The sequence below is a fragment of the Tabrizicola sp. genome, from assembly GCF_030373185.1.
In the GTDB taxonomy this organism is placed as follows: Bacteria; Pseudomonadota; Alphaproteobacteria; order Rhodobacterales; family Rhodobacteraceae; genus Tabrizicola.
Genome location: NZ_JAUCZH010000004.1, coordinates 55,733 through 278,912, shown reverse-complemented (window position 1 = coordinate 278,912; position 223,180 = coordinate 55,733). Strand labels below are relative to the sequence as shown.

Annotated in this window: 226 protein-coding genes, 3 tRNA genes and 1 pseudogene (2 of these 230 cut by a window edge); 121 read left to right on the top strand and 109 right to left on the bottom strand. The window is 63.3% G+C overall.

What is annotated here, in order from left to right; all coding sequences use genetic code 11:
- Window positions 1–1,903 carry the 3' portion of a type I DNA topoisomerase gene (topA, locus tag QUV21_RS09660; RefSeq protein WP_300854552.1) on the top strand. The gene continues 683 nt to the left of window position 1, outside the view, so only the last 1,903 of its 2,586 coding nucleotides appear in the window; the start codon falls outside the window, past its left edge; the stop codon is at window positions 1,901–1,903.
- A 142-nt stretch (window positions 1,904–2,045) separates the two neighbouring features.
- Here the strand turns inward: topA and choV are convergent, their stop codons facing one another.
- From choV to choX, 3 genes are all read right to left on the bottom strand, one after another.
- Window positions 2,046–3,089, bottom strand: coding sequence for a choline ABC transporter ATP-binding protein (gene choV, locus QUV21_RS09655; protein WP_300854902.1), 1,044 nt, complete (start codon window positions 3,087–3,089; stop codon window positions 2,046–2,048).
- Between the two features lie 5 nt (window positions 3,090–3,094).
- Complete coding sequence (gene choW, locus QUV21_RS09650; RefSeq protein ID WP_300854550.1) at window positions 3,095–3,931, bottom strand: choline ABC transporter permease subunit; 837 nt, start codon at window positions 3,929–3,931, stop codon at window positions 3,095–3,097.
- Between the two features lie 93 nt (window positions 3,932–4,024).
- Window positions 4,025–4,954, bottom strand: coding sequence for a choline ABC transporter substrate-binding protein (gene choX / locus QUV21_RS09645; protein WP_300854548.1), 930 nt, complete (start codon window positions 4,952–4,954; stop codon window positions 4,025–4,027).
- Between the two features lie 87 nt (window positions 4,955–5,041).
- On the opposite strand from choX, the gene betI reads away from it, so the two are divergent.
- The 3 genes from betI to QUV21_RS09630 all read left to right on the top strand — a co-directional run bounded on the left by betI (window position 5,042) and on the right by QUV21_RS09630 (window position 7,593).
- On the top strand, window positions 5,042–5,635 hold the full coding sequence (betI, locus tag QUV21_RS09640) for a transcriptional regulator BetI (RefSeq protein WP_300854546.1): 594 nt from the start codon (window positions 5,042–5,044) through the stop codon (window positions 5,633–5,635).
- The gene (gene betA / locus QUV21_RS09635; protein ID WP_300854544.1) at window positions 5,625–7,274 is read left to right on the top strand and encodes a choline dehydrogenase; all 1,650 of its coding nucleotides are present in this window, start codon (window positions 5,625–5,627) and stop codon (window positions 7,272–7,274) included. Before betI ends, betA begins: the two co-directional genes overlap by 11 nt.
- A 79-nt stretch (window positions 7,275–7,353) precedes the next feature.
- Window positions 7,354–7,593, top strand: coding sequence for a DUF465 domain-containing protein (locus tag QUV21_RS09630; protein ID WP_300854542.1), 240 nt, complete (start codon window positions 7,354–7,356; stop codon window positions 7,591–7,593).
- Here the strand turns inward: QUV21_RS09630 and QUV21_RS09625 are convergent, their stop codons facing one another.
- Window positions 7,594–8,991: a short-chain fatty acyl-CoA regulator family protein gene (locus QUV21_RS09625; protein ID WP_300854540.1), complete on the bottom strand. Its 1,398-nt coding sequence runs from the start codon at window positions 8,989–8,991 to the stop codon at window positions 7,594–7,596.
- Window positions 8,992–9,039: 48 nt separating this feature from the next.
- Window positions 9,040–10,251: a multidrug effflux MFS transporter gene (locus tag QUV21_RS09620; RefSeq protein WP_300854538.1), complete on the bottom strand. Its 1,212-nt coding sequence runs from the start codon at window positions 10,249–10,251 to the stop codon at window positions 9,040–9,042.
- A 231-nt stretch (window positions 10,252–10,482) separates the two neighbouring features.
- Between QUV21_RS09620 and QUV21_RS09615 the strand changes: the two genes are divergently transcribed.
- The 6 genes from QUV21_RS09615 (at window position 10,483) to QUV21_RS09590 (ending at window position 15,979) form a co-directional block, all read left to right on the top strand.
- Entirely contained in the window at window positions 10,483–12,015 is a 1,533-nt protein-coding gene (locus QUV21_RS09615) for an acyl-CoA carboxylase subunit beta (protein WP_300854537.1), read from the top strand.
- Window positions 12,015–12,434 carry a DUF6497 family protein gene (locus tag QUV21_RS09610; RefSeq protein ID WP_300854536.1) on the top strand — a complete coding sequence of 140 codons (420 nt, stop codon included), beginning with the start codon at window positions 12,015–12,017 and terminating at the stop codon, window positions 12,432–12,434. Before QUV21_RS09615 ends, QUV21_RS09610 begins: the two co-directional genes overlap by 1 nt.
- A 196-nt stretch (window positions 12,435–12,630) precedes the next feature.
- The gene (locus QUV21_RS09605) at window positions 12,631–12,759 is read left to right on the top strand and encodes a hypothetical protein (RefSeq protein ID WP_300854535.1); all 129 of its coding nucleotides are present in this window, start codon (window positions 12,631–12,633) and stop codon (window positions 12,757–12,759) included.
- A 189-nt stretch (window positions 12,760–12,948) separates the two neighbouring features.
- A complete protein-coding gene (locus QUV21_RS09600; protein WP_300854533.1) occupies window positions 12,949–13,344 on the top strand; it encodes a hypothetical protein in 396 nt (131 codons plus the stop codon).
- Between the two features lie 310 nt (window positions 13,345–13,654).
- A complete protein-coding gene (locus tag QUV21_RS09595; RefSeq protein WP_300854530.1) occupies window positions 13,655–13,873 on the top strand; it encodes a hypothetical protein in 219 nt (72 codons plus the stop codon).
- Between the two features lie 105 nt (window positions 13,874–13,978).
- Complete coding sequence (locus QUV21_RS09590; RefSeq protein WP_300854529.1) at window positions 13,979–15,979, top strand: acetyl/propionyl/methylcrotonyl-CoA carboxylase subunit alpha; 2,001 nt, start codon at window positions 13,979–13,981, stop codon at window positions 15,977–15,979.
- Between the two features lie 2 nt (window positions 15,980–15,981).
- On the opposite strand, the gene QUV21_RS09585 is transcribed toward QUV21_RS09590, so the two are convergent.
- Window positions 15,982–16,467, bottom strand: a complete 486-nt coding sequence (locus QUV21_RS09585) for a DUF4174 domain-containing protein (protein ID WP_300854900.1) — start codon at window positions 16,465–16,467, stop codon at window positions 15,982–15,984.
- 80 nt (window positions 16,468–16,547) lie between these two features.
- On the opposite strand from QUV21_RS09585, the gene scpA reads away from it, so the two are divergent.
- Window positions 16,548–18,677 (top strand): methylmalonyl-CoA mutase, encoded by a 2,130-nt coding sequence (gene scpA / locus QUV21_RS09580; protein WP_300854528.1) that lies wholly within the window; start codon window positions 16,548–16,550, stop codon window positions 18,675–18,677.
- 218 nt (window positions 18,678–18,895) lie between these two features.
- Here scpA and QUV21_RS09575 read toward each other — a convergent pair whose 3' ends face one another.
- From QUV21_RS09575 to QUV21_RS09530, 10 genes are all read right to left on the bottom strand, one after another.
- Entirely contained in the window at window positions 18,896–19,261 is a 366-nt protein-coding gene (locus QUV21_RS09575) for an AAA+ family ATPase (protein WP_300854526.1), read from the bottom strand.
- A gap of 31 nt (window positions 19,262–19,292) precedes the next feature.
- Window positions 19,293–20,345: an endonuclease/exonuclease/phosphatase family protein gene (locus QUV21_RS09570; protein ID WP_300854524.1), complete on the bottom strand. Its 1,053-nt coding sequence runs from the start codon at window positions 20,343–20,345 to the stop codon at window positions 19,293–19,295.
- The gene (locus QUV21_RS09565; RefSeq protein WP_300854523.1) at window positions 20,342–21,055 is read right to left on the bottom strand and encodes a molecular chaperone DjiA; all 714 of its coding nucleotides are present in this window, start codon (window positions 21,053–21,055) and stop codon (window positions 20,342–20,344) included. Before QUV21_RS09565 ends, QUV21_RS09570 begins: the two co-directional genes overlap by 4 nt.
- 34 nt (window positions 21,056–21,089) lie before the next feature.
- A complete protein-coding gene (locus tag QUV21_RS09560; protein ID WP_300854899.1) occupies window positions 21,090–21,572 on the bottom strand; it encodes a GNAT family N-acetyltransferase in 483 nt (160 codons plus the stop codon).
- Window positions 21,569–22,183, bottom strand: a complete 615-nt coding sequence (locus tag QUV21_RS09555) for a VOC family protein (protein WP_300854521.1) — start codon at window positions 22,181–22,183, stop codon at window positions 21,569–21,571. Before QUV21_RS09555 ends, QUV21_RS09560 begins: the two co-directional genes overlap by 4 nt.
- Window positions 22,183–23,742 (bottom strand): Ppx/GppA family phosphatase, encoded by a 1,560-nt coding sequence (locus tag QUV21_RS09550; RefSeq protein WP_300854519.1) that lies wholly within the window; start codon window positions 23,740–23,742, stop codon window positions 22,183–22,185. The genes QUV21_RS09555 and QUV21_RS09550 overlap by 1 nt, the downstream gene beginning before the upstream one ends.
- A gap of 90 nt (window positions 23,743–23,832) precedes the next feature.
- Window positions 23,833–24,267 (bottom strand): PACE efflux transporter, encoded by a 435-nt coding sequence (locus QUV21_RS09545; protein ID WP_300854517.1) that lies wholly within the window; start codon window positions 24,265–24,267, stop codon window positions 23,833–23,835.
- An 80-nt stretch (window positions 24,268–24,347) separates the two neighbouring features.
- A complete protein-coding gene (locus QUV21_RS09540; RefSeq protein ID WP_300854515.1) occupies window positions 24,348–26,552 on the bottom strand; it encodes an RNA degradosome polyphosphate kinase in 2,205 nt (734 codons plus the stop codon).
- Window positions 26,553–26,597: 45 nt separating this feature from the next.
- Window positions 26,598–27,263: a chromosomal replication initiator DnaA gene (locus QUV21_RS09535; RefSeq protein WP_300854514.1), complete on the bottom strand. Its 666-nt coding sequence runs from the start codon at window positions 27,261–27,263 to the stop codon at window positions 26,598–26,600.
- A complete protein-coding gene (locus tag QUV21_RS09530) occupies window positions 27,260–28,408 on the bottom strand; it encodes an AI-2E family transporter (RefSeq protein ID WP_300854513.1) in 1,149 nt (382 codons plus the stop codon). The genes QUV21_RS09535 and QUV21_RS09530 overlap by 4 nt, the downstream gene beginning before the upstream one ends.
- Window positions 28,409–28,697: 289 nt before the next feature.
- On the opposite strand from QUV21_RS09530, the gene QUV21_RS09525 reads away from it, so the two are divergent.
- Entirely contained in the window at window positions 28,698–29,222 is a 525-nt protein-coding gene (locus QUV21_RS09525; protein ID WP_300854512.1) for a helix-turn-helix transcriptional regulator, read from the top strand.
- Here the strand turns inward: QUV21_RS09525 and QUV21_RS09520 are convergent.
- Both QUV21_RS09520 and QUV21_RS09515 read right to left on the bottom strand, forming a co-directional pair.
- Window positions 29,206–29,997, bottom strand: a complete 792-nt coding sequence (locus tag QUV21_RS09520) for a carbohydrate ABC transporter permease (protein WP_300854511.1) — start codon at window positions 29,995–29,997, stop codon at window positions 29,206–29,208. The two genes, QUV21_RS09525 and QUV21_RS09520, sit on opposite strands and share 17 nt — an antisense overlap.
- The gene (locus QUV21_RS09515; RefSeq protein ID WP_300854510.1) at window positions 29,994–30,848 is read right to left on the bottom strand and encodes a sugar ABC transporter permease; all 855 of its coding nucleotides are present in this window, start codon (window positions 30,846–30,848) and stop codon (window positions 29,994–29,996) included. Before QUV21_RS09515 ends, QUV21_RS09520 begins: the two co-directional genes overlap by 4 nt.
- 142 nt (window positions 30,849–30,990) lie before the next feature.
- Here QUV21_RS09515 and QUV21_RS09510 point away from each other — a divergent pair, with 142 nt between their 5' ends.
- From QUV21_RS09510 to QUV21_RS09500, 3 genes are all read left to right on the top strand, one after another.
- Window positions 30,991–32,568, top strand: a complete 1,578-nt coding sequence (locus QUV21_RS09510; protein ID WP_300854508.1) for a DNA methyltransferase — start codon at window positions 30,991–30,993, stop codon at window positions 32,566–32,568.
- Window positions 32,569–32,728: 160 nt separating this feature from the next.
- Window positions 32,729–34,069, top strand: a complete 1,341-nt coding sequence (gene proS / locus QUV21_RS09505) for a proline--tRNA ligase (protein WP_300854507.1) — start codon at window positions 32,729–32,731, stop codon at window positions 34,067–34,069.
- A gap of 87 nt (window positions 34,070–34,156) precedes the next feature.
- Window positions 34,157–34,879, top strand: a complete 723-nt coding sequence (locus tag QUV21_RS09500) for a hemolysin III family protein (RefSeq protein WP_300854506.1) — start codon at window positions 34,157–34,159, stop codon at window positions 34,877–34,879.
- Between the two features lie 30 nt (window positions 34,880–34,909).
- Here QUV21_RS09500 and QUV21_RS09495 read toward each other — a convergent pair whose 3' ends face one another.
- Genes QUV21_RS09495 through QUV21_RS09485 form a run of 3 tightly spaced genes read right to left on the bottom strand, consistent with a single transcriptional unit; the run spans window position 34,910 to window position 36,544 of the window.
- Entirely contained in the window at window positions 34,910–35,872 is a 963-nt protein-coding gene (locus tag QUV21_RS09495; protein WP_300854505.1) for an NAD(P)-dependent alcohol dehydrogenase, read from the bottom strand.
- Between the two features lie 14 nt (window positions 35,873–35,886).
- Complete coding sequence (locus QUV21_RS09490) at window positions 35,887–36,096, bottom strand: helix-turn-helix transcriptional regulator (protein WP_300854504.1); 210 nt, start codon at window positions 36,094–36,096, stop codon at window positions 35,887–35,889.
- 1 nt (window position 36,097) lies between these two features.
- Window positions 36,098–36,544 (bottom strand): hypothetical protein, encoded by a 447-nt coding sequence (locus QUV21_RS09485; RefSeq protein ID WP_300854502.1) that lies wholly within the window; start codon window positions 36,542–36,544, stop codon window positions 36,098–36,100.
- Between the two features lie 147 nt (window positions 36,545–36,691).
- Here QUV21_RS09485 and QUV21_RS09480 point away from each other — a divergent pair, with 147 nt between their 5' ends.
- From QUV21_RS09480 to QUV21_RS09465, 4 genes are all read left to right on the top strand, one after another.
- Window positions 36,692–37,342, top strand: coding sequence for a ThuA domain-containing protein (locus tag QUV21_RS09480; RefSeq protein WP_300854501.1), 651 nt, complete (start codon window positions 36,692–36,694; stop codon window positions 37,340–37,342).
- A 171-nt stretch (window positions 37,343–37,513) separates the two neighbouring features.
- Window positions 37,514–38,800: a lipoprotein-releasing ABC transporter permease subunit gene (locus tag QUV21_RS09475; protein ID WP_300854898.1), complete on the top strand. Its 1,287-nt coding sequence runs from the start codon at window positions 37,514–37,516 to the stop codon at window positions 38,798–38,800.
- A complete protein-coding gene (locus QUV21_RS09470) occupies window positions 38,793–39,473 on the top strand; it encodes an ABC transporter ATP-binding protein (RefSeq protein ID WP_300854500.1) in 681 nt (226 codons plus the stop codon). The genes QUV21_RS09475 and QUV21_RS09470 overlap by 8 nt, the downstream gene beginning before the upstream one ends.
- Before the next feature lie 16 nt (window positions 39,474–39,489).
- The gene (locus tag QUV21_RS09465; RefSeq protein ID WP_300854497.1) at window positions 39,490–39,882 is read left to right on the top strand and encodes a c-type cytochrome; all 393 of its coding nucleotides are present in this window, start codon (window positions 39,490–39,492) and stop codon (window positions 39,880–39,882) included.
- A gap of 19 nt (window positions 39,883–39,901) precedes the next feature.
- Here the strand turns inward: QUV21_RS09465 and QUV21_RS09460 are convergent, their stop codons facing one another.
- Window positions 39,902–40,357, bottom strand: a complete 456-nt coding sequence (locus QUV21_RS09460) for a GNAT family N-acetyltransferase (protein WP_300854495.1) — start codon at window positions 40,355–40,357, stop codon at window positions 39,902–39,904.
- Between the two features lie 143 nt (window positions 40,358–40,500).
- Between QUV21_RS09460 and QUV21_RS09455 the strand changes: the two genes are divergently transcribed.
- The 3 genes from QUV21_RS09455 to QUV21_RS09445 all read left to right on the top strand — a co-directional run bounded on the left by QUV21_RS09455 (window position 40,501) and on the right by QUV21_RS09445 (window position 43,926).
- The gene (locus tag QUV21_RS09455) at window positions 40,501–42,216 is read left to right on the top strand and encodes a DUF4153 domain-containing protein (RefSeq protein ID WP_300854493.1); all 1,716 of its coding nucleotides are present in this window, start codon (window positions 40,501–40,503) and stop codon (window positions 42,214–42,216) included.
- An 84-nt stretch (window positions 42,217–42,300) separates the two neighbouring features.
- The gene (locus QUV21_RS09450; RefSeq protein ID WP_300854491.1) at window positions 42,301–42,876 is read left to right on the top strand and encodes a heme NO-binding domain-containing protein; all 576 of its coding nucleotides are present in this window, start codon (window positions 42,301–42,303) and stop codon (window positions 42,874–42,876) included.
- A 15-nt stretch (window positions 42,877–42,891) separates the two neighbouring features.
- Entirely contained in the window at window positions 42,892–43,926 is a 1,035-nt protein-coding gene (locus tag QUV21_RS09445) for a diguanylate cyclase (RefSeq protein ID WP_300854490.1), read from the top strand.
- 7 nt (window positions 43,927–43,933) lie between these two features.
- On the opposite strand, the gene QUV21_RS09440 is transcribed toward QUV21_RS09445, so the two are convergent.
- From QUV21_RS09440 to recJ, 8 genes are all read right to left on the bottom strand, one after another.
- Entirely contained in the window at window positions 43,934–44,971 is a 1,038-nt protein-coding gene (locus tag QUV21_RS09440) for an ABC transporter ATP-binding protein (RefSeq protein WP_300854487.1), read from the bottom strand.
- A complete protein-coding gene (locus QUV21_RS09435; RefSeq protein WP_300854485.1) occupies window positions 44,968–45,774 on the bottom strand; it encodes an ABC transporter permease subunit in 807 nt (268 codons plus the stop codon). Before QUV21_RS09435 ends, QUV21_RS09440 begins: the two co-directional genes overlap by 4 nt.
- A complete protein-coding gene (locus QUV21_RS09430) occupies window positions 45,764–46,639 on the bottom strand; it encodes an ABC transporter permease subunit (RefSeq protein WP_300854483.1) in 876 nt (291 codons plus the stop codon). Before QUV21_RS09430 ends, QUV21_RS09435 begins: the two co-directional genes overlap by 11 nt.
- 58 nt (window positions 46,640–46,697) lie before the next feature.
- Window positions 46,698–47,912, bottom strand: coding sequence for an ABC transporter substrate-binding protein (locus QUV21_RS09425; RefSeq protein ID WP_300854481.1), 1,215 nt, complete (start codon window positions 47,910–47,912; stop codon window positions 46,698–46,700).
- A 101-nt stretch (window positions 47,913–48,013) separates the two neighbouring features.
- A tRNA-Glu gene (locus tag QUV21_RS09420) sits at window positions 48,014–48,088 on the bottom strand.
- A 46-nt stretch (window positions 48,089–48,134) separates the two neighbouring features.
- Complete coding sequence (locus QUV21_RS09415; RefSeq protein ID WP_300854897.1) at window positions 48,135–48,893, bottom strand: lytic transglycosylase domain-containing protein; 759 nt, start codon at window positions 48,891–48,893, stop codon at window positions 48,135–48,137.
- A 154-nt stretch (window positions 48,894–49,047) separates the two neighbouring features.
- Window positions 49,048–49,122 (bottom strand) — tRNA-Glu (locus tag QUV21_RS09410).
- A gap of 71 nt (window positions 49,123–49,193) precedes the next feature.
- Window positions 49,194–50,942, bottom strand: coding sequence for a single-stranded-DNA-specific exonuclease RecJ (recJ, locus tag QUV21_RS09405; RefSeq protein ID WP_300854478.1), 1,749 nt, complete (start codon window positions 50,940–50,942; stop codon window positions 49,194–49,196).
- A 178-nt stretch (window positions 50,943–51,120) separates the two neighbouring features.
- Between recJ and QUV21_RS09400 the strand changes: the two genes are divergently transcribed.
- The gene (locus QUV21_RS09400; RefSeq protein WP_300854475.1) at window positions 51,121–51,456 is read left to right on the top strand and encodes a cupin domain-containing protein; all 336 of its coding nucleotides are present in this window, start codon (window positions 51,121–51,123) and stop codon (window positions 51,454–51,456) included.
- A 56-nt stretch (window positions 51,457–51,512) separates the two neighbouring features.
- Here the strand turns inward: QUV21_RS09400 and glpX are convergent, their stop codons facing one another.
- The 6 genes from glpX to QUV21_RS09370 all read right to left on the bottom strand — a co-directional run bounded on the left by glpX (window position 51,513) and on the right by QUV21_RS09370 (window position 57,170).
- Entirely contained in the window at window positions 51,513–52,478 is a 966-nt protein-coding gene (glpX, locus tag QUV21_RS09395; protein ID WP_300854472.1) for a class II fructose-bisphosphatase, read from the bottom strand.
- Between the two features lie 179 nt (window positions 52,479–52,657).
- Window positions 52,658–53,956, bottom strand: coding sequence for a homoserine dehydrogenase (locus QUV21_RS09390; protein WP_300854470.1), 1,299 nt, complete (start codon window positions 53,954–53,956; stop codon window positions 52,658–52,660).
- An 82-nt stretch (window positions 53,957–54,038) separates the two neighbouring features.
- Entirely contained in the window at window positions 54,039–54,239 is a 201-nt protein-coding gene (locus tag QUV21_RS09385; protein ID WP_300854469.1) for a hypothetical protein, read from the bottom strand.
- Window positions 54,240–54,316: 77 nt separating this feature from the next.
- Entirely contained in the window at window positions 54,317–54,895 is a 579-nt protein-coding gene (locus QUV21_RS09380; RefSeq protein ID WP_300854467.1) for a hypothetical protein, read from the bottom strand.
- Window positions 54,895–55,452: a TadE/TadG family type IV pilus assembly protein gene (locus tag QUV21_RS09375; RefSeq protein WP_300854466.1), complete on the bottom strand. Its 558-nt coding sequence runs from the start codon at window positions 55,450–55,452 to the stop codon at window positions 54,895–54,897. The genes QUV21_RS09380 and QUV21_RS09375 overlap by 1 nt, the downstream gene beginning before the upstream one ends.
- Window positions 55,449–57,170, bottom strand: coding sequence for a TadE/TadG family type IV pilus assembly protein (locus tag QUV21_RS09370; RefSeq protein ID WP_300854464.1), 1,722 nt, complete (start codon window positions 57,168–57,170; stop codon window positions 55,449–55,451). The genes QUV21_RS09375 and QUV21_RS09370 overlap by 4 nt, the downstream gene beginning before the upstream one ends.
- Before the next feature lie 425 nt (window positions 57,171–57,595).
- Here QUV21_RS09370 and QUV21_RS09365 point away from each other — a divergent pair, with 425 nt between their 5' ends.
- Window positions 57,596–59,029 carry a Glu/Leu/Phe/Val dehydrogenase gene (locus QUV21_RS09365; protein ID WP_300854462.1) on the top strand — a complete coding sequence of 478 codons (1,434 nt, stop codon included), beginning with the start codon at window positions 57,596–57,598 and terminating at the stop codon, window positions 59,027–59,029.
- 21 nt (window positions 59,030–59,050) lie between these two features.
- On the opposite strand, the gene QUV21_RS09360 is transcribed toward QUV21_RS09365, so the two are convergent.
- Window positions 59,051–59,872 (bottom strand): hypothetical protein, encoded by an 822-nt coding sequence (locus QUV21_RS09360; protein WP_300854460.1) that lies wholly within the window; start codon window positions 59,870–59,872, stop codon window positions 59,051–59,053.
- A 182-nt stretch (window positions 59,873–60,054) separates the two neighbouring features.
- Between QUV21_RS09360 and QUV21_RS09355 the strand changes: the two genes are divergently transcribed.
- From QUV21_RS09355 to QUV21_RS09335, 5 genes are all read left to right on the top strand, one after another.
- Entirely contained in the window at window positions 60,055–61,305 is a 1,251-nt protein-coding gene (locus QUV21_RS09355) for a sarcosine oxidase subunit beta family protein (RefSeq protein ID WP_300854458.1), read from the top strand.
- Window positions 61,306–61,395: 90 nt separating this feature from the next.
- Window positions 61,396–61,659, top strand: coding sequence for a sarcosine oxidase subunit delta (locus QUV21_RS09350; protein WP_300854456.1), 264 nt, complete (start codon window positions 61,396–61,398; stop codon window positions 61,657–61,659).
- Window positions 61,656–64,565 (top strand): sarcosine oxidase subunit alpha family protein, encoded by a 2,910-nt coding sequence (locus QUV21_RS09345; RefSeq protein ID WP_300854454.1) that lies wholly within the window; start codon window positions 61,656–61,658, stop codon window positions 64,563–64,565. Before QUV21_RS09350 ends, QUV21_RS09345 begins: the two co-directional genes overlap by 4 nt.
- On the top strand, window positions 64,558–65,106 hold the full coding sequence (locus tag QUV21_RS09340) for a sarcosine oxidase subunit gamma family protein (protein ID WP_300854452.1): 549 nt from the start codon (window positions 64,558–64,560) through the stop codon (window positions 65,104–65,106). The genes QUV21_RS09345 and QUV21_RS09340 overlap by 8 nt, the downstream gene beginning before the upstream one ends.
- Window positions 65,107–65,199: 93 nt before the next feature.
- Window positions 65,200–66,387, top strand: coding sequence for an aminotransferase class I/II-fold pyridoxal phosphate-dependent enzyme (locus tag QUV21_RS09335; RefSeq protein WP_300854450.1), 1,188 nt, complete (start codon window positions 65,200–65,202; stop codon window positions 66,385–66,387).
- Window positions 66,388–66,429: 42 nt separating this feature from the next.
- On the opposite strand, the gene QUV21_RS09330 is transcribed toward QUV21_RS09335, so the two are convergent.
- From QUV21_RS09330 to phaC, 4 genes are all read right to left on the bottom strand, one after another.
- A complete protein-coding gene (locus tag QUV21_RS09330) occupies window positions 66,430–67,380 on the bottom strand; it encodes a LysR family transcriptional regulator (RefSeq protein WP_300854448.1) in 951 nt (316 codons plus the stop codon).
- Between the two features lie 3 nt (window positions 67,381–67,383).
- Window positions 67,384–67,938, bottom strand: a complete 555-nt coding sequence (phaR, locus tag QUV21_RS09325) for a polyhydroxyalkanoate synthesis repressor PhaR (protein WP_300854446.1) — start codon at window positions 67,936–67,938, stop codon at window positions 67,384–67,386.
- A 133-nt stretch (window positions 67,939–68,071) separates the two neighbouring features.
- Window positions 68,072–68,521, bottom strand: a complete 450-nt coding sequence (locus tag QUV21_RS09320; protein WP_300854444.1) for a Phasin — start codon at window positions 68,519–68,521, stop codon at window positions 68,072–68,074.
- 146 nt (window positions 68,522–68,667) lie between these two features.
- Entirely contained in the window at window positions 68,668–70,476 is a 1,809-nt protein-coding gene (phaC, locus tag QUV21_RS09315) for a class I poly(R)-hydroxyalkanoic acid synthase (protein ID WP_300854443.1), read from the bottom strand.
- Window positions 70,477–70,574: 98 nt separating this feature from the next.
- Here phaC and phaZ point away from each other — a divergent pair, with 98 nt between their 5' ends.
- The gene (phaZ, locus tag QUV21_RS09310; RefSeq protein WP_300854442.1) at window positions 70,575–71,846 is read left to right on the top strand and encodes a polyhydroxyalkanoate depolymerase; all 1,272 of its coding nucleotides are present in this window, start codon (window positions 70,575–70,577) and stop codon (window positions 71,844–71,846) included.
- Here the strand turns inward: phaZ and QUV21_RS09305 are convergent.
- The gene (locus QUV21_RS09305) at window positions 71,835–72,554 is read right to left on the bottom strand and encodes an alpha/beta hydrolase (protein WP_300854441.1); all 720 of its coding nucleotides are present in this window, start codon (window positions 72,552–72,554) and stop codon (window positions 71,835–71,837) included. The two genes, phaZ and QUV21_RS09305, sit on opposite strands and share 12 nt — an antisense overlap.
- Window positions 72,555–72,710: 156 nt before the next feature.
- Window positions 72,711–73,487, bottom strand: coding sequence for an alpha/beta hydrolase (locus QUV21_RS09300; RefSeq protein ID WP_300854439.1), 777 nt, complete (start codon window positions 73,485–73,487; stop codon window positions 72,711–72,713).
- Between the two features lie 178 nt (window positions 73,488–73,665).
- Between QUV21_RS09300 and thrS the strand changes: the two genes are divergently transcribed.
- The 6 genes from thrS to QUV21_RS09270 all read left to right on the top strand — a co-directional run bounded on the left by thrS (window position 73,666) and on the right by QUV21_RS09270 (window position 78,615).
- On the top strand, window positions 73,666–75,612 hold the full coding sequence (thrS, locus tag QUV21_RS09295; protein WP_300854438.1) for a threonine--tRNA ligase: 1,947 nt from the start codon (window positions 73,666–73,668) through the stop codon (window positions 75,610–75,612).
- 185 nt (window positions 75,613–75,797) lie between these two features.
- A complete protein-coding gene (locus tag QUV21_RS09290; protein ID WP_300854436.1) occupies window positions 75,798–76,103 on the top strand; it encodes a DUF2282 domain-containing protein in 306 nt (101 codons plus the stop codon).
- A 56-nt stretch (window positions 76,104–76,159) separates the two neighbouring features.
- Entirely contained in the window at window positions 76,160–77,008 is an 849-nt protein-coding gene (locus QUV21_RS09285) for a DUF692 domain-containing protein (RefSeq protein ID WP_300854435.1), read from the top strand.
- On the top strand, window positions 77,005–77,736 hold the full coding sequence (locus QUV21_RS09280; RefSeq protein WP_300854432.1) for a DUF2063 domain-containing protein: 732 nt from the start codon (window positions 77,005–77,007) through the stop codon (window positions 77,734–77,736). The genes QUV21_RS09285 and QUV21_RS09280 overlap by 4 nt, the downstream gene beginning before the upstream one ends.
- The gene (locus QUV21_RS09275) at window positions 77,733–78,272 is read left to right on the top strand and encodes a DoxX family membrane protein (RefSeq protein WP_300854430.1); all 540 of its coding nucleotides are present in this window, start codon (window positions 77,733–77,735) and stop codon (window positions 78,270–78,272) included. Before QUV21_RS09280 ends, QUV21_RS09275 begins: the two co-directional genes overlap by 4 nt.
- Window positions 78,273–78,408: 136 nt before the next feature.
- Window positions 78,409–78,615, top strand: a complete 207-nt coding sequence (locus tag QUV21_RS09270) for a cold-shock protein (protein ID WP_125324549.1) — start codon at window positions 78,409–78,411, stop codon at window positions 78,613–78,615.
- Here QUV21_RS09270 and QUV21_RS09265 read toward each other — a convergent pair.
- Together QUV21_RS09265 and QUV21_RS09260 are read right to left on the bottom strand one after the other, a co-directional pair.
- Window positions 78,612–78,938: an ArsC/Spx/MgsR family protein gene (locus QUV21_RS09265; RefSeq protein ID WP_300854422.1), complete on the bottom strand. Its 327-nt coding sequence runs from the start codon at window positions 78,936–78,938 to the stop codon at window positions 78,612–78,614. The genes QUV21_RS09270 and QUV21_RS09265 overlap by 4 nt on opposite strands.
- A 112-nt stretch (window positions 78,939–79,050) precedes the next feature.
- A complete protein-coding gene (locus QUV21_RS09260; protein WP_300854419.1) occupies window positions 79,051–79,446 on the bottom strand; it encodes a DUF2177 family protein in 396 nt (131 codons plus the stop codon).
- Window positions 79,447–79,558: 112 nt separating this feature from the next.
- Here QUV21_RS09260 and rlmJ point away from each other — a divergent pair, with 112 nt between their 5' ends.
- The 14 genes from rlmJ to rpoD all read left to right on the top strand — a co-directional run bounded on the left by rlmJ (window position 79,559) and on the right by rpoD (window position 94,716).
- Window positions 79,559–80,356 (top strand): 23S rRNA (adenine(2030)-N(6))-methyltransferase RlmJ, encoded by a 798-nt coding sequence (gene rlmJ / locus QUV21_RS09255; protein WP_300854416.1) that lies wholly within the window; start codon window positions 79,559–79,561, stop codon window positions 80,354–80,356.
- Between the two features lie 9 nt (window positions 80,357–80,365).
- Window positions 80,366–80,815 carry a TerB family tellurite resistance protein gene (locus QUV21_RS09250; protein WP_300854413.1) on the top strand — a complete coding sequence of 150 codons (450 nt, stop codon included), beginning with the start codon at window positions 80,366–80,368 and terminating at the stop codon, window positions 80,813–80,815.
- Entirely contained in the window at window positions 80,812–81,582 is a 771-nt protein-coding gene (locus QUV21_RS09245) for a PhnD/SsuA/transferrin family substrate-binding protein (RefSeq protein ID WP_300854410.1), read from the top strand. Before QUV21_RS09250 ends, QUV21_RS09245 begins: the two co-directional genes overlap by 4 nt.
- Before the next feature lie 102 nt (window positions 81,583–81,684).
- Window positions 81,685–82,467, top strand: a complete 783-nt coding sequence (locus QUV21_RS09240) for an amino acid ABC transporter ATP-binding protein (protein ID WP_300854407.1) — start codon at window positions 81,685–81,687, stop codon at window positions 82,465–82,467.
- Complete coding sequence (locus QUV21_RS09235; RefSeq protein WP_300854404.1) at window positions 82,467–83,174, top strand: transporter substrate-binding domain-containing protein; 708 nt, start codon at window positions 82,467–82,469, stop codon at window positions 83,172–83,174. The genes QUV21_RS09240 and QUV21_RS09235 overlap by 1 nt, the downstream gene beginning before the upstream one ends.
- A 33-nt stretch (window positions 83,175–83,207) precedes the next feature.
- Entirely contained in the window at window positions 83,208–83,927 is a 720-nt protein-coding gene (locus QUV21_RS09230; protein ID WP_300854402.1) for a transporter substrate-binding domain-containing protein, read from the top strand.
- A gap of 40 nt (window positions 83,928–83,967) precedes the next feature.
- The gene (locus QUV21_RS09225) at window positions 83,968–84,843 is read left to right on the top strand and encodes an ABC transporter permease subunit (RefSeq protein ID WP_300854399.1); all 876 of its coding nucleotides are present in this window, start codon (window positions 83,968–83,970) and stop codon (window positions 84,841–84,843) included.
- Entirely contained in the window at window positions 84,843–85,670 is an 828-nt protein-coding gene (locus tag QUV21_RS09220) for an amino acid ABC transporter permease (protein ID WP_300854896.1), read from the top strand. The genes QUV21_RS09225 and QUV21_RS09220 overlap by 1 nt, the downstream gene beginning before the upstream one ends.
- 158 nt (window positions 85,671–85,828) lie before the next feature.
- Window positions 85,829–87,163 (top strand): glutamine synthetase family protein, encoded by a 1,335-nt coding sequence (locus QUV21_RS09215; RefSeq protein WP_300854895.1) that lies wholly within the window; start codon window positions 85,829–85,831, stop codon window positions 87,161–87,163.
- Between the two features lie 75 nt (window positions 87,164–87,238).
- Window positions 87,239–87,949 carry a type 1 glutamine amidotransferase gene (locus QUV21_RS09210; RefSeq protein ID WP_300854397.1) on the top strand — a complete coding sequence of 237 codons (711 nt, stop codon included), beginning with the start codon at window positions 87,239–87,241 and terminating at the stop codon, window positions 87,947–87,949.
- 36 nt (window positions 87,950–87,985) lie between these two features.
- On the top strand, window positions 87,986–89,341 hold the full coding sequence (locus QUV21_RS09205; protein WP_300854396.1) for a glutamine synthetase family protein: 1,356 nt from the start codon (window positions 87,986–87,988) through the stop codon (window positions 89,339–89,341).
- A gap of 5 nt (window positions 89,342–89,346) precedes the next feature.
- Window positions 89,347–90,651 (top strand): FAD-binding oxidoreductase, encoded by a 1,305-nt coding sequence (locus QUV21_RS09200; RefSeq protein WP_300854894.1) that lies wholly within the window; start codon window positions 89,347–89,349, stop codon window positions 90,649–90,651.
- A 91-nt stretch (window positions 90,652–90,742) separates the two neighbouring features.
- The gene (dnaG, locus tag QUV21_RS09195; protein WP_300854395.1) at window positions 90,743–92,653 is read left to right on the top strand and encodes a DNA primase; all 1,911 of its coding nucleotides are present in this window, start codon (window positions 90,743–90,745) and stop codon (window positions 92,651–92,653) included.
- 74 nt (window positions 92,654–92,727) lie between these two features.
- Entirely contained in the window at window positions 92,728–94,716 is a 1,989-nt protein-coding gene (rpoD, locus tag QUV21_RS09190) for an RNA polymerase sigma factor RpoD (RefSeq protein WP_300854394.1), read from the top strand.
- 32 nt (window positions 94,717–94,748) lie between these two features.
- Here rpoD and QUV21_RS09185 read toward each other — a convergent pair whose 3' ends face one another.
- Window positions 94,749–95,024 (bottom strand): hypothetical protein, encoded by a 276-nt coding sequence (locus QUV21_RS09185; RefSeq protein WP_300854393.1) that lies wholly within the window; start codon window positions 95,022–95,024, stop codon window positions 94,749–94,751.
- Window positions 95,025–95,118: 94 nt separating this feature from the next.
- On the bottom strand, window positions 95,119–96,006 hold the full coding sequence (yghX, locus tag QUV21_RS09180; protein WP_300854893.1) for a YghX family hydrolase: 888 nt from the start codon (window positions 96,004–96,006) through the stop codon (window positions 95,119–95,121).
- 233 nt (window positions 96,007–96,239) lie between these two features.
- Between yghX and nrdR the strand changes: the two genes are divergently transcribed.
- Window positions 96,240–96,707 carry a transcriptional regulator NrdR gene (gene nrdR / locus QUV21_RS09175; protein WP_125326614.1) on the top strand — a complete coding sequence of 156 codons (468 nt, stop codon included), beginning with the start codon at window positions 96,240–96,242 and terminating at the stop codon, window positions 96,705–96,707.
- Between the two features lie 14 nt (window positions 96,708–96,721).
- A complete protein-coding gene (ribD, locus tag QUV21_RS09170; RefSeq protein ID WP_300854892.1) occupies window positions 96,722–97,789 on the top strand; it encodes a bifunctional diaminohydroxyphosphoribosylaminopyrimidine deaminase/5-amino-6-(5-phosphoribosylamino)uracil reductase RibD in 1,068 nt (355 codons plus the stop codon).
- Window positions 97,790–97,915: 126 nt separating this feature from the next.
- Here the strand turns inward: ribD and QUV21_RS09165 are convergent, their stop codons facing one another.
- Complete coding sequence (locus QUV21_RS09165) at window positions 97,916–98,344, bottom strand: VOC family protein (RefSeq protein ID WP_300854390.1); 429 nt, start codon at window positions 98,342–98,344, stop codon at window positions 97,916–97,918.
- 92 nt (window positions 98,345–98,436) lie between these two features.
- On the opposite strand from QUV21_RS09165, the gene thyX reads away from it, so the two are divergent.
- Both thyX and QUV21_RS09155 read left to right on the top strand, forming a co-directional pair.
- A complete protein-coding gene (gene thyX / locus QUV21_RS09160) occupies window positions 98,437–99,342 on the top strand; it encodes an FAD-dependent thymidylate synthase (RefSeq protein ID WP_300854388.1) in 906 nt (301 codons plus the stop codon).
- A gap of 3 nt (window positions 99,343–99,345) precedes the next feature.
- Window positions 99,346–100,014 (top strand): hypothetical protein, encoded by a 669-nt coding sequence (locus tag QUV21_RS09155; RefSeq protein ID WP_300854387.1) that lies wholly within the window; start codon window positions 99,346–99,348, stop codon window positions 100,012–100,014.
- A 60-nt stretch (window positions 100,015–100,074) separates the two neighbouring features.
- On the opposite strand, the gene QUV21_RS09150 is transcribed toward QUV21_RS09155, so the two are convergent.
- The 4 genes from QUV21_RS09150 to QUV21_RS09135 all read right to left on the bottom strand — a co-directional run bounded on the left by QUV21_RS09150 (window position 100,075) and on the right by QUV21_RS09135 (window position 103,652).
- The gene (locus QUV21_RS09150) at window positions 100,075–100,653 is read right to left on the bottom strand and encodes a transposase (RefSeq protein ID WP_300854386.1); all 579 of its coding nucleotides are present in this window, start codon (window positions 100,651–100,653) and stop codon (window positions 100,075–100,077) included.
- Window positions 100,654–100,711: 58 nt separating this feature from the next.
- On the bottom strand, window positions 100,712–102,355 hold the full coding sequence (locus QUV21_RS09145; protein ID WP_300854384.1) for a CTP synthase: 1,644 nt from the start codon (window positions 102,353–102,355) through the stop codon (window positions 100,712–100,714).
- Window positions 102,356–102,513: 158 nt separating this feature from the next.
- Window positions 102,514–102,915, bottom strand: a complete 402-nt coding sequence (gene secG, locus QUV21_RS09140) for a preprotein translocase subunit SecG (protein ID WP_300854383.1) — start codon at window positions 102,913–102,915, stop codon at window positions 102,514–102,516.
- A gap of 314 nt (window positions 102,916–103,229) precedes the next feature.
- Window positions 103,230–103,652, bottom strand: a complete 423-nt coding sequence (locus QUV21_RS09135; RefSeq protein WP_300854382.1) for a DUF6524 family protein — start codon at window positions 103,650–103,652, stop codon at window positions 103,230–103,232.
- A gap of 157 nt (window positions 103,653–103,809) precedes the next feature.
- Here QUV21_RS09135 and QUV21_RS09130 point away from each other — a divergent pair, with 157 nt between their 5' ends.
- Together QUV21_RS09130 and QUV21_RS09125 are read left to right on the top strand one after the other, a co-directional pair.
- Window positions 103,810–105,102 (top strand): adenylosuccinate synthase, encoded by a 1,293-nt coding sequence (locus tag QUV21_RS09130; RefSeq protein WP_300854381.1) that lies wholly within the window; start codon window positions 103,810–103,812, stop codon window positions 105,100–105,102.
- 83 nt (window positions 105,103–105,185) lie between these two features.
- Window positions 105,186–105,431 carry a DUF2842 domain-containing protein gene (locus QUV21_RS09125; RefSeq protein WP_300854891.1) on the top strand — a complete coding sequence of 82 codons (246 nt, stop codon included), beginning with the start codon at window positions 105,186–105,188 and terminating at the stop codon, window positions 105,429–105,431.
- A 21-nt stretch (window positions 105,432–105,452) separates the two neighbouring features.
- On the opposite strand, the gene QUV21_RS09120 is transcribed toward QUV21_RS09125, so the two are convergent.
- Window positions 105,453–107,540 carry a hypothetical protein gene (locus QUV21_RS09120; RefSeq protein WP_300854379.1) on the bottom strand — a complete coding sequence of 696 codons (2,088 nt, stop codon included), beginning with the start codon at window positions 107,538–107,540 and terminating at the stop codon, window positions 105,453–105,455.
- Window positions 107,541–107,677: 137 nt separating this feature from the next.
- Between QUV21_RS09120 and QUV21_RS09115 the strand changes: the two genes are divergently transcribed.
- Window positions 107,678–108,346, top strand: coding sequence for a thiamine diphosphokinase (locus QUV21_RS09115; protein WP_300854378.1), 669 nt, complete (start codon window positions 107,678–107,680; stop codon window positions 108,344–108,346).
- Here the strand turns inward: QUV21_RS09115 and QUV21_RS09110 are convergent.
- The 4 genes from QUV21_RS09110 to QUV21_RS09095 all read right to left on the bottom strand — a co-directional run bounded on the left by QUV21_RS09110 (window position 108,321) and on the right by QUV21_RS09095 (window position 112,227).
- Complete coding sequence (locus QUV21_RS09110) at window positions 108,321–109,250, bottom strand: DMT family transporter (RefSeq protein ID WP_300854377.1); 930 nt, start codon at window positions 109,248–109,250, stop codon at window positions 108,321–108,323. The two genes, QUV21_RS09115 and QUV21_RS09110, sit on opposite strands and share 26 nt — an antisense overlap.
- Window positions 109,251–109,505: 255 nt before the next feature.
- A complete protein-coding gene (locus QUV21_RS09105; RefSeq protein WP_300854376.1) occupies window positions 109,506–110,885 on the bottom strand; it encodes an L-serine ammonia-lyase in 1,380 nt (459 codons plus the stop codon).
- Window positions 110,885–111,550 carry a glutathione S-transferase family protein gene (locus tag QUV21_RS09100; RefSeq protein WP_300854375.1) on the bottom strand — a complete coding sequence of 222 codons (666 nt, stop codon included), beginning with the start codon at window positions 111,548–111,550 and terminating at the stop codon, window positions 110,885–110,887. Before QUV21_RS09100 ends, QUV21_RS09105 begins: the two co-directional genes overlap by 1 nt.
- Window positions 111,547–112,227 (bottom strand): glutathione S-transferase family protein, encoded by a 681-nt coding sequence (locus QUV21_RS09095; protein WP_300854374.1) that lies wholly within the window; start codon window positions 112,225–112,227, stop codon window positions 111,547–111,549. The genes QUV21_RS09100 and QUV21_RS09095 overlap by 4 nt, the downstream gene beginning before the upstream one ends.
- Window positions 112,228–112,553: 326 nt before the next feature.
- On the opposite strand from QUV21_RS09095, the gene rpiA reads away from it, so the two are divergent.
- The 6 genes from rpiA to QUV21_RS09065 all read left to right on the top strand — a co-directional run bounded on the left by rpiA (window position 112,554) and on the right by QUV21_RS09065 (window position 118,679).
- Window positions 112,554–113,342, top strand: a complete 789-nt coding sequence (gene rpiA, locus QUV21_RS09090) for a ribose-5-phosphate isomerase RpiA (protein WP_300854373.1) — start codon at window positions 112,554–112,556, stop codon at window positions 113,340–113,342.
- Between the two features lie 4 nt (window positions 113,343–113,346).
- Complete coding sequence (gor, locus tag QUV21_RS09085; protein WP_300854372.1) at window positions 113,347–114,705, top strand: glutathione-disulfide reductase; 1,359 nt, start codon at window positions 113,347–113,349, stop codon at window positions 114,703–114,705.
- Between the two features lie 90 nt (window positions 114,706–114,795).
- Entirely contained in the window at window positions 114,796–115,986 is a 1,191-nt protein-coding gene (gene hflK / locus QUV21_RS09080; RefSeq protein WP_300854371.1) for an FtsH protease activity modulator HflK, read from the top strand.
- On the top strand, window positions 115,983–116,900 hold the full coding sequence (locus QUV21_RS09075) for a protease modulator HflC (protein ID WP_300854890.1): 918 nt from the start codon (window positions 115,983–115,985) through the stop codon (window positions 116,898–116,900). Before hflK ends, QUV21_RS09075 begins: the two co-directional genes overlap by 4 nt.
- The gene (locus tag QUV21_RS09070) at window positions 116,897–117,085 is read left to right on the top strand and encodes a DUF2065 domain-containing protein (RefSeq protein WP_300854370.1); all 189 of its coding nucleotides are present in this window, start codon (window positions 116,897–116,899) and stop codon (window positions 117,083–117,085) included. Before QUV21_RS09075 ends, QUV21_RS09070 begins: the two co-directional genes overlap by 4 nt.
- 142 nt (window positions 117,086–117,227) lie before the next feature.
- Window positions 117,228–118,679, top strand: a complete 1,452-nt coding sequence (locus QUV21_RS09065; protein ID WP_300854369.1) for a DegQ family serine endoprotease — start codon at window positions 117,228–117,230, stop codon at window positions 118,677–118,679.
- A 104-nt stretch (window positions 118,680–118,783) separates the two neighbouring features.
- Here the strand turns inward: QUV21_RS09065 and QUV21_RS09060 are convergent, their stop codons facing one another.
- Complete coding sequence (locus QUV21_RS09060; protein WP_300854368.1) at window positions 118,784–119,203, bottom strand: OB-fold nucleic acid binding domain-containing protein; 420 nt, start codon at window positions 119,201–119,203, stop codon at window positions 118,784–118,786.
- A 116-nt stretch (window positions 119,204–119,319) separates the two neighbouring features.
- On the opposite strand from QUV21_RS09060, the gene QUV21_RS09055 reads away from it, so the two are divergent.
- Complete coding sequence (locus QUV21_RS09055) at window positions 119,320–119,643, top strand: 2Fe-2S iron-sulfur cluster-binding protein (RefSeq protein WP_300854366.1); 324 nt, start codon at window positions 119,320–119,322, stop codon at window positions 119,641–119,643.
- Window positions 119,644–119,703: 60 nt separating this feature from the next.
- Here QUV21_RS09055 and QUV21_RS09050 read toward each other — a convergent pair whose 3' ends face one another.
- Both QUV21_RS09050 and QUV21_RS09045 read right to left on the bottom strand, forming a co-directional pair.
- Window positions 119,704–120,111 carry a hypothetical protein gene (locus QUV21_RS09050; RefSeq protein WP_300854364.1) on the bottom strand — a complete coding sequence of 136 codons (408 nt, stop codon included), beginning with the start codon at window positions 120,109–120,111 and terminating at the stop codon, window positions 119,704–119,706.
- A 207-nt stretch (window positions 120,112–120,318) separates the two neighbouring features.
- Entirely contained in the window at window positions 120,319–121,521 is a 1,203-nt protein-coding gene (locus QUV21_RS09045; RefSeq protein ID WP_300854362.1) for a pyridoxal phosphate-dependent aminotransferase, read from the bottom strand.
- Between the two features lie 97 nt (window positions 121,522–121,618).
- Between QUV21_RS09045 and QUV21_RS09040 the strand changes: the two genes are divergently transcribed.
- The 3 genes from QUV21_RS09040 (at window position 121,619) to QUV21_RS09030 (ending at window position 122,879) form a co-directional block, all read left to right on the top strand.
- Entirely contained in the window at window positions 121,619–122,032 is a 414-nt protein-coding gene (locus QUV21_RS09040; RefSeq protein ID WP_300854360.1) for a helix-turn-helix domain-containing protein, read from the top strand.
- On the top strand, window positions 122,029–122,304 hold the full coding sequence (locus tag QUV21_RS09035; RefSeq protein ID WP_300854358.1) for a succinate dehydrogenase assembly factor 2: 276 nt from the start codon (window positions 122,029–122,031) through the stop codon (window positions 122,302–122,304). The genes QUV21_RS09040 and QUV21_RS09035 overlap by 4 nt, the downstream gene beginning before the upstream one ends.
- Window positions 122,305–122,381: 77 nt before the next feature.
- The gene (locus tag QUV21_RS09030) at window positions 122,382–122,879 is read left to right on the top strand and encodes a winged helix DNA-binding protein (RefSeq protein ID WP_300854357.1); all 498 of its coding nucleotides are present in this window, start codon (window positions 122,382–122,384) and stop codon (window positions 122,877–122,879) included.
- Window positions 122,880–122,951: 72 nt separating this feature from the next.
- Here the strand turns inward: QUV21_RS09030 and QUV21_RS09025 are convergent, their stop codons facing one another.
- Entirely contained in the window at window positions 122,952–123,407 is a 456-nt protein-coding gene (locus QUV21_RS09025) for a DUF1178 family protein (protein ID WP_300854356.1), read from the bottom strand.
- Window positions 123,408–123,546: 139 nt separating this feature from the next.
- Window positions 123,547–124,059, bottom strand: a complete 513-nt coding sequence (locus QUV21_RS09020; protein WP_300854354.1) for an NUDIX hydrolase — start codon at window positions 124,057–124,059, stop codon at window positions 123,547–123,549.
- Between the two features lie 165 nt (window positions 124,060–124,224).
- On the opposite strand from QUV21_RS09020, the gene QUV21_RS09015 reads away from it, so the two are divergent.
- Genes QUV21_RS09015 through thpR form a run of 3 tightly spaced genes read left to right on the top strand, consistent with a single transcriptional unit; the run spans window position 124,225 to window position 126,418 of the window.
- Window positions 124,225–124,743 carry a glutathione peroxidase gene (locus tag QUV21_RS09015; RefSeq protein WP_300854351.1) on the top strand — a complete coding sequence of 173 codons (519 nt, stop codon included), beginning with the start codon at window positions 124,225–124,227 and terminating at the stop codon, window positions 124,741–124,743.
- Window positions 124,744–124,769: 26 nt separating this feature from the next.
- Window positions 124,770–125,882 carry an acetoin utilization protein AcuC gene (locus QUV21_RS09010; protein WP_300854889.1) on the top strand — a complete coding sequence of 371 codons (1,113 nt, stop codon included), beginning with the start codon at window positions 124,770–124,772 and terminating at the stop codon, window positions 125,880–125,882.
- The gene (thpR, locus tag QUV21_RS09005; protein WP_300854349.1) at window positions 125,879–126,418 is read left to right on the top strand and encodes an RNA 2',3'-cyclic phosphodiesterase; all 540 of its coding nucleotides are present in this window, start codon (window positions 125,879–125,881) and stop codon (window positions 126,416–126,418) included. Before QUV21_RS09010 ends, thpR begins: the two co-directional genes overlap by 4 nt.
- Before the next feature lie 375 nt (window positions 126,419–126,793).
- On the opposite strand, the gene hisH (QUV21_RS09000) is transcribed toward thpR, so the two are convergent.
- Window positions 126,794–127,432, bottom strand: coding sequence for an imidazole glycerol phosphate synthase subunit HisH (gene hisH, locus QUV21_RS09000; protein WP_300854348.1), 639 nt, complete (start codon window positions 127,430–127,432; stop codon window positions 126,794–126,796).
- A 68-nt stretch (window positions 127,433–127,500) separates the two neighbouring features.
- On the opposite strand from hisH (QUV21_RS09000), the pseudogene QUV21_RS08995 reads away from it, so the two are divergent.
- A pseudogene (locus QUV21_RS08995) lies at window positions 127,501–127,641 on the top strand (IS3 family transposase); the annotation flags it as partial.
- Between the two features lie 36 nt (window positions 127,642–127,677).
- Here the strand turns inward: QUV21_RS08995 and QUV21_RS08990 are convergent.
- Window positions 127,678–128,211, bottom strand: coding sequence for an SIS domain-containing protein (locus tag QUV21_RS08990; protein ID WP_366907776.1), 534 nt, complete (start codon window positions 128,209–128,211; stop codon window positions 127,678–127,680).
- 206 nt (window positions 128,212–128,417) lie between these two features.
- Between QUV21_RS08990 and QUV21_RS08985 the strand changes: the two genes are divergently transcribed.
- A complete protein-coding gene (locus QUV21_RS08985) occupies window positions 128,418–130,406 on the top strand; it encodes an acyltransferase family protein (protein WP_300854346.1) in 1,989 nt (662 codons plus the stop codon).
- Here the strand turns inward: QUV21_RS08985 and QUV21_RS08980 are convergent.
- The gene (locus QUV21_RS08980; RefSeq protein ID WP_300854345.1) at window positions 130,388–130,873 is read right to left on the bottom strand and encodes a hypothetical protein; all 486 of its coding nucleotides are present in this window, start codon (window positions 130,871–130,873) and stop codon (window positions 130,388–130,390) included. The two genes, QUV21_RS08985 and QUV21_RS08980, sit on opposite strands and share 19 nt — an antisense overlap.
- Window positions 130,874–130,915: 42 nt before the next feature.
- Window positions 130,916–131,245 carry a hypothetical protein gene (locus QUV21_RS08975; RefSeq protein ID WP_300854344.1) on the bottom strand — a complete coding sequence of 110 codons (330 nt, stop codon included), beginning with the start codon at window positions 131,243–131,245 and terminating at the stop codon, window positions 130,916–130,918.
- An 86-nt stretch (window positions 131,246–131,331) separates the two neighbouring features.
- Between QUV21_RS08975 and QUV21_RS08970 the strand changes: the two genes are divergently transcribed.
- Both QUV21_RS08970 and QUV21_RS08965 read left to right on the top strand, forming a co-directional pair.
- Window positions 131,332–132,381, top strand: a complete 1,050-nt coding sequence (locus tag QUV21_RS08970; protein WP_300854342.1) for a Gfo/Idh/MocA family oxidoreductase — start codon at window positions 131,332–131,334, stop codon at window positions 132,379–132,381.
- 12 nt (window positions 132,382–132,393) lie between these two features.
- On the top strand, window positions 132,394–133,356 hold the full coding sequence (locus QUV21_RS08965) for a Gfo/Idh/MocA family oxidoreductase (RefSeq protein ID WP_300854340.1): 963 nt from the start codon (window positions 132,394–132,396) through the stop codon (window positions 133,354–133,356).
- Window positions 133,357–133,360: 4 nt separating this feature from the next.
- Here QUV21_RS08965 and hisH (QUV21_RS08960) read toward each other — a convergent pair whose 3' ends face one another.
- From hisH (QUV21_RS08960) to QUV21_RS08905, 12 genes are all read right to left on the bottom strand, one after another.
- Window positions 133,361–133,999, bottom strand: coding sequence for an imidazole glycerol phosphate synthase subunit HisH (hisH, locus tag QUV21_RS08960; RefSeq protein WP_300854338.1), 639 nt, complete (start codon window positions 133,997–133,999; stop codon window positions 133,361–133,363).
- Entirely contained in the window at window positions 133,996–134,736 is a 741-nt protein-coding gene (locus QUV21_RS08955; RefSeq protein ID WP_300854336.1) for an imidazole glycerol phosphate synthase subunit HisF, read from the bottom strand. The genes hisH (QUV21_RS08960) and QUV21_RS08955 overlap by 4 nt, the downstream gene beginning before the upstream one ends.
- Window positions 134,736–135,899, bottom strand: coding sequence for an N-acetyl sugar amidotransferase (locus QUV21_RS08950; RefSeq protein WP_300854334.1), 1,164 nt, complete (start codon window positions 135,897–135,899; stop codon window positions 134,736–134,738). Before QUV21_RS08950 ends, QUV21_RS08955 begins: the two co-directional genes overlap by 1 nt.
- 42 nt (window positions 135,900–135,941) lie before the next feature.
- Window positions 135,942–136,802, bottom strand: a complete 861-nt coding sequence (locus QUV21_RS08945; protein ID WP_300854332.1) for a hypothetical protein — start codon at window positions 136,800–136,802, stop codon at window positions 135,942–135,944.
- On the bottom strand, window positions 136,795–137,853 hold the full coding sequence (locus QUV21_RS08940; RefSeq protein ID WP_300854330.1) for a nucleotidyltransferase family protein: 1,059 nt from the start codon (window positions 137,851–137,853) through the stop codon (window positions 136,795–136,797). Before QUV21_RS08940 ends, QUV21_RS08945 begins: the two co-directional genes overlap by 8 nt.
- Window positions 137,850–138,485, bottom strand: coding sequence for an acetyltransferase (locus tag QUV21_RS08935; RefSeq protein WP_300854328.1), 636 nt, complete (start codon window positions 138,483–138,485; stop codon window positions 137,850–137,852). Before QUV21_RS08935 ends, QUV21_RS08940 begins: the two co-directional genes overlap by 4 nt.
- On the bottom strand, window positions 138,482–139,546 hold the full coding sequence (neuB, locus tag QUV21_RS08930) for an N-acetylneuraminate synthase (protein WP_300854325.1): 1,065 nt from the start codon (window positions 139,544–139,546) through the stop codon (window positions 138,482–138,484). The genes QUV21_RS08935 and neuB overlap by 4 nt, the downstream gene beginning before the upstream one ends.
- On the bottom strand, window positions 139,543–140,706 hold the full coding sequence (neuC, locus tag QUV21_RS08925; protein ID WP_300854323.1) for a UDP-N-acetylglucosamine 2-epimerase: 1,164 nt from the start codon (window positions 140,704–140,706) through the stop codon (window positions 139,543–139,545). Before neuC ends, neuB begins: the two co-directional genes overlap by 4 nt.
- Window positions 140,706–141,842: a LegC family aminotransferase gene (locus QUV21_RS08920; RefSeq protein WP_300854321.1), complete on the bottom strand. Its 1,137-nt coding sequence runs from the start codon at window positions 141,840–141,842 to the stop codon at window positions 140,706–140,708. The genes neuC and QUV21_RS08920 overlap by 1 nt, the downstream gene beginning before the upstream one ends.
- A complete protein-coding gene (locus QUV21_RS08915; RefSeq protein WP_300854319.1) occupies window positions 141,835–142,815 on the bottom strand; it encodes an NAD-dependent 4,6-dehydratase LegB in 981 nt (326 codons plus the stop codon). The genes QUV21_RS08920 and QUV21_RS08915 overlap by 8 nt, the downstream gene beginning before the upstream one ends.
- Before the next feature lie 93 nt (window positions 142,816–142,908).
- Window positions 142,909–143,607, bottom strand: a complete 699-nt coding sequence (locus tag QUV21_RS08910) for a hypothetical protein (protein WP_300854317.1) — start codon at window positions 143,605–143,607, stop codon at window positions 142,909–142,911.
- A 64-nt stretch (window positions 143,608–143,671) separates the two neighbouring features.
- A complete protein-coding gene (locus QUV21_RS08905) occupies window positions 143,672–144,970 on the bottom strand; it encodes a glycosyltransferase N-terminal domain-containing protein (protein WP_300854315.1) in 1,299 nt (432 codons plus the stop codon).
- A gap of 115 nt (window positions 144,971–145,085) precedes the next feature.
- Here QUV21_RS08905 and QUV21_RS08900 point away from each other — a divergent pair, with 115 nt between their 5' ends.
- Together QUV21_RS08900 and QUV21_RS08895 are read left to right on the top strand one after the other, a co-directional pair.
- A complete protein-coding gene (locus tag QUV21_RS08900) occupies window positions 145,086–145,364 on the top strand; it encodes a hypothetical protein (RefSeq protein ID WP_300854314.1) in 279 nt (92 codons plus the stop codon).
- Window positions 145,361–146,074, top strand: a complete 714-nt coding sequence (locus QUV21_RS08895; RefSeq protein WP_300854312.1) for an acylneuraminate cytidylyltransferase family protein — start codon at window positions 145,361–145,363, stop codon at window positions 146,072–146,074. Before QUV21_RS08900 ends, QUV21_RS08895 begins: the two co-directional genes overlap by 4 nt.
- Before the next feature lie 121 nt (window positions 146,075–146,195).
- Here the strand turns inward: QUV21_RS08895 and pseI are convergent, their stop codons facing one another.
- The 16 genes from pseI to QUV21_RS08815 form a co-directional block, all read right to left on the bottom strand.
- On the bottom strand, window positions 146,196–147,257 hold the full coding sequence (gene pseI, locus QUV21_RS08890) for a pseudaminic acid synthase (RefSeq protein ID WP_300854310.1): 1,062 nt from the start codon (window positions 147,255–147,257) through the stop codon (window positions 146,196–146,198).
- 79 nt (window positions 147,258–147,336) lie between these two features.
- Window positions 147,337–148,851: a UDP-2,4-diacetamido-2,4,6-trideoxy-beta-L-altropyranose hydrolase gene (gene pseG / locus QUV21_RS08885; protein WP_300854308.1), complete on the bottom strand. Its 1,515-nt coding sequence runs from the start codon at window positions 148,849–148,851 to the stop codon at window positions 147,337–147,339.
- Complete coding sequence (gene pseF / locus QUV21_RS08880; RefSeq protein ID WP_300854306.1) at window positions 148,848–149,531, bottom strand: pseudaminic acid cytidylyltransferase; 684 nt, start codon at window positions 149,529–149,531, stop codon at window positions 148,848–148,850. Before pseF ends, pseG begins: the two co-directional genes overlap by 4 nt.
- The gene (pseC, locus tag QUV21_RS08875; RefSeq protein ID WP_300854304.1) at window positions 149,528–150,673 is read right to left on the bottom strand and encodes a UDP-4-amino-4,6-dideoxy-N-acetyl-beta-L-altrosamine transaminase; all 1,146 of its coding nucleotides are present in this window, start codon (window positions 150,671–150,673) and stop codon (window positions 149,528–149,530) included. Before pseC ends, pseF begins: the two co-directional genes overlap by 4 nt.
- Window positions 150,673–151,671: a UDP-N-acetylglucosamine 4,6-dehydratase (inverting) gene (pseB, locus tag QUV21_RS08870; RefSeq protein ID WP_300854302.1), complete on the bottom strand. Its 999-nt coding sequence runs from the start codon at window positions 151,669–151,671 to the stop codon at window positions 150,673–150,675. Before pseB ends, pseC begins: the two co-directional genes overlap by 1 nt.
- A gap of 73 nt (window positions 151,672–151,744) precedes the next feature.
- Entirely contained in the window at window positions 151,745–153,076 is a 1,332-nt protein-coding gene (locus tag QUV21_RS08865) for a 3-deoxy-D-manno-octulosonic acid transferase (RefSeq protein WP_300854300.1), read from the bottom strand.
- A 110-nt stretch (window positions 153,077–153,186) separates the two neighbouring features.
- Window positions 153,187–154,218 (bottom strand): DDE-type integrase/transposase/recombinase, encoded by a 1,032-nt coding sequence (locus QUV21_RS08860; RefSeq protein WP_300854299.1) that lies wholly within the window; start codon window positions 154,216–154,218, stop codon window positions 153,187–153,189.
- A 202-nt stretch (window positions 154,219–154,420) separates the two neighbouring features.
- Window positions 154,421–154,555, bottom strand: coding sequence for a hypothetical protein (locus QUV21_RS08855; RefSeq protein WP_300854297.1), 135 nt, complete (start codon window positions 154,553–154,555; stop codon window positions 154,421–154,423).
- 151 nt (window positions 154,556–154,706) lie between these two features.
- A complete protein-coding gene (locus tag QUV21_RS08850; RefSeq protein ID WP_300854296.1) occupies window positions 154,707–156,131 on the bottom strand; it encodes an amidase in 1,425 nt (474 codons plus the stop codon).
- A gap of 132 nt (window positions 156,132–156,263) precedes the next feature.
- Window positions 156,264–157,289: an extracellular solute-binding protein gene (locus QUV21_RS08845; RefSeq protein ID WP_300854295.1), complete on the bottom strand. Its 1,026-nt coding sequence runs from the start codon at window positions 157,287–157,289 to the stop codon at window positions 156,264–156,266.
- 27 nt (window positions 157,290–157,316) lie between these two features.
- Entirely contained in the window at window positions 157,317–158,120 is an 804-nt protein-coding gene (locus tag QUV21_RS08840) for an ABC transporter permease (protein ID WP_300854294.1), read from the bottom strand.
- Complete coding sequence (locus QUV21_RS08835; protein WP_300854293.1) at window positions 158,113–159,024, bottom strand: ABC transporter permease; 912 nt, start codon at window positions 159,022–159,024, stop codon at window positions 158,113–158,115. Before QUV21_RS08835 ends, QUV21_RS08840 begins: the two co-directional genes overlap by 8 nt.
- Window positions 159,024–160,097 (bottom strand): ABC transporter ATP-binding protein, encoded by a 1,074-nt coding sequence (locus tag QUV21_RS08830; protein ID WP_300854888.1) that lies wholly within the window; start codon window positions 160,095–160,097, stop codon window positions 159,024–159,026. The genes QUV21_RS08835 and QUV21_RS08830 overlap by 1 nt, the downstream gene beginning before the upstream one ends.
- Window positions 160,098–160,175: 78 nt before the next feature.
- Window positions 160,176–161,624, bottom strand: coding sequence for an amidase family protein (locus QUV21_RS08825; protein WP_300854292.1), 1,449 nt, complete (start codon window positions 161,622–161,624; stop codon window positions 160,176–160,178).
- An 85-nt stretch (window positions 161,625–161,709) separates the two neighbouring features.
- Window positions 161,710–163,404, bottom strand: coding sequence for a response regulator (locus QUV21_RS08820; protein ID WP_300854291.1), 1,695 nt, complete (start codon window positions 163,402–163,404; stop codon window positions 161,710–161,712).
- Between the two features lie 61 nt (window positions 163,405–163,465).
- On the bottom strand, window positions 163,466–163,816 hold the full coding sequence (locus QUV21_RS08815; protein ID WP_366907765.1) for a DUF6476 family protein: 351 nt from the start codon (window positions 163,814–163,816) through the stop codon (window positions 163,466–163,468).
- Between QUV21_RS08815 and QUV21_RS08810 the strand changes: the two genes are divergently transcribed.
- The 6 genes from QUV21_RS08810 (at window position 163,815) to QUV21_RS08785 (ending at window position 169,838) form a co-directional block, all read left to right on the top strand.
- A complete protein-coding gene (locus QUV21_RS08810; RefSeq protein WP_300854290.1) occupies window positions 163,815–164,879 on the top strand; it encodes an RluA family pseudouridine synthase in 1,065 nt (354 codons plus the stop codon). The two genes, QUV21_RS08815 and QUV21_RS08810, sit on opposite strands and share 2 nt — an antisense overlap.
- Window positions 164,880–165,190: 311 nt before the next feature.
- Window positions 165,191–166,087: an RNA polymerase sigma factor RpoH gene (gene rpoH, locus QUV21_RS08805; RefSeq protein ID WP_300854289.1), complete on the top strand. Its 897-nt coding sequence runs from the start codon at window positions 165,191–165,193 to the stop codon at window positions 166,085–166,087.
- 123 nt (window positions 166,088–166,210) lie between these two features.
- Window positions 166,211–166,903 (top strand): phosphatidylserine decarboxylase, encoded by a 693-nt coding sequence (locus tag QUV21_RS08800; protein ID WP_300854288.1) that lies wholly within the window; start codon window positions 166,211–166,213, stop codon window positions 166,901–166,903.
- 5 nt (window positions 166,904–166,908) lie between these two features.
- Window positions 166,909–167,658 (top strand): CDP-diacylglycerol--serine O-phosphatidyltransferase, encoded by a 750-nt coding sequence (pssA, locus tag QUV21_RS08795; protein ID WP_300854287.1) that lies wholly within the window; start codon window positions 166,909–166,911, stop codon window positions 167,656–167,658.
- Between the two features lie 124 nt (window positions 167,659–167,782).
- Window positions 167,783–168,766 (top strand): Gfo/Idh/MocA family oxidoreductase, encoded by a 984-nt coding sequence (locus tag QUV21_RS08790; RefSeq protein ID WP_300854286.1) that lies wholly within the window; start codon window positions 167,783–167,785, stop codon window positions 168,764–168,766.
- A 223-nt stretch (window positions 168,767–168,989) separates the two neighbouring features.
- Window positions 168,990–169,838 carry a cobalamin-dependent protein gene (locus tag QUV21_RS08785; RefSeq protein WP_300854285.1) on the top strand — a complete coding sequence of 283 codons (849 nt, stop codon included), beginning with the start codon at window positions 168,990–168,992 and terminating at the stop codon, window positions 169,836–169,838.
- Between the two features lie 21 nt (window positions 169,839–169,859).
- On the opposite strand, the gene QUV21_RS08780 is transcribed toward QUV21_RS08785, so the two are convergent.
- The 3 genes from QUV21_RS08780 to QUV21_RS08770 form a co-directional block, all read right to left on the bottom strand.
- Window positions 169,860–171,686 carry a M3 family oligoendopeptidase gene (locus tag QUV21_RS08780; protein ID WP_300854284.1) on the bottom strand — a complete coding sequence of 609 codons (1,827 nt, stop codon included), beginning with the start codon at window positions 171,684–171,686 and terminating at the stop codon, window positions 169,860–169,862.
- Window positions 171,687–171,786: 100 nt separating this feature from the next.
- Window positions 171,787–173,403 (bottom strand): ATP-dependent DNA ligase, encoded by a 1,617-nt coding sequence (locus QUV21_RS08775; protein ID WP_300854283.1) that lies wholly within the window; start codon window positions 173,401–173,403, stop codon window positions 171,787–171,789.
- Window positions 173,400–174,479, bottom strand: a complete 1,080-nt coding sequence (locus tag QUV21_RS08770; protein WP_300854282.1) for a ligase-associated DNA damage response exonuclease — start codon at window positions 174,477–174,479, stop codon at window positions 173,400–173,402. The genes QUV21_RS08775 and QUV21_RS08770 overlap by 4 nt, the downstream gene beginning before the upstream one ends.
- Before the next feature lie 352 nt (window positions 174,480–174,831).
- On the opposite strand from QUV21_RS08770, the gene QUV21_RS08765 reads away from it, so the two are divergent.
- The 6 genes from QUV21_RS08765 to QUV21_RS08740 all read left to right on the top strand — a co-directional run bounded on the left by QUV21_RS08765 (window position 174,832) and on the right by QUV21_RS08740 (window position 179,842).
- Window positions 174,832–176,223, top strand: a complete 1,392-nt coding sequence (locus QUV21_RS08765; RefSeq protein WP_300854886.1) for a circularly permuted type 2 ATP-grasp protein — start codon at window positions 174,832–174,834, stop codon at window positions 176,221–176,223.
- A gap of 13 nt (window positions 176,224–176,236) precedes the next feature.
- Window positions 176,237–177,187: an alpha-E domain-containing protein gene (locus QUV21_RS08760; RefSeq protein ID WP_300854280.1), complete on the top strand. Its 951-nt coding sequence runs from the start codon at window positions 176,237–176,239 to the stop codon at window positions 177,185–177,187.
- Window positions 177,187–177,993 carry a transglutaminase family protein gene (locus QUV21_RS08755; RefSeq protein ID WP_300854279.1) on the top strand — a complete coding sequence of 269 codons (807 nt, stop codon included), beginning with the start codon at window positions 177,187–177,189 and terminating at the stop codon, window positions 177,991–177,993. The genes QUV21_RS08760 and QUV21_RS08755 overlap by 1 nt, the downstream gene beginning before the upstream one ends.
- 31 nt (window positions 177,994–178,024) lie before the next feature.
- Window positions 178,025–178,747, top strand: a complete 723-nt coding sequence (locus tag QUV21_RS08750; RefSeq protein WP_300854278.1) for a proteasome-type protease — start codon at window positions 178,025–178,027, stop codon at window positions 178,745–178,747.
- 55 nt (window positions 178,748–178,802) lie between these two features.
- On the top strand, window positions 178,803–179,141 hold the full coding sequence (locus QUV21_RS08745) for a hypothetical protein (protein WP_300854277.1): 339 nt from the start codon (window positions 178,803–178,805) through the stop codon (window positions 179,139–179,141).
- 239 nt (window positions 179,142–179,380) lie between these two features.
- Entirely contained in the window at window positions 179,381–179,842 is a 462-nt protein-coding gene (locus tag QUV21_RS08740) for an MmcB family DNA repair protein (RefSeq protein WP_300854276.1), read from the top strand.
- 48 nt (window positions 179,843–179,890) lie between these two features.
- Here the strand turns inward: QUV21_RS08740 and QUV21_RS08735 are convergent, their stop codons facing one another.
- A complete protein-coding gene (locus tag QUV21_RS08735) occupies window positions 179,891–180,100 on the bottom strand; it encodes a DUF6324 family protein (RefSeq protein ID WP_300854275.1) in 210 nt (69 codons plus the stop codon).
- Window positions 180,101–180,228: 128 nt separating this feature from the next.
- Between QUV21_RS08735 and QUV21_RS08730 the strand changes: the two genes are divergently transcribed.
- Window positions 180,229–180,305 (top strand) — tRNA-His (locus QUV21_RS08730).
- 152 nt (window positions 180,306–180,457) lie between these two features.
- Window positions 180,458–182,779 (top strand): Tex family protein, encoded by a 2,322-nt coding sequence (locus QUV21_RS08725; protein ID WP_300854274.1) that lies wholly within the window; start codon window positions 180,458–180,460, stop codon window positions 182,777–182,779.
- Window positions 182,780–182,845: 66 nt separating this feature from the next.
- Here QUV21_RS08725 and tldD read toward each other — a convergent pair whose 3' ends face one another.
- On the bottom strand, window positions 182,846–184,267 hold the full coding sequence (gene tldD, locus QUV21_RS08720) for a metalloprotease TldD (RefSeq protein WP_300854273.1): 1,422 nt from the start codon (window positions 184,265–184,267) through the stop codon (window positions 182,846–182,848).
- A gap of 54 nt (window positions 184,268–184,321) precedes the next feature.
- Window positions 184,322–185,158 (bottom strand): alpha/beta hydrolase, encoded by an 837-nt coding sequence (locus QUV21_RS08715; protein WP_300854272.1) that lies wholly within the window; start codon window positions 185,156–185,158, stop codon window positions 184,322–184,324.
- A gap of 201 nt (window positions 185,159–185,359) precedes the next feature.
- Here QUV21_RS08715 and coxB point away from each other — a divergent pair, with 201 nt between their 5' ends.
- From coxB to QUV21_RS08660, 11 genes are all read left to right on the top strand, one after another.
- Window positions 185,360–186,271 carry a cytochrome c oxidase subunit II gene (coxB, locus tag QUV21_RS08710; RefSeq protein WP_300854271.1) on the top strand — a complete coding sequence of 304 codons (912 nt, stop codon included), beginning with the start codon at window positions 185,360–185,362 and terminating at the stop codon, window positions 186,269–186,271.
- A 110-nt stretch (window positions 186,272–186,381) separates the two neighbouring features.
- Window positions 186,382–187,326 (top strand): heme o synthase, encoded by a 945-nt coding sequence (gene cyoE, locus QUV21_RS08705; protein ID WP_300854269.1) that lies wholly within the window; start codon window positions 186,382–186,384, stop codon window positions 187,324–187,326.
- Window positions 187,326–187,517 carry a hypothetical protein gene (locus QUV21_RS08700; RefSeq protein ID WP_300854268.1) on the top strand — a complete coding sequence of 64 codons (192 nt, stop codon included), beginning with the start codon at window positions 187,326–187,328 and terminating at the stop codon, window positions 187,515–187,517. The genes cyoE and QUV21_RS08700 overlap by 1 nt, the downstream gene beginning before the upstream one ends.
- On the top strand, window positions 187,514–188,107 hold the full coding sequence (locus QUV21_RS08695) for a cytochrome c oxidase assembly protein (RefSeq protein WP_300854267.1): 594 nt from the start codon (window positions 187,514–187,516) through the stop codon (window positions 188,105–188,107). Before QUV21_RS08700 ends, QUV21_RS08695 begins: the two co-directional genes overlap by 4 nt.
- A 30-nt stretch (window positions 188,108–188,137) precedes the next feature.
- Entirely contained in the window at window positions 188,138–188,941 is an 804-nt protein-coding gene (locus tag QUV21_RS08690; protein ID WP_300854266.1) for a cytochrome c oxidase subunit 3, read from the top strand.
- A gap of 80 nt (window positions 188,942–189,021) precedes the next feature.
- Complete coding sequence (locus QUV21_RS08685; protein ID WP_300854265.1) at window positions 189,022–189,693, top strand: SURF1 family protein; 672 nt, start codon at window positions 189,022–189,024, stop codon at window positions 189,691–189,693.
- An 11-nt stretch (window positions 189,694–189,704) separates the two neighbouring features.
- Entirely contained in the window at window positions 189,705–191,090 is a 1,386-nt protein-coding gene (gene thrC / locus QUV21_RS08680) for a threonine synthase (protein ID WP_300854264.1), read from the top strand.
- Complete coding sequence (locus tag QUV21_RS08675) at window positions 191,087–192,346, top strand: pitrilysin family protein (protein WP_300854263.1); 1,260 nt, start codon at window positions 191,087–191,089, stop codon at window positions 192,344–192,346. Before thrC ends, QUV21_RS08675 begins: the two co-directional genes overlap by 4 nt.
- Entirely contained in the window at window positions 192,346–192,930 is a 585-nt protein-coding gene (locus QUV21_RS08670; RefSeq protein WP_300854262.1) for a GNAT family protein, read from the top strand. The genes QUV21_RS08675 and QUV21_RS08670 overlap by 1 nt, the downstream gene beginning before the upstream one ends.
- A 77-nt stretch (window positions 192,931–193,007) precedes the next feature.
- Entirely contained in the window at window positions 193,008–193,811 is an 804-nt protein-coding gene (locus QUV21_RS08665) for an MBL fold metallo-hydrolase (RefSeq protein ID WP_300854261.1), read from the top strand.
- Window positions 193,812–193,868: 57 nt separating this feature from the next.
- Entirely contained in the window at window positions 193,869–195,278 is a 1,410-nt protein-coding gene (locus QUV21_RS08660; protein ID WP_300854260.1) for an FAD-binding oxidoreductase, read from the top strand.
- Window positions 195,279–195,527: 249 nt separating this feature from the next.
- Here QUV21_RS08660 and QUV21_RS08655 read toward each other — a convergent pair whose 3' ends face one another.
- The 4 genes from QUV21_RS08655 to QUV21_RS08640 all read right to left on the bottom strand — a co-directional run bounded on the left by QUV21_RS08655 (window position 195,528) and on the right by QUV21_RS08640 (window position 198,338).
- On the bottom strand, window positions 195,528–196,067 hold the full coding sequence (locus QUV21_RS08655; protein ID WP_300854259.1) for an adenine phosphoribosyltransferase: 540 nt from the start codon (window positions 196,065–196,067) through the stop codon (window positions 195,528–195,530).
- A 13-nt stretch (window positions 196,068–196,080) separates the two neighbouring features.
- Entirely contained in the window at window positions 196,081–196,764 is a 684-nt protein-coding gene (locus tag QUV21_RS08650; protein ID WP_300854258.1) for a DUF2927 domain-containing protein, read from the bottom strand.
- 9 nt (window positions 196,765–196,773) lie between these two features.
- A complete protein-coding gene (locus QUV21_RS08645) occupies window positions 196,774–197,640 on the bottom strand; it encodes an S-methyl-5'-thioadenosine phosphorylase (protein WP_300854256.1) in 867 nt (288 codons plus the stop codon).
- 134 nt (window positions 197,641–197,774) lie between these two features.
- Window positions 197,775–198,338: an SIS domain-containing protein gene (locus tag QUV21_RS08640; protein WP_300854254.1), complete on the bottom strand. Its 564-nt coding sequence runs from the start codon at window positions 198,336–198,338 to the stop codon at window positions 197,775–197,777.
- A gap of 116 nt (window positions 198,339–198,454) precedes the next feature.
- On the opposite strand from QUV21_RS08640, the gene QUV21_RS08635 reads away from it, so the two are divergent.
- A complete protein-coding gene (locus QUV21_RS08635; protein WP_300854253.1) occupies window positions 198,455–199,093 on the top strand; it encodes a nucleoside/nucleotide kinase family protein in 639 nt (212 codons plus the stop codon).
- A 9-nt stretch (window positions 199,094–199,102) separates the two neighbouring features.
- On the top strand, window positions 199,103–199,954 hold the full coding sequence (locus tag QUV21_RS08630; RefSeq protein WP_300854252.1) for an amidohydrolase: 852 nt from the start codon (window positions 199,103–199,105) through the stop codon (window positions 199,952–199,954).
- Window positions 199,955–199,976: 22 nt separating this feature from the next.
- Here QUV21_RS08630 and QUV21_RS08625 read toward each other — a convergent pair whose 3' ends face one another.
- The 4 genes from QUV21_RS08625 to QUV21_RS08610 form a co-directional block, all read right to left on the bottom strand.
- A complete protein-coding gene (locus QUV21_RS08625; protein ID WP_300854251.1) occupies window positions 199,977–200,909 on the bottom strand; it encodes an L-lactate dehydrogenase in 933 nt (310 codons plus the stop codon).
- 84 nt (window positions 200,910–200,993) lie between these two features.
- Entirely contained in the window at window positions 200,994–201,473 is a 480-nt protein-coding gene (locus QUV21_RS08620; protein ID WP_300854249.1) for an SRPBCC domain-containing protein, read from the bottom strand.
- 1 nt (window position 201,474) lies between these two features.
- The gene (locus tag QUV21_RS08615; RefSeq protein ID WP_300854247.1) at window positions 201,475–201,951 is read right to left on the bottom strand and encodes an SRPBCC domain-containing protein; all 477 of its coding nucleotides are present in this window, start codon (window positions 201,949–201,951) and stop codon (window positions 201,475–201,477) included.
- Window positions 201,948–202,277 (bottom strand): metalloregulator ArsR/SmtB family transcription factor, encoded by a 330-nt coding sequence (locus QUV21_RS08610; RefSeq protein ID WP_300854245.1) that lies wholly within the window; start codon window positions 202,275–202,277, stop codon window positions 201,948–201,950. The genes QUV21_RS08615 and QUV21_RS08610 overlap by 4 nt, the downstream gene beginning before the upstream one ends.
- 276 nt (window positions 202,278–202,553) lie before the next feature.
- On the opposite strand from QUV21_RS08610, the gene QUV21_RS08605 reads away from it, so the two are divergent.
- From QUV21_RS08605 to QUV21_RS08540, 14 genes are all read left to right on the top strand, one after another.
- Window positions 202,554–203,717 (top strand): putative peptidoglycan glycosyltransferase FtsW, encoded by a 1,164-nt coding sequence (locus QUV21_RS08605; RefSeq protein WP_300854244.1) that lies wholly within the window; start codon window positions 202,554–202,556, stop codon window positions 203,715–203,717.
- On the top strand, window positions 203,717–204,805 hold the full coding sequence (locus tag QUV21_RS08600; RefSeq protein WP_300854243.1) for a UDP-N-acetylglucosamine--N-acetylmuramyl-(pentapeptide) pyrophosphoryl-undecaprenol N-acetylglucosamine transferase: 1,089 nt from the start codon (window positions 203,717–203,719) through the stop codon (window positions 204,803–204,805). The genes QUV21_RS08605 and QUV21_RS08600 overlap by 1 nt, the downstream gene beginning before the upstream one ends.
- Before the next feature lies 1 nt (window position 204,806).
- Window positions 204,807–206,213, top strand: a complete 1,407-nt coding sequence (gene murC / locus QUV21_RS08595) for a UDP-N-acetylmuramate--L-alanine ligase (RefSeq protein WP_300854242.1) — start codon at window positions 204,807–204,809, stop codon at window positions 206,211–206,213.
- A gap of 76 nt (window positions 206,214–206,289) precedes the next feature.
- On the top strand, window positions 206,290–206,556 hold the full coding sequence (locus tag QUV21_RS08590; RefSeq protein ID WP_300854241.1) for a DUF2484 family protein: 267 nt from the start codon (window positions 206,290–206,292) through the stop codon (window positions 206,554–206,556).
- Entirely contained in the window at window positions 206,553–206,798 is a 246-nt protein-coding gene (locus tag QUV21_RS08585; protein ID WP_300854240.1) for a DUF2484 family protein, read from the top strand. Before QUV21_RS08590 ends, QUV21_RS08585 begins: the two co-directional genes overlap by 4 nt.
- Before the next feature lie 101 nt (window positions 206,799–206,899).
- A complete protein-coding gene (gene murB, locus QUV21_RS08580; RefSeq protein ID WP_300854239.1) occupies window positions 206,900–207,832 on the top strand; it encodes a UDP-N-acetylmuramate dehydrogenase in 933 nt (310 codons plus the stop codon).
- 36 nt (window positions 207,833–207,868) lie between these two features.
- A complete protein-coding gene (locus QUV21_RS08575; RefSeq protein WP_300854238.1) occupies window positions 207,869–208,789 on the top strand; it encodes a D-alanine--D-alanine ligase in 921 nt (306 codons plus the stop codon).
- Window positions 208,777–209,700 (top strand): cell division protein FtsQ/DivIB, encoded by a 924-nt coding sequence (locus tag QUV21_RS08570; protein WP_300854237.1) that lies wholly within the window; start codon window positions 208,777–208,779, stop codon window positions 209,698–209,700. Before QUV21_RS08575 ends, QUV21_RS08570 begins: the two co-directional genes overlap by 13 nt.
- Window positions 209,697–211,031 (top strand): cell division protein FtsA, encoded by a 1,335-nt coding sequence (gene ftsA / locus QUV21_RS08565; RefSeq protein ID WP_300854236.1) that lies wholly within the window; start codon window positions 209,697–209,699, stop codon window positions 211,029–211,031. Before QUV21_RS08570 ends, ftsA begins: the two co-directional genes overlap by 4 nt.
- A gap of 205 nt (window positions 211,032–211,236) precedes the next feature.
- Complete coding sequence (gene ftsZ, locus QUV21_RS08560; RefSeq protein WP_300854235.1) at window positions 211,237–212,889, top strand: cell division protein FtsZ; 1,653 nt, start codon at window positions 211,237–211,239, stop codon at window positions 212,887–212,889.
- 195 nt (window positions 212,890–213,084) lie between these two features.
- Complete coding sequence (gene lpxC / locus QUV21_RS08555) at window positions 213,085–214,008, top strand: UDP-3-O-acyl-N-acetylglucosamine deacetylase (RefSeq protein WP_300854885.1); 924 nt, start codon at window positions 213,085–213,087, stop codon at window positions 214,006–214,008.
- A 177-nt stretch (window positions 214,009–214,185) separates the two neighbouring features.
- Window positions 214,186–215,025, top strand: a complete 840-nt coding sequence (locus QUV21_RS08550) for an outer membrane protein assembly factor BamD (RefSeq protein WP_300854234.1) — start codon at window positions 214,186–214,188, stop codon at window positions 215,023–215,025.
- Window positions 215,026–215,064: 39 nt separating this feature from the next.
- On the top strand, window positions 215,065–216,708 hold the full coding sequence (recN, locus tag QUV21_RS08545; protein ID WP_300854233.1) for a DNA repair protein RecN: 1,644 nt from the start codon (window positions 215,065–215,067) through the stop codon (window positions 216,706–216,708).
- Window positions 216,709–216,905: 197 nt separating this feature from the next.
- Entirely contained in the window at window positions 216,906–217,067 is a 162-nt protein-coding gene (locus tag QUV21_RS08540; protein WP_300854232.1) for a hypothetical protein, read from the top strand.
- Here QUV21_RS08540 and QUV21_RS08535 read toward each other — a convergent pair.
- Window positions 217,064–218,455, bottom strand: a complete 1,392-nt coding sequence (locus tag QUV21_RS08535; RefSeq protein ID WP_300854231.1) for an FAD-linked oxidase C-terminal domain-containing protein — start codon at window positions 218,453–218,455, stop codon at window positions 217,064–217,066. The two genes, QUV21_RS08540 and QUV21_RS08535, sit on opposite strands and share 4 nt — an antisense overlap.
- Window positions 218,456–218,584: 129 nt before the next feature.
- On the opposite strand from QUV21_RS08535, the gene purQ reads away from it, so the two are divergent.
- The 4 genes from purQ to QUV21_RS08515 all read left to right on the top strand — a co-directional run.
- Window positions 218,585–219,253, top strand: a complete 669-nt coding sequence (purQ, locus tag QUV21_RS08530; protein ID WP_300854230.1) for a phosphoribosylformylglycinamidine synthase subunit PurQ — start codon at window positions 218,585–218,587, stop codon at window positions 219,251–219,253.
- Window positions 219,254–219,299: 46 nt separating this feature from the next.
- Window positions 219,300–221,060: an ATP-binding protein gene (locus tag QUV21_RS08525; protein ID WP_300854229.1), complete on the top strand. Its 1,761-nt coding sequence runs from the start codon at window positions 219,300–219,302 to the stop codon at window positions 221,058–221,060.
- A 10-nt stretch (window positions 221,061–221,070) separates the two neighbouring features.
- The gene (locus tag QUV21_RS08520; RefSeq protein ID WP_300854228.1) at window positions 221,071–222,399 is read left to right on the top strand and encodes a sigma-54 dependent transcriptional regulator; all 1,329 of its coding nucleotides are present in this window, start codon (window positions 221,071–221,073) and stop codon (window positions 222,397–222,399) included.
- 415 nt (window positions 222,400–222,814) lie between these two features.
- On the top strand, window positions 222,815–223,180 hold the start of the coding sequence (locus tag QUV21_RS08515; RefSeq protein WP_300854227.1) for a ribonuclease E/G. 2,382 nt of this gene lie beyond the right edge of the window; the window shows 366 of its 2,748 coding nt (coding positions 1–366); the start codon lies at window positions 222,815–222,817; the stop codon falls past the right edge of the window.

Genomic DNA, 223,180 nt, shown 5'->3' with positions numbered 1-223,180 from the left:
CGCGGAACTGGCAGTGCAGGCCGTCACCTCGCGCCTGCTGACCGTTTCGGCGGTAGAGGCAAAGCCCGCCAGCCGCAACCCGTACCCGCCCTTCATGACCTCGACCCTGCAGCAAGAGGCGTCGCGCAAGCTGGGCATGGGGGCCAAGCAGTGCATGTCCACGGCCCAGCGGCTTTATGAGGCGGGCCACATCACCTACATGCGGACCGATGGCATCGACATGGCACCCGAAGCCGTGATGTCGGCCCGCGATGAAATAAGGCGCCGGTTCGGGGCGTCTTATGTTCCAGACAGCCCGCGGATGTACAAGAACAAGGCCAAGAACGCGCAGGAAGCCCACGAATGTATCCGCCCGACCGATATGGCCGCGGCACCTGACAAGCTGCGCTTTGCCGAAAAGGATCAGGCGAACCTTTACGACCTGATCTGGAAGCGCACCATCGCCAGCCAGATGTCGGCGGCGCGGATGGAACGGACGGTGGTCGATGTCGCCTCGTCCGACGGGCAGGTGGTGCTACGGGCCAATGGGCAGGTGGTGCTGTTTGACGGCTTCCTCAAGGTCTACGACGAAGGCCGCGATGACGACGGCGATGACGAAGGCCGGTTGCCCCAGATCATGCAGGGCGAGGCGGCCGAGAAGAAATCGGTGATCCCGGCGCAAAGTTTCACCCAGCCACCGCCGCGCTATACCGAAGCCACTCTGGTCAAGCGGATGGAAGAACTTGGGATCGGCCGCCCCTCGACCTATGCCAGCGTTCTGACCACGATCCAGGACCGGGAATATGTCCGCAAGGACAAGAACCGGCTTATCCCCGAAGACAAGGGCCGGCTGGTGACGGCCTTCCTGACCAATTATTTCCGCAAATATGTGGAATATGACTTCACCGCCGACCTTGAGACGGAACTGGACGATGTCTCGGCCGGTGACCGCGATTACAAGGATGTGCTGAGCCGGTTCTGGCGCGACTTTTCCGCCGCGATTGCCGAAACGGCAGACCTGCGGATTGGCGAGGTGCTGGAAAAGATCGATGAATTCCTGGCCCCGCACCTTTATCCCTTGCGCGAAGACGGGTCGGACCCCCGTGTCTGTCAGGTCTGCGGCACCGGTCGGCTGCATCTGAAGACCTCGCGGTCGGGCGGGGCTTTCATCGGCTGCGGCAACTACCCCGAATGTCGCTATACCCGGCCGATCTCGGGCGGTGAGGAAGGCTCGGTCGATGGTCGCGTGCTGGGGATGGACGAAAACGGCCAGCCGATCAGCCTGCGTGCAGGCCGCTTCGGCCCCTACATCCAGCGCGGCGAGGCGACCGAGGCGCAGCCCAAGCCGGATCGTGCCAGCCTGCCAAAGGGCTGGTCCCCGGACAGCCTGACGTTGGAGCGGGCGCTTGAACTGTTGGCCCTGCCGCGCCCGATCGGCCCGCATCCGGAAACCGGCGATCTGGTCGAGGCCGGCATCGGCCGCTACGGGCCTTATGTCAAGCATGGCACAACTTACGCCAATATCCCCGATGTCGAGGAGGTCTTCACCATCGGCATGAACCGCGCGGTCGAGGTTCTGGCGCAAAAGGCTGCCGGGCGTCGCGGCGCCTCTGCCCCGGCTGGCCCGCTGAAGGTGCTGGGCGACCATCCCGATGGCGGCGAAGTGCAGGTGATGCCGGGCCGCTATGGGCCTTATGTGAAATGGGGCAAGATCAACGCCACCCTGCCGAAAGGTCTGGAGCCAGAAGCGGTGACGCTGGATGAAGCGCTTGTGATCATTGCGGAAAAGGCCGGAAAATCCGGAAAGACGGCACGAAAGCCGGCGGCGAAGAAGGCGACAGCGTCAAAACCCGCCGCCAAGAAGCCTGCGACGAAGAAACCCGCCGCCAAGAAGCCGGCGGCGAAGAAGGCAAAGACGGACTAGCCCTTTCTCTTCGCCAAATATCCTCGGGGGGAAAGGTGCCGCCTCTGCGGCGCCTTGGGGGGCAGAAGGCCCCCCGAACGCAGGGGAATGCGGGCGCCTGCGCCCGCACCGCAGGATTACGCTTCTTCCCGCAAGCGTCCCGTCAGCCGCGCGGGTTCAAGAGCCTGCCCATCACATCCGTCGCCCGGATGATGCCAAGCCGCTGGCCATTGTCGACCACGGTCAGGTTTTCGGCCCCGCCGCGCAGGGCCTCCATCACCAGCTTGACCGGTGTTTCCGGGGTTACCTCGCGACCGCTGCCCTCGCCCGGGGCCATCACATCCCGTGCGGTCAATACACCCAGAGGGTTCATGTGGGCGACGAAATCCGCCACATAGTCGCTGACCGGATTGGCGATGATTTCGCGCGCGGTGCCGCATTGCACGATCCGCCCGCCTTCCATCAGTGCGATTCGGTTGCCGATCTTGAAGGCCTCGTCCAGATCGTGACTGACGAAGACGATCGTGCGCTTGAGGCTGGATTGCAGCTCCAGAAGTTCATCCTGCAACTTGGCCCGGATCAGGGGGTCCAGCGCCGAAAAGGGCTCGTCCATCAAGAGGATGGGTGCTTCGGTGGCAAAGGCGCGGGCCAGCCCGACGCGTTGCTGCATGCCGCCGGACAATTCGCCCACCTTGCGGTCGGCCCATTGCGACAGGTTCACCAGTTTCAGTTGTGCATCGACACGGTCCTTGCGCTCGGCAACTGACATGCCGCCAAGTTCCAGCCCAAGGCCGACGTTTTCGCGCACCGAGCGCCAGGGCAGCAGGCCGAATTGCTGGAATACCATCGCCACGCGGCTCAGCCGGATCCGGCGCAGGGTGGACGGGTCGGCATGGGTCACATCAACCAGCCCGTTGCCATCGCTGACCCAGACCGCCCCCCGGCAGACCGGGTTCAGCCCGTTCACCGCCCGCAGAAGCGTGGATTTGCCGGACCCGGACAACCCCATCAGGACCAGAATCTCGCCCTCGGCCACATCAAGGCTGCAATCATGCACCCCAAGCACCTGACCGGTCGCTTGCTGGATATCCCCCCGGCTTTGCCCCAGGTCCATCAGCGGCAGGGCGCGGTCGGGGTAGTCCCCGAAGACGATCGAGACATTGTCGAACCGAACAGCAAGGCCCGCGGTTTCTTTCGGATCGGTCATGCGGTTCATTTGCGGCCCCCCACGCGCAGCATCCGGTCCAGCAGGATGGCCACGACCACGATGACAAAGCCGGACTCGAAGCCAAGCGCGGTGTTCACCCGGCTCAGCGCCTGCATCACCGGCTTGCCAAGGCCATCCGCCCCGACAAGGGCGGCAATCACGACCATCGACAGGGACAGCATGATGGTCTGGTTCAGCCCGACCATGATCTGAGGCAGCGCCCAGGGCAGTTCGACCTTCCACAGCAACTGCCGGGGCGTCGCGCCAAAGGCGGTTGCCGCCTCGGTCAGCGCGGTTGGCGTGGCGGCGATGCCAAGCTGGGTCAGGCGAATCGGTGCGGGCAGGACGAAGATCACCGTGGCAATTAGCCCCGGCACCATGCCCAGCCCGAAAAAGACGATGGCCGGGATGAGATAGACGAAGGTCGGCAAGGTCTGCATCAGGTCCAGCACCGGCACCATGGCCCGATAGAGGCGCGGCCGGTGCGCGGCGGCGATGCCGATAGGCACGCCCAACCCCATGCAGACCACGCAAGCCGACAGAACCAGCGTCAGGCTTTCGGTCGTCGGCTCCCAGTAGCCCTGATTGAGGATGAACAGAAATCCGATCAGCACCAGAAGGCAGGTCTTCCACGACCGCTGCACCACCCAGGTCAACCCGACGAACACCGCAATGACCAGAAGCGGCGGCGGGCCTTGCAGGAGCCACAGGATCGCATCGACCAGGGCTTCAAGCCCAAGGGCAATGGCGTCGAACAGCGGTGCCGCATTGGCCTTTAGCCAGTCAAAGACGATCTGCGCGGTCTTGCCCACGGGAATCTTGTAGGCCGTCAGCCAATCCATCACGCCCAATGCCCCTTCATTGCGGTCCCGATTCCAAAACAGGCAGCGAGGGCCGGTAAACCGCCGCTGCCCGTTGTCTCATCAACTCCGCCGTCAGTTCAACGCAGCGGTCACGGCAGCAACAGCGTCGCCCCCGTCGCGTGTTGTCACGCCATCAAGCCAGACCTGCCAGGCGGTCGGATTGGCGGCAAGCCATGCCTTTGCCGCGTCCATCGGATCTGCCCCGTCATTCAGGATCGCCCCCATGATCTCGTTTTCCATCTGAAGCGAGAAGACAAGGTTTTGCAGGAACTTGCCGGTGTTCGGGCATTCCTCGACATAGCCCTTGCGGGTGTTGGTCGCCACGATGGCACCGCCAAAGTCGGGGCCGAACCAGTCATCGCCCTCGGCCAGATAGGTCAGGCTGAACGAGGCGTTCATCGGGTGCGGTTCCCAGGCGAGGAAGACGATCGGCTCGCCGCGCTGATCGGCGCGGGCAACCTGCGCCAGCATCCCTTGTTCCGAACTTTCGACCACGTCAAAGCCGGTCAGGTCAAAGGCACCTGCCGCGATCATGTCCATGATCAGGCGGTTGCCGTCGTTGCCAGGTTCGATCCCGTAGATCTTGCCATCAAGCGCCTCGGCCTGCGCTGCGATCTCGGCAAAGCTGTCGATCCCAAGGGCAGCCCCGGCAGCGTTCGTTGCCAGAGTGTATTTCGCGCCTTCAAGATTGGTGCGCACGGTGTCAACGGTGCCTGCCTCGCGGTACGGGGCGATGTCGGCTTCCATCGTGGGCATCCAGTTGCCAAGGAAGACGTCGATATCCCCCTCGGCCAGGCCGGTGTAGGTGACCGGGACGGCCAGCACCTTTGTTTCGGTTTCATATCCCAGCGCTTCAAGCACCAGCGATGTTGCCGCTGTGGTCGCGGTGATGTCGGTCCAGCCGACATCCGAGAAGGTGATCTTGTCGCAGCCCTCGGCAAAGGCCGATCCGGCCAGGGCAAAGGTCACCACGGTTGAAAGAAGGGTCGAACGAAGTGTCATGGTTGCTCCCTGCGGTTTTTTGTTGATTGACGAGTCAATAAACTTCGTGCTGATACGGTTTGGCAAGCATTTTATGGGGCCGCGCCGATGCCGAAGCTTGGAATGGAGCCTATCCGCAAGGAAGCCTTGGTAAAAGCCACGATTGTGGAGATCGGTCGGGCTGGGTCTCTGGATGTCACGGTCAGCCAGATTGCCAAACGCGCCGGCATGTCTTCGGCGCTGGCGCATCACTATTTCGGCTCGAAGGAAGGCATCTTCCTTGCCGCAATGCGCCACATCATGACGCTCTATGGTGCCGAGGTGCGCGGCGCGCTGGCCACTGCGGTTGGTCCGCAAGGCCGGGTCCGGGCGATTCTCATCGCGTCGTTCAGCCCCGGCAACTTTCGCCGCGAGGCGGTCAGCGCGTGGCTGAACTTCTGGGTTCTGGCGCAAAGCGTGCCGGAGGCAAAGCGCCTGTTGGCGGTCTATCAGGGGCGGCTGGCATCGAATCTAACAGTGGCGCTGCGGCCAATGGCGGGTTCGCGCGCCCCGGCGATTGCCCAAAGTCTGGGCGCGCTTATTGACGGGCTTTACCTGCGTGAAGTGTTGAAATCGGGGCCGCCTGACGGGGATGCGGCGGTGGCGCTTGCCTTGCGCCATCTGGAAGCGGAATTGCAGCGGAGGGCAGACGATGCATGCTGATTATGTGATCGTGGGGGCAGGCTCGGGCGGGTCGGCGCTCGCTTACCGGCTGGCCGAGGCCGGCAAGCGGGTTACTTTGATCGAACATGGCGGGTCGGACGCCGGACCCTTCATCCAGATGCCCGGTGCGCTCAGCTATCCGATGAACATGGGCATTTATGATTGGGGCTTCGCGACCGAGCCAGAGCCGAATCTGGGTGGCCGCGTCCTTGCAACCCCGCGCGGCAAGGTGATCGGCGGGTCATCCAGCATCAACGGGATGGTCTATGTCCGGGGCCATGCCCGCGACTATGACACCTGGGCCGAGATGGGGGCGGACGGCTGGGCCTATGCCGATGTCTTGCCCTATTTCAAGCGGATGGAACAGTCGCACGGCGGCTCCGGCCCGGAATTCCGGGGTGATGACGGCCCGCTCCACATCACGCGCGGCCCTCGGTCGAACCCGCTATTTGACGCGTTTATCAAATCTGGTGAACAGGCCGGATACCCGGTCACGACCGACTACAACGGCCAGCAGCAGGAAGGCTTTGGCCCGATGGAGGCGACGATCTGGAAGGGGCGGCGCTGGTCGGCGGCGAATGCCTATCTGAAGCCCGCGATGGCGGGTGGAAACGTGCAGGTCATTCGCGGTCTTGCCCGCCGGGTGGTGATGGAGGGCAAGCGGGCCGTTGGCGTGGAAATCCAGACCGGCGGCGCGGTGCAAGTGATCCGCGCCGGGCGTGAGGTAATCCTTGCCGCCTCCTCGATCAACACGCCGAAGCTTCTGATGTTGTCGGGCATCGGCCCGGCCGCCCATCTGCGCGAGCATGGGGTGGAGGTGGCTGCCGACCGTCCGGGTGTGGGGGCGAACCTTCAGGATCACCTTGAAATCTATATGCAATATTCCGCCAGCCAGCCGATTACGCTGTTCAAGTACTGGAACCTCTGGGGCAAGGCCTGGGTCGGCGCGCAATGGCTGTTCACCGGCAAGGGGCCGGGGGCCTCGAACCAGTTCGAGGCCTGCGCCTTCATCCGGTCAAAAGCCGGGATCGAGTATCCCGACATCCAGTATCACTTCCTGCCGATTGCGGTGCGGTATGATGGCAAGGCGGTGTCGGCAGGTCACGGTTTTCAGGCCCATGTCGGCCCGATGCGGTCGAAGTCACGCGGGTCTGTCACCTTGCGTTCGGGTGATCCGGCAGATGCTCCGGTGATCCGGTTCAACTACATGTCCCATCCCGAGGACTGGGAGGATTTCCGCACCTGCATCCGCCTGACGCGCGAGATTTTCGGGCAAGAGGCGTTCAAGCCCTATCTCAAGGCCGAGCTTCAGCCGGGGGCGGGCGTCGAAACCGACGCCCAACTTGATGACTTCCTGCGCGAACATGTCGAAAGCGCCTATCACCCCTGCGGCACGGCCCGCATGGGGCGGGCAACGGACCCGATGGCTGTCGTCGATCCCGAATGTCGGGTGATCGGTGTCGAAGGGTTGCGCGTGGCGGATTCGTCGGTCTTCCCGCAGGTGACCAACGGCAACCTCAACGCGCCGTCGATCATGGTGGGCGAAAAGGCTGCGGACCATATTCTTGGCCGCACCCCCTTGCCCGCCTCAAACCTGGAGCCGTGGATCAACCCGGACTGGCGCGTATCGCAGCGTTAGAGTGGCAGACTTGATCCGGGTCAAAGCCGGGGGTGAAACGGGTCTCTAAGTTGCATGGTGACAGTCAAAGGAGAGACCGATGTCGAACACCCCGCACACGCTGCACGATGAATTCCCAGCCGAAGCGCAAAAGATCAGCGCGCTGAAGAATTCAGACCCACGCTTTGCCAGACTGCTGGTCGACTATGACGCCGTGAACGACAAGATCCACCGTTCCGAAATCCGGTTGGACCTCTTGACGGATGCCGAGGAAGAAATCCTGCGCAAGACGCGGCTTCAGTTGAAGGACAGGATTCAGGCTGCGTTGAACGCCGCCTGATCAGCCGATGATCTCGTAGGGCAGCACGTCGCGCGCATTGGGGTTGACCCGCAGGCGCCCTTCCAGCGGGGGAACGGACCGCTGGTGACAGGCCACACGTTCGCAGATCCGGCAGGAAATTCCGATGGGCTCGAACCTGCCTTTCAGGTCAAGCCCGTCGGCGTAAACCATTTGCGCGGCGTGCTGCACCTCGCATCCAAGACCGATGGCATAGCGACGGACCGGGGCAAGGAAGGCCCCGGCCGGTTTTGACACGTCGCGCGCCAGGCACAGATAGCGCACCCCGTCCGGGGTTTCGGCCAATTGGCGCAGGAATTGTCCGGGGGTTTCAAAGGCGCGGTGAACGTTCCACAACGGACAGGCCCCGCCGAAACGGGCGAATTGCAGTCGCGTGGCCGAATGGCGCTTGGTGATCGTGCCGGCCTGATCAACCCGGACGAAGAAGAACGGGATGCCCTTGGCACCGGGGCGTTGCAGCGTGGACAGCCGATGTGCCACCTGTTCGATGCTTGCCCCGAACATGTCGGCCAGCCGTTCCAGATCATGCCGGACCTCTTGCGCGGCGGCCAGAAAGGCGCGGTAGGGCAGAAGGGCCGCCCCCGCGAAATAGTTGGCAAGGCCGATCTTGGCGATGTCGCGGGCCTCGGGCGTGGAAAAGCGGGCAAGGTCCAGCGTTGCTTCCAGCAGGTCATTCTGGGTCAGAAGCGCCACCTGATGCAAAAGCTGGAACCGCTGCGACGGGCTGCTGGCCCGGGCCGAAATGTCCAGCCGCCGGGCTGCGGGATCGTAGTGGCGAAGCGGTGCCTTGTCGGAATAGTGCAAGCTGATGCCAGATCGGCGCAATAAATCCTGCGCCAAGCTATCTATGGCTTTTCCGTTGGTTCCAGAGGTCGCAAAATGTTCGGCCGCCCGATCCATTGCATCCAGATAATTGTCGCAATAGTGAAAGAAGTCCCGCACTTCTTCCCAAGCCGACGGGCGCAAGGTTGCGTCTTCCCGACCCAGAGCCTCATCCAGAGAGGCGAGGCGTTCATGGGTCTGACGATAGGCGCGGTGCAGATCAAGAAAAGCCCGGGCAAGTGCGGGGGCGTTCGAGGCCGCAAGCCGCAGATCGGCCACGGGTGGGGAAGATGACGTGAAGACCGGATCGGCCAAGGCTTCTCGCATGTCGGTGACAAGGCGTTCGCTTTCGCCCACCGTCAGTTCGGTCACATCCAGCCCGAATTCCTGCGCCAGTGCCAGAACCACCGCCGCGCTGACCGGACGGTGGTTGTTTTCCATCTGGTTCAGATAGGGCAGGGACACCGACAGCTTGTCGGCAAAGGCCTTCTGGGTCAGGCTTAGCCGACCCCGGATTTCCCGCAGCTTGACGCCTGCGTAGAGTTTCTGCGTTGCCATGCCTGCCCCCGTTTGCAAAGGAAAGCGTGGCTTTGCAAAGTTCGGGCGTCAAGCGCCGATGTGACGGGCGCGACGGATGACCAGCAGGATCGAGATGACCGAGGCGACCGACGAGGCCAGCATCAGCAGGATCAGCGGCATTTCCGTCGCCCCCGGCCCCAGAAGCACCCCCGCTACTGCCGCAAGGGCAGCCCCCCCGCCAATCATGATTGCCCCGCCAAGCCCCGAGGCGGTGCCGGCAAGTTCGGGCCGGACCGACAGCATCCCGGCATTGGCACTTGGCAGACAGATGCCGTTGCCCAGCCCCATGAACACCGTCAGCCCGAAGAACACCACCGGCCCGGACAGCCCGGCAAGGGTCAGAAGCGTCAGCACCGCAAGACCGCCGGTCGTCACAAGTGTTCCCGCAAGGATCATCCGGTTCATACCCACCCGCACCGAATACCGCCCGGCAAGAAAGTTGCCCGCCGCATAGCCGATCGCCGTCAGGGCAAAAAGCGCGCCCACCTCGGTCGAGGACAGGCCGAACACCTTGTCGCCCACATAGGGCGCGCCGCCAAGGTAGGCGAAAAAGCAGCCCGAAGCGAAGCCGGCCGACATCGTGTAGCCCCAGAACCTGCGAGAGCCGAAAAGCCCGGGATAGGTGCGGATCTGGTCCATCAAGCTTACCTTTCGCAAGGTCGCCGTCTCACCAAGGTCTGTCCAGACCAGCGCCAGAACCCCAACCCCAAGCACCAGAAGCAAAGCGAAGTTTGCCTGCCAGCCATAAAGGTCATCCAGAACCCCGCCGATCACCGGGCCGATCATCGGCACAAGGCTCATCCCCATGGTCACATAGCCAATCATGCTGGCGGCCTGAGCATCGGCCACCATGTCGCGCACGATGGCCCGTGACAGGACCATGCCCGAGGCAATGACCGCCTGCGCCATGCGGAAGATCAGGAACACCGTCGCGTTGGGCGCAAGCAGCGTGCCGACCGTGGCGATCAGGAACAGGATCAGGGATCCGATCAAGACCTTGCGCCTCCCGAACCGGTCAGAAATCGGGCCGATCACGATCTGCAGGGCCGCCGACAGGGCAAGATACAGCGCCACAGATTGCTGCATCAGGCCGTAGGACACGCCGAAATAGGCAGCCATGCCGGGCAGCGAGGGCAGAAAGATGTTCATCGTCAAGGCGGAAAGCCCGGCCAGCAGGATCAGGGTCACGATCTTCGGCGGCGTGGTCCGGTCAAGAAATCGGGCGGGGGCGTGTTGCATGCATCCCGGCTACGCTTGCCGGCGGGAATTGTCCACTCCGCCCGCGCACAGTTGCGGGTGCGGAAAAGCAGGACTTGACCCTTGGACAGGTCGGAAAATTTGCTGATTTGCGATTTGAATCGCGCAGGCCGGAAGGACTTTGCAAATTTTCCGTTTCGTGCTTCTCTGAATCCCCGCCATGGCCTAGTCTGCGTCAGCCATCGGGCAAGTGCCGGGCATCGGGGGGGGAAGATGAAAGACATCCTGCAAGAGCTGGAATCACGCCGCAATGTCGCTCGCGCCGGGGGCGGGGAAAAACGAGTCGCGGCGCAGCACGCCAAGGGCAAGCTGACCGCGCGCGAACGGATCGAGCTTTTGCTGGACGAAGGCAGCTTTGAAGAGTTCGACATGTTCGTCGCCCACCGTTGCACTGATTTCGGGATGGATCAGGAGCGCCCCGCTGGCGATGGTGTCGTTACGGGATGGGGGACTGTGAACGGCCGTATGGTCTACGTCTTTGCGCAGGATTTCACCGTGTTCGGTGGGTCCGTTTCGGAGACCCACGGCGCGAAGATCTGCAAGATCATGGACATGGCGATCCAGAATGGCGCGCCGGTGATCGGGATCAACGATTCCGGCGGCGCGCGGATTCAGGAAGGGGTCGGTTCGCTGGCCGCCTATGGCGAGGTGTTTCAACGCAACGTCATGGCCTCGGGCGTGGTGCCGCAGATTTCCCTGATCATGGGGCCATGCGCAGGCGGCGCGGTCTATTCCCCCGCGATGACCGACTTCATCTTCATGGTGAAGGATTCATCCTACATGTTTGTCACTGGCCCCGACGTGGTCAAGACCGTGACGAACGAACATGTAACGGCAGAAGAGCTGGGCGGTGCCTCGACCCATACCCGCAAGTCCAGCGTGGCTGACGCCGCCTATGAAAACGATGTCGAGGCGCTGGCCGAGACCCGCCGCCTGATCGATTTCCTGCCGCTAAACAACCGCGAAAAGGCCCCGGTGCGCCCGTTCTTTGATGACCCGGCGCGGGTGGAGCATAGCCTTGATACGCTGGTGCCGGACAACCCGAACCAGCCTTATGACATGAAGGAACTCATCACCAAGATCGCCGATGAGGGCGACTTCTTCGAAATCCAGCGCGATTTTGCCGGCAATATCATCACCGGCTTCATCCGGATCGAAGGTCAGTCGGTGGGCGTGGTGGCCAATCAGCCGATGGTTCTAGCCGGCTGCCTTGACATCGACAGCAGCCGCAAGGCCGCCCGCTTTGTCCGCTTTTGCGATGCATTCGAAATTCCGATCCTGACACTTGTTGATGTGCCGGGCTTCCTGCCGGGCGTCAGCCAGGAATATGGCGGCGTGATCAAGCACGGTGCCAAGCTGCTTTACGCCTATGCCGAGGCGACGGTGCCAAAGGTCACGGTCCTGACGCGCAAGACCTATGGCGGGGCCTATGTGGTGATGTCCTCAAAGCATCTGCGGGGCGATTTCAACTATGCCTGGCCCACGGCCGAGGTGGCGGTGATGGGTGCGAAAGGCGCGGTCGAGATCTTGTATCGCAGCGAACTGGGCGACCCCGAAAAGATCGCCGCGCGCGTGAAGGACTATGAAGACCGCTTTGCCAACCCGTTCGTAGCGGCGGAAAAGGGCTTTATCGATGAGGTGATCATGCCCCATTCCACCCGCCGCCGGGTTGCGCGGGCCTTTGCCTCCCTGCGTGGCAAAAAGCAGGCGAACCCATGGAAAAAGCACGACAATATCCCACTTTGATGCGTATGAGCCCCGCCCATCGTCTTGCCCTTGCGGCGCTGTTCGCGGCTCTGGCCGCAGCAGGCGGCTGCGAAAAGGCTGCCCCGACGGCGGATGGCATCGCCGTCCCCTCGGGGCGCGAGGTGCGGCTGATCGAAGTTGTGACCAACGCCCCGGGGCCGGCAGGGGCAACGGCCCGCTTTCGCTTTCTTGCGCCCGGGCTTGCCCTTTCTGACGCCGAAGAGGTGACCGATGACCTTCAGGCCCTGTGCAACAGTTATGCCATTTCCCGGGTCGATGGCATGGTCCCCCAGCCGCAACAGATCATCATCTCTCTGGCCGGGGCCGAGGTGCCGTTCGGGCAGGCTGCGCCGGATGTTGTCCAGTTCTTCGAATCCTTTCGCCCGGACAGCGGATCCTGCATCTGGGAGCCGTTCTGATGCCGTTGTCGCAGGCTCTTTTTCCGGCTGGTCAGATATTTGACCCTGATGTAGGAACGCCACAGGTCGGGAACTTGGTTCGGCGCCTGTGTCTTTCCGTTATCCGTTCGGATATGGTCGGCGCAGGCCGAAATCTTGCGGCCTTCATGTCGTGTCGGGGGCGGGCACACGCACCCCAAGAAAGATGGAGTAGAGGATGTCGAAGAGCGGACGTATCATTCTGGTTCTCGCAATGGCTGCTGCCGTTGCTGCTTGCGCCAAGAAAGAAGAAGTCATGGTTGAGCCGGTCACTGTTGAGCCGACCTACACCGGCAAATACAAGTAATCTTCCGGCGCGGGCCCGTCAGCCTCGGCATTCCGGGCCCGCACCACATTTCAGCGACAAGCGCCCATCGTGCGCCGCTTGGCTGAAGCAGTATTATCCCTTTAGCCGTTACTTTGGCGCCGCCCTCTGGGCGACGGCATCACTTTCGCCTATCCGTCCTGCCTACTGCCATGACAGAGGACAGGACACATGCTGAAGCACCGCGGCTTTCCGGGCCGACTGACCGGAACCGATTTCCAATTCACCATCCGGCGGGCCAACCAGAAGGAAGGCCCCGCAAAGATCATCAAGCGTGAACGCTACAAGGACCGCAAGCATGTGGACCGGTTGGCGGATCAGGCCTTCATGTCCGCGCTCTGGCAGCATTTCGGTGAAGAACCCTTCGAGAGGGGCAATCTTGATGCCGGGCGTCTGTCCTGGCTGTTTGGGCGCGAGGTGGTGCCAGCCGAAGATCCGTTCGATCCGGCCAGTTATGAGGCGCTTTTGCGCATTGACGTAAAGCGTGCCGAGGCCGCCTTTCCCGAAGTCTTCGCCCCGGACGCGCCGGTTGTGGCGTCAGACGACTGGGAAGATGAGGACGAATAGGCATGAACGCGCCGATAGCCCATCGCATTTGGCAAGGTTTTGCGCAGGCCCGGGCCGTCGGTTTGAAGACGTTTGCAATGCAAAGTCTGGAAAGACATTGTCTGCATGTGGGCCAGAGGCAGCAAAGCCCTGACTTGCGCAACTACAGTACGACCCCTTCCCTACGGTCCGGCCCGTCCCAGGCCGGACCGACCCTTTGGGATCGGCGGCTGGATGCCGACTGCGTGAGCGGGACCAAAATCTGCTTTGAAATCCGTGATATTGCGGTAAATCATCCGGCAATAACAACAAACCAACGAGGCAGTCTTCCATGCGCAAGTCGCTTATCCTTTTCGTCCTTCTGTCCACGCCGTTGGCCGGTTGCATGCAGGATCCCGCATCGCGCGGGCTTGCCGGTGCCGCAGCGGGTGCCGTCATCGCCGATGCCACCAAGGGTGACATCCTTACCGGTGCCGTCATCGGTGGTCTTGCCGGTGCCGCATCCTGCGGGATCGAGTTGGGCCTGCCGCCCTGCCGCTCAAGCTACTGATCTGACCGCCTTCGGGCGGGTTGACCACGCATCAAGGACCATCCGGGCCAGCCGCCCGGGTGGTCCTTTTGCATTTCGTTCTGCTTTTCGTTCCGGGGGGACCGCATGTTCAAGAAAATTCTGATCGCCAATCGGGGCGAGATCGCCTGCCGTGTGATCAAGTCCGCACGCAAGATGGGGATCAAGACGGTCGCGGTCTATTCCGACGCCGACCGTAACGCGCTTCATGTGAAGATGGCGGATGAGGCGGTTCATATCGGTCCTTCACCGGCGGCGCAGTCTTATATCGTGATTGACAAGATCATGGCCGCAATCAAGGCAACCGGGGCGGAGGCGGTTCATCCCGGCTATGGGTTCCTCAGTGAAAACATGAACTTCGCCGCCGCGTTGGAGGCGGCTGGCGTGGTCTTCATCGGCCCGCCGTCACCGGCCATCGAAGCGATGGGCGACAAGATCACCTCGAAGAAGCTGGCGATGGAGGCGGGGGTGTCCACGGTCCCCGGCTATATGGGCCTGATCGCGGACGCGGCCGAGGCGGTGCGGATTTCCAATCAGGTCGGCTATCCGGTGATGATCAAGGCCAGCGCCGGCGGCGGTGGCAAGGGCATGCGCATCGCGTGGAATGACGCCGAGGCAGCGGAAGGCTTTCAATCGTCAAAGAACGAAGCCGCCGCCAGTTTTGGCGATGACCGGATCTTCATCGAGAAATTCGTGACCCAGCCCCGGCACATCGAAATTCAGGTGCTTGCCGACAAGCACGGCAACACCGTTTACCTGCACGAACGGGAATGCAGCATCCAGCGCCGGAACCAGAAGGTCATCGAAGAGGCCCCCTCGCCCTTCCTTGATGAAGCTACCCGCAAGGCGATGGGCGAACAGGCCTGCGCCTTGGCCCACGCGGTGGGCTATACCAGTGCGGGGACGGTGGAATTCATCGTCGATGGTAACCGCAACTTCTATTTCCTCGAGATGAACACCCGTTTGCAGGTCGAACACCCTGTCACCGAACTGATCACTGGTGTCGATCTGGTCGAACAGATGATCCGGGTGGCGGCGGGTGAGCCGTTGCCGTTCAAGCAGTCCGATCTGAAGATCAACGGCTGGGCAATGGAAAGCCGGCTTTACGCCGAAGACCCCTACCGCAACTTCCTGCCTTCGATTGGCCGCCTGACCCGCTATCGCCCGCCCGTCGAAGGCCCGACGGCGACAGGCATCGTGCGCAACGATACCGGCGTGTTCGAGGGTGGCGAGATCAGCATGTTCTATGACCCGATGATCGCCAAGCTTTGCACCTGGGCGCCGACCCGCGCCCAGGCGATCGAGGAAATGCGCCTGGCGCTCGACACGTTCGAGGTTGAAGGTATTGGCCACAACCTGCCCTTCGTCGGCGCGGTGATGGATCATCCGCGTTTTGTATCGGGCAACATCACCACGGCCTTCATCGCCGAGGAATATCCCGACGGCTTCCGGGGCGCGACGCTGGCCGATGATGTCTTGCGGCGAGTGGCCGCCTCTGCCGCCGCGATGAACCGGGTGGCCGAAATTCGCCGAACCCGGATTTCCGGCACCATGGACAACCACGAACGCAGGGTCGGCGATGACTGGGTGGTCAGCCTGCAAGGCACCGAACATGCCGTGACCATCTCTGCCGACCCAGAAGGTTCGACTGTCAGCTTTGACGATGGAACGGTCCTTCGTGTCACCTCGGACTGGACGCCGGGCCAACCGCTTGCCCGGCTGAACGTCGGCGGCCAGCCCATCGCTCTCAAGGTTGCGAAGATCCCCATGGGGTTCCGCATGCGCCTGCGTGGCGCGGATCTGAAGGTTCATGTGCGAACCCCACGCCAGCACGCGCTGGCCGGGCTGATGCTTGAAAAAGCCGCGCCGGACACCTCGAAGTATCTCCTTTGCCCGATGCCCGGCCTGATCGTGAAGATCAACGTCGAAGCCGGCGACGAGGTGCAGGAAGGTCAGGCGTTGGCCACGGTCGAGGCGATGAAGATGGAAAACATCCTCAAGGCCGAGCGGGCAGGAACCGTCAAGGCAATCAGGGCCAGCGCGGGTGCCAGCCTGAAGGTTGATGACGTGATCATGGAGTTCGAATGATGTCAGCGCCCTGCGGGATTGCGCTCCAGAATCTCTTGCCGTCTGAGCGGCATCTTGTCGATGGTCGCCGTAATCTCGCGCACATCCCAAGGCAGGGGCTTTCGGACCACGGGCCGCAGATCCTTGTCCATGATCACCAGCGAAAACCCGCGCGGACGCAGTTTCGTGCGCCATTCGCTGCGGGCCGCCGGGTCGGTGTCGGTCACAAGGACAACGTCCCGCTCTTCCAGCGCCGGATAGGCGCGGGCCAGCAGATCCATCTGGCGGATGAAGTTCGGGTCGACCGGGCTGTCGGCAAACACAACGATCGGGCGCTTGACGAACATCTGGTCGTCAAAGACCACGTCGGCCGCAGACAAGGGCCCGAAGCTCGGCGCTTCGGCCAGGGTTTCGACCGAAGTGTCGGCAGCAGTCTCGGCCGCCTCACCCTCTGCCAAGGCGGCGAAGGGCAGAAGGGCTGCGAAAACAAATGCGTGCAAGCGTCTCATCATGCCTCTCTTTCCACTCGATATAGGCGCACGCGAGGGATTTCAAAAGGGACGATGCGACGCATCGGTCAGGGGATAGCATGAGCAATGATCTGAAGGCATGGGAAGCGTTGGCCACAAAGGATCTGAAAGGCGCAACGCCGGGCAGCCTGACCTGGAATACGCTGGAAGGGATTGCGGTCAAACCGCTGTATACCGCGGCCGATACGGCAGGGCTGGCACATATGGGCAGCCTGCCGGGGATCGCCCCTTTCACCCGGGGCGTGCGCGCTACGATGTATGCCGGCCGTCCATGGACCATCCGCCAATACGCGGGCTTTTCCACCGCCGAAGCCTCGAACGCCTTTTACCGCAAGGCACTGGCGGCAGGCCAGCAGGGCGTGTCGGTGGCCTTCGACCTCGCGACGCACCGGGGCTATGACTCGGACCACCCGCGCGTGGTGGGCGATGTCGGCAAGGCCGGGGTGGCGATCGATTCCGTCGAGGACATGAAGATCCTGTTCGACAGCATCCCCTTGGAAAAAGTCAGCGTTTCCATGACGATGAACGGCGCGGTGATCCCGGTTCTGGCGTCATTCATCGTCGCGGGCGAAGAACAGGGCGTGCCGCGCGCAGCACTTTCCGGCACCATCCAGAACGACATCCTGAAAGAGTTCATGGTCCGCAACACCTATATCTACCCGCCCGAACCCTCGATGCGGATCGTGGCGGATATCATCGAATACACCGCGAAAGAGATGCCGAAGTTCAACTCGATCAGCATCAGCGGCTACCACATGCAAGAGGCGGGCGCGAACCTTGTGCAGGAACTGGCCTTCACGCTGGCCGACGGGCGAGAGTATGTGAAAACCGCCATCGCGCGCGGGATGGATGTGGATGACTTCGCCGGGCGGCTGAGCTTCTTCTTCGCCATCGGCATGAATTTCTTCATGGAAACCGCCAAGCTGCGCGCCGCGCGGCTTTTGTGGCACCGGATCATGGCTGAGTTCGGCGCGAAGAAACCTTCGTCGCTTATGCTGCGCACCCATTGCCAGACCTCGGGCGTGTCGTTGCAGGAACAAGACCCCTACAACAACGTCGTGCGCACGGCTTATGAGGCGATGGCGGCCGTCCTTGGCGGCACCCAAAGCCTGCACACCAACGCGCTGGATGAGGCGATTGCCCTGCCATCCGATTTCGCCGCCCGCATCGCGCGGAATACACAGCTGATCTTGCAGGAAGAAACCGGTATCACCCATGTCGTCGATCCGCTGGCGGGCAGCTACTATGTCGAAAGCCTGACCGACCAGATGGCGCAAGAGGCGTGGAAGATCATCGAGGAAGTCGAGGCGATGGGTGGCATGACCAAGGCCGTCGCCACCGGCATGCCGAAACTGCGGATCGAGGAATCCGCCGCCCGCCGGCAGGCGATGATCGACCGGGGGGATGAGGTGATCGTCGGGGTCAACAAATACCGGCTGGCGAAGGAAGACGCGATCGATATCCGCGACATCGACAATGTCGCCGTGCGCGAGGCGCAGGTCGCCAAGCTGACAGGCATCCGCGCCACCCGTGACGCCGGGCGCGTCGAGGCGGCACTGGGCGAACTGACCCGCCGCGCGACCGAAGGCGGCAACCTGCTTGACGCGGCGGTCGAGGCCGCCCGGGCGCGCGCAACCGTAGGGGAAATCAGCATGGCGATGGAAAAGGTGTTCGGCCGACACCGGGCCGAGGTCAAGACGCTCGCCGGAGTCTATGGCGCGGCCTACGAGGGCGATGCGGGCTTCGAGGCGATCCAGAAGGACGTCGAAGCCTTCGCCGAAGCCGAAGGTCGACGCCCGCGGATGCTGGTTGTGAAGATGGGGCAGGATGGGCATGACCGCGGTGCCAAGGTCATCGCTACGGCCTTCGCCGATATCGGCTTTGACGTGGATGTCGGTCCTCTGTTCCAGACCCCCGAGGAAGCCGCGCAGGACGCCATCGACAACGATGTGCATGTCATTGGCATTTCCAGTCAGGCTGCGGGCCACAAGACGCTTGCGCCAAAACTGGTCGAGGCGCTCAAGGCCGCCGGGGCCGGGGATATTCTGGTCATCTGTGGTGGTGTCATTCCGCAGCAGGATTATGATTTCCTGTTTCAATCGGGAGTAAAAGCAATCTTCGGCCCCGGCACCAATATTCCGGCGGCGGCCAAAGACATCCTTGACCTGATCCGCGCCGCGCGCCGCTGAACTGTCGCGGGGGGCCTTCTGCCCCCCACACCCCCAGAGAGTATTTGAAAAAAGAGCATAACCAGTTGCTCTTTTCCATAAATACTCCCCGCGGAGCGTCCAACGCCTGCCGAGGGCGCGCCAGCAGAAATCTTTGAGCAGACGCCCAGATGCCTGCGGGGGCGCAAGCCCCGGCAGGCGACAGACCAGGCTTGCGGCCCTTGGGCCGCACCGATGGGTCAGAGGTCGATTTCGCCGTTCGGGCCGGGCAGGATCTCCGGCTTTGGCGGCAAGGGCATTGTGCGTCGGATCAGGATGTCGCCGTTTGGAAGCATGACCGGCGCCTCGTAGTTGCGAAAGTCATCCACAATCGCAATCAACTGTTGTAGCTTCGGCCCCAGTTCCTTCAGCGCGGGCTCTACCTCGGACAGGGCCTTGCCCATCTCGTCAAGAGCCGGCTCCATCTCGGTCATCAAGCCGCGCAGGACCAGTCTCGCACCTTCTTCGATCAGGCTGAAACCGTCATCTTTGACTTCCGGCGCGGGGGGGGCCTCCTGCGCAAGGGCGGGTGCGGCCAAGATGCAAAGGGCAAGGGTGAGTCTCATGCAGGCAGTATGGGCCTCGGACCCATCGAATTCAAATCACATCTGGCAGGTCGATCGTCACCGGAAAATGGTCCGATGCCTGCAATATCGCCTCTCTCAGTTCGGGAATGCGCATGATGCGGGGGTCATCGAGAGGATGCCAGATCCGCCAGTCCGGCTGCTTGGCGGCAAGGTCGGGCGACACCATGATGAAATCCAGCATCGCCTCAAAAAAGCGTTTCTGCGGGGCGAGGTAGAAACGTGCCGAGGTGGGTGACAGCGCGACCCTGCTTTGCAACGTCATCTTCGCGTGCGGGTCAAACAGATGCAGGCTTTCATCCGGTGTCATGCCAAGCACGATCTCCACCCCGGAATGGCCGAACAGCTTTTCAAACTCGTCCAGCCCCGGGCCGTCATTGAAGTCGCCCATGACGATCAGACTGTCACCAGCAATGAGATGGGTCTCCACCCGTTCGCGTAGCCACAGGCATTGCGCCAACTGCTTGCGACGGTTTTCGATCGACATGCGGATCTTCGCCTCGCGCCCGGAGACACCGTAGGGGTTCTTTGACTTGGCATGCACCCCGATCAGCCGCAGCTTCGTGCCGCCGTTTGACGTCACCGCCAGTTCCAGCGGCGGCTTCGAAAAGGTGATGGTTTCGAATATATTATCATTATCAAGATCATATCGGAAAGTGCCATCAAAGCGCGGCGCGTCGGTTGACCCGCGTTTTCCGACCGGGGCGCCCAAGGGGTCATGGTAGAGGCTCAGCCGGTCCGGGTCATAAAGGACCGCGATTTCCTGTTCGGTTTCCGACGGAAAGCCGATCAGCGCCTTGCGGGCGCGCAGATCGAAATGGCGCGCGAACCGTTCCAGCGCAGTCACGGTTGACCGACGGCTGCCGGTGTCGGGCGCTTCGATCACCATCACCAGATCGGCATCAAGCGCCGTGAAGACGATGCCAAGCGCACCAAGTTGTTCCCCCCGTGTCACCTGGTAACGGGCGGAGGGTTTGTCGTCGGCGCGCATCCGGCCCCGGTCGTCGAAGAGGGCGTTGAACCATTCGACATTGTAAGTCGCCAGCCGCAGGGGCCGGGCGGTCATGCCGCTTCCTTGGCGTTGATCTGGCGCCAAGCCTCATTGATCAGCTGCATCCGCCGTTCGGCAAGTTTCATCGCCTCGGGCGGGACACCGCGCGACTGCATCACATCCGGGTGGGTGTCGCGGACCAGCTCTTTCCAGGCCTTGCGGGCTTCGGCCTTGCTGGCAGTGCGGGGCAGGCCAAGCACATCATAGGGGTCGCGCGGCGCGCCTTCCACCAGCCGGGACCGGACAATGTGAAAGCAGGCCTCGTCCAGCCCGAACTCTTCGGCCACATGCGCCAGAAAGGCATCTTCGCCCGCGTGGTAGGATCCGTCAGCGATGGCGATCTGGAACAGGGCCTCAAGGATATCGACCAGAACGTGATGGTCATCGGCGCAGATGCGGCGGCCTTCGGGGTTGAACAGCCGGGCGATCTTGCGCGCATAGGCGTCAAAGCCGGCAATATCCTGCCGGGCAAGGTTGAAGACATGGGCCGCGTGCGCCTCTTCGCCTTCGGGGAAGGTGAAGATGCGGCGGAAGGCAGTCACCTCATCACGGGTCACGGTGCCATCGGCCTTGGCCATCTTTGCGCCAAGGGCCAGCACGGCGATGGTAAAGCCGACCGACTGTTCCGGTGCGGTCGTCCCGCGCAGCCGGTCAAAGACAACAGACAGCGGTTCGCCCTTGGCAAGGGCTGAAAGGGCGTCGGCAATGCGGGTCCAGATCGACATGATGGCGCGATCTTAGCTGCCCCGGCGCGCGATGTCAGAGGAATTTCTGCATCAGCACAAGGTCGATGAAACGGCCGAACTTGAAGCCCGCCTCTGGCACCCGTGCAATTTCGGCAAAGCCCATGCGCGAATGGAAGGCAAGGCCGTCTGGGTTCTCGGCCGAGACCCCGGCAATCATCTGATGCGCACCGGCCCGGGCTGCGTGGTCGCAAAGTGCTGTGACAAGCTGGCGTCCTGCACCGCGCCCGCGTGCCGCTGGTGCCAGAAGGATCGAATGTTCCATGCAGGTTCGGTAACCGACCCCGCCGCGAAACTGGGCGTAGCTGGCAAAACCAAGAAGGCCCTCGGCTTCTGCAACGAAGGTCGCATGGCCAAGCCGCGCCCGTCCGTCGATCATCGCCTCGACATCGGCTGGCGACTTTTCGACCGCGTTGAAGGTGACGGCGGTGTCACGGATGTAGGGGTTCCAGAGTGTGGCTATTGCCCCGGCGTCGGCCACGTTTGCAGGGCGGATCAGCAAAGTGTCACCGGCCCATTCGGGGTGTCGAGGGCGGCGCGAATGGCAAGGCTTGCACCGTCAAGGATCACCACCCGCGGATCACCCAACCGCCCGGCAAGGGATGCGCGCAGGGCCGTTGCGTCGGGGTGGGTGATCTCCAGCCGGGTCAGCCGTAGGCCGGTTTCGGGCAGCGCGCGGGCCGGATGGGCCGCACCTTCCCACTGGATCAAGGCCGGAAAGGCACCGTCAAAGGGCAGTCGTCCGTTGTCAGGCACCGCCATCTGCCAGCGGTAGTCGCCCCGCTGCAAGGCCAAGGGCGCGCCGATTCCCTTTGGCCCAAGGGCCACCTCGGCCGCCAGATCATCACAGCCCGCCACCCAGTTCGCCAAGCGGGGCGGTCCGGTGAAACGATCCATGTCAAACCAGCGCGGGCGCCCCGGCGCTGGGGCGTCGGGGTCAATTGCGATGACCTCCAGATAAAGATCCCCCAGACCCAGAAGCCGGTTGTGCGTCGCCATGAGCGGATGCTTGCCGCCCCCGGCCATTGTCACGCCAAGCAGGGACTCAACGGCAGCGACACCGTCTTCCAGCCGCCCGGCCACGACCGCCAGATGATCCAGCCTCAGCATCAGGCGGCCTTCGTCACATTGGGGGCTGCCTTCAGGGCGACTGAAAGTGCCTTGAAGCGGGCCTGCGCCACTTCGCCGAAAAGGCCCACGCCGGCAGGGGTCAGTTCCAGTTCCAGCAGCCGTTTCTTCGGCTGCCAGTGCAAGCGCCCTGCCTTGGCCGGATCTCCGACCGAGAACATCGCCCCGAAGCGCATGGCCTTGCCCAGAACCTCGGCGGCCTGAATTTCGTCTTCGGACAAGAGCCGGAACATCGGTTCCAGCCGCGACCCGGACCGGCTGTTCTTGTAGCGGTGCAGCAGCGCCAGCCCCAGAAACACCCGTCCGGGGTGATCAAGCCCGCCCAGATTGGCGCGGGTGGCGTTGTCAAAACAGGCCTCGGCCCGGAAATCGGGATGTGCGCGCCAAGTGGTGTCATGGAGCAGGCAAGCAGCCTTGATCAGGCGCAACTGGGCCTTTGAGGCATCGGGAAACAATGGCAGCAGGAAATCATAAAGCTTCTTGCCAAAGCCGGGGATGCGGGCCTGCACCACCTCGGCCATCCGCGCGGCCTCGATCAACGGGTCACGGGCGCGCAGTTTTTCCGGCATGTGTTCATACAAGAGCCCCTCGCGGATGCCGTAGGCCGAAACGTCGATCTCGGACGGCTGGAACACCTTGACCAGTTCGCGCAAGACTTCACAGGCAAGTGGCACCAGTTCCATGCGTTCCGCGCTGGTCCCGGTGCGGCCGCGCAAGACCGCAAGGTCGGTCACGGCCAGCCAGTCGAGCGTGTCATCAAGGCCCTTTGGCGTCATCCGGTATTCGTGAAGGACGGTAAGAGGGTAATTCCGCCGCTCCATGTCCAGCCGGGCGATCACCCGCCAGCTGCCGCCGACCAGATAGATCCGTTCGCCGGTCGATTTCATCACTTCCTGCACGGACTTCAGAACCTTGGCGATATGCGCGCGGCGGATTTTCGGGTCGGGCGATAGCTGCTGAAGCCGGAAAGGACCAAGCGCTGTCGAGGCGCGCTTGCCCACGCGGCCATCCCCGATCCGCGCCAGCTCCATCGAATTGCCGCCGATGTCGCAGACGATCCCCTTGGCATCGGGCCAGCCCAGAAGCACGCCCTGCGCTGAAAGCCGCGCCTCTTCGTCGCCGTCCACCACATGCAGCCTCAGACCGGTTTCGCGCAGCACCTCGGCCTGAAACTCGGCGCCGTCTGTGGCCTCGCGGGTTGCGGCGGTGGCGACGACGGTCATGGGCTCGATCTGCATCCCCTCGGCCAGAAGCGCAAAGCGGCGCAGCGCCGACAGCGCCCGGATGCGTCCTTCGGGGTTCAGACGCCCGGTTTCGGCCAGACCCTTGCCCAGACCGCACATGATCTTTTCGTTGTAGAAATAGGCGGGGGATCGCGCCGCGCCATCAAAGACCACCATCCGGACCGAGTTCGAGCCGACATCAACAACCCCGACGCGGCTAAGGGCGCGGGCGGAAGGGTCGTCGAACAAGGGGCGACCGAAGGGGCCGTCATCGTCGTCTTCGCCGGTCTCGGAGGGTCCGGTTCCATAAGGTGCCATGGTAGATTCCCCTCTGCCGCGCAGGCCGCACCATGCCGCCCCGGGGTCAGTGGGTCAACACCGCGCGGGCTGTAACGATGGTCACGGGGCCTATACCAGCGGGGTGAATCGCAGAGGGCGCAGGCGGTCATAGATCAGGTAGAACACATAGGCATAGCAAACATAAAACAGGGTCAGACCAAGGTTGACGGCCAGCGCATCGGAAAGGCTGTGCTGCCCGACCCAAAGGATCAGGGGCAAGGTCACCACGATGGGGGACACCTCGTGCGATACCGCGTGCAGCAAACGCAGCGCGTGGGGCCTGTCACTGGCCGGACGACCGGTCAGGCGATGTTCGATCCGGTCAAAGGCGATGTTGTGGAGCGGGGTCCAGATCAGGACGGCCAGTGAAAGCGTTACCAGCAGGATCAACCCTTCGTCAGCGGGGCGGCCAAAAAAGACCTCGTAAAGCGGCACCGCAAGCAATAGCCCGCCGGCCTCGAATACCAGTGTCTGGCACAGCCTTTCCAAACACGAGCGCTGCATTTCCGGCCTCCCTGCCTTTGATAGAGGATGTCTATCGAAGGCAGGGCGCAGTTTCTGTCACCCGGGGAACACCCGGGCCGTCAGATGGTCGGCGCGGCCCCGGCGGGATCGTCGTCCTTCACCGACACAAGGCGCGGCGCATCCTTGGCGCCAGCGGTTCCCCGCCCGGAAAGTGACGGGTTTTCCATGAAGAACTGGTGGCAATTGAACAGCTTGCCATCTCCCGGTGCCAGATCGCGGGTATAGGTACCATCGGGCGCCAGAACCCAGCTTTGCGCCTCATCTGCAAGGTTTGCGGCCATGATCTGGCTGAGGATCTGGCTTTTGACCGTAGGGTTATGCGCCTCGACAAGGGTTTCCACCCGCCGTGTCAGATTGCGACCCATCCAGTCGGCCGAGGAAAAGAATACCCGGGCTTTCTTGGAAGGCAGCCCGTGGCCATTGCCAAAGCAGACGATGCGGCTGTGTTCCAGGAACCGCCCGACAATGGATTTGACGCGGATGTTTTCCGACAGCCCCTTCACGCCCGGACGCAAGCCACAGATGCCCCGGATGACAAGGCTGATCTTCACCCCGGCCTGACTGGCGGCATAAAGCGCGTCGATCACGTCGGGCTCGATGACCGAATTCATCTTTGCCCAGATTTCCGCAGGACGACCGGCGCGGGCGTTCTCCGCCTCGGCTGCAATGAGTTCCAGAAGCCTCGGCTTCAGGGTGATGGGCGAGATGGCAAGGTTTTCCAGCCCCTCAGGCTGCACATAGCCAGAGAGGTAGTTGAACACCTTGGTAGCATCGCGGCCAAGGGCTGCATCGCAGGTGAAGAATGACAGGTCGGTATAGATCCGCGCGGTGATCGGGTGATAGTTGCCCGTGCCGTAATGGGTATAGGTGACCAGATGATCACCTTCGCGCCGGACCACGGTGCTGATCTTGGCGTGGGTCTTGTAGTTGACAAAGCCGTAAACCACATGGGCGCCGGACCGTTCCAGCCGACGGGATTGACGGATATTCGCGGCCTCGTCGAATCGGGCCTTCAGTTCCACAAGCGCGGTGACCGATTTCCCGGCTTCTGCCGCTTCGCACAGCGCCGAGACGATGGGGCTGTCCCACGACGTTCGGTAAAGCGTCTGCTTGATCGCAAGAACGTTGGGATCGCGCGCCGCAAGTTCCAGAAAGCGGATCACCATGTCGAAGGTCTCATACGGGTGATGCAGCAGCATGTCCTTCTGCCGGATCGCCGAAAAGAGATCGCCGTCGTGATCCTGCACCCGTTCTGGCACCCTTGGGGTGAAGGGCGGCCACATCAGGTCTTTCCGGCTGGACAGGATCAGTTCCTTCAGGTCTGCCACGCCCAGAAGGCCCTTGACCTCCACGACCTCATCTTCGGTGACGACAAGCTCTTCCATGATCAGCGCGCGCAGGTCTTCCGGCGCGCCGGCAGACAGCTTCAGGCGGATCACCTCGCCGCGGCGGCGGCGCTTCAGCGCGGTTTCAAACTCGCGCACAAGGTCTTCTGCCTCGTCCTCGACTTCAAGGTCGCTGTCGCGCAGCACGCGAAAGCTGCAATGGCCCTTGTCGGTATAGCCCGGAAACAGCATCCCCAGATGCAAAAGCAAAAGGTCTTCCAGCGGCAGGAAGCGGTGTTCGCCCTCTTTGCCGGGCAAAGGCACGAAGCGGGCGATCTGCTGAGGGATCGGCAAAAGCGCTTTCAGCTGGCGGTGGTCCGACCGCCGCTCAAGTTCCAGCGCCAGCGAAAAGCCGGTGTTGGGGATGAAGGGGAAAGGGTGCGCCGGGTCGATTGCCAAGGGCGACAGCACCGGAAAGACGTTGTTCAGAAAATGCGCTTCAAGATGCTTCAGGTCGCGCGCGGTCAGCTTTGAGCGGGGGACAATGCTGATGCCTTCGGCTTCCATTTCCTTGCGCAGGCGGTTGAAGGTGGTCTGCTGGGTCTGCATCAGGTGGCGCGCATTGGCGTTGATCAGTTGCAACTGTTCCGCCGGGCTGCGGCCATCTTCCGAAAGCGTGGCATTGCCGTTGCGCACCAAGGCGCGCAGTCCCGCCACGCGGACGGTGTAGAATTCGTCAAGGTTGGTGGCGCTGATCGACAGAAAGCGCAACCGCTCCAGCAAGGGAACGGCCGGGTTTGCCGCTTCCTCCAGCACCCGCCAGTTGAAGGCGAGCCACGACAGTTCGCGGTTGAAATAGCGCGCCGGACCAGCCGTTTCAGCAAACGGCAGTTCAACCGGGGCAGGGAAGGGCGATTTCAGGAAATCTGCTTGGGTCATGGCCGGGTTATGCCGCGCGCTTCGTGACAGGATCGTGACACTGTTTCACCCGTTCTCCAGCCTGTCCAGAACCTCTCCGGCAAGCGCGCGGGTCACGGGTCGGCCCAAGGCCAGCGCACGCCCGTCCAGTGCCGCCACCAGCGCCCTTGCTGCCCCGATGGACCGGGGCATCCGGCTGATCAGATAGGGGATCAGGTTTGGTGGCACGGCCACTTGCCGATCGGCGAAAAGTTTGATGAGGACGACGGAAAGCAGGCCGTCATCAGGCGCTTCCAGCCGGGCCACGGATGCTGCCTGCACCCGGCTTTGCAGATCAGCCAGTTGCAGGCCCCAATCGCGGGGCGGGGTGGGGGCGGTCAGCAACAGCGCGCCCCCGGTCGTCACCACGTTGTGCAGATGAAAGAGCGCAGATTCAGCCTTGCCGATCAGATGGGCATCCTCAACCGCGACAGGTCTTCCCGCCAGCGCCGCGATGTCGACTTCGCCCAACGCCTCGGCCGAAAGGATCACCGCGCCGGAAAGTTCCGCCCAGACATTGGCCAGATGGGTTTTGCCCGCGCCCTCTGGCCCGATCAGCAAAAGTTTGGCGCCGGGCCAGTCCTGCCAGCTCTCGACCGCCTGCAAGGCCCGTGCATTCGACGGGGCCACAAAGAAATCCGCCCGGGTCAGCGCCTCGTTGCCCGGCAGGTCAAAGGCAAGTTGCCGGGTCACAGCGATGCTCCGCCCCCGTCGCTGCCAGTCTTGCGGCTTCGTTTCCGCGGTGAGGGTGCCTGTGCCACAGGTTCGGGCGCTGCGTCGGCCACCGCCGAGGTGCCACGATAAAGCAGGCTGGCGCGATACTGTTCCACGCCAAAGCGCGTCAGCACCCCGATGGCTGCCGCCACCGGCACGGCAATCAGCATGCCGACAAAGCCGAAGACCGACCCGAAGGCAGACAGCGCGAACAGCAGCCAGACCGGGTGCAGCCCAACCGATTTGCCCACCAGTTTCGGGGTCAGGATGTTGCCCTCGATGAACTGGCCGGCGGCAAAGATGGCGGCGATGATCCCGATCTGCACCCAGTCACCCCAGAACTGGAACAATGCCAGCCCCACCGCCAGCACCCCCCCGATGATCGAGCCGATATAGGGAATGAAGGTAATCGCCCCGGCGATAGCGCCGACGACAAGGCCGAATTGCAGCCCCGCCACCATCAGTGCGGCGGCATAGAATGTCCCCAGTGCCAGGCAGACCGACACTTGCCCGCGCACGAAACCGGCCAGAACGGCATCAATTTCGCGTCCAAGGCGGCGGATGGTTGGCGCGTGGTCCAAAGGCAGCATTGCGTCGATGCGGGCAACCATCTTGTCCCAGTCCAGCAAGAGGTAGAAGGCCACCACCGGCACGACGACGATGAATACGATGGCCGAAATCACCCCAAGGGCTGAAGACAGGACGCCATTGGCCAACTCTCCGCCCCGCGCCTGAATCGCGGCGGCGATCTCGGCAAGGGTTTGCCGGATGGTCGAAGTGGAGTCCGCCAGATCGGGGAAGCGTTCCAGCAAGAACCCCTGCAAACGTTTGGAAATGTCAGGGGCCGCGTTGATCAGCGCAGTCAACTGATTGATCAGTGTCGGGATTACCGCCAGCACCAGAAGGATGATCAACACCAGTGCGACCAGCGAAATCAGCGTAGTGGAGGCGACCCGGCTTAGCCCCAGACGCTCCAGCCTGTCGGCCACGGGGTCAAGGAAATAGGCGATGGCACCGCCGACGATAAAGGGCAACAGCACATTGCCCAGAAACCAGAGCAGCAGCAGAAACACCACGGCAGCGATGCTCCAGTAACGGATCTGGTCACGGTTCGGCAGGGCCATGGTGCTTTCCACTGGTTACCCCCGTGATATCGCCCTTGCAGCGCCCTGACGCAAGGGGAGGCGGCGTCGGCGTGCCGTCGCCACTCGAATTGCCTTGTGACAAGGTGACGGTTGCATCTGGCGGCTGGTCTGGTTTGTTCAGGCAAGGACAGGGAATGGGCATCTGGACCAGACAAGGCGCCAAAAGACGTGCATGGGGTGGCAGCAAAATGGTAGTCAACTGTGCCGGTTCCTTCTGGGCCTGTCCCTGTGGCCCGGCTGCCGAACAAGAACAGGACAACCCACGCAAATGACCGTTTCCCGGCGTATCAATGGCCTGCAAGGCTCTGCGCGCAAGCAGACCGCCGCGCTGTCGGCGTTCTTGCTGGTCCAGACCCTTGGGACGGTGTTCTTCATCGGGGATGTGATCGGTGACCTGCGCGAGGATCCGACCTCGATCCACTTCTTGTTCGAGGCGACGGTGACTGTTGCCCTTGTCCTTGGCATCGTGTTCGGCGCGTTCGCGCTTCGGCGGACGATCGTGCTTTTGCACAGCCAGGAGGCGGCGCTGGATGTTGCCCGGGGGGCCTTGTCCGATGTGATCGCCCGGCAGTTTCAGGCATGGGCGCTGACCCCGGCGGAACGCGACGTGGCTTTCCTTGCGCTGAAAGGCCTTGATGTGGCCGAGATTGCCGAACTCCGCGGGGCCGCACCGGGAACCGTCCGCGCCCAGCTTACCCATATCTATGCCAAGGCCGGCGTGTCAGGCCGCGCCCAGTTTGCCGCCTTCTTTGTCGAGGATCTGCTGGGGCAGGGTGTCACGCCCGCAGCGTGAACCCTTGCGCGATGTGGTTGCGCACAAACCAGATCATCGCCAGTCCCGGCACCAGTGACAGCACGGTCATCGCCATGACCAGCCCCATATCGGTCTGAAACCCGAAAAGTGCGTTGATCGCCATCGTGATCGGTTTTCCCGCCGTTACCGTCAGGATGCGGGCAAAGACCACTTCGACCCATGAGAAGATAAAGCAGAAGAAGGCCGCCACCCCGATCCCCGGCGCAATGGCCGGGATCAGGTGGCGAAAGAAGAACCCTGTCCGGGAATGGCCGTCCAGAAAGGCCGTTTCGTCAAATTCGGGTGGGACGGCGCTGATGAAGCTGGACAGGATCCAGATCGCCACCGGCAGGTTGAACAGGCAGTGGACCAGCGCGATCCCGACCGGAGAATTCACCAGCCCGATCTGCGCGAACAGGATGAAGACCGGCAAGGACAGCACCACTGGCGGCGTCACCCGGAAGGCGATGATCAAAAGCAGGAAATGCCGGTCGCCCAGAAAGCGATAGCGCGCCAGCGCGTAGGCCGCAGGCAACCCCGCCACAAGGCAAAGCGCCACGTTCAACAGCACATAGACCGCCGAATTCAGCATCGAGGCCCGCAGTTCCGGCGTGGCCATCAGGTTGCGGTAATTGACCAGCCCGATGGTCCCCTCGACCACACCGGGATGTGGCATCGTCGCGGTGAAGCTGACCATCACCGTCTGGGCAAACGGCAACAGGATGAACCCCGCCAGCGCCAGCAACCCCGCAACCCGGACCAGCGTTCTGATCACCCCTGCACCTCACGCCGCCGGGTCACCACGACAAAGGCCCAGACCACGCTGAGAACGATCAGGAAATAGAGGCTCGCCCGCGCCGCCGACTGGCCGTAGGAAAATCCCTTGATCTCTTCCCCCAGCTCGATCGACAGAAAGCGCGTCGCGTCATTCGGGCCGCCTGCGTTGATGGCGAAAGCCTCGGTGTAGATCATGAAGCTGTCGACAAAGCGCAAAAGGAACACGATGGTCAGCGCCCCCGCGATCCGCGGCAGTTCGATATGGCGAAAGACCGCAACCCGCGAGGCCCCGTCAATCGCCGCCGCCTGCCGGTAGGCCGGTGGAATGGCCGACAATCCGGCATAAGACAGGATCACCACCAGCCCCAGCCAGTGCCATGTGTCCATCGCAAGGATCAGCGCCCAAGTGTGGATCGCGGTGAACTTCCAGTCAAAGCCCACCGCCGCCAGCCCCGGCCCCAACAGGCCGCTTTCGGGGTTGATCAGCCCCAGCCACATCATCGGGATCATGTTCCACGGCACCACCAAAGGCAGCGCGCAAAGCATCAGCACCCAGATCGCCCGCTTGCCCAAGGGCAGGATCATCAGCGCAATCAAGATCCCCAGCGGCACCTGTATGCCCAAGGCCAGCGTGGAAAACAGCAGGCTGCGGCCAAGCGAGGCCCAGAACCGCCCGGACCCAAGGATATCGTCATACCACTCCACCCCCACCCAATGCACGTCCTGCAAGGTAAAGATGTCGTGCAAGCCGTAATTGAAGACGGCCAGAAGCGGCAAGGCCCCGACCACGCCGAGGAGCAGCAGGGCAGGCAGAAGCAGAAACCACGCGCGGTTGTCAAAGGGTTGCATAGTGCCGCAGCCGACAGGCAAGCGCCAAGACTGTCAAGCCCGCGCTTCACTTGCCCTTGACCCCTGCCAGCGGATAGGTTCCCCGAACCAGCACAAGGGAACGCCGGCGACCAACCACCTGCACTACGGCGACAACCTTGCCGTGCTGCGCGACAGCATCGCGTCGGAAAGCGTGGACCTCGTCTATCTCGACCCGCCCTTCAACTCGAACGCCAGTTACAATGTGTTGTTCAAGGCCCCGGACGGCGCGTCCTCCGCCGCGCAGATCGAGGCGTTTGACGACACCTGGCATTGGAACGACAGCGCCGAGGCCGCCTTCACCGACGTCCTCCGCTCCGGCAACGGGGCCGCCGCCGAGATGCTGCGCGCCATGCGCGGCTTTCTGGGTGAGAATGACATGATGGCCTACCTCGCCATGATGGCCGTGCGGCTGTTGGAGCTGCACCGGGTGCTGAAACCCACCGGCAGCCTCTACCTGCACTGCGACCCGACGGCGAGCCACTACCTGAAGATCTTGTTGGATGCGGTGTTTGGAGCGGTCAATTTCCGCAATGAGATTATTTGGCAGCGCATGACCGGAAAGTCGCTCATGAAGCGCCGCTTGCCAACAAATCACGACGTTCTCTTGGTGTATCAAAAGACCGATGCCGCGACGTGGAACGATAGCGCGATTTATATCCCCTACGATATGGATAACTTGCCCGCAAAAACGCGGTCCAAGTATTCGCATAAAGACCCAGACGGTCGCCTCTATCAATTGGATAATTTGATCAATCCAAACTCCAACAGACCGAATTTGACATACGAATTCCTTGGAGTAACAAGAGTTTGGCGTTGGACGCGGGAACGAATGCAAGCCGCGTATGATGCTGGACTGGTCGTTCAGTCCGCGCCCGGCATGGTTCCAAGACAAAAGCGTTACATCGACGAGCAAGAGGGAATCGCATTATCTGACGTCTGGACCGACATACCGCCCCTTAACTCCCAAGCCCAGGAACGCCTCGGATACCCCACCCAAAAGCCCGTCGCCCTCCTCGAACGCATCCTTAGCGCCTCTTCCAACCCCGGCGATGTGGTGCTTGATCCGTTCTGCGGCTGCGGCACCACCGTTCATGCGGCGGAAAAACTCGGGCGGAGTTGGATCGGCATCGACGTCACCCACCTTGCCATCGGCCTGATCGAAAAGCGTCTGCGCTCCGCCTTTCCCGGCGTCCAGTTCCTGACCCATGGCGTTCCGAATGACCTTGCCGGGGCAAAAGACCTTGCCGCGCGGGGCAAGTATCACGAGTTTGAAAAATGGGCGCTCTCGCTCATCGACGCGCAGCCCGGCAACCTTGGCAAGAAGGGCGCGGATCGCGGTCTGGACGGGCGGCTTTACTACGGCAAGACCGGCCACGGCGTTGTCAGCGTCAAGGCGGGCGAAAATGTCGGCGTCAGCATGATCCGCGACCTCAAGGGCGTGATCGAACGCGAAAAGGCCGGGATCGGCGTGTTCCTCACCCTGACCGAACCGACAAAACCCATGGTGACCGAGGCGGCATCGGCAGGCCTGCACGAAGAACCCGGCTTCGCCCCCGTCCCCCGCCTCCAGATCGTGACCATCGAACAGGCCATGGCCTTGCGCGAACGTGCCGTCCAGCTGCCCGCCCGCCGCGAGGACACCTTCAAGCGTGCCGCGCGTGAGGAAGACACCTCTCGCCAGCGCGCCCTTGATCTTTAGGTCGTCGCGCGGGGGCCAGGTCGCTTGGTTGGCCGCTCGGCTGGCCGCGCCCATGCCCGCCCGCTCCTGCCTTGCCTGCCCGCGCCCGACCGGGTAGGAAACGCTGGACCGCCTGGCCCGCGACCGTTGAGCAACCGACCCCTTACCCATAGGCATCCCCATGCGTCTGTCCCGCTACTTCCTGCCCGTCCTCAAGGAAAACCCTGCCGAGGCGCAGATCGTGTCCCACCGCTACATGCTGCGGGCCGGGATGATCAAGCAGCAGGCGGCGGGGATCTATTCCTGGCTGCCGCTGGGGTTTCGCGTGCTGAAGCGGATCGAAGAGATCGTGCATCAGGAACAGATCCGCGCCGGGCATATCCCCTTGCTGATGCCCACCCTTCAGCCCGCCGACCTGTGGCGCGAGTCCGGCCGCTATGACGATTACGGGCAGGAAATGCTGCGGATCAAGGATCGGCAGGACAGGGACATGCTTTACGGTCCGACGAACGAAGAGATGATCACCGACATCTTCCGGGCGCATGTGAACAGCTACAAGGACTTGCCGCTGACGCTTTACCACATCCAGTGGAAGTTCCGCGACGAGATGCGGCCCCGGTTCGGCGTGATGCGCGGGCGCGAATTCCTGATGAAGGACGGCTACAACTTCGACGTCGACCGCGACGCGGCGCTGCATGCCTACAACCGCCACATGGTCAGCTATCTGCGCACCTATGAACGCATGGGCCTGACCGCGATCCCGATGCGCGCAGCCTCTGGCCCGATCGGCGGCGACAATACGCATGAATTCCTCGTGCTGGCCCAGACCGGCGAAAGCGAGGTCTTCTATGATGACCGGGTGACCGGGCTGAAACTTGGCGAACGCGACATCGACTATGACAACCGCGCCGAGGTTGCGAAGGTCTGCGAAGAGTTCACCACCCTTTACGCCCGCACCGATGAAACCCACGACCCTGCCGTCTTCGATCAGGTGCCAGAGGCGCATCGCAAGGTTGGCCGGGGCATCGAGGTCGGGCAGATCTTCTATTTCGGCACCAAGTATTCCGAATCCATGGGGGCCGAGGTCACCACGGCGGATGGCGGCAAGGTGCCGGTCGAGATGGGTAGCCATGGGATCGGCGTTTCCCGCCTTCTGGGCGCGATCATCGAGGCAAGCCACGATGACAAGGGCATCATCTGGCCGGAAGGCGTGACGCCGTTCCCGGTCGGGATCGTGAACCTCAAGCAAGGTGATGCCGCCGCCGATGCGGCCTGCGCGGGCCTTGAAAAGGCGCTTCTGGCCAAGGGCCTGGAACCGCTTTACGACGACCGCGACGAACGCGCCGGGGCCAAGTTCGCGACGATGGACCTGATCGGTCTGCCGTGGCGGATCACTGTCGGCCCGCGCGGTCTGGAAAAGGGCATCGTGGAACTGACCTCGCGCCGGACTGGTGTCAGCGAGGAGTTGTCGACCGAAGCCGCAGTTGACCGGATCGCCCAGATCTACGCCGCGCACCGGTAGGGGTCTTGCCGGGCCAGGTTCGCGCAATCCGGGTTGGGGCTCACAGGTCCGGGGCTATTACCCAGCGTCACATCGCAGGTCTTTGACTTGACGTGGCCGCCGATGGGGCCATGCTTTCAGGGGCCTGTAGCCGCAAAGCTGGACCCGATGACCCTGCCTGCCGACCATTCCCGCATGTTCAAGCGCGATCTGTCGCTGCACGAGCTTCTTGCCGACGGGATCGTGCATGCCCTTGCGCTTCTGGCCGGGTTGATCGCCTTTCCGCTTTTGCTGTTTCACGCGCTGCAAACCGCAGGGATCGGGACATTCGCGGCGCTGGCGGTCTACGCGGCCGGGTTCTTTCTGATGTGGGGCTTTTCGCTGGCCTACAACATGACGCCGCCCGGTGCCTTGAAGTGGCTTTTGCGCCGGTTTGATCATTCGATGATCTATGTGATGATCGCGGGAACCTACACCGCCATCATCCCGCATCTGGAAAGCGTTGGCTGGGCCTTGGCTCTGAGCGGCGTGGTCTGGACCGGGGCGGCGCTTGGGATCACCGTCAAGGTGGTCTTGCCGGGGCGCTATGACAGGCTGTCGATCCTTGCCTATATCCTGCTGGGCTGGGTCGGGGTCATCGCCGTTGGTCCGGTCACGGCGGCCTTGCCTGCGATGTCCTTGTGGCTTCTGGTGGCGGGTGGTCTGACCTATGTGACAGGGGTCGGTTTCTACATCTGGGAACGTTTGCAGTTCCAGAACGCAATCTGGCATCTGTTTGTCGCGGTGGCGGCGGGCCTGCATTTTGCGGCCGTCGCGGTTGCGCTGGCCTGAACTGGGGCGAGGGTCGGGGGGAACCCCGACCTACGACATTACCACTACGATGTTTCCGGGCTTGTGAAAGCTTTCGGCAATCGCATGGGCCTCGGACAGCTTTTCAAACGGCAGGACGGGTCCAAGGACAGGCGTGTATCCCCCCGCCTGATGCAGGGCCAGAAGACGCTGCATCGCGGGCAGGTCATCCCGGTTGGTGCCAGTCAGTACCCGCCGCCCGTCTCGGTGCGGGCGGATGGCCGAGCCAAGCATCTGCGCCAGATCGGCCGTGATCAGCACCAGCCGTCCGCCGGGGGCAAGCAGGGACCGTGCGCCCTGCCAGCCAAGCGAGCCCATCACGTCGACGATCACATCGAAAGGGCCGGGGGGCGGACCCTTGCGATAGTCCGTGACCTCAACGGCGCCAAGGCTTCGGGCAAGAGGGTGGTTGGCAGGCGAAGCGGTTGCACTGACCGTCGCGCCAAGGTGGCAGCCGATCTGGACCGCGGCGCTGCCAACGGCCCCGGTCGCGCCTGCGACCAGAAGGCGTTCACCGGGGGCAAGGTGGGCGCGGTCGATCAGGAATTCGGCTGCGGTCAAACCGCCAAAGAAAAACGCCGCCCCGGACTCGAATGTCAAAGTCTCCGGCAAGGGCAGAATTGTGCCATTTGCCTTCATGACCAGATATTCACGATGCGCGCCGCCCTTGAAGCCCGTCAGGCCAAAGACCGGCTGGCCGGGGGAGAAGGCAGTGACGCCAGGTCCGATGCCTGCCACCTCGCCCGCAAACGCGATGCCGGGGGCCACCCGCGGGCGGCGCAGGCCGATGGCAAGGCGCAGCAGCAGACCAACGCCACGCGGAACCCGACCTGAACGCAGCCGCGCATCCCCTGCGGTGACGGGTGCAGCGCGGACGCGGACCACCACCTCTCCCATGCCGGGGCTGGGGGTCGGGGCTTCGGTGATGGCTATGGTTTCAGGGCCACCATAGGCGGTGTAGCTTGCGATTTTCATGACAGGCTCCTGGTTCAGTCGTCGTGAAAGGTGAAAACCTCGTCCAGCGGCACGCCGAAGGCGCGCGCGATGCGGAAGGCGAGGTCAAGGGTCGGAAAGTATTTGCCGTTCTCGATGGCAAGGATTGTCTGGCGGGTCACCCCAACCCGGTCGGCAAGGTCTTTCTGGGTCATCTCTCCGGCGTCGAAGCGCAGCCGGCGGATCCGGTTTTCGATGCGGGCCATGTCAGGCACCACGCCGGTAAAGGACCAGCTTTGCCGCGTCCCTGAACGCCTCGGACAGGATGCACAGGGCAAGGACCATGTTCATCGCATTGAAGGCGGTGTCACCGAAAGCAAGGCTGACGATGACGCCGAGAAGCCCGAAGGACAGAAGATACCAGGCCCAGGTCAGCGCGCGGCGGTCGATGTCGCGGTCGCGCTCGTCGCGGCGGTCGTCAGGTTTCTCTCCGGTCAGGATGCCGTAGAGAATGGCGAAGAGGATGGTCACGACGATGGCGATGGCAATTGACCAGCCGATAAGGATCAAGACCGACCGCGCCCAGAGCTGCAAGGCATCCGGCCCATCGAAGACACCCGCAGCCATCTGGCCGGACAACCGCCACAGGAAAAGGCCGATCACGATCAGGCTTGTGAGCAGGCCCGCAAGAGCTTCGCGTTCTCCATAAGACATATTGGCCTCCATTCTTGTCGGCTTGGTATGTTGGAGCGGACACGGAGTCAAGAATACTTTACACTATGTCGAGTATTACAGACCTTGGCATGCCGATTGACCGTTGGGCCGGGCGGTCCTAGCGTGCAAACGAAGCGGAGGACAGACATGGCAAAGGCACTGATCACCTGGGGCGGATGGGACGGGCATGAGCCGGACAAGGTGGCGGCCCTGTTTGCGGGCTGGCTGGGCGAGGCGGGGTTTCAGGTGACCGTGACTGACACGCTGACCTGTTTCGACGATCCGGCCGCGCTGGCGGACCTGTCGCTGATCGTGCCGGTCTGGACCATGAGCCAGATCGGCAAGGAACAGGCCCTGAACGCCTGCGCGGCCGTCGCGTCGGGCGTGGGCCTGGCGGGGTGCCACGGCGGCATGTGCGACGCCTTCCGCGAGAATGTGGACTGGCAGTTCATGACCGGCGCGCAATGGGTCGCCCATCCCGGCAATGACGGGGTGGATTACGGGGTGCGGATTGTGTCGGATGACCCGCTTGTGGCGGGGGTGGGCGATTTCGCGGTGCAGACCGAGCAGTATTACCTGCACGTTGATCCGGTGGTGCGTGTCCATGCGGTTTGCGATTTTCCGGTGGTGGACGGACCGCATGCGGCGAACGGACCGGTGGCGATGCCGGTGGTGTTCACGAAATTCTGGGGGCAGGGGTGCGTCTATTACAACGCGCTTGGGCATCAAGCGACTGTGATCGACCACGGGCCGGCGGCGGAACTGATGCGGCGCGGGCTTTTGTGGGCGGCGCGGTAAAGGGTACATAGCCGCGCTGCGGCCTTGATGTCCGGAAGGCCTTTCCGGCCGGGGATGGTCCTTGCGCCCGGCCGGGCAAAGAGGCGCGCGCCGCGGACGGGCTTCCTTGACCTTTCGGCGCGGGCGGGTCAGGTTCGCGCCAGCAAGAACAACAAGAATGACAAGGCGCAGATGGCAGGCAGGACAGCACCCTTTTCGGCCTTTGAATGGATGATCGCCTGGCGCTATTTGCGCGCGCGGCGGGCCGAAGGCGGGGTCAGCATCATGACCTGGATCAGCCTGATCGGGATCACGCTGGCGGTCTTTGCGCTGATCCTGACGCTGGCGGTGCGCGCCGGGTTCCGGGCGGAATTCGTGGATACGATCCTTGGCGCGAACGCGCATGTCACCGTCTATTCGGCGGGTGAGGTCGGTGCAGATGGCCAGTTCGTGCGCGGCTTCACGGCGGCGGATGCGATGGCCTCCGCGCTTCTGGAGGTGCCGGGCGTCACCCGCGCCGCCCCCCTGATTCGGGGCAAGCTGATGGTGACGGACGGCGAACGCACCACCGGGGCCGAGGTTTACGGGTTGTCGCCCGAGGCACTGGCCTCGATCCCCCGGGTTGGGGCTGGCGCGGATGCGATCGGCGATCTTGCACGTTTCGAAGAAGGTATCGCGCTGGGCTCTGGCGTGGCGCGCGAACTGGGCGTGACGGTGGGCGACCGGGTGCGGCTGATCGCGCCGGGCGGGGTGAAGACGGCGATGGGCTCCAGCCCTCGGGTCAAGGCCTATGAGGTGGTCTACATCTTCACCGCCGGGCGCTATGACATCGATACTACCCGCATCTACATGCCCTTCATCGAGGCGCAGAGCTATTTCAACAAGGAGGGCCTGGCCGACGAAATCGAGGTCATGGTCGAAAACCCCGATGCGATCGAGGGGTATGCCCTGCCGATCCTGAACGCGGCCGGGCCTTCGGCGATGCTGTGGACGTGGAAGGACAGTTCCGGCGCCTTCCTGCGCGCCCTCGACATCGAGGATAACGTGATGTTCGTGATCCTGTCGGTCCTCGTGCTGATCGCGGCGATGAACATCGTTTCCGGCCTGATCATGCTGGTCAAGAACAAGGGCCGCGATATCGGCATCTTGCGGACCATGGGCCTGACCGAAGGCTCGGTCCTGCGGGTGTTCTTCATCTGCGGCGCGTTTACCGGGGTTTTGGGAACCATTGCTGGGGTGGCCTTGGGCTGCCTGACCGCGCTGAACATCGACGCGATCATGAGCGGGATCAACTGGCTGAACGGCTCGCAGGTCTGGGATCCTTCGATCCGGGGGATCTATTCTCTGCCCGCCCAGTTGCAGCTGCGCGATGTGATGTCGGCGGTGGGGCTGTCGCTGGGGCTGTCTTTCGTGGTCACGATCTTTCCGGCCCGGCGCGCGGCGCGGATGAACCCGGTGGAGGCGCTTCGCTATGAGTGAGGCCATGCTGACGCTGGAGGGGATCACCAAGGGTTACAACCGGGGCAAGCCGTCCGAGGTGATTGTGCTGCGCGGCGCCACGGTCACCGTGGGCCGGGGTGAGGTGGTGGCGCTGGTGGCCCCGTCGGGGGCCGGGAAATCCACGCTTTTGCACATTGCGGGGCTTCTGGATGTGGCCGACGAGGGGACCGTCAAGCTGGGTGGGCGCGAGATGAGCGGCCTTTCCGATCGCGCCCGGACCGAGGCGCGCCGGGCCGAAGTTGGCTTCATCTACCAGTTTCATCACCTCTTGCCGGAATTCAGCGCGCTGGAGAACATCGTCATCCCGCAACTGGCCAACGGCATTCCGAAAGCCGAGGCTGAAATCCGGGCGCGGGATCTGCTGGGCAAGGTTGGTGTGGCAGCGCGGGCGGACCACCGGCCTGCCGCGCTGTCGGGCGGCGAACAGCAAAGGGTGGCCTTTTGCCGTGCCTTGGCCAACGGTCCCGGGCTGCTGCTTGCCGATGAGCCGACCGGAAACCTTGACCCGGCAACCTCGGATCAGGTTTTCGGCGTGTTGATGGCCCTGGTGCGCGAAACGGGGCTTTCAGCCTTGATCGCCACGCATAACATGGAACTTGCGGCGCGGATGGACCGCGTTGTCCGTCTGGCGCAGGGACGGGTTGTCGAATGATCGGGAGGAAACGGCCATGATACGACTTGGATGGATGCTGCTGCCGCTGGCACTTGCGGCCTGCATGCCAGAGGATCAGCCGACTGGTGCCGAAGATTTCGCAACCTACTGCGCGGCCTGCCATGGCAGTTCCGGCAAGGGTGACGGGCCGGGGGCTGCGGGGCTGGACCAGCGTCCGGTGGACCTGACGCAGCTTTCGGCGCGCGACGGCGGTGAATTTCCGGGAACGCGGGTCATGGCCAAGATCTGGGGCTATACCGGGCGCGACAGCGCGTCGGCAATGCCGCAATTCGGGCCGTTGTTGCAGGGCGAACTCGTTCCCTATGATGGTGGAGACGGGATCGCCACGCCAACCCCGGTGCGGCTGGTGCAATTGGCTGAATATGTCCGGCTGTTGCAAGGGAAGTGATCTTGTCCCAAGCGGCGGGTCAAGGCGCGCGGTTGTACTCGATGAAGGGTGTCAGCTGTCCCACCCGATCATAAAGCGCGCGCGCCTGAAGGTTGGAGTCCTGTGTCAGCCAGTAGACCGCCGGCGCGCCTGCCGTATCGGCAGCCGCATAGACCGCCTCGATCAGCGCGCACCCAAGGCCCCTGCCACGCGCGGCGGGATCGAGGTAGAGATCCTGCAAATAGCAGACCTCCTCGATCTTCCAGCAATGGCGGTGGAAAAGGTAATGCGCCAAGCCGACTGCCTGCCCATCCAGCGTGGCAATCAACCCGTTGAAATCGCGGGGATCATCCCCCAGAAGCCGCGCGAAGGTCGTGCTGAAGACGGCGTCTGGCAGCGAAGTCCCATAAAAAGTCAGATAGTCTGTCCAGAGGCGGCGCCAATCGGCCTCGTCTTCTGGGGCAAGGCGGCGGATGATCAGGGTCGGACTGGCCATATCTGCATCTCCATGCGGGTGAAGCGAGGATCGCTGGCTTTGGCGGTTCATGCAACCATGCGGGACATCCTGACTATGGCCCCCGCGTGCTGTCGCGCATAAGCTGCAACGAAACAGACAAGGGAAAGCACATGGGTGGGCAGATGGCAGATCGGTGGTGGCTGACCCTGACCGGGGCCACCGGCGGCGTGCTCCTTTGGGCGCTGGTCGAGGCGGCGGACCGCAACCTGATCGGCGACCGCGTGGCGCTGGTAGCGATTGCGCTTGTCTCGGTCTTGTTCGCGGCGACGTTGGCAATGGCCGGACCGATCGGGCTGCTGCGTGCCTTGCCCCGCGCCTTCGGTCTTGGGGCGGGGACGGCGGCGCTCGTCTGGCTGGCGGGGCAGCGCTACGAGGTCGCTGACCAGATCTTCAATTCGCCGCTAGCCGCCTTGGCAGCCCTTGTCGTGGCCACCTTGCCGGTGCCGTTCCTGATCGCAGATGCCCGCAGCGGTTGGCGCGACTATGGCGCGCTGTTCCTTGAGGCCTGGTCGATCGTGGTGCGTTTCGCCGCTGCATGGGCCTTCACCGGGCTGGTCTGGCTGGTGATCTTCCTTTCCGATCAGGTCTTGCAGATCGTCGGCGTCACGGTGATCGACGATCTGCTGGAGTACGGGATCGTGCCGCTGATCGTCACCGGGGCGGTGCTGGGTCTTGGCATGGCGGTGGTCTATGAACTGGCAGAGCTTCTGTCGCCCTATCTGGTGTTGCGGCTGTTCCGTCTGCTTTTGCCGGTGGTGCTTGGGGTGATGCTGGTTTTTCTCGCCGCGCTGCCATTTCGAGGGCTGGAGGGGCTTTTCAACGGCCTGTCACCTGCGCTTTTGCTTTTGACCATGGTGGCAGCGGGCGTTTCTCTGGTCTCGATCGCTGTCGACCAAAGCGATGCGGAAGCGACGCAAAGCCCGGTCTTGCGCGGCGCGGCGCAGGCCATGGCGCTGATCCTGCCGCTGCTTGGCGGCCTTGCCTGCTGGGCGATCTGGCTGCGGGTAGACCAGCACGGCTGGACGCCGGAACGGGTCTTTGTGGCCCTTTTGACCGGGCTGGGGCTTGCCTATGGCGCGGTCTATGCGGTTGCGATCCTGCGTGGCGCTGGCTGGATGGAGCGGGTCCGCCAGGCAAATATCCGCATCGCGCTGGTGGTGATCGCGTTGGCTGGGCTTTGGCTGACACCGCTGCTGAATGCCGAACTGATCTCCGCCAACAGCCAGCTTGCGCGGTTTCAGGCGGGCCATACGGCGGTTGCGGATCTGGATCTGCGCGCGCTTGAGAAATGGGGGCGACCGGGGGCGGATGCTCTTGCCGTGCTTGCCGAACTGGCCAAGGCTCCGGGCCAGGAAGCCCTTGCCGCCCGGCTAGCGGGCGATGATGACCCCGGAGGAAACAGTCATGCGATGGCGGCCAAGGCACTTGCGGACCTGATGCCCGTGCAGCCCGCTACGGCCACAGGAACCCGCGACACGCTGCTTGCCGGCGCGGCCGATTACATGCTGCGCGATTGGCAAGCGGTCTGCGACCGCGAGTTGGAAGATGGGCAGCCCGCCTGCCTGATGGTGGTGGCTGATCTCTTGCCCGCCTATCCCGGTGAAGAGGCGATGCTGATCCTTGAACGCAGCGCCGACTTTGCCGAGGTTGTCGGCCTCTATCTTGGTGCTGAGGGCATGCTGATCACACGTCAGGCCCTGCGCCCCGATGGCCGCTATCCCCAGTCCGAGGAAATGGTCGCCTTGCTGCGCGCATGGCGTGAGACACCGCCGCCCCTTACCCCGGCATTGATCAACCAGCTTGGCACCGGCGAGACCGGACTTTTGATGCTGCCGTGAGGGATTTCCTGAGAAAGTGCGTCCCTTGGGTTTTGTTAACCGATACGGATTAGCATGGCGTCGGAAACCATTTTGGGGGCTGACATGGATGCGCTTTTGCTGCGGTCCCTGCAAGGCTACGTCCGCGATACCTTCGGGCCAGCAATCTGGCAGGCTGTCTGCCGCCGGTCCTCGCTGGCAGTCGAGACTTTCGAGCCGATGCTGCGCTATGATGCAGGCATGGCCGACCGCGTGGCGGAACACGCGGCTGATGTGCTGGGGCGGCCGGTTGAAACCATATGGGAAGACATGGGGACTTATCTGGTCACGAACCCTGGTCAGGAAGGCGCGCGCCGGCTGTTGCGGTTCGGCGGAACCAGCTATGCCGACTTTCTGCACTCGCTTGAAGAAATGCCCGGCCGCGCCCGCCTTGCCTTGCCTGACCTTGATCTTCCGGTCATCACCTTGCGCGAAATCGGTGCCGATCAGTTCGAGATCTGGTGCAAATCGCAACTCAGGGGCATCTTGCGGGTTCTGGTGGGCATGCTTACCGCGATGGCCGATGACTATGGCACGCTTTGCCTGATCACCCCAGATGGCGGTGACCGGATTACTGTTCGAATTCTGGACAGCTTTCACGGCTCGGGCCGCCGTTTCGACCTTGCCTTGCCAGAGCGTTGAGAGATGACTGAAAGAATGCAGGAACCAGTCTTGACCATCGGGCATGACGGCCTGTCACGTTTCATGCCGATGCATCTGCTGCTTGACGCCTCGGGCTGTGTCATCAGCGCCGGGCCAACGTTGATGCGTGTGCTTGAGGGGCAGGCCGTCATCGGCGCCCGGTTTCAGGATCTGTTTGAAGTGCGATCACCGGGTGGGGCGGTCACGGTTGATGAAGTTCTGGACCGCGCCGGGCAGCGGTTCCGCATCGTGCCGCGCCACCGCGAAAGGGTGGGGCTGCGCGGACTTGGCCAGCGCCTGCCCGTTGACATCGCCTTGGGTGGCGGAGCTTCGGAGGGTGGGCCTTCGGAGGGTGGTGCGGTGCTGCTGAACCTGTCTTTCGGCATCGACCTGATTGCCGCAGTACGGGAATTCTGCCTGACCGACGCCGATTTCGCCGCAACCGAACTGGCGATGGAACTGCTTTATCTGGCCGAGGCCAATGCCGCCGTCACCCGGGAATTGCGCGGGCTGAACCTGCGGCTTGAAGGCGCTCGCGTCGCCGCCGCCGAAGAGGCTCTGACCGATCCGCTGACCGGCCTGCGCAACCGGCGGGCGGCTGATCTGGTGCTGGAACGGCTGTGCGCGGCGCAGGCCCCCTTCGGCCTGTTGCACATGGATCTTGATTTCTTCAAGTCCGTCAATGACACGCTGGGCCATGCCGCCGGCGACTTCGTGCTGGAGACCGTCGGCCGCATCCTTCGCGAACAGGTCCGGGCCGAGGATTGTGCCGCGCGCGTTGGTGGCGATGAATTCGTGATCATCCTGTCTGGCAGAACCGACCCGGAAACGCTTCAGGCCATTGCCACGCGGATCATCGCACGGGTCTCCGAACCGATGGCGTTTGAAGGCCAGCCTTGTCGCGTCTCTGCCAGTATCGGGATCGTCCGGTCACTTGATCTTGCCGCACCGGATGCTGTCCAGATCCTTGCTGCCGCCGACCGCGCGCTATACGCGGCCAAACATGCCGGGCGCGGTATGGCGGTTCTGTTGGCCTCCCACGGGGCCTGAGCGGGGCTCAGCTGCCGGACAACAGCCAAAGTGCGTCCTGTGGCAAGGTCACGTCGACCCTGTCTCCGGGCGCAAGTTCGCTTGCGGCCCACGGGTTTGTCAGGGCCTGCAACCGTGTGCCACCCAGATCAAGCTCGACCCGCGTCTGGGTGCCAAGAAAGGTGCAGGCCAGAACTGTGGCGTCTCGTGCATCAGGCCCCGGTCCAAGCACGATCGCCTCGGGTCGGATTGTCAGGACACTCCCGCCCTTGATGTGGCCGGGCGGCAGCGGCAGCGGGCCAAGGTCGGATTGAAAGACACCCCCAGCCGCCTGTCCGGGCAGAAAGTTCACCCCCCCGAAGAACTCGGCCACAGCCCGGGAGGCCGGGCGGCGGTAGATTTCGTCCGGGGTCGCATGTTGCGCAAGCCTGCCGTCCAGGAGAAGGGCGATCCGGTCAGCCAGAATGACCGCCTCGGATTGGTCGTGGGTCACGACCAGCGTGGTTACGCCGGTTTCGCGTTGCAAGCTCAGGATCAGATCGCGCATCTCGTCGCGCAGCGATGCGTCAAGGTTCGAGAGTGGTTCATCCAGCAAAAGGAGGTCCGGCTCCAACACCAGCGCCCGGGCCAGCGCCGCCCGCTGCTGCTGGCCACCGGACAACTCGACCGGGCGGCGGGTGCCAAGCCCTGTCAGTCGAACCTTTTCCAGCATGGCAGCGGTGCGCGCGGCAGTCTGGCTTGGCGCAACGCCCCGCATCCGCAGACCGAAACCAACATTCTCCGCCACCGTCATATGTGGAAAGAGCAGCGGGCTTTGAAACACCATCACCACCCGCCGCCGTTCAGGGGGCAGGTCGCGGATCGACTGGCCGCCCAGCCTGATATCGCCCTCGTCCGGGGTCAAAAGCCCGGCGATCAGCTTCATGACGGTCGTCTTGCCGGACCCCGATGGCCCAAGCAGCGCCGTCAGGCTGCCGCTTTCAACTGTCAGGTCAAGCGCTTGCACCGTGGGCGCGGTATTCACCGGGTAGCGTTTGGTCAGCCCTGCCAGATCAAGCGCAGTCATGGGGCTACCCTTGGTGTCAGTGCGGCATTGCGCCCGGTCAGGTGTCGCGCGGTCAACAAAAGTACCAGGAGACCCGGCAGGATGTAGATCATCGCAATCGCCCCGGTCACATCATTGCGGCCGGAACTGGCAAAGGTGAACAGGGTCAGCGGCAGGGTCTGGACCCTGCCGCCGCCGATCGACAGCGTCAGCAAATATTGCGACCACGAAACAAGAAAGGCAAAGAGTGCTCCGATCATCAGCCCCGGCAGGATCGCGGGCAGGGTGACATGGATGAACACCTGATGGGGGCGGGCGCCAAGGCTGCGGGCCTGATCCTCATAGGTGGTATCAAAGCTGGAAAAAACCGAGGCCATGATCAGCGTCATATAGGGAATGACCGGGATCAGATGCGCAAGGATCACGCCGCTGACCGTGCCGGTCAGCCCCAGCCGCAGAAAGACCCCATGGAGCCCAAGCGCCACCGCGATCCCCGGCACGATGGCCGGGGCCAAGAGAACAAGGGTGACAATCGCCTTGCCACGAAAGGCGTGCAAGCCAAGCGCACGGCCCGCAGGCACGCCGACAAGTGCCGCAAGGACCGTGGTCGCGGCGGCGATGAACAGGGTCAGCCCAAGGCTTCCCACGACGCCAGAGGTCGGCGAGAACGCGTAGGCCCATGCCTTCAGCGACCAGTCGCGCGGCAGGATGTCGGGAAAGCGCCAGCCATGCGCGAAAGACCAGATGGCAAGCGGCACCAGCGGCAGCACCAGCCAAAGCGCCAGCGTAATCCCCGCGATCAGGCGAAAGACGTCAGCGCGCATTGCGCCCCCTTCCCGCCGGACGGGTAAAGCGGGCGTAGACCAGCACCATCGCCCCGCCCAGGAGTGCGATGATCATGGCCATGGCCATGGCTTCGGGCCGGGCGGCAAGATCGACATCGGTATAGCTGCGGTAAGCCAGCACTGGCAGCGCTTCGGGCGCGCTTGCGCCAAGGATCAGCGGAATCTCGTAGGCCCCGAAGGCAAAGGCAAAAACCAGCGCCGAGGCGGCAACCAGCCCCGGCATCAGCATCGGCAACAGGACATGGACAAAGGCCTGCCAGCGCGTCGCCCCAAGGCTGCGGGCGGTGGACTCGTGATCTTCACCAATGGCCTGCATGTTGGCCAGAAGGATCAGGCCGATGAACGGCACCTCTTTCCAGACATATTGCAGGATGATCCCGATGGCAAAAGGATCATGGACCAGCGCCGGAAAATCCCCCGGTCGGCCGATCAGCCCGCCGGCAAAGGCCAGCCGGGCAAAGGCACCGGATTGCGAAAAGAGGTAAAGGATCCCAATGGCCCCGACGATATGCGGTATCGTCAGGTTCAACTGGAACAGAAATGCAATGAACTGTCGCCCGGGAAAGGTCTGCCGCAGCAAGAGCGCCGCGCCAAGTGCGATCATCACCGAGATGAGCGTGGAAGCACCCGCTATCCAGAGTGACAGGCCAAGCGACGCCAGAAAGCCCGGCGAAGACAGAACGGCGATGTATGCGGCCAAGTCAGGCTCTGACAGCCCGATCGACGGCATGTAGCGAAGTGACCGCAGCAGCCCCAACCCCAGGGCCGAGAAGAACAGCCCCCCCAAAAGCACAAGCGCCGGGGCAAGCAGCAGAATGATCCGGGTCCGCTTGGTCAAGGTCATGTCCCTTGGGCTCTGGCGTCAGGCTCTCGCGAAATGCGAGCGCAGGCAAGCGGCAGGTTCAGTTGCCGACGTTTGCCTTCCAGCCGGCCTCGATCGCAGTCAGCCAGTCGGCCTGCAATTCGGGAAGCGCGGCCTTCGCCAGTTCCTCGGCCGAAACCACCGAGGCGTGGCCCTCGATCGCGGCAAAACCGGCCTGAACATCGGCTGCGGTGCGCGAAATCTCGATAGCGGGGGATGCGCCCCAAACCTCGGGCTTGGCCTTTTCCAACTGCGCCTCGCCCGACAAAAGCAGGTTCTGCACCACCATCGCCGCTGCCTTGTTGGGCGAGTTGAAGGGAATCAGCGTGTAGTTGGTGTTGCCGATTGTGCCGTCGGTCAGACCGAAGGATCGGGTGCTTTCGGGATAGATTCCCGCCTGCACCGCAAGGCCGAACTGCGCCGGGTCATAGTTGAAGGTAAAGGCCACTTCGCCATTGGCGAAAAGCTCGTTCATCTGGACGATCGTGTTGGGATAGGTCTGCCCCTCACGCCAGAGAAAGGGTTCGATCTCGTTCAGGATGGCCCAAGTCTTTGCGGCGGCGTCATCGAACCTTGCCTGATCAAAGGGACCAAGCAGCGCATCTGCCCCCCCGGCCGCGTGATAAAAGACATGGCGGACAAAGACGGACCCGGTGAAATCCGGCGGGGCGGGATAGGTGAACTGGCCTGGGTTGGCCTTGATCCAATCCAGAAGGTCAGCCATCGACCGGGGCGGCTCTGGCAGCACGGCGCTGTCATGGGCGAAAGCGAACTGCACCGTATTCCACGGCACCTCGCAGCCATCGACCGGAACGCCGAAGTCATTGGAAATCGCCGGATTGTCCCAGTTTACCAGCAGGTTATTCGGCAACAGATCAGTATAGCCACAAAAGGCAAGATCGGCCTGCTTCATCGATCGGAAATTTTCACCGTTTATCCAGATCAGGTCCACGGTGCCGGCGTCGGTCACTCCGGCCTCTTTTTCCGACAGCACGATGTTGACCACCTCTACCGCGTCGGCCACGCCTATGCGGTTCAGGGTTATGCCGTGGTCGCGCTTCAGGATGCCGCCGATATGGTCCGAGACATATTGATTGATGTTGTCGGCACCGCCCCACATGAACCAGTTTACCGTGCCGCCGCGCGCTTGTTCGACAACCTGATCCCAGGTCAATCCCTTCAGTGCCTCACCATCGGCGGTATCGGCAACGGCGGCGGTGGACAGCAAAAGAAAGGCGGCAAGACTGCGAAGCATGATGGACGTCCCGGCTGGCAAAACTGTTGTGCACATCAAGCCGATCCCGGCCCTGAATGCCAGTCACATGGCCGTTGGCGAATTGTAACAGAAGGGGGAAGTGGCAGCCCGTAGGGGAGTCGAACCCCTCTTCCCAGGTTGAAAACCTGGTGTCCTAACCGATAGACGAACGGGCCACTGGCGCGCTTCCTAAGGCGCGGCGCGGGCAGGTGCAAGGGGCAATCAGCGGTCGATCCTTGCGCCCATGATCGCGATGGCCTGCTGGTAGACCTTTGCCGCGTTCCATTGCTTGATCACTTCGAAATTCGGCTCGCCTTCCTGATAGCCCTTGCCGGGTTGCCAGCCCTTCTGGCGCAGGAAATTCGCAGTTGAGGCAAGCGCGTCGGTCATGTTGTAGAAATCGACCTTGCCGTCGCCGTTGCCATCGACCCCATAGGTCAGGGCATTGCCGGGCAGAAACTGGGTGTGGCCAAGCTCACCGTGTTTGGCACCGACCGTTGCCATCGAGATCGACCCCTGATCCACCAGCTTGAGCGCGCCGATCAGGTGTGGGCGAAAGAAATCGGACCGGCGGCAGTCGTAGGTCAGGGTGGCAATGGCTGAAACCACGTTGGTGTCGCCCATGAAGCCGCCAAAAGCGGTTTCCATCCCATGAATCGCGATCAGAACGCCGGCGGGAACGCCATATCGGGCCTCAAGTGCGTCATAGAACTCGGCGTTTTTGGCTTTGCGGGACCGTCCTTGCGCTACAATCGTATCTGCCCCGCGGACCTGTAGAAACTTGTCCAGGGAATACTTGAAGCTTTTCTGGTTGCGGTCGGCCCCGATGGTAGCCTTGGAATAGGAGGACGCCATCAGCGCTTCAATGCCACGCTTGCCGACGCCGGACGCCTTTGCCTCGGCGGCCATCTCGGCCTTCCAGCCTTCATACTTGCCCCCGGTGTCACTACAACTTGTGGCCTGTGCCGACAGCGGCAACAGGGTGATGACAACAACGGCGGCAAGGCGGGAAATCTTGATCACGGGTCACCTTCAATAAGATTTTGGTCAGTTTATGGGGCAAACGCCCGCAATCAAGCACAGCGCGTCGCGCGGTGCCTGTCAACTGCTGACATATCCGTGAAGAGAAACCGAGTGGCAGCCCGTAGGGGAGTCGAACCCCTCTTCCCAGGTTGAAAACCTGGTGTCCTAACCGATAGACGAACGGGCCACGCTTTCGGTGGGGCGGTGTCTAAAACGGGTGCCGATGTTCTGCAAGGGAAATCTTGCGAAAGGCCACTGTCAGGCCGGACTTGCGTCTTCAAGCCGCAACTGAACCCGGGTGCGACCGTTCCAGTGGTTCAGTTCCAGCCGCCCGGCAAGGTGAAATCGCCTGTGGCCGGGGTTTTCCAGCGCCGGCCCAAGTGGGCCGTCGAAAGCCCCGAAGGCAATGGCGTCCAGTCCCGGACCAGAGCCATCCGAGGCGGTCAGTTTCAGGTGGCTTTCACCGATCCGCCGGGCGCTGACGGCAACATTGGCAAATGCAAAGCGCGGTGCGGGGGCGGCGGCACCGAAGGGGCCGGCGCTTTCGATCTGTTCAAGCAGGTCCACGGTGGCGGCGGTCGTGGTCAAGAGGCTGTCGATCCGCAAATCCCGTGGACCGCCGTCACCAGCACCCTGCCGTGCCAGAAGGTCAGCCAGCCGCGCCATTGCGGGTTCAAGCTGGGCGCGGGTCAGCGTCAGGCCGGCAGCCATCTTGTGGCCACCGCCCTTGACGATGAGCCCTTCGGCCGCGATGCGCTGGATTGCGGCCCCCAGATCGACGCCGGGGATCGACCGGGCCGAGCCTTTGCCCTCGTCCCCGTCAAAGCCGATCACGATGGCAGGCCGCTGCGCCGCCTCTTTCAGGCGTGCGGCGACGATGCCCACCACGCCCGGGTGCCAACCTTCCGCCGCCGCCCAGACAAGCGGGCCGTCCAGCCCGCGCGATTCTGCCTGGGCCAAGGCCTCTGCGCGGACGGCTTCGGTAATCTCGCGCCGGTCGGTGTTCAACTGGTCCAGCCGTGCGGCCATCGCCATCGCCTCGGTGGCGTTGTCGGTGGCCAGAAGCCGCGCGCCAAGGTCAGCCTGCCCGATCCGCCCGCCCGCGTTGACCCGGGGGCCAAGCAGAAACCCCAAGGCGTAAGCGGTTGGTGCCTGATCCATCCGCGCCACATCGGCCAGCGCGCGCAGGCCAACACGTTCCCGCCGCGCCATGACCTTGAGCCCTTGGCGCACGAAGGCCCGATTGACCCCGATCAGCGGCGCGACATCGGCCACCGTCGCCAGCGCCACAAGGTCTAGCATCGGCATCAGGTCCGGGCCTTGCTGGCCGTTGCCGCGCAGCTGGCGATTGGCTTCCACCAGTATCAGGAACACCACACCGGCGGCGCACAGATGCGCAAGGCTGCCGTCTTCATCCTGCCGGTTGGGGTTCACGACTGCCAGCGCGGGGGGCAGCGTCTCCAAGGCGAGGTGGTGGTCAAGGATGACCACATCGGCACCCTTGGCCGCTGCAATGGGTTCGTGGGACAGGGTGCCGCAATCGACACAGAGGATCAGGCTGTGACTGGCGGCAAGAGCGGCCATCGCAGGAACGTTCGGGCCATAGCCTTCGTCGATACGGTCAGGGATATAAAGGGTCGTTTCGCATCCCATGGCCCGCAGCCAGATGATGAGAAGCGCTGCAGATGAGCCGCCATCGACATCATAATCAGCGAAGATGGCGATCTTCTCGCGGGCGGCCACGGCCCGGATCAGACGGGCGGCGGCAGGGGCCATGTCCTTCAGGGTGAGGGGGTCGGGAAGTAGGTCGCGCAGGGCGGGGGCGAGGAAGGCCGGTGCATCCTCGGGCGCAACCCCACGGGTGGCGAGGATCCGGCAAAGGGGCAGGGGAAGGCGGGTGGTCTGCGCCATCGCCTGCGAGAGGCGGTCTTGCGCAGGATCGGGGCCAGTCCAGCGGCGGCCGGTCAGCGAGGCTTCAACGTTCAGGAAGGCAGGGAGAGCGGTCATGGTCTAGGGGTGCCGCAAAGGGGGGCGGCTTGCAAGGGGCGTGCGCGCGGCTTCGGCAACGGTCCCGGTGGACGTCTGGTCCGGCATGGAGCGATGGGCCGTGGAATTCGGTGGCGTGCGCTGGCTTTGGGCCAGTAGGCTAATGAATGGCCAAGCTTTGCAGCAAAGGATACCCCCCATGCCTTTTCCCAATTTCATCCAGTCATTCCCTGGCATTGATGTGCCGTTTCCCGATGACGTGGTGCAAACCGCCGTCGTGCGCTCTGATGCGGGATTGGTGGCGTTCTTCACTTTCCTGAAGGACATGCAGCTTCCGACCCATGCGCACGGTGCGCAATGGGGAACGGTTGTCGAGGGTGAGATCGAATTCACCATCGGGAGTGAGACGAGGATCTGTCGCCCCGGCGACAGCTACTTCATTGCAGCCGGCACACCACATGGCGCGCAGATCAAGGCCGGGACGCGGGTGATCGACGTGTTCGAGGAGCCGGGCCGATACAGGCTGAAAGCCTGACCGGTTGCGGGGCCGGACAGTCGGCGGCGAACCCCGATCTGTGGTTTGGGGCGGCTTCAGCGCATCGGGCTGCGGTAGGTCATCCGCCGCACCGATCCGGTCTTTGACCGCATCAGGATGGTCTCCAGCGTGACCCAGCCGGGTTCGCGCTTGATACCCGCCAGAAGCGAGCCGGAGGTCACGCCGGTGGCCGAAAAGATCACGTCGGCGCGGACCAGATCGTCACGGGTGTAGACGCGGTCGAAGTTGGTGATGCCAGCCTTGCGTGCGCGTGCGCGCTCATCGTCGTTGCGAAACAGCAGTTTGCCATAGAATTGGCCACCCATGCATTTCAGTGCCGCCGCCGCAAGCACCCCTTCTGGCGCTCCGCCTGAACCCATATACATGTCGATACCCGTGATTTCGGGTTCGGCACAATGCATCACCCCGGCGACGTCGCCATCGGTGATCAGTCGGATCGCGGCACCGGTAGACCGAAGTTCGCGGATCATGTCCTCATGGCGCGGGCGGTCAAGGACACAGACGGTGATATCTTCGGTGGAGCATCCCTTGGCGGATGCAAGCGCCGAGACCCGCTCGGACGGGGTCATCGTCAGGGTCACCGTGCCGGGCTTGTGGCCGGGGCCGATGGCGAGCTTGTCCATGTAGACATCCGGGGCGTGCAGCAGCGTGCCGCGCGGTGCCATGGCGATGACGGTCAGCGCGTTCGGCATGTCCTTGGCGGTCAATGTGGTGCCTTCCAGGGGGTCAAGCGCGATGTCCACCTCTGGGCCGTGGCCGGTTCCGACCTCTTCACCGATGTAAAGCATCGGGGCTTCGTCACGCTCACCTTCGCCGATCACGACGACACCCTTGATATCCAACAGGTTCAGCTGGTCGCGCATCGCGTTGACGGCAGCCTGATCCGCGGCCTTTTCATCGCCGCGCCCGATCAACCGCGCCGAGGCAAGGGCGGCAGCTTCCGAAACCCGGCCAAGGCCAAGGCTAAGGAGCCTGTCCTGAAAATTCAGTTTGTCCGACATGAAATGCCCCTCCCGGCCCCAATTCCGGTCCCGTCTAACCGGGGCTTCGCGGCACGGCAAGGATGGTGACGCTAACGGTTTTGCACGGGTGAGCGCCATACCTGCCTTGCCGGAACCGAAAGTCGGCGTGACAGGCGTTCAGTCGCATGGCAGGCCCTGCAAGGCCTGCCGTCAGGGCTTCAGACTTCCTCGATCCGGATTGCCACCGGCGCGCCGACAAGGACGCCGGTCGGGGCAAAGCGAGACATGGCCTCGGCAATGTCGGCAGGGGCGGCCTTGTGGGTGACGATCAGGACGACCGCGTCTTCAGCACGGTCCCCGGGGCGGTGCAGCTGTCGCATCTGGTCAATGGAGATGCCAGCCTCGCCAAGGCAGGTGGCGATCTTGGCCAGCGCGCCGGGCTTGTCGAGCAGCGTCATGCGCAGGTAATAGGGTGCAGGCGTTGCGGCGCTGGCAGCGGTGGGCTGGACAAGATCGGCCGCAGGGATGCCAAACGTGGGAAGACGCAGGCCACGGGCGATGTCGATCACGTCGGCCATGACGGCGCTGGCGGTTGGCCCCATCCCGGCACCGGGGCCACGCAGGACGATCTGGCCAACGCTGTCGCCTTCCAGAACGACCATGTTCGTTCCGCCCTGCAACTGGCCAAGGGGGCTGTCGGCTGGCACCAGACAAGGGGTCATGCGCTGTTCCAGCCCGCGCCCGGTCATCTGGGCGACGCCCAGAAGTTTTATCCGGTAGCCCATGTCATCAGCCAGACGGATATCGTCGATCGAGACATTGCCGATGCCTTCCAGTTCCACCGCGTCAAAACTGACGCGGGTTCCGAAAGCGATGGCAGCAAGCAGCGAAAGCTTGTGGCCCGCATCGATGCCGCCGACATCAAGGTTCGGGTCGGCCTCCAGATAGCCAAGCTGTCGGGCTTCCTCGAACACCGCGTCATAGGGCAGGCCCGCCGATTGCATCCGGGTCAGGATATAATTGCAGGTACCATTCATCACCCCCATGACGCGCTTGATCCGGTTGCCGGCAAGACCTTCAGTCAGCGCCTTGATCACCGGGATGCCACCGGCGACCGCAGCCTCGAACCGAAGGGTGCTGCCTGCGGTTTCGGCTGCAAGGGCTAGGGCCTGGCCGTGGTGGGCCAAGAGCGCCTTGTTGGCGGTGACCACATCCTTGCCCGCAGCGATGGCAGCTTCAGTCGCGGCCTTGGCGGGGCCGTCATGGCCACCCATCACCTCGACGAAGACATCGACATCATTGCGGCTGGCCAGGGCCACCGGGTCGGTTTCCCAAGCATAGGCGGAAAGGTCTGCGTCTCGGTTCTTCTTTGGATCCCGCGCAGAGACGGCTGTGATCGACACGGCGCGGCCAGACCGTGCGGCGATCAGGTCGGCATGGGCCTGAACGATCTTGACCACACCGATGCCGACGGTTCCAAGGCCGGCAAGACCAAGACGCAAGGGGGCGGCGGACATGGGCGGAACCTCAGGCTGATGGCGAACCCCTGTCTGTTAGCCGGAAGCCGGGCGGGGTGCAACGCTGTCAGGCGCGTGGCGCTCAGGGTGCAATGCTTGCGGCGCGCGCGCGAAGGGCCGCCGCGCGGGCGGCAAGCCCGGGGCCGGGATCGGGGCCGGCCAATTCAGCCTGAGCCAGCAAGCTTTCAATCGGCAGAATAGGAGTCTGTTCGCCCTGGTTCACCCAATTGCCACAGGCGCAAAGCGCAAGCAGTGCTGGAACCATGACAAGACGCTTGGGCAAGCCAGACTCCAATCTGATCCAAAGCGCCCAAGCCGGGTTTGCCGGGCTCATTCCGCATCAATCCGGCGTCGCGACAATCAGACGCAAGTCACCGATCCGGCAAGGCAAAGCCTGCGCGTCCGCGGCCGGGTCACGATGAACTGCATGAAGGTCTGATTGTCCACGCCCGGCGTCATGTTCAGAAGCCCAGTGTCGAAGGACGGCACATAGTCTACCCATGTTTCAACGATGATCACGGAATCAAGGTCATCCATGATCGGAATCTGCGGCTTAAGCAATTGAATCGACACCGATGTATGCTCTGGCACCTTCCCGCCCGGAGACCGGGAGAACAGCAGGTCATATTCATCGTCACCAGCGTCGTATTCCATGCTGGTGATCCGAATGCGAGAGTCCGGTGTTCCCGGTGTCAGGAAGGCCAGCACGCTTTGCAGGCCATCGACAAACTCGGGCGTCACCACGGCCTGACGCGACAAGAGGTCTGCGACAGAATAGGCGGCCTTCTGGGTCACGTTGATTGTCCGGAACACGTCCCAATAGACAAACAGGGCGACAAAACCCCAGATCATGAAGGGTATCAAAAGCAGGAATTCGGCCAGCAGGACGCCGCTTTCATCCTTGGCAAATGACCGCAGGCTGTTGCGAAGCGACTTCATTATGATCCAGACCCTGGTTCGTTGACAAACACGCTTGTGGTCAGCAGCGCATAGTTTCCGTCCGTCTCATCCGCGATCAGCGACGCACCGATCACCGTGGTCGGGAACATCGGCTCTTCCTTAAGGCAGATGCGCATCAGCATGATGTCATTGTCTACCCCGAACTTGAACTCATCGCCGGTCGGTTCCTGCAAGGGGTCGATCGGTTCAGACCGATCCACACAACTGCGTGGCGGGGCGACCATGGCGAAATCGGCGGTGTTGATCGGCTGCATCCAGATCCGCATCGCATCGACGCAAGTGTCGATCGAATAGACCAAGGCGCTGGTTTCGCAGATGCGACGCTTGAGCTGGGCATGGGTCAGCCCGCTCAGGCTGCCCAGCCGGATGTCGCGCACCACGATGTCCACACTGCGCTCCAGCATCACGCTTCGCGCCATGAACAGGCTGCTTTCCATCGATGCCATGAAGATCAGCAGGACGACCGGGATGATCAGCACGAACTCGATCGTCGCGGTGCCGCGTTCATCGGCAATGAAGGCGCGAAGGCGGGTCATTGGGTCAGCCTCAGTTCCGAGATGTCGGTGGCAATCTGCCTGAACGCGGCCTGCAGTTTGTCGCCGTCGGTTGCGTTGAAGTAGTAGTTTTCCTTGGGGAATGACGCGCAGCCGTTGATCTGGGTCTGTCCGCCCGTCGGAGCGGCAAAGGCGATCCCGTAGATCTCAACACCGGCGTTGCGGGCCGCTGTGCAGTTCTGTTGCAGCAGGGTGTTCATGTTGGTTGTGCTGGACAGGTAAGTTCCGCGGAACTGGCCCATGATCGTGTTGTAGGTACCCGTCCCGCTGACGTTTGACCGCATGTAAAGCTGCCGGGCGACCCAACTGACCCGCACATAGCGCCAGACTTCGCTCCAGTCGAGCTGGCGCACGGTGCCGCTGCCGGTCCAGGACGGCGTTGAAAGCCAGGCACCTGACTGGCATGATTGCGCACTTTGCAGGTGCGGCACGAAGTAGGTTCTGCTCCCTGCGCAACTCGGCCGCGTGCCGTTGGTCCGGGCCGGACCACCGTTGGTATAGCGGATGGCAAAGTTGCCATCCGAAGAACCACGCCAGATGGGCGACAAGCCGGTCTTGTAGGCATCAAGGATGTACTGGTTCGTGACATGCGATCCGTCGGTCATCAGGATGATGATCTTCCGGGTTTCGATGGAGTCGTTGTTGGCCGGGCGGCCTGCGACCGAAGCGTCACCGATTGCGGTGTAGATCGGGCGCGCGCTCTCGTCGATCAGCGCGGTTCCCCAGCGCATGCCCACGGCGATGTAGGTGTTGCCTGCCGCGACAAGGCGCGAGATCCGTTCCTTCACGGCATCACCGTTCTTGGTCGGCAGGAAGACCTGATTTGCGGTGGCTTCGTTGTGCGCCGTCGAAGCTACGTCGTTCACCGTCGTGCAGGCGCGCGACGCGGCATTGGGAGCCACCGGCGCAAGGAAGCTGGTCGTGTTCGAAACGCCGTTGTTGGCGTCCGCCACAGCTGCCATCCTGATAGGGGTCGTCAATGATATGCCGGTGGTGCCGTAGGTGCTGGTCGGAAATTCAAAGCAGTTGATATTGGGAACGCCGGCATTCGCGATACCGTCCCAGGTCGAGATGTTGATCGCGGTGAACTGGTCGCGCAGATTCACCGGGATGTTCACCTGTGCGGCGTAAGGCACCAGGCCGATCGAAACCCCATCCTTGGTGTCATTTCCTTTGACGATTGTGACAAAGTCGGAGGCGGCGTCACGCAGCGCTTCAATCTTGGTCTTGCCGTTTCCAGCACTTCCGCCCATCGACCCTGTAATGTCGAGAACCATGATGACCTCGATCTCCGACACGCCTTGCGCGGCTTCGGTATGGGTCGGGCCGTCAAGGTAGTCGTTGTCCGAGAAAATGCCCATGAAGAAGTTGTAGGACCGGACCCGGGCGGACATGGTCACCCGGCGCAGACCGGCGTCCGAGACCGCAGCGACGGTCGGATCAGAAAATTCCACCATGGCAAGGTCTTCGCCAAGGCCGGCCTTCTCAAACCAGTCGGCGGCAATCACTTGCGGCGTGCGCGTCTGGGTCAGGCTGGCGGCAGCAAGGGCTGCACGGTCAAGGGTCTGCTGCATTGCCACGCGGCGGGTTTCAAAGCGCATCACATCAACCGCGATACCGCCGAACATGATCATCAGAACGAACATGAGCAGCATGAAGAAGGTGAGCGCACCGCTTTCGTCATCACGGAAGCGTTTCACGGAAAGATTCAATTGTCCGAAGACCGACCGAAATGTCGATTCACGCATCATCGCAACCTTTCAAAATGGCAGCCAAGCCCGCAGCAGAGCAGGAGTTCAACAATCCATTAAGGCATAACTTCTGGCAGAAGTGTGGCATTTCCGCTGTTAAGCATGAAAAACTGCGGAATCTGGAAACAGTCTCGGGTTGCTCAAGAGGCTAATGCACCAAATTGTGTCAAATCTGCCTGCCCGATGCCGTCCTTCAATGACCCGCTTCCCTATCGCGCCTTAACCGATTCGTTACGTCCCTTCGCAAGGATGTGGTCAGGGCCGGTAACGCTACCATCGGCCAAAGGCACAGTTCCCGGGTTCACAAGCGAGAATTGGGCGTTACGGTTGCCCCGGGCGCGGGTCAAGCGCCCTGCCGGACAGGGAGGGAAGGCATGCAAGTCACCGGAGAGCCGAGTTTTCGTGAATCGGTCGATCTGATGTTCAACCGGGCTGCGAAGCTCATGGACATGAGCCCCGGACTGGAACAGAAGATCCGCGTCTGCAATTCGACATACACGGTCCGCTTCGGCGTGCGCCTGCGCGGCAAGATCGAGACTTTCACCGGTTACCGTTCCGTCCATTCGGAACATATGGAACCGGTAAAGGGCGGCATCCGATTTGCGCTGTCGGTCAATCAGGACGAGGTAGAGGCGCTGGCCGCGCTGATGACCTACAAATGCGCCTTGGTGGAAACGCCGTTCGGGGGGTCCAAGGGCGGGTTGTGCATCGACCCGCGACAGTGGGACGAACATGAACTGGAACAGATCACGCGCCGCTTCGCCTATGAACTGATCAAGCGCGACCTGATCCATCCGGCCCAGAACGTCCCCGCCCCCGACATGGGGACGGGTGAGCGTGAGATGGCATGGATCGCGGATCAGTACATGCGGATGAACACCACCGACATCAACGGCAAGGCCTGCGTGACCGGAAAGCCGCCCCACGCCGGCGGGATTCAGGGCCGGGTCGAGGCAACCGGTCGCGGCGTGCAATACGCGCTGCGCGAGTTCTTCCGCCACCCCGAAGATGTGGCCCGGGCAGGCCTGTCCGGTGGGCTGGACGGCAAGCGGGTGATCATTCAGGGCCTTGGCAATGTGGGCTATCACGCCGCCAAGTTCCTGAGCGAGGAAGACGGCTGCAAGGTCATCGCCATCATCGAACGGGATGGTGCCTTGCTGGATCCGGCCGGGCTTGACGTGGAAGATGTGCGCCATTGGATGAACGGTCACGGCGGGTTGATGGAGGGTTACCCCGGCGGCACCCATGTGGCCGATGGCGCGGCCGTGCTGGAAGAAGACTGCGACCTGCTTATCCCGGCTGCTCTGGAAGGAGTCATCAACCTTGAGAACGCCGCCCGGATCAAGGCGCCGCTGATCATCGAGGCGGCCAACGGCCCGATCACTTTTGGCGCGGACGAGATCCTGCGGCAAAAGGGCTGCGTGATCATCCCTGACATGTATGCCAATGCGGGTGGGGTTACGGTGTCCTATTTCGAATGGGTCAAGAACCTGTCCCACATCCGGTTTGGCCGGATGCAGCGCCGGGCGGAAGAAGCGCGAAGCCGGCTTCTGGTCGAGGAACTGGAACGGCTGAGCGCGGACCAGCATCTTGGCTGGACGCTGGGCGCGGGGTTCAAGGAGAAGTTCCTGCAAGGCTCTGACGAGCTTGCGCTGGTGCGCTCTGGCCTCGATGACACGATGCGGACGGCCTATCAGGCCATGCGCGAAGTCTGGCACGGCCGCGAAGGGGTCGAGGATCTGCGTGTCGCCGCCTATATCGTGTCGATCAGCAGGGTGGCGCAGACCTACCGGTCCAAGGGGCTTTAGGCATTCGGCCCCGGGGGGGTGTCAGCCTCTGGGGCCGAACAGCGCCGCCATCAGATCACCGCTTTCGTATGAGATATCGAAGGTCTTGCCTGACTGTCTGACAAGCCTCACGGTCAGCTTGAGTTGGCCGAAATCCGTTGCGCTGCCGATCGGAAGGCTGATGAAGTCGAACCATGGCATCGTCATCTGAACCGCTGCCAGGCCAGGCGTTTCGATCGAGGCTCCGCAGCTCTCGCCCCCCTCGCCGAAGGCAAGCGACTGGAAATCCGCAAAGCAGACCGCGCAGATCGTTGCGGCCAGATCATTGCTGCAGGTTGCGCCTTGCTGGACTTCCACAAACGGAATGAAGGTATTCGTCACCCTGTCGGTTGCGCCCGCAGCCCCAACACGGTGGACGGGGTCGTCGCCTTGGATCAGGTCGGAGAAATCCACCAGGACGGAAAGTTCGGCGTAGGCGTCGGCCATCAGGTCTTCGAGAACGCAAAACGCGAGCGCGTCTTCGTCATTGCCGACCGAGGGCCGCAGGAAGCAGTACTCTTGCAGCGACGGGATCAGATCGGGGAAGTCCTGATCCACCTGCAAAAAGGCGTCCACCATGCCATCCGGGTCTCCCAGGATGTTGTAAAGTGCGATCGGATTGGTGCCGGAACTGCCGAAGACAAGGCTGACCTTGTCACCGGCAAGCAGCCCGTCGCTGACGTAATGCGCAACCCGAAAGCTGTCGGATGGGTAAGGTGCGCCAGAGCCTGTGCGCCAGCCACGGCTGTCTTCGGCCAGCGCGGGAACCGCGGAAAAGCCAGCAGTGGCAAGGCATAGAGCGAGAAGTGGGTGTGTGCAGGTCATTGGCCATCCGGGTTGAAAAAGCTGATCAGGCGAGGCTTGCACGGTGTGCAACCCGCGATCAACCCTGTGGTGCGCCGTTCGATTGCGACGCATGGTGTCGTCATTTGGCGCGGAAAACGCGCAAGCGTATTGAATAACCGTGGCTGTCGCGGTCAGATGAAAGCGACAGGAAAGGTTCACCCATGCGCTATTCAGGTCTGAAGGTCATCACCGAAGGGCTTTTCGGCAACAAGGGCTGGAAGCCGGCATGGCGCGACCCGGCACCGAAGGCCGAATATGACGCGATCATCATCGGCGGTGGCGGACACGGGCTGGCGACGGCCTTCTATCTGGCCAAGAACCACGGGCTGACGAATGTCGCGGTGCTTGAGAAGGGCTATATCGGGTCGGGCAACATCGGGCGGAACACAACCATTGTCCGGGCCAACTACTTTCTGCCGGGCAATTCGGAATTCTACAGCCACAGCCTCAAACTATGGGAAGGGCTGGAAGCCGAGCTGAACTACAACGTGATGCATTCGCAGCGCGGGCTGATCAACCTTTTCCATTCCGACGGCCAGCGCGATGCCTTCGCCCGGCGCGGCAATGCGATGATCAATCAGGGCGATGATGCAATCCTGCTGGACCGGGAAGGTGTGCGCGAACACCTGCCCTATCTGGATTTCGAGCAGACGCGGTTTCCGATCTATGGCGGCTTGTTGCACCCTCGGGGGGGCAGCGCCCGGCATGATGCGGTGGCCTGGGGCTATGCGCGCGGGGCCGACCGGCGCGGGGTGGACCTGATCCAGAACTGCGAGGTAACGGGGATCGACATCGAAAACGGTGTGGTGAAGGGGGTGCAGACCTCACGCGGGGCGATCCGGGCCAAGAAGGTGGCGATCATCGTGGCGGGGCGGTCAAGTCAGGTCGCCGCGATGGCGGGGATGCGGTTGCCGATCGAAAGCCATGTCCTTCAGGCCTTCGTGACCGAGGGCCTGAAGCCGGTGATCAACCATGTCGTCAGTTTCGGCATGGGGCATTTCTATATCAGCCAGTCCGACAAGGGCGGGCTGGTTTTCGGGGGCGATCTGGATTTCTACGCAAGCTACGCCAGCCGGGGGAACCTGCCGATGGTCGAACATGTGATGGAAGCCGGGATGACTCTGATGCCGATGATCGGGCGGGCCAAGGTCTTGCGCAGCTGGGGCGGGATCATGGACATGTCGCCGGATGGCAGCCCGATCATCGACAAGACGCATGTCGAGGGGCTGTTCATCGATTGCGGCTGGAACTACGGTGGGTTCAAGGCCGTGCCGGCAAGTGGCTGGTGCATGGCGCATCTGATGGCGACCGGCGAAAGCCACGAGGTTGCGCGCAAATTCCGTTTGAACCGCTTTGCGACTGGGCATCTTCTGGACGAAGAAGGCACCGGCAGCCAGCATAACCTGCATTGAGGGGGACGAGATGCGGGAAGGGTTGCACCTTGCGGAACGTGCGGAAGCCTCGGGCGGGGATAATTGGGGACAGAAAATGCGGGAAGAGTCATGCGCCTGAAATGCCCCCTTTGCGGTGAACGGGACCGGCGAGAGTTCCATTACTATGGAGCGGAAGATTATCTGCACCGCCCCGAAGTCGATGCAGAGCCTGCGGCGTGGGACAACTATCTGCATCTGCGGGACAATCCGGCGGGGATGACGCGCGACCTTTGGTATCACGAGGCGGGCTGCGCGCAGTGGCTTTTGGTCACGCGCAACACGGTGACTCATGAGATATCAGCTGTGGAATTGGTGGCGGAGAGGGCGAAATGAGGATCGACGGCAAGGGGCTGATCGACCGCACGAAGCCGGTGCGCTTTCGGTTCGATGGCAAGGATTATGCCGGCTACAAGGGCGATACGCTGGCCTCGGCACTTCTGGCCAATGACGTGCGGCTGATCGGGCGGTCGTTCAAGTATCACCGCCCGCGTGGGGTGCTGACCGCCGGGTCCGAAGAGCCGAACGCGCTGGTCGAGGTCTTGGGGCCGAAGAACCAGACACCGAACGTGCGGGCGACCGTGCAGGAGGTGTTCGAGGGGCTGGTGACGCAAAGCCAGAACCGTTTGGGTAGCCTGCGGTTCGATCTTCTGGCGGTGAATGACTATCTGTCGCCGTTCCTGAGCGCTGGGTTCTATTACAAGACGTTCATGTGGCCGCGAGCCTTCTGGGAAGGGCTTTATGAGCCGATCATCCGGCGCGCTGCGGGGCTGGGAAGCCTGTCGGGAAAGCATGATGAGGGGGTCTATGAAAAGGCCTTTGCGTTTTGTGACGTGCTGGTGATCGGGTCTGGCCCGGCCGGGTTGATGGCGGCCTTGACCGCCGGGCAGGCCGGGGCGGATGTGATTCTGGCCGAGGAAAGTCATCAGATCGGTGGGCGCCTGTTGTCGGATGGCGGGATGATCGGCGGGATGTCGGCAGGGGATTGGGTTGCCAGCGTGGTGGCCGAACTGACCGCGATGCCGAATGTCCGGATCATGACGCGGACGGCCGTGACCGGGGCCTATGACCACGGCACCTATGGCGCTCTGGAGCGGGTGGGGCTGCACAAGCCCGCGCGCCCGAACCTGCCGCGCGAATGTTTCTGGCGGATCGTGGCACCGCATGCCGTGCTGGCAACCGGCGCGCTGGAGCGGCCGATTGCGTTTGAGAACAACGACCGACCGGGGATCATGATGGCCTCGGCGGTGCGGACCTACCTGAACCGTTACGGGGTCAGCCCGGGCAAGCGGGTAGCGGTGTTTGCCAATACCGACGCCGCACGGGGTGTGGCGCGTGATCTGATGGCGGCCGGGGTGCAGGTGGCCGCGATCATCGACCCGCGCCCGGACGCAAGCGCCGTTGAAGATTGCCCGGTGCATCTGGGGGCCGAGGTTGTTGGCAGCCGGGGTCGGCTGGGGCTGACCGGCATTCAGGTGCGCAAGGGGGGCGAGACCTTCGAGATCGAGACCGATTGTCTGGCGATGTCAGGCGGCTGGAACCCGACCTTGCACCTGACCTGCCACATGAACGGCCGCCCGCGTTGGGATGCGGAGCTTGCAGCCTTCGTGCCGATGGACGGGGCGGTGCCGGGGCTGGTCGCGGTGGGTGCTGCGAACGGGTCGATGTCGACGCATGGTGCCTTGGCCACTGGCCACGCGGCGGCGCTGAAGATGGCGCTGGCGCTGGGCCGGAAGGTCAGCATCGATCTGCCGGAAGCCGAAGATGCGCCCTATGGCCTGAAGCCGGTATGGGCGGTGGAAGGCAAGGGGCGGGCATGGCTCGACTTTGCCAATGACGTGACGACCAAGGACGTGAAGCTGGCCGCGCAGGAAGGTTTCCGCAGTGTCGAGCATATGAAGCGCTACACCACGCAAGGCATGGCGCCTGACCAGGGGAAATCGTCCAACGTCTCGGCGCTGGCGGTTTTGGCGGATGCGACGGGGCGGGGGATACCTGAAACCGGAACCACCACCTTCCGCCCGCCCTATGTGCCGGTTTCCATCGCCGCGATGGGGGCTGGTGGCCGGGGCGAGGGCTTCGCGCCGCAGCGGTTCCTGACCAGTGATCAGGCCAGCCGCGACCGGGGCGCGCCGATGATCGAGGCGGGGCTGTGGTATCGGCCCAGCTATTTCCCCAAGCCGGGCGAGAAAACCTGGCGCGAGGCTTGTGACCGCGAGGTCATGATGGTCCGGCAGGCGGTCGGGGTGGCCGATGTCTCGACGTTGGGCAAGATCGACATTCAGGGCAAGGACGCCGGGCGGTTCCTTGATTTCGTCTATACCAACACCTTTTCGACGCTGCCAGTGGGTCGGGTGCGCTATGGTCTGATGCTGCGTGAAGACGGGTTGGTGCTGGACGATGGCACCAGCGCCCGGTTGGGGGCTGATCACTACCTCATGACCACCACCACCGCGGCGGCGGGGCTGGTGATGCGGCATCTGGATTTCGTGCATCAGGCGTTTTGTGCCGATTGGCAGGTGCGGTTCATCTCGGCCACCGAGGCTTGGGCGCAGTTTGCCATTGCCGGGCCGAAGGCGCGGGAGCTGGTGAATTCCTTTCTTGAAGCGCCGGTTGACCTGCCCTTCATGGGCGTCGCTCCGGTGCGGATCGGCGGGGTTGACGGGCGGCTCTTCCGGATCAGTTTCAGCGGTGAAGAGGGGTATGAGGTTGCCGTGCCAACCCGCTTTGGCGAGGCCTTGTTCCGCGATCTGCTGGCCCGGGCAGAAACCATGGGCGGTGGGCCTTACGGGATGGAGGCGCTGAACGTTCTTCGGATCGAAAAGGGCTTCATCACCCATGCCGAAATCCACGGGCGGATCACCGCGCATGACATCGGCATGGAAAAGATGGTCAGCGCCAAGAAGGACTGCATCGGCAAGGCCGCCGCGCAGCGGCCGGGGATGTGGGGGCCAGAGCGTGAACAGCTGGTCGGCCTGAAAGCCGCCGACACGATCAGCGCCGGGGCTCATCTGTTTGTGCCGGGGATGGAAATCCACCGTGAGACCGATCAAGGCTATGTCACCTCGGTCGGCTGGTCGCCCACGGTTGGGGCATGGCTGGGCTTGGGCTTCCTGAAGGACGGTCGCGCGCGGGTGGGTGAACGCATCCGGCTGGTTGATCATTTGCGCGGGCTGGACGTGATCTGCGAGGTCTGCCACCCCGTCTTCCACGACCCCGAGGGGGAGAAACTTCGTGCCTGAACTTATTGCCAAATCCGCACTTGAAGGCTTTTCGGCGCAGCATCTTGCCGGGGCCACCCTCGCCGAGGCTGAAGTCGGGCCGATCACCTCGGTCGCGGTCTACCCGGATGGGGCGAAGGCTTTGGCCAAGGGGTTGAAATCCATTGGGCTGACCTTCCCCGCGCCAAATGCTTTCATCGAAAAGAAAGGCACGCGGATTGTCTGGAACGGGCGGGATCAGGCGTTTCTGACTGGCGTGGTGCCGCCGACGCTGGAAGGTGCTGCGGTCAGCGATCAGACCGATGGCTGGGCGGTTCTGGCGCTGGGTGGCCCGGGGGCGGTGGATGTGCTGGCGCGTCTGGTGCCGCTGGACCTGCGGCTTTCGGCCTTTCCGGTGGGGCGGGTGGTCCGGGCGCCGGTCAACCACATGAACGCGGTGATCCTGCGGACCGGCGATTATGCTTTCGAGGTGATGGTCTTCCGGTCGATGGCCCGCACCGCCTGGCACGAGTTTGAGGCAGCGATGCAGGCCCTTGCGGCGCGCGCGGCGATGAAATCCTAGGCGGAAAGCCACCTGAGCGGAAACTTGTCACTGGCGCGTCACGGAACAGGGGTTTACATCTTTCCTGAACCTGAGTTTCAGAAAAGGTGCAACATGGCCCCCGACGGTCAGACAATCGCCCCGAACGTCTATGACGCCGAACCGATCCCCGAAGCCGCGCGGGCCGAGATTGACAGGCTGCTCTCCTCGGGTGACCTGTTTCGCTATACCGCACCTCAGGATGCGCCCGTGGCCCTGCTGGAGGCCGAGTTTGCCGCCCTTCTGGGAACGCGCTACGCGCTTGCAGTGTCATCCTGTTCGGCGGCGCTGTTTCTGGCGCTGAAGGCGCTGGACCTGCCGCGCGGTGCGAAGGTTCTTATCCCGGCCTTCACTTTTGCCGCAGTCCCGTCTTCGGTCGTTCATGCCGATTGTGAGCCGGTTCTGGTGGAAGTGGGCGAAAACTACCGTGTGAACATGGAAGATTTCGCTGCCAAGTTGCCGGGCGCAGGCGCAGTAATGATCAGCCATATGCGGGGACATACCTCGGACATGGACGCGATCATGGCGCTGTGCGATGCGGCGGGCATCCCGGTGATCGAGGACGCGGCGCACAGCCTTGGCACGGTCTGGGGCGGGCGCAACATCGGCACGATCGGCAAGGTCGGCTGCTTCAGCTTTCAGTCCTACAAGATGGTGAACGCGGGCGAAGGTGGCATCATGATCACCGATGACCCGGAAATCGCCGCGCGGGCGATCATCATGTCGGGCGCCTATGAAACGAACTGGAAAAAGCACCCCGGCCTGTCAAACTCGTGCGCGCATTGGCAGAACAAGCTGCCTTTGTATAATCTGAGGATGCAGAACCTGTCAGCCGCCGTGATCCGTCCGCAACTGCCCCTGGTGGCAGAGCGGGTCGAAAAAGGGCGGGCGAACCATGACCATGTGGCGGCAAGGCTGAACGCCTCGGCGCATCTGTCGGTGCCGGATCCGCTTGGGCCGGAAGTGCGGGCGCCCGATTCGATTCAGTTCAACCTGTCGGGCGACTGGACAGACGCGCAGGCGCTGGGCTTTCAGGCCGCCTCCAAGGCGCGCGGCGTGGCGGTTCAGGTGTTTGGCCTGAGCGAAGGCAACGCAAGGGCCTTCTGGAACTGGCAGTTTCTTGGCGATCAGCCTGAATTGCCGCAGACCCGTGCCATGCTGATGCGCGCTTGCGACGTGCGGCTTCCGACCCGCCTGACCGGGCCGGAGCTTGACTACATCGCGGATGCCATTGTCGAAGCAGCAGCCGAGGCGCGGGTCTGATCAGGTTTCGGCGTCGGCCACGCTTTTGCAGGCTTGGTCTGATCAAAGAACACGAAGCGCAGGTGCCTGCCACGGCCAGTCCGCCAGCGTCGGCGCGATGACTTCCTGCGCGATCAGCAGCTTCAGATGCGCTGCGATCTGGCCCGGCACGTCGCGCAGTATTCCGGCGCGGGCGGTCAGCGACAGGGTTCGTTCCAGCGGGGCAAAAGGCAGGGGCCGCACTTCGACCAAGGCGCGGAACGCGCGCGCCTGATGCAGCGCCAGCGGGGTCAGGATCGTCCAGCCTTCGCCCCCTGCGACCATCGCCATGATCGCGGCATAGCTGTCCAGCTCGAAGCGATGCCCAAGCCGGACGCCTTGACGCAGCAGATGGGCGGCAATCTGACGGCCCATGAGATGACGGGCGGTATACTGGATCAGTGGCAAGTCTTCCGGCCGCGCGCCCGCCGGGCAGACGGCCACGAAGGGTTCCGACATCAACGGATGCACTTCCCGCCAACTGCCGTCGCTTGGGGGATCGCTGGCGGAATCGGCGGCAACAACGATATCAAGCGCCCGTGCCTCCAACTGGTCGAGCAGCCGGTGACTTGCGCCAGTCTCCAGAAGAAAGCGGCATCCCTTCAGATCTTTCGCCAGCAAGGACAGCAGGCGTGGGGTCACATCGCCGTCAAAATCCTCGATCACCCCAAGGCGCAGGGTTGTCATGCCGGCAAGGTCGGCCATGGCCAGTTCGGCGCGCGCTTCGCTGGCCGCGTTCAGGATGGTCTGGGCGTGGCGGCGGAACATCGCACCGGCGGGGGTCACCGGCATCGGGCGACCGGAACGGTCCAGGAGCACGGCGCCAAGCACGGTCTCCAACCCGGAAAGCTGCTGGCTGACCGCCGAAGGGCTGACACCCAGACGCCGCGCTGCAGCCGAGATTGATCCCTCTTCGGCAGCGGCGACGAAAACCTCGATCCCCCAAAGTGTGACACGGCCCTCAGCTTCGGCCATCGGTCAGAGCTTTGACAGCTTCTTCTGCAACTCAGCCAATTGCTTCTTGATTTCAGCTATGTCGTCGGGGGCGGCTGGCGTTTCATCCTCGGGCGCTGGGCCAGAGGCGTTCCAGCCGGGCATCCCGCCCATCATCGACTTTAGAAAGGCTTCCTGCTGCTTGCGCATCGCATCGAACCCTGGAACGGCGGCCATGGGGTTGGGGAATGCGGTCAGGTTTTCCATCATCTTCGTCTGGCTGTTGCGCAGCATTTCGAAGGATGTGGCAAGGAACTGCGGCACTATCGATTGCACGCCCGAGGTGTAGCTGCGGACAAGGTCGGTCAGCACATCCACTGGCAATACGCTTTCGCCCTTGGATTCATGTTCCGCGACGATCTGCAACAGATACTGGCGGGTAAGGTCGTCGCCCGATTTCAGATCTACGATCTGCACCTCGCGCCCCTGACGGATGAACCCCGCGATATCTTCCAACGTCACATAATCTGACGTTTCGGTATTGTAGAGGCGGCGGCTGGCGTAGCGCTTGATCAGAAGCGGCTTGTCGGTATCGGCCATGATTCCCCCCGGGGACTTTGTGCAGGTGCAGAGAAGCCTACGGGAGGGAAATGCAAAAAGAAAGGGCGGGCTCGGGGTGAAACCCGGCCCGCCCGACACCCCACAAGGGGCGCACACTCGTTACGCCTGCAAATTACTTCGCAGCTGCAGCGGCTTTCTTGGCCACCGACGACACTTCGGCAGTGGCTTTCTTGACAGCGGCGGTCGCGTCTTCCGACATGTCCTTGCCAGCGGCCAGCATCAGCTCGACGGTTTCCATCTGCACTTTCTTGGCGACTTCAGCGAAGGCGGCCATGTTTTCGGCAGCCATTTCGGCAGCGGCCGAAGCGAAATCGGTCACCGACTTGGTGTATTCGGTCGGCTCAGCCTTGGCTTTGGAGACGTCCGTCAGCTTGGCGATCGAATCCTTGGCCCACTTCGAGGTGATCTCGGTGGACTTTTCAGCAGCCTCAAGGGCGACTTTCGAGAATTTCTCGGCGAAGGCGGCCTGGGTCTTGAACGCGTTCTGCATGGCTGACGAGTCAACCGGCAGGGAAGCCATCATGTCCTGCATGACTTTGGCGAAATCGGGGGTCTTGGTCATCTGATATACTCCGCTATGTGCGAGCACCCGCCCGCTTTCCGATGAAAGGAATATAGATGCTGCACCGCAGCATTTCAAGTATTTTTCTGCATTGCAGCAATGCCTGCGGTTGCTACAGGCCAACCCTCTGGAATGCTGCTGAAATGTCAGAGACCTGCAATCGGGGCAGGGGTGGCCACCACATAAGTTCCCGGTGCGGCTGCCAGCGAATCAACCGGAACCCGCGCCTTGATCATCGGCCCGGAACGTTCTGCCAGCCAGTCGCGCCAGCGCGGCCACCAGCTGCCCTTGTGGAAGGTGGCCCCCTTCAGCCAGTCCTCCGGGTCGCCTGCTATCGGGCCATCATTGGTGTAGTGGCCGTATTTGTCCTTGGATGGCGGATTGATGATCCCGGCGATATGGCCCGACTGCGACAGGATGAAGGTCTTGTCGGCCGATCCCATCTGCTTGATGCTGTTGAAGCTGCCGCGCCAATGGGCGATGTGGTCAGTCTCACAGGCGATGGCGCAAAGGGGCAGCTTGATGTCTGCAAGGCTGACAGGGCGGCCAAAGACTGGAAACTCGCCCTTGGCAAAGCCGTCGCCCTGACACAGGCCGCGCAGGTATTCCACGGCCATTTTCGCGGGCAGGTTGGTGCCGTCGCCGTTCCAGTAAAGCAGATCAAAGGCGGGCGGTGCCTCGCCCAGCATGTAGGATTTGATCGCCGGGCTGTAGATCAGGTCGTTTGACCGCAGGAAACTGAAGGTCCGGCTCATGAAGGTCCGCGACAGGATACCGTCCTGCGCGGTCTGGCGTTCGATGCCGTCGACGAAATCGTCATTCAGGAAGACGCCCACCTCGCCCGGATCGGAAAAATCGGCGAGGGTGGTGAAGAAGGTGGCCGACTTGACGGTTTCATCCCCGGCCTTTTGCAGATGCGCCAGTGTCAGGCCAAGCGTGGTGCCGGCGATGCAATAGCCGACGGCGTTGATCTTTTTCTCGCCGGTGATCCGACGCACCTCGGCCATGGCGCGCAGATAGCCGTCACGCATGTAGTCATCCATGCTGGTGCCGGCATAGCTGCTGTCGGGGTTGACCCAGCTGACCACGAACAGTGTAAAGCCCTGATCCACGATCCACTTGATCAGCGAATTCTGCGGCTTGAGGTCCATGATGTAGAATTTGTTGATCCACGGCGGGAAAATCAGCAGAGGGGTCTTGTGGACCTTTTCGGTCGTGGGCTCATACTGGATCAGTTCCAGCATCTTGTTGCGGTAGACCACGGCACCGGGGGTCGTGGCGAGGTTTTCGCCCACCTTGAATGCCTCGCGGTCAGCAAGGGTGACCAGCAGGTCGCCCTGATTGCCCTCGATGTCACGGACAAGGTTCTCGAGCCCCTGCACCAGACTTTCGCCATCGGTGGCCACGGCCTTTTCAAGCGCTTCAGGATTGGTGCCAAGAAAATTCGTCGGGCTGAACATGTCGACGATCTGCCGGGTGAAATATTCCACCCGGCGGCGGTCTTCGGGCGGCAGCGCCTCCATGTCGCCGACAGCGGTGGTGATCGCTTCCGAGTTCAACTGGTATTGCTGCTTGAGGTAGTTGAAGAACGGGTGCGTTTCCCAAAGCGGGTTTGAAAAGCGGCGGTCCTTCGGGCCGGGGTCCGGGGGGGCCTTCAATTCGCCCTTGGCCAGCACTTGCTGTGCTTCGACGTAATGTTTCAGCGTCTTGCCCCAGTAATTGATCTGATGTTCCACCACCTTCGCGGGGTTCTGCATCATCTCGGCCAGGTAGGCGGCAGCGGCTTTCATGTAGACGTCTGGCGCGGGGCCGTGCAGCGAGGGATCGGTCTGGCGGCGATGGGTCAGCGCGGCGGTCAGGCGCTTTGACAACTCGTCAACCTTGGCAAGGTTGGCGTTCAGCCGTGCGGCCCGTGCTTCGGCCTCTGGACCAAGAGCATTCTCTTCTGTTGTCATGCTGACGTTTCCCCCCTATCTTCGCCGCTGTGCAGCATCGTGTCGCCACGCCCTGGTCGGCCATGCCACATCGGCCCCCCTGCGGGCAAGGAGATGCGATGAAGTATATGTTCACCTACGACCTGATGGAAAGTGCGCGCAACACGAATGAGTGGTTGGGTGCCTCGGCCCGCGCCTTCGCAAGTTACCCGGCCTTCGCCATGTCGATGAACCCGGTGCTGCCGCTGATGGCCGCCTGGGGCGAGGTGACGGAACGCACTTTCGGCCGCATGATCGCGAAGCCTGACTGGGGCATCCGGTCGATCGTCGGTCCTGATGGCACCGATCATCTGGTCGACGTGACGCCCGTGGTCGAAAAGCCGTTCGGTGATCTGGTGCAATTCTTCGTGCGCCGCCGGGCGCCGATGGCGCGCAAGGTGTTGCTGGTGGCACCGATGTCGGGGCATTACGCCACGCTTCTGCGGTCCACGGTTGCCAGCCTGCTGCCTAATGCCGACGTCTATGTGACGGACTGGCACAATGCGCGTGACATTCCGGTCAGCGCGGGCAAGTTCGACGTCGAGGATTACACGCTTTATCTGGCCGAGTTCATGAAGGCGCTTGGCCCTGACACCCATGTCATCGCGGTTTGTCAGCCGGTGCCGCTGGCCCTTGCCGCCACCGCCTACCTTGCCGCCGAAGACCCCGAAGCGCAGCCCCGGTCGCTGGTGTTGATCGGTGGGCCGGTTGATCCCGACGCCGCCGCGACCGAGGTGACGGACTTTGGCCGCCGGGTGACCATGGGGCAGCTGGAACATCTGGCAATCCAGCGGGTCGGCTTCAAATACAAGGGCGCGGGGCGGCTGGTCTATCCGGGCCTCTTGCAGCTGCAAAGCTTCATCACGATGAACGCCGAACGCCACGGCAAGGCATTTTCCGATCAGATCCTCCGCGTCTCGCGCGGGGAAGGTTCGGATCATGACGCCCACAACCGATTCTATGACGAATACCTTGCCGTGATGGACATGACGGCGGAATTCTACCTGTCCACCGTCGAGCGCATCTTCAAGAACCGTGAGATTGCGACGAATGATTTCGTCGTGGCCGGTCGCAAGGTGGACATGGGGGCGATCACCAAGGTTGCCGTCATGACGGTCGAAGGTGCGAATGATGACATCTCGGCCCCCGGGCAATGCGTTGCGGCGCTGAAACTGCTGACCGGGTTGGCGGATGACAAGAAGGCCCAACACCTTGAACCCGGCGCGGGCCATTACGGCATCTTCGCGGGCAAAAGCTGGCGTCTCAACATCCGGCCGCTGGTGCTGAATTTCATCGATGCGAATTCCGGCGCTGGTCGCAAGGCAAAGATCGCGCTGGCATCAGCACAGTAACAGCGTCGGAAGGCGACCCGAAAGGAACGTCTCCAGCGCCCGGGTCACGGTCTCGGGTTGTTCAAGCTGCGGCAGGTGGCCTGCCTCGGGAATGACCTCAAGGCAGCCCTGCGGCATCATTCCGGCGAGAAACTCGGCCCGGCGGCGCGGGACGACGGTATCCGCCTCGCCCGCCAGGATCAGCGCCGGGACATTGGCCTTGCGCAACGTCTTTTGCTGGTCGGGGCGGCGCTGAAGGGCGCGGATCTGACGCTGGAACTGATCGGGGCCAAGGGTGGCCGCCATGTCCTGCACCAGTGCCAGCACCTCGCCGCGCCATGGCGCATCGAAAAGTGCGGCCTCGGGCAGCATCTGGGCGATGCAATCGGCCATGTGTCCGGTCTTGGCGGCAACCAGCAGCGCCTCTTGCGCGGCGGCAAGCTGCGGCGGTTCCGGGAGCGGATCTGTGGCAATCAGGGCGATACGGCTGACGGCATCGGGCCTGCGGCGAAAAAGCTCGATGGCGACGTTTCCGCCAAGACCGTGGCCAATGACGGCAAAGCGGGCAGGCAGGGCCGCGGCCGCCTCGATTGCCACCTTTTCCACGGTGTCGGACAGGCTGGGGGCAAGCAGGATAACCGGCCGCGTCTGGCCCAGACCCACGATCTGAGGCATGAAGGCGCGGGCATCCGCCATGAAGCCCGGGATCAGGACAACCGGTTCGTTCATCCGAAGCAGCCTTTGGCGAAGTTGCGGGAAAATGGATGATAGACGGTATCTCTTGTCCCGTCACCATAGCCGATAAGATAATGGATTCAAAGGAGGATAAACCACCGGACAAAGAGCCGACGTCCTGCTGGTTGTCCAGTAATTGTTTGATTGATGCTATTCAGCAGCGTCCTCCGCCGCAGCGGCTTCATGCAGGCCGATCACCTGTTCAACCGTTTCAGTGATCAGATCGAGACAGGCAGGGGAGGAAAAGCGGTGGTCGGCACCCTTGACCAGCGTCAGGCGCAAGTCGGAGCTGTCGATGTGGTCCAGAAGCCGCAGCGCAACTGACGGAGGCACGTCGGTATCTGCCGTGCCTTGCAGCAGTCGCACGGGAAAGGGCAGCCTCAATGGCTGGTCCAGCACCAGATTGTGTCGCCCATCCTCGATCAGCCGGCGGGTGATCGGGTAGGGCTCGTCGGAATAGTCCGAGGGGCGCAACAAGACCCCCTGTGCCAGAAGTGTGGCGCGGTCGGCGGCGGAGAAATCCTCAGACCACATTCGTTCGGTGAAATCGGGGGCCGCGGCGATACCGACAACGCCCGCGATCCGGCTGGCCATGTCGCGCGCCAGTAGCAGCCCGATCCACCCCCCCATGGATGATCCGACCAGAACCTGCGGACCATCGGTCAACCCTTCGATAACCGCCACGGCATCGCCGCGCCAGTCACCGATAGCGCCATCGACAAACGCCCCGCGTGAGGCGCCATGGCCGGAATAGTCGAACCGCAGGAACGCCCGGCCGGTGGCCTTGGCCCAGTCTTGCAGATGCAGCGCCTTTGATCCGGTCATGTCGGACCGGAAGCCGCCGAGAAAGACCACCCCCGGGCCACGGCCTTCGGTGCGGTGATAGGCGATGTGGCGACCTTGCGGGGTGGTGAGGTAGGTTGTCATGCGCCCACTATAATCGTGAGATGCGGCAAGGGTGAGGCCCCGCGCAACCCACGCGCGAAGAATTGCCGGTGGCGTCTGGCGGCTGGCTTGACTTCACCCGGCCCGGCGGGCAAGACAGCGCCCGACATAACCCGCAACCGGGCGCATCGTGGGCGCCAAACTGACGAGGAACAGGCACATGAGCCAGATTTCCCTGACATTTCCCGACGGCAACATCCGCAGCTACCCGGCGGGCGTGACCCCTGCCGAAGTGGCCGCAAGCATCGCGCCGTCCTTGGCCAAGGCGTCGATTTCGGCGCAGGTGGATGGCAAGCACTGGGATCTGGCATGGCCGATCCATGCGGATGCCAAGATCAGCCTGAACACCCTGAAGGATGAAGCCCCGGCGCTGGAACTGATCCGGCACGACCTTGCGCATATCATGGCCCGGGCGGTTCAGGAAATCTGGCCGGATGTGAAGGTCACCATCGGCCCGGTGCGCGATTACGGATGGTTTTACGATTTCGACCGTGAGGAACCCTTCACGCCCGAGGATCTTGGCCAGATCGAAGCGAAGATGAAGCAGATCATCAACGCGCGTGACCCGGTGCGGACAGAGGTCTGGGAACGGGCGCGGGCGGTGGAATACTACCGGGGCCGGCACGAACCCTTCAAGCTGGAGCTGATCGACCGCATCCCCGAAGGCGAAGACCTGCGGATGTATTGGCACGGCGACTGGCAAGACCTGTGCCGGGGGCCGCACCTGCAACACACGGGCCAAGTGCCAGCCGATGCCTTCAAGCTGACGCATGTGGCAGGGGCCTATTGGCTGGGCGATGCCTCGCGGCCCATGTTGCAGCGCATCTATGGTGTGGCGTTCCGCAACCGCGATGACCTGAAAGCGCATCTGACGATGCTGGAAGAGGCTGCCAAGCGCGACCACCGGAAACTTGGCCGCGAAATGGAGCTGTTCCACATTCAGGAAGAAGCGCCCGGCATGGTGTTCTGGCACCCGAACGGCTGGATGATCTACCGCACGCTGGAAGACTACATGCGCGGGCGGTTGCGGCAGGCGGGCTACAAGGAAATCAGGACACCGCAGGTCGTGGACCGTGTGCTGTGGGAAAAATCCGGCCACTGGGAAGCCTACCGCGAGAACATGTTCATCGTTGAGGTGGACGAGGAGGGCGCCAAGGAAAAGCGGATCAACGCGCTGAAGCCGATGAACTGCCCCTGCCATGTGCAGATCTTCAACCAGGGTCTGAAGTCCTACCGTGACCTGCCCTTGCGCCTGGCGGAATTCGGGTCGTGCCACCGCTATGAAAGCTCTGGCTCCATGCACGGGCTTATGCGTGTGCGCGGCTTTACCCAGGACGACGCGCATATCTTCTGCACCGAGGACCAGATCGAGGCGGAATGCGCGGGTTTCATCGCGCTTTTGTCATCGGTCTACCGCGACCTCGGGTTTGAGAAATTCGACATCAAGCTGTCCACCCGCCCCGACGTGCGCGTGGGGTCGGATGAGGTTTGGGACAAGGCTGAAACCGCGTTGCAAAAGGCCATCGAAGGGCTTGGCTTGCCCTATACGATCAACCCCGGCGACGGTGCGTTCTATGGCCCCAAGCTGGATTTCAAACTGACCGACGCCATTGGCCGCGAATGGCAGTGCGGCACCTTCCAGGCAGACTTCAACCTGCCGGTGCGGCTGGACGCCGAATACGTGGGCGAAGACGGGATGAAGCATCGGCCCGTCATGCTGCACCGCGCCGTCTTGGGGTCGTTCGAGCGCTTCATCGGCATCCTTTTGGAAAACTACGCCGGGAGATTGCCGTTCTGGCTGGCACCCCGGCAGGTTGTTGTTGCGTCCATCGTCTCGGACGCTGACCCCTTCGTGCATGAGGTGGTGGCCGCGCTGCAAAAGGCAGGCGTCCGGGCCGAGGCGGACGTGCGCAACGAAAAGATCAACTACAAGGTCCGCGAACATTCGGTCGGCAAGGTTCCCGTGATCCTGGCCATCGGGATGCAGGAAGTCGAGGCGCGGACTGTTTCAGTTCGCCGCCTTGGCGAGACGCGGACTGAAACGATCAGCCTCGATTCTGCGATTGCAACCTTCGGGTTTGAGGCTTTGTCCCCCTCCGGGAATTGATACAAGATACTGATAAAAAACGTAAAGCCTCGCCGGTCGGCGGGGCTTTTCCGATTCTGCCCTGCGGCAATCCGCCTCACGAATCCGTGGATCACGCGTCCGTGGGTGTCTTGTGAGCGGTGTGTCAGCCTAATCCTGTCCGGGTCGCAAACGGTGCGACCACCAACTCAAGGGATGCAACCAACATGTCGTATCAATCGAAATCGCTTGTCATCGCCGGCGCCTTTGCGGCCGCTCTTTCCGGCGCCGCCACCACCGCTTCGGCGCAGGAAAACGAAAAGTGCTTCGGCGTTTCGCTGGCTGGTCAGAATGACTGCGCTGCGGGCGAAGGCACGACCTGCGCTGGCACCTCGAAGGTCGATTATCAGGGCAACGCGTGGACGCTGGTTCCGGCAGGCACCTGTGCAACCATGGAACTGCCCGCCGGTGCCGATGGCATGGCCCGCATGGGCAGCCTCGAAGCACTTGACCGCGATCTGCCGAGTGCTTGACCATTTTTGCCCCCCGGTCCTGCCGACCGGGGGGTGACTTTTTCGGGGGACTTGTGATGCTTGACCAGACTGGGGGCGGATTGCCCGCGAAACCCGGCACCGGCTACAAACCGCAGCACTTCGCGTCGATCCTTGCTGATCCCGGTCCGGTCGGCTGGCTGGAGATTCACGCAGAGAACTATATGGGCGACGGGGGCCGCCCCCTTGCACAACTGCGCCACCTTGCCCAGCGATTCCCGATTTCGGTGCATGGCGTGGGTCTGTCCATCGGGGGTGAGGCGGCCCTGGACCTTGACCACCTTGAACGGCTCAAGACCCTGTGTGGCTGGCTGAACCCGGCCAGCTTTTCCGAACACCTCGCATGGTCGACCCATGACGGGGCCTATCTGAACGACCTTCTGCCCTTGCCCTACACCACAGCGACCCTCGCCCGGGTCTGTGCGCACATCAATCAGGTCCAGGACGTGCTTGGCCGCCGGATGCTGTTGGAAAACCCATCGACCTACGTCGCTTTCTCGGAAACCGCGATGGAAGAGGTGGCGTTTCTTACCCAGATCGCAGAGCGCACCGGCTGTGGACTGTTGCTGGACGTGAACAACGTCTATGTCTCTGGCGTAAATCAGGATTATGATCCTCAGTCCTATCTGGACCGTTTCCCGCTGCTTCATGTTGGAGAAATCCACCTTGGCGGCCATGATGAGGACCGCGACGATCATGGCAACCGCCTCCTGATCGACAGCCACGGGGCAGAAGTGGTGGATCCGGTCTGGGCTCTTTACGCGCATGTCATCGCCAAGGCCGGCCCGCTGCCGACGCTGATCGAGTGGGACAATGATGTTCCCGACTGGCCGGTTCTTGTGGATGAAGCCGCCCGCGCCGCCCGCGTGCTGGAGGCGGTGGCATGACCCAGACCGATTTTGCCCGGGCGCTGCTGGACCCGGAAGCCGACATTCCCGTCGGCATCACCGACCCGACCGGTCGGCCAGCGCCAAAGCGGTTTTCGGTCTACCGCAACAACGTTGCCTCATCCCTGACCCGTGCTTTGGAGGCGGCATTTCCGACCGTGCGCAAGCTGGTTGGGGATGAATTCTTTGCCGCCATGGCCGGGGTCTTCCTGCGCGCCCATCCGCCGAACTCGCGGATGCTGATGCTTTATGGCGACGCGATGCCCGGATTTCTTGAGGGATTCCCGCCAGTAGCCCATCTGGGCTATCTGCCCGACGTTGCCCGTCTGGATCAGGCGATGCGCGAAAGCTATCACGCGGCCGACATCCAGCCGCTGCCAGATGCCGAATTTCAGCGCCTGATCGGTGCAGACATTGCCGGGCTGCGCCTGCGGCTGGCACCGTCGCTGCGGCTGGTCCGGTCGCATTGGCCCGTGGTCTCGATCTGGGCGGCGAATGCCGAAGGTGGCCCGCCGCCCGTTCCGGGACCGGAAGACGCCGTGATCCTGCGGCCGGAATTCGACCCCCGTCCCCAGCGTTTGCCAAGTGGCGGCGGTGCTTTCCTGCAAGGGCTGCTGGAGAAACGCACCCTTGGACAAAGCCTTGATCAGGCCGGGGCTTCGGTCAACCTGCCCGGAATCCTTTCCCTGCTGATTTCCGGCAGGGCCATTATCGGAGTGGACGAATGAACAGGCTGCTTTCCCTCTATCACAGCGCGGTCAATAGCGCCGACAGGCACGGCGACTGGCTGTTGCCTACCGCCGCGCGACTGGTCTTCGCTGCTGTTCTGTTTGCCTATTTCTGGGCCTCGGCAGCGACAAAGCTGGATGGTCTGTTCACCCCGTCGATGGGGTCTTACGCGCAGATCTTTCCCAAGGTCTTCGAGGCGGTCGGCTATGATGTTGGCCAGATGGGTCTTTGGCACCGTCTGGTGGTGCTGGCCGGGGCATGGGCAGAGTATGTCTTGCCGCTGCTGATCGTACTGGGTCTTCTCACTCGTCTGGCTGCCCTGGGGATGGTGGGGTTCGTCCTTGTGCAAAGCCTGACCGATATCGTCGGACATGGGGCCGGGTCCGGGGCATGGTTCGACCGGGCGTCGGATGCGCTGATCCTGGATCAGCGGGCTTTCTGGATGCTGCTGTTTCTTGTGCTGATCACCAAAGGCGCTGGTCCCTTTTCGGCGGATCGCCTGCTTGCCGGGACCACTTCCCGCCTTGCAGCTTGATTTTCGGCGAATCCTTGGCATCATCGCCGGAGTGACGACAGATTTCCTGACCGCCTCTCTGAACGAAGGCCCTGGAAGACCTGGTGGCACGGCTCGCGGCAATGGCGCCGCGGGGGGTTCTGAGAGGAGAAGCGGCATGCCGACAGGCACCGTGAAGTGGTTCAATTCGACCAAAGGTTACGGGTTCATCGCCCCCGATGATGGCGGCAAGGACGTTTTCGTGCATATCTCGGCGGTAGAACGCGCCGGGTTGAAAGGCCTGAACGACAACCAGAAGATCGGCTACGAACTTCAATCGGGCCGCGACGGGAAACAGTCAGCAGGCGACCTGCGTCTCCTTTAAGCAGTCAGCGCGGCTTCGGTCGCGCTGTCCCATCCCAGGTACCACTGGTCGCCGTCACGGATGACCGGCCGCTTCATGACAGTCGGCTGTGCCGCGATCTGCGCTTCTGGCTCGGATGCCTTCAGATAGTCGTTGAAGGCCCGATAGGTTGTCGACTGGCTGTTTATCGCGCGCGAGCCGAATTCGATGACAATGGTGGCGATTTCTGCCTCGGTCATCGGGGTGGCACGGACGTCGTGGAACGTGACCTCTTTTCCTGCCGCCTTCAGCGCCTTCAGCGCCTTCTTGCAGGTGTCGCAGGTGGGGATACCGTAAAGGATCATCGGGGTCTTCCTTTCGACTTCCGGCAACGGGGTGCCACACTTGGCTCTAGCGGGCCAAGCCTTTAGCACAGGCCGAAACGGGCGGCAAACGGTGGTCGGATCGGCTTCGGTCTCAGCCGTGGATCATCCGCGTGACCGTCACCCCCGCCCATGCGGAAAAGGCGGTCAGAACCCCGCCCCAAAGCAGGTCGGTCACCACCATCTGCCAATGCCAGTCACGCATCACCGCCCATGACGTGAATTCATAAGTGCCGTACGCCATCAGGCCGATGATCAAGGCCGGCACTACCACAGGCGCGCCGCTGCGCAGCCCGGGCAGCGACACGAGGTAGATCACGCCCGCAACATAGGCGAGGTAGAACAGCGCTGCGGGGGCGACGCGGATCGGGTCAGCCAGAAGCGGGCCGATATGGCGGCTGAACAGCGGCTTCATCACCATGGTCAACATGATGGCATCAAGGACCAGAAAGACGACGGCAGTGCTGACGTAAAGGGTGATGACGGACATGGGCGCTCCTTTGCCCATTACCAGATAGCATGGAATTGACCTTGTGCCAGTGGCGGCGGGCTGCGCTCTGGGATGACTTTTCAAGCCGCGCAAACCCGGTTAGGGCAGGGGGATGCTGTCCTATCAACATCTTTACCATGCCGGGAACCTTGCGGATGTGCATAAGCATGCCGCCTTGGCCTGGGTGCTGGATTACCTAACGCAAAAGGACAAGCCGCTCAGCTATATCGAAACGCATGCCGGGCGCGGGGTCTATGACCTTGATGCCGACGAGGCGGCGAAGACCGGTGAAGCGGCCGCCGGAATCGGGCTGGCGGAACGGCTGTTTCCCGAAACTCACCCCTACCGGCAGCGGCTGGCCGAGGCGCGGGCGGCCTATGGCCTGCGGGCCTATCCCGGCTCGCCCCTGATTGCAGCACTTGGCCTGCGGGAGACTGACAGCCTGCATCTTGCGGAACTCCATCCACAAGAGGTGACGCATCTGCGCAGCGTGGCAAAGGATTGGGGCGCGCAGGTCTATCAGAAGGACGGGTTTGAGCTGGCCTTGGCGATCACCCCCCCGACGCCCCGGCGCGGGCTGATGCTGATCGATCCGTCCTATGAGGTGAAGGCTGATTACGACGCGATCCCACGTCACATGGCGGCGCTGAACCGCAAATGGAACGTCGGGATGCTGATCCTGTGGTATCCGATCCTGAAAGGCGGCGCGCATGGCCCGATGCTGCGCGCCCTGGAGACGGCGTTCCCCGATGGCTTGCGCCATGAGGTGCGGTTTCCGCCGGTGCGCGACGGGCATCGGATGGAAGGATCGGGCCTGTTCTTCGTCAACCCGCCATACGGGTTGGCGGCGGAACTGACCGCACTTGGTAAACGATTCGCGACGCTTTCCAAACCCGGGTTGGGGACATAGATAGGGCCTATGATCGACGCACTTCTTCGCCGCCTCATGGCGCCCGCCCCCACCGCCTTGCCCGAACCGGACGCCCGACTGGCGCTTGCGGCACTTTTGGTGCGTATCGCCCGGACCGACGGGCTATATTCTGCGGAAGAGGTCGAGAAGATTGACCGTGTTCTGGCGCGTCGGCATCACTTTGGCCCGTTCGAGGCCGCAAAATTGCGCACCGAGGCCGAAGAACTGGAAGCACAGGCCCCTGATACCGTGCGCTTTACCCGGGCGCTGAAGGCGGCAACGGCGCTGGACGACCGGGCCGATCTGATGGAAGCGCTGTGGTCTGTCGCGCTGGCCGATGGCTTGCGCGACGCCGAGGAAGACCGCCTCATTCGGCTGGTGGCAAACCTTCTGGGGCTGACCGATGTTGAATCGGCACAGGCTCGGCAGCGCGCGGAACGCGGGGCGGAACGGGAATGATTGCAAGTCTCGGGATGTATGATTTCGGCCCGGCTACGGGCGCGAATGACCGGCTTTGGGTTGCGGTGCGCGAAAGGCTGCTTGCCCGGGGCGTTGCGGCACCCAAGGATCTTACGCGGGGTGAGGGGGCTTTCTGGCCCGCATGGGAAGCGCCCGATCTGGTGCTGTCGCAAACCTGTGGCTACCCGTTTCGCGCGCGCTTGCAGGGCTATGTAGCCTATGTCGGCACGCCTGACTTCGGGGTAGATGGCTGCCCGCCCGGGTATTACCGATCGGTTTTTGTCGTCCGCTCTGACGATCCGCGCGCAACATTCGCGGATTTCGATGGCGCGGCTTTCGCCTACAACGAGCCGTTGTCGCAATCCGGCTGGGCCGCCCCCCAGATCCATGCGGCGAAGCGGGGCCTGACCTTGCCGCCTGTGGTGCAGACCGGCGGTCACCGGCTTTCGGCGCATGCCGTGGCCGATGGCAAGGCTGACATCGCCGCATTGGACGCCGTGACATGGGAACTGATGCATGGGGTCGATCCGGTGACCGAACGCCTGCGGGTGATCGATGTGACCGATCCCACCCCCGGGCTGCCCTACATCGCGGCAAGGGGCGCACCAGCCGATCTGATCCATGACGCTCTTGCCGACGCCATCGCCGCTCTTGCGCCAGTTGACCGCGCGACGTTGCGGCTGAAGGGCATCGTGCGGATCGCCGAGGCCGCTTATCTCGCGGTGCCAAATCCGCCCGCACCAGACCAGTTTGCGCCTGCAAACTGATCATATCGCCGCGTCACAGTTGATTTTCGGGCTGAATGCACGTTGCATTGTCGCAAAATCTCGGCACTACTCGCATGCCAGATGTCCTTGACCAGAAGCTCCATGTCCGCTGACACCCCTGACACACCGGTCATCGAAATCCGCGACCTGCACAAATGCTATGGTCCGCTTGAGGTGTTGAAGGGCGTTGACCTTGTCGCCCCGCGCGGCAATGTGATTTCGCTTATCGGGTCTTCCGGGTCGGGAAAATCCACGCTTTTGCGGTGCTGCAATCTGCTGGAAGACAGCCAGCAGGGCGATATCCGCTTTGAGGGCGAAGCCGTGCGTTGGAAGGGTGAGGGTCTGGACCGCCATCCCGCCGACCGCGTGCAGGTCACGCGCATCCGCACCAATCTTTCAATGGTCTTCCAGCAGTTCAATCTCTGGGCGCATCTTACCATCCTGCAAAACGTGATGGAGGCGCCGGTGACGGTGCTGAAACGCGATCCGAAAGAGGTAGAGGCGAAGGCGCGGCAATACCTGGCCAAGGTCGGGATCGCGGACAAGGCCGATGCCTGGCCGGCCCAGCTTTCCGGCGGCCAGCAGCAGCGCGCGGCCATCGCGCGGGCCTTGTGCATGGAGCCGCGCGCCCTGTTGTTCGATGAGCCGACATCGGCGCTTGATCCCGAACTGGAACAAGAGGTTGTCCGCGTCATCAAGGCCCTTGCCGATGAGGGGCGCACGATGATCCTTGTGACGCATGACATGAAGCTTGCGGCGGATTGTTCGGACCACGTCATCTTCCTGCATCAGGGCCGGATCGAGGAAGAGGGGCCGCCCGCAAGCCTGTTCGGCAACCCGCAAAGCGCCCGCCTGCGCGGGTTCCTGTCGGCAACGGCGGCTTGATGACATGCGTTAGCACCATTGCAGCGCTGGCCACCGGGCTGACGCTTGTTTCAGCGGAAACCGTGACCATCGGCACCGATGGCCCGTTCCCGGCCTATGTTCTGGTGGATGAGACGGGCGTGATCACTGGTTTCGAACGCGACGTGATGGATGAAATCTGCTCGCGCGCGGCGCTGGTCTGTGCATGGCAGCTAGCCAACTTTGATCAGTTGATCCCGGGCGTGATGTCGGGCCACTTCGATGTGGTGCTGGGTGGTATGGCGGTGAATGACGAACGCAAGGCCCTGGTGGATTTCACGCGCTCATATTACACCACCGAACCCGAAGAATGGTATATCGGCCGCCCCGGCGCGCTGCCACCCGACCGCGCCCTGATCGCGGTGCAGTCCGGCACCGTCCACGAAGCACATCTGCGCAACCTCGGGCTGGCCAGGGTCAGCTTTCCAACCGAGCCCGAAGTGCTGGAGGCGTTGCGCACCGGGCAGGTTGATCTGGCGCTTGGCCCTTTTCAGACGCGCGCCGATATCGAAGTCTTCGTGCAGGCGAACGGCTTTGACTTTCTCTATTCCGACCTGATCCCGGATGACGGAGTGGCCATGGCCGTCTGCAAGGGCAACGTCGCATTGCTTGACACCTTGAACGCGGCCCTTGACGCGATGCGCGCGGATGGAACGCTTCAGGGTTTCGAAACCCGCTGGTTCAATTGAACTGGCGCAACCAACCCAAAGGGGAGACTTCAGATGAAAAAACTGCTTCTTGCCACCGCCATGGTCGCGGTATCCGGCGCGGCTTTCGCGCAGGATGTCGTGCGTCTTGGCACCGAAGGTGCCTACCCGCCCTTCAACTTCATCAACGACGCTGGCGAAATCGCGGGCTTTGAACGCGACGTGGGGGATGAGCTTTGCGCCCGTGCCGCCCTGACCTGCGAATGGGTCACGAATGACTGGGACAGCATCATCCCCAACCTTCAGTCCGGCAACTATGACGTGATCATCGCCGGGATGAGCATCACCGACGAACGCGACGAAGTGATCGATTTCAGCCAGAACTACTTCCCGCCGGCTGCCTCGGCCTATGTTGCCCTTTCTGCGGATGCAGATCTGACGGGCGTGGTCTCGGCGCAGGTCTCGACCATTCAGGCGGGATATGTGGCCGAATCCGGCGCAACCCTGCTGGAATTTGCAACCCCGGATGAAACGATTGCCGCCGTGCGCAATGGCGAGGCCGTGGCCGTCTTTGCCGACAAGGACTTCCTTGCCCCGATCGTGGCGGAGTCGAATGGCGAGCTGATGTTCGTCGCTGATGAGGTGCAATTGGGCGGTGGTGTGGGCCTTGGCCTGCGCGAAAGCGATGCAGAACTGAAAGACAAGTTCAATGCTGCCATCCAGACGATGAAGGATGACGGGTCGCTGAATGCTCTGATCGAAAAGCACTTCGGTCCGGAAACGGCCAAATTCTGACAAAGGCAGGGGGCGCGGCTTTGGCCGCGCCCCGTTCCTGATGTTCGCCGCCTGCGCCGACCCCAAAGCGATTGAAGGCCTGACATGGGCCATGTGCTACCTGACGTCAGGCAAGCATCTTGATTTCTATTGGTCGTTTGTCACGGTGCTGGGCCTTCTGGCCATCACCGCGCCTACCGCGCTTGCCATGGGCTTTGCCGGGGCGACGGCGTCGCGGTCAAGGTTCCTGCCGGTCAGCCTGCTGGGCAAGGGCTATGCCGCAATAGTCCGGGGCGTGCCTGACATCGTGTTCTTCTTGTTTTTCGTCATCGCGCTGGATCAGGGGATCGAATACCTCAAAAGCCTTGCCGTCTGCCCGGACCATAGCTGGCCATGGCAGGGGCTGGAGTTCCGCGTCTGCCCGGAAGCAAAGGTGCCGCTCGGCAAGTCCTCGGCGATCTGGCATCAGGCCTACGGCTTTGCGCTTGCGGTCTTTACCTTCGCGCTTGTCTTTGGCGCCTTTGCGGCGAACGTGCTTTACGGCGCGATGAACGCGGTCCCAAAGGCGCAGCTTGAAACGGCCGAGGCCTACGGGATGAGTCAGTCTCAGGTCTTTCGCCGCATCCTTGTGCCGCAGATGTGGGTCTTTGCGTTGCCGGGGTTGTCAAACCTGTGGATGATCCTGATCAAGGCCACGCCGCTGCTGTTCCTGCTGGGCGTCAAGGATATCGTCTTCTGGGCGCGGGAGCTGGGTGGGTCAAAGACCCAAGCCTATGAATATCCGCACCCCGACTGGCGGCTGTGGTATTTCCTTGGCCTTCTGGTCTTCTACCTGGCCTTCACCAAGGTCTCTGAAATCGTGCTGGCACGCATATCAGCGCGGCTGAGCCACGGGCAGGCCACGGCGGCGGGTGAAGCCATGCGAAAGGCCGGATGATGACCTGTTGGGAAACGGTTCAGGCCTATGCGTTCCGCTCGATCGGCTATGGCGAGAACCTCTTGCCGCGCACCGACTTCACCTTGTGTCAGCAATTTACGCTGATCGGGTCAGGGCTGATCTGGAATGTATATTTCGGGGTGCTGGCGCTGGCCTTCGGGTTCTTTTTCGCCATCGCGGTGGCGCTGGCGAAATCTTCGCGCCGGATGCTTTTGCGCAAGCCTGCTGAATGGTTCGTCTTCATCTTTCGCGGGTCTCCGCTGTTTATCCAGTTCTTCCTTGCCTATGAATCGCTGCAACTTCTGCCCAAGGTCGGGATCAACGTTCTGGGCTTCACGCTGGAAACCGCATGGACAACGCGGGCCTGGGCCGGGGCGCTGCTTGTCTTGTTCCTGAACACCTCGGCCTATGCCGCCGAGATCTTCCACGGCGCACTGAAGTCGATCCCGAAAGGTGATCTTGAGGCGGCCGAGGCTTACGGGCTTACTGGTTGGCAAAAGTTCCGCCGTATCCAGTGGCCAACCATGTTGCGGCTGGCCTGGCCGTCTTACACCAACGAAGCGATCTTCCTGTTCCATGCCACGACACTGGTGTTCTTCAGTGGCTTCCCTGCCTTCCGCCAAATGGGCGACGCGCTTTATTACGCCAAGTATTTTGCCGACAAGACCTTCAACCCTTTCGTGCCATATCCGATCGTTGCCGTTTATTTCATCGCTTTGACCCTGCTTTTGACCTTTGCCTTCGGACTGGTGAACCGTCGCCTGAACCGGCACTTGCCGTCGAACCAGAAAAGCAGAATTCGCTTGCGTCCACAGATCATCCGATAGTAACCTCGAATTTGATCAAATTGTGCAGGCGCCATAACGGCCCGCGCCGGGGATCAAAAAAACAGGGGATGGGATCAAGGGCATGATCCGAAACCTGCCTGCCGGACCATGGGGGTCTGTGCGTGGGCGGTTCATGCCCTGCCTGAACAACGATGATGATGAAAGACTATTTGCGCAAACATCCGGATGTGCGGACGATCCGCGTGGCCGCTGTTGACTTGAACGGACAGGCAAGGGGAAAGCGTGTGCCGGCCCGTTTTGCCGAAAATGTGGTGAAGAACGGGACACGGTTCCCGTTCTCGGTCCTGAACCTTGATATCTGGGGCGAAGATATCGACGACAGCCCGCTGGTCTTTGAACAGGGCGACGCCGACGGCCTGTTGAAGCCGACCGAACGCGGTTTCATGCCAATGCCTTGGCTGGAGGCGCCGACGGCGCTGCTGCCGATCTGGATGTTCCGCGAAAACGGCCAACCCTATGAGGGTGACCCCCGCCATGCGCTGCGCGCCGTGGTGGAACGCTACAAGGCCAAGGGGCTGACCCCGGTCTGCGCGATGGAGCTGGAGTTCTTTCTGATCGATGACTCTGGCAAGACCATGCAGGTTCCGGCCAGCCCACGGTCAGGCAAGCGCCGGAAGGCGGCGGAAACCCTGTCGATCCGCGCGCTTGACGCCTTCGACACCTTCTTCACCGACCTCTACGACGCCTGCGAGGCGATGGATATTCCCGCCGACACCACCACCTCGGAAACCGGCCTTGGCCAGTTCGAGGTGAACCTGATGCATTGCGATGACGCGCTGCGCGCCGCAGATGATGCGTGGCTGTTCAAGATGCTGGTCAAGGGTCTGGCGCGGCGCCACGGCTTTGCGGCCAGCTTCATGGCGAAACCCTATGCTGATTATTCCGGTTCGGGGCTGCACACGCATTTCTCGGTGCTGGATGCAAAGGGTGACAATATCTTTGACTCCGGCGGCCCAAAAGGCACGGCGCAGCTGCGTCATGCGGTTGCAGGCTGCCTCGCGGCGATGCATGACAGCACGCTGCTGTTCGCGCCGCATTTCAACAGCTACGAACGCCTTGTCCCCGACAAGCACGCGCCCACGGCGATTTCGTGGGGCTATGAAAACCGCACCGCGGCCATTCGTATTCCGGCAGGCAACCCGGCTGCGCGACGGATCGAACACCGGGTGGCGGGTGGCGACGTGAACCCCTATCTGATGCTGGCTGCCATCCTTGGTGCCGCGCTTACCGGGATCGACGACGAGATGGAGCCGCCACCGGCGGTGACCGGCAACGCCTATGCGATGGACCTGCCGCAGATCCCATCCTCATGGGAAGCCGCGATTGACGCGTTCGAACATTCCGACAGCCTTTACCGTTTCCTGCCCAAGGAACTGATCCGCAATCTGGTGCAGACCAAGCGGCAGGAAATGCACTACATCGCCGAGCTTTCGCCGGAAGAACGGGTCGAGCTTTACCTCGACACGGTCTGACAGCATGCGCCCCCCTTGACCAAAGGGGGGCCAAGCGCCCACCTTCAGCACAAGCATCACAACGGACCGAGACCCATGCAGATCGGCATCCTTCAGACCGGCGCCTCGCCCGACGCGCTTCGCGACGAACACGGTGACTATCCGGACTTCTTCGAAACCCTGCTGGCAGGCAGGGGCCTGACCTTCCGCCGCTACCATGTCGAAGCGATGGAGTTTCCGGGCGACGTGCATGACTGCGCCGGCTGGCTGATCACCGGGTCACGCCACGGCGCATATGAGGATCACCCGTTCATCAAGCCGTTGGAAGCGTTCATCCGCAAGGCCTACGGCGAACAGGTGCCGGTGGTGGGGGTGTGCTTTGGCCATCAGATCATCGCGCAGGCGATGGGCGGAAAGGTTGAACGCTATGACGGCGGCTGGTCTGTCGGTCCGACGGAATACGACTTTGGCGGTGAAACCCTTCGGCTGAACGCCTGGCACCGCGATCAGGTGACGCAAAAGCCTGAAGGTGCCAAGGTGCTGGCCACGAACGAGTTCTGTGAGAACGCGGCGCTCCTTTATGATGACCGCATGTTCAGCGTCCAGGCGCACCCCGAATTCCGGAATGAATTCGTTGAGGGCCTGATGCGCACCCGCGGCCCTGGGCTTGTACCGGAAGACCTGATGGCCGCCGCGCGTGACCGTTTTGCCAAGCCACTGGACGATCAGACCATGGCGGGCCGCATTGCAACGTTCTTTCTGAACCACCAAGCAAAATCCAATGGGGCCGAGAAGCTCCGCGCCTGATGTGCGCGGGGGCCACCCCCAAACAATGTGTGACATATGTCCAAATGGACCGACCAACTGCCCGAGGCAGCACGCGACTACATCGGCAACCGCCGTGTGGATGAAGTGGAATGCATCATCGGCGACATTGCCGGGGTGGCGCGCGGCAAGGCGATGCCTGCCGCGAAATTCGGCAAGCAGACAAGCTATTTCCTGCCGAACTCTATCTTCCTGCAAACGATCACCGGCGAATGGGCCGACAATCCGTTTGATGCCTTTACCGAACCTGACATGATCCTTGAACCCGACTGGTCCACCGCCACCGCCGCCCCCTGGACAGCGGATGTGACGCTTCAGGTCGTGCATGACGCCAAGGACCAAGAGGGCAATCCTGTCCCCTTCAGCCCCCGCAACGTGCTGCGCCGGATCCTGGACCTTTACGCCGCCCAAGGGTGGAGGCCGGTCGTGGCGCCCGAGATGGAGTTTTTCCTGACCGCCCGCAACATCGACCCGAACCAGCCGATCATGCCGCCGATGGGCCGCTCTGGCCGCCGGGCTGCGGGCAAGCAGGCCTATTCGATGTCGGCGGTGGACGAATACGGCAAGGTGATCGACGACATCTATGACTTCGCCGAGGCGCAGGGGCTGGAAATCGACGGTATCCTGCAAGAAGGCGGGGCAGGGCAGATCGAACTGAACCTCGCGCATGGCGATCCGATCCGGCTGGCGGACGAAGTGTTCTTCTTCAAGCGCCTTATCCGCGAAGCCGCGCTGCGCCACGATTGCTTTGCGACTTTCATGGCCAAGCCGATCGCAGGAGAGCCGGGATCGGCGATGCACATCCACACCTCTGTGGTGGACATGAAGACCGGCAAGAACATCTTTGCCGGCCCCAAGGGGGAAGAGACCGAGGCCTTCCTGCACTTCATCGGTGGATTGCAAAAGCACCTCGGTGCCGCAGTCGCGCTCTTCGCGCCTTACGTGAACTCCTACCGCCGCTACGTCCCCGACTTCGCCGCCCCGATCAACCTTGAATGGGGCCGTGACAACCGGACCACGGGCCTGCGCGTCCCGATCAGCAGCCCGGCTGGGCGGCGGATCGAAAACCGCCTGCCGGGGATGGATTGCAACCCTTATCTCGGTATCGCCTCGACCCTTGCCTGTGGATATCTGGGGCTGATGAACAAGGTCCAATGCCGGCCGGAATTCAGTGGTTCAGCCTATATCGATTCAGAAGATATTCCGGTGAATCTTGGTGATGCCCTCGACCTGCTGGACGAGGACGACGCGCTGAAAGAGGTGATGGGGCCAGAGTTCGTGAAGGTCTATGACAGCGTGAAACGGAACGAATACAAGGAGTTCCTGCAAGTGATCAGCCCGTGGGAGCGGGAGCATCTGCTCTTGAACGTCTGATGCGGCTGAACCTTCTGTACGCCAATGACCGGGCGGGGCAATACCCGCCAAGCTGGTACGCTGCAACTGCGGTGCCGGTGGTGCCGTTCCCGGCGCTGACCGGGGTGGTGACGGCGGATGTCTGCATTGTCGGCGGTGGCTATACCGGGCTTTCAGCGGCACTGCATCTGGCCGAGGCGGGCCTGTCGGTGGTGCTTTTGGAAGCGCACCGGATGGGGTTTGGCGCTTCGGGGCGTAACGGGGGGCAGGTCGGCAGCGGCCAGCGGCAAGATCAGGTCTGGATCGAAAAGACGGTGGGCAAGGAAGACGCGCACCGCCTGTGGGATCTGGCCGAGGATGCCAAGGCCCTGGTGCGCCAGCTGATCGCCGATCACTCGATGGCGGGGGTGACGTTCCAGCCCGGCGTCGCCCATGCCTGCTGGACCGATGCCGAGGTGCGCGAGACGCATGCCTACGCCGAAAAGCTGCACCGCGACTACGGGTATGCCCAGCTGGAAGCGCTGGACCGCGCCGGCATTCGCCGCCTGATCGGCTCGACCGTCTACAAGGGCGGCGAGGTGGACCGGGGGGCGGGCCATGTTCACCCGCTGAACTTCGCGTTGGGGCTGGCGAGGGCGGCCGCGACGGCAGGCGCACGCCTGCATGAGGGCAGCGAGGTCATCGGCATCGACCATGGGCCTAAGCCCGTGGTGCGGACGGCAAAAGGCAGTGTGACCTGCGACACGGTGATCCTTGCGGCGAACGGCTATCTGGGCGGGCTGGAGCCAAAGGTCGCGGCCAAGGTGATGCCGATCAACAATTTCATCATCGCGACCGAACCCCTGGGTGATCGTGCGGCGGCAGTGCTTGCCGAACCCGTCGCCGTGGCCGACACCAAGTTCGTGGTCAATTACTGGCGACTGAGCGAGGATAACCGCCTTCTGTTCGGCGGCGGCGAAAGCTATGGCTACCGCTTCCCCGATATCGTGAAGACCGTGTCCAAACCGATGCTGGAGGTTTATCCGCAGCTGAAAGACGTGCGGATCGACCATGCCTGGGGCGGGACGCTTGCGATCACGCTCAACCGTATGCCCTGCTTTACCAGGATCAGGCCGAATGTGCTGTCCGCCTCCGGCTATTCCGGCCATGGGGTCGCATTGGCCACGCTTGCCGGCAAGCTTCTGGCACAAGCCACGGCCAGCCAATCAGCGGGCTTCGATCTGATGGCCAGCCTGCCACAACCGCGTTTTCCCGGTGGTGCCGCCTTGCGCTGGCCGCTTCTGGTGCTGGCCATGACCTGGTATTCAATGCGCGACCGGCTGGGCTTGTGAGCCCTGTCGGCAGTGGGGGCCAGCCCCCGCACAGGCACGCTCGGTTTCGCTGTGGCTGGACAGTCGCGCGCCCGGGGCCAATATAGGTGGCATGAGCCTGCCCAATGGATTCCTTGACGAGTTGCGCACGCGGGTGACCCTTTCCTCGGTCGTGGGGAAAAAGGTCACTTGGGACATGCGCAAGTCGAACCTTGCCAAGGGCGACTTCTGGGCGCCCTGTCCATTCCATCAGGAAAAGTCGGCCAGCTTTCATGTCGATGACCGCAAGGGGTTCTACTACTGTTTCGGCTGCCATGCGAAGGGCGATGCGCTGAGTTTCGTGAAAGAGGTGGAAAACCTGTCCTTCATGGAAGCGGTGGAGGTTCTGGCGCGCGAGGCGGGGATGACTGTTCCGGCGCGTGATCCCAAAGCCGCCGAACGGGCCGACCGGCGCAGCGAGCTGGCGCAGGTCATGGAAGAGGCGGTGAAATTTTACCGACTTCAGCTCAAGACCGCTGCAGGTGCCGAGGCGCGGCGCTATCTGGCTGACAAACGTCGGCTGACCGAGGCCGCCTGGGATCGGTGGGACATCGGCTGGGCGCCGGATGGTTTTCACGCCCTGCGCGACATGCTGGCGGCAAAGGGCGTGGACCCGGACCTGATGGTCGCCAGCGGGCTTGTGGCCAAATCCGACAACGGCCAGCTTTATGACCGGTTCCGGGCGCGCATCATCTTTCCGATCCGCGACGGGCGCGGGCGGGCGATCAGTCTTGGCGGGCGCAGTCTCGATCCGAACGCGCAGGCCAAGTATCTGAACGGCCCCGAGACCGAACTTTTCGACAAGGGGCGGAACCTGTTCAACCAGCCACGCGCGCGCGAAGCGGCAGGCAAGGGCAAGCCGCTGATCATGGCCGAAGGCTACATGGATGTGATCGCCCTGTCCGAAGCCGGGTTCACCGCAGCCGTGGCCCCGCTTGGGACGGCGGTGACCGAAGACCAGTTGCGCCTGATCTGGCGGATCAGCGATGAGCCGATCGTGGCGCTGGATGGCGACACCGCAGGACTGCGCGCGGCGCAGCGGGTGATTGACCTCGCGTTGCCGCTTCTGGAGGCCGGAAAGGGCCTGCGCTTTGCCATTCTGCCCGGCGGCATGGACCCTGACGATCTGTTGAAGGCGCAAGGACCGTCGGCGATGCAGGCCGTGCTTGATGGTGCGCGGCCCATGGTACAACTCTTGTGGCAACGCGAGACCGAGGGCCGCAGTTTTGATAGCCCCGAGCGCAAGGCGGCCCTCGACAAGACGTTGCGCACCCATCTTGCCCGCATCGTCGACCCTTCGATCAAGGCGCATTATATCGAGGAAATGAAGCGTCTGCGCGAGGCGCTGTTTGGCACCCGACGACCGTTTCAGCCCGGTGGCCGCCGCTTTGCCCCACCCGGTGGCGCGCTGGCCAGCACCCGGTCGTCGCTTTTGGCCCAAGGCTCTGGTCCGGTCGATGAAGCCTTGCGCGAAGCCGTCATTCTGGCCACGCTGATCCTGCACCCGGCCTTGATCCAACGGTTTGAGGCCGCGCTGGAACGGCTTGACCTCATTGGCCCGGACCATGACTCGCTCCGGCACCTGATCCTGAGCCATGACGGGAAGGAAGACCTGGCTGCCCGGATCCGAGTAGCAGCGCCCGCTGCCCTTGACGCCCTGATGTCGCGCCCCCATGTCGCAATTGCGCCGCCTGTCCGAAATGCGGGCGATGATGCGCTTGCCATGCTTTGCCTCGCCGAAGAACTGGCGAAGCTGGATGCCCGGCGCGGCGCGCGGCGCGAGATAGAGGAGGCGGTTGAGGACATGGAAGGTCTGGCTGACGAAGGCCTGACCTGGCGGCTTTCACAGGCCGCCGCAGCACGACACCGGTCAGAACGGACCGTAAACAACGACACAAAGGATCTGGGCGAAGACCGCGCCGCCTTGTCAAAACATCTGCAAGCCCTGATCGATAGCCAGGTCTGGGTCAAGAAAAACCGCTGATTCGGCCTTTCCCCCAGCCTGATTCGCGTTATTGATTCGACAGCCAAGTCCCGATTCGCCCTCAAGGAGACCACATGGCCCTCAAGGACACAGACGATACCAAGCCGGAAGCCGACGAAGCCGATGTCTCGCTCGACATGAGCCAGGCTGCGGTCAAGAAGATGATCGCCGACGCCAAGGAGCGTGGCTACATCACCTATGACCAGCTGAACACGGTTCTTCCCCCTGAACAGGTGTCGTCCGAGCAGATCGAAGACGTGATGTCGATGTTGTCCGAGATGGGCATCAACATCATCGAGGATGATGAGGTCGAAGACGCAGAGGCCCCCGTGGGTGATCTGGTCGAAGTGTCCACCAGCCGCGAAGTCGCGGTTGCGGGTGCCACATCGGAAGCGCTGGACCGCACCGATGACCCGGTGCGGATGTATCTGCGTGAGATGGGCTCGGTCGAACTTCTGAGCCGCGAGGGTGAGATTGCCATCGCCAAGCGGATCGAGGCCGGGCGCAACACGATGATCGCCGGGCTTTGCGAAAGCCCGCTGACGTTCCAGGCCATCATCATCTGGCGCGACGAACTTCTGTCCGAAGACATCCTGTTGCGCGACGTGATCGACCTTGAGGCCACATTTGGCCGCAGCCTCGACGGTGAGGAAGAGCTTGACGGTCCGTCGCTTGACGAGGTGGCCGTGGGTGCCGCGCCGCGCCCGGCCGGTGCTGCCGAGCCGGAACTTGACGCCGACGGCAACCCGATCCTCGGCGAGTCCGACGATGACGAGGATGACGAAGCGTCGAACATGTCGCTGGCGGCAATGGAAGCCGCGCTGAAGCCGCGTGTGCTTGAAACGCTGGACCTGATCGCCCGCGACTATGGCAAGCTGTCGGAAATGCAGGATCTGCGGATGACCGCAGCCCTGTCGAACATCCAGCAGTTTTCTACCGCCGAAGAGGCCGCCTATCAAAAGCTGCGGTCGGAAATCGTGCTTTTGGTCAACGAACTGCACCTGAACAACAGCCGGATCGAAGCGCTGATCGACCAGCTTTACGGCATCAACCGCAAGATCATGTCGATCAATTCCTCGATGGTGAAGCTGGCCGATGCCGCGCGGATCAACCGGCGTGAATTCATCGACGAATATCAGGGCTATGAGCTTGATCCGTCGTGGCTGGACCGGATGGCGCAGAAATCCGGGCGCGGCTGGCAGGCGCTGTTGGAAAAGTCGCGCGATGCGATTGAAGGTCTGCGCACGGAAATGGCGCAGGTCGGGCAATATGTCGGCGTTGATATATCTGAATTCCGCCGGATCGTGAATCAGGTCCAGAAGGGCGAGAAAGAGGCGCGTCAGGCCAAGAAGGAAATGGTCGAGGCGAACCTGCGCCTTGTGATCTCCATTGCCAAGAAATACACGAACCGGGGCCTGCAATTCCTTGATCTCATTCAGGAAGGTAACATCGGCCTGATGAAGGCGGTGGACAAGTTCGAATACCGCCGGGGCTACAAGTTCTCCACCTACGCGACATGGTGGATCCGTCAGGCAATCACCCGCTCAATCGCGGATCAGGCCCGCACGATCCGCATTCCGGTCCACATGATCGAGACGATCAACAAGCTCGTTCGCACCGGTCGCCAGATGCTGCACGAAATCGGCCGCGAACCGACGCCCGAGGAACTGGCCGAAAAGCTGCAAATGCCGCTGGAAAAGGTCCGCAAGGTGATGAAGATCGCCAAGGAACCGATTTCGCTGGAAACGCCGATCGGCGACGAGGAAGACAGCCAGCTTGGCGACTTCATCGAGGACAAGAACGCGATCCTGCCGCTGGACAGCGCCATTCAGGAAAACCTGAAGGAAACCACGACCCGCGTCCTGGCCTCCCTGACGCCGCGTGAAGAGCGCGTGCTCCGCATGCGCTTCGGCATCGGGATGAACACCGACCACACGCTTGAGGAAGTCGGCCAGCAGTTCAGCGTTACCCGCGAACGCATCCGCCAGATCGAGGCGAAGGCGCTGCGCAAGCTGAAGCACCCCAGCCGATCGCGGAAGCTGCGGAGTTTCCTGGATCAGTGAGCCTGGGGCGCCCTTTTGGGCGCCCTGCCTGACTAAGCAGGCGGCGACACTTCGGCTTCCCACGCCTCGCCCATCGCCAGAATGCAGGCCAGCCCGTTGGGATAGCTTTGCACCAGTACCCAGTCCCCAGACGTCCTGGTCCAGACCTCGACCACTGTCTCTGTGTCGCGCAGGCCGGCCCCGGCCAGATCAGCGCCTTTCAGCCGCGCAAGCAACTGCTCCCTTGGCACACAGACCACCTCTGCGATCGGGCTTTGCGCCGCAACCGGTGTAGCCATAAGCCCAAGAACGATGAGTCGCCACCACATGCATGAAAGCGTAACATGCGTGTGACGTTTTGCACCCGATTTTCAGGTGACGACGCCTGAATGCGTTGCTGCGCCCAGTTGGTCTCAGGCGGGACTAAGCCAGATTGGCCTTGAAGAATGCCACCGTCCGCTCCCACGCCAGTTCCGCCGCCGCTTCGTCGTAGCGAGGCGTGCTGTCGTTGTGAAAGCCGTGGTTGACGCCAGGATAGATGAACGCCTCATACCGGACCCCGGCCTCGTTCAGCGCCGCCTCATAGGCGGGCCAGCCTTCATTCACCCGCTCGTCGAGTTCGGCATAATGGATCAAGAGCGGGCATTTGATCTTGGCTACGTCCTCGGGCGCGGGCTGGCGGCCGTAGAACGGCACCGCGCCGCCAAGTTCGGGATAGGCCACGGCCGCCGCGTTGGCGACCCCGCCGCCGTAGCAAAACCCGGTGATCCCCACCCGCCCGGTCGAGGCTTCATGCGCCATCAGCCATTCAACGGCGGCAAAGAAATCGTTCATCAGCTTGGTGCCGTCGACTTGTGACTGCAATTCGCGTCCGGCCTCGTCATTGCCGGGATAGCCGCCGACACTGGTCAGCCCATCCGGGGCCAGTGCCAGAAAGCCCTCCTTCGCCAGCCTCCGTGCCACATCCTCGATGTAGGGGTTCAGCCCGCGGTTTTCGTGAACCACCACCACCGCTGGCAGCTTGCCCTCGGCTGCCGCCGGGCGCACCAGATAGCCGCGCACCTCGCCATGGCCATTGGGGCTGGGATACATCACGTATTCCCCGACGATATCGGGATCGTTGAAGCTGACCTGTTCGGCCAGCGCGTAATCCGGGCTCATCATCCCAAGGACCGCCACAGCGGTCAGTCCGCCCGCCGTGTAACGCCCGGCCCGTTCCAGAAACTCGCGTTTGGTGATTTTGCCATGGGCGTAAAAGTCGTAAAGCTCCAATAGCTCGGGCGCAAAATCCTTTGCCGTCATCCGCGTCATCGGTCGGTTCATTGCACATCCCCCTTTTCATCAGGCCGCAAGGGTAACCCGAACCGCACCCCTACCCAAACACGATGGCGTGAGTCCCTGCCGCCACAGTTGCGACCCCAGATGCAGGGCCGCACACTTCGCGCTTCCCGAAATGCGCGACGGCCCTCTATAGTCAGTGGCAGGAACCGGGGAAACACCCGGACCTTGAGGCAGGACAACAACCAACAGCAAGGAGGGGGCCGATGCGCTGCCCATTCTGCGGCAACATCGACACGCAAGTGAAGGATTCGCGCCCGGCCGAGGATCACGTCTCGATCCGCCGCCGCCGCTTTTGCCCGGCCTGTGGCGGCCGCTTCACCACCTATGAACGGGTGCAACTGCGTGATCTTGTCGTTATCAAGTCATCCGGGAAACGTGAGGATTTCGACCGCTCCAAACTGGAACGCTCGATCCGCATTGCCATGCAGAAGCGTCCGATCGACCCTGAACGCATCGACCAGATGATTTCCGGCATCGTGCGGCGGCTGGAAAGCCTTGGCGATACCGACATCCAATCCAAGCAGATCGGCGAGATCGTGATGGAATCCCTCGCGCGGATCGACACAGTCGCCTATGTGCGCTTTGCCAGCGTTTACAAGAACTTCCAGACGGCGGATGACTTTGACGGCTTCGTCAGCGAGCTTCGGCCCGGCAGCGCCTCGGAAGAGTGACAGACGCCGACCACATGGCCCATGCCCTGCGCCTTGCTGCGCGGGGCTTGGGCAATGTCTGGCCTAACCCCGCCGTGGGTTGCGTCATCGTCAGGGACGGGCTGATCGTCGGTCGGGGCTGGACCCAACCCGGGGGGCGTCCGCATGCCGAAGTCCGTGCGCTGCAACAGGCTGGCGCGCTCGCTGAAGGTGCCACAGCTTATGTTACGCTGGAACCCTGCGCCCACCATGGCCATACCCCGCCTTGCGCCGAGGCCCTGATCGCCGCGAAAGTTGCCCGCGTCGTGACTGCCCTGACCGACCCTGACCCAAGGGTTTCCGGCAAAGGCCATGCCATGTTGCGGGCGGTCGGGATCAGCGTCTCCGAAGGTGTCCTGACCGATCAGGCAACCCACCTGAACGCAGGTTTTCTGAAACGCGTTGTCAAGGGTCTGCCCTTCGTGACGCTCAAATTGGCCACCACGCTGGATGGCCGCATCGCCACTGCGTCGGGCGAAAGCCGCTGGATCACCGGACCGATGGCCCGCCGCATGGTCCATGCCCTGCGGATGACGCATGATGCCGTGATGGTCGGTTCTGGCACCGCTCTGGCGGATGACCCGGACCTTTCCGTCCGCGACCTTGGCGCAACCCGCCAACCGGTCCGCATCCTGTTTGATCGGCAACTCCGGCACCGCCCCGAAAGCCGCCTTGGCCGTACGGCAAGGCAAAGCCCGGTCTGGCTGGTCCATGGCCCCGATGCGCCATGTCCCAAGCACGAGGCCTGGACCGCAACCGGCGCAACCCTAGTCGAAGCGCCCTTGGCTGGTGATCACCTTGATCTAGCCGCCGCCCTTGCGGCGCTGGCCGCAAAAGGATTGACCCGCATCCTGTGTGAAGGCGGTGGCACGCTGGCGGCCGCTTTGGTCCGCGCCGGGTTGGTCGATGATCTGGCCCAGTTTACCGCAGGGATGCTGATCGGCGCCGAGGGCCGTCCTGCACTTGGCCCCTTGGGTCTTGGCACCCTTGCCGACGCCCCCCGCTTTGCCTTGCGCGAAACCCGGATCCTTGGCCCTGATACCTGCACGCTCTGGTCCTGCTGACCCCGCAGGCATATTGCTCTTCTTCCAGATACTCCCGCGCGGCGCGCGCGCCTCGCACTCAGGCCCCCGCCTGAGTGCGAGAGACCCGCCTTGCGCGCCCTTGCGCGCTTCGTTTGGCTGCCAGTCTCACCAATGCCCGGTCGAGGCCATGCTGACCCAAGGTTCCGCCTGTGCCTGCGCGCCACCCTTTTGCAGCAACTCGATCGAGATGTTGTCGGGCGACCGTACGAACGCCATCCTGCCATCCCGCGGTGGGCGGTTGATCAGCACGCCATTGGCCTGCAAATGCGCGCAGGTCGCGTAGATATCATCCACCTCATAGGCCAGATGCCCGAAATGCCGACCGTCCGACGGCAGGCCGGGATCGCCGTCCCAGTTATAGGTCAGCTCTACCGGGCAGTCCTCTTGCCCGGGGGGCGCCATGAACACCAGCGTGAACCGCCCGCCTTCGTTGTCATAGCGCCGCGTCTCTTTCAGCCCCAACAGCTTGTAAAACGCGATGGATTTCTCAAGGTCCAAGACCCTGACCATCGTGTGCAAATACCTGATCGTCATCGCTCTCTCCTCATCATTCCCGTTCATCTTGCGGTATCGCCTCCACTCCCCGCAAGATATAGTCAACCCGACTCATACCGAAAGGCCGCCCCATGCCCCTCACCCCCGAACAACTGGCCGAGATCGAGGCCCAACGCGCCACCCCGCGCCCCACGCTCCGCGCTGTCAGCGAGGGGATGGAGGCCCATCTTTACCGCGCCCAGCCGGTGCTTGACCACGGCTTCATCCGCGTCATCGACTACATGGGCGACGACGCGGCCATCGTCCAGGCCGCCCGGGTCAGCTACGGCGCCGGCACCAAGCACGTCCAGAACGACGAGGGCCTGATCCGCTACCTGATGCGCCACTGGCATTCGACCCCGTTCGAGATGTGCGAGGTCAAGCTTCACGTCAAGCTTCCCGTCTTCGTCGCCCGCCAGTGGATCCGCCACCGCACCGCCAACGTCAACGAATACTCCGCCCGCTACTCGATCCTCGACCGCGAGTTCTACATCCCCGCCCCCGACCAGCTTGCCGCTCAAAGCACGGTGAACAATCAGGGCCGGGGGGAAGTCTTGCAAGGCGAGGAAGCCGCCCGCGTCCTCGAATTGCTGAAAAGCGACGCCAACCGCGCCTATGACCATTACGAGGCGATGCTGAGCCAAGACGGCCAGCAGGGCCTTGCCCGAGAGCTTGCCCGCATGAACCTGCCCGCCAACATCTACACGCAATGGTACTGGAAGGTCGACCTGCACAACCTCTTCCACTTCCTGCGCCTGCGCGCCGACCCCCACGCCCAGTATGAGATCCGCGTCTACGCCGAGGCCATTGCGGCCTGTGTCCGGGACTGGGTGCCGCTGGCCTACGGGGCGTTCGAGGACTACCGGATCGGGGGGGTGACGCTGAGTGCGAAGGCGATTGCGGTGTTGAAACGGCGGCTGGCCGGGGAGGTGGTGACGCAGGAGGCCTCGGGGATGAGCAAGGGCGAGTGGCGGGAGTTCGTGGAGGTTTGGGGGTGAGTGATGCTTGAACACGCATATGAACCTTCAAGCTGGCTTCCTTACCTTCTTATAGGCTCCAATCTTATTGCCTCGTTGGCATGGCCATTGGCGGCGTTTGCTGTTGTGTTCATCTTTAGGCAGCAGATACGAGAATTCATTCCAAAGATCGAGAATCTCACTGGTCCGGGCGGAATGAGCATTGGATTGAAGAGGGCTCAGGGGGCTGGCACAGCTAACGAGGAGCCAATCAAGCAAACGCTAGAGAAGCTAAGCCCCAACGTCCTACGATCGCAACCTTTGGAGAGGCTTGAAGATTCGCTTCGTGCGGAGCTTCAAACCTTGGAAGAATCGCAGCGCATTCCTGTTCTCCTGACCGCACTCGCACAAACACGCCTAGAAAGTGCATTCAACCTTGCGTACGCGAACATCTTTGGAAGTCAGATTCGTGCGCTCAGGCTTCTGAACGAGCGGGGTGGCAAAATAGACCGGGCTTCTGCAGAGAAGGAGTTCATTGAACTAAAGGCAATTACACCAGCGATTCAAGATTGGTCACTTGACCTATACTTGCAGTTTCTTCGTCACTACCTTTTTATCGATGAAGTTTCTGGAGAGTTTATTCTCACTGACTTCGGTCGTGAGTTCTTGGCATATCTTTCGAGAAGGGGGCTTTCAGAGGATCGCATCAACTGAACTCGCGCTCGTAGGTCGGGGCCTGCCCCGACTCTCGACGGCGGGGCAGGCCCCGCCCTATCACACCGCCCCGCCCGCATCGCGGTGCCATGATGAAAACGGCCACTCCCGCGGATGCCCGACCAACCCGTGCTTCACCGGGTTGATCCAGCAATACCGCACATGCGCCGCGTAATCCGCGTCGCCCCGGATGTGATGCTCCCAGAACCGCTTTTGCCAGACGGAGGCTTCGTTGCCGCGCCGAACCTCGGGCCGCTCGTCGCCCCGTAGGTCGGGCTTCAGACCGACTCTTCCTGCCGAACCAACACGCACCCGACCGCCGTTTGCGCCGTATTCATTCCGTTGCAAGGGTGTCGGTCTGAAGCCCGACCTACGCAAACCCGCCGTGAACTGCGCCTTGATTGACGACATGCGTATCGAATAATCGCTATCCCCCTCCGGCAACGTCCACAGGCAATGCATATGGTCCGGCAACACCACCCATGCGTCGATCGCGAACGGCCGCTTCGCGCGGGTCACCGCCACCGCTTGCCGCAACACGTCGACATGCCGCACAAGCGTGTCCGCCCCCCGGTCCACCAGATTGACCGTGAAGAAGACGCAAGCGCCGGGCAGCTTCGGGCGGATATAGCGCGACATGGCCGATCCTGCCGGTCATGTGGTTAACAAACCCTTGCGAAAGCTGCGCGGCCGCGCCTCAGACCAGCCGAGAAACGTCAACCGCGGCCCGCACGAAATCGGCGAACAGCGGGTGGGGGGCGAAGGGTTTGGATTTCAGTTCCGGGTGGAACTGGACGCCAATGAACCAGGGGTGATCCTTGACCTCGACGATCTCGGGCAGCTTGCCGTCCGGGGACATGCCGCTGAAAACCAGCCCGCACTTTTCAAGCTGGTCGCGGTACCGGATATCCACCTCATAGCGGTGGCGGTGGCGTTCCTCGATCACCGTGGTGCCGTAGATCCGTGCGACGGCCGAGCCGTCCTTGAGGTTCGCTGTATAGGCGCCCAGCCGCATCGTGCCGCCCTTGGCATCATCGGCCTTCCTGCGGACGGTGTGGTTGCCCTGCACCCATTCCTTGAGGTGGTAGACGACCGGAGTGAAGCGCTTTTCTCCGGCTTCATGGTCAAACTCCTCGGAACCTGCGTTTTTCAGGCCGACAAGGTTCCGTGCGCTTTCGACGACCGCCATCTGCATGCCAAGGCAGATCCCAAGGTAGGGGATCTTCTTTTCCCGCGCATAACGGGCGGCGTTGATCTTGCCTTCGGTGCCGCGTTCGCCAAAGCCGCCGGGGACGAGGATGGCGTGGAAGTTTTCCAGCCACGGGCCGGGGTCTTCACGTTCAAAGATCTCGGCGTCGATCCATTCGGCGCGGACTTTGGTGCGGTTGGCCATGCCGCCATGGGTCAGCGCCTCGGCAATCGACTTATAGGCGTCCTCAAGCTGGGTATACTTGCCAACGATGGCAACGCGCACCTCTCCCTCGGGGTGGCTGATGCGGTCCATCACGTCTTCCCAGCGCGCAAGGTTGGGTTTCGGTGCAGGGGTGATGCCGAAGGCATCCAGCACGGCCTGGTCAAGGCCCGCCTGATGGTAGGCGAGCGGGGCCTGGTAGATCGTCTTCAGGTCATAGGCGGGGATCACATGCTCTTTCCTGACGTTGCAGAAAAGGGCGATCTTTTCGCGCTCACGTTCAGGGATCGGGTGTTCGGAGCGGCAGACGAGGACATCGGGCGCAAGGCCGATGGATTGCAGCTCCTTGACCGAATGCTGGGTAGGCTTGGTTTTCAGTTCTCCACTGGCGGCAAGGTAGGGCAAGAGAGTCAGGTGCATGAGGATCGACTGGCCGCGCGGGCGTTCGTGGATGAACTGGCGGATGGCTTCGAAGAAGGGCAGGCCCTCGATGTCGCCGACAGTGCCGCCGATCTCGCACAGCATGAAGTCAACCTCGTCATCGCCGATGCGGAGGAAGTCTTTGATTTCATTGGTGACGTGGGGGATCACCTGAATGGTCTTGCCGAGGTAGTCGCCGCGGCGTTCCTTTTCCAGCACGTTGGAGTAGATCCGGCCAGAGGAGATGCTGTCGGTCTGGCGGGCATGGACGCCGGTGAAGCGCTCGTAATGGCCAAGGTCAAGGTCGGTTTCGGCGCCGTCGTCGGTGACAAAGACCTCGCCATGCTCAAAAGGTGACATCGTGCCGGGGTCAACGTTCAGGTAGGGGTCAAGCTTGCGCAGGCGGACCGTGTAGCCCCGTGCCTGCAACAGCGCGCCAAGGGCGGCAGAGGCAAGGCCCTTGCCAAGCGAGGACACCACGCCACCGGTGATGAAGATATAGCGTGCCATGGGAGCCCCCGTGATTGCAGGCGAATTTCAGGCCGATTCGGATCAGGTGGAATCGCATCACCACGGGAGTCGGGATATAGCGAAAGCCAAGCCATTAGGCAACGCCCACCGCTATATGCTGCGGGCTTTGCCAGTTGAAATCCAATCGGTAGTGTCGATCAGGGGTTGGTCGCGGGTGCCGCGGTGCCAGCCGGTTCATCGGCACGCGGGGCCGTCGCCGGTGCGTCGCCTGCCGAAGGTGGCAGAAGGTTGCCCGTCAGGCCTGGCGTCAGCGGAACATCTGCTACAGGGGCAGAGGTTTCAGATGGAAGCCGGTCCACGACCGAACCGTTTTCGGTGCCGCGCGTCGCCAGAATGGTCAGCGTGATAGAGGTGATGATGAAGGCAATCGCAAAGACCCAGGTCAGCTTGGTCAAGGCGGTTGCGGCACCGCGTGCCGACATCGCCCCGCCACCGCCACCACCAATGCCAAGCCCGCCACCTTCGGAGCGCTGCAAGAGCACAACGCCGATCAACAGAAGGGCAAGGATCAGGTGGATGGTAAGAACGACGTTTTCCATGGGCAAATCCGGGCGGGTTCGGGGGCGGAAGGGGTCTGCCGCCGGTCGCGCCTATCTAGGCGGAAGGGGGGCGGGGCGCAAGGGCCAAGGGTTCTCTGTGTTGAAAGGGCGGCCGCCCGGCGGGGCATCGAGCCCCTTTGGCGGCGCTGCCGCGGAAAGGCGGCTGCGGGCAAGCTGGATGGCGGCGGCGAAGCGCTCCGCGCGGGAGTATTTGGAGAAAAGGGCAGTTGGCAGCGACAGGTTCGGTCTGTGCGATGCGGATTCTCCATGACAGCTTTGTCGTGGATGTCGACTGCCATAGGTGGCGAAGGCGATCAGCTGTTGATCTCGTCCACGCTTGCTTGACCCGAGAGCCGTTGGCGCAGGATCGACCAGGACATGCCCACGCCAAGAATGAGCGACAGCACAAGGATCGTGAGCCAGACGTTCAACGCCGAATTGCCAAGACCAAGCAGGCCCCAGTCGGTCAGCACCCAAAGGCCGGCACCGAAAATCGCGGCAATGATGCCGGCGCCAAGAATACCTATCGATCGCATGGTGGCGACCACATAGACCATCGCGACCACCGCAAGGATCAGACCGGAGAAGACGATGAGCGGCATCTGGTCGCCCCAGCTTGTCCGCGCCCACAACACATAGTTCCATTGCGACGGGTTGAAGATCGCGGCGAGCAGAAGAAAGGCGCCAAGCCAACGCAGAAGGATGCCCATGATCATGCCTTTCGGGGTTCTGGTCATGTCAGGTTAGCCTGCAACTCTGGCCGAGGCAAAGGTCTGTATCCTGCCTTGCTGCGAAGTCAGTCGTGCGATCCGCGACGGTGCTGCGTTTTTGGCGTTTCCCCCGTGCGCGGGTGCCGCTATAGCTCAGGCGGTTTGAAAACCGGGAGATCATGCCATGGCCAATGTCGTTGTCGTAGGCGCCCAGTGGGGCGACGAGGGGAAGGGCAAGATCGTTGACTGGTTGAGCGAGCGCGCCGACGTGATCGCCCGCTTTCAGGGTGGGCATAATGCGGGCCATACGCTGGTCATCGATGGCAAGGTCTACAAGCTGTCCCTTCTGCCTTCGGGCATCGTGCGCGGCGGCAAGCTGAGCGTCATCGGCAACGGCGTGGTGCTGGATCCCTGGCATCTGGTGGGCGAGATAGAAAAGCTGCGCGGGCAGGGGGTCGAGATCACGCCGGAAAACCTGATGGTGGCTGAAAACGCCTCACTGATCCTGCCGATCCATGGCGAACTGGACCGTGCGCGTGAAGGCCAGACCAGCGTGGCCAAGATCGGCACCACCGGGCGCGGGATCGGTCCGGCCTATGAAGACAAGGTGGGTCGCCGCGCGATCCGGGTGGCAGATATCTTCGACGCGACCACACTGGACACGCGGATCGGGCGGCTCTTGACGCATCACAACGCGCTGCGGGCGGGGCTTGGGCTGGAACCGGTGGACGCTGGGGCGCTGAAGGCTCAGATCCTAGAGGTGGCGCCGAAGATCAAGCCCTATGCCGGCCCGGTCTGGAAAGTGATGACCGAGGCTCGGCGGGCGGGAAAACGGATCCTTTTCGAAGGGGCGCAAGGCGCGCTTCTGGACATCGACTTTGGCACTTATCCCTATGTCACCAGTTCCAACACCATCGCCGGACAGGCGGCAACCGGTGTGGGAGTCGGGCCGACCGCGATCGATTTTGTGCTCGGGATCGTCAAGGCCTATACAACGCGCGTCGGTGAAGGCCCGTTCCCGGCGGAACTGGATGATGCCGATGGCGAACGGCTGGGGACGCGGGGCCATGAATTCGGCACCGTCACCGGGCGCAAGCGGCGCTGCGGCTGGTTTGATGCGGTTCTGGTGCGCCAGACCTGTGCCACCAGCGGTGTCTCGGGCATCGCCCTGACCAAACTTGACGTGCTGGACGGGTTCAAGACCCTGAAGATCTGCGTCGGATATGACCTTGACGGCACGCGGCTGGATTACCTGCCGACCGCCGCCGACCAGCAGGCCCGCTGCCGGCCGATCTACGAAGAGATGGAAGGCTGGTCGGAAACCACCGCAGGGGCGCGGTCCTGGGCTGACCTGCCCGGTGCTGCGATCAAATATGTCCGGCGGATCGAAGAGTTGATCCATTGTCCGGTCGCGCTATTGTCCACCTCACCCGAAAGGGACGACACGATCCTTGTGACCGATCCGTTCGCGGACTGACGGGCGGGGGGGGGGGGACAGAACCTCCCGTTCCTCGATGGGTCAAGTGGCAGTCGGCGCTGAACGCGGCGGAAGGGATGATGATGGCACTCAGCTACAAGGCAAGGCGGCGGTGGTCGCTGGTTATCCTTCTGGTGGGCCTGCCGCTTTACATCGTCGCCGCCGTGACGCTGGTCGGGTGGCTGGAGCGCCCGTCGATCCCTGTGGAACTTCTGATCTATGTCGCCCTTGGCGTTGTCTGGGCGCTGCCGTTCCGTCTGGTCTTTCGGGGCGTCGGCCAGGCTGACCCGGATGCAGAAAGGACCGAGGGTGGTGACCCCCGGTCCTGAGTTCTGGCGGCCTGTCCCTGATCAGGAAAAGCGGCGGGCTTCGGCCAGATAGGGCGAGCTTTCGGCAAGCGTATACTGACCACGGCTGATCTTTTCGATTCGCCCGGTGCGCAACAGGGTGCCAAAGCTGCGCAGTCCGTCTTCGCGGCTGATCGGGCGGCCCCCCACGCTTGCCATCAGGCGGCGCATGAGTTGGGGTCGGGTGAACTGGCCGCGTTTCTCGATGCAGGTGGCATAGGCGGCAGCGGCTTCCAGCATCTCGACCATCGACTTGACGCCAACCCGTTCGGCAAAGCTGGCCAGACCGGCTTCATCCACCTCGGTCAGGTCTTCGTCGCCGTCGTCCTCGTCGTCAAGGTCCGCCTGATTGCCGCCGGGTACCCGTTCCAGCACAAGTTTCCTGTGCGGCTGCGCCGGGGTGCCTGCGGCTGCTCCCATTCCGATCGCGCCTGTCAGACGGCCCGTGCGCAAGGCAACCATCGGCTGTCCGGCGGGCGTCGGCGTGGGGGAAGCCCGGTCAATCCGCTGTTCAGACACAAGCACAAGAGGTGGCGGGCTGACCATGCCCGACCGGATCGTCCCGGGGCGCGGCTCTTGCGGGCGGACCGAGACAGTCTTCCGGCGCGGTTTCACGTCGGCAGGGGGGGGCGTGTCGGGTTGCACCACATGTGCAAGATCATCCCGGTAAGGATCCAGTTTTGCCGTGGCCGAGGATTTTGCATCGCCGGTGGTGGCGCGGTCCGCCTCGGTTGCGACCACAGCGGCCTTGAGATGAGCAATCGAGTCCAGCCGCCGACGGTTTTCGGTGTCGGCCATCACGTCATCAGCCTGCCGCAACAGGCGGGCAACCTCGGCATCTTCACCTGATCCGGCCAGAATGCGGGTCGTGTTCGGATCGGGTTGGTCGACCGGCGCGTCGTCTTCATCGTCGGGATGGATTCGCACCACGCGAGAACTGACACGCTTGGACTTGCCAGCACCCGTTGCCGCTGACGACTGCGGCACGTTTGCCGCCGGGTCTGTCGCACTGTCAGCCAGTTCTTCGGCATCCAGCACAATTTCGTCATCCGAACCTGCGGCGGGCTCGGACATCTGGTCTGCCACGAGTTCCGGGGTCGGATCCTCATCCAGCGCTTCAACCAGCGACGCCGGAACAGCGGGTTCGTCTTCCGGCAGGTTGTCTGCGAAAATGGACTCTGGAACAGCAAGGTCTTCTTCCGACCAGCCAGCCATATCCCGTGCAGCCGACACGTCCCCCTCTGGCATAGACTCGTCCGCCACGGCTTCGACAGGCGCAATTTCTGCCTCAGGTTCCGTCAGATCCGGCTCTGTCCACTCGGGGTCTTCCAGAACCTCAACCAACGCGGCCTCGGCTTCTTCCACCAACAGGCTCGCCGAGTCCTCGACCTGATCTTCTACATAGGTTTCCTGATCGTCGCCAGTTTGCGGCTGTTGCAGCAAGGAGCCAAGCCGGTTCAGCGCATCCGCCCCGGGCGCGCGCGGTGCATCTTCTTCGGCTTTTGTGCTTTCGGGCAGGTCTTCGGAAAAGTCAGCCGTCACGGGGGCCTCGACTTCGGGCGCATCCATGAACTGCTCCAGCAATTCGTCGGGCAACGGCGCCGCGATTGCCGATGGTGTCACGGATTGACGAAGCCGGGCAAGTTTGGCGGCCACCCCCTCCGGGATCACGTCCTGCAGGGATGGCTCGACCGAGGGCTCGTCAACCGCATCGTTCGCATCGTCAGACCCGAAACGGGCCATATCATCGGCATTGTCCTGAAATCTGGCCTGAAGTGGCGCGTCCGTCGCGGACTGGGTGCCGGAGGTGTCTGCGGGCAACGATGTCGCGGTGCCAGCCTTGGGCCGCAGATACACGCTGTTGTCGCGCACCCGTGTGTCGACAAGACGCGACACTTCACGCTCGGCGATGCGGTGCAGCATCGCGGCATCGGGTTGTGGCGGTTCGGCGCCAAAGTACCGGTCTTCGGCGGCAAGGTCGCGGAAATACTCGGCAATCGCCTTCATCGCGTTGAAAGGATCGTCAAAACCTTCCAGCGTGCAGCTGAATGTGCCGTAAGACACCGTCAGAATTTTGCTTTCACTGGTCATGATCGGACAACCTCTCGCCTTGCACTAAGCCGCATTGTAATCATTGGCAGTCCTAATGCATGGACAGACCGGGGTAATTTGATGGATTGATTGTGGCCGGGTGCTGAGAATCCTGCCTTAATTGGATACAGTTTTGCATGAAATCGCCGATTGTCCAGACAACGCAGGGTGTAACCCTTGCCGGGGGTGGTCCGTTTTCGGGTCGCGACCTGTCAATTTGCCGCGCGCGCGCGCCCGTCATGGTGGCGGCTGACAGCGGTGCAGACCGGCTTTTGCGGCACGGCGTGATGCCGGAAGCGGTGATCGGAGATTTTGATTCGCTGTCGGGTGCGGCGCGCTTGCAGGTTCCCCTGTCCCGGCAGCATCCCTTGGCCGAGCAGGAAAGCACCGACTTTGACAAGGCGCTGCGTTCGGTTCTGGCACCGATCGTGCTGGCACTGGGCTTTGCGGGCGCGCGGCTGGATCACGGGCTTGCGGCCTTCAACACGCTGGTTGCCCGGGCCGATCGGCGCTGCATCCTGATCGGGCCGAAGGATATGGCCTTCGCGGCCCCGTCCCGGCTGTCGCTTGGCCTGATCCCCGGCGACGTGCTGTCGCTGTTCCCTATGGCCCAAGTCACCGGGCGCAGCGCGGGCCTCGAATGGCCGATTGCAGGGCTGGATTTTGCACCGAGTGGCCGGATCGGCACCTCCAACCGGGTGGTGGAGCGGAACGTCGAACTTGAATTCGACGCCCCGGGCATGCTGGTGATTCTGCCGCGTCGCAGGCTTGATGCGGCGATCAGGGCGTTGCTGGTCGCGGAGTGACCGGGGGGCTGATCCGGGCTGCCAGCCGTTCGCGGTGGATCATGTAAAGGCCGGAGGCGACGATGACGGCGATGCCGGTCCAGGTCATCGCATTCGGGAAGTCGCCGAAGATCAGATACCCCAGCGCGACCGCGACCACGATCTCGGAATAATGGAGCGGCGCCAGCGTCGCCGAAGGCGCGAATTTCAGCGCATAGGTCATGGACATGTGGCTGACCGCCGCCCAGAATCCCACGCCGAAAAGCCAAAGCCAGTTTATGCCCTCTGGCCAGACCGGATCAAGCGGCCCGATGCCGCTGCCACTGGCAAGAACCATGATCGGCAGGCACAGCAGAAGCCCGGTCCACGAGGTGTGAAACTGCATCGCCACCGGGTGCATGTAGACCGAGATTGCCCGGGTCACCAGCATGTAGAACGCAAAGAAGAATGCCGTCCCAAGCGGCCAGAGCGCGACCATTCCGAAGACCGCGATGGATGGCTGGATTACCAGCAGCGCCCCCGCGAATCCGACCGCACAGGCGGCGATGCGGCGCGGGCCGACATGGTCGCCAAAGATCAGGCTGCCAAGGATCAGAAGGATGAAAGGTTCGACAAAAGCGATGGCAAGGGCGTCGGCCACCGGCATCACCGCAATGCCCGACACGAACGAAAACGTCGAAAGGATCAGAAAGACCGCGCGCAGGAAGGTGAAGGCAAGCGCTCTTGGCGTCAGGCGCAGCGACAGTCCCATGAACAGGACCACCGGCAGCATCAAAAGCCCCTGAACCACAAAGCGCGCGGTCGTGATCTGTCCCACCGGGATCCCGCCTTCGGCAGCAAGTTTGGCTGAAACGTCCAGCAGGGGCGCGATCAGGCAGAAAAGAAGCATCAGGACGATGCCGCGAAGCGTGGTATCCTTGGCCATGGCCCTTGCCTAGCGTGGGCTGGGCAAGGGCGCCATTCTGAAAACGACATCGCTGCTTTTGCCGGTTTGCGAGCAGAGCGGCTTTGCGCCGCAAGCCATTCCACTCGCCTCTGGCGCGCAGGCGCGCCAGCCGGCTCGGCCGATGGGGGCCTCCTGCCCCCAAAACCCCGCCGGAGACACCGCCCCGCGCCACTGCGCGGGGTCTCCGAAAAGGCTTGCCGCGCCTTCTGGCGCGGCTCCGCCTGATTGGTCGGGTCAGCAGTTCGGGACGTTCACGGCAAGGCCGCCGAGGCTGGTTTCCTTGTATTTCTCATGCATGTCGCGCCCGGTCTGGCGCATCGTCTCGATGCAGACGTCAAGGCTGACAAGGTGCTGGCCATCGCCGCGCAGCGACAGACTGGCGGCGGAAACCGCCTTGATCGCGCCAAGGCCGTTTCGTTCGATGCACGGCACCTGCACCAAACCCTTGACCGGGTCGCAGGTCATGCCAAGATGGTGCTCCAGTGCTATTTCTGCTGCATTCTCAACTTGTTCCGGGGTTCCTCCCAGCACGGCGGCAAGCCCGGCTGCGGCCATCGCGGCGGCAGAGCCGACCTCGGCCTGACAGCCGCATTCCGCGCCCGAGATGCTGGCGTTGTGTTTGCATAGGCCGCCAATGGCGGCGGCTGTCAGAAGGAAGTCGCCGATCCGGCTGGTCGAGGCGCCCGGGACGTGGTCGAGATAGTAGCGCAGCACCGCAGGCACCACTCCCGCCGCGCCATTGGTTGGGGCGGTCACCACCTGCCCGCCTGCGGCGTTTTCTTCGTTCACCGCCATGGCGTAAAGCGACATCCAGTCGTTGATCGTGTGTGGTGCGGTCATGTTCAGCCCGCGTTCGGCGATCAGCGCGTCGTGGATCCCCTTTGCCCGACGGCGCACCTTGAGGCCGCCGGGCAGGATGCCGGTGCCTTCCATGCCCCGTGAGATGCAGTCGTTCATCACCTGCCAGATCCGGGCGATGCCGGCGTCAAGCTCTGCGGCAGATCGGAATTTCAGTTCATTCTGGCGCTTCATCGCGGCAATGGTCAGGCCGGATTTCCGGGCCATGTCCAGCATCTCGGCGGCGGTTTCGAACGGGTATGGCACATCGCCGCGGGCCTTGGCTTTCTGGCCGCCCGCCTCGGCCAGTTCCGAGGCGGTCAGCACAAAGCCACCACCGATGGAATAGTAGGTCTCTTCAAGGATCACGTCGCCTTGCGCGTCGGTGGCCTTAAGGATCATGCCATTGGCATGGCCGGGAAGCGCCGGGCCATAGTCGAACAAGAGATCGCTGCCGGGGTCGAATGCCAAGGGCGGCAGGCCCGGCGCCTCGATCTGCCGGGTTTCGCGGATGCGGGCCAAGGCGGCGTCGGCCTTTTCGGCGTCATATGTGGCGGGGTCGAAGCCGGCAAGGCCAAGGATCGTGGCCCGGTCGGTCGCGTGGCCGACACCCGTAAAAGCCAGTGACCCGTGGAGCGCGGCGCGCAACCCGTGAAAGTGGAAGGGCGAGGCCCGCAAGCTGTCAAGAAAGCGCGCCGCGGCGACCATCGGCCCCATCGTGTGGCTGGAAGACGGCCCGATGCCGACCTTGAACATGTCGAAGACAGAAAGAAACATCAGGCACCTGGATTTGTGAAAGGGGTGGGGCCAAGGCCATCGGCCATGGCGACGCGAAGGGCTGCGGGGCGTGCCTCATGCGCGGCAAGAACAGCGCGGAGGTTGGGGAAACCGGCAAGATCGATGCCGTAGGGCGGTGGGGGCAGCAGGATCAGCCAGCGAACCAGAATGCCGATATAGTAGCCCAGAACACCCGGATGCTCGACCGACAGCCATCGCGGGCTCTGCGCGGCGATCATCGCCTCGATCAGGCCAAGGCGGGCCATGATCTGATCATGGGCCGCAGCACGGGCGGCGTCGGTGTTCGCCTCGCCCGCCGGGCGGTGCGGGTAAAACAGCGCAAGTGCCGAGGTGTGCAGTGCGTTCGAGGTGAAGAACAGCCATGACAGGAACGCCCCGCGGTCCGGTTCGTTCGGGCCGGGGGCAAGGCGGCCGGTGCGCTCGGTCAGCCAAAGCAGGATCGCGGCCGTCTCGAAGATCGGGCCGTCAGGGGTTTCCAGCGCCGGGATCAGCCCGACAGGATTTACCCGCCGGAAATCCGGGCTGGCCAGCGCCCCGCCTTCAATGTCGGCAAGGGCGATGGTGTGGGGCAGTTCCAGTTCCTCAAGAGCAAGGCGGACGATGGTTGAGGCGAAATCGGGTGCGTGATGCAGCGTGAGGGTCATAGGACGGAACCTTCTGGCGGGTTTGGCTGTTCGGGCGCGGTGAAGGGATGGGCGCCAAGACCTTCGGCGCGCGCAATCACGGGGGTTTCCACGCGCGCCTCTTGCGCCCGGGCAAGGGTCGCGAGGGTCGGGAAATCGGCAAGGTCGAACCAGCGCGGTGCCTCGACAGGATAAAGCGCGGCCCAGCGGGTCAGTGCAAGCACATATGCACCCAGCGGTCTGGCGGCGGCAAAGAGGCCAGGGTGTCCCCGGGCTGCATCGTCGAGAAGGCCGAAGTGCTGCTGCATGCGGTTGATCATGATTTCGAAATGTCCAGCCTGGGCTTCGGCGGGGCAATATTGATGCGGATAGAAGATCTGGCGCAGGTCGGCATGCGCGGTGTTCGACAGGAAGAACAGCCATCGCAGAAAGATCGACCGGTCGGGGCTGCCAAGCGCCGGGCCGAGGTTGTGGGTGTCAGACAGCCACAGCAGAATGGCCCCGGTCTCGGAAATCGGACCAACGGGCGTTTCCAGAGTCGGGATCAGGCCGGTCGGGTTCAGCGCCCGGTAGTCCTGACTGTCCTGCTGGCGTCTGGCGCGGTCGACCAGCGCTGTGCGATAGGGGATCCCGGCCCCGTCAAGGACGAGGCGAATGATCAGGGAAGCGTTGTCGGGGGCATAATGCAGCCTGTACATCTGGCACCTTCGGGCGTCATGGGCAAACCTCGCGCAAGTCTTGCCCCGAGGCTGGGCGAAAAGCGACCCTCTGAAGACAATCATGCATGACAAGGGGCGGTTGAATGCGCGAATGCCAGCCGGGGACAGATCAAGCGCATGCGGCGGGCCGTCACTAACGTTGACAATGGCCGATCGACTGGCGGCCGGATACGGGCCGCAAGATCGCAGAAGGTTGAACCAGGAAGACCGCCGAAACCGGATCTACGGGGCGGTTGCGCTGGCAGAACCCCCTCGCCCTTGGTTGTCCTTTGCGCTATGCCGGAAAAAAACAGGGGAGTGCTGCCATGACCGCTGAGCTTTCGCCTATCGACAAGGCCAAATATGCCGCAGCGCGCCGGTCGGTGGACTTTGTCGAGAACGGAATGAAGCTGGGGCTGGGAACCGGGTCCACAGCCGCCTGGATGGTGCGGTGTCTGGCCGAACGTATCCGCAACGATGGTCTGAAGGTCACGACGGTTGCCACTTCAAAGCGGACTGCCGATCTTGCGCGGGATCTGGGCGTGCCGGTCATGGCGCTTGATGATGTCAGATGGCTCGATCTGACAATCGACGGCACGGACGAATTCGACCCAAATCTGAACCTGATCAAGGGCGGTGGCGCTGCGCTGCTACAGGAAAAGATCGTCGCCACCGCCTCGGACCGGATGGTCGTGATTGCGGATGCGGCAAAAGAAGTGGCGCAACTGGGCGCGTTTCCCCTGCCGGTCGAAGTGATCCCGTTCGGCTGGCAAACCACCAAGGCGCTGATCGAGGAAACGCTGTTCAGCCTTGATGTCCTGAACCGCGAAGTGAAGGTCCGGCTCAACCGCGGCAAGCCCCTGAAGACTGATGGCGGCAATTACATTCTCGACTTGCACCTGAAGCGGATCGGCAACCCGCGGCAACTGGCGCTGGTGCTGAACCAGATTCCGGGCGTGGTGGAAAACGGGCTGTTCATCGACATCTGCGACATCGTGGTGATCGGCAACGGTGACGGTCGGGTGACGGTGCGCGACATCAATTCCGGCAGGGTCGAGGATACGACGGTCGATCTGGCCCAAAGCGCGAATATCTTCGCTGACCTGGGGGAATGATCGGTTGAGTTTTGACTACGATCTTTTCGTGATCGGCGGCGGGTCCGGTGGGGTTCGTGCTGCGCGCGTGGCGGCGGCCGACTGGGGTGCAAAGGTCGGTCTGGCCGAAGAAAGCCGGATGGGCGGCACCTGTGTCATCCGGGGTTGCGTACCGAAAAAGCTGATGGTTTTCGCCAGCGGGTTCCCGTCCATTTTCGAAGACGCCCGCTCCTATGGCTGGGCGGTCGATCAGGCCGGGTTTGACTGGATGGCCTTTCGCAACCGGCTTGAAGCGGAGCTTGACCGGCTGGAAGGTGCCTATCGCGATACGTTGAAGACCGCTGGGGTCACCATCCATGACGCGCGGGCGACGCTGGTCGATGCGCACCGGGTCCGGCTGGCCAGCGGGGAAGAGTTCAGCGCCAGGCATATCCTGATCGCGACAGGCGGCCAACCTTTCGTGCCTGATTTCCCAGGAGCCGAACTTGCGGTGACTTCGAACGATATGTTCCATCTGGATGCCTTGCCCAAGCGGGCGCTTGTTGTGGGCGGCGGATACATCGCCAGCGAATTCGCGTGTATCCTCAATGGTTTGGGGGTTGAGGTATGCCAGTTCTACCGGGGCGCGCAGATCCTGCGCGGCTTTGATGACGAAGCGCGCGGCCATGTGGCGACCGCGATGCAGGCTGACGGGATCCTGATCCACACCGGCACCGATGTGATGCGGCTGGAAAAGACCCATGGCGGCATCCGCGTCGTGGCTACCGACGGGACCGAACGCGAATTCGATCTGGTGATGTATGCAACCGGGCGGCGGCCCAACACACAGGGCCTGGGTCTGGAAGCCCTGGGCGTCGGCATCGGCCGTCAGGGCCAGATCGCGGTTGATCGGTTCAGCCAGACCGCGGTGCCGTCGGTCTTTGCCGTCGGCGATGTCACCGGCCGGATCAATCTGACCCCGGTCGCGATCCGCGAAGGCCACGCCTTTGCCGATACGGTGTTCGGCGGCAAACCAACCGCGTTTGATCATGAACTTGTCGCCTCGGCCGTCTTCACCCAGCCCGAGATGGGCTCGGTCGGCATGACCGAGGAAGCCGCGCGGGATCAGGAGCCGATCGAGGTCTATGCCACGGCGTTCCGGCCGATGCGGACGGCATTTGCCGGGCGGCCGGACCGGGTGATGATGAAACTGATTGTCAGTCAGACGACGCGAAAGGTTCTTGGTTGCCATATCGTCGCACCCGAGGCCGGCGAGATGATCCAGCTTGCGGCGATAGCGATCCGCATGGGGGCCACGAAAGAGGATTTCGACCGCACCTGTGCGGTGCATCCCACAATGTCAGAAGAACTGGTTACAATGCGCAAACCCACAAGAAGCGCCTGAGGAAGAAACGTGGCTGTGGCATGATGGCTGCTTGATTTTGCGGCCAGAATGACCAGCTAAGGTGAGATACTAAAAGAGAGGTTCTGATCGATGGCAGGTAGTGGCGGTCCCTGGGGCGGCGGTGGCGGCTCGGGCGGTGACGACCGGAACGGGGGCAAGGATGACGAAGACGACCGTCGCGGCGGACGTCGTGGCGAACCCGGCCCCCAGATCCCCGAGATTGACCAGTTGATGAAGCGCGGGCAGGAACAACTGCGCGTGCTGATGGGCGGGCGCGGTCGCGGCGGCATGGGCGGTGGTGGTGGCGGGGGGCCGGGCGGCAGCTCTGGCGGTCCGGTCGTTACCCGGCAGGGCGTGGCCCTTGGGGTGCTGGCGCTGATCGCGGCATGGGGCTTCATGTCCTTTTACACGGTCAGACCGGAAGAACGTTCGGTCGAGCTGTTCCTTGGCGAAAGTGCTGGCATCGGCAATCCGGGCCTGAACTTCGCGCCTTGGCCCGTGGTGACCTTTGAAAAGGTGCAGGTGACCGGCGAACGGACAACCGACATCGGGATCAGTTCCGGTGGCAACGAGTCCGGCCTGATGCTGACGCGCGACCAGAACATCGTCGACATCGGCTTTCAGGTGGTCTGGAACATCGCTGACCCGGAAGGTTACCTGTTCAACCTTGCAGACCCCGAAGACACCATCCGCGCGGTCAGCGAAAGCGCCATGCGCGACATCGTGGCCCGGTCTGAACTTTCACCGATCCTGAACCGTGACCGCGGTGTGATCGCGGCCGATGTGCAGACGGCGGTGCAAGGCACGCTGGACAGCTACAACGCGGGCATCAATGTGATCCGCGTCAACCTGCAACGCGCCCAGCCCCCGCGTGAGGTGATCGATGCCTTCCGCGAAGTGCAGGCAGCACAGCAGCAGCGCGACACGCTTGAGAAAGAGGCGGATGCCTATGCCAACCGGGTGACCGCAGGCGCTCGTGGTGCGGCGGCTCAGCTGGAAGAAGAAGCCGAAGCCTACCGCGCCCAGGCCGTGAACTCGGCGCAGGGTGAAGCCGCGCGCTTCGTCTCGGTCTATGATGAATACATCAAGTCACCCGAGGTGACCCGCCGCCGCCTGTATCTCGAAACCATGGAACGGGTTCTTGGCGGCATGAACAAGGTGATCCTTGATGGCGTGTCCGGTGGCGAGGCAGGACAGGGCGTCGTTCCCTATCTGCCGTTGAACGAACTTGGCCGGTCCGCCCAGCAGGGCGCTGCCGCCACGACGGGAGGAACCAACTGATGCGCGCGATGTATATCATTCCGGCACTGGTGATTGTTGCCGTCATCGCCTTGTCGTCGATCTTTATCGTGGATGAGCGGAAAAAGGCGCTGGTCCTGCAATTCGGGCAGGTGGCGCAGGTCAAGGAAGATGCCGGCCTCGGCTTCAAACTGCCGTTCATACAGGAAGTTGTCTACTACGAAGACCGTATCCTTGGTCTTCAGACCACGCCGCTTGAAGTCACCATGCTGGACGACCGCCGTCTGGTGGTGGATGCCTTCTCGCGCTGGCGGATCGTCGATCTGGTAGAGTTTCGTGAAGCCGTCGGAACCGGCGGTGAAGTGCAGGCCCTGCGCCGGCTGGAGGGGATCGTGAACCCCGCCATTCAGGAAGTGCTGGGTTCGGTGCCGTCCAACCGGGTGCTGTCGGAAGACCGGACCGGCCTGATGAACCAGATCCGCGACATCGCGCGTCGTCAGGCGTCGAACCTTGGGATCGAGGTCATCGACGTGCGTCTGACCCGGACCGATCTGCCGGAACAGAACCTTGAGGCAACCTTTGCCCGGATGCGCGCCGAACGTGAACGCGAAGCGGCTGACGAAATCGCCCGCGGTGGCGAAGCGGCGCAAAGGGTGCGGGCATCGGCAGACCGGACGGTGGTCGAACTCACCTCGGATGCGCGCCGCAAGGCCGAAGTCATCCGCGGTGAGGCTGACGCTGAACGGAACCGTGTGCTGGCAGATGCGTTTGGCCGCGATCCGGAGTTCTTTTCCTTCATCCGGTCGCTGACGGCCTATGAAGTCTCGCTGAAAGGCAACAACTCCAGCATCGTTATGCAGCCTGACAGCAAGTTCTTCGACTATCTGCGCACCGACACCGCACCGGAATTGCGGCCGGGTCCGGCTGCCTCGGATCTGGTTCCCGCCGCGCCATGAGCTTTGTGGTTCTGGCCATCGGGTTGGTGCTTGCAATCGAGGGGCTGGTGCTTGCACTGGCCCCTCGTCGCGTTGAGGATGCGCTGCGGCTCTTGGCCTCCCTCAGCCCGGAACGGCGTCGCCAGATTGGCCTTGGCGCGCTGGCGTTGGGTGTGCTTCTGGTGTGGCTGGTGCGCGGCGGGTGACAAATTCCTTCACATCCCCTTGAGGGGGTGTCGCAGGGTTTGCAATGCGCGCAGCGTTCACTAACTGTGGTGACATCCGGGACAGGCGTGCGGTTCGTATGCCTTCAGCTTCCCGACCGAACGATGAACAGGAGTTTGCATCGTGCCAGATCTTACACCTTCGATCCGGACTGCGCTGCGGTCCAGCACGCTTCTGGCGCTTGTTCTGGGGCTTGGGCTAAGCCTTGCCCCGGTGGACGAGGCGCAGGCCTTCGGCGCGCCGGAAAGTTTTGCCGACCTCGCCCAGGAGATCAGCCCCTCGGTGGTCAATATCACCACCAGCGCCATGATTGCCGGGCCTGCCAACGGGATGCCGATGGTGCCGGAAGGCAGCCCGTTCGAGGATTTCTTTGAGGATTTCAACAATCGCGGTGACCGTGGGCCGCAACGGTCCGAGGCGCTTGGGTCAGGCTTCGTGATCTCGGAAGATGGCTTCATTGTCACGAACAACCATGTGATCGAGGGCGCAGATGAGATCACCATCGAATTCTTCTCGGGCAAGAAGCTTCCGGCGAAGCTGATCGGTACCGACCCCAAGACAGATATCGCGCTTTTGAAGGTCGAGGCGGGCGAACCGTTGCCCTTCGTGACCTTTGGCAATTCCGACCTGATGCGCGTGGGCGATTGGGTGATGGCAATGGGCAACCCGCTGGGTCAGGGCTTTTCGGTCAGTGCCGGGATCGTTTCCGCCCGTGGGCGGGAACTTTCGGGGACGTATGACGATTACCTTCAGACGGATGCGGCGATCAACCGGGGCAACTCGGGCGGGCCGTTGTTCAACATGGACGGGCAGGTCATCGGGGTGAACACCGCGATTCTGTCGCCGAATGGCGGGTCGATCGGGATCGGGTTTTCGATGGCCTCGAACGTGGTCACCAAGGTTGTGGATCAGCTGAAGCAGTTCGGGGAAACCCGGCGCGGCTGGCTTGGTGTGCGGATTCAGGACATGACCCCGGAAATCGCCGAATCCCTTGGTCTGGCTGAAGCGACCGGCGCGCTGGTCTCCGATGTGCCGGATGGTCCGGCCAAGGACGCCGGGATCCTGCCGCGCGACGTGATCACCCGCTTTGATGGTCAGCCGGTCAACGATGCCGGCGATCTGACCCGCCGCGTTGCAGATGCCCCGATCGGAGAGGCTGTGCCGGTCATCGTCATGCGCAATGGCCGGACCGAGACCTTGAAGGTCACGCTTGGCCGCCGTGAAGAGGCCGAGGCGACAGCGATGCCGGCATCTTCCCCCGCGCCGGAAGCCCCGCGCGAGATGGAGATGCTGGGCCTGACACTGGCGCCGCTGGATGACGACATTCGCAGTCGTCTGGGTCTGGACGCCTCGGTCGAAGGGCTTATGGTGACCGCTGTCGATCCGGCCTCTGAGGCTTTTACCAAGGGTCTGCGCGAAGGTGATCTGATCACTGAGGCGGGCCAGCAGCGCGTGGCGCGCTTGCAGGATATTGAAGACAGGATCGCCGCTGCCAAGGCGGCAGGGCGCAAGTCGATCCTGCTTTTGGTCCGTCGCGGGGGTGATCCGCGCTTTGTCGCCCTGTCGATCAACTGACCGTCTGGAACTGTCTGCAAGGGGCGGCTCCCGAGGGTGCCGCCCTTTTGCGTGCCGATTGCACTGCGGCAATCTTGCGAAACCTGCGTTGGGTTTCAGAGGCGCTACGGCTGGTCGCCCGCGCGGGCGCCATCATGGCGAAAGCCGGGGTCCAGCAGGCGGTCCAGCAGCGGTGACAGATCCTCGATCAGGTCGGCCACCACATGCACCACCCCAGCCTCGCGCTGAAGCCGCCCGGTCACGCGCAAAAGCCGCCCGGCGATGACCGCCCGGCGAAAGCGTTCGTAGACCTTCGCCCAGACCACGACATTGCAGGTGCCGGTCTCATCCTCCAGCGTGACGAAGATCACCCCTTTCGCCGTCCCGGGCCGTTGCCGCACCAGCACCAGCCCCGCCACCGTCACCCGCGCCCCGGCAGGCGGTTCCACCAGACGCGCGGCTGGCAGCGCCCGCGGCGGGCGCGGCCAGGATGTTGCGGGTCCGGATATCGGGGGCCGGGGTCGGGAAGGTGGCAGATCGATCATTGGAACAAATATAGAACATTGTGCGTGCAAGGCAAGCGTTTCAGCCTGCTTCACCCTCTGGCAAAAGCCCGGCAACTGACCTATGTCACATTGAAAGAGACCCCAGAGAGGCAGATATGGCGAAGATCACTTATGTAGAACATGGCGGCAAGGAACATGTCGTCGAGGTTGCGAACGGCCTGACCGTAATGGAAGGCGCACGCGACAACGGCATTCCGGGGATCGAGGCCGATTGCGGCGGTGCCTGTGCCTGTTCGACCTGCCATGTCTATGTGGATCCGGCTTGGGTCGAGAAGCTGCCAAAGAAGGACAGCATGGAGCAGGACATGCTGGATTTCGCATGGAACCCCGATCCGGTCCGGTCACGCCTGACCTGCCAGCTGAAGGTTTCGGATGCGCTGGACGGCTTGCGGGTGCAGATGCCGGAAAAGCAGATCTGACAAGGGCCGGGCCGTCAGGTTCCCGGCTCGCGGTCTGCAATATGCGCAGCCTCCGGCTTATCAGGTGTCGGCCCGGCCCAGCCGATCGGCCTTCTTGCGCACCAGCATCGTCCGCAGATCGTGCATCGCCAGCAAAAGTGCGTCCGTTACGGCGTCCAGTTGTGCATCGGTCGCGCGCGATTGCGCCCATTGGGTCGTCAGGTTCATATGATCCACCGCACGCAGGATGTCGTCCACCTCGCGCGCGGCAAGCTGCGACTGGCGCGCGGCCAGCCAGTCGCCGATGGCCTGAAGATCGGCAGCGCTCAACTTGGTATCGCCATGAGGCTTGATGTTGCCATTGCGCACGCTCACCGTCGCGATCTCATCCATTTCGATCCGACGCTGGCGGTTCTCGGTGCTGATGCGAAAGACTGCAGCCCCGTTTTCACGCACCCGAAAGTAGTGGTTGGGAAGGTCAGCCAGCATCGCACGCTCCTGCATCGGGGGTGTCAACAGCACCGGTGGGGCCTGTCGACCCCAAAACTCAGACATGTGCGGCGCAGCATCAGGCACGACGACGTGTTACAGACGCCCGCCACACCCGCCCATTCCTTCAACAGAGCAACGTGGCAGTCAACCCGGTTGCATCAGGGTGGGTTTCTTTGGTCAGATCATGGGGCGGTCTGAAGCAGATCAGACCAGCGAAGCGCAGAAGCCCTGGATACGGCTGCACGCTTCGCGCAAGATCTCATCCGAAGTGGCGTAGCTGACGCGGAAATTCGGAGACAGGCCAAAGGCTGCGCCAAAGACCACGGCCACCCCGGTTTCCTCCAGCAATGCGGTGGCGAACACCTCGTCATTGGTGATGACCGTGCCTGCGGGGGTCGCCTTGCCGATACAGCCCGAAAGGTCGGGGTAGACGTAGAACGCGCCTTCCGGCTTTGGGCAGCGGATGCCCTTGGCCTGATTGAGCATCGAGACCACCAGATCCCGCCGCCCCTGAAACAGTGTGCGGTTCGGTGCCAGAAAGTCTTGCGGGCCGGACAGCGCCTCAAGGGCAGCATACTGGCTGATCGAACACGGATTTGACGTGGACTGGCTTTGCACCGTCCCCATCGCCTTGATCAGCGGCACGGGGCCGGCGGCATAGCCGATGCGCCAGCCTGTCATCGCATAGGATTTGGATACCCCGTTGCAGGTGAGCGTGCGGTCATAAAGGCCGGGTTCCACCTCGGCCGGGGTGCAGAACTCGAAGTCGTCGAAGACAAGGTGTTCATACATGTCATCCGACATCACCCAGACATGCGGATGGCGCATCAGCACATCGGTCAGCGCCTTCAGTTCGGCCCGGGTATAGCCAGCCCCAGTGGGGTTGGAGGGCGAATTGAAGATGAACCACTTGGTCTTCGGGGTAATCGCGGCTTCAAGCTGTTCCGGGGTCAGTTTGAAATCGGTCTCGATCCCGGCAACGACAGGGACAGGTGTTCCGCCAGCCAGCAGCACCATGTCAGGATAGCTGACCCAGTAGGGGGCCGGGATGATCACTTCATCCCCCGGGTTGCAGGTCGCCACCAGCGCGTTGTAGAGGATCTGCTTGCCACCCGTGCCGACCGAGACTTGCGCGGGCGTGTAAGTCAGCCCGTTTTCGCGCAGGAACTTGGCGCAGATCGCGGCCTTCAACTCCGGGATGCCGTCAACGGCGGTGTATTTGGTCTTGCCCGCGTCAATCGCCCGTTTGGCCGCATCCTTGATGTTCTGGGGCGTGTCGAAATCCGGCTCTCCGGCCCCCAGACCGATGACATCGCGCCCCTCGGCCTTCAATTGCGCGGCCTTGGTGGTGACGGCGATGGTGGGCGAGGGTTTGACCCGCGCCAGCGTGTCGGACAAGAAGGCCATCTGCGCAATCTCCAGCGGACTGTTTGCGATTTTCGGCTGCAGGTCTTAGGCTTGCCACCCCACCGACACAAGCGATATCGAATGAAGGAGAGGCGAGATGGCGGAAAATGATGAAACGGCGACTTGGTTTGCCGATGATGTGGCAACTTTCGGCGACCGTTTGCTTGCAGCCCGAGAGGCGGCGGGTCTTGGCCAGGCTGAACTGGCCAGCAAACTGGGGGTCAGGGACAAGACCCTGGCCGCTTGGGAAGAAGACCTGGCGGAACCCCGGGGCAACCGGCTGCAAATGCTGGCAGGGATGCTGAACGTGTCCTTGCGCTGGCTGTTGACCGGGATTGGCGATGACGTGGCAGAGCCTGGCGCGGCGCCGTCCCTGACCCTGCCCGCGCGGCTTGTACTGGCCGACATCGCGCGGATCAGGCAGGACATGCGCAAGCTTGCCAGTGATCTGGAACAGGCGGAGGACCGTCTCAATCTGCTGTTGTTGGCCGAGGAAGCGGGAACACCATGATTGAAACCACCGAAGCGCGCCTGAAACGGATGCTGATGCGGTCCTGGCGGCGCGGAACGAAAGAGATGGATCTGGTTCTCGGCCCATGGGCCGAGGCGCATCTGGCGGGCCTTTGTGCCGATGACCTTGCGCTTTACGATGATCTTCTGGCCGAAAATGATCAGGATCTGATGGCCTGGATCCTTGGCAATGCCGCGCCCCCTGCGCAGCTTGCCCCGCTGCTGAGCCGGATCAGCGCCTATGCCCGCGACCGATTGCTGCGGCAAGGCTAAGGAAAAATCGGCGCCAGTTTACGAAATGTTTGCCCTTTGTGCTGATTCTGTCCCCGCCTGACTGGTGGAGAAACAGTATGACGCACCAAGCCCCGCTGCTGGATGGATCGCTTCGCGCGTTCCTGTCCTGCTATCTTGACAACCTCGCCTTGGTCGAACGCCTCCACCGGCTGCTGCTGGATGTGATCAAGGATGAATTCGAACGCCTCGGGATCCTGGAGATCAACTCGGTTCAGGCATTGCTCCTGTTCAACATCGGTGAAAACGAAGTGACGGCAGGCGAATTGAAATCGCGCGGCTACTATCAGGGGTCGAACGTCAGCTACAATCTGAAGAAGCTGGTGGAACTGGGCTACATGCACCACCAGAGGTCAGAGATTGACCGACGGTCCGTCCGGGTGCGGCTGACCGAAAAGGGCCGCCATGTGCGCGGGCTGTTGTCCGACCTGTTCGCACGTCATGCCGAAGGAATGGAAAAGCGCAATCTTATCGATGCAACCGGAATGGACGATATCAATACCGCGTTGCGCCGGATGGAACGGTTCTGGACCGAACAGATCCGCTACATCTACTGACAGTGGCGGCTGGATTGTGATTGCACGAACCTGGGCCTGCAACACCCTGACACCCCGAACCTTTGCAGCGGCTCAATTGACCTTGCGAGTGGGCAGGAAGGGCAGGGGGGCGACCGGCAGGCCATCCTCGATCAGGCTGCGGGCGTCTTCGGGGCGTGCCTCCCCGTAAATGGCGCGTTCCGGGGCAGCCCCGGCGTGGATACGACGGGCTTCGGCCGCAAAGTTCATCCCGACATACTCTGAATTTTCGGCAATCTGCTTGCGGAGCGCCGCTATCGCCGCCTCGATCTCGGTTCCAGGTGCGGACAGGTCGGGCGGGGCCGTCGGTTGACCGGCTGCGTCATTTTCGCCATCGCGCTGCCGGGCCGGGCGCAAACTTGGGGCCATCAGTTCCTTTTCAACTTCTGCGCCGCCGCAAAGCGGACAGGCAAGTTGTCCTGAGGTCTGCAACGCAACAAAGCCGGCCGCATTCTGAAACCAGCTTTCGAAGCGATGCCCGTCTTTGCACCTGAGGCTGTAGCGGATCATCTTCGGAACCCCATCATCCCTTGCCACGTCGCGCGCTACCGAACGCGCGTGCCGAAAATCTTGGTCGAAACCCAGGAACCGAACCTAGGCAACGCAGCAACGGGGTCAATGGCCCCCCTTTGCTTTCACCGCGTGAAACCTAGCGCGACTTGCGCGCTGTCGCTTCGGCATCGCCCGAAATCGGTGCCGGTCTGCCCTTGGTCGGTGGCACAAAGCTCAAGATCAGCCGAGCCAGATCCGGTTCATTGACAAGTGCCGCTGCCTCGGCCGGGACAAACCACTGGCGGCGACGCTCCTTTGCTTCGGGGAACTTGTCCGCAAGTCTGACCACCCGAAGACCGTAGACAGCAACGGCGCAAGGAACCTGCGTCTGGTCAGGCAAGGATTTGTGGTAGCCAAATCGACCAAGACAAAGCGAGTTCATAACCCCCTCGACCCCTGCTTCTTCCCAGGCTTCCTGAGCGGCGGCGTCTTCAGGGGCAAGGCCCGGCATCGGCCAGCCTTTCGGTATGACCCAGCGGCCAGTGTCGCGGCTGGTGATCAACAACACCTCGACTCCTGCATCACCCAAACGCCAGCACAGTGCCGCATATTGCGTCCTTGCACCCGCCTTGTCGGCACCCGGTGCCGCGATCTTGTCCTGCCAACCCATCACTTGTCCATTTGGCTGCCCGGTGTCCGGGTCTGAGCCGTGCTCTGTATCCTCGGCCTCAATATGGCACGGATTTCCGAAGATTTACAGGGATATCCCATGGATTTGACGTGAAATGCCGTCGGATTATCTGTTTAAGCGACAATTGGCGGAAAGGTTCAGCAGATGCGCGCTTTGATGATCGGATTTCTGGTGGCAATGACCGCTTTTGCAGCTCAGGCGGCGGATAGGTTCAGCTTCGCTTCGATCGACGGTGGCCCGATCAGCCTTGATGACTGGCGTGGCAAGCCTGTGCTGGTCGTCAATACCGCGTCCTTGTGTGGCTACGCCGGGCAGTTTGACGGCTTGCAGGCCCTGCATGAAAGGTTCGGGCCGAGGGGCGTGCTGATCCTTGCCGTGCCGTCGGATGATTTCAACCAGGAGCTTGCCGATGAAGCCGCGGTCAAGGACTACTGCGCCGTGAACTTCGATCTTACCCTACCGATGACCGAGATCACGCAGGTTCGCGGGCGCGGTGCGCATCCGTTTTTCGCATGGGTTCGGAAAGAGACGGGATTTGTGCCGCGCTGGAACTTCAACAAGGTGCTGATTGCGCCCGACGGGACAGTCGCCGCGACCTTCGGCTCGGGGGTGCGGCCGGAAAGCCCGGCGATTGCCGGTCAGATCGAAGCGATGCTGCGGTGAACGCGGAACCGTCTTTGCCCAAGGGCATGGTGAAGGCATCGCCCCTGTTCATCGGATCAGACATCTATCGCAGGTCATCCTACGGCCCCGGTCATCCGTTGCGCGTTGCCCGGGTGTCGACGGTGATGGACATGGCGCGGGCGCTGGGCTGGCTGCCTGCAGACCGGTTTCGCACCAGCCCTCGCGCCAAACCCGCAGCGCTGTGGCTCTGGCACGACCCGGCCTATGTTGCCGCGCTGGAATTGGCCGAAGCCGCGGGTGCAGCCAGCCCTGAAATGCAGTCCCGCTTCAACCTTGGCACCTTGTCCAACCCCGTTTTCCCGGAGGTCTTCCGTCGCCCGGCCACCGGGGCAGGGGGTGTGATGCTGGCCGCCGAGCTGCTGGCCACCACGCCGGGGGCGATCCATGTCCCGGGGGGCGGCACGCATCACGGGTTGCCCGGGCGGGCGAACGGATTTTGTTACCTCAACGACGTGGTGCTGGGGATCAAGGTGCTGCAACGCGCAGGACTTCGACGGATTGTCTATGTCGATCTGGACGCGCATCATTGCGACGGGGTGGAACTGGCTTTTGCAGGCGATCCGCAGGTGCGCATGATCTCGGTCCATGAAGAGGGGCGCTGGCCGTTTTCGGGCGGGCTGGACGACAGCGCCGGCGGATGCGCCTTCAACCTGCCGGTGCCAAGGGGATATAATGACACCGAGGCGCGGGCGGTGCTGGAAGGCTTGATCCTGCCCCGCGTGGCCGAGTTCCGGCCAGAAGTGATCGTGCTGCAATGTGGGGCGGACAGTCTGACCGAAGACCCGCTGTCGCGCCTTTCCCTGTCCAACCGCGCCTATCTGGAGGCGCTGCGGGCATTGATGCCGCTTTGCCCCCGGTTTCTAGTGCTGGGCGGTGGCGGCTATAACCCGTGGTCGGTCGGGCGGCTCTGGACGGCGGTCTGGGGCGTGTTGTCGGGTCAGGAATTGCCCGACCGCCTGCCGGATACTGCGTCCGCGGTTTTGCGCGGGCTTGGCTGGGGTGGGGGGGGGCGGCCAGCGCCGGATGAAACGATGCTGACGACACTGCTGGATCCGCCCCGCGAAGGCCCGGTCCGAGCGGAAATCCGCGATCGGCTGGCAAGGCTGGCGCGACGATGATCCGGGCCTTTCTTGGGATAGCCCTGCCCGATGCCGTCCGCGGGGCATTGGCCGTGCAGCAATTCCTGTTGCCCCTGCCGCGCAAGGTGGACCCGGAAGCGATGCATCTGACGCTGGTCTTTCTTGGCAACTGCCCCGAGCCCGTGCTGGAGGCCGCGCATGAGGGTTTCCAGACCCTCCAATCGGCTCTGTTTACCCTGACGCTTGAAGGCTTCGGCGTCTTCGGCAAGGACAAGCCCCGCGCCGCCTGGGCCGGAATAGCCCCGTCGCCAGAGCTTACGCATTTGCAGGCCAAGGCCGAAACCATCGCCCGCCGCGCCGGATGCCCGATTGAGACGCGCAAGTTCCTGCCGCATGTGACCCTGGGCCGCTTCCCGCCTCCAGCCCCCCTCGACGCCATGCGCCTTGAACGCGCCGTCGCCACCACCCCTTTCCGCGCGGGACCATGGCAGGTGCAGGATCTGACGCTGTGGCAAAGCCACCTGACCCCGAAAGGCGCGCATTACGAGGTGCTGGCGCGTTATCCGCTGGCTTGACAGCAGCTGGGAAGGCTCTCCTCAGAAACCTGAGCGTGTATGGGGCCGGTGTTGCGCAGGCAAGTGATGTGCTGATCGGATACCGGCGCGCCAAATACGGACTGCGAGCCTTTGAAGGTATGACCAATGATCTGCTCTTGATTGAACCGGCGGCGCTTCATGTCCGCCTCCTTCGCTGGAGAACAGACTAACCTTAAAATGCGGACGTTTCAGGGGAGCAGGTCAACGGTCATCCTGCACAGGGCGGGGGGCGCGCCTGTGGGTCAGGCTTTGTCGGCCTGGGCATCTTCTATGTCGTCTCAGACTTCGGATTGTCGGCATCTTCGCAGGCGAGATGGTCGCTGGCCGCTTTTCCCAGTGCCGGTGTTAGGTCGGTCACGCTTCCAGGAATGCCCGCAGTATAGCGAGGCCCGAAGGGCCGGATTTCTCCGGGTGGAACTGGGTGCCGGTGACATTGCCGCGCCGCACCGCCGCCGTAACGGGCAGTCCGTCATACTCATAATCGGCCAGCATGTGCTGGGCTTGCTCCGGTTCGGCGTGAAAGGAATGCAGGAAGTACATCGGCACATTCGGTTGCATGTCCGCCAGAACCGATCCTGCCCAGCCATGCACACCTGCGGGGCGCAAGGGCGCCCAGCCGATGGACGGCAGCTTGCGCCGCGTGCCATCGGGGCGCATTCTTGTGATCGCACGCACCTTCCCAGGGATTAGACCAAGACCCGGTGTCAGGCCGTATTCCTCACTCGTCTCCATCAGCATCTGCATGCCGAGGCAGATGCCCAGCAAGGGTTTGCCGCTGGCCACATAGTCGTGGATGGCTGGCACAAAGCCTCCGGCTGTCAGCCCCGCCATCCCTTCCACAAAAGCCCCAACTCCGGGCAGCACCACCCTGTCGGCCAGTTCAAGGCGCGATGGGTCCGCTGTAACCTCGATGTCGGCGGCCCCCGATACCTCAAGCGCGCGCCGCACCGAGAAAAGGTTGCCCATGCCATAGTCGATCACCACGACCTTCATGGTACTGCCCCCATTTCCCCGCGAAGTTCGGCCAGTGTCGCTCGCCCATAATGCAAGGCATCGGCCACCGCTACCACGAGAGCATCGGCAACCTGACCCCGGCTGACGTCTACTTCGGACGAGGTGAAACCATCCTGGCTGAAAGGAGGCGCATAAAACTGCAAACCATCCAAAACCGCCGCTTGAACCATCAACGTCAAGCCGCATAACCTAAACCCGATGAGCCCGAACTCTCCGCTCCAAGATCAGGCCCGCAGTTCCAAATCACTCGACGACGGACACTCGGGGCGAAAGCGCCGCGCCTCCATAAGGGCCACGGCAAGCGCATCGCCCAGCCCCAGCATCAGCGCCGTGGACGTGGTCGGCGCTATGCCGATCGGGCAGGCTTCGGGCAAGTCGAGAATGGTCAGGCGGTAATCGGCCGCCTGCATCAATGCGCTTTCCACCTCGCGTGACAGTCCGACCAGCGGAATGCCGAACCGGGTGCAATGCGCAACCAGATCGCGCAGTTCCGGCGTCTCGCCGCTGTTGGACAACAGGATGCACAGGTCCGAAGGTGTCACCATGCCCAGACCGCCATGGCTTGCCTCGGCCGGATGGACAAAGAACGACGGCGTTCCGGTCGAGGCCAGCGTTGCCGCGATCTTGCGGGCGATGTGCCCGGACTTGCCGATGCCTGACAGGATGACACGGCCCGGAATGGCAAGAATGGCTGTCACAACCGGGGCAAAGTCGGCTGGCAGGCCATCGGCCAGCGTCAGCAGCGCCTGGCCTTCCAAGCGCAGGACGCGGCGGGCAGCGATTCCGACCGCATCAGCATCTAGCCTGCCCCGCGGCCTCTGCCTGCGCCATGCCGTCGAACCCCTGACCGTTTGCCTGTTCATAGGCAGTTTCGCAGCAAAGCGCCATGCCCCGGCCTGCCGTTTGCCCGCTTTCGGTTTGCGCCGCACGCAGCTAAGACGGCAGCGACAGGAAAGGAACCGCCGTGACCACCCATCGCCCCGAGATTGACGGCCTGCGCGCGGTTGCCGTGCTGTCGGTGGTGCTGTTTCATGCAGGCGTTCCGTGGCTGCCTGGCGGTTTTGTCGGGGTGGACGTGTTCTTTGTCATCTCGGGCTATCTGATCACCGCAATCCTGCTGGCCGAACGGAGCCGCGGCGATTTCAGCTATGCCCGTTTCTATGCCCGCCGGGCGCGGCGCATCCTGCCTTTGCTGATCACGGTCTGTCTGGCTTGCGTGCCTGTCGCGATGGCTGTGATGCTGCCGGAAGACCTGAAGGATTTCGGTGCCAGCCTGGCCGGGGCCGCGACCTTTACCCTGAACATGATCGCGGCAAACAACGTAGGCTATTTCGACCGCGCCGCCGAGGCCCAGCCGTTACTGCATATATGGAGCCTTGCGGTCGAGGAGCAGTTCTATCTGCTGTTCCCGCTGGTGCTGGCGCTGCTGTGGCGCTTTGGGCTGGCGGTGGTGGCCGGGGCGGTGGCGGTGCTGCTGCTGGCCGGAATCGCGGCCGCCGAATGGTGGTTGCGGCAGGATGCGGCGGCGGCATTCTACCTTTTGCCGACGCGGGGCTGGACGATCCTGCTGGGCGTGCTGGCCGCTGTCTGGACCGCGATGCGCCCGGTGCCACGATCGGATGGGCTGGCGCTTGGCGGTCTGGCGATGATCGCGGCGGCGGTGGCGGGGTTTCACGCGGGCATGGCCTTACCGGGGGTGCTGACGCTGGTGCCCACGTTGGGTGCGGCGCTGGTGATCCTGTTCTCCGGGCCGCTGACAGTGCGCCTGCTGGGCTGGCGGCCGATGGTGGGGCTGGGGCTGGTCAGCTATGGCCTCTATCTGTGGCACAATCCAGTTCTGGCCTTCTTGCGCTATGGCCGGACCGAGGAACCCGCCCCGGTCATCATGGCGGCGGCGGTGGCGCTGATCCTGGGTTTGTCGGTGGCAAGCTGGCATCTGGTGGAACAGCCCTTTCGCCGCCCTGGCACGCGCTGGTATCGCTGGGCGGTGCCGCTGGTGGTGGCCGTATCGGTGGCGATGGTTGCAGCGGGGGCGGGGCTGGTGGTGGCCAAAGGCCTGCCGGGCCGGTTCGATCCGGCCATTCTGGCGATCCTTGCCGCCGAGGATGACCGCAACCCCTTGCGCCGCACCTGCAGTTCCAACGGCCCGCGCATTGTGGCCCCGGCCGAGGCCTGCATCATCGGCAGCCCCGACCGGGTGATCGGCGCGCTGGTCGGGGATTCGCATGCCGATACGCTGGTCGTGCCTTTGTCCGAATGGCTGACGGCACGCGGGCAAGGTATGGCGCTGATGACCTACAGCGGTTGCCCCGTGGCGCCGGGCATCCGACAGCGCGCTGCCGCTGACAGCCAGTGCGACCGCTATACCGCCATGGTGCTGGATCATCTGGCCGCGCGGGCGGATCTGTCGGTGGTGATCCTGCACGCCCGCCACGCGCTTTACGTCGAAGGCACGCCGTTCGACAATGGCGAAGGCGGGGTCGAGGATATTCCCCCCGCTGCCTTCGAAGGCACCGATGCCCCGCCCGGATCGCAGGATGAACCCGCGCGCCGGGCGGCCGTGCTGGCCGCCTATGCCACCGGCGTGCAACGCCTGCTGGACATGGGCAAGCAGGTGATCGTCGTGACACCGGTGCCAGAGATCGGCTGGCATGTGCCGCGGCACATGGCGCGTGCGGCGTTGGCCAACGCGGGGGCGGTGCTGGTGGTTTCGGTCGCGTCGGACCGGTTCCGCGCGCGCAGCGGGCCGGTACTGGATGCCTTTGCCGCCTTGCCCGCGCATCCGCGCCTGACACTGGTGCGCCCCGATACGCTGCTGTGCGACACCGACCTGCCGGGGCGCTGCATCGCATCGCGCGGCGGCATACCGCTTTATGCCGATGCCGACCATCTGACCAACAGCGCCGCCGCACTGGTGGTCCAGGCGCTGGCCCCCTATTTGCCCGCGCCGTAAAGCTCGTCCCGAAAAAAGGCGGTCAGGCGCGAGCGGCCCTTGGGGTCCAGCGTGGAAAATTCCAGCGCGACCCCGGCCTCTTCGTGCAGGCTACGTAGAAACTCGAAAAGGTCCGACACCACCTTGCCGCCGCGGCCTTGAAAGCTGCTGGCATCAGGCTTGGGGTTGAACGTGCCGTTCACGTCCACCCAAGGCGCCACACCGCGCAAGGCCATGCCTTCCCGCCAGAAATAAGGCGTGGACCCAAGGTCGATGCCGACAAAGCGGATGCGCCGGTACCCCAGCGCACAGGCCAGCAACACAAGCCGCGCCACCGACCCAGTGAAGGCAAAGTTGATCGTCAGATCAGGCCGACCAAAGACATGCGGCCGGATCACTGTGCGAAGAACATGCCGATAGCTGTCCAGCCGCCGCCGCACCGACACGCTGACCCGGACATAGGCATGGGTCGGAAAGGCCCCGGTCAAGGCACGGATCTGCGGGCTGTCGTGCTTGTCCCGCTTTTGGAACTACACGATTGCGGGCTTGTCCTGCCCGCGCAGTTTGGCCGCCAGGCTGTCGGACTGGCGGGTATCGGCAATCGCCTCGATCGAATAGATGTCAAAAGCGATGGGCGCGACCCCTGCCATGTTGATGCAGGCGGATACCCCGGCCTCGATCTCGCGCATCTCGGCTTCGGACAGGTCGTTTACCGTGGCGCCCGACCCGACGATGGTGAACACCGCCTGCGGGTCGGTGGTGCGATACTGGGAAATCAGGCCGGTATCCTGCCCGCGCGTGCGCCAACGTGCCCCCGCCAGCCGCAAGAGCGTGATCGCTTGATCCAGATAGCGTTGCATGCCGCCCCCCGCCCAAGTCAAGGGCGCAACTGGACGGTCCGGGCGGAAGTTGCTAAGCCCGCGCCATGCCGCAAGGGGACCAAACGATGACCGACACCAAAGCCGTTTCACCAGCCGGGTTGCGGACCGCCGTTATCGGGCTGGGCCGGATGGGGCTGCGCCATGTGCAGGCGGCGCAGGGTCTGGGCATGCAGGTGATCGGCGGGGCCGACCCTTCGGCCGATGCCCGGGCCACACTGGCGCGCGACTACGGTGTTCCGGCCAATGCCTGCCATGCCGACGGCATCGCCATGCTGGATGCGCTGCGCCCCGAGGCGCTGGTGGTGGCCACCACCGCCCCTGCCCATGCCGCGCTGGTGCTGGCCGCGGCGCAGGCAGGCGTGCGCTTCATCCTGTGCGAAAAGCCGATGGCCCGGTCCCTGGCCGAGGCGCAGGCGATGAGCGCAGCCTGCGATGCGGCAGGCGCGCGACTGGCGATCAACCACCAGATGCGCTTCATGGACCAGTATATCGAGGTCAAGGCCCTGACCGGGTCCGAGGCGATGGGGCCGCTGGCATCCGTCACGGTGGCAGCGTCGAATTTCGGGCTGGCGATGAACGCGAGTCATTATTTTGAGATGTTCCGCTACATGACCGGCGAGTATGTGGCCGAGGTTTCCGCCTGGTTCGAGGCCGCGAAACTGGCCAATCCGCGCGGCGCGCAGTTTGACGATGCCTCGGGCCGGGTGCTGGCGCGGACGGCTTCGGGCGTGGCGCTGTATCTGGATTTCTCGGCCCAGGCAGGTTGGGGCGTGCAGGTGGTCTACAGCTGCCGCAACGGGCAGATCGTGGTGGACGAATTGCGCGGCGAGATGAAGGTGGCCGCACGCCAGCCCGAATTCCGCGACCTGCCCACCACCCGTTACGGCATGCCGGTGGATGTCGAACACCGCGCCATCGCCCCGGCCGATGTCATCGTGCCGACGGCAGCGGTCTGGCAGGCAATGCTGGCCGGGCAGGACTGGCCCGACGGGGCGGCGGGGGCACATGCGCTGGCCTGTCTGGTGGCGGCCCATGCCTCGCATCGTAAGGGCGGGCAGACGGTGCGGCTGGATGCCCCCGACTTGCCGCGTGACGAAATCTTCCACTGGGCCTGAAGGAGCGCGCCGATGTCAGAAATCCGGGTTGCCATTGTGGGTGCAGGCTACATGGCGCAGGAACATGCGCGCGCCTTTGCCAGCCTGCCGGACGTGCGCATCGCGGGCGTCCACAGCCGCAGCCGCGACCGCGCGCAGGCGCTGGCCGATGCACATGGCGCAACGGTCCACGACAGCGTGGCGGACCTGTGGCAGGCGACTAAGGCCGAAATCCTGGTCATCGCCGTGCCTGAACTGGCTGCGCGCGGCGTGGCCGAGGCTTCCTTTGCCTATCCCTGGCTGTGCCTAATCGAAAAGCCCGTGGGCTATGACCTGGCCGATGCGCTGGCCATCGAGGAAGTGGCCCAGGCAGCAGGCGCGCGGGTGCATGTCGCCTTCAACCGCCGCAGCTATGGCGCGACCCGGGCGGTGGCGGCGGCGCTGGCCACCGATGACGGGCCGCGGCTGATTTCGGTACTGGACCAGCAAAGTATGGACGAGGCACGTGCCGTCAAGGCGCCCGAGGCCGTTGTCCAGACCTGGATGTACGCCAATTCGATCCACCTGATCGACTATTTCACCCATCTGGGGCGCGGCCCGATCACCGGGGTCGAGGTGACGTCGGCCTGGGATCAGGCCAACCCCGGCGTGGTGCTGGCCACGATCCGCTATGCCTCGGGCGATCTGGGGATGTATCAGGCGGTCTGGAACGGCCCGGCCCCTTGGGTTGTCACTGTGGGCACCCCTTCCGCCCGGTACGAGATGCGGCCGCTGGAGAAATTCACTATCCAGCCCCGGGGCCAGCGCCGTGCGGCAGAACAGCCCGGCGACCCGATGGACAGCGATTACAAGCCGGGCCTGCGGCATCAGGCCGAACAGGCGGTACTGGCAGCACAAGGCAAGCCTGCACAGCTGGCCACGCCGGCGGAATCCACCCGTTCAATGCGGCTGGTGGCGGCGATTTACGGCTTTGCCCCGCTGACAGGCGCGCTGTAGCGGCCTAGCCCAGCAGGAACCGGCGCAGGATGGCCAGACCGGCTGGCCCCGATTTTTCCGGATGAAACTGCGTGCCCGTCACAACCCCCCGGCGCACGGCAGCGGTGACGCGCAGGCCATCGTGGTCATAGGCAGCCAGCAGATGCGCGCCGTCCTGCGGTTCGGCATGGAAGGAATGCAGGAAGTAAACCGGCGTCTGCGGCGCAAGGTCGGCCAGAACCGAACCATCCCAACCATTCGCCCCCGCTGGGGCCAAGGGAAACCAGCCGATTGCAGGCAGCTTGCGGCGCCCGCCATCGGCACGTCCGCAGACAATCGCGCGCACTGGGCCGGGGATCAGGCCCAGCCCGGGGGTTAGGCCGAATTCTTCGGACGCATCCATCAGCATCTGCATCCCAAGGCAGATGCCCAGCAAGGGCCGCCCTTCGGCGACCGAGGCGCGGATGGCAGGCACGAAGCCCCCCGCCGTCAGCCCCGCCATGCCATCGGCAAAGGCCCCGACTCCGGGCAGCACCACTCGGTCGGCCAGCGCCAGGCGCGCCGGATCGGCGGTCACGTCGATCTCTGCCGCCCCCGCCACGTCCAGCGCGCGGCGGACCGAGAACAGGTTGCCCATGCCATAGTCGATCACCGCGACCTTCATGCCGCCCCTCCAGCCAGCTCGGCCCGCAGATCGGCCATGGTCTTGCGCCCGTAGTGCAAGGCATCGGCCACCGCCACCGCATCGGCCCCGGCCCCCAGCGCCGCCGCCAGATCGCCGGTTCGGCCATAACCGCCGCTGGCGATGACCGGCACATCGACCGCCGCTGATATGGCGGCGATTAGGCCGGTGTCATAGCCCTTGCGCCCGCCTTCGCGGTCGATGGATGTCACCAGCACCTCGCCCGCCCCCAGATCGACGCCGCGGCGCACCCAGTCCACCACATCGAGGCCCGAATGCTCGCGCCCGGTTTCGGTATAGACCTCCCACTTGCCGGGCCCCATGGCCTTGGCCTCGATTGACAGCACCATGCATTGCGACCCGAAGCGACGGGCCACCTGCGTGATCAGTTCGGGCGTCTTGACCGCGGCGGTGTTGATAGCAACCTTGTCCGCGCCCGCGCGCAACAGGTCGGTCACATCGTCCAGCGTGCGGATGCCGCCGCCCACCGTCATCGGCACGAACACATCCTGCGCCGTGCGGCGCACCACCTCGGTCAGCTTGGAGCGGCCATAGAGGCTGGCGACGATGTCGATGTACAAAAGCTCGTCCACGCCCGCCTCATAGTAGCGGCGGGCAAAGTCGCAAGGATCGCCCATGACACGCAAACCTTCCATCTGCACGCCCTTGATCAGGTTCGGCCCCTTGATGTCAAGTCGTGCGATCAGCCGGGCAGGCATCAGGTTTCGATATCCTCGACCATGTGGCGCAGCGCCCAGCCTTCGTTGGTGCGACGCCAGATATGATCGGCCCGCCAGCTATCGACGATCTCGGCAAACTGTTCAGACGATATGTCACAATACTCAAGAAACTCTTTGAAATAGCGTGACGGGAACTCTCCATCGAACTTGCGCACAAGCGCAACGGCCTCGCTTCGGTCGATCTTGCCATCGCGCACTTCGTGAGCAGCATCCGATGTGCACCGCCCAATCCCGAACTTAACATATCCCAAGTAATAGTGGAATCCATCGATCTGATCATCGAGGCTTGCGTACTTGGAGTATGTCCCTTCCGAACGAACGTCATTCGGCTGGAAGCCAGTATGCTGAGCACAGTAATAGAAGTTTTCTTGCGGATCCCACATCTTGTAGTAACCTAAGAAGTGAATCTCCGTTTTGTTTCGGACGATCTCCGCATAAGGTGGGGCGCGGAAGGAATACAAGTCGGTCTCCGAAACGCCATATCTCACCCAAAACTCTGGCGGGAGTCCGGAAAAGTAATGTTTGTCATGATCTTGTATTTCGCGTGTTGGACGGAAGGCGTTCTTCATGTCCCCGCCGTATTCCACTTCTCCATTCTCGCCGTACACAATCAAAGGCACACCGAAACGTACGGCTACTTGGAGTGGGAAGTTGGTCTGACCATAGATGAAGGGCTGGAACGGATCGCCTAAATGAAGAGTGGCCAGTTGCGTCAGCTTGCGAGTCACTTTGCCGTCGGGTGTACCCATAATATTGGAAAAGCCAGACGCAATAAATGCATCCAGATTGCGCCGTCCATGCGTCGTCGCCTTGAGAGGCGCCCATGTCACCGTTAGCGGGTTCATTCCGTAATGGTGTTTCAGCAAATGGGCAACATAACTGCCGTCTTTACCACCGGAACAGGGTACGATGACGTCGAACGCGCCATCCGTGCGGCGGTGACGGTCGCATAGCTCCCTGAGCTCCTGTTCCCGCAGGTCCCAATCAATGCCGCTACGCTTGAATTCGGCGTACTCGCAAGCCGAGCAAACCCCTTGCTCATTGAATGTGATACGCGGGCGCTGGTTGGAAATCACGCATTTCTTACAGAACCTAACCTGCTCGGGTAGGTTGTATCTTCCGCGGACGTTCCTGTTTTCCATGTTCTTACTCCTGTCGCGGGTGGACGTGGCCTGAAATGCCGATCATTGTTTGTATCTACTCTGTTGGTAAAGAAACGGGGTCAAGCGAGATCGTCCCCTGGGATCAAAGGTTTGGAACTGCAATCCTGGAACTTCATCCAAGAGCGCCTGCAAAAACTCGAAGAGATTAGGAACGCTGCCACCACCACCCATGCGCAGGGCGCCCGGCGACATGCGTTGATACTCGGCCGAAAGTTCTGAAGCTACCATTTCCTGCGGTCTTTCCAACCAGAAGTATGCGGTAGAGCCAAGATCGACCCCGGCAAAGCGGATGTCGCGATAACCCAAGGAGAGTGCAAGCAGCGTCAGTCGCGCTATGGACCCTGTCAGAGCGAAGCTGACCCGCAAGTTGGGACGCTCGAGCACTCGTGGCAGCATGAAGCGGTTCAAGATGAAGCGGAAGGTGCCAAGGTCGCGCTCAATAGATACCGAAGCCCTTCGATATCGATACAGACCGAATTCCTGATCCAGTTCATCTACGAATGGGCTGGCATGGCGTGCACGGTCTTGGAACCACAAGAGCGGTAGGCGCGACTTAGCGAGCAAGGAAACGCGGTAAGCATGATGATCTGCGCGGTTGGTCATGGCCTCCAGAGAGCAAAGGTCGAAGTCCATCGACGCAAGAGCAGCCATGTTAACTGCTGCGGTGACACCGGCGGCCATTACGGCCCGTTCAGCATGGCCGAGGTCATTAATCGTAGCCCCTGGCCCAACAATCGTGAACACCGATTTCGACGTGCGAGCACGCAGCCTTTCAAGCGGCGTGCAGTCCTGGTCGCGAGTTGCTCTAACGGCGGCGGCATAGCGCATCGAAGTAAGTAATAAGTGAACTCGGGCCGCAAGTCCTGCTGGATGGTCAGTCATTTCGAATTCCGTCCAGCGCGCGATTGGCCTTGAGCAGGTCTTGCGGGTTGCCCACATCCATCCAGGTCTCGTGCATCGGATAGACAATCGTGCGCGCGCCGCGGTGCCGCAGCCGGTCAAACAGCGTGGGCATGTTGCAATGCTCGCCCTGCACAAGCAGATCCAGCGCACCGGGGTTGAGGACATAAAGCCCGGCATTGATCCGGGTACGCCAGATCGGCTTTTCCTCGAAGCCGGTGATCACCATGCCGTCGGTCTGCACCACGCCAAAGGGATTGTGATACTGGTGTTCGCGCACCGCCATCGTCGCAGCCGCATCGAAACTGCTGTGAAACTCCAGCATGTCGGAAAAGCGCACATCCGTCAGCACGTCGCCATTGGCCACGACAAAGGGCAGCGCGGGCCCGTCCGCAATCAACGACAGCGCACCGGCTGTGCCAAGGGGCGTATCCTCGAACACATAGTCGATCTCGACGCCAAAGGCGCTGCCATCGCCGAAATGGCCGCGGATGACATCTGGCAGGTAATGCAGGCTGATGAGGAATCGGCGGAACCCGTCGGCCTGCGCGCGCTCTAGCGCGTGTTGCAGCAAGGGCTTGCCCGCGACTTCAAGCATGGGTTTGGGCACGGTCTCTGTAAAGGGCATCATCCGCTTGCCGAAACCGCCGGCCATCAGAACGATCAGGTTGTCGCGCGCCGGGGCGGCCAGCACCTGATCCCAGACATGCAGCCCCGCGACCCGCCCAGCCGCATCGAGGACGGGCAGTTGCCGCAGCTTGTTGACCCGCATCAGGTTCAGCACCGACCCGCGGTCAAGGTCCGGCCCGACCACCATCGGCGTGCGCGACATCGCCTCCTCTACCCGCGACGCAAGGCTTAGGCCGCGCAGCAGCGCGCGGCGTACGTCGCCATCGGTCAGCGTGCCTAGCAGGCGGCGGGCCGGGTCCACCACCACCAGGATTTGCTGGCCTGCCCGGTCAAGATGGGCGATGGCGGCATGCAGGTCGGCATCGGGGCCGATCAGCGTGGCGGTCCAGTCCGGTTCGCTCATATTGCTGTCCTTTCGTGACCCGCGCGCGGGTGGCGGGCGCCGGGGGGCAGGTCGGCGGCCACCACGGACCCGGCGGCAACCATGGCCCCCGCGCCGATGCGGCAGCCCTGAATCACCGTAGCCCCTGCCCCGATGAAGGCGCCATCACCGACATGGACCCCGCCGCAGACTGTGACCCCTGGGGCCAGATGTACATCGGCGCCCAGCGTGGCGTCATGGTCCAGCCCGGCGCGGGTGTTGACGATGCAGCCCGGCCCCAGCGTGCAACCCGGTTGCACCACGGCCCCTGCCATCACCTGCACCCCTGCACCCAACCGCGCATCCGGGGCGACCCAAGCAGCCGGATGCACCAGCGCCGGAAAGGCAAAGCCGCGCGCCGCGTGCACCTGCTGCACCCGGTGCCGGGCGGATTGGCCGGGCATCTTGCCCAGCCCGTTCAGCAAGGCCATCTGCCCCGGGTTCCGACCGTCCAGCGCCTCGTCCCCGCCCAGAACCAGCAGCCCCTCCCAATAAGCACCCGCTGCCAGCGCCGGGTCGCAAACGCCGATGATCCACCAGCCCAGGGCTTCTGCCAATGCTCGCACCACGCGGGCATGGCCGCCAGCCCCCAGCAGGATGGCATCGCCCGTCATGGTCCAATCCCGTCGCCACGGGCATGCGGGCGGGTGGTGGTCTGGCCGATCATGTCCCACAGGTTAGCCGCCACGCGCCCTTGGGCAGCGCGCGCGGTCGTCAGATCCTCGCGCGTCAGAACCGCTCCAGCGGGAATGTCGCGGGCGGCGACAAGGCGCTGGCGCGCAGCGCGGCGGGTGTCCCACTCGCCGGGCTGCGGCACCTTGGCGGCCTGCCCCATCGCGGCGCAGACATCGCGGATGGCATGCACCATGGCCGCAAACTCGGCCGGTTCCAGTGATGCGGCATGATCTGGCCCGGGAAGGCTGCGGTCGGTTGTCAGGTGCTTTTCGATCACCCGCGCCCCCAGCGCCACCGCAGCCAGCGGCACGGTGATGCCTTGGGTGTGGTCAGAATAGCCCACCGGCAGGCCGAAGGCGGCAGCCAGCGTGCCCATGGCCGCCAAGTTCGCCTCGGCCACCGGGGTCGGATACAACGAGGTGCAATGCAGCAGCGTCACGCCGTCCGCCTGTCCGCGCGCATCGGCCCAAGCCTGCCAGACCTCGACCATGGCGTGCGGTTCGCAGGCATGCGCCCGGGCATGGGCGATCACGGCCAGCGCCTGTTCCACCTCGGACAAGGTCGCCATTCCGGTCGAGACAACCAGAGGCCGCCCCGTGCGGGCAAAGCGCCACAGCAGCGGCGCGTTGGTCAATTCGCCCGACGGCACCTTGTAAAAGGGCAGGTCCAGCGTTTCCAGAAAGCCAAGGCTGGCAAAGTCAAAAGCCGTGGACAGAAAGTCGATGCCCCGCGCCTGGGCGCGGGCCTGCAATGCGGCGTGCCAGTCCTCGGGCAGTTCCAGTGCCTTGAGCATGGCGTGCTGGCTGGTTTCCGCCCCGATCTGGCAGTCCTGATAGGCTGCCTTGGGGGCCGAGTCCAAGGCCAGCGCATCGGCGCGGAAGGTCTGGAACTTGACCGCATCGGCCCCGGCATCGGCAGCGGCATCCACCAGCGCCTGCGCCAGATTGAGCTGCCCGTTGTGATTTACTCCGGCCTCGGCGATGACATAGCAGCGGGTCATGCGGGCACTCCGTCCGGGCCGTCGTGAAAGGGCAGATCGCACGGGATCGGCGCATCGCGCAGGATGGTGAGCATCGCCTCGGCGGCCCGGCCCTGCCCATAGGGGTTGATCGCCTGCGCGGCCGCAGCGCGCGCGGCCGGTTGCAAGGCATTTTCCAGCGCGGCTTGGATCGCCCTCGGTTCCGCCGCCACATGCCGGACCGAGGCCGCCGCCAGCCGCCCTGCCTGCCGGTCGCCGATGTTCAGCACTGGAACGCCAAAGGACGGCGCCTCGATCACCCCGGACGAAGAATTGCCCAGCACTACCGCTGCCCCCGCCAGAGCGGCACGATACCGGGCAAAGCCCAGCGAAGGTACGGCCACCGCGCGGGCACGGTTCGCTGCAACCCAGTCCTCAAGCGCGGCAATGATCGCGCGTCCGCCGTTGTCGGCATTGGGATAGGTCCAGATCACCGGCAGGTCGGGCCACGCGTCCAGCGCGGTCAAGATCGCCGACAACCCTGCCACCGGGTCCTCGCCCGTGGCGGTCGGCGGATGCCAAGTTGCCAGCGCATAGGCCCCGTCCAGCGCAAGCCCCAGCCCCGCCAACGCCGCGGGGTCAACGACAGCCCCGGCTACCAGCTCGTCCAGCCCCGGCGCGCCGACGGTGAACACCCGGTCAGGCGGCGTGCCCATGCGGATCACCCGGGTGCGGTAAGGTGCGGCGGCGACAAAATGCCAGGTCGCCATCTTGCTGATGGCATGGCGGATAGCATCGTCATAGGCGCCTGCCGTGATCTCGCCGCCATGAACATGGGCAATGGGGATGCCAAGGATCAGCGCCACTTGCGCCGCTGCCAGCGCCTCGAACCGATCGCCCAGAATGACCAGCACATCCGGGCGCAACCGTTCCAGCGCATCGGCCATGCCGATGGTTCCCAGCCCCAGCGACTTGGCCACGCCCACCCGGCTGTCCGAGGCCAGCAGCATTTCCACCCGGGCGGCGATGGTCATGCCGTCCGCCTCGATCGCGCGCCATGTTTCGCCGAATTCGGGGGCGAAATGGGCAGCAGCAGCAATCACCTGCAACTCGGTCGCCGGATCGTCGCGCAGCAGCCGCATCAGCCTCGACAACAGCCCATACTCGGCCCGCGTGCCGGTAAAGACCGCAACCTTGCGCATCAGCCGCCCCCCCGGATGCCCGACGGCAGGTTGACCACTCGCGCCGCCAGCCATTCTGCCATGGGCAGCGACCCGCGCGGCGCACCGGCGTACATCGGCAGCGTGGTCATCAGCGCCCAGATCGGTCGGGTCATCACCCCGGCGGCATTGGTCGCCGCCAGCAGCGCATCGCGCATCGCCATATCGTCGCAAACCAACGCGTTCAGCCAATAATTCGACCGGCAACCTTCAGGTTCGCGCACCACCTCGGCCAGACCGGCCAGCCCGTCGATGTAATGCTGCGCCAGCGCGCGCTTTTCGGCCACAAACGCGCCAAGCCGTTCCAGCTGTGCCACGCCCAGCGCCGCGTTGATGTTGGGCATGCGGTAGTTCCAGCCCAGTTCGTCATGCACGTATTCGAAAGGATGCGGCACCTTGGCGGTGGTGGTCACGTGCTTGGCCCGCGCGCCCAGGGCGGCATCGGCCAGGATCATGCCGCCGCCGCCGGTGGTCAGGATCTTGTTGCCGTTGAAGCTTTGGCTACCCAGCCGCCCGATGGTGCCGGTATGCTGCCCGCGATAGGTAGAGCCTAGCGATTCCGCCGCATCCTCGACCAACACCAGCCCCCAGCGGGCGCAGACATTGGCCAGCTCGGCCAGCCGCACCGGATGGCCAAAGGTGTGCATCGGCACGCAGGCCCGGATCACCCGTTCGCCCAGACGCGCCAGGCCATCCGTGCCGATGCGGGCATTGTCGGTCAGCCAGCCTTCAACCGCTTCGGGCGACAGGCCCAGCGTGGTCCGGTCGACATCGCAGAACACCGGATCGGCCCCGGCATAGGCGATGGCGTTGCAGGTGGCGACAAAGGTTAACGGCTGGGTGATGACCAGATCGCCCGGCCCCACGCCTGCCAGCCGCAAGGCTATGTGCAGTGCCGCCGTACCGTTGACCACCGCCACCGCCCGGCCTGCGCCGGTCAAGGCGGCCATGTCCGCCTCGAATCGGTCGACAAAGGACCCGACCGAGGACACGAAGGTGGACTGGATGGTTTCGGCGACATAGGCCTGTTCATTGCCCGCGAAGACCGGCGCATGCAGTGGGATCGGCCCCGTGGTGCGATAGTGGTCGCGCACGGCAGCGATCAGCGCCTCAAACATTGTATCGGTCCGCCTTGTAGTTAGCTAGATTGGCCGAGTCCATAAACCACGCTACCGTCGCCTCAAGCCCGGCACGGATCGTCCATGCAGGGACAAAGCCGGTAAGATCGCGGATACAGGTGTTGTCGCACCACAGACGGAACACCTCTGATTTCCCTGGCCGTATGCGGGCGACATCTTGGACAAACTCGACGTCGGATCCCATGATGTCGCGAATCATGCGCAAAGTATCGCCGACGGATATCTCGTAATTCGATCCAATATTGACCGTCTGTCCGACCGCGCCTTGCGTATTGGCCAACGCCAGAAGTCCCCTACAGGTGTCCAGCACATAGTTGAAATCTCGCGTCGGTGTCAGATCGCCCAATTTGATTTCACGTACCCCGGCCGCGATCTGAGTGATGATTGTAGGAATCACCGCGCGCGCCGATTGGCGCGGCCCGTAGGTGTTGAAAGGCCGCGCAATGGTCAACGGCAGATCGAAGGCGTTGAAAAAACTCATTGCTATGGCATCAGCCCCGATCTTCGAGGCCGAATAGGGCGATTGCGGCTGAAAAGGGTGCGACTCGTCCATTGGTACGTACCGGGCAGTGCCGTAGACTTCGGAGGTCGAAGTGTGGATTACCCTTGCACAACCTGCGTTCAGCGCAGCCTGACAGATATTCAACGTGCCGCGCACGTTGGTTTCCACATAGCTGTCTGGGGCGGCATAGGAGTAGGGAATAGCAATCAGGGCGGCAAGGTGAAACACCGTGTCGATGCCGCGCGCGATATTGTTGCAGAACTGCGCATCGCGCACGTCGCCTGCCACCACCTCGATCTGGTCACGGCACGAGATGTGATCCAGCCACCCCCATGAGTTGAAGGAGTTGTATTGTGCCAGAGCCCGCACCTGATGACCCTCGCAGACCAGCATTTCCACCAGATGCGATCCGATGAACCCATCCGCCCCGGTGACCAGAAAATGTGCCATAGACCTGCCCTTCGTCACCCATTTCCGGAACCGCCGCAAGTTGACCAGAATGCCCTACTGAGGCGCACGCCAACGGCCCCATGCAGTCGTCGCTCAGATGGCCAGTCCTTCGGCGCGGCAGGCTTCCGCCTCCGCCCGCCACTCGGCGGCATAATCCACGTCCTGCCACGCATCAAACCATGGGCCGCCACGGGTGTAATGCACGGCGTCGGGCTTTCCGGATTCCGGCTTTTCGCACCAGCCTTCAAGCCAGTTCCAGCTTTGCGGAATCTCGCCAATCTCGTCATCTGCGGCCCATTGCATGCGGTGCAGATAGGCCCCGGACTCAGTGTTCACCCGCTCGACTGTCAACTGCCGGGTTGAGGGGTGGGCGCAATTGAACAGCATGAAAGAGGACCAATTCTTGCGCGGATAGCTGGTCTGGATCACGCCATCCATCTTGGTGGTTTCCTTGGGTGTATAATCATGGTGTACACAGGCTACGGCATGGGAAGGATCCATGTACTGCTCAAGTTTGGCCACATCGCCAAAAAACAGGAAGTCGCAATCCACAAACAGCGCCCAGCCGCTGAAGCCGGCCAGATGCGGCGTCAGGAAGCGTGAGTAGGTGAACTCGGTGGAGGCCAATGGATCAACGGGACGCGTGTACAGACCCTTCGCTACAAGATCGGCCAACTTGATGGCGATCACCTCAACCGGGACCGTCGCATGGCGCAAGAGGGACCGGCGCGCCACCTGGAAGGCGATATCCTCGCGTGAGTCCCAGCCGACGAAGATGCGCAGCGTGTCCATGTTCCGGCCCTTGGTTTCGATGTTTTTTCAGATCTTATGCCCGCTCCCACCGCGCCGCAAGGCATCATCGGATCGTCGCTGCCGGCAGGCAGCCAAGAACCGCCTGTAGCGTCAGTGGCAGCGATTCGCGAGCCTGATCAAGCACTCCTGCTGCAGCGTCGACCAGCGCTTTACGACGCTCCGGCATGGCAATCAGGTCGAGCAGCGCCTCGGCCAGATCCTGTCCGCCACTCACGAAGAGGCAAGCTTCTGCTTCGGCAAGGGCGGCATAGCTTTCCGCAAAATTGCCGGTGCAGGGGCCGTGGATCACCGCTGAACGCAGCGACGCAGCCTCGAACGGGTTCTTGCCGGTCAAGGGCTTGCCTTCAACCCGCAGGGAATGGCCAATGAAAGACACTGGCGCCAGCCGATACCAAAGCCCCATCTCGCCCATCGTATCGGCCAGATAGACCGCATCCTGGGGACAGGGCAGAGCACCTGCGCTGCGCCGGGGGCAGGATCCGAAAGCCGCTTCCAGCGCCGACGCCGCGGCATCGGCATCCGTCAATTGGCGCGGAGCCAAGATCAACATGAGGTCCTGGTGTGTCTTGCGAGCCTGGGCATGGGCGGCCAACACGACAGGCAACTCGCGCGCCTCGGTCGCAGCGGCCAGCCACACAGGACGCGCACCAATTGCCCGTTCCATCGCCAAGCGGCCTTCGCCTTCGGGCAGAGGCTCGGCGGCGGCCTTCAAGAGACCGGCCACTCGCACGCGGCCGGGGTCGGCACCGAGGGAGATCAGGCGCTCCCGCGTCCGGACGTCCTGCACCAGCATCATATCGATCAGGCCAAGCACGTCACACATCAACGCCCGTATTCTTTGCCGACCTGAGTAGCGATGATCGGTTAGGCGCGCGTTGGCCATAACCACCGGGATGCCCCGTTTATGCAGCCGCGATAGCGTCAGCGGCCACAGGTCCAACTCTGCCAGCAATAGAGCATCCGGCCGCCAATGTCTTAGGAAACGCCGCACCGGCCCGGGCGCGTCCACCGGCGCATACTGATGGATCACCCCATCAGGCAGACCGATCCGGGCCAACCCCTCAGCCCCGGTTCGGGTGCCGGTGGTCAGGATTACAGCCACATCGGGCCGCACCGCGCGGATCGCGCGGATAATCGACAGCATCGCAGATGCCTCGCCTATCCCTAAGCCATGCACCCACAGAATCGGTCCGTCGGGGCGTGGCATGGACGCATGGCCCAGCCGTTCGGTCAGCCGGCCTGGCTCTTCCTTGCCGCGCTTCGCCCGCCGCGCCAGAGCCAGCCGCCACAGCGGGTCCGCCAGATGCGCCGCGCCCAGATATGCCTGCAACGCCCAAGCCATGGCCGTCCCTTTTTGCCGTTCACGCCAGCCCTAACCCAAGCCGCCACGCGGTGCCAGATATCCGAGTCTAGAGTTTGCGAAGTGAGCGAGTTTCAACTATTCAGGCCGCATGACCATGCTTGACCCTCCGCTTCTTGCCATTGATCATCGGCAAACGCCGTTTTGGGCGTCGCCATGCGTGGATGTTGCCGGCCCGCGCAAATATCTGGCCGGAAACGCCGTACTGTCGATGGCGGTCAATTGGGACACCACCAGTGTACCCCTGCAGGCAACGTTGCTGCCGGTTGCAGCCGAACCCGACGCGCGCCATTGCGGGTCGGGGCAAGCTCGGGGGACCGACCGATTGATCGGCACCATCGAGGCCGTGGTAGTTCCTGTCAGGATCGAAGCATGACCTTCATCTGTACCATATGTGCGCGCGGCGGATCGAAGGGCGTCCCGGGCAAGAACATCCGTATCGTGGCAGGCAAGCCTCTGATATCATGGACCATCGGTCAGGCCCGTGAAAGCCGTCTGTTCGATTTGATTGCCGTGAGCAGCGATAGCGCCGATATCCTCGCCGCCGCCATGACCGCCGGGGCTGATCTTGCGATTCAGCGTCCGCCCGAGATGGCGACCGACACAGCAGGCAAGGTTCCCGCAATTGCCCATGCCCTTCTTGCCGCTGAGGCGCATCTTGGGCGGCCCGCTGAGGTGCTTGTCGATCTCGATGCCACCTCTCCTTTGCGCGATGTGTCCGATATAACCGGCGCGGTGGCCTTACTGGAAGCGACAGGTGCGACCAATGTGATCACTGGCGCACGAGCCCGCAAGTCGCCGTACTTCAACCTTGTGGAAAGCCGGGATGACGGCACTGTCGGTCTATCGAAACCGCCTCCCGAGGAGGTGCTGCGCCGACAGGACGCGCCAGCCTGCTATGACATGAATGGCTCGGTCTATGTTTGGCGGCGCGACGCCTTTCTGGCGGATCCGCGCGTGTTCTACCCTGACACACGTCTGTTCGAAATGCCCGAAGACAGATCCGTTGATATCGACAGCCCGCTTGACCTGACGCTTGTCGAACTGCTTTTTGCCGCCCGAGCAAGAGGGGCAACCCGACCCTGACGAGTATTCTGGGGCAAGTATTCCGGCGATCCCGCAAGTCGATGGGTGGCGTTCAGCCTGTTTGACCCAGCAAGGAGAGCGAAGCTGTTCGCCTCCATGCCACAACGACCTCCAGAATGATCTACAGCCCTTCGATCTGGTCCAGTTGTACCGGTGTTTCGGCCTGCACCGCAACGCGTACCCGACGGCCAAGGATTGCATCCAGATATTTCGGTGCAGCTCCGAAACCGGGCCTGACCGAGCGCACGTCGTCAGGCGTGATCACCCCCCCCGCCGCCAGATCGCGAACGAAATACAGCGACCGGCGGAAGACGGCATTGCCGCGTTCACTGGATTTGTGGCCATAGTCTACCCGGCCCATCGCTTCCCAAGCGGTGCGGGTCGTTTCGACGAGTTTTGCAAGATCATCGGGCTCCAGCGAAAAGCTGTCATCTGGGCCGCCGCCATTGCGATCCAACGTGATATGCTTTTCCACGATCGCGGCTCCGAGGGCCACGGCAGCAATCGCGGTGGTGTTGTCCAACGTGTGATCCGAAAGGCCGGTAACGCAGCCGTAGCGGGCAATCATGTCGGAAAGGGTGCGCAGGTTGTAATCGCCCGCCGGTGCCGGATAGCCCGACACGCAGTGCAACAGCGCCAGTTGCCGACAGCCGCCATCGCGGGCGGCTTGAATGGCCTCGGCAATTTCGGTCTCGTCAGCCATGCCCGTGGAAATGATCATCGGTTTGCCAGTGCTTGCGGCATATCGGATCAGCGGCAGATCGACCGCCTCGAAACTCGCGATCTTGTAGGCGGGGGCGCCCAGATCCTCCAGCAGGTCAATCGCGGTGGCGTCGAAGGGCGACGAAAACATCGTGATCCCCCGCGCCCGCGCATGGGCAAACAGGGCGGGGTGCCAGTCCCACGGGGTATGCGCCTGTTCATACAGGTCATACAGGCTTTGGCCCGCCCACAGCCCTTCGGTGATCTGAAACTCAGGCCGCGAGGAGTTCAGCGTTATGGTATCGGCGCGGTAGGTCTGGATCTTGACCGCCGACGCCCCCCGTTCCGCCGCCACGTCGATCAGGGCAAGGGCCGCGTCAAGGCGGCCGTTGTGGTTGGCCGACACCTCGGCAATCACATAAGGCGGATGGGCGGGGCCGATGGCGCGACCGTCGATGATGATTTCGGGGTGGTCGGTCATGGGCGGCATCCTTTCAGGCGATGCCCTGAAATGGCCGGGTACGGGCGGTTTGGCAAGAGGGGGGCTGAAACGGGGGGCGCTACAGCGTCAGGGTCAAATGCAGGAACCCGTCGTCCTGCCCGGTGCGCACATAGCCCGCCGCTGCAAACAGCGCGCAGGAGGGCGCGTTGGTTTCGTGAACCTCGGCCCGAAGGGTGGTCAGGTGCAGGCGGCGCGCCTCGGCCTCGGCGGCGGCAAGAAGGGCGGCCCCCAGACCCTGCGCCCGGGCGGCGGGGTCCAGCAGGATGCTGATAGTGGCCTCTCCGGGCAACTCGGCATCGTCAAGGCGAAGATGGCCGGCAGGCAGGGTCGTCTCGGCCATGTAGAGGCGGCGGGAGGGCGTGTTCAGGGCGCGGTTGAACCACAGCAGATGCGCGGCAAGCGGCGGAACCTCGGGCGAACGGAAGGCCCGCGTCGCGGCCAGACCCGCGCGCCAGTTCCACACGGTCTGGGCATCGTCCGGCACGGCGGCGCGCAGGCGCAGCGGCGGGGCGCACAACGCCCGCAACACGCGCGGCAGGCCACGCCCATCGCACAGGGCTGCCGCACGCGCCGACATATCGGCAAGCCGTTCGGCTGACAGTGCGGCAATCTCGGCGGCCAGTCGTGCGGGTAACGCGGGGTCGCCGGCCCGTCCGATCAGCCGTGCTGCCCGTGTCGCGACCAACGCCGCCGCGGCGGCTTCCTGATTGTCGGCCATCACCACCATAAGCGTGGGCAGGCCCAGCACGCAGCGCTCCCATGCGCTGCCGCCCACGCCGCCGATCGCCAGATCGGCCTCCGCCATCACTTGCGCCATATCGAGCGTATCGACCAGCAGCCGCGCCCCCCGGGCCTGCGCCAGCGCCCGCACCCGGCCAAGCGCCGGCGCTGCCGACCCCATCACCGCCGTCACCTGCACCCCATCGGGCAACGCCTGAAGCAACGTGCCCGTAACATCCGGTGCATCAATGCCGCCCATCGCAATCAGCACATGCCGCAACGGCCCCCCGCGCGCCGCAAGCGCGCCGGCGCGCAGGGCGGCAAACTCGGGGCGCAGCAGCGCATAGGCCGGGCCGATCAGGCGGCGGGTCCGGGGCGGCAGCAGTGCGTCATAATCACCCGCGCGCCGGCCAAGGTTCTGGTCCAGCAGAAGATCGCACTCATGCGCCCGGTCAGCCAGATCGTCGATCACCATCAGTCGAGCGGTAGGTGGCCGTGCCGCAACTTCCCATTCCCGGCCAAAGGCATAGTGATCGACGATCAGCCAGTCCCATACCGTTCCGGCCAGCGCCGCAGCAGTTTCAACTGCATCCCGCGCCGCCGGGACTCCGGCCCATGCGACGTGATCGGTGGCCGCTGCCGGGTCAAAGACTGCCGCGGGCGTGGGCAGCTCCAGCACCTTAAATCCCTCGGCTGCGACCCGTGAGATCATGTTGCCGGGCAGGTTTCGCATCACGAAGGCAACCTCTGCCCCCTGTTCCCGCAACGCCCGCGCAAGCGACAGACAGCGCACCACATGCCCGGTGCCGATGACGATCGAGGCATCGACGCGAAAGGCCAGCCGCAGGCTCATGAACAGGCCATTATCATGGGAAACAGCGCCTCGGCGCGGGTCCAATCCTCGGGTGTGTCGATGTCGACGACGCGCCATGATGGCAGTGCCACACCCCGCGCCCCGGGATCAAAGACCGGCGTGCCTGCCGCCCATGTGGCCGCGCGCGCCCAATAGAACTGGCCTGCATCATGCCATGCCTCCTCCAGATCCTGACTGCGGGTCTGCATGTGGTGGGGCTGAACCATCTCTACCGAGCCATCCGCCGCACGCCGCAGCGCGCGCTCTATCGGATATTCAAATCTTGTCACAGCCATCACGTGCCTTGCCCCAGCGACCAGCAAGGCCAGTCCTTCGGCGAGATCGTTTGCCTTCACGAAGGGGGCAGTAGCGTAAAGGCAGCATACCGGTGTGTCCCCCGTCAGATGCAGCGCCTCTACTGCATGGCCAATCACCGGCACCGTGGGTGTGTGATCATCCGACAAATCGGCAGGGCGCAGGAACGGAACTTCTGCCCCCTCGGCGCGCGCCACTTCGGCTATGTCGTCGTCATCCGTCGAGACGACGATCCGTTCGAACAACCCGGACCCGCGCGCCGCCGCGATCGGCCAGCCGATCATCGGGCGGCCATGAAAAAGGGCCACGTTCTTGCCCGGAATACGTTTGGAGCCGCCCCGCGCGGGGATCACGCACACGCTCATGCCAGAGCACCCGCCAGCACCTCGACCACCTTGTCCTGTTCTGCTTCGGTCAAGCCAAAGTAGACGGGGATGGAAATTGCCTCGCCATAGTAGGCCTCGGCCTGCGGGAACTGGCCGGGACCGAAACCCATTGCGCGGTAGTAAGGTTGAAGATGTACCGGTATATAATGCAGGTTCACCGCAACTCCACCCGCCCGCATGGTGTCAAACACATGCAGGTGTTTGTCCGCTGGCACCCGGATCACATAAAGATGCCAGCTTGAGTCCGCATCCATCGATTGCGCGGGACGCACCAGGTCTAGATTGGACAACAGCCTGTCATAGCGCGCGGCCAGCGCCCGCCTGCGCGCCACAAACGCGCCCAGACGGGTCATCTGGTTCAGTCCCAGAGCCGCCTGCATTTCGGTCATGCGGTAATTGTAGCCAAGGGAGATCTGCTGATAATACCATCCCCCGTCGGGCAACTGGTCCATTTCGGCCGGATCGCGGGTGATGCCATGGCTGCGGGCCAGTTGCATCTTGCGCGCCAGCAGCGGGTCTTGCGTGGTGGCCAGCCCACCCTCGGCGGTGGTAATGATCTTGACCGGGTGAAAGCTGAACACGCAGATGTCGGAATGGCGGCAATCGCCCACCGGATGACCCTGATAGGTGGCGCCGATCGCGTGACTGGCATCCTCGATCACCTTGACACCGTAGGCGCGGGCCAGCGCACCTATGGCTGCCATATCTGCCGACTGACCGCACAGATGCACCGGCACGATCACTTTGGGAAGGCGGCCTTTAACTGACGCCTTCTCAAGTTTTTCACGTAACGCACTGACATTCATCGTATATGTCTGCGGATCAATATCCACGAAGTCCACCGCAGCCCCACAGTAGAGCGCACAATTCGCACTTGCGACAAAGGTATTGGGTACCGTCCAAAGTACGTCACCTGGTCCCAGTTCAAGCGCCATGCAGGCGACGTGCAGTGCCGATGTGGCAGAGTTTACCGCCACGGCATGTGCCGCCCCGCACCAATCGGCAACCGCCGCCTCAAAGGCAGGAACTGCCGGTCCTTGCGTCAGGAAATCGGATCGCAGCACCGCGACGACTGCTGCGACATCTTCGTCCGAGATATCCTGACGGCCATAAGGTATCATCAGATCGCCCCAATCTTGGCCCGGTTCACCTCAATCCAGGCGGCAAGGTCGCTCCGTGACATCCACTGCGGGTTGGTGTCGGACGCATAGGTGAACCCTTCGGACACCTTGATGCCATCCTTGATTCTAACCGGCGTAGCCGACCAGTTGTGAATCGCAGGCAAGATCTTGAAATGTTCAGGATATTCATAGGTATGGGGCGCATCTTCGGCTCCGATCATCTGCTCGTGCAGTTTTTCACCGGGGCGGATGCCGACGAGATCCTGCCGCGCCCCGGGAGCCACCACCTCGGCGATCTCCGTGATCGTCATCGAGGGGATTTTCTTCACATAGATCTCACCGCCCTCCATATCGTCTAATGCGTGCCAGACCAGTTCGACGCCTTGTTCGAGACTGATCATGAACCGTGTCATGCGCGGATCGGTGATAGGCAGTACGCCGCTGTCCCGGATCGACAGAAAGAACGGGATCACTGATCCGCGCGACCCCATCACATTGCCGTAACGCACCACGGCGAACCGGGTTCCATGCTCGCCGCCATAGGAATTGGAGGCGACAAACAACTTGTCCGAGGCCAGCTTCGTGGCCCCATAGAGGTTGATCGGGCTGGATGCCTTGTCGGTAGACAGCGCCACCACCCGCTTGACGCCCATGTCGATGCAGGCGTCGATCAGGTTCATGGCGCCCATGACATTGGTCTTCACACATTCGAAGGGGTTGTATTCCGCTGTCGGCACGATTTTTGTCGCTGCCGCGTGTACCACATAGTCCACTCCGGTGAGGGCGCGATACAAACGCTCACGGTCGCGCACATCTCCGATGAAGAAACGCACGCGCTTGTCGTCACTGTAGAGCTTTGCCATCTCCCACTGTTTCATCTCGTCGCGCGACAAGATGATGATCTTCTTGGGACTGTAGTGCGCCAAGGTCATCGGCACAAAGGCGTGGCCGAACGAGCCGGTGCCACCGGTAACAAGGATGGTCGAGTTTTCAAGCATCGGAGCGCGGTATCCCCATGATCTGGGCAATTGCCCGTGGCGGCCCTCTGTATCCCCGATACAGGGGCCGATTTCAATGGCAGGGTCCGGTCAGCATAGGTTGCAGCCCGGCCAACGTTCGCGCGGCGGCGCCAGTCTGTTCGGAGGCGAAGGCCAGTGCTTGCCTGCCCATGGTGGCGCGCGCGGTCGCGTCCGCCAACAAGGCCAGAACCCGAGACTCCAGCGCGTCGGCGTCGGGCAGGCTGTTCATGGCACCAGCCCGCGTCGCCGGGATCACTGCAGATGCCACGCCATAGGTGGAGGGGCCCATTACCACAGGGCACCCCAAAGCCATCGGTTCCATTATATTGTGTCCGCCGTGATCGACCAGAGACGCACCGACGAACACAAGGTCCGCCATGGCATACCAGATGTTCATCTCTCCGGTCGAATCCCCGACCAGAACCTTTGCATCCGGCATCGGCCCGGCCACCTCGGCTCCCAAGGCAGTGCGCCGCACTACGGAAACGCCCGCCGCTGCCAGTCCTTCAGCCACCGAGGAAAAGCGTTGCGGGCTGCGTGGTGCCCAGATCACCCGCAGCCCTGGATCGGCGGCCAGAAGGCGCGTGATCATCGGCAAAAGGATCGGCTCTTCGTCCTTGACGGAAGAGGCGATCATTAGAACTCGCGCTGCACCGGTCCACCGCGCCCGCAGCGCCTTGCCCTGTTCAAGGTGGGATGGGTCAATCCACTGATCATATTTCATCTCACCCACCACCTCGATCCGTTCGGGTGGAACGCCGACGGTCAGATAACGGGCGCGATAGGCCGCGTCGCGCGTGTAGACCTGCGAGAAGAGCCGATAAAGCGCCATCAGATGCCGCCTCGCACCGCGCATTGCCCCCATCGAGCGGTCCAGCAGGTTGCCGTTGACCATTACCATCGGCACCCCCGCGCGCGTGGCCTCGATCATCATGGCCGGCCAGATCTCGACTTCCAGCACCAGACCCAGCTTCGGCCGCGCGCGCCGCAGAAACAACTGCACCGCCCAGAAGAGATCCAGCGGCATATAGCGGTGGGTGATCAGGGGTTGATCGGGAAACAGTCGCCAGCCCTCGGCCATTCCGGCGGGCGACAGGTGCGCAAGCAGCACCGGATGCCCCGCAGCCACCAGCTGCCGGATCAGCGGGCTGGCGGCCCGCGTCTCTCCCAGCGAGGCCGCGTAGATCCAGACCGCCCCTTGCGGCCCAACTGGTCCCAGGCCAAGCCGATGCGAAAGATGACGCAGATGCGCCGGCTCCCTGACCGCTCTGATTGCCAGAAAGAAAGCCAGAACCGGCAAGGCCAGATGCGCCAGAACCTGTATGCCAACATAAACAATCCGCGTGGTTCTTGGCAGCGCCGACGCGTTCACCTTGTGCTTCATGGACCCTCCGCTGCGGCCTTCTCTCTAGGGCAAGTCTACCCGGCCCTCAAGCTTGCGCCGCAAATGCGGGGCGAAGGACGCTACCTGCGGAACGGCCACAATCAAATCTTCTACCACCACACTTGCCATGCCATGACAGGACGCCCTCGCTGCGCCGGCCTTCCATGCTTGGGACCTGATAGTGGCTCGAAGCCATCGCTTCGAGTGCGCATGCGAGCAGGCCCTCGATCCCCTGGGCCGGGGCCGGCGATCGGGGCATCGATCAAAAGTCTGGAACCACAGATGTCGAAAAGAGTCTCGCCAACCTGTGGCGACTCAATCAGAAACTGGCCACGAAACAAGCCAGATGTGAAGGACGGAAGTGAGTTGCTCCCCAACACTTGGACAGATTTCCGGCTTGTCTTAGCTGCTACCTGCACCTGCTGATCGTTTCGGGTTGCGTTGAAGTTGACCACGTCGGCTGGTTGTTCGCCATGGACGGCGCGGGGCCGCAAGTGGTTGTAGAAGGTGATCCAGCGTCCGACGCCGGCCTTGGCCTCGGTTCCCCAAGCATGCAGATAGGCGCATTCATACTTGAGGGGGCGCCAGAGCCGCTCGATGAAGATGTTGTCGAGATACCGGGCTTTGCCGTCGGTCGAGATCTTGGTTTTGGCCCGCTTCAGTCTGTCGGTCCAGTAGACGGACGTGGTCTGCGACCCTTGGTCGGCATACATGATCTCGGGCGGGCGGAACTTGTGGATGGCCTCGATCTGCGCCTCGAGGCAGAAGTCGGCCTCTAGCGAGTTTGAATTGCGCCGGGCCAGCACCTTCCGGGTGAGCCAGTCCATGATGGCCACCAGACAGAGGAGCCCTTTGCGCATAGGCGAATAAGTGATGTCGGCGCACCAGAACTTGCTGGGGCGGTAGATCCGCAGCCCGTCTAGCAGATAGGGGTAGGTCTTGTGGCCCTTCGCGGGCTTGCTGGTGTCGGGCTTGCTGGTGTTGGGCTTTTGGTAAATCGGCATCAATCGCATCTGCCGCACGCCGTAAAACGGGGTTTCCAGGAAATGCTTGTCGATCGACAGCTCAGGTCGAGATTCATCACGGTTTCGCCCTGCGGCATGTAATGGAACGCCGACCGCGAGATCGACAGCAGGCGGCACTATGCCCCGACGGCGTGGGGTGGTTCCGTTCGATCATGCCCCGCCTGGCTTCCCGATCCACGGCTAGAGCTTTCGTGAAAAGAACACTAGCTACCGCCAGATCTCCGATCTTGGCATGCAGATCACGGAACGTGTCCTCGGCAATCTCAGTCGCTGCCTTGCCTCCGTGCTCACGGATGCCCGCAGTACCTTCCAGAAGTGCCTACTTCCATTGATGGATCATCGTCGGATGCACCTCGCAAGCGGTGGCCAATTCGGACGAGTTGCGTTCCCCCTTCAGTGCCTCTGACGCCGATCGAGCCTTGAATGCCGCATCGTGGTTCTTGCGTTTCGACATGTCTGTTCTCCTCGTTCTTGGAGGTCAGCAGACTTCAGATCGGAGCTTTCGGAACTGTCAAATTTCTTTGGGGGGATCACTCTGATGCCCCGCCTTTGCTCGGTGCAAGGCTGCAAGAAGGTCGCCCCCTCTTGCGCAAGTTGCCGCGGACTTAGCCCGATCCCGCTTCGATTGCCAGCGCAGGCGGTTGCCTTTGCGGCCATTCCGTCGCGCGGTGCCATGCCTGCCCGATCGCCAGCACCCCGGCATCATCGCCCGACCGGCCGATGATCTGCATGCCCATTGGCAACCCCTTGGGCCCAAACCCCACCGGCACCGAAAGCGCGGGCAGACCGATCAGGCTGGCGGGGACCACCACTTCCATCCAGCGGTGGTAGGTGTCCATGGGGCGTCCGGCAATCCGGTTGGGCCAGCGCCAGTCGGCGGGGAAGGGCCAGACCTGCGCGCTTGGCAGAACAAGCGCATCGAACCTGTCAAAGAGACGCGCCGCATGGGCATGCCAGCGGCTGCGTATCACGCTGGCCGCATGGACAGCTTGCGCCGAAAGGCCAAGTCCCTGTTCGATTTCCCACAAGCTTTCGGGCTTGGTCAGGGCACGTTTGACGGGATCCTCGGCCAGGGAGCGCTTCGCGCCTGCGTTCAGCATTGCCCGCAAGGTGGTCCAGGCGTGCCACAGCTTTTCGGCGGGGAAGGGTGGGGGCAGGGGCTCCACCACGGCCCCCATGTCTTCCAACAGGCGCAGGCCCGTTTCGCAGGCGTCAAGGATGCCCGGTTCCATCGGGTAGGCCCCGCCCCAATCGGCCAGCCAGCCGATCTTCAGGCCCCTTGCCCCCCGGTCCAGCCCGGACAGCAGGTCCGGCACAGGGCGGGGAAACGGCACCTCTGGGTTCTCGCCCGCCATGACAGTCAGAAATCGCGCCAGGTCCTCGACCGTGCGGGCCATGGGGCCATCCGTCGTCAGGGTGGCAAGGTAGGTGTCGCCTTCGGCATCACCTGGCACCAGCCCCCAGGTTGGGCGAAAGCCGTAGACATTGCAAAAGGCGGCGGGGTTGCGCAGAGACCCCATCATGTCGGACCCGTCCGCCAGCCAGAGCATCCTTGTCGCCAGCCCCGCGGCCGCCCCGCCTGAAGACCCTCCGGCGGAACGCGTCAGGTCATAGGGGTTGCGCGTCACGCCAAAGACCGGGTTGAAGCTGTGCGACCCTTGGCCCCATTCCGGCACATTGGTCTTGCCGGTGAAGATCGCCCCGGCGCCCCGCATCCGCGCGGCCAAAAGGTCATCCGCCATGGGCACATGGTCGGCATGGATCGGCGAGCCCCAGGTCGTCCGCAACCCCGCCGTCGCCACAACGTCCTTTACGGCAAGCGGAATACCATGCAGCCAACCCACCGGCGCCACGTCATCCAAGGCCCGTGCCCGGGCCATCAGCACATCAGGGTCCACCGTCGAGACAATGGCATTCACCGCGCCATTCACCGCGGCAACCCGTGCCAGATGGGTGGCCATCACTTCGGACGGCGCCACCTTGCGGCTGTGAATCGCATCGCTCAACCGTGTTGCCGACCACTCCAGCATGGCTTGCTCTTTTCCAAATACTCTTTGGGGGTGCGGGGGGCGAAGCGCCCCCGCTGCGCAGGGCGACGGCCCGCGCCAGCAAAGTGGAGGTGCCGGGGCCTTGGCCCCGGCACTCCGGTCAGCAGGCGATGGTCACTTTTGCAGTTCGGTCCAGATCGCGGTCATGTATTCCCGCGACGTTTCGCTGCAAACCGGCATGAAGACACCGGCGGCCTTGTGTTCTTCCGGGATCACCACCTCTGGCGCCGTTGCCATCTCGGGGTCCATGAAGGCTTCCGACCCACTCACCCCGTTCGCATAGCGGGCGAAGTTCGAGATCATCGCCGCGTTTTCCGGCTTCAGGATGAAGTCCATGAAGGCATAGGCTTCATCGACATTCTGCGCGTCCTTCAACAGCATCACGCTGTCCATCCAGAGCGTATAGCCCTCGCGCGGGTAGCCATAGGCCACGGTCGGCAGGTTCTGCCGGATCCGCATGGTCGATCCGTTCCAGTTGACCGAGGCCGCCCAGTCCTTGTTCGACATCTTCTCGGTCGCGCCATAGTCCATGGCGATCCAGTTCGGCTTGGCCGCAAGCAGGCCGTCGCGGACCTTCTTCAGCACTTCAAGGTCTTCGCTGCACGGCTGGCCACCGTAGTAAAGCGTGGCAAGGGTCACGATGTCGGTCATTTCCGGCACGACGTTGATCTTGCCCTTCAACTCATCCGGCACTTCCAGCCAGACGGCCGAGGTGTTGATGTCGCCGCCGTAGATCGCGGTATCCACCGCAACGCCCACTGTACCCCACTGCCACGGGATCGAGTTCGCGCGGCCCGGATCCCATTCGACACCGCGCCATTCGGGGGCGATGTTGGCGTGGTTCGGCAGGCGGGCAAGGTCCAGCGGTGTGGTCAGGCCCTTTTCGGTGAAGATCTGCACATAGTTGGCCGAAGGCACCACAAGGTCGAACCCATGGCCGCCAGCCTCGATCTTGGCCAGCGCCACGTCGTTGCTGTCATAGTCGGTCACGGTCACCGTGATCCCGGTTTCGGCCTTGAACTTCTCCAGAAGCTCGGGGCTGGTGTAGTTGCCCCAGTTGTAAAGCTGCAGCACGCCCTCGGCCGAAGCGAGGCCCGTCGTGGCCAGCAGAAGTGCGGTTGCCGTCATCAGTCTGTTCATCAGAGGTCTCCCGGTTGGTTGGTCTTTTCAGTCTTTCTTGCGCGTCAGAAGGAAGAACGCGGTCAGCAGCACCACGGTCACCGCCAGAAGCATGGTCGAGATCGCGTTGATCTCGGGCGTCAGCTGGCGGCGCAACTGGCCCAGCATGTAGGTGGGCAAGGTGTCCTGCCCGCCCGATTTCACGAACTCGGTAATCACCACGTCATCAAGGCTGATGACGAAGGCCAGCATAGCCCCGGCGATCATGCCGGGGGCCAGAAGTGGCAGCGTCACCCGGCGGAAGGTCTGCCAGGGCGTAGCATAAAGATCGGCCGCCGCCGTTTCCAGCGTCAGGTCCATGCCTTCCAGCCGGGCGCGGATCGGCAGATAGGCAAAGGGGATGCAGAAGGCCGAATGGGCCAGGATCAGATAGCCAAGCCCGTGGATGCCTGTTGCCTGCTTGATCAACCCGAACAGGATCATCAGCGCCACCGCAGTCACGATCTCTGGCACCATCAGGGGCTGGTTGATCATCACATAGATCGCCGTCTGGCCCTTGAAGGCCCGCCGCCGCGTGGTGCCAAGTGCCGCCATCGTGGCCACCGTGGTCGAGATCAGCGCCGCAAAGCTTGCGATGATCAGCGACCGCATGGTCGCGTCCTTGACCTGCGTATTGGCCCAGGCCTTTGCATACCAGTCCAGCGAGAACCCGCCCCAGACCGCAAGCGAGGTAGAGGCGTTGAAGGAATAGACCACCAGCGTGATGATCGGCAGGTAAAGCGCCAGAAAGACGATGATTGCCGTGGTGGCAAAGCCGGGCAGGCGGGCGACGTGGAAGCTGCGCTCAGCCATGGCCGGAAGACCCCTTGTTCGCGTAACGGACATAGACCAAGAGCGCGACCATCACGATCATCAGAAGCAGCATCGACAGTGCCGCACCCAGCGGCCAGTTCTTGCCTTGCAGGAATTGCAGCTCGATGAAATTGCCGATCATCATCTGCTTGCCACCGCCCAGCACGCGCGGCGTGACATAGGCCCCAAGCGACGGCACGAAGACAAGGATCGACCCCGCCACGATCCCCGGCTTGACGATCGGCAGGATCACCCGGCGCAGCACGCGCCAGCGACTGGCGTAAAGGTCATAGGCGGCTTCCAGCAGTTTCATGTCGAAGCGGTCGATGGCGGCAAACAGGGGCAGCACCATCAGCGGCAGATAAACATAGGTCATCCCGATGAAGATCGCCGTCGGGGTATACAGCACCTCGATCGGGGTGTCGGTGATGCCAAGACCCATGAGGACCGTGTTCATCAGCCCTTCCTTCCGCAAGACCTCGTTGATCGCATAGGTGCGGATCAGCAGGTTGGTCCAGAACGGAATGGTGATCAGAAACAGCCACAGCGCCCGTTCCTTGGGCGCACGCGTGGCAATGAACCATGCAGTCGGGAAGCCCACGACAAAGGTGAAGACCGTGGTCAGCAGCGACAGCCAGAGCGACCGCCAGAAGATCGACAGATGCGCATCGGCCAGCGCCCATTCGCCGGTAAAGATGTCCTTTGACCACAGGATTCCGACCCAGCCGCCGGTCGAGAATTCCCAGATCACATTGCCATGCTGGCCCGGGGTCAGGAAGGAATAGACCAGCACGATCAAAAGCGGCCCTGCCGCCGCAAAGGTCAGCACCACCAGCGCGGGCGTCGACAAAAGCCAGCCGTTGCGCGCCGAAGTCCTTACGGCATTTTCCTCGGCGGGGCTCATCAGTCCTCCACCCGCTGTGCTGCACCCGGGGCAAAGCCAATGCCGACCTCTTGCCCCTGCACCAACCCGCTTTCGCCATCGGCTGGGCTTTGCAGGCGGGCGACCACCTCGGTTCCGTCGGACAGGTGCAGGTGACAATGGGTGTCGGTCCCAAAATAGACCAGTGCCGCCACCCGGGCAGGGATTGCCCCGGGGTCAGAGACTGCCCCCAGCCGCAACTGTTCAGGCCGCAGGGTCACGGTAGCGGCGCGTCCGACATCGGCTGCCGACAGTCCAATCGAGATGAGGTCGCCAGTCGGCAGGCGCACGCCCCCGGCCTCGGCCGTGCCGGTCAGGAAATTCGTCTCGCCGATGAAGCTGGCGACAAAGCGGTTCTTCGGGCGGGTGTAGATATCCTTGGCGCTGCCCACCTGTTGCAGCTTGCCGTTCGACATCACGCCGATCCGGTCCGACATGGTCAGCGCTTCTTCCTGATCGTGGGTCACGAAGACGAAGGTGATGCCGGTTTCCAGTTGCAACCGCTTCAGCTCGATCTGCATTTCCTTGCGCAGCTTCAGATCGAGCGCCGAAAGGGGTTCGTCCAGCAGCAAGACTTTCGGCTGCGGTGCCAGCGCGCGCGCCAGTGCCACCCGCTGTTGCTGGCCGCCTGAAAGCTGTGACGTCTTGCGGCCTGCCAGCGCTTCCAGTTTGACCAGCGCCAGCATCCGTTCGGTCGTGGCGCGCACTTCGGCCGCAGGTTTGCCCAGCATTTCAAGACCAAAGGCCACGTTCTGCGCCACGGTCAGATGCGGAAACAGCGCATAGCTTTGAAACACCGTGTTCACCGGGCGGCGGTTTGGCGGCAGGGTGGTGATATCGGCCCCTTCCAGCAGGATCGTCCCGGCCGAGGGCATCTCGAACCCCGCGATCAGGCGCAGAAGCGTGGTCTTGCCACAGCCCGACGGCCCAAGAAGCGTGAAGAATTCCCCCCGCCGGATATCGACCGACACATCGTCCAGCGCCCGCATTTGCGAAGCACCCTGGCCAAAGACCTTCACGACATTTCGGGCAGAGATCGTCACCTCGTCGGCCACGGTCACACCCCCTTCATTTCCATTCATTTGATCATATTGGTCTGCCCGGTTGCCCTGTGACAAGCGATTCCTTCCCCGTCACCCTGCCATCGGCGCACGTTTTGCCGTCCAAGGGGAAGCCCGCTCAACTTCTGCGCACAAGGCGATGAGGGTTTCATCCTGCCCGAAGGCGGCGGCCAGATGGATGCCCATAGGCAGCCCGTCTGAAGACCAGCCCAGCGGCAGGCTGGCGGCGGGCTGGCCCGAGGCGTTGAACACCGCGCAAAACGGGGAATAGGCAAAGATGCCGCCCGGCCCGGTGCGGTAGGCGACATAGTCTTCCGTGTCATGGTTGAACCGGCCAACCTTGGCGGGCGGCTCGGCGAGGGTGGCGGTCAACAGGATGTCAGGCCCGCCACCGCCCTCGGGTTCGAAAAACCCGGCCATCTGGCGCCCGAATGCGTGGATGTCACCCACGGCTTCAAGGTAGCGCGTCGGGTGCAGCGTTTCAGCATGGGCGCATGCCCCGCGACCGACGCCTTCAACCAGATCATCGGACAGGGGGCGGCCCTTCAAGGCCGACCGGATGCCCAGTGCGGTGCCGACGGCGACGATATCGGTCCAGGCCCGCATCATGCCCGGCACATCGGCGCGGGGCCGGGACGGTTCAACGCTGTGGCCCAGCGCTTCCAGTAGCCGGCCCGCCGCGCGCACCGCTTCGGCCACCTCGGGGTGGATCGGCTCGCCGGTCAGGGTGGTTTCACAGATCGCCACCCGCAAACGCCGAGGCGGGCGGCTGATCGCGGCGGCATGGCCACGGGCCAGCGGCGGCGCCCAGTAAGGCGCGCCAAGGTCGGCGCCTTCACAGGCGTCCAGCATCACGGCGCTGTCGCGGACCGACCGGGTCAGGAACCCGTCAATCGCCATGCCCGCCCAGCCTTCGCCCGCGTAAGGGCCATCGGGCAGGCGCGCGCGCGTCGGCTTGAAGCCGAACAGCCCGCAAGAGGCGGCGGGGATCCGCACCGACCCCCCGCCATCCGACCCATGCGCGAAAGCCACGATGCCAGCGGCAACCGCCGCCCCCGCGCCGCCGGAAGACCCGCCCGGCGTATGGTCAAGGTTCCACGGGTTCCGGGTCGGGCCTCCATAGACGGCGGCCTCGGTCGCGGCACCGATCCCGCCTTCGGGGCTGGTCGTGCGCCCGAAGGTGACAACGCCCGTGGCCTTGATCCGCGTGAATATGCTGCTGTCGCCCCGGTATGTGGTGTTGGCCAGCAAGCGGCTGCCGTTGTGGCTGGGGAAATCCTTGGCCTCGACGCCAAGATCCTTGATCAGGAACGGCACCCCCCGGAATGGCCCCATCGGCAGACCGTCGGCAATTGATTGGCGCGCGACGTCCTCCTGCATCAGCACCACGGCGTTGATCGCGCCATTGCGTGCCTCGACAGCGGTCAGGGCCGCGTCCAGAAGTTCGGATGGGCTTGCATCGCCCTTTGCCACCAGCCCGGCAAGTTCGGTTGCATCCGCTGCGCCAAGATCACCGATCATTGCTGGTCTCTCCATTCATTCCGTCGCTTAGCCTGAAGCTTGGTCTTGCCGAGGTCATGCCTGCCTGCGGCGCTTCTTGTCGGTTTCAGGTCTTGTTGCCTGCGGTACGCCGGATCAGAAGCGGGCCAAGAATGGCACCCAGCGCCTCTGGCAACAAGGGCTTGGCGACAAAACCGTCCAGCCCTGCCGCCAGAACCGCCGCGCGCTGGTCTGCCATGGCGCCGGCGGTCATCGCCACGACCGGCACGGCCCGGCCCGGCCCGGCGCGCAGGCGGCGGAAGGTCTCGAACCCGTCCATTCCGGGCATCGCCATGTCCAGCAGCACAAGATCCACCGGGGTCTCGGCCACGATCCGCAGGGCCTCTGCCCCTCCTTCGGCTTCCATCGCATCTGCCCCCAACGATTGCACCAGACCAGAAGCGACCAGCCGGTTCGTCGCGATATCATCGACGATCAGGATGCAGCGCCCTGTCAGGTCCGGCATTGCCAATTCCGGAGGCGGTCCGGAAACCGGAGCCGAGAGTTCCAGCCGGAACACCGCACCTTTGGGCGTCGGGACATGGACCAGATCACCCCCCATCTGCCGTGCCAGGGTCCAGCTGATTGCGAGCCCCAACCCAAGTCCCGGCACGGCGTTTCCGCCCCGGCGGAACGGTTGGAAAAGATCTTCCGCCAAGGCTGCCGGGACGCCGGGGCCATCATCGGCAACCTCGATATCCAACTGCGTGCCATGGTGCCGGGCTGTTATTCGCACACAACTGCCGCCGGCATGTTTCAGCGCGTTGCCGATCAGGTTTGTCAGGCATTGGCGCAGGCGCTGGGCATCAAGCAGCACATGCGACGGCAGGTCTTCCGGCAAGATCAACGACAACTTGCTGCCGCCGCGTTCCGCTTCGGGCGCGAAGACCCCGACCGTGGTTTTCAACGCAAGCCTCAGGTCTGTCGGCCCCGGCAGGATCGCGACCCGCCCGTCGGTGATCGCCGAGAGGTCCAGCACATCGTCCAGCACCACCGCCAGCCCCCTTGCCGAGGTTACAATCGTCCGTAGCCTGTCTTGCGAGGTGCCGGTCGCCGCTGCCGCCTCGACCTCGCCCAGACCGATGATCGCATTCAGAGGGGTGCGCAGCTCGTGGCTCATCTGCGCCAGAAACAGGCTTTTGGCCGCGTCCGACGCCCGGGCGGCCGCTGCGCCTTCGGCACTGGCGCGATGGAGGGAATTGTTGGACCACATGGCGGTGAGGGCATAGGCGATCCCGCCAAGGCCGGCAGCCAGCGAAATTACCAGGCCGACCATGCTGTCGCGGTCGATCCAGTGCGCCAGATTGAAGCCCATGACGATCAATCCGACTGTCACCAATCCGGCAAGCCCGTAAGGCAGGTGGATCGAACGGACCGTGCTGAGCTGCAAAAGCGTCGTCATCGCCAGCCCGGCGGCAAGCGCCTTGGCATAGGGGTCGTCCGCCAGCCAGACCAACCCGGCCGCCGTAGCAATCACGGCTTCCATGATGATGACGGCGAGGATGCTTGCACGGTAGCGGCCCGGCATCTCCGCCGGGTCCAATCCGCGCAACAGCCTCAGCGCCGCGACTTCCGCCAAGATGTCGATCAGGACAAAGATTGCCATCACACTTGGATCGGTGAAAAGCGCGCAAAGGGCGTAAGCAAAGGAGGTCAGGATGATCCGCTGCCATTTCTCGCGTTCCAGAATTTCATACTGACGGGCGAGTTCGTCCCTGACCTTTTCCCGGTCGGTCAGGGTCAGGGCAGGGGACAGGGTCATCTCTCTGACACTCGGGCTGCTGCGGAGGGTGTTGCAGCTAGGACCGTCATCCCGTTCCCGGTCAAGGGGTTTCGCCAGCTTGCAGCGTCACCTCTTGCCGCAAAGCACCGTCGCGGCCGAAGATCAGGATCCTGTCATCGGTCGTGACCACGGCGACCCAGCCCGTGCCAAAGGTCACCGCGGCGGCCTTGACGCCTTCGGGCAGGGAAAGGTCTGTCGGCACATCCGGAGCTTGCGCGGAAAAAGCCTGCGGCATCCGGGTGACAATCAGCCCCACCACGGTTATGACACCGCCGATCATGGTAAGGGTCAGCACGATCACGAGCCATTTCAGCAGTCGCAGGCTGGGCGGCAAGGCCATGCTTTCGGGGCCATCTGGCGGGGCAATACCGGGCGAGGCGGGATCAGACATGGACGACCCTTTCGAGGACGACGAAGAAAGCGCGGGCGCCTTTGCGACCGGCGGCACCCTGACGGTGACCATCGGCGAAGATGCCCCCGCCCGTCTTGATAAGGCGCTTGCCGCCGCCGTGCCAGAGCAAGCGGCACTTTCCCGCTCGCGCCTGATGCGGATGATCGCAGATGGTGCGGTCAGCCGCGACGGGCAGGCCGTGACCGACCCCAAGGCGAAGGTGGCCGAGGGGCAGGTCTACCAGCTGCGCCTTGACCCTGCCATTGCGGTCGAGACGCTGGCCGAGGCCATTCCCCTGACCGTGATCTGGGAAGACGCCGACCTGATCGTGATCGACAAGCCTGCGGGCATGGTGGTGCATCCCGCGCCGGGGTCACCATCCGGCACGCTGGTCAATGCGCTTTTGCATCATTGCGGTGACACACTTTCCGGCATCGGCGGTGAACGGCGGCCGGGGATCGTTCACCGGATCGACAAGGACACGACCGGGCTTCTGGTGGTGGCGAAATCTGATCGCGCCCATCACGGCCTTGCCCGCCAGTTCGAGGATCACTCGGTCAACCGCCGCTATCTGGCGGTGGTGCATGGGGTGCCGCAAGCGGGCGATCCGCGCTTGCGCGGCTTGCGCGGGATCAGTTTTGAAGCCGGAGGCATCCTGCGCATTGCCACAGGCCTTGCCCGACACAAGACCGACCGCCAGCGGCAGGCCGTGGTCTGGGAAACCGGCCGACATGCCGTAACCCGCGCCCGGGTGGTCGAAGACTTTGCCGCTCAGGCCGCGCTGGTGGAATGTTGGCTGGAAACCGGGCGGACCCATCAGATCCGCGTGCATCTGGCCTATGCCGGGCATGGGCTGGTCGGTGATCAGACCTATGGCGGCAAGCGCAGATTGCCGGTCAAGGCCCTTGGCGCCGCCGCCGAGGCTGCCAACAGCTTTCCCCGCCAGGCGCTGCACGCGGCAACGCTTGGCTTTCTCCACCCCGTTTCGGGTCAGCGGCTGGAGTTCAGCGCAGACCTGCCAGAGGACATGGCCAGGCTTCTTGATGCCCTGCGAAAGGGCTAAGGCGCTGACGCACCGGGATCTGGCCCATGGCGCCGCGCTATCGGGAACCTTCCGGATGTTGCATCCCTTGGCGACCCTGCGACAGACATGGTGCGCGTTGCTCTCCGGTCGGGTTTTCCCGACAGCGGTCCGGGGGGAACCCTGACATTCGCGTGAGCAGAATGTCACAATGCTTCACATTCGGCTGTTCGATGGACATCTGGCATTAACAAGGTGGTGGTATTGCCTACTCTTGCGTGAGGCAGACCAGCGCCATAGATTACGCGATCTCTCGGGGGCGCAATCGCACCGGGGCAAATTGGGGGCACGACATGAGCACCTATACCAACCTTCCTGCACCCAGCCCGGAACAGGGGCTGAACCGCTACATGCAGGAAATCCGCAAGTTTCCGCTGCTGGAACCGGAAGAGGAATACATGCTGGCCAAGCGCTGGGTAGACCACCAGGACAGCGCAGCGGCCCACAAGATGGTGACCAGCCACCTGCGTCTCGCGGCCAAGATCGCCATGGGCTATCGCGGCTATGGTCTGCCGCAGGCGGAGGTGATTTCTGAAGCGAACGTTGGTCTGATGCAGGCAGTCAAACGCTTTGATCCCGAAAAGGGCTTTCGTTTGGCGACCTATGCGATGTGGTGGATCCGCGCCTCGATTCAGGAATATATCCTGCGGTCGTGGTCCTTGGTGAAACTTGGCACCACCTCGGCTCAGAAAAAGCTGTTCTTCAATCTGCGCAAGGCCAAGGCAAAGGTCGGCGCGCTGGAGGAAGGCGACCTGCGCCCGGAAAATGTGGCCCAGATCGCCAAGGATCTGTCCGTGACCGAGTCCGAGGTCATCGACATGAACCGCCGCCTGTCCGGGTCTGATGCCAGCCTGAACGCGACCGTGGGGTCTGATGGTGACGGATCGACCCAGTGGCAGGACTGGCTGGAGGATGAAGACAGCGATCAGGCCGGTGCCTATGCCGAGAAAGACGAAATGGACGCCCGGCGTGCGCTTCTGGTGCAGGCGATGGCGGTTCTGAACGACCGCGAAAAGGACGTGCTGATGCAGCGCCGACTTTCTGAAGACCCGGTCACGCTGGAAGAACTGTCGGAAAGTTATGGCGTCAGCCGTGAGCGTATCCGCCAGATCGAGGTGCGGGCTTTCGAAAAGCTGCAAGCCAGGATGCGCGAACTGGCCAAGGGCAAGGGCATGGTCGTCCCTGCCTGAGGGTGAAACCTCAGGGCCGTACAGCAGGGCCGTGCAATAGTGCCGGAGCCTTTGAAGGCTCCGGCATTCTGCTGCGACAGGTTTTCATTTGCTCCCCAACGCCGCGAGGGGTAGGAGGCAGGCATGAAAATGACCGATACATTCCTCAAGCCCATGCACCCCGAGGGCTACAAGTTCGTCGCGATCTTCGCGGCGGTGACGCTGGTTCTGTTCTGGATCTGGGATCCCCTTGGCTGGCTTGGCCTTGGCCTGACGGTCTGGTGCTATTATTTCTTTCGCGATCCCAAGCGTGCAGTGCCGCAGAATGCGGGGCTTCTGGTCAGCCCGGCTGATGGAGTGGTCAGCCTGATCGAACGTGCGGTGCCTCCGGCGGAACTGGGGCTCGGGCCAGAGGCCCTGACCCGGGTGTCGGTGTTCATGAACGTGTTCAACTGCCATGTGAACCGCGCACCCATCGCGGGCAAGGTGACGGCGGTGGCCTATCGTCCGGGCAAGTTCTTCAACGCCTCGCTTGACAAGGCGTCGGAAGAAAACGAACGCAACGCCTTGGCGATCGAGGTGGCGGATGGCCGCAAGATTGCCGTGGTGCAGATTGCCGGGCTGGTGGCGCGGCGGATCATGTGCTGGACCAAACCCGGTGACGCGTTGCGCACTGGCGAACGCTTCGGGCTGATCCGTTTTGGCAGCCGTCTGGATGTCTACCTGCCAGAAGGCGTAGAGCCTCAGGTCGCGCTGTGGCAGACCATGGTCGCGGGCGAGACCGTGATCGCGCTGATCGGGCAGGATGCCCCGGCCCGCGCGGCCGTGGTGGACTGACACAGATGGCCCGCAAACCGGCTGATCCCCCCCGGCAACTTCTGCTGTTGAAGCTGTTGCCGAACCTGATCTCGATCCTTGCGCTTTGTGCCGGGTTGACGGCGATCCGCTTTGCGATTGCGGGCAATTTTCCGATGGCGGTGTTGCTGATCGGCACGGCGGCGGCGCTGGATGGGTTGGACGGGCGGTTGGCCCGGATGCTGAAATCGGAAAGCGCCATCGGGGCCGAACTCGACAGCCTGTGCGATTTCGTGAACTTCGGCGTCACTCCGGCGCTGGTTCTCTATCTTTGGGCGTTGCGGGCCGATACCAACCTTGGCTGGATCGCGGTGCTGGTCTATGCCGTCTGCTGCATGCTGCGGCTGGCGCGGTTCAATGTCGGATCGCGCGCGGAAGGCGAGCCTGCCGAAAAGACCGCGTTCATCGGGGTGCCATCGCCAGCCGGAGCGATGCTTGCGCTGGTGCCGATGTATCTTGTCTTTGCCTTGAACAGCACGGTCGAGTTGTCACCCGCGGTCGTGGCGCTGTGGATGGTGGGCATCGGTGCCTTGATGATCAGCCGCACCAGAACCCCGTCGTTGAAGCGGATCACCATTGCGGCCGACCTGGCCCGCTATGCGCTGGTCGGGTCGGTGATGGTGGTGGCGGCCCTGCTTACCTATCCGTGGATCACGCTGCTGATCCTGTCGCTAACCTATCTGTCGTCGATCCTGTGGCTTTTCCTGCAAGGTTTGCGAGCGCCCGCGAAGCCCTGACAGCCGGGCGCTTGCCCAGGACATTTCTAGCGGTCCATTGACCTGTCTGCCTGTCCGACGGGTTGAATGATCGCCGGTTTTCTGGACACATGCGTCTTGCGATCAAATCATGGGGGGCTTTGGGATGAAACCGGTCAGATGGGGCGTGCTTGGGGCTGCGAGATTCGCCCGCGAACATATGGCGCCTGCAATCCACGCCGCACATGGGGCGGAACTTGCCGCCCTCGCGACCTCGGACCCCGCCAAGGCAGAAGGCTTCAGCACCTTCGCCCCCGGTCTTGTGGTCCATTCCAGCTATGACGCCCTGCTGGCCGATCCCACGATCGACGCGGTCTATGTCCCGCTGCCGAACCACATGCATGTGGAATGGACGTTGAAGGCGCTGGCGGCGGGCAAGCATGTGCTGACCGAAAAGCCCATCGCCATGAAGGCGCATGAGATCGACCAGATCATCGCCGCGCGTGACCGCACCGGGCTTCTTGCGGCCGAGGCCTACATGATCGTCCATCACCCTCAGTGGCAGCGCGCGAAGGAATGGTTCGAGGCGGGCGAGATCGGCACCCTTGTCCATGCCGATGTGGCCTTCAGCTTCAACCTGACCGAAACGGGAAACATCCGCAACAAGCCCGAAACCGGTGGCGGGTCGCTGCGAGATATCGGCGTCTACACCTTCGGCTGCGCCCGCTTTGTGACCGGGGCGGAACCGGTGGACCTGTCGGCCCGCATCCACCGCGAAAACGGGGTGGACGTGTTTGCGCAGGTCGCCGGGATCATGGAAGGCCCGGGTGGCCGCTTTACCTATGGCTCGACCACCTCGATGCGGATGTATAACCGTCAGGTCGCCACGTTCCAGGGGACCAAGGGCATGATCCGGCTGGAAGGCGGGCCGTTCAACGCCAATGTCAACGATCTGGCCGAGGTGGAGTTGCACCAGAACGGCAACCGCGTGACGGTGGAACGCTTCCCGACCGCCAACCACTACAAGTTGCAGGTCGAGGCCTTCGGCCGGACCGTCCGCGAAGGGGCCGCCTATCCGTGTCCGCTGGAATTCGTGCGCGGCACGCAAGCGATGATGGACCGGGTCTATGACGTGGCAGTCGACATCTGATCGCTGCCAAAGTGGCCGGGCGTCCTGCGGGTCTGCCCGGCTCTTTTACCCTTGCTGCGCTGCGGCGGTTAATTTTGGCCTGCTGTCACAGGCCTGTGATATGGTCAGGGGCAATGGGCGATTGTCCAGATTGCCCGGGCCAATCCGGCGAAGTTGCGATACCGCGTGAAAGTGGTTGCCAGTCCTGAAAGTTGCGTTTCCCTCTTCAGCTGAAAGTGCGCCAATGTCTGAAGGATACGCTGCAATTTCCGTTCCGCCCGTGCCGCAGCTGTTGCGCGCGCATGATCATCTGATGCAGCGGGGGCAGACACTTCCGAACGCCGCCTTGCGGGTTCTGGCGCGAGAGGTGATTCTTCGTGTCAGCCGGATTGAACCTTTGCACGCGCCGCAAAATGGCCAGCCAAAGACGGCAGAGGTGGAACACCTTTGCGATGCGCTTTTGTCATCGGACGATACCGCTGCTGCCGATCTGGTCCGCAGCGCGCGGCTGGATGGCATGTCGGCCGACGCACTCTATCATGCCTACATCGCCGAGGCCGCACGCCGCCTTGGCCAGCGCTGGGACCGGGACGAGGCGACGGCCGCACAGGTCATCCTTGGGGCCGGTCGGGTTTATGCGATCCTGCGCGATCTGCGCGCGGTCTTTCTGGCCGAACGCCTGACCGCACCACCGGGAGCGGAAGCGGTCTTTGCCAGCGTCCCCGGTGAGGTGCATGGCATCGGCGCCACGATTGCCGCCGATACGCTGCGCCGCAACGGCTGGGACATCGCGCTGCGCCTTGGCCTTGGCCATGAGGCACTGGTCGAAGAAATTGCCCGCCTGCAACCGACCATGGTCGGGCTGTCGGCATCCTTGCCGTCGATGACCTTTGCCACCGCCCGCCTGATCGTGGCGCTGCGCATCCGCTGCCCGCAGGTCTGGGTGCTGGTTGGTGGGCCGATCGTCGGCCATGACCCGGACATCGCCCGCATTGTTGACGCCGACGCCGCCGCCTCCGGCATCGACGAAGGCGCCGCGCTGATGGCGGCGCATCTGGATGACCTGAACCGTCTGCGCAGCGAACGGGTGTAAGGGTGGTGGTGCGGGCGGGCGTCAGCCCTCCATCGCCTCCAATTCGTCGATAAAGCCCGCGATCATCGACAGGCCCTGATCCCAGAACTTCGGGTCGCTTGCATCAAGGCCGAAGGGGGCCAGCAGTTCCTTGTGGTGCATTGACCCACCGGCTTTCAGCATGGCGAAGTATTTCTCTTCGAACTCCGGAAGGCCGCCCGCATAGGCCGCATAAAGCGCGTTCACCAGCCCATCCCCGAAGGCGTAGGCGTAGACGTAGAAGGGGGAATGCACGAAATGCGGGATATAGGCCCAGAAGGTTTCGTAGCCGTCCATGAACTCGAACGCATCGCCCAGCGATTCCGCCTGAATTGACATCCAGAGCGCATTGATATCGTCGGGCGTCAGCTCACCCTCGGCGCGTGCGGCGTGCAGCTTGCACTCAAAGTCGTAAAAGGCGATCTGGCGGACGACCGTGTTGATCATGTCCTCGACCTTGCCGGCGAGGAGGGTCTTCTTCTCGGCTTGGGTCCTGGCCTGATCCAGAAGCTTGCGGAAGGTCAGCATCTCGCCGAAAACGCTTGCCGTTTCGGCCAGCGTCAGGGGGGTAGAGGCCAGAAGTTCGCCCTGTTCGGCCGCCAGCACCTGATGGACGCCATGGCCCAGTTCGTGCGCAAGGGTCATCACGTCGCGTGGTTTGCCAAGGTAGTTCAGCATCACATAGGGGTGGACGGTCGTCACGGTCGGGTGGGCAAAAGCGCCCGGGGCCTTGCCCGGCTTCACGCCTGCGTCGATCCAGCCTTTCTCGAAGAACGGTTTGGCAAGGTCCGCCATGCGCGGGTCAAAGGCCCCGTAAGCCTCCATGACCATGCTGCGTGCGGTTGGCCAGTCTACCAGCTTTGGCGTCTCGATCGGCAAAGGGGCATTGCGGTCCCAGACCTGCAACTTTTCCAGCCCCAGCCATTTCGCCTTCAGCCGGTAATAGCGGTGGCTCAGCTTCGGATAGGCGCCGACCACCGCATTTCTCAGCGCCTCGACCACTTCGGGCTCGACGTGGTTCGCCAGGTGGCGGCCATGCTGCGGCGTCGGCATCTTGCGCCAGCGGTCGTGGATTTCCTTTTCCTTGGCCAGCGTGTTGTGGATGCGGGCAAAAAGCCGGACGTTCTTGTCAAAGACTTCCGCCAGCGCCCGGGCTGCGGCTTCGCGTTTGGGGCGTTCGGGGTCGGTCAGAAGGTTCAGCGTCGCTTCAAGGTTCAAAGGCTCGGCCTCACCCGCGACCGAGAACATCAGACCCGCCATCGTTTCGTCAAAGAGCTTGTTCCAGGCACTTGCGCCGACCACGCTTTCGTCATGCAGGAACTTTTCCAGCTCGTCCGAAAGCTGGTGCGGCCGCATCGCGCGCATCCGGTCGAAAACCGGCTTGTAGCGGGCAAGCCCCGCGTTTCCCTCCATCAGACGGTTCAGGTGATCATCTTCCAGACGGTTGAATTCAAGGCTGAAGAACACCAATGGCGTGGTGGCGTTGGTTACCCGGTCTTGCGCATCCGCCATGAACTTGGCGCGGTCGCTGTCCATGGTGTTCTGATAATACCGCAGGCCCGCAAAGGACATCAGCCGCCCGGCAAGGATGTCGATCCGCTCGTAGTCCTGTACGCATGCCAGCAGCCCTGCCGCATCCAGACCCGCCAGCTTGCCTTCGTAAGCCTCGGCAAACCCCGCGCAGCCGGTTTCCAGCGCTGCCATGTCACGGGAGAATTCCGGCGCGTCGGGGGCGGGGTAAAGGTCGGTCAGATCCCAGTCGGGCAGATCACCGAAGCCACCGCTGGCGGCATTGGCATCACGGACGGGCTGGGGCAGGTGCAAGGTCATGGGTCACTCCGGGCTGATCGGTTGGTGTCATCTAGGGGGCAAGACCCCTGCGGCGCAACCCCGACCAACGGGCCTGTGACCGTGGACTTGGTGGCAAAGCTCAATCCGCCGCACGCAACAAGGCGCGCAGGCTGGCCAGAGTGTCGATCTCCGCCACCCCCTTGTCGCGCCGCCAGCGCAGCATCCGGGGAAAGCGCAGGGCGATGCCGGATTTGTGGCGTGGGCTTTCCTGAATCCCTTCGAACCCGATTTCGAACACCAGTTCCGCAGGCACTTTGCGCACCGGGCCATATCGTTCCAGCGTGTGCCTTTGCACCCAGCGGGTGATTTCGCCAAACTCGGCATCGGTCAGGCCGGAATAGGCCTTGGTGAACGGCACAAGGTCGTTGCCGTCGCGGACACCAAAGGTGAAATCGGTAAAGAGGTTCGCCCGACGCCCATGTCCGGCTTGGGCGTAAAGCAGCACCGCGTCCACCGTGTAGGGGTCGAGTTTCCATTTCCACCAATCACCGCGCTTGCGCCCGGTGAAATAGGGCGATGTGGCGCGTTTCAGCATCACGCCTTCTGCCTCATGTTCCCGGGCGGTTGCGCGGATCCGGGCCAGGCTTTCCCAGGTTTGAAAGGTCAGGGACGGCGACAGTGTCAGCGGCAGGCCGGGGGAAAGACTTGGGGAAAGACTGGGCGGCAGGGCGGCGATGATCGCCTCCAGCCGCGCCCGGCGCTGGGACAGGGGGCGGTCGCGGATGTCTGTGCCGCCGTCTTCCAGAAGATCATAAGCCAACAGCCGCGCCGGGGCTTCGGCCAAAAGCGCCTTCGGCACCGTCTTGCGCCCGATCCGGCGTTGCAGTGCTGCAAAGGGCAGGGGGCGGTTGGCGGCCTGGTCCCATGCCAGAACCTCGGCGTCGATCACGGTTCCGGGGGGCAGGAAATCGGCCAGGGGGCCAAACTCGGGGAAACGGTCGGTAACAAGTTCCTCGCCCCGGCTCCAAAGGGCAAAGGTGCCAGGGCGGGCGATCAGCTGGCCCCGGATGCCATCCCATTTCCATTCCGCAAGCCAGTCTTCTGGCTGGCCCAATGTCTCGGCCCCAGCTTCAAGCGGGCTGGCCAGCGCAAAGGGAAAGGGGCGCGCGTCGCCCCCGGCGTCACCGTCGATCAGGGCGGAAAACCGGGTGCTGGCGGGATCCCAGTCACCCATCAGCCGGTGGGCCAGGGTGGCTTCTTCCACCCCCGTTGCCAGTGACAGCGCGCGGGTCAGAAGCCCTTGGGCCACCCCCATGCGAAAACCGCCGGTCAAGAGCTTGTTGTAAAGAAATCGTTCGGTTGCAGGCAGTTGCCCCCAAGTGGCAAGGACAGCCGCCCTGCGCGCCTCGACCGGCTGGCCGGTCAGCCGGATCAGCCCCCGGATGGCCGCGTCAAGGCCAAGGTCGGCCGTCGCCTCTGCCGGGGGCAGCAAAAGGGCGATGGTCTCGGCCAGATCACCCACGACCGAATAGCTTTCCTCAAACAGCCAGTCTGGGATGCCCGCCGCCTCGGCCGCCCAAAGGTGAAGTTCGGTCGAGGTGACTGCCCGCCTTGGCCGACGCCCGGTCAGAAGGGCGATGGTCCAGACCCGGTCCGCTTCAGGGGCCGCGCGGAAATAATCGGCAAGCGCCCGGGTTTTGACCCCGGTCTTTGTGGTGCCGTCAAGGGCTGCAAAGAGGGTGGCAAAGCGGTTCATGCGGCACCGCCATCTGCCGCCGCATTGGTGGCCGTGTCGGGTGCCGCTTCGTGTGTCGCGTCGGGCGGCAAGTCGGGGGGCGTATCGTCGGGATCGTCACCGGTAAACCGGGTTTCCACGATCCCTGCGTCATAGCCCCGGCTTTCCAGCCAGCGCCGGAATGGGGCGGTATAGCCATGGGTCACGAACACCCGCTCTGCCCCGGTTGCCGTGATTGCCGCGTCAAGCCCGGCCCAGTCGGCGTGATCCGACAGCACAAACCCGGTCCCAAGCGCGCGACGGCGGCGGATGCCGCGCACCGCCATCCAGCCAGAGACGAAGGCCGCCTCAGCCGGGCCAAGCCGGTTGGCCCAGGCCGAGCCAAGCGCCGATGGCGGTGCGATGACCAAGGCTCCGGGATGGGTTTTGGCGCTGGTGTCGGCGGTGGCGCGAATGGTGGCGGGCAGGCGGTAGCCTTGGGCGCGCAAGACCTCGGTCATGTCTTCGACCGCGCCATGGGTGAGGATCGGGCCAAGATCGGGCAGCCCGGCAAGAAGCCGTTGGGCCTTGCCAAAGCTGTAGGCGCCAAGGATCGACATCTTGCCCGCCGCCGCATTGGCCTGCCACCAATCCGCGATGCTGGCCATGACTTGCGGCTGCGGCTGCCAGCGGAAGACCGGCAGGCCAAATGTGCATTCGGTGATGAAGCTGTGGCAGGTGACCGGCTGGAAGGCTTCGGCCAGCCCGTCCGGTTCGGTCTTGTAATCGCCCGAGACCACCCAGACCTCGCCCGCCACCTCGACCCGGATCTGGGCCGAGCCGGGGACATGTCCCGCCGGGTGAAACGAGACGCGCGCGCCGCCGATCGGCCGCACCTCGCCATAAGCGATGCCCTCGGCGGTGATGGGGCCAAGCCTGCGGCGGATCACCGGAAGCGCCTGATGGGTGGCAAGGTAGCTGCCCATGCCGGGGCGGGCATGGTCGGAATGGCCATGGGTGATCAGCGCGCGCGGGACCGGGCGCCAGGGATCAATGTGAAAACCTCCCGCGGGGCAAAAGATGCCGCGGTCGGTGAAGGTGAGGACGGGATCGGCCATGGGGCGAAGGCTAGCACGTGACGGGCGCAGGGGAAGGGCCGACTATGCCGATGCCCGATCGGTCGGGCCGTCCTCGGCCCATCGAGGGCCTGCGGACGGCGCTGCCGCGGCGCGGTGGTCTGGCGGTTGCACCGGATGCGGGCCGTGAAAGCCTCCGGCGGGAGTATTTTTGAAAAGAGCAGGGGTCAGGTCGCGTGGGTCGCGTTCCGGCGGCATGCTCGGTGCGCCCGAAAATTGGGCAGATGGTCAGGAGGCGGGCGTTTTTTGGGTCAAGCCTCTTCCCCGGGGGAAGATGGCCTGTTCTACTGGTCGGGAGCAGTCGGGGGTTTAGGGCTTGAGCCAGTTCAACGAAATGTATCAAGGCACCAAGGTGCGCCCGCCCTATGCCCGGCTGGAAGACTGGGTGGCCGCGATGCCACAGGAGTTGCGCAGTCTGAAGCAGGCCGAGGCCGAGGCGCTGTTCCGGCGGATCGGGATCACCTTTGCCGTTTACGGCGAGGGCGGGGATCCGGACCGGCTGATTCCGTTCGACATGTTCCCCCGGGTCTTTGCGGCGGCGGAATGGGCGAAGCTGGAAAAGGGCATCAAGCAGCGTGCGCGGGCGCTGAATGCGTTTCTGGTCGACGTCTACGGGCGCGGCGAGATCATCCGGGCGGGCCGGATCCCGGCGCGGCTGGTCTATCAGAACGAGGCCTATGAGAAGGCCGTGACGGGCTTTGTGCCGCCAAAGGGGGTTTATAGCCACATTGTCGGGATCGACATCGTGCGGACCGGCCCGGACGAATTCTTCGTGCTGGAGGACAATTGCCGCACGCCAAGCGGGGTCAGCTACATGCTGGAAAGCCGCGAGATCATGATGCGGATGTTCCCCAGCCTTTTCCGCGAGAACCGGATCGAGCCGGTCGACGGCTATTCCGAAAAGCTGCGCCGGACATTGGCGAGTGTTGCCCCGAAGAAGTGTCAGGGGGAGCCGACAGTGGTGATCCTGACGCCGGGGCATTTCAATTCTGCCTATTATGAGCATTCCCTGCTGGCCGATCTGATGGGCGTCGAACTGGTCGAAGGGCAGGATCTGTTTGTCGATGGCGAATACGCTTACATGCGCACCACCGAAGGTCCGCGCCGGGTGGATGTGATCTATCGGCGGCTTGATGATGCCTATCTGGACCCGCTGTGTTTCCGGCCTGACAGTATGTTGGGCATTCCCGGGCTGATGGATGTCTATCGGTCGGGCGGGGTCAGCATCTGTTCCGCACCCGGGGCCGGAGTGGCCGATGACAAGGCGGTCTACTGCTTTGTCCCTGAAATGGTGCGCTTCTATCTCGGCGAGGAGCCGATCCTGAACAACGTGCCGACCTGGCAATGTGGCAAGCCGGATGATCTGAAATACGTGCTGGACAAGCTGCCGGAACTGGTGGTGAAAGAGGTCCACGGCTCGGGTGGTTACGGGATGCTGGTCGGGCCGAAATCCAGCCGCGACGAAGTGGAACGGTTCCGGGCGAAGATCGTCGAAGATCCCGGCAACTACATCGCTCAGCCGACACTGGCGCTGTCTTCGGTGCCGACCTTTGTCGAGGAAGGCGTGGCCCCCCGGCATGTGGATTTGCGGCCCTATTGTCTGGTGGGCGAACGGATCGAACTGGTCCCCGGCGGTTTGACGCGTGTGGCTTTGACCGAAGGGTCACTGGTGGTGAACTCGTCGCAAGGCGGCGGGGTCAAGGATACCTGGGTCTTGGCGGAATGAAGGGGGGCATCGGATGCTGAGCCGGACCGCTGACAACCTTTACTGGATCGCGCGCTACATGGAGCGGGCTGATACCGTGGCGCGGCTTCTGGAGGTGGGCAGCCGGATCAGCCTGATCCCGTCGGCGCATGGCTATCGCAGCGAATGGGACAGCCTGTTGCAGGCGACGGGCATGGCCGAGGCCTTTGCCAGGAAATACGGCGACCCGGTGCAGCGGAACATCGAGAGCTTTCTGTTCTTCGACCGTGATAACCCCTCATCCGTTGCAAGCTGCATCACGTCGGCGCGGGAAAACGGGCGGATCGTGCGGACTGCGCTGACGACGCAGGTGTGGGATGCGCTCAACACCGCGTTTCAAGAGTTGAAGGCGTTGGAGCGGCGGCCAAGGTCGGAACTGGAGCTTTCCCGCCTGACCGAATGGGTCATGCGCCATGCGGCGATGGTGCGTGGGGCGATTGACGCCACATTGTTGCGCAATGATGGGTATAATTTCCTGAACATCGGGTATTATCTCGAACGTGGAGACAATACCGCCCGTCTGATGGACGTGAAATATTATGTCCTGCTGCCCCGGGTGGATTTCGTGGGGTCCGGCCTCGACAATTACCAATGGACCACGTTGTTGCGCGCCATGGGGGCGCAACGGGCCTTCCATTGGGCCTATGGCGGCGAGGTGACAGCGGCCAAGATCGCGGATTTCCTGATCCTGAACCCGCAATCGCCCCGGTCCTTGACAACCTGCGTGGCTGGGCTGTCCAACCATCTGGGGCGGCTGGCAAAATCTTATGGCCGCGAGACCGAGGCGCTGGGCCATGCCCGCGCCGTGATGGCAGGGATCGAGGCGACATCGGTCGAGGATATCTTCGACGAAGGCTTGCACGAATACCTGACGCGGTTCATTGCCGAGGTTGCGGCGCTGGCCCAGGCGATTCATGCGACCTATCTGAACGGGGAGATGCGCTGATGCGGCTGACCGTCGACCATGTGACGCGCTATCATTATGATCGGCCGGTGCGGTCGGTGGTGCAAAGCCATCGCTTGCAGCCTTCAGCCTTTGCCGGGCAGAAGGTGACCGACTGGGAGGTGACTGTCAGTGGCGGCACGCGCGGGGCGTCGTTCCGTGACGGTGCGGGTGATATGGTGCAGGGCTGGACAGTGGCCGGCCCGGTCAGCGAGGTGACGGTGCGCGTGCAAGGCACGGTCGAAACAGTTGACCTGACGGGCGTCCTGCGCGGCCACAAGGAAACCGTCGCGCCAGAGTGCTACATGCTGGCCACGACACCGACACGCGCCGATACCGCACTGGATGCGCTGGCACGGCAGGCCGATGGGGGCGACCCGCTTGCGCTGGCCCATTCCCTTAGCGCGCTGGTGGCTGATGCCATTGCCTACATGCCCGGCGTGACCCATGCCCACACCACCGCAGCCGAAGCCTTGGCCTTGGGTGAAGGCGTCTGTCAGGATCATGCCCATGCGTTGATTGCCGTGGCGCGGGTGCGGGGGCTACCGGGGCGCTATGTGTCGGGTTATCTCTTTTCCGACGCGGACGGGCAGGCGCATGAAGCGGCGCATGCCTGGGCTGAATTGTATCTGGCCGGTCTGGGTTGGGTGGGGTTCGACCCGGCCAACCGCTGTTGCCCGGATGACCGCTATATCCGGCTGGGGTCGGGCCTTGACGCACAGGATGCAGCCCCCATTCGCGGCATTGCCCGTGGTGGCGGCATGGAAGAAATGGATGTGACCGTTGCGATCCTTCAGGCAAGCCAATAGGCTGCCTGACAAGACAGGGAGACGGACGGAAATGACCTATTGCGTTGGGCTCTTGCTGAATGAAGGCATAGTGCTTTTGTCGGACACCCGCACCAATGCCGGGCTCGACAACATTTCGACCTATCGCAAGATGTTCACTTTCGAAGACCCGGGGGAACGGGTGATCGTGATCATGACCTCTGGCAGCCTGTCTGTCAGCCAGACCGCGCTGGCGCAGTTGCGCGAGGCGATCGAAGACCCGGAAGCCACGCCTGAAACCAGCATCATGCTGGCGCCAACCATGCTGAAAGTGGCCGAGATTGTCGGCGACCGGCTGGCCAAGGTGCGCGAAGAGATCGACCACAAACTGTCCGCCGCGCAAGGGGCCAGTGCCAGCATGATTGTCGCCGGGCAAAGGAAGGGCGGCGCAATGCGGCTGTTCCTGATCTATCCGGAAGGCAATTTCATCGAGGCGACGGAAGACGCGCCCTTCCTCCAGATCGGCGAGCATAAATACGGCAAGCCGATCCTTGACCGGGTGGTGAAACCTTCCACCACGCTGGCCGATGCACAAAAGGCGGTGCTGTTGTCCATGGATTCCACGTTGCGGTCGAACCTGTCGGTGGGTATGCCGCTGGATCTGGCTGTCATTGAGCTGGACGCTTGCAAGGTCACCCTGAAACGCCGGATCGAGGCTGGCGACCCGGCCTTTCGCGCGATGAGCGAGGCTTGGTCCACCGCTCTCCGCGACGGATTCGCGCGGATTGCCATCTGAGGCTTGGCAATCGGGCGCGGCAATCCTACCTTCATGATGTAGCATGGGGGTTACGATGCCTGAACTGATCCGCCTTTACATCCGCAGCGTGGCGCTGGGCTTTGTCATTTCCGCCATGTTCACCGCAGGTCTGGTCTGGTTCGATGTTGCAGGGATCGGGCATCTGATCCTTGGGTCCGACATCGGCTGGGTTGCGGCGCTGATGATGGTTTTCTTCAATGGCATCGTGTTTTCCGCCGTCCAGTTTGCCTATCAGATCATGTCGATGGCGGAAGATGACGGGCAAGGTGGCGGTGGCGGCCTGCGCGAACGCTTGGGCGAACCCGTGCTGATCCCGGTGCCTGCCAAGGTTGAATCCGGCAAGCCACAGATCGGAACGCGTTTGCGAAAGTAAGGTGGCGGGCCCGCAGCAGCCGTGGAGTGCCGGGATTTTCCCGAGAGCCAGAGGTCTCAGGTGGGAACCAGGTAACAGGACCAGGATCCTGTCAGAGCCAGCCCCCGTGCGTTTGCTTATCGGCCACTGGAAAAAAGGCCTCGCACGTGAGGAGCAGAACCCGCCACAACAACAGATAGGCGCTTGGCGGGGCTGGCGCAAGTCTGGACAGATGTTCACCTTTGGTTCATGATTCTCCTATGGACAACCCGGTCAAGACCGCAAGTGATCTCATGCCCGCCCTGCCGGGGCAACGGCTTGGCCGTGGGGTCTGCCGTGGCCTTCGGGCGCTGGATTTCGTCTGTGTCGAGGAATTCATTCCCGCCCCGGGTTTGCGTGTGGACGTCATGGCGCTTGGCCCCAAGGGCGAGGTCTGGGTGGTGGAATGCAAATCCGGCCGGGCCGATTACCGGGCGGACCGCAAGTGGCAGGGCTATCTGGATTGGTGCGACCGGTTCTTCTGGGCTGTCGATGCCGATTTCCCGGTAGGGCTTTTGCCCGAAGGGACCGGGCTGATCCTTGCCGATGCCTATGATGCCGAAGTGGTGCGGATGGCGCCTGAGGCGGCACTGTCGGCCGCGCGGCGCAAGGTGGTCTTGCGCAGTTTCGCGCGCGCCGCCGCAGGGCGGTTGCAGGCCCTGCGTGATCCCGGGGCGCCGTGACCGGCCATCTCCGGGACTGATCGAAATCCGCGCGGATGCGGCGCGATCTCAGCGCCGTTTCTTCGGGGCCGCTCCCATGGCGCGGGCTGCTTCGGCCGCCGCGCGCAGCTCTTCGGCGATTTCGTCGGCCTCTTCAGGGTCGAAATCCAGTGGCAGTTCGATTCCGCCCTCTGCTTCGATATAGATGCGCACCATGCCCTGATCGGTCGGGCCGATCTGAATGTTGGCGGCGATATTGCTTTCCTTGTCGATGCCCATGGTGGCCTCCGGCTGGCTGGATGGCAGGCGGGTAGCGGCATGCGCCCCGGCGCGCAAGAAGCAATCGCAGGCCAGGTGGCAAAGACCCTTGCAATCCCGGGGGAGCGGGGCTAAATCGCCCCCCAAGTGCAGCCTTAGCTCAGTTGGTTAGAGCACCAGATTGTGGATCTGGGGGTCCCCCGTTCGAGCCGGGGAGGCTGTACCATCCTTCCTTATTCCTGACCGGCCTGTCCTTGCTTTGCGCAAGCGGGGCAAGCATTGCCGCGATCCCGGCCCCCGGGCCTTTCGGCGGGCAGGCGGTCTTCACCCCCCGGATGCGCGCGGTTAAGGTGGCCACCCCTGCCTTTGAGGATTCGCATGAGCCTTGCCCTGATCCCCCGCACCATCGCCACCGAGATTGCTGCCACCCCCGCTCAGGTAACCGCTGCGATCACGCTGCTGGACGAAGGTGCCACCGTCCCCTTCATCGCGCGTTACCGCAAGGAGGTGACCGGGGGGCTGGATGACACCCAGCTTCGCAATCTGGCGGAACGGCTGGGCTATCTGCGTGAGCTTGAGGCGCGCAGGGCAGCGATTGCCGGGTCGATCCGTGAGCAGGGCAAGATGACCGAGGGGCTGGAAAAGGCCATTGCCGGGGCGGTGACCAAGGCAGAACTTGAAGACATCTATCTGCCCTACAAGCCCAAGCGCCGGACCAAGGCGATGATTGCGCGGGAAAACGGCTTGCAGGGGCTGGTCGATGCCATTTTGGCGGATCGGTCGGCCGATCCGGTGGCGCTGGCGGCGGGATATGTGACCGAGGCCGTGCCTGACACCAAAACTGCACTTGAGGGCGCGCGCGATATCGTGGCCGAGGGGCTTGCCGAGGATGCGGCCCTTCTGGGCCGGTTGCGGTCGCACATGAAGCAGGTAGCGCGGCTGACCTCGACCATGGTGGATGGCAAAGCCAGCGAAGGCGCCAAGTTTTCCGATTACTTCGCCCATTCCGAACCGTGGTCGAGCGTGCCAAGTCACAGGGCGCTGGCAATGTTTCGTGGCCGCAACGAAGGGTTCCTGCAGCTTGATCTGATGGTGGACCCGGACGCGGCGCGCGGCGAAAGCCCGGCGGAGCGGGCTTGCGGTGCGGCGCTTGCGGCCACAGGGCAGGGTGCGGGGCAGGGCGCGGGTGACCGATGGCTGCGCGAGGCGGCGGCATGGGCCTGGCGCGTGAAGCTGCGGACCAGTCTGACGCTGGACCTGATGGCTGAACTGCGCGAAGCCGCCGAAGCCGAGGCAATCCGCGTCTTTGCACGGAACCTGAAGGACTTGCTGCTTGCGGCCCCTGCGGGTGGCAAGGCGACGATGGGTCTTGATCCCGGCATCCGCACCGGCGTCAAGGTCGCGGTGGTGGACGGCACGGGTAAGGTGCTGGAGACGGACACGGTCTATCCGTTCCAGCCGAAGAACGATCTGCGCGGCGCTCAGGTGACCTTGGCCAGGCTGATCGGCAAGCATGGGGTCAAGCTGATCTCGATCGGTAACGGCACCGCCAGCCGCGAGACGGAAAAGATGGTGGCCGACATTCTGGCGGTATTGCCAGGGGAAAAGCCGGTGAAAGTGATCGTGTCCGAAGCAGGGGCGTCGGTCTATTCGGCCAGCGAACTGGCGGCGAAAGAGTTTCCGGGGCTGGACGTGTCCTTGCGCGGGGCGGTGTCGATTGCCCGGCGACTGCAAGACCCGTTGGCCGAACTGGTGAAGATCGAACCGAAGGCGATCGGGGTTGGCCAATATCAGCATGACGTGGACCAGCACCGTCTTGGGCGCAGCCTTGAGGCGGTGGTGGAAGACGCGGTGAACGCGGTGGGGGTGGATCTGAACACCGCCAGCGCTCCTTTGCTCGCGCGGGTCTCTGGCGTCGGGCCGGGGCTGGCCGATGCGATTGTGGCGCACCGCGATGCCAATGGCCCGTTCTCCACGCGGCGCGAGCTTTTGAAGGTGGCGCGGCTGGGGCCGAAGGCCTTTGAACAGGCGGCGGGCTTCCTGCGGATCAGCGGGGGGAAAGAACCGCTGGACGCCTCCTCCGTCCACCCTGAGGCCTATGATCTGGCGCGGCGGATCGTGGCGGCCTGCGGGCGCGATCTGCGGTCGGTGATGGCCGAACCGGGTGTGCTGAAAGCGGTAGAGCCGCGGGATTTTGTCGATGAGCGGTTCGGGTTGCCGACAGTGAAGGACATCTTCGCGGAACTGGAAAAGCCGGGACGCGACCCGCGGCCCTCGTTCCGCACGGCGACGTTTGCCGACGGGGTGGACGACATCAAGGACCTGAAGCCGGGGATGCTGCTGGAGGGCACGGTGACCAATGTCGCGGCCTTTGGGGCCTTCGTCGATGTGGGCGTGCATCAGGACGGGTTGGTCCATGTCAGCCAGTTGTCCGACAGTTTCGTGAAAGACCCCCATGCCGTGGTCAAGGCAGGCGATGTGGTCAAGGTGCGGGTGGTCGAGGTGGACGTGGCAAGAAAGCGTATCGGACTGACGATGAAATCCGGCAGCGCCGGGGCGCGCGAGGCGGTGCGCGAACGCGGGCCGGCCCCGGTGAAACCGGTGCGCGGGCCGATGCAGGCGGGGGCGCAAGTGCAGGCGGGGGCTCAAGGCGGCGGAAATGCCTTTGCAGATGCCCTGAAGGGCAAGTTCGGGCGATAGACGCGGGACCGGAATTTTCGAAGATTCCGGTCCGATCTCTTTGAAGGAATCGGCGTGGCGCCCCGGTCAGGCGGCGGCGCCCCCGACAGTAAGGCCGCCGATCAGCAATGTCGGCTGGCCAACGCCCACCGGCACCCATTGCCCGGCCTTGCCGCAATTGCCGATGCCGGGATCAAGTTGCAGGTCATTGCCGATGGCGCGTATCTGTTTCAGCGCTGTTGCGCCATCGCCGATCAGGGTTGCCCCCTTCACGGCAGCACCAATCACGCCGTTCTTCACCCGGTAGGCCTCGGTGCAGGAGAACACGAACTTGCCAGAGGTGATGTCCACCTGCCCGCCCCCAAAGCCCACGGCGTAAATGCCATCCTTCAGGCTGCCGACGATCCCGGCAGGATCATCGTTCCCGGCCAGCATGTAGGTGTTGGTCATCCGGGGCATCGGGATATGGGCAAAGCTTTCGCGCCGGCCGTTGCCGGTGGGGGCCACGCCCATCAGGCGGGCGTTCTGGCGGTCCTGCATGTAGCCGACAAGGACGCCGTCCTCAATCAGGACGTTCTTGCCCGAGGGCGTGCCCTCATCATCGATCGAGATGCTGCCGCGCCGGTCAGGTATTGTGCCGTCATCAAGCACAGTCACGCCTTTCGATGCGATCTGTTTCCCCATCAGCCCAGCAAATGCAGAGGTTTCCTTGCGGTTGAAGTCGCCTTCCAGCCCGTGACCGATGGCTTCGTGCAAGAGGATGCCAGGCCAGCCGGGGCCAAGGACGACGTCCATCACCCCGGCCGGGGCTTCCTCGGCACCAAGGTTGACTTGGGCGATGCGAAGGGCTTCGGCGAGCATCGGTTTCCAGGTGTCTGCGTCCATCAGCTGCGCAAGGCCGTAGCGCCCGCCCTTGCCGGTGCCGCCCTGTTCGCGCCGTCCGCCTTCCTCGATCATGACGGAAACGTTCAGCCGTGCCATCGGGCGGATATCGGCAAGGCGCAGGCCATCGGGGCGGAGGATTTCAACTTCTTGAATCGAGGCGGAGAGGGTGGCGGAGACCTGCACCACGCGGGGATCAAGCGCGCGGGCGTGGGCGTCGATTTCGCGCAAAAGCTCGATCTTCACCGGGAAGGTCGCGTCTGACATCGGATCATCGGGGCGGTAAAGCCGGGTGTTGGTGCCGCGCGGGCTGTCAGCCAGTGTGCCGCCACCGGAGCCCACGGCAAGGCGCGCGGTTTCCGACGCTCGGCGCAGTGCGGTTTCGGTGATCTCGGTCGAATGGGCATAGCCTGCAACTTCACCGCGAACCGCCCGCAGCCCGAAGCCTTGGCTGGCGTCATAGGTGGCCTGCCGGATCCGGCCATCATCCAGCACGATCGCCTCGGCCCGGCGGCGTTCAAGGAACAGCTCGCCATCGTCGGCCCCATCGGTGGCCGCACGCAAGGTGGCAAGGGCGGCGGCTTCGTCCAGATGGGTCTCGAACGGGCGGAAGGGGGCTTCGGTCATCTTGGCCTCATGCGGGGGAACAGGATGCAGAGATGGGCCGCGCGCGGGCCGGGGTCAAGGCGTTGGTTCCGGGGCCGGGGCGTTGCGCCCAATCGTCTGGTCGATGAAATCGACCCCTTTGGCCCAGGTGGCCGGGTCAAAAAGCGCCTCATGCCCGACAGGGCCAAGCGACAGGAAGGTCTTGGGGTCTTTCGCCGCCGCAAAAAGCGCCTTGCCAAAGCCGAAGGGGATCACCGCATCGCGTTCTCCATGCAAGATCAGAAGCGGCGCGCCGATACGGGCAATATGGCTGGAGGAGTGGAACTTGTCCCTCATCAGCAGGTTCACGGGAACCCAGGGATAGGCCTTGCGGGCAATATCGACGGCCGAGGTAAAGGGGGCCTCCAGCACCACCGCCCCAACCGGGTTTTGTGCCGCGGTCTGCACGGCCACGCCGGTGCCAAGCGATTCGCCCACCAGAACGATACGCCCCGCGCCGATCCCGTTTGCGCGAAGATGCACATAGGCGGTCTGGGCATCGGTAAGCAGGCCGGATTCCGAAGGCTTGCCGCTGCTGCCACCATAGCCGCGCCATGACAGGAAGGCCGCGCCAAGCCCGCGTGATTGGTAGTAGGCCAGCCGGTCAGCCCGGTCCGCCATTGCCCCGGCATTGCCGTGCAGAAACAGGATCGTCGGCCGCCCCGGCGGGGCCGGGCTGTGCCACAGGACCAGTCTTTCGCCATCTGGGGTAGCCAGCATGACCCGATCGACCCCGCGGAGACCCAGCGTTTCGGGGGCGGGGTCGCGGCGGGCAGGAAAATACTGCAACTCGCGCTGAAAGAGGAATAGCCCCGACAGCGCCGTCGCATAGAGAAGGCCGAACGTCACAAGGGTCAGCTTCACAAAGGCCATGTGCAGAGCGCCTTTCGCAGTTCATTGCCCAAGGTACCTGCGCGCCGGGCAAGCCCATGGAGTGCTGCTATGTCGCAACGGTTTTGCTTGTCGCGGCCCGGCTAATATGGTTTGAACAGCCGCGTAAACAACGGGATTCTGCCCTTGACGGCAGGCTCGGGAAAAAGCGGCGTCAGGCCGCAACGCGAACGGGATAAAGACATGCGCCTTTCGACCTTGATGACCGGGATTGCCGCGGCCTGCTCTGCAAGCCTTCTGGCTGGATCGGCTCTTGCCCAACAAGCCCTTGAAATCATTGGACAGCCAGTCGATGGCGCCATGGGGTTCCAGCCCTCTGGCACCGAAGGCGCGCGCGACCTGGTCTGGTTGGACACGATGATCCTTTATATCATCACCGTGATCGTGGTGTTTGTGACCGCCCTGCTGATCTATGTGATGATCCGCTACAATTCCAAGTCGAACCCGACGCCGGCCCGGTTCACCCACAACTCGCCGCTGGAAGTGGCGTGGACGGTGATCCCGATCGTGATCCTTGTCTTCATCGGGGCTTTCTCGCTTCCCGTGTTGTTCAAGGATCAGGAAATCCCTGTGGGTGACGTCACGATCAAGGCCACCGGCTATCAGTGGTACTGGGGCTATGAATATGTCGATGAAGACGTGGCCTTTGACAGCTACATGATCGGCTCGCCCGCGCTGGGTGGCAACAACATGCTGACCCCGGAAGTGGAAGCTGATCTTGCCGCCGCCGGCTATTCGCGCGACCAGTTCCTCTTGGCGACGGATACTGCGGTTGTCGTGCCGGTTGGCAAGGACATCGTCATTCAGGTGACGGCGGCTGACGTGATCCATTCGTGGAAGATCCCCGCCTTCGGCGTGATGCAGGACGCTGTGCCGGGTCGTCTGGCCGCGCTGTGGTTCAAGGCGGAAAAGGAAGGCATCTACTTCGGCCAGTGTTCGGAACTTTGCGGTCAGATGCATGCCTACATGCCGATCACCGTGAAGGTGGTGTCAGAAGCCGCCTATGCGGAATGGCTGGAAAAGGCCAAGGCCGGTGATGTCGAACTGTCGCATGCTGTTGCCGAAACCCCGGTTCAGGTCGCATCCAACGACTGACCCGCGACGCGCAAGCGTTCTTGGGCTGAAACTTTGACGGGGCTTGCTGCGGCAGGCCCCCCACTTTACGCCAAGGCCTGTTCAGGCAGGTCGGATCGAAGCAGGACTGAATGAGCGATATCGGCGCCTACCAGACCACGACCACCGACCCGCATGAGGCTGGGTTCGGCGATTATGTGCAGCTTTTGAAGCCGCGCGTGATGTCGCTGGTCGTGTTTACCGCGCTGGTGGGCCTTCTGGTCGCGCCCGTGTCGCTGCACCCGGTGGAGGCGTTTGCCGCCATCTTGTTCATCGCGCTGGGGGCGGGGGCATCGGGCGCACTGAACATGTGGTGGGACGCTGATATTGATGCGGTCATGGCCCGCACCGCGCGCCGCCCGGTGCCTGCCGGCAAGGTGCAGGCCGGTGAGGCCCTGGCCGTGGGTCTGGCGCTTTCGGGCATCAGCGTGGTGATGCTGGCCTTGGCAACCAATCTGGTGGCGGCAGCGCTGCTGGCCTTCACCATCTTCTTTTACGCCGTCGTCTATTCGATGTGGCTGAAACGCTCGACCCCGCAGAACATCGTGATCGGTGGCGCTGCCGGGGCGTTTCCGCCGATGATCGGCTGGGTTGCCGCGACGGGCAGCGTTTCCGTCGAGGCGGCGCTGATGTTCGCGCTTATCTTCATGTGGACGCCGCCGCATTTCTGGGCGCTGGCTCTGTTCATGAAGGCCGATTACCACACCGCCGGGGTTCCGATGCTGACCGTGACGCATGGCCGCAAATCCACGCGGCGGCATGTGCTGGCCTATACGCTCCTCTTGGTGCCGGTGGCGGTTGGTGCGGCGCTGACGCAGGTGGGTGGCATGTTCACTCTGGCGGTTGCGGTGGCTCTGAACCTTTGGTTCGTCATTGGGGCCGTGCGCATCTGGCAACGCGATGAGGCGGTGGCCGAGGCTGATCGCTATGCCGTTGAAAAGGCTTTCTTCCGCTTTTCGCTTCTGTATCTGTTCCTGCATTTCGCGGCCTTCCTTGTGGAAGCGGCGCTGAAACCGTTCGGACTGGGGGGCTGGTGATGGCCCTCCGTCCGACGCATGAGCTTCACAAGCGCCGCTTCAGCCGCAACCTTGGCCTTGGTTTGACGCTGGCCGCCTTCGTGGCGCTGGTCTTTGCCTTGACCGTGGTCAAGGTGCAGCGTGGCGATCCGATGCAGGGTTATGACCATGTGATCCAGCCGCAGGCGCTGCCAAAAGGGGGGGGAGGATGATCTTTCCACGTCTTCAGGGTCCGCAGCGGACCCTTGTGCAGACTGTGTCGCTGGTCGTTGCGATGGCGTCGTTGTCTTTCGCCGCCGTGCCGTTCTATGACTGGTTCTGTCGGGTGACCGGATTTGGCGGCACAACCTCGGTCGCGGATGCCGGCTCGGATGTCATTCTGGACCGGACGATCAAGGTGCGCTTTGACGCCTCGCTGGAACAGGGGATGCCCTGGACCTTCAAGCCCGCGGTCCCGTCCATGGATATCCGCATCGGTGAAACCGGCCTTGCCTTCTATGAGGCGCACAACCCGACCGACCGTCCTGTTGCGGGAACCGCCAGCTTCAACGTCTTCCCCTATTCGGCAGGCGGCTTCTTCACCAAGATTGAGTGTTTTTGTTTCACCGAACAGGTCTTGCAACCGGGCGAAACCGTGCAGATGCCGGTCAGCTTCTACGTCGACCCCGCATTGGTGGACGACCGTGAAGGCCGCTTTGTGAATGAGATCGTGCTGAGCTACACTTTCCACCTGACACCGCTGCCCGACGAACAGGCGGCATTGACCACTTCCACCGCGCCCAACGCTGGCGCGGTGAACTGACCGAAAAAGAAAACGAGGGAACCGCCAGCCATGGCCCACGCAAAGAACCACGACTACCACGTCCTGCCGCCGTCGATCTGGCCGCTGCTGGGTGCGCTTTCCGGCTTTGTCATGCTTTTCGGGTCGGTCCTGTGGATGCATGGATCCGGCCCATGGCTGGGGCTTATCGGCCTTGCAGGCGTGCTTTACGTCATGTTCGCGTGGTGGTCGGAAGTCGTGCAGGAAAGCCAGCAGGGCGACCATACTCCTGTCGTTCGGCTGGGTCTGCGCTATGGCTTCATCCTGTTCATCATGTCGGAAGTCATGTTCTTCGCGGCCTGGTTCTGGACCTTCTTCAAGCACCGCATGTATCCGATGGGGCCGGACAGCCCGGCGATTGATGGCGTCTGGCCGCCCGCCGGGATCGAGACCTTCGACCCTTGGCACCTGCCGCTGATCAACACGCTGATCCTGCTCTTGTCGGGCTGCGCGGCAACCTGGGCTCACCATGCGCTGGTGCATGAAAACAACCGCAAGGATCTGGTCAACGGCCTGATCCTGGCGATCGGGCTTGGCGTGATCTTCACCGGGATGCAGGCCTATGAATACAGCCACGCCGCCTTCGGTTTTGCCGGCAACATCTACGGCGCGTCGTTCTTCATGGCGACGGGGTTCCACGGGTTCCACGTCATCATCGGGACGATCTTTCTGACTGTCTGCCTGATCCGCGCGCTGAAGGGGCATTTCACCCCCGAAAAGCACGTCGGGTTTGAGGCTGCTGCCTGGTATTGGCACTTCGTTGACGTGGTCTGGCTGTTCCTGTTCGCCGCCATCTACGTCTGGGGCCAAGGCTGATTTCAGCCAGCCAACACGGCTTTCAGCGCGGGCCTTCGGGCCTGCGCTTTCGTTTCGGGGAAGCGTTCCTTGGGGGTGACATGCTGCGCAACACGATCTTTGCACTGGTTCTGGGGATCTCTGGTGCGGGGGTGCTGATCGCGCTGGGGGTCTGGCAGATGCAGCGCCTTGCGTGGAAGGAAGCCATCATCGCCGAGGCTGCGGGGATGATCGCGGCGGATCCGATCCCGCTGCCTGCCGCACCCGACCCGACCCAAGACCGCTACCGGGTGGTTTCGGTCCTTGGCAGCTTTACCGGGCAAGAGGCGCATGTGCTGACCTCGACCCGGGAAATGGGGCCGGGTTTTCTGGTGATCGCCGCCTATGAAACGGACGATGGCCGCCGCATCCTGATTGACCGGGGGTTCGTGCCGGAAACCGAAAAGACCACCCCGCGCCCGGCCCGCGCGGTGGCCGTGGAAGGCAACCTGAACTGGCCCGATGATGTGACCTCCTCTACCCCAGCCTATGATACCGGGCGGGCCATCTGGTATGGCCGCGATGTGCCCGGAATCGCGGCGATCCTTGGGACCGAGCCGATTCTGATCATCGCCAAATCCGACACCGGCGACGCGATCATGCCGCAACCCGTCACGACAGCGGGCTTTCGCAATGATCATTTCAGCTACGCGGTCACCTGGTTCGGGCTGGCCGCAGTCTGGCTGGGGATGACAGTGTTTCTTCTCTGGCGTATCAGGACGCGGACAGACTGAAGGCGCATGCGATGAAATATGTATCCACCCGTGGCACGGCCCCGACGCTTGGCTTTGGCGAGGCGATGATGACGGGCCTTGCCCGTGATGGCGGGCTTTATGTCCCCGAAACCGTGCCGCAGTTCAGCCACGGTGAAATTGCCGCGATGGCCGGCCAGTCCTATGAGGATGTGGCCTTTCGCGTGATGCGGCCCTACATCGGCGGCTTTTTCGCGGATGACGAGTTTCAGGGCCTGATAGCCGCCGCCTACCAGGGCTTTCACCACGCCGCCCGCGCGCCGATGGTGCAGCTTGGGGCAAACCATTTCCTGCTGGAGCTGTTCCACGGCCCGACACTGGCCTTCAAGGACTTCGCCATGCAACTGATCGGCCAGATGATGCAGGCCGCGCTGGCGAAGTCGGGGGAGCGGATCACCATTGTCGGCGCCACCTCTGGCGATACCGGGTCGGCGGCGATGGAGGCGTTCCGGGGCCTAGCCAATGTGGAGGTGTTCATCCTCTTTCCGCATGGCCGGGTGTCGGATGTGCAGCGCCGGCAGATGACGACCCCGGTCGAGGCGAACTGCCACGCCCTTGCCATCGACGGCGATTTTGACGAAGCGCAGGCCCGCGTGAAGGACATGTTCAATGACTTTGCCTTCCGTGATGGGGTGCGGCTGGCCGGGGTGAACAGCATCAACTGGGCGCGGGTTCTGGCGCAGGTGGTCTATTACTTCTACGCCGCCACCGCCCTCGGCGCGCCGCATCGCGCGGTCAGCTTCACCGTGCCGACCGGCAATTTCGGTGACATCTTCGCCGGCTACATCGCCCGTCGCATGGGGCTGCCGATTGACAAGCTGGTGATTGCGACCAACCAGAATGACATCCTTGACCGGGCGCTGCGGTCTGGCGATTACCGGACAGATGGCGTGCGCCCCTCGATCAGCCCGTCGATGGACATTCAGGTTTCGTCCAACTTCGAACGCGCGCTGTTTGATGCCTATGGCCGTGATGGCGGGGCGATTGCTGCACTTATGGCGGAACTGAAGGCGGGCGGCTTCCGCATCAGTCAAGGCGCGCTGGAGATCCTGCGCGCCACCTTCGCCTCGGGCCGCTGTGATGAGGATGAAACCCTGTCCACGATCCGCCACTTCTGGAAAGAGACGGGTGAATTGCTTTGCCCCCACTCTGCCGTGGGTGTGAAGGTGGCCGAAGAACAGCTTGGCCGCGCGCCGATGATCACGCTTGCCACCGCCCATCCGGCGAAATTCCCCGACGCGGTGGAACGCGCCACCGGCATCCGCCCCGGCCTGCCGCCGCATATGGCGGATCTATTTGACCGGCCGGAACGGATGACCCGCGTGCCGAATGATCTTGCTGCCCTTCAGGCGCTGGTGCGCGAAAGGATTGCCCGTTGACGCAAAGCCTCCATACCCTGCCAAACGGCTTTCGGATCGTGACCGAAGCGATGCCCGGCCTGCAATCGGCCAGTATCGGTCTGTGGGTCGAGGCCGGCGGGCGGCACGAAACCCCGGCCCAGAACGGCATCGCGCATTTTCTGGAACACATGGCCTTCAAAGGCACCCGGCGCCGGTCCGCCTTGCGGATTGCCGAGGAAATCGAGGATGTGGGCGGCTACATCAACGCCTACACCAGCCGAGAGATGACGGCCTATTACGCCCGCGTGCTGTCAAGCGATGTGGTCATGGCTCTGGACGTGATCGCCGATATCGTCCTGAACCCCCTGTTCCGCAAGGCGGATATCGAGACCGAGCGGCATGTGATCTTGCAGGAAATCGGTCAGGCGCTGGACACCCCCGACGATATCATCTTCGACTGGCTGCATGAAGTGAGCTACCCCGATCAGCCCTTTGGTCGCACGATACTTGGGCCGGAAGAACGGGTGTCGTCTTTCACCAAGAAGGATTTCGAAGGCTTTGTCGGCCACCATTACGGCCCCGACCAGATGATCCTGTCGGCGGCCGGGGGTGTCGATCATGCCGCCATCGTTGAGGCTGCCGAGCGTATCTTCGGGGGGCTGAAACCTGTGGGCGCCTCGACCGTGCAGCCCGCGCGGTTCGAAGGTGGCGAGCGGCGCGAGGTGAAGGATCTTGAACAGGTCCACTTTGCGCTGTCGTTCGAAGGGCCGGGCTACCGGGATGACGCGGTCTATACCGCGCAGGTCTATGCCACCGCGATGGGCGGCGGCATGTCCAGCCGCCTGTTTCAGAAGATCCGCGAAGACCGGGGTCTGTGCTATTCGATCTACGCCCAGGCCAGCGCCTATGAAGACACCGGCCAGATCACCATCTATGCCGGCACATCCGAGGAAGAGATCGGCGATCTGACGCAACTGACAATTGCCGAGTTGAAGCGCGCGGCCGATGACATGACCGAGGCCGAGGTGGCCCGCGCCCGGGCGCAGTTGCGCGCGGGGCTTCTGATGGGGCTTGAAAGCCCGTCCAGCCGTGCCGAACGCAACGCGCGGCTCTTGTCGATCTGGGGCCGTGTGCCTGCGGTGTCGGAAGCCGTGGCCAAGATCGACGCCGTGGATACAGCGGCAGTGCGCGCCCATGCGGCCGGTCTGACCCATGCGAAAGCGGCGCTGGCGATCTACGGTCCGGTTGCCAAGGGGCCGGGGATCGAGGAGATCCGCCGCGGATTGTCAGGCTGATGCTTGGCCTCAAACGCCGGGTCCGGGTCGAAACCGAGCGGATGACGCTGCGGCTGCCCGAACATGCCGACTGGCGGCAATGGTCTGACTTGCGCCAGGACTCGGCCGAGTTCCTGGTGAAATGGGAGCCGGTCTGGTCCAATGATCACCTGACCCGCCGCTCCTTCACCAACCGGGTCTATTGGGCGCAACGGGCCGAAGCACAGGGGACCGCGCTGCCGATGGTGCTGATCCGGCGCGAGGACAACCAGCTTCTGGGCGCGCTTACGCTGGACAATATTCGTCGTGGACCGGCGCAGGCCGGCACGCTTGGCTACTGGATCGGCCAGCCCTTCGCGCGCCATGGCTACATGCGCGAGGCGATCTTGGCGCTGACCCATCACGCCTTCACCCGGATGGATCTGTCGCGGATGGAAGCTGCCTGCCTGCCGGAGAACGCCGCCTCGCGCGGGGTCTTGGAGAAATGCGGCTTCAAGTATGAGGGCGTTGCGCAAAGCTACCTGCAAATCAACGGCCGCTGGCGCAACCATGTGCTTTACGCCAACCTGCGCGGAGATCGGCGCGGGCGGACAGATGTTGGCTGACCTCGCGCATCCGTGATCGCAAAGCCGCGTGACGTGGCGCCGATCCGGGTTACCCTTGGGAAGACCGGAGGTGACCCATGCGACTGACCCTTGCCCTGCTGATCCTGACGGCAGCCCCCGCGCTGGCACAGGACCGGATCCCGTCGCATTGCATCGCGCTGGCAGAGGCAGAGGCGCAGGTTGTCCCGGTTGCCTTGAACGAAGGTCTGGACGAAGGCAGCGTCCTGATCCGCTACATCAACCACGCCAGTTTCGCCGTTGTGACCCATGACGGCACGGTCGCGGTGACGGATTACACCGGCTATATCGGCACGCAGGACGTGGTGCCGGATGTGGTGACCATGAACAATGCCCATTCCACCCACTGGACCGCCGCGCCCGATCCGCGCATCCCGCATGTGCTGGAAGGTTGGGGCGCAATAGGTGCGCCTGCCGATCACCGGCTGGATCTTGGCGCGATGCTGGTGCGCAACGTGCCGACCGATACGCGTGGCCCCTTTGGCGAAGGCGCGCGCAAGGATGGCAATTCCATCTTCATCTTCGAGGCCGGGGGGCTTTGCATCGGCCACCTTGGCCACCTGCACCAGATCCCGTCTGACGAACAATACGCTGCCATCGGGCGGCTGGATGTGGTGATGGTCCCGGTGGATGGCGGCTATACGCTGCGCCTGGGCGACATGGCAGGGGTGGTGCGGCGGTTCAGATCCTCGGTCGTGATCCCGATGCACTGGTTCAGCCAGGCGTCACTGCAATCTTTCCTGACCGAAATGTCGGCGGAATTTGACGTGGTGGAAACCGGCGGCGCGCAGATCGCGCTTTCGATGAAGGGCCTGCCCTCCAAGCCGACCATTCTTGTGCTGGACCCGGTTTACCTTGATTGACGGGGCTGGTGCCTGCCCCGGGGCGGCGATACCACGGGCAAAAGTGGAGGGTCCGCCATGCTCAACCCCTGTGACGCAGCTTTTGTCGCCGAGTTGGCGTCGGTTTTGCCTGATGGGTGTCTGAACGCCCCAGACCCCGGTCATCTGGAAGAACCCCGCGGACGCTGGCAGGGTCGGGCCGGCATTCTTGCCCGGCCACAGACAACGGCAGAGATCGCCGCGATTATCCGCGCCTGTCACGCGGCCCGGGTCGGGGTGGTGCCTTGGGGCGGCGGCACCGGGCTTGTCGGTGGCCAGATCATGACAGACGGCCCGGCGCCGCTTTTGCTGTCGCTGGAACGGATGACGGCCTTGCGGGGCGCTTATCCGTCAGAGAACGCCTTGGTGGTGGAGGCGGGGATGATCCTTGCCGATGTGCAGGCCGAAGCGGCACGGATCGACCGGCTGTTCCCGCTGTCGCTGGCGTCTGAAGGGTCATGCCGGATCGGCGGTAATCTGGCCGCGAATGCCGGTGGCACGGCGGTCTTGCGCTATGGCAATGCGCGCGACCTTTGTCTGGGGCTGGAGGCGGTCTTGCCCGATGGGACGGTGTTCAACGGCCTGACGAGGCTTCGCAAAGACAATGCGGGCTATGATCTGCGCCATCTTCTGATCGGGTCCGAAGGGACGCTTGGGGTGATCACCGCCGCCAGCCTTCGGCTGCATCCGATCCCGGCCGCTGCGGTGGTTGCGATGCTTGTTGTCCCGTCGCCCGCTGCGGCGCTGGAGCTGTTGGGTCTGGCGCAGACCCATGCCGCCGGAATGGTGTCCAGCTTTGAACTGATGCACCGGACGGGCTTTGACTTTCTGGCCGAGACGATGCCCGACATCCGCGCGCCTTTCGATCCGCTGCCCGAATGGATCGTGCTGATCGAACTTGGCCTGTCCCGTGGCATGGACCCTGAAGAAACCATGGCCGGGCTTTACGATGCTGCCAACAGTGCCCGGCTGGTGACAGATGGCTTGATCGCAACCTCCAAGGCGCAAGCCGCGGCACTTTGGAACCTGCGCGAGATGGTACCCCAGGCCAACCGTCGGATCGGCGCGGTTTCAAGCCACGACATCTCTCTGCCCTTGTCGGCCATCCCTGAATTCATCGCCCGCGCGCCGGGCTTGCTGGCGCCGTTGGGTGATTTCCGGGTGAATTGTTTTGGCCATCTGGGCGACGGCAACCTGCATTGGAACGTCTTTCCGGCAAAAGGCCAATCCCGTGCCATTCATGACGCCAAACGCGGCGCGGTGAAGGAAGCGGTACATGATCTGGTGCATCTGCTTGGCGGGTCGGTCGCGGCGGAACATGGGGTGGGGCGGCTGAAGACGGCGGACCTGAAGCGCTACGCCGACCCCGGCAAGCTGGCCGCGATGCGGGCGATCAAGGCCGCGCTTGACCCGTATGGCATCATGAACCCCGGCGCGGTGCTGGACTGAAGCAATTACCCCGCCGCAGGAACCTGCGACGGGGTGCTTTGGGGGTGTGTGGATCACGCCGTGGGTAGCGGCGCGGTCGGGCTGGGTAGGCCCGACAAGCACAGGTCTAGGGTGATTCTCTTTCTACAGGGTTAACGGGGCTGGTTTCGGCGCAATCGCACGAAATTTTTCAGCAGAAATCGCTGCGGAGCGTTTGAAGGGCCGACGAAGAGTTTTTCGAGAACTCCGAATGCGTGCCGCGCCGGGCGGTCAAAGCCCCGCGAAATCGCACAGCGCGTGGACATCCATCCCCATCGCTTCCAGCTTCTTGCGCCCGCCAAGGTCGGGCAGGTCCACCACGAAGGCGCAGCCCACCACCTCGGCCCCCAGCCGCTCGATCAGGCGGATGCCTGCTTCGGCGGTGCCGCCGGTGGCCAGAAGGTCATCGACTAACAGCACCTTTTCGCCCGCTGTCATCGCGTCTTCATGCACCTCGACCACCGCTTCGCCGTATTCCAGCTTGTAGGCTTGAGAAATCGTCTGACCCGGCAGCTTGCCCTTCTTGCGGATCGGCACAAAGCCGGTGGACAACTGATGCGCCACCGCGCCGCCAAGGATGAATCCGCGCGCCTCCAGCCCGACAACCTTGTCGATCCGCATCCCGGCATAGGGCGCAAGCAACTGGTCCACGGACATCCGGAACCCGCGCGGATCAGCAAACAGGGTCGTCACGTCGCGAAAGAGGATCCCCTCATGCGGGAAATCGACGATGGTGCGGATATAGTCCTTGACGGTCTTTTTCGGGGTCATTTTCTGCGTCCGATTACGGTTTCGGGGGATAGTGCATCCGCAGGATCGTGGCATCCTGCCCGGTCAATTGCGTCGTCTCGTTCGAGGTTTGAGACAGGATCGAGACCCCTTCGTAGGCCTCGTTGTCGATGTCGTGCAGGAATCCAAGTGACTGGGTGACTTCCTCCAGCATGACCGAGGTCAGATCCGTCTCGCTGATCGTGGTGGAAATCAGGATCACCGCTTCCAGAATGGCGTTGGTCCTGTCTGACCAGACCGTCATGTAGCCGACGCCCATGATGCCTGGACCCGAAAATCCCGGCCTGTCGGGCATCTCGCTGCCTTCGGCGAGATTGGTTGGGCGAATGGTGATGTCGGCATTGGAAGCTCTGGTGAAGGCCAGCTTGATTCCGGCGCCAACCCCGTTCACCTCATTGATCGCATTGCGGATCGAGGGCATCAGACGGGCTTCGAAGCCGGGTGGGATCGGGTCATTGCCCCGGGCCAGACGCACGGTCAGACGTGCCTTGTCCCATCGCAGGGCCGGACCAAGGCATTGGCCCGCAGGGCGTGCGCCGCAGGTGGCAAGACGATAGAAATCGGCATCTGTCAGGCGTCCGGAGGTAACGATGGCATCTGACACATCGGTCTCGGCCTGCGCAGGTGCCATCAGGATGTGGGCCGACAACAACGCGGCAAGGACAAGGGGTCTCAACATCGGCCCGGCCTAAAGCACCCGCCCGGCCACGGCGTCCAGCCGGGCCAGAACCTCCGGGTCGCGCTTGTCCGCGGCGGTAATGATCGCATGGGCAAGGGCGCGGTCGCAGCCATGCGGGCAGGGGGCGCGGTCTGGTCCCAGCAGCGCCGGAAGTCGTGCCACCAGACCGCGCGCCGCCGCCGCATTGGCCTGCAACACCGCGATGACCTGCGCCACATCCACCGCGCCGTGGTCTTCATGCCAGCAGTCATAGTCGGTGACCATCGCGACCGAGGCATAGCAAAGCTCTGCCTCACGGGCGAGGCGGGCTTCGGAAACGCCGGTCATCCCGATCACATCGGCACCCCAGCTGCGGTACAGTCGGCTTTCTGCCAGCGTGGAAAATTGCGGGCCTTCCATGGAAAGATAGGTGGCTCCCTGATGGATGGTCAGCCCTTCGGCCTCTGCGGCTTTGGCGCAAAGCGCGCCAAGGCGGGGGCAGGTGGGGTGAGCAAGGCTGACATGGGCCACGCAGCCCGGCCCGAAGAACGACATCGGGCGCTGGCTGGTGCGGTCGATATATTGATCGACGATGACGAAATCGCCCGGCCCGAAATCCTCGCGCAGGGATCCCACGGCTGAAACGGCCACCAGATCGGTGCAACCCAGACGCTTCAGCGCGTCGATATTGGCGCGGTAGGGGACGGTGGCGGGGTCATGGACATGGCCGCGCCCGTGCCGGGGAAGAAAAGCCACGGGAAGGCCGGAAAGGCGCCCCACCAGCACCTCATCCGAGGGTTTGCCGAAAGGGGATTTCACCTTGACCCAGCTGGCACCTTCCAACCCGTCGATCTGGTAGACCCCCGATCCGCCAATAACGCCGAGCATGGTTTGCATGGTGGTCCTTTCGTCTGGGGCCAAGGGCAAGGATAGACTGGGCGGGCAAGGATAGACTGGACGGGCAAGGATAGACTGGGCGGGCAAAGGGGGGAAGGGGGCGCTGCTGGGAAATGGGCAGGCCAGAGCGCGCGCTATTCCAGATTGGTGTGCCTGCTGCGCATGGCTTCACTGTCGGCACCGATCCTGTCGCGCAGCGCCAGAACAACAAGTTCGAACACCAGAAACATCGCGCCCTCAAAGACTGACCCCATGGGCAGGATCGTGCTGACCCCGGCCCCCCGGTCGCTGGCCATGGTCTGTGCGGGCAAATGAAAGATCGCCCCCGCCGCGCGTGAGGTGGGGCCCTCGGGCTGGGCGGTCAGGCACACGGTATCGGCCCCCGCACGGTTGGCGGTGTCAACAAGGGCGGTGATCGTGGACAGATCGCCCGGCCCGGCACTGGCAAAAAGCAGGTCACCGGGACCAAGAGGCGGACAGGTCATTTCGCCCACCACATGTGCATCAAGGCCAAGGTGGTAAAGCCGCATCGCAAGGGCGCGCATCATCAGCCCTTCGCGCCCCGCGCCGGTCAGGGCAATGCGGCGGGCATTTGCCAGCGCCGTGACCAGCCGGTCGAATGCGGCGGGGTCCACGGCGGCGGTCGCTTGGGCGATTTCGCTCGCGGCGCGGCTGGCGTTGCTGGCAAGGTCCGACATGGGGGGCTCCGCTTGGTCGGGGCAGTTTGCGGCAAGCGCCTGGCCCGGTAAAGGCTTGCGAAGGCCCGCACCCTTGCGCCATCCTGCTTTGATGCGAGGGGCAGCGGAGGATGGGCATGACACGCGATATGACGGCCCTTGCGGCGCTGACCGCGCATATCGAGGCGCAAGCTGGATTGGGACGGGTGATCGTCGCCCTTGCCGGGGCGCCGGGGTCGGGAAAATCCACCTTGGCCGACAAGCTGGTTGGTCGGCTGAATGCCCGGCAGCCGGGTCTTGCAGCGGTGCTGCCGATGGACGGCTATCACTACGACGACCTCTATCTGGTGCCTGCGGGCCTGCGCCCGCGCAAGGGTGCGCCGCATACCTTTGATGTGGGCGGGCTATACCACACGCTGAAGCGGCTGCGCGCGCGCGATGAGCCTGAAGTGGCCGTCCCCGTATTCGACCGCCAGATCGAGATTGCCCGCGCCGGAGCCCGGCTGATCCCGGCTGATGTCGGGGTCATCGTGGTCGAGGGCAACTGGCTATTGCTCGATCAAACCCCGTGGGACCGTCTGCGCCCGATGTTTGACGTGACCGCGATGATCGATGTGCCGGAACATGCCTTGCGGGCGCGGCTGCGTGGGCGGTGGGAACGGCTGGGCCTGACCGAACCGGAGATTGCCGCAAAGCTGGAAGAAAACGACCTGCCGAACGGCCGTCTGGTGCGCGATGCATCCGTGGCCGCCGAGTTTCGGCTGAGCAATGGCTGAGGAAATCCGATGGACCTGATCGACACCCACCAGCACCTGATCCGGCGTGACCGGATCGGCTATGCCTGGACCCACGACATACCGATCCTTTCTACCGGCGATTTCACGCGGGAAGATTACGCCGGGCTGGTGGCGGGCAAGGGTGTTGCGGCCACGATCTTCATGGAAACCGGCGTTGATGATGCCGATTACCAGACCGAGGCGCGCTTGGTGGCGGGTATGGTCGGCAGCTCGGTTGGCGGGGTGGCGATGCTGGGGCAGATCGCCAGCATCCGGCCCGAATGGGACGAAGGCTTTGACGCCTGGCTGGAGGAGGCGCAGGGTCTGGGCGTGGTCGGCTTTCGCCGCATCCTGCATGTGGTGCCGGATGAGGTGTCACTGACCGAAACCTTCCGGGCGAACCTGCGCAAGATCGGGCGGGCGGGATATCCGTTCGATCTGAACTTTCTGGCGCGGCAACTGATCCCGATCGGGGCGGAACTGGTGCGGGCCTGCCCGGATCAGCCCTATGTTCTGGACCATTGCGGGGTGCCGGATGTGGCGGCGGGTGGCTTTGACGAATGGCGGCAGGGCATCGACGTGATGGCCGGATTTCCCAACATCGTGGTCAAGCTGTCCGGCATCACCACCTATTGTGCGCCGGGGACGGCTTCGGTTGCGCTTGTGCGGCCCTATGTGGACCACCTTTTGCAGGTATTCGGCCCCGACCGAATGCTTTGGGGCGGTGACTGGCCGGTGGTGAACCTTGGCGCGGGGCTGCCCGGCTGGATCGACATGACGCGCGACCTTCTTGCCGGGCTATCGGCTGACGAACAGTTCGCTATTGCCCAAGGAACAGCCAAGCGGGTCTACGGGGTTTGATCGCCAAGATTTCCGCGCGGCATCAAAGCCCAAGCTTTGCCTCGGTCTCGGCCAGAAGCCTTGCGGATGCGGCAAGCGACTCTGTTTCGGCCATGTTCAGATCGGGGCGCAGTTCGGCGGTGATGCCCTTGCGGGTAATCACGCGGGGCAAAGACAGGGTGACACCCGCAACGCCGCCGATATCGTTGGTCCGGGTGGACAGCGACAGAACCGCGCCTTCATCCGCCGCAATCGCGCGAACGATCCGGGCAAGGCCCGCGCCGATGCCGTGCCACGTTGCGCCCTTGCCCTCGATGATCCGGTAAGCGGCGCGGCGGACGCCCGTGTCGATGTCGGCCCGGACGGCATTGGTGATCGCGGCCCCGACCTGCGCTGCGAACGAGGCGATGGGGACAGACCCCGCACGGGCGGCGGACCAGCCCAGAACCTCGCTGTCGCCATGTTCGCCAAGCACATAGGCATGCACCGATTGCGGCGCGATGCCAAGGTGACGGCCCAGAAGGCTTCGGAAACGAGCGGTGTCAAGGATGGTGCCGGACCCGATGACACGGCCCGGTGGCAGGCCGGAAAGCCGGGTGGCGACATGGGTCATCACGTCCACCGGGTTGGTGGCGACCAGCAAGATCGCATCGGGCGCTGCCTTCGTGACTGCGCCCACGATGTCGCGGAACACCTCGGCGTTGCGTTCCAGCAGTTGCAGCCGGGTCTCGCCGGGCTTCTGGCTGACGCCAGCGGCAAGGATCACCACGCCCGCACCCGCAAGGTCGGAATAGTCGCCCGCGCGGATGGTGACGGGCCGCCCAAACGGAACCGCGTGCGAGATATCTTCCGCCTCTGCCACGGCCCGGGCGGGGTTCTGGTCGATCAGGATGATTTCGCTTGCCCCGCCACCAAGGGCAAGGGCAAAGCCCGCCGCGCCGCCAACCATTCCGGTGCCGATGATGCCGGTTTTCATGGGCTGCTCCTGCTGTTTGGGGGAAGGGTTGCGCAGGCGGGTTGGAAGCGCAAGGCAGAACCACGGCCGACCTTGACCGGGCCCTCAGCCAAGCTGCGGCAACATGCTGTCCAGCTTGGCATAGGCTTCTTCCATCCCCGCTGCCATGCCAGAGGCGGCGGCGCGCTTGCGCGCGGCGGCGCTGGAATAGCGGACCTCCATCGTCAGGCGGGTGGTTCGGGGGGCGATTTCGGCAAGAGTCTGGGTGACGGTGGTTTCGCCACCGGTCCAGTCTTCGTCGAAAATTTCCGTATGGATCAGGCGGTGCGGGGGCTCTACGGTCAGAAACTGGCCCGAAACGCCCATCAAACGGTCAGGCGCGGTGCGCCAGACCCAGCGGAACGCCCCGCCGACCAGCAGGTCCATGTCACATTGAACCATCGGCCAGTCCTGCGCCCATTGCCAGCGCGGCAGGATTGCAGGGTCAGTCAGCGCGCGCCACAAGATGCCCGGGGATGCGTTGAAGACCCGGGTCATGGTCAGGTCGGTCTCACCCGTCAGAGCGATGGCAAGGGTGCTGGCCATGTCAGCCCCCCGCAAGCACGGCGTCCAGCCGCGCATAGCTGTCTTCCAACCCGTCTTCCATGCCAGAGGCCAGCACAGCGGCGCGGGCTTCGGCATCTGGCAGGGTCATGATCATTGTCAGCCTTGTGCCGCCGCCATCAGGATCAAACCGGGTTTCGACATGGCTGTCGGGGGTGGGGTCGGGCAGGAACATGCGCTCGATGTGAACAATGCGGGACGGGGCGGAAAGCTCCAGATACTCGCCTGTGGCATGAAAGCTGTGGCCTTGCCCGTTCGACCATTCGAAGCGGAAGCTGCCGCCGGGGCGGGCGTCGGAATGGCAAAGTGGCATTGTCCAGCCATCCGGCCCCAGCATCCAGCGCCGGATCAGGTCTGGCTCGGTATGGGCGCGAAAGACCAGCGGCGGCGGGGCCGCAAGGCTGCGGGTGATGATGATGCGCGTATCGCCGTCGGTGACAAGTCTGGTGGGCGCACTCATGGCGTTTCATCCTTTTGCAGATCGGCCAGAACCGTATCCAGCCGGGTGTAGCGCGCTTCCCACAGCGCTCGGTATTGGCCAAGCCAGTCCCACAGATGGGCCACGGCCTCGGGGTTCAGACGGCGCGGGCGCGAGGTGCCATCAACGCGGGTTTCGATCAGGCCCGCGTCTTCCAGCACCTTCAGATGGCGCGAGATTGCGGGCTGGCTGATCGGAAAGGGGCGGGCAAGGTCTTGCACCGTCGCCTCACCTTCGGCCAGCCGGGCAAGAATGGCGCGGCGGGTCGGGTCTGAAAGCGCGGCAAAGGCGGCGTCAAGTTCGGGCATTGGGGCAATCTGTCGGGGTTGCTGTCAGTTGCGGATTCATCATGTGCGCATTATATAACATATGTGTTATAAAATGCAAGTCCGCCACCGCGCTTGCCGACTTTTGGCAAACCGCAGAGACCAACGGCTTCAGGTGAACGATCGGGCCACCGCTCCGCCCCGGACCGCAACCCTTATTCCTGCTGGCCTTGCACAGGATTTGCCGCTACTCTTTCCCGCAGACCCGGGGGAACATCCGGGCATGAAGGCAGAGCAGGCGTAATCAGGCGGTTTCCCATGACTGAGATGGTCTATGGCTCCAATCCCGTTCGGGTGGCCGAGCCGGTGCTTCCCCGTTGGTGGCGCACGATCGACAAATGGACGTTGACCTCGGTCTTCGTCCTTTTTGGCATCGGGCTTCTCTTGGGCCTTGCGGCCTCGGTGCCTCTGGCCAATCGAAATGGGCTGGAGCCTTTCCATTACGTTCAGCGGCAAGCCTTCTTTGGCGGGGTCGCGCTGGTGGTGATGATCGCGATTTCGATGATGTCGCCCGCCATGGTGCGGCGGATCGGGGTTCTGGGCTTTGCGGCGTCGATGGTGGCGCTTATGCTGTTGCCGTTGTTCGGCACGGATTTCGGCAAGGGCGCGGTACGCTGGTTCTCGCTTGGCTTTGCCTCGTTCCAGCCGTCCGAGTTTCTCAAGCCCGGTTTTGTCATCGTGGTGGCGTGGCTGATCGCGGCGGCGCAAGACCTGAACGGCCCGCCTGGAAAATCCATCTCCTTTGCTCTGACGCTGGTGATCGTCGGGTTTCTGGCCATGCAGCCGGATTTCGGCCAGTCCGCGCTGGTGCTGTTCGCCTGGGGGGTGATCTATTTCGTCGGTGGCGCGCCGATGACCCTGATTGCCGTCGTGGGTGGCATCGTCGCGGTGGCGGGACTTGCCTTTTACGAATCCTCGGAACATTTCGCGCGCCGGATCGACGGGTTCCTGTCGCCTGACGTGGACCCGCGCACCCAGCTTGGTTATGCCGCGAACGCGATACAAGAGGGCGGATTCTTCGGCGTGGGCGTCGGCGGCGGTCAGGTGAAATGGTCGCTGCCAGATGCGCATACAGATTTCATCATCGCCGTCGCCGCCGAGGAATACGGGCTGATCCTTGTTCTCTTGATCCTTGCGCTTTACGGGGTGATCGTGGTGCGGTCGCTTGGCCGCCTTCTGGCCGAGCGTGACCCCTTTGCCCGGCTTGCCGGAGCGGGGCTGGCCTGCATCTTCGGCGTTCAGGCGATGATCAACATGGGCGTGGCGGTGCGGCTTTTGCCCGCCAAGGGCATGACGCTTCCCTTTGTCAGCTATGGCGGATCGTCGGTCATCGCGGCGGGCATCACGATGGGGATGCTGCTGGCGCTGACCCGCGCCCGTCCGCGCGGACAGATGAGCGATGTCTTCCGGCGGGGCCGCTGATGTCACGGCTGTTGCTTATCGCGGCGGGGGGGACGGGGGGACACATGTTCCCGGCCCAAGCCTTGGCCGAAGCGATGCTGGCGCGCGGCTGGCGGGTTGCGCTTTCCACCGATGACCGCGGCGCGCGCTATGCGGGCGGGTTTCCCGACGCGGTCAGGGTCGAGCGTGTCGCCTCGGCAACCTTCGCGCGGGGTGGGGCGGCCGCAAAGCTGCTGGTGCCTTTGCGCATCGCGGGTGGGATTGTCGGGGCGCTATGGTCGCAGCTGCACGACCGTCCAGCGGTGGTGGTGGGGTTCGGCGGCTACCCCTCGATCCCGGCGCTGACGGCGGCATGGGTCTTGCGTCGGCCCCGGATGATCCATGAACAAAACGGCGTGCTTGGCCGGGTGAACCGGGTTTTCGCCCGCCGTGTTGACAAGATCGCTTGCGGCACATGGCCCACCGATCTGCCGCAAGGCGCAAGTGGCGAGCATACCGGAAACCCGGTGCGCCAAACGGTGCTGGACCGGGCCGGTGCCGGATACATCCCGCCGGGGGACTATCCGATGAGCCTTCTGGTCATCGGCGGAAGTCAGGGCGCGCGCATCCTGTCAGACCTTGTGCCTGCCGCCATTGCAGCCCTGCCGGACCCGTTGCGGGACCGTCTGCGGGTGGCGCATCAGGCCCGGGCCGAGGATGCCGAGCGTGTTGCCGCCGCCTATGACGCGGCGGGGGTGCGGGCCGAGGTCCAGCCCTTCTTCACCGACATTCCAACCCGGCTTTCCGAGGCGCAACTGGTCATCTCGCGGTCGGGTGCGTCGTCGGTTGCCGATATCGCGGTCATCGGGCGCCCGGCGATCCTGATCCCCTACGCAGCGGCCACCGGCGACCACCAGACCGCCAACGCCCGCGGGCTGGTTGACGCGGGGGCAGCCATCCTTGCGCCGGAAAACGGGCTTGACGCCGGAACGCTCAGCGGTCACATCGCCCGAATTCTGGGCCAGCCCGCGGAAGCCGAGGCCATGGCCCGTGCGGCGCTTGCCCAAAGCCGCCCCGATGCGACCGACCGTCTGGCCGCACTTGTCGAAGCCCTCGCTAAGGAGGCATAGCATGAACGCCGCGACCAAATTGCCAATGGAACTTGGCCCGATCCACTTTGTAGGGATCGGTGGGATCGGGATGTCAGGCATTGCCGAAGTGCTGATGACACTTGGCTACCGCGTGCAAGGCTCGGACGCCAAGGCGTCAAAGATCACCGACCGGCTGGTCAAGCTGGGTGCCGTGTTCTTTGAAGGGCAGATGGCCGAAAACATCGGTGACGCGGCGGTGGTGGTGATCTCGTCGGCGATCAAGAAGGGCAATCCCGAACTGGAAGAAGCGCGGCGGCGCAAGCTGCCGGTGGTGCGCCGGGCGGAAATGCTGGCCGAACTGATGCGGCTGCGTTCCAACATCGCCATCGCAGGCACGCATGGCAAGACCACTACGACGACCATGGTTGCGACTCTGCTGGACAAGGGCGGGTTTGACCCCACCGTGATCAACGGCGGGGTGATCCACGCCTATGGCTCAAACGCGCGCGCCGGGGCTGGCGAATGGATGGTGGTGGAAGCGGACGAGTCCGACGGCAGTTTCAACCGTCTGCCCGCGACAATTGCCATTGTCACCAACATCGACCCGGAACACATGGAGCATTGGCACACCTTCGATGCGCTGCGGAAGGGTTTCCTCGATTTCGTGTCGAACATCCCGTTTTATGGCCTTGCGGTCTGCTGCACCGATCACCCCGAAGTGCAGGCGCTGGTTGGCCGCATTGCTGACCGCCGGGTGGTGACCTTCGGGTTCAACGCGCAGGCCGACGTGCGGGCGCAGAACCTGACCTACACGAATGGGGTCGCGCATTTCGACATTGCGCTTCAGGCCGAAGATACGGTGATCGAAGGCTGCACCCTGCCGATGCCCGGCGATCACAACGTGTCAAACGCGCTGTCCGCCGTGGCCGTGGCCCGCCATCTTGGCATGAAGAAAGACGAGATCCGCGAGGCATTGGCCGGGTTTGCCGGAGTGAACCGCCGCTTTACCCGGGTGGGCGAGGTGAATGGTGTCACCATCATCGACGATTACGGCCATCACCCGGTGGAAATCGCCGCCGTCCTGAAAGCCGCGCGGCAGGCCACCAAGGGCCGGATCATCGCGATCCACCAGCCGCACCGGTATTCCCGGCTGTCCAACCTTTTCGACGATTTCTGCACCTGCTTCAACGAAGCCGATGTGGTGGCGATTGCCGACATCTACGCGGCTGGTGAAGAGCCGATCCCGGGGGCAAGCCGCGATGATCTGGTGGCGGGCCTGATCGCCCATGGCCATCGCCACGCCCGCGCGCTTCTGGATGAAGCCGATCTGGTCCAGTTGGTCAGGGAACAGGCGCGTCCGGGTGACATGGTGGTCTGCCTTGGGGCTGGCACGATTTCAGCGTGGGCCAACGCGCTGCCCGCCAAATTGATCGGCCATGCGGCATGACGCGCGAGACTTTTCCAAGAGGCTTGCAAATTCCTTCCAAGGGATTTGTTGCCCCCCCCTTTCTGGCGGTGGCGTCATGAGCGCGCCGCTGCTCTTTGGCTGCCTTTGGGTGTTGGCCTCGGCGGTCACGGCCATGTTGCCGATGCGCCAGCAGATGCTGCCGGGGATCACCTTGCTGGTCGCGGCGCCGGTGCTGCTGGTCTGGATCGGCTGGGTCCATGGCTGGCTTTGGCTGGCGCTGGGCCTGTTTGCCTTCCTGTCGATGTTCCGCAATCCGCTTCGCTACTTCCTGCGCCGGGCTCTTGGTCGTCCTGCCCCCCTGCCGAAGGAACTGGAGAAATGATCCTTCCCCTCAGCCTTTGCCTCGTCTGGCTTGTCGCGGCGAATGTGATCGCAATGTTCCCCTCGCGCGACAAGCACTGGCGGGCGGCCTATGTGCTGATTGCCGTTGGCGTGCCGCTGCTGGGCTGGGTGACCTATGAGGGCGGGCCGATCCTTGGGATGCTGGTCCTGGCTGCGGGCGCATCGATCCTGCGCTGGCCGGTGGTCTATCTCTGGCGGTGGTTGCGCCGCCAGTTGGGTTAGTCGGGCGGTGGCCGGGGCGTGGCCGCCGCACAGGACGCTCCCGTCCAATGCTGCCATGAACGCCTCTTGCGCAGATGCTGAAACCATCCCAGAAAGCCGCAATGACGGCTGAACTTCCCACCCCTCGCGGCACGCTGACGCCGAACCGACTGCTGTCGGACCTGACATGGCTGCGCGTCGGCGGGCCGGCGGACTGGCTGTTTCTGCCGGCGGACGAGGCTGATCTGGCCGCATTCCTTGCCGCGCTCGATCCTGCCGTTGCGGTATTTCCGATGGGTGTGGGATCAAACCTGATCGTGCGCGATGGCGGGTTGCGAGCGGTCGTGATCCGCCTTGGCCGTGGCTTTAACGCGATCACCATTGAAGGGGACCGTGTCACCGCAGGCGCCGCCGCACTGGATGCGCATGTGGCGCGGAAGGCGGCAGAGGCGGGGCTGGACCTGACTTTCCTGCGCACCATCCCCGGCAGCATTGGCGGTGCGGTGCGGATGAACGCGGGTTGCTATGGCAGCTATGTCTCTGATGTACTGGAAGAAGTTTGCATTGTCACCCGCGCTGGCGAGGTGCTTGCGCTGCCTGCCTCGGCCCTGTCCCTGGGCTACCGGCAAAGCGCGTTGCCTGAAGGCGCGGTCATCATATCCGCCACCTTCCGCGCCGGTCCGGGCGACCCTGCGGCGCTTGAGGCGAAGATGGCCGACCAGATCGCCAAACGCGATGCCAGCCAGCCGACCAGGGACCGCTCAGCCGGCAGCACCTTCCGCAACCCCTTGGGGCGCAGCAGCACAGGCGCTGCCGATGACACGCATGAGTTGAAGGCCTGGAAGGTGATTGATGATGCCGGTATGCGCGGCGCGCGGCTGGGCGGGGCGCAGATGTCGCCCATGCATTCCAACTTTCTGATCAACGCAGACGGGGCCACAGCCGCCGATCTGGAAAATCTGGGCGAGGATGTGCGAAAAAAGGTTTTCCAATCAAGCGGTATCACGTTAGAGTGGGAAATCATGCGGGTCGGAGAATTCTCGCAAGACAAATAATATCACGGATCGCAAAAGATCTGGATGAGGCAGGACATGGCGGGCGCATCGAGCAGGATGCCCCCCAGAGTGGCGGTGTTGATGGGTGGGCTTTCCGCAGAGCGGGAGGTCTCTCTCGTTTCAGGGCGCGAATGCGCTGTGGCCCTCCGGGCGGCTGGATATCAGGTGGTTGAGGTCGATTGCGGCCTCGATCTGCCTGTGCGGCTGGCTGAAATCAAACCCGATGTCTGTTTCAACGCCCTGCATGGCCGCTGGGGCGAAGATGGCTGCGTGCAGGGCATTCTGGAATGGCTGCGCATTCCCTACACCCATTCCGGGGTGCTGGCCTCGGCGCTTGCGATGGACAAGGCCAAGACCAAAGAGGTCTATGTCGCCGCTGGCCTGCCGATTGTCGAAAGCGTTGTCGTGACGAAAGAGGCGGTAGAGGCGGGCCACGCCCTGCCGCCACCCTATGTGGTGAAGCCGAACAACGAAGGGTCGTCGGTCGGCGTGTACATCGTGCATCCGGGGTCGAACGCGCCGCGACTGGCGGCGTCGATGCCAGATCTGGTGATGGTGGAAACCTATGCGCCGGGCCGCGAGATGACGACCACGGTGATGGGGGATCGGGCTCTGGGCGTCACCGACATCATCACTGACGGCTGGTATGATTACGACGCAAAATACAAGGTCGGCGGATCGCGCCATGTGGTCCCCGCCGAAGTGCCGGATGAGATCACCGAGGCCTGCCTTGACTATGCCCGCCGCGCGCATCTGGCACTTGGATGCCGGGGCGTCAGCCGCACCGATTTCCGCTGGGACGAAGCCCGCGGCCTGGACGGGCTGATCCTTCTGGAAACCAATACCCAGCCGGGGATGACGCCCACCTCGCTTGCGCCTGAACAGGCTGCGCAGGTCGGTATCTCCTTTCCCGATCTGTGCGACTGGATGGTGAAGGACGCGTCATGCAACCGCTGATCGCCCGCCGTCCGGTAGCCAATCCCGCCATGCGGGGCGCTGCGCGCCCGGTTCGGCGCGATCCTGCGCCAAGCAAATGGGCCTACAGGGCGCAGCGCATGATGCTGACCCCCTATGTACGGATGTTCCTGCGGACCGGGCTTCCGACCCTTTTGGTCGTCGGCGGAGCCGCGATCTGGTTGTCGAGCGCACAGAACCGGGACATGCTGGTCAGCCGGCTGACCGACATGCGCGAGGAGTTCGAGGCGAGACCCGAATTCCGGGTCTCTCTCGCCTCGATCGAAGGGGCGTCCGACGATCTGGCCGAGGCGGTTCGCTCGCGGCTGGCGCTGGCCTTGCCGATGTCTTCGTTCGACATAGACCTTGATGCGGTGCGCGGGCGGATCGAGGCGCTTGACGCGGTCAAGAAGGCCGACCTTCGGGTTCGGTCCGGTGGTGTCTTGCAGGTGGTGATCACCGAACGGATCCCGGTCGCCGTCTGGCGCACCGATGCCGGGCTGACATTGGTCGATGATGGCGGCCACCGCGTTGCTGGTCTGTTGTCGCGCGCTGACCGCCCGGACCTGCCGCTGATTGCCGGGGACGGGGCCGACCTAGCCGCCGCCGAGGCGCTTGATCTGATTGCCGCCGCCGGGCCGCTGTCCCAGCGCATCCGCGGCCTTGTCCGCATGGGCGAACGGCGCTGGGACATCGTGCTGGACCGTGAGCAGCGCATTCTTCTTCCCGAAGACAACCCGGTTCAGGCGCTGGAACGGCTGCTGGCGCTGGACCATGTGCAAGACATCATGAACCGCGACATCCTGAGCGTCGATCTGCGGTCTGACCACCGCCCAACCCTTCGTCTTAGTCCCAATGCCCTGCGCGACATGCGTCGCGCGCAAGGCATTGAAACCGTGGAGAACGAACTGTGACCGATCTCTATACTTCGCAACGCGCGATGCGGAACATGCGCAAGGCTGCCATGCAGCGCGGCGTGATAGCCATTCTGGATGTAGGCACCTCGAAGATTGCCTGTCTTGTCCTGCGCTTTGACGGGCCGGATCGGATGCGCGAGCAAGATGGGGTCGGGCCAATGGCCGGGCAAAGCCAGTTCCGGGTGATCGGTGCTGCGACGACACGCTCGCGCGGGGTCCGCTTTGGCGAGATTGCCGTGATGAATGAAACCGAACGCGCGATCCGCACGGCGGTGCAGGCCGCGCAGAAGATGGCGAATGTCCGGGTTGACCATGTCATTGCCTGCTTCTCGGGGGCGGAACCTCGCAGCTATGGGCTGGCGGGCGAATGGGAATTGCAGGACAGCGTTGTCACCGAACAGGACGTCAGCCGTGTCCTTGCTTCCTGCGATGTGCCGGATCTGGGGCAGGGGCGCGAAGTGCTGCATGCCCAGCCGGTGAACTTCGCGCTGGATCACCGGTCCGGCCTTGGCGATCCGCGTGGGCAGATCGGGCATCGGCTGGCAGTGGACATGCACCTGTTGTCGGTCGACGGCGATGTGGTGCAGAACCTGCTTTATTGCATCAAGCGCTGTGACCTTGAACTGGCCGGGATCGCGTCTTCGGCCTATGTGTCGGGCGTGTCCAGTCTGGTTGAGGACGAACAGGAACTGGGGGCCGCCTGCATCGACATGGGCGGTGGGGCCACGGGCCTGTCGATCTTCATGAAGAAGCACATGATCTATGCAGACTCGGTGCGGATGGGCGGCGACCATGTGACCTCGGACATCTCCAAGGGCTTGCAGGTTCCGATGGCGGTGGCCGAACGGATCAAGACGCGGCACGGGGGGCTTTACGCCACGGGCATGGACGACCGCGAGATGATCGACATCGGCGGTGAAAGTGGCGACTGGGAGAAGGACCGCCGCCAGATCAGCCGGACGGAACTGATCGGCATCATGCGCCCGCGTGTCGAGGAGATACTGGAAGAAGTGCGCGGCACGCTGGACGCTGCCGGGTTCGACAGCCTGCCAAGCCAGCAGATCGTGCTGACCGGCGGCGGCAGCCAGATTCCGGGGCTTGATGGCCTTGCGACCCGTATCCTCGGTCAGCGCGTACGTCTTGGTCGGCCCTTGCGGGTGCAGGGTCTTCCTCAGGCGGCGACGGGCGCGGCTTTTGCCAGCGCGGTGGGCCTTTGCCTCTTTGCCGCGCATCCGCAAGACGAATGGTGGGATTTCGAGATCCCCGCCGAGCGCTATCCGGCACGGTCGCTGCGGCGGGCTGTCAAATGGTTCAAGGACAACTGGTGACTACCACATTCTGCACTACGGGCGAAATACCGCTGAGTTGAGGGCCAAAGACCCCATATTTTGCGGCTTTCCGGTCTTTTTCTCGTGACCTTTGGCGAGGTTGTGGATAGAATCGGGGATAAGTCGGCCCCTGACGCACACGGGACAGGTGCATTCAAGGCCGGAAAAGAAACAGGCGGCAGACAAGAAACGGACGGGCAAACCCATGGCACTCAATCTGACGATGACATCTGAGCGTGAAGAACTGAAGCCGCGCATCACCGTCTTTGGTGTGGGCGGGGCCGGTGGCAACGCGGTCAACAACATGATCGACCAGGCCCTTGAGGGGGTAGAGTTTGTCGTGGCCAACACCGACGCGCAGGCCTTGCAGCAAAGCCGGGCCCACGCGCGCATCCAGATGGGTGTCAAGGTGACCGAGGGTCTGGGTGCGGGCGCTCGGCCGACCGTGGGGGCCGCAGCAGCCGAAGAAACGATCGAAGAGATCGTTGACCATCTGGCGGGCGCTCACATGTGCTTCATCACCGCTGGCATGGGCGGCGGCACCGGCACTGGTGCAGCCCCGATCATCGCGCAAGCCGCGCGCGAGCTGGGTGTTCTGACGGTCGGCGTCGTGACCAAGCCCTTCCAGTTCGAAGGCAACAAGCGGATGAAGCAGGCCGAGGACGGGATCGATGCCCTGCAAAAGGTCGTGGATACGCTGATCATCATCCCGAACCAGAACCTCTTCCGGCTCGCGAACGAACGCACCACCTTTACCGAAGCCTTCGCGATGGCCGATGACGTTCTGTATCAGGGCGTCAAGGGCGTGACCGACCTGATGGTGCGGCCCGGCCTGATCAACCTCGACTTTGCCGATGTGCGCGCGGTCATGGACGAGATGGGCAAGGCGATGATGGGAACCGGCGAAGCCTCGGGCGAGGATCGCGCGGTGCAGGCGGCGGAAAAGGCGATTGCCAACCCGCTTCTCGACGAGATCAGCCTGCATGGCGCGAAGGGTGTGCTGATCAACATTACCGGCGGCCATGACCTGACGTTGTTCGAGCTGGACGAAGCCGCAAACATCATCCGCGAAAAGGTGGACCCGGACGCCAATATCATCGTCGGCTCCACGCTGGACACCTCTATGGAAGGCCGCATCCGCGTTTCGGTCGTGGCCACAGGCATCGACGCCTCGGCTGCCCGGCAAGAGGTTCCCGTGGCGCGGCGTTCGATGGCGGCTCCGCTGTCGCTGAACCCGGCACAAACGGGCGAGGCTGCCCGTGTGGCACAGCAGCCGGTTGCTGCTGCCCCGGTCGTGGCCGATCCTGTCCCGGAGTTTGAAGAAGAGGTCGATGCCCTTGCGATCGGCCTGTTCGACGCAGCGGCTTCCCATGCCGAAATGGAAGCGGAAGCCGATGACTATGTCGACGAGGTTCCTGCCCCGGCCTATCGGCCACAGACCGCGCCGCAACCTTCGCTGATCCGGTCGGCCCCGGCCGCAATCGAGGCGGACGCCGCAGATTTCGTCGCCCCACGCCCGCGCGCCGCGGGTCAGCCATCGCCCGAGGCCCTGGCCCGGCTTCAGGCCGCAGTCACCCGTCCCGCCGCAAATGGCGCGGCAAAGTTTGGTCGCCCGGCCCCGGTCGCAACTGCACCCGCGCCCACGGCTGCGCCGCTGGCCCCTGCGGCAAAACCACGTTTCGGGATCGGCACCCTGATCAATCGCATGGCGGGGCATCTTGAGGCGACAAACGAACGTGTTGCTGCGCCGGCTGGTCGCGCGCAGCCGCCAGTGACTGCCTATGAGGACGAACATGACATGGGGACAGATCAAGACCGGATCGAGATTCCCGCATTCCTGCGCCGTCAGGCGAACTGAGATCACCACGTTGGTACTGACATGGAAAGGCCCGGACTTCCGGGCCTTTTCCTTTGTTTGCAACGACATGGGCGCAAAATAGCTGTGTTACATATCGTCACAAAGAGTGAGTTGAGCTTCAAGCCTTGCGCGAATAGCTAAGGGAAAAGCGGATGCAGGCGGTAAATGCCCGCGCCACATGAGGTCGATCGAGACGTGCAGAACAGCCTGAAATCCTCTGCCACTTTCACAGGACGTGGCCTTCACAGCGGCGCGCCGGTGCGGATGGTCGTGCGCCCGGCGCCCGTTGATCACGGGATCTGGTTCCGCCGGACGGACGTGACCAACGCGGACCAGATGGTCCCCGCCCGCTGGGATGCGGTGAGCCCATCCAGGCTTTGCACGGTGGTCGAAAATGCGGCTGGCGTGTCTGTCTCGACCATTGAGCATATCATGGCGGCCCTTTCCGGCAGTGCTGTCCATAACGCGCTTATTGAAATTGACGGCCCCGAGGTTCCGATTCTGGACGGCTCTGCCGTCCCCTTCGTGCAGGGGTTCCTTGCAGCGGGCCTTGATGATCTTGATGCACCCGTGCGTGCGGTGCGCGTCCTGAAATCGGTAGAAGTCCGTGACGGCGACGCCGTGGCCCGGCTTGACCCGGCTGACATGCTGGAAATCGACTTTCGCATATCTTTCGAGGATGCCGCGATCGGCACGCAGACCCGGCGGCTGAACATGGCGAACGGGGCTTTCGTGCGCGAGCTTTGCGACAGTCGGACCTTCTGCCGTCAGGTGGATGTGGACGCAATGCGCCAAGCCGGCCTTGCGCTTGGCGGCACAATGGAAAATGCGGTGGTGTTCCGGGGTGACAAGGTCTTGTCGCCGGGCGGTCTGCGCCATGCTGATGAACCGGTGCGTCACAAGATGCTGGATGCGCTGGGTGATCTGGCGCTGGCCGGAGGGCCGATCCTGGGTCGATACACTGGCGACCGAGCCGGGCATGCGCTTACAAACCGGCTTCTGCGGGCGCTTTTTGCCGATCCCGAGGCATGGCGGATGGTGGATTGCGGGCCGCAGACCCTTGGCAAATTGCCGGGCGTTGGCGTGCATGTGGGCGATCTGCCTCTGGTTCGGGCCTGACGCTGCCATCAGTTGCCACGATCATTGGCCTGTGAAAGTCACGAAAGGCGTTTTGCGCCCCGGATTTTTCTGTGCTAGGACGATGCAAAGACGGGGCAAATCGCCCGGGTGTCGGGCTCTCGGCGGGGCTTTGGTCACCAGCACCGGACGGGGGCAGCAGGTTTGGATAGGCGGAAAATGTCAGGCAGACGCCCCGGCGCAGGGTTCCTAAAGGCGGCGTTTGTTGTTGCGGTGCTGGCCGGCTGTTCGCGTGGCCCGCAGGAGCGCGCGCTGGATACCTATACTGCGGAAGAAATCTTCAAGAAGGGTGAGCTGGAACTTGAAACCGGCAAGAAGCCCAGAGATGCGCTGGTCTACTTCCAGGAAGTCGAACGGCTTTATCCCTATACGGAATTCGCCAAGCGCGCCCTGATCATGCAGGCCTTCACGCACCACAAGGCTAAGCAATACCCCGAAGCCCGCGATGCGGCGCAGCGTTTCCTTGATTTCTACCCCGGCGATGAAGATGCCCCCTATGCGCTTTATCTCATGGCGCTGTCCTACTACGACCAGATTGACGATGTCGGCCGTGACCAGGGCATCACGTTCCAGGCCCTGCGTGGCATGCGTGACGTGATCGAAACCTATCCGAACAGCGAATACGCCCGTTCGGCCATCCTGAAGTTCGATCTTGCTTTCGACCAGTTGGCCGCAAAGGAAATGGAAGTCGGGCGCTACTATCTGAAACGGCGTCACTACACCGCAGCGATCAACCGGTTCCGAGTGGTGGTGCAGGATTTCCAGACCACGACCCATACCGCCGAAGCCTTGCACCGTCTGGTGGAAAGCTATGTCGGACTTGGCCTGAGTGATGAAGCACAGACCGCAGCGGCAATTCTTGGCTTCAACTATCAGGCCTCGCCCTTCTACGATGACAGCTTCCGCCTGCTGAAGGGCAAGGGACTGTCACCCGAGGCAAAGGGCGAAAGCTGGCTGCGTCAGGTCTATCGCCAGATGGTCCGGGGCGAGTGGTTGTAGGGATGGTGCGTGCAGGCGCGCACCCCGCAGGCAGGCCAGATGCTTCGAAGTCTTGATATCCGTGATGTGCTGATCATTGATCGGCTGACGCTGGACCTTGGCGCCGGACTCAATGTGCTCACCGGTGAGACAGGGGCAGGCAAGTCGATCCTGCTCGATGCCCTGGGTTTTGTCCTGGGCTGGCGGGGCAGGGCGGAACTTGTCCGCCAAGGGGCAACGCAAGGCGAGGTGACGGCGGTCTTCGATCTGCCGGCTGGCCATGCCGCGCGCAAGGTGCTGTCGGAAGCCGGGATCGACACTGAGGGCGAGTTGATCCTGCGCCGAGTCAACTTCGCGGATGGTCGCAAGACAGCCTGGGTGAATGACCGCCGCGTCTCGGGCGAGGTGCTGCGCGATCTTTCGGAGCATCTGGTAGAGCTTCACGGCCAGCATGATGATCGGGGCCTTTTGAACCCGCGCGGCCACCGCGCCCTTCTGGATGCCTATGCCGGACTGGACCTTGCCCCTTTGCGCGCGGCCTGGGCTGCCCGCCGGACAGCGCGGGCCGCCTTGGCCGAGGCCGAGGCGATGCTGGAACGGGCTGCCGCGGAAGAGGAATTCCTGCGCCATGCGGTTGGCGAACTGGACAAGCTGAGCCCGGAAGCTGGCGAAGACGCGGCGCTGGATGCGCGCCGTCGCCTGATGCAGGGGGCCGCGCGGATTCGGGAAGATGTGGCCAAGGGCCATGCCGCCTTGTCGGACGCGGGCGCCGAAGGCCGGATGCGCGATGCGCTGCGCTGGCTGGAAGGGGCCGCCGACAAGGCCGAGGGGCGGCTTGACCCGGCCCTTGCCGCGCTCAATCGGGCGCTGATCGAACTGGGGGAAGCCCAGCAAGGCGTCGAGGTCGCGCTGGAGGCCCTGGACTTTGACCCCGGTGAACTGGAGCAGGTCGAGGAACGCCTGTTCGCGATCCGTGCCTTGGCGCGCAAGCATGGCGTACTGGCCGATGATCTGGGCGGGTTTGCCGATGGCTTGCGGGCGCGTCTGGCGGCGATCGACGGTGGGGCCGCAGGAATTTCCCGGCTGCAAAAGGCGGTGGCCGAGGCCGATGTGACCTTCAAGGCCGAAGCCGCGCGGGTGACAAGTGTCCGGCGTGACGCGGCCGGGCGGCTTGATGCGGCCATGGCGGCGGAACTGGCCCCGCTGAAGATGGAACGGGCGGTCTTTGTTACCGAGTTCGCGCCCGCAGAACCCGGGCCGGATGGCATGGATGCGGTGACCTTTACGGTTGCCACCAACCCCGGCGCGTCTTCCGGTCCGCTGAACCGGATCGCTTCGGGCGGCGAGCTGAGCCGGTTCCTGCTTGCGCTGAAGGTCTGCCTGACGGGCGACAGCCCCGGCCAGACCCTGATCTTCGACGAGATTGACCGCGGGGTCGGCGGGGCGACGGCCGATGCCGTGGGTCGGCGGTTGCAGGCGCTGGCCACCGGGGCGCAAGTGCTTGTGGTGACCCATTCGCCGCAAGTCGCGGCCTTTGGTGCGCGGCATTGGCGGGTGGAAAAGCGGGTGGTCGCGGACCAGACGCTGTCAACCGTCACCGCCCTTGCCGCGTCCGAGCGGGTCGAGGAAATTGCGCGGATGCTGGCCGGTGACACCGTCTCGGATGCAGCGCGCGCGGCGGCCCGTGCGCTGTTGCAGGGATAACTGGCGCTTGTCAGGCCAATGCGCGGCAAGACCGCGAAAAAATCTGCAATCGAGTGCCGCGCTTTCGGGCGCTTTGCCTGTCGTTACGGCAAAATGACACAAGCCATGCGTTTGGCGCATGACGGCTTTCCCGATCCCGACCTGTAATGCTGCGCTGCGGCGTCCTATGTTCTGATCAAGAACAAAGGAAGTCTGTCATGCTCAATATCTTGAAATCCCTGAAGTCGCTGCGCAACTTTCCGTCGCTTGCGGAACTGGAGCGGGATTATCTGAATGCTTCCGTCTCGCGGATCGACCTTGAACGGCGTCAGCGTGAAGTGGACAACGGTCTGTTTCGTCGGTCGAGCTTTGATCTTTAAGCCGGGCCGTCCCCGGTTCTGCCGGGGATGACCTTGCCGGGGTTCATCAACCCAAGGGGATCAAGCGCGCGCTTCAGCGTGGCCATCACGTCCCAACCTGCACCATGTTCGGCCTCCATATGGCCCAGCTTGCCGAAGCCCACGCCATGTTCGCCGGTGATCGTTCCGCCCAGCCGCAAGGCTCGGTCTGCCATCCGGGCGGCAAGGGTTTTCGCGGTGGCAAACTCGGCGGCATCGCCGGGGCGCACCAGCAAGATCGCGTGGAAATTGCCGTCCCCGACATGACCAAGGATCGGCCCCGGTATCCCAGAACCCGCAATATCTGCCCGAGTCTCGTCCACCGCCTGCGACAGGCGCGATATCGGCACGCAGACATCCGTCACCACCGCCTTCGCCCCGGGACGCGAGGCAAGGATCGCGCGATAGGCGCTGTGGCGTGCGGCCCAAAGCCGGGTGCGGTCTTCCTGACGTTCCGCCCATTGCAGCCCATCGGCCCCGAACCCTTCGGCAATGTCGCGAAAGCGGCGGGTGTCTTCAGCAACACCGTCGGGGTGGCCGTGAAACTCGACCAGAAGCTGTGGGGCAAGGGGCAGGCTTAGCCCGGAAAAGGCGTTGCAGGCGGCAACGGTTTCCACGTCCAGAAATTCGATCCGCGCCGGGGTCAGGCCCATCTGCATCGTGGCAATCACGCAATCCACGGCCTGCGCCACCCCCGGAAAGGCCGCCACCGCCGTCATCACCGCTTCGGGCTGGCCATGCAGCCGCAAGGTCAGTTCGGTGATCAGGCCCAGCGTACCTTCGGACCCGACGAAAAGCGCGGTCAGATCATAGCCTGCCGCCGATTTGGGCGCACCGGTGCCGGTGCGGATCACCCGGCCATCGGCCAGAACCACCGTCAAGCCGCGCACATTGTCGCGCATCGTGCCGTAGCGCACGGCGGTCGTGCCAGAGGCCCGCGTCGCCGCCATCCCCCCGATCGAGGCATTGGCACCGGGATCGACGGGAAACATCAGCCCGGTCGAGCGCAGTTCGTGGTTCAGCACCTCACGCGTGATGCCGGGTTCAACCCGCACCAGCCGATCTTCGGGCCGGACCTCCAGCACCGCGGCCATGTCGCGGAAATCGACCACGACTCCTCCGTGCAAGGCCAGCGCATGTCCTTCAAGCGATGTGCCGGCCCCCCAGCCGATCAGTGGGACACGGTGCTGGCTGGACCACTTGGCAAGGGCTGCGACCTGATCCGTTGTGGTCGGGAACACCACGGCATCCGGCAGACCCGCTGTAACAAGGCTTTCGCTTTGCCCGTGTGCGGCAAGCACGGCCGGTGCGATGGACATCTGCGTCCCGAACAGGGCGCGCAATTCGGCAAGGGCGGTTTCAGCAAGCATGCCCGACCCTAACGCCCCGTGGCGCAAGCGCCAAGCGCTACCCTGCTGGGGAAGGGTAGTGCTGGGGGTAGCCCTTGCCGCGGCCTTGCGCTATGACGCGACCAACCGCCAGATACCGGGGAATCGTCCATGAAAGCTGCCGTCGTCACCTTCCCGGGCTCGAACTGCGACCGTGACCTTGCCACCGCCTTTGAAAGCGCCGGGTTTGAGGTGGCGCGGGTCTGGCACAAGGATACCGATCTGCCCACGGGCGTGGATGTGGTCGGGGTGCCGGGCGGGTTTTCCTTCGGGGACTACCTGCGCTGCGGCGCCATTGCCGCCCAATCGCCGATCTCGACCGCCATTCGCACCCATGCCGACCGGGGCGGCTATGTCCTTGGAATCTGCAACGGCTTTCAGGTGCTTACGGAAATGGGCCTCTTGCCCGGCGTCTTGATGCGCAATGCAGGGCTGAAGTTCGTCTGCAAGACGGTGGCGCTGCGGGTCGCCACCACGGATAGCGCCTATACGGCCGCTTATGTGCCGGGTCAGACGATCCACGTTCCCATCGCTCATCACGACGGCAACTACACCATCGACGCCGAAGGCCTGTCGCGTTTGCAAGGCGATGACCGCATCGCCTTCACCTATTGCGACAACCCCAATGGCAGCATGGCCGACATTGCCGGGGTGCTTTCGGAAAACCGCCGGGTGCTGGGAATGATGCCCCACCCCGAACGCGCCGTTGAGGCGGCGCTGGGGGGCGAAGATGGCCGCCCGTTGTTCGCCTCGCTGATGGGCGGGATGGCGCTGGCCTGACATGCCTTGGCTTGAGGCGCGCCCGGGGCGGCCCTAGTCTTTGGTCATGACAAGATCCGGCCCGCTTCAACAACCTGCATCCGCCCAGGGCTTGCCTTGGCGCGTCAAGCTTGCGGTCGGGCTTCTGGTCCTGCTTGCCGTCGGGGTTGTGCTTGTATCGAACCGGTTGCTGACTGACCGCTACACCGCCGATACCCGCAGCCGGGCAGAGGTGCGGCTGGCGCTTTACACCGGTAACCTGATGGCCGAATTGCAGCGGACTTCGGTGGTTCCGCTTTTGCTGTCGCGTGACCCGGAACTGGTGCAGGCCCTGCGCGAAGGCAATTTCTCCCGCACATCGGCGAAACTCATCGCGCTTCAGGCGCAGATCGGCGTCGCGTCGATCCGGCTTCTGGGCAATGACGGGCGCGTCGTGGGTGCAACCAACCGCAACATCCTTGGCACCAACAACCGCAACGACACCTACTTCGTCGATGCCCAACGGACGAAAGAGACGATCTTCACTGCCGTCAAACGCGAATCGGGTGGGTATGATTTTGTCTATTCGCGGTCACTTCAGGCCGAGGGCAAGACCTTGGGGGTCATCGTCGTTTCGGTTGACCTGATGAAATACGAACGCGCCTGGTCCGGCCTTCAGGATGCGGTGCTGGTGACCGACAGCGAAGGCACAGTGCTTCTTGCCACGGAATCGCGCTGGCGCGGCCTGCCGGTTGCCGAGGCGCTGGCGCTGCGTGATCCGCCATCGGCCATTGCCCGGGCGTTGCGGGCCACAGCCGACTGGGCGCAGAACCCGCCCGATGCCTATGTCCGCGGTGAGGCCGTGATGCGGACCGAGGCTCGGGTTCCTTTCCGGGGCTGGAAGATCCAGACCTTCACCGCCTATGGATCGGTCCGCGAACAGGTGAACGGGATTCTGGCGCTGGAGATCATGGGCTTTGCCATCCTGATGGCGCTGACCTTCTACATCCTGTCGCGGCGGGCCTGGTCACGCTCGCTAAGCTTTCAGCGGGAATCTGCAGAGCTTCGGGCGCTGAACGCCCGCCTTCAGCGCGAGATTGCCGAGCGTGAGAAGGTGCAGAAGGATCTTGAAGTGGCGGAATTGACGCTGGCGCAGTCCTCGAAGCTGGCGGCCCTTGGCGAAATGTCGGCAGCGGTCAGTCATGAATTGAACCAGCCCCTTGCCGCGATGAAGACTTATCTTGCCGGCGCCCGCCTTCTGCTTCAGCGCAAGCGGCCCGAAGAGGCCCTGTCCAGCTTTCAGCGGATCGACGATCTGATCGAACGCATGGGCGCGATCACCCGGCAACTGAAATCCTATGCCCGCAAGGGCGGCGAGGCCTTCGAGGAGGTTGACCTGCGCGCCTGCGTGTCTTCGGCGCTTGCGATGATGGAGCCGCAGTTGAAGGCCCGGGTCGTGAAGATCAGCCGAGGCATGCCGCGCCAGCCGGTTCTGGTCATGGCTGACCGCATCCGGCTGGAACAGGTGATCATCAACCTTTTGCGCAATGCGCTTGACGCGACCAAGGACGTGAAAGCTCCGCAGATCGACATCCTGCTGTCAGCAGGCGAAACGGCGATGCTTACGGTGCGCGACAATGGCCATGGAATTACCGAACTCGAGAATCTTTTCGAGCCGTTCTACACCACCAAGAAACCCGGCGAAGGCGTGGGCCTTGGCCTTGCCATCTCCTCGGGCATCGTGACCGACCTTGGCGGCAGGTTGACTGCCCGGAACGGCGATGGCGGTGGGGCGGTGTTTGAAATGCAGTTGCCGATCCTCGGCAAAAATCAGGAAGCAGCAGAATGAAGAGGTCCAGATGGCCCGCGCAATGAAAGTGGCAATCGTCGATGACGAGGCCGACATGCGGCAATCGATCAGCCAGTGGCTTGCGCTGTCGGGCTTTGACACCGAGACCTTCGCTTCGGCGGAAGAGGCGCTGAAGGTGATCGGGCCAGAGTTTCAGGGCGTGGTCGTCAGCGATATCAAGATGCCCGGCATGGACGGGATGGCGTTCCTGAAACGCCTGATGGGGCAGGATTCGGGCCTGCCTGTGATCATGATCACCGGTCACGGTGATGTGCCTATGGCGGTGGAAGCGATGCGGGTGGGGGCGTTCGACTTTCTGGAAAAGCCGTTCAACCCCGACCGGATGACCGAACTTGCCAAGAAGGCGACGCAGGCGCGGCGGATGACGCTTGATAACCGGGCTTTGCGCAAGGAGTTGTCTGACGGCTCGACCATCATGAAAAAGCTGATCGGATCTTCGCCCGCGATGGACCGCTTGCGCGAGGACATTCTTGATTTGGGGCAGGCTGACAGCCACGTCCTGATCGACGGCGAGACGGGGACAGGCAAGACCCTTGTGGCCCATGCGCTGCACGCCGTTGGGCCGCGCGCGTCAAAGAAGTTCGTGGCGGTGTCGTGTGCGGCATGGGGCGAAGACCAGCTTTCTGCCCGGCTGTTCGGTCCGGCCGAAGACGGCAGCCTGCCTCTGATCGAAGAGGCGCGCGGTGGAACCCTGTGCCTTGAGGATATCGAGGCGATGCCCGGCGCCCTTCAGGCACGGCTCTTGACGGTGATCAACGAGCAAGGCACCCCACCCGAAACCCGCATCATCGCGATCTGCAACCAGCATGCCCCGGATACGACGTTGGAAGCCGTGCTGCGGCCGGACCTGTTCTACCGGCTGGGCGCGATGACAATACTGTTGCCGCCGCTGCGGACCAGGGGCGAAGACATCCTGCAACTGTTCACCCGTCTGTCGGAGCAGTTCGCCGAAGAATACGGCTGCGACGCCCCGCAGGTGACCGCACAGGAAGCCGCGCAACTGTTGCAGGCGCCCTGGCCAGGCAACGTGCGCCAGTTGGTCAACATCGCGGAACGCGCCGTCTTGCAGAACCGGCGCGGGTCCGGGTCCATCGCCAGCCTGCTGATGGCCGACAACGAGGCGGCCGGACCTGCACTGACCACCGAGGGCAAGCCCCTGAAGGATTATGTGGAATCCTTCGAGCGCATGCTGATCGACAACACGATGCGGCGGCACAAGGGGTCAATTGTCGCGGTGATGGAGGAGTTGTGCCTGCCACGCCGGACCCTGAACGAGAAGATGGCGAAATACGGCCTGACGCGAGGGGATTACGTCTGATCCCGCATAGGCCCGCGCGGCCTTGGTGGGAAATAGCCCATTGTCATTTCGCACGCTTTCCCGTTAGGGTCGCGTAACGTGAAGGTTACATCTTCGCGCAGGAATTCTCTGCCGTGCAGGAAAGGCGCCCCATGCGCGCCGCCGATACGGTAGTCGGATCGGCCGAAAGGTTGGGCATTTCCCGCCAAGTCGTTGACGATGCGGGATTTAAAAGGTGGGTGGCTGCAAAGCTGTCCGTAGTGAAACGCGATGATGTGTGCGACATTGGCAAAGCTGAACGCGGGGTGCCCATTGGGCATGGCCCGCCGCTTTGCGTTGCGCGCACCCGCCCGAACAAGTCGCCCTTTCCCTGTCAATCATCCACCCGGGGCTTCCCCGGGCGCTGTGTTGTGCAGGCCGGGCGCATTGGAACAAAATGGCCAAAAAGATGCTGATCGACGCCACCCATGCCGAGGAAACTCGGGTTGTGGTGGTAGACGGAAACAAGGTTGAAGAGTTCGACTTCGAGACCGTAAACAAGCGACAGATTGCCGGAAACATCTATCTTGCCAAAGTGACCCGCGTGGAGCCTTCGCTTCAGGCGGCTTTTGTCGAGTATGGTGGCAATCGGCACGGGTTTCTGGCCTTTGCCGAAATTCATCCGGACTATTACCAGATCCCGGTCGCTGACCGTAAGGCGCTGATCGAGGAAGAGCGGGCCATGGCCCGCGCCGAGGAAGAAGAAGACAACCGCCGCACCCGCCGCCGTCCGGCGCGGTCGCAAGAGCGGGCTGAAAAGGTC

Coding starts and splice junctions, on each gene's coding strand:
- choV (WP_300854902.1), bottom strand. CDS start 3,089: ATGACCGATCCGAAAGAAACCGCGGGCCTTGCTGTTCGGTTCGACAAT.
- choW (WP_300854550.1), bottom strand. CDS start 3,931: ATGGATTGGCTGACGGCCTACAAGATTCCCGTGGGCAAGACCGCGCAG.
- choX (WP_300854548.1), bottom strand. CDS start 4,954: ATGACACTTCGTTCGACCCTTCTTTCAACCGTGGTGACCTTTGCCCTG.
- betI (WP_300854546.1), top strand. CDS start 5,042: ATGCCGAAGCTTGGAATGGAGCCTATCCGCAAGGAAGCCTTGGTAAAA.
- betA (WP_300854544.1), top strand. CDS start 5,625: ATGCATGCTGATTATGTGATCGTGGGGGCAGGCTCGGGCGGGTCGGCG.
- QUV21_RS09630 (WP_300854542.1), top strand. CDS start 7,354: ATGTCGAACACCCCGCACACGCTGCACGATGAATTCCCAGCCGAAGCG.
- QUV21_RS09625 (WP_300854540.1), bottom strand. CDS start 8,991: ATGGCAACGCAGAAACTCTACGCAGGCGTCAAGCTGCGGGAAATCCGG.
- QUV21_RS09620 (WP_300854538.1), bottom strand. CDS start 10,251: ATGCAACACGCCCCCGCCCGATTTCTTGACCGGACCACGCCGCCGAAG.
- QUV21_RS09615 (WP_300854537.1), top strand. CDS start 10,483: ATGAAAGACATCCTGCAAGAGCTGGAATCACGCCGCAATGTCGCTCGC.
- QUV21_RS09610 (WP_300854536.1), top strand. CDS start 12,015: ATGCGTATGAGCCCCGCCCATCGTCTTGCCCTTGCGGCGCTGTTCGCG.
- QUV21_RS09605 (WP_300854535.1), top strand. CDS start 12,631: ATGTCGAAGAGCGGACGTATCATTCTGGTTCTCGCAATGGCTGCTGCC.
- QUV21_RS09600 (WP_300854533.1), top strand. CDS start 12,949: ATGCTGAAGCACCGCGGCTTTCCGGGCCGACTGACCGGAACCGATTTC.
- QUV21_RS09595 (WP_300854530.1), top strand. CDS start 13,655: ATGCGCAAGTCGCTTATCCTTTTCGTCCTTCTGTCCACGCCGTTGGCC.
- QUV21_RS09590 (WP_300854529.1), top strand. CDS start 13,979: ATGTTCAAGAAAATTCTGATCGCCAATCGGGGCGAGATCGCCTGCCGT.
- QUV21_RS09585 (WP_300854900.1), bottom strand. CDS start 16,467: ATGAGACGCTTGCACGCATTTGTTTTCGCAGCCCTTCTGCCCTTCGCC.
- scpA (WP_300854528.1), top strand. CDS start 16,548: ATGAGCAATGATCTGAAGGCATGGGAAGCGTTGGCCACAAAGGATCTG.
- QUV21_RS09575 (WP_300854526.1), bottom strand. CDS start 19,261: ATGAGACTCACCCTTGCCCTTTGCATCTTGGCCGCACCCGCCCTTGCG.
- QUV21_RS09570 (WP_300854524.1), bottom strand. CDS start 20,345: ATGACCGCCCGGCCCCTGCGGCTGGCGACTTACAATGTCGAATGGTTC.
- QUV21_RS09565 (WP_300854523.1), bottom strand. CDS start 21,055: ATGTCGATCTGGACCCGCATTGCCGACGCCCTTTCAGCCCTTGCCAAG.
- QUV21_RS09555 (WP_300854521.1), bottom strand. CDS start 22,183: ATGCTGAGGCTGGATCATCTGGCGGTCGTGGCCGGGCGGCTGGAAGAC.
- QUV21_RS09550 (WP_300854519.1), bottom strand. CDS start 23,742: ATGGCACCTTATGGAACCGGACCCTCCGAGACCGGCGAAGACGACGAT.
- QUV21_RS09545 (WP_300854517.1), bottom strand. CDS start 24,267: ATGCAGCGCTCGTGTTTGGAAAGGCTGTGCCAGACACTGGTATTCGAG.
- QUV21_RS09540 (WP_300854515.1), bottom strand. CDS start 26,552: ATGACCCAAGCAGATTTCCTGAAATCGCCCTTCCCTGCCCCGGTTGAA.
- QUV21_RS09530 (WP_300854513.1), bottom strand. CDS start 28,408: ATGGCCCTGCCGAACCGTGACCAGATCCGTTACTGGAGCATCGCTGCC.
- QUV21_RS09525 (WP_300854512.1), top strand. CDS start 28,698: ATGACCGTTTCCCGGCGTATCAATGGCCTGCAAGGCTCTGCGCGCAAG.
- QUV21_RS09515 (WP_300854510.1), bottom strand. CDS start 30,848: ATGCAACCCTTTGACAACCGCGCGTGGTTTCTGCTTCTGCCTGCCCTG.
- proS (WP_300854507.1), top strand. CDS start 32,729: ATGCGTCTGTCCCGCTACTTCCTGCCCGTCCTCAAGGAAAACCCTGCC.
- QUV21_RS09495 (WP_300854505.1), bottom strand. CDS start 35,872: ATGAAAATCGCAAGCTACACCGCCTATGGTGGCCCTGAAACCATAGCC.
- QUV21_RS09490 (WP_300854504.1), bottom strand. CDS start 36,096: ATGGCCCGCATCGAAAACCGGATCCGCCGGCTGCGCTTCGACGCCGGA.
- QUV21_RS09485 (WP_300854502.1), bottom strand. CDS start 36,544: ATGTCTTATGGAGAACGCGAAGCTCTTGCGGGCCTGCTCACAAGCCTG.
- QUV21_RS09480 (WP_300854501.1), top strand. CDS start 36,692: ATGGCAAAGGCACTGATCACCTGGGGCGGATGGGACGGGCATGAGCCG.
- QUV21_RS09475 (WP_300854898.1), top strand. CDS start 37,514: ATGGCAGGCAGGACAGCACCCTTTTCGGCCTTTGAATGGATGATCGCC.
- QUV21_RS09470 (WP_300854500.1), top strand. CDS start 38,793: ATGAGTGAGGCCATGCTGACGCTGGAGGGGATCACCAAGGGTTACAAC.
- QUV21_RS09465 (WP_300854497.1), top strand. CDS start 39,490: ATGATACGACTTGGATGGATGCTGCTGCCGCTGGCACTTGCGGCCTGC.
- QUV21_RS09460 (WP_300854495.1), bottom strand. CDS start 40,357: ATGGCCAGTCCGACCCTGATCATCCGCCGCCTTGCCCCAGAAGACGAG.
- QUV21_RS09455 (WP_300854493.1), top strand. CDS start 40,501: ATGGCAGATCGGTGGTGGCTGACCCTGACCGGGGCCACCGGCGGCGTG.
- QUV21_RS09450 (WP_300854491.1), top strand. CDS start 42,301: ATGGATGCGCTTTTGCTGCGGTCCCTGCAAGGCTACGTCCGCGATACC.
- QUV21_RS09445 (WP_300854490.1), top strand. CDS start 42,892: ATGCAGGAACCAGTCTTGACCATCGGGCATGACGGCCTGTCACGTTTC.
- QUV21_RS09440 (WP_300854487.1), bottom strand. CDS start 44,971: ATGACTGCGCTTGATCTGGCAGGGCTGACCAAACGCTACCCGGTGAAT.
- QUV21_RS09435 (WP_300854485.1), bottom strand. CDS start 45,774: ATGCGCGCTGACGTCTTTCGCCTGATCGCGGGGATTACGCTGGCGCTT.
- QUV21_RS09430 (WP_300854483.1), bottom strand. CDS start 46,639: ATGACCTTGACCAAGCGGACCCGGATCATTCTGCTGCTTGCCCCGGCG.
- QUV21_RS09425 (WP_300854481.1), bottom strand. CDS start 47,912: ATGCTTCGCAGTCTTGCCGCCTTTCTTTTGCTGTCCACCGCCGCCGTT.
- recJ (WP_300854478.1), bottom strand. CDS start 50,942: ATGACCGCTCTCCCTGCCTTCCTGAACGTTGAAGCCTCGCTGACCGGC.
- QUV21_RS09400 (WP_300854475.1), top strand. CDS start 51,121: ATGCCTTTTCCCAATTTCATCCAGTCATTCCCTGGCATTGATGTGCCG.
- glpX (WP_300854472.1), bottom strand. CDS start 52,478: ATGTCGGACAAACTGAATTTTCAGGACAGGCTCCTTAGCCTTGGCCTT.
- QUV21_RS09390 (WP_300854470.1), bottom strand. CDS start 53,956: ATGTCCGCCGCCCCCTTGCGTCTTGGTCTTGCCGGCCTTGGAACCGTC.
- QUV21_RS09380 (WP_300854467.1), bottom strand. CDS start 54,895: ATGAAGTCGCTTCGCAACAGCCTGCGGTCATTTGCCAAGGATGAAAGC.
- QUV21_RS09375 (WP_300854466.1), bottom strand. CDS start 55,452: ATGACCCGCCTTCGCGCCTTCATTGCCGATGAACGCGGCACCGCGACG.
- QUV21_RS09365 (WP_300854462.1), top strand. CDS start 57,596: ATGCAAGTCACCGGAGAGCCGAGTTTTCGTGAATCGGTCGATCTGATG.
- QUV21_RS09360 (WP_300854460.1), bottom strand. CDS start 59,872: ATGACCTGCACACACCCACTTCTCGCTCTATGCCTTGCCACTGCTGGC.
- QUV21_RS09355 (WP_300854458.1), top strand. CDS start 60,055: ATGCGCTATTCAGGTCTGAAGGTCATCACCGAAGGGCTTTTCGGCAAC.
- QUV21_RS09350 (WP_300854456.1), top strand. CDS start 61,396: ATGCGCCTGAAATGCCCCCTTTGCGGTGAACGGGACCGGCGAGAGTTC.
- QUV21_RS09345 (WP_300854454.1), top strand. CDS start 61,656: ATGAGGATCGACGGCAAGGGGCTGATCGACCGCACGAAGCCGGTGCGC.
- QUV21_RS09335 (WP_300854450.1), top strand. CDS start 65,200: ATGGCCCCCGACGGTCAGACAATCGCCCCGAACGTCTATGACGCCGAA.
- QUV21_RS09330 (WP_300854448.1), bottom strand. CDS start 67,380: ATGGCCGAAGCTGAGGGCCGTGTCACACTTTGGGGGATCGAGGTTTTC.
- phaR (WP_300854446.1), bottom strand. CDS start 67,938: ATGGCCGATACCGACAAGCCGCTTCTGATCAAGCGCTACGCCAGCCGC.
- QUV21_RS09320 (WP_300854444.1), bottom strand. CDS start 68,521: ATGACCAAGACCCCCGATTTCGCCAAAGTCATGCAGGACATGATGGCT.
- phaC (WP_300854443.1), bottom strand. CDS start 70,476: ATGACAACAGAAGAGAATGCTCTTGGTCCAGAGGCCGAAGCACGGGCC.
- phaZ (WP_300854442.1), top strand. CDS start 70,575: ATGAAGTATATGTTCACCTACGACCTGATGGAAAGTGCGCGCAACACG.
- QUV21_RS09305 (WP_300854441.1), bottom strand. CDS start 72,554: ATGAACGAACCGGTTGTCCTGATCCCGGGCTTCATGGCGGATGCCCGC.
- QUV21_RS09300 (WP_300854439.1), bottom strand. CDS start 73,487: ATGACAACCTACCTCACCACCCCGCAAGGTCGCCACATCGCCTATCAC.
- thrS (WP_300854438.1), top strand. CDS start 73,666: ATGAGCCAGATTTCCCTGACATTTCCCGACGGCAACATCCGCAGCTAC.
- QUV21_RS09290 (WP_300854436.1), top strand. CDS start 75,798: ATGTCGTATCAATCGAAATCGCTTGTCATCGCCGGCGCCTTTGCGGCC.
- QUV21_RS09285 (WP_300854435.1), top strand. CDS start 76,160: ATGCTTGACCAGACTGGGGGCGGATTGCCCGCGAAACCCGGCACCGGC.
- QUV21_RS09280 (WP_300854432.1), top strand. CDS start 77,005: ATGACCCAGACCGATTTTGCCCGGGCGCTGCTGGACCCGGAAGCCGAC.
- QUV21_RS09275 (WP_300854430.1), top strand. CDS start 77,733: ATGAACAGGCTGCTTTCCCTCTATCACAGCGCGGTCAATAGCGCCGAC.
- QUV21_RS09270 (WP_125324549.1), top strand. CDS start 78,409: ATGCCGACAGGCACCGTGAAGTGGTTCAATTCGACCAAAGGTTACGGG.
- QUV21_RS09265 (WP_300854422.1), bottom strand. CDS start 78,938: ATGATCCTTTACGGTATCCCCACCTGCGACACCTGCAAGAAGGCGCTG.
- QUV21_RS09260 (WP_300854419.1), bottom strand. CDS start 79,446: ATGTCCGTCATCACCCTTTACGTCAGCACTGCCGTCGTCTTTCTGGTC.
- rlmJ (WP_300854416.1), top strand. CDS start 79,559: ATGCTGTCCTATCAACATCTTTACCATGCCGGGAACCTTGCGGATGTG.
- QUV21_RS09250 (WP_300854413.1), top strand. CDS start 80,366: ATGATCGACGCACTTCTTCGCCGCCTCATGGCGCCCGCCCCCACCGCC.
- QUV21_RS09245 (WP_300854410.1), top strand. CDS start 80,812: ATGATTGCAAGTCTCGGGATGTATGATTTCGGCCCGGCTACGGGCGCG.
- QUV21_RS09240 (WP_300854407.1), top strand. CDS start 81,685: ATGTCCGCTGACACCCCTGACACACCGGTCATCGAAATCCGCGACCTG.
- QUV21_RS09235 (WP_300854404.1), top strand. CDS start 82,467: ATGACATGCGTTAGCACCATTGCAGCGCTGGCCACCGGGCTGACGCTT.
- QUV21_RS09230 (WP_300854402.1), top strand. CDS start 83,208: ATGAAAAAACTGCTTCTTGCCACCGCCATGGTCGCGGTATCCGGCGCG.
- QUV21_RS09225 (WP_300854399.1), top strand. CDS start 83,968: ATGTTCGCCGCCTGCGCCGACCCCAAAGCGATTGAAGGCCTGACATGG.
- QUV21_RS09220 (WP_300854896.1), top strand. CDS start 84,843: ATGACCTGTTGGGAAACGGTTCAGGCCTATGCGTTCCGCTCGATCGGC.
- QUV21_RS09215 (WP_300854895.1), top strand. CDS start 85,829: ATGAAAGACTATTTGCGCAAACATCCGGATGTGCGGACGATCCGCGTG.
- QUV21_RS09210 (WP_300854397.1), top strand. CDS start 87,239: ATGCAGATCGGCATCCTTCAGACCGGCGCCTCGCCCGACGCGCTTCGC.
- QUV21_RS09205 (WP_300854396.1), top strand. CDS start 87,986: ATGTCCAAATGGACCGACCAACTGCCCGAGGCAGCACGCGACTACATC.
- dnaG (WP_300854395.1), top strand. CDS start 90,743: ATGAGCCTGCCCAATGGATTCCTTGACGAGTTGCGCACGCGGGTGACC.
- rpoD (WP_300854394.1), top strand. CDS start 92,728: ATGGCCCTCAAGGACACAGACGATACCAAGCCGGAAGCCGACGAAGCC.
- QUV21_RS09185 (WP_300854393.1), bottom strand. CDS start 95,024: ATGTGGTGGCGACTCATCGTTCTTGGGCTTATGGCTACACCGGTTGCG.
- yghX (WP_300854893.1), bottom strand. CDS start 96,006: ATGACGCGGATGACGGCAAAGGATTTTGCGCCCGAGCTATTGGAGCTT.
- nrdR (WP_125326614.1), top strand. CDS start 96,240: ATGCGCTGCCCATTCTGCGGCAACATCGACACGCAAGTGAAGGATTCG.
- ribD (WP_300854892.1), top strand. CDS start 96,722: ATGGCCCATGCCCTGCGCCTTGCTGCGCGGGGCTTGGGCAATGTCTGG.
- QUV21_RS09165 (WP_300854390.1), bottom strand. CDS start 98,344: ATGACGATCAGGTATTTGCACACGATGGTCAGGGTCTTGGACCTTGAG.
- thyX (WP_300854388.1), top strand. CDS start 98,437: ATGCCCCTCACCCCCGAACAACTGGCCGAGATCGAGGCCCAACGCGCC.
- QUV21_RS09155 (WP_300854387.1), top strand. CDS start 99,346: ATGCTTGAACACGCATATGAACCTTCAAGCTGGCTTCCTTACCTTCTT.
- QUV21_RS09150 (WP_300854386.1), bottom strand. CDS start 100,653: ATGTCGCGCTATATCCGCCCGAAGCTGCCCGGCGCTTGCGTCTTCTTC.
- QUV21_RS09145 (WP_300854384.1), bottom strand. CDS start 102,355: ATGGCACGCTATATCTTCATCACCGGTGGCGTGGTGTCCTCGCTTGGC.
- secG (WP_300854383.1), bottom strand. CDS start 102,915: ATGGAAAACGTCGTTCTTACCATCCACCTGATCCTTGCCCTTCTGTTG.
- QUV21_RS09135 (WP_300854382.1), bottom strand. CDS start 103,652: ATGACCAGAACCCCGAAAGGCATGATCATGGGCATCCTTCTGCGTTGG.
- QUV21_RS09130 (WP_300854381.1), top strand. CDS start 103,810: ATGGCCAATGTCGTTGTCGTAGGCGCCCAGTGGGGCGACGAGGGGAAG.
- QUV21_RS09125 (WP_300854891.1), top strand. CDS start 105,186: ATGGCACTCAGCTACAAGGCAAGGCGGCGGTGGTCGCTGGTTATCCTT.
- QUV21_RS09120 (WP_300854379.1), bottom strand. CDS start 107,540: ATGACCAGTGAAAGCAAAATTCTGACGGTGTCTTACGGCACATTCAGC.
- QUV21_RS09115 (WP_300854378.1), top strand. CDS start 107,678: ATGAAATCGCCGATTGTCCAGACAACGCAGGGTGTAACCCTTGCCGGG.
- QUV21_RS09110 (WP_300854377.1), bottom strand. CDS start 109,250: ATGGCCAAGGATACCACGCTTCGCGGCATCGTCCTGATGCTTCTTTTC.
- QUV21_RS09105 (WP_300854376.1), bottom strand. CDS start 110,885: ATGTTTCTTTCTGTCTTCGACATGTTCAAGGTCGGCATCGGGCCGTCT.
- QUV21_RS09100 (WP_300854375.1), bottom strand. CDS start 111,550: ATGACCCTCACGCTGCATCACGCACCCGATTTCGCCTCAACCATCGTC.
- QUV21_RS09095 (WP_300854374.1), bottom strand. CDS start 112,227: ATGTACAGGCTGCATTATGCCCCCGACAACGCTTCCCTGATCATTCGC.
- rpiA (WP_300854373.1), top strand. CDS start 112,554: ATGACCGCTGAGCTTTCGCCTATCGACAAGGCCAAATATGCCGCAGCG.
- hflK (WP_300854371.1), top strand. CDS start 114,796: ATGGCAGGTAGTGGCGGTCCCTGGGGCGGCGGTGGCGGCTCGGGCGGT.
- QUV21_RS09070 (WP_300854370.1), top strand. CDS start 116,897: ATGAGCTTTGTGGTTCTGGCCATCGGGTTGGTGCTTGCAATCGAGGGG.
- QUV21_RS09060 (WP_300854368.1), bottom strand. CDS start 119,203: ATGATCGATCTGCCACCTTCCCGACCCCGGCCCCCGATATCCGGACCC.
- QUV21_RS09055 (WP_300854366.1), top strand. CDS start 119,320: ATGGCGAAGATCACTTATGTAGAACATGGCGGCAAGGAACATGTCGTC.
- QUV21_RS09050 (WP_300854364.1), bottom strand. CDS start 120,111: ATGCTGGCTGACCTTCCCAACCACTACTTTCGGGTGCGTGAAAACGGG.
- QUV21_RS09045 (WP_300854362.1), bottom strand. CDS start 121,521: ATGGCCTTCTTGTCCGACACGCTGGCGCGGGTCAAACCCTCGCCCACC.
- QUV21_RS09040 (WP_300854360.1), top strand. CDS start 121,619: ATGGCGGAAAATGATGAAACGGCGACTTGGTTTGCCGATGATGTGGCA.
- QUV21_RS09035 (WP_300854358.1), top strand. CDS start 122,029: ATGATTGAAACCACCGAAGCGCGCCTGAAACGGATGCTGATGCGGTCC.
- QUV21_RS09030 (WP_300854357.1), top strand. CDS start 122,382: ATGACGCACCAAGCCCCGCTGCTGGATGGATCGCTTCGCGCGTTCCTG.
- QUV21_RS09025 (WP_300854356.1), bottom strand. CDS start 123,407: ATGATCCGCTACAGCCTCAGGTGCAAAGACGGGCATCGCTTCGAAAGC.
- QUV21_RS09020 (WP_300854354.1), bottom strand. CDS start 124,059: ATGGGTTGGCAGGACAAGATCGCGGCACCGGGTGCCGACAAGGCGGGT.
- QUV21_RS09015 (WP_300854351.1), top strand. CDS start 124,225: ATGCGCGCTTTGATGATCGGATTTCTGGTGGCAATGACCGCTTTTGCA.
- QUV21_RS09010 (WP_300854889.1), top strand. CDS start 124,770: ATGGTGAAGGCATCGCCCCTGTTCATCGGATCAGACATCTATCGCAGG.
- thpR (WP_300854349.1), top strand. CDS start 125,879: ATGATCCGGGCCTTTCTTGGGATAGCCCTGCCCGATGCCGTCCGCGGG.
- hisH (WP_300854348.1), bottom strand. CDS start 127,432: ATGAAGGTCGTGGTGATCGACTATGGCATGGGCAACCTTTTCTCGGTG.
- QUV21_RS08975 (WP_300854344.1), bottom strand. CDS start 131,245: ATGCAACGCTATCTGGATCAAGCGATCACGCTCTTGCGGCTGGCGGGG.
- QUV21_RS08970 (WP_300854342.1), top strand. CDS start 131,332: ATGACCGACACCAAAGCCGTTTCACCAGCCGGGTTGCGGACCGCCGTT.
- QUV21_RS08965 (WP_300854340.1), top strand. CDS start 132,394: ATGTCAGAAATCCGGGTTGCCATTGTGGGTGCAGGCTACATGGCGCAG.
- hisH (WP_300854338.1), bottom strand. CDS start 133,999: ATGAAGGTCGCGGTGATCGACTATGGCATGGGCAACCTGTTCTCGGTC.
- QUV21_RS08955 (WP_300854336.1), bottom strand. CDS start 134,736: ATGCCTGCCCGGCTGATCGCACGACTTGACATCAAGGGGCCGAACCTG.
- QUV21_RS08950 (WP_300854334.1), bottom strand. CDS start 135,899: ATGGAAAACAGGAACGTCCGCGGAAGATACAACCTACCCGAGCAGGTT.
- QUV21_RS08945 (WP_300854332.1), bottom strand. CDS start 136,802: ATGACTGACCATCCAGCAGGACTTGCGGCCCGAGTTCACTTATTACTT.
- QUV21_RS08940 (WP_300854330.1), bottom strand. CDS start 137,853: ATGAGCGAACCGGACTGGACCGCCACGCTGATCGGCCCCGATGCCGAC.
- QUV21_RS08935 (WP_300854328.1), bottom strand. CDS start 138,485: ATGACGGGCGATGCCATCCTGCTGGGGGCTGGCGGCCATGCCCGCGTG.
- neuB (WP_300854325.1), bottom strand. CDS start 139,546: ATGACCCGCTGCTATGTCATCGCCGAGGCCGGAGTAAATCACAACGGG.
- neuC (WP_300854323.1), bottom strand. CDS start 140,706: ATGCGCAAGGTTGCGGTCTTTACCGGCACGCGGGCCGAGTATGGGCTG.
- QUV21_RS08920 (WP_300854321.1), bottom strand. CDS start 141,842: ATGTTTGAGGCGCTGATCGCTGCCGTGCGCGACCACTATCGCACCACG.
- QUV21_RS08915 (WP_300854319.1), bottom strand. CDS start 142,815: ATGGCACATTTTCTGGTCACCGGGGCGGATGGGTTCATCGGATCGCAT.
- QUV21_RS08910 (WP_300854317.1), bottom strand. CDS start 143,607: ATGGACACGCTGCGCATCTTCGTCGGCTGGGACTCACGCGAGGATATC.
- QUV21_RS08905 (WP_300854315.1), bottom strand. CDS start 144,970: ATGGCTTGGGCGTTGCAGGCATATCTGGGCGCGGCGCATCTGGCGGAC.
- QUV21_RS08900 (WP_300854314.1), top strand. CDS start 145,086: ATGCTTGACCCTCCGCTTCTTGCCATTGATCATCGGCAAACGCCGTTT.
- QUV21_RS08895 (WP_300854312.1), top strand. CDS start 145,361: ATGACCTTCATCTGTACCATATGTGCGCGCGGCGGATCGAAGGGCGTC.
- pseI (WP_300854310.1), bottom strand. CDS start 147,257: ATGACCGACCACCCCGAAATCATCATCGACGGTCGCGCCATCGGCCCC.
- pseG (WP_300854308.1), bottom strand. CDS start 148,851: ATGAGCCTGCGGCTGGCCTTTCGCGTCGATGCCTCGATCGTCATCGGC.
- pseF (WP_300854306.1), bottom strand. CDS start 149,531: ATGAGCGTGTGCGTGATCCCCGCGCGGGGCGGCTCCAAACGTATTCCG.
- pseC (WP_300854304.1), bottom strand. CDS start 150,673: ATGATACCTTATGGCCGTCAGGATATCTCGGACGAAGATGTCGCAGCA.
- pseB (WP_300854302.1), bottom strand. CDS start 151,671: ATGCTTGAAAACTCGACCATCCTTGTTACCGGTGGCACCGGCTCGTTC.
- QUV21_RS08865 (WP_300854300.1), bottom strand. CDS start 153,076: ATGAAGCACAAGGTGAACGCGTCGGCGCTGCCAAGAACCACGCGGATT.
- QUV21_RS08855 (WP_300854297.1), bottom strand. CDS start 154,555: ATGTCGAAACGCAAGAACCACGATGCGGCATTCAAGGCTCGATCGGCG.
- QUV21_RS08850 (WP_300854296.1), bottom strand. CDS start 156,131: ATGCTGGAGTGGTCGGCAACACGGTTGAGCGATGCGATTCACAGCCGC.
- QUV21_RS08845 (WP_300854295.1), bottom strand. CDS start 157,289: ATGAACAGACTGATGACGGCAACCGCACTTCTGCTGGCCACGACGGGC.
- QUV21_RS08840 (WP_300854294.1), bottom strand. CDS start 158,120: ATGGCTGAGCGCAGCTTCCACGTCGCCCGCCTGCCCGGCTTTGCCACC.
- QUV21_RS08835 (WP_300854293.1), bottom strand. CDS start 159,024: ATGAGCCCCGCCGAGGAAAATGCCGTAAGGACTTCGGCGCGCAACGGC.
- QUV21_RS08825 (WP_300854292.1), bottom strand. CDS start 161,624: ATGATCGGTGATCTTGGCGCAGCGGATGCAACCGAACTTGCCGGGCTG.
- QUV21_RS08820 (WP_300854291.1), bottom strand. CDS start 163,404: ATGACCCTGTCCCCTGCCCTGACCCTGACCGACCGGGAAAAGGTCAGG.
- QUV21_RS08810 (WP_300854290.1), top strand. CDS start 163,815: ATGGACGACCCTTTCGAGGACGACGAAGAAAGCGCGGGCGCCTTTGCG.
- QUV21_RS08815 (WP_366907765.1), bottom strand. CDS start 163,816: ATGTCTGATCCCGCCTCGCCCGGTATTGCCCCGCCAGATGGCCCCGAA.
- rpoH (WP_300854289.1), top strand. CDS start 165,191: ATGAGCACCTATACCAACCTTCCTGCACCCAGCCCGGAACAGGGGCTG.
- QUV21_RS08800 (WP_300854288.1), top strand. CDS start 166,211: ATGAAAATGACCGATACATTCCTCAAGCCCATGCACCCCGAGGGCTAC.
- pssA (WP_300854287.1), top strand. CDS start 166,909: ATGGCCCGCAAACCGGCTGATCCCCCCCGGCAACTTCTGCTGTTGAAG.
- QUV21_RS08790 (WP_300854286.1), top strand. CDS start 167,783: ATGAAACCGGTCAGATGGGGCGTGCTTGGGGCTGCGAGATTCGCCCGC.
- QUV21_RS08785 (WP_300854285.1), top strand. CDS start 168,990: ATGTCTGAAGGATACGCTGCAATTTCCGTTCCGCCCGTGCCGCAGCTG.
- QUV21_RS08780 (WP_300854284.1), bottom strand. CDS start 171,686: ATGACCTTGCACCTGCCCCAGCCCGTCCGTGATGCCAATGCCGCCAGC.
- QUV21_RS08775 (WP_300854283.1), bottom strand. CDS start 173,403: ATGAACCGCTTTGCCACCCTCTTTGCAGCCCTTGACGGCACCACAAAG.
- QUV21_RS08770 (WP_300854282.1), bottom strand. CDS start 174,479: ATGGCCGATCCCGTCCTCACCTTCACCGACCGCGGCATCTTTTGCCCC.
- QUV21_RS08765 (WP_300854886.1), top strand. CDS start 174,832: ATGTATCAAGGCACCAAGGTGCGCCCGCCCTATGCCCGGCTGGAAGAC.
- QUV21_RS08760 (WP_300854280.1), top strand. CDS start 176,237: ATGCTGAGCCGGACCGCTGACAACCTTTACTGGATCGCGCGCTACATG.
- QUV21_RS08755 (WP_300854279.1), top strand. CDS start 177,187: ATGCGGCTGACCGTCGACCATGTGACGCGCTATCATTATGATCGGCCG.
- QUV21_RS08750 (WP_300854278.1), top strand. CDS start 178,025: ATGACCTATTGCGTTGGGCTCTTGCTGAATGAAGGCATAGTGCTTTTG.
- QUV21_RS08745 (WP_300854277.1), top strand. CDS start 178,803: ATGCCTGAACTGATCCGCCTTTACATCCGCAGCGTGGCGCTGGGCTTT.
- QUV21_RS08740 (WP_300854276.1), top strand. CDS start 179,381: ATGGACAACCCGGTCAAGACCGCAAGTGATCTCATGCCCGCCCTGCCG.
- QUV21_RS08735 (WP_300854275.1), bottom strand. CDS start 180,100: ATGGGCATCGACAAGGAAAGCAATATCGCCGCCAACATTCAGATCGGC.
- QUV21_RS08725 (WP_300854274.1), top strand. CDS start 180,458: ATGAGCCTTGCCCTGATCCCCCGCACCATCGCCACCGAGATTGCTGCC.
- tldD (WP_300854273.1), bottom strand. CDS start 184,267: ATGACCGAAGCCCCCTTCCGCCCGTTCGAGACCCATCTGGACGAAGCC.
- QUV21_RS08715 (WP_300854272.1), bottom strand. CDS start 185,158: ATGGCCTTTGTGAAGCTGACCCTTGTGACGTTCGGCCTTCTCTATGCG.
- coxB (WP_300854271.1), top strand. CDS start 185,360: ATGCGCCTTTCGACCTTGATGACCGGGATTGCCGCGGCCTGCTCTGCA.
- cyoE (WP_300854269.1), top strand. CDS start 186,382: ATGAGCGATATCGGCGCCTACCAGACCACGACCACCGACCCGCATGAG.
- QUV21_RS08700 (WP_300854268.1), top strand. CDS start 187,326: ATGGCCCTCCGTCCGACGCATGAGCTTCACAAGCGCCGCTTCAGCCGC.
- QUV21_RS08695 (WP_300854267.1), top strand. CDS start 187,514: ATGATCTTTCCACGTCTTCAGGGTCCGCAGCGGACCCTTGTGCAGACT.
- QUV21_RS08690 (WP_300854266.1), top strand. CDS start 188,138: ATGGCCCACGCAAAGAACCACGACTACCACGTCCTGCCGCCGTCGATC.
- QUV21_RS08685 (WP_300854265.1), top strand. CDS start 189,022: ATGCTGCGCAACACGATCTTTGCACTGGTTCTGGGGATCTCTGGTGCG.
- thrC (WP_300854264.1), top strand. CDS start 189,705: ATGAAATATGTATCCACCCGTGGCACGGCCCCGACGCTTGGCTTTGGC.
- QUV21_RS08670 (WP_300854262.1), top strand. CDS start 192,346: ATGCTTGGCCTCAAACGCCGGGTCCGGGTCGAAACCGAGCGGATGACG.
- QUV21_RS08665 (WP_300854261.1), top strand. CDS start 193,008: ATGCGACTGACCCTTGCCCTGCTGATCCTGACGGCAGCCCCCGCGCTG.
- QUV21_RS08660 (WP_300854260.1), top strand. CDS start 193,869: ATGCTCAACCCCTGTGACGCAGCTTTTGTCGCCGAGTTGGCGTCGGTT.
- QUV21_RS08655 (WP_300854259.1), bottom strand. CDS start 196,067: ATGACCCCGAAAAAGACCGTCAAGGACTATATCCGCACCATCGTCGAT.
- QUV21_RS08650 (WP_300854258.1), bottom strand. CDS start 196,764: ATGTTGAGACCCCTTGTCCTTGCCGCGTTGTTGTCGGCCCACATCCTG.
- QUV21_RS08645 (WP_300854256.1), bottom strand. CDS start 197,640: ATGCAAACCATGCTCGGCGTTATTGGCGGATCGGGGGTCTACCAGATC.
- QUV21_RS08640 (WP_300854254.1), bottom strand. CDS start 198,338: ATGTCGGACCTTGCCAGCAACGCCAGCCGCGCCGCGAGCGAAATCGCC.
- QUV21_RS08635 (WP_300854253.1), top strand. CDS start 198,455: ATGACACGCGATATGACGGCCCTTGCGGCGCTGACCGCGCATATCGAG.
- QUV21_RS08630 (WP_300854252.1), top strand. CDS start 199,103: ATGGACCTGATCGACACCCACCAGCACCTGATCCGGCGTGACCGGATC.
- QUV21_RS08625 (WP_300854251.1), bottom strand. CDS start 200,909: ATGAAAACCGGCATCATCGGCACCGGAATGGTTGGCGGCGCGGCGGGC.
- QUV21_RS08620 (WP_300854249.1), bottom strand. CDS start 201,473: ATGGCCAGCACCCTTGCCATCGCTCTGACGGGTGAGACCGACCTGACC.
- QUV21_RS08615 (WP_300854247.1), bottom strand. CDS start 201,951: ATGAGTGCGCCCACCAGACTTGTCACCGACGGCGATACGCGCATCATC.
- QUV21_RS08610 (WP_300854245.1), bottom strand. CDS start 202,277: ATGCCCGAACTTGACGCCGCCTTTGCCGCGCTTTCAGACCCGACCCGC.
- QUV21_RS08605 (WP_300854244.1), top strand. CDS start 202,554: ATGACTGAGATGGTCTATGGCTCCAATCCCGTTCGGGTGGCCGAGCCG.
- QUV21_RS08600 (WP_300854243.1), top strand. CDS start 203,717: ATGTCACGGCTGTTGCTTATCGCGGCGGGGGGGACGGGGGGACACATG.
- murC (WP_300854242.1), top strand. CDS start 204,807: ATGAACGCCGCGACCAAATTGCCAATGGAACTTGGCCCGATCCACTTT.
- QUV21_RS08590 (WP_300854241.1), top strand. CDS start 206,290: ATGAGCGCGCCGCTGCTCTTTGGCTGCCTTTGGGTGTTGGCCTCGGCG.
- QUV21_RS08585 (WP_300854240.1), top strand. CDS start 206,553: ATGATCCTTCCCCTCAGCCTTTGCCTCGTCTGGCTTGTCGCGGCGAAT.
- murB (WP_300854239.1), top strand. CDS start 206,900: ATGACGGCTGAACTTCCCACCCCTCGCGGCACGCTGACGCCGAACCGA.
- QUV21_RS08575 (WP_300854238.1), top strand. CDS start 207,869: ATGGCGGGCGCATCGAGCAGGATGCCCCCCAGAGTGGCGGTGTTGATG.
- QUV21_RS08570 (WP_300854237.1), top strand. CDS start 208,777: ATGCAACCGCTGATCGCCCGCCGTCCGGTAGCCAATCCCGCCATGCGG.
- ftsZ (WP_300854235.1), top strand. CDS start 211,237: ATGGCACTCAATCTGACGATGACATCTGAGCGTGAAGAACTGAAGCCG.
- QUV21_RS08550 (WP_300854234.1), top strand. CDS start 214,186: ATGTCAGGCAGACGCCCCGGCGCAGGGTTCCTAAAGGCGGCGTTTGTT.
- recN (WP_300854233.1), top strand. CDS start 215,065: ATGCTTCGAAGTCTTGATATCCGTGATGTGCTGATCATTGATCGGCTG.
- QUV21_RS08540 (WP_300854232.1), top strand. CDS start 216,906: ATGCTCAATATCTTGAAATCCCTGAAGTCGCTGCGCAACTTTCCGTCG.
- QUV21_RS08535 (WP_300854231.1), bottom strand. CDS start 218,455: ATGCTTGCTGAAACCGCCCTTGCCGAATTGCGCGCCCTGTTCGGGACG.
- purQ (WP_300854230.1), top strand. CDS start 218,585: ATGAAAGCTGCCGTCGTCACCTTCCCGGGCTCGAACTGCGACCGTGAC.
- QUV21_RS08525 (WP_300854229.1), top strand. CDS start 219,300: ATGACAAGATCCGGCCCGCTTCAACAACCTGCATCCGCCCAGGGCTTG.
- QUV21_RS08520 (WP_300854228.1), top strand. CDS start 221,071: ATGGCCCGCGCAATGAAAGTGGCAATCGTCGATGACGAGGCCGACATG.